General features: G+C 29.5%; 249 protein-coding genes, 7 tRNA genes and 1 pseudogene (1 of these 257 cut by a window edge). 73 read left to right on the top strand and 184 right to left on the bottom strand.

Annotation, left to right across the window (positions count from 1 at the left end; translation table 11 throughout):
* The 7 genes in view from ribB to ACTTAX_RS01255 are tightly spaced (at most 6 nt apart) and all read right to left on the bottom strand, a layout consistent with a single transcriptional unit that may run on beyond the window.
* Positions 1 to 511: the start of a 3,4-dihydroxy-2-butanone-4-phosphate synthase gene (gene ribB / locus ACTTAX_RS01285; protein WP_440692259.1), read on the bottom strand. The gene continues 590 nt to the left of window position 1, outside the view; the window shows 511 of its 1,101 coding nt (coding positions 1-511); it begins with the start codon at positions 509 to 511; its stop codon lies off the left edge, out of view.
* Positions 498 to 1,091 (bottom strand): riboflavin synthase, encoded by a 594-nt coding sequence (locus ACTTAX_RS01280; RefSeq protein WP_440692257.1) that lies wholly within the window; start codon positions 1,089 to 1,091, stop codon positions 498 to 500. Before ACTTAX_RS01280 ends, ribB begins: the two co-directional genes overlap by 14 nt.
* Positions 1,084 to 2,196 (bottom strand): bifunctional diaminohydroxyphosphoribosylaminopyrimidine deaminase/5-amino-6-(5-phosphoribosylamino)uracil reductase RibD, encoded by a 1,113-nt coding sequence (gene ribD / locus ACTTAX_RS01275; protein WP_440692256.1) that lies wholly within the window; start codon positions 2,194 to 2,196, stop codon positions 1,084 to 1,086. Before ribD ends, ACTTAX_RS01280 begins: the two co-directional genes overlap by 8 nt.
* Complete coding sequence (nrdR, locus tag ACTTAX_RS01270) at positions 2,177 to 2,635, bottom strand: transcriptional regulator NrdR (protein ID WP_075506746.1); 459 nt, start codon at positions 2,633 to 2,635, stop codon at positions 2,177 to 2,179. Before nrdR ends, ribD begins: the two co-directional genes overlap by 20 nt.
* A gap of 3 nt (positions 2,636 to 2,638) precedes the next feature.
* The gene (glyA, locus tag ACTTAX_RS01265) at positions 2,639 to 3,946 is read right to left on the bottom strand and encodes a serine hydroxymethyltransferase (RefSeq protein WP_440692254.1); all 1,308 of its coding nucleotides are present in this window, start codon (positions 3,944 to 3,946) and stop codon (positions 2,639 to 2,641) included.
* Between the two features lie 6 nt (positions 3,947 to 3,952).
* Positions 3,953 to 4,378, bottom strand: coding sequence for a ribose 5-phosphate isomerase B (gene rpiB, locus ACTTAX_RS01260; protein WP_075506748.1), 426 nt, complete (start codon positions 4,376 to 4,378; stop codon positions 3,953 to 3,955).
* A gap of 1 nt (position 4,379) precedes the next feature.
* Positions 4,380 to 5,018, bottom strand: a complete 639-nt coding sequence (locus tag ACTTAX_RS01255) for an aspartyl/asparaginyl beta-hydroxylase domain-containing protein (RefSeq protein WP_440692253.1) — start codon at positions 5,016 to 5,018, stop codon at positions 4,380 to 4,382.
* 73 nt (positions 5,019 to 5,091) lie between these two features.
* Here ACTTAX_RS01255 and hemB point away from each other — a divergent pair, with 73 nt between their 5' ends.
* Positions 5,092 to 6,090, top strand: coding sequence for a porphobilinogen synthase (gene hemB / locus ACTTAX_RS01250; protein ID WP_440692251.1), 999 nt, complete (start codon positions 5,092 to 5,094; stop codon positions 6,088 to 6,090).
* Here hemB and recO read toward each other — a convergent pair.
* Genes recO through dapA form a run of 10 tightly spaced genes read right to left on the bottom strand, consistent with a single transcriptional unit; the run spans position 6,082 to position 13,404 of the window.
* Positions 6,082 to 6,762 carry a DNA repair protein RecO gene (gene recO / locus ACTTAX_RS01245; RefSeq protein WP_440692249.1) on the bottom strand — a complete coding sequence of 227 codons (681 nt, stop codon included), beginning with the start codon at positions 6,760 to 6,762 and terminating at the stop codon, positions 6,082 to 6,084. The two genes, hemB and recO, sit on opposite strands and share 9 nt — an antisense overlap.
* 1 nt (position 6,763) lies before the next feature.
* On the bottom strand, positions 6,764 to 7,429 hold the full coding sequence (rnc, locus tag ACTTAX_RS01240; protein WP_440680741.1) for a ribonuclease III: 666 nt from the start codon (positions 7,427 to 7,429) through the stop codon (positions 6,764 to 6,766).
* Entirely contained in the window at positions 7,429 to 8,166 is a 738-nt protein-coding gene (gene lepB, locus ACTTAX_RS01235) for a signal peptidase I (protein ID WP_262589151.1), read from the bottom strand. Before lepB ends, rnc begins: the two co-directional genes overlap by 1 nt.
* The gene (gene acpS / locus ACTTAX_RS01230) at positions 8,166 to 8,549 is read right to left on the bottom strand and encodes a holo-ACP synthase (protein WP_262589150.1); all 384 of its coding nucleotides are present in this window, start codon (positions 8,547 to 8,549) and stop codon (positions 8,166 to 8,168) included. The genes lepB and acpS overlap by 1 nt, the downstream gene beginning before the upstream one ends.
* The gene (locus tag ACTTAX_RS01225) at positions 8,549 to 9,268 is read right to left on the bottom strand and encodes a pyridoxine 5'-phosphate synthase (protein ID WP_440692248.1); all 720 of its coding nucleotides are present in this window, start codon (positions 9,266 to 9,268) and stop codon (positions 8,549 to 8,551) included. Before ACTTAX_RS01225 ends, acpS begins: the two co-directional genes overlap by 1 nt.
* A complete protein-coding gene (pyrE, locus tag ACTTAX_RS01220; protein ID WP_440692246.1) occupies positions 9,265 to 9,852 on the bottom strand; it encodes an orotate phosphoribosyltransferase in 588 nt (195 codons plus the stop codon). Before pyrE ends, ACTTAX_RS01225 begins: the two co-directional genes overlap by 4 nt.
* Complete coding sequence (locus ACTTAX_RS01215; protein WP_440692245.1) at positions 9,809 to 11,554, bottom strand: RelA/SpoT family protein; 1,746 nt, start codon at positions 11,552 to 11,554, stop codon at positions 9,809 to 9,811. Before ACTTAX_RS01215 ends, pyrE begins: the two co-directional genes overlap by 44 nt.
* 20 nt (positions 11,555 to 11,574) lie before the next feature.
* Positions 11,575 to 12,132: a 2-amino-4-hydroxy-6-hydroxymethyldihydropteridine diphosphokinase gene (folK, locus tag ACTTAX_RS01210; RefSeq protein WP_440692244.1), complete on the bottom strand. Its 558-nt coding sequence runs from the start codon at positions 12,130 to 12,132 to the stop codon at positions 11,575 to 11,577.
* Positions 12,059 to 12,529 (bottom strand): SsrA-binding protein SmpB, encoded by a 471-nt coding sequence (gene smpB, locus ACTTAX_RS01205; protein ID WP_440692242.1) that lies wholly within the window; start codon positions 12,527 to 12,529, stop codon positions 12,059 to 12,061. Before smpB ends, folK begins: the two co-directional genes overlap by 74 nt.
* A complete protein-coding gene (gene dapA, locus ACTTAX_RS01200) occupies positions 12,529 to 13,404 on the bottom strand; it encodes a 4-hydroxy-tetrahydrodipicolinate synthase (protein WP_440692240.1) in 876 nt (291 codons plus the stop codon). Before dapA ends, smpB begins: the two co-directional genes overlap by 1 nt.
* Positions 13,405 to 13,447: 43 nt before the next feature.
* On the opposite strand from dapA, the gene ACTTAX_RS01195 reads away from it, so the two are divergent.
* Positions 13,448 to 15,634 (top strand): lytic transglycosylase domain-containing protein, encoded by a 2,187-nt coding sequence (locus ACTTAX_RS01195; RefSeq protein ID WP_440692239.1) that lies wholly within the window; start codon positions 13,448 to 13,450, stop codon positions 15,632 to 15,634.
* Here ACTTAX_RS01195 and ACTTAX_RS01190 read toward each other — a convergent pair.
* Positions 15,635 to 15,726: transfer RNA gene (locus tag ACTTAX_RS01190), tRNA-Ser, on the bottom strand.
* Between the two features lie 67 nt (positions 15,727 to 15,793).
* Here ACTTAX_RS01190 and ACTTAX_RS01185 point away from each other — a divergent pair.
* The 4 genes from ACTTAX_RS01185 to ACTTAX_RS01170 are packed head-to-tail and all read left to right on the top strand — an operon-like array spanning position 15,794 to position 20,889.
* Positions 15,794 to 17,047: a sarcosine oxidase subunit beta family protein gene (locus tag ACTTAX_RS01185; protein ID WP_440692237.1), complete on the top strand. Its 1,254-nt coding sequence runs from the start codon at positions 15,794 to 15,796 to the stop codon at positions 17,045 to 17,047.
* Positions 17,047 to 17,322 carry a sarcosine oxidase subunit delta gene (locus tag ACTTAX_RS01180; protein WP_075506763.1) on the top strand — a complete coding sequence of 92 codons (276 nt, stop codon included), beginning with the start codon at positions 17,047 to 17,049 and terminating at the stop codon, positions 17,320 to 17,322. The genes ACTTAX_RS01185 and ACTTAX_RS01180 overlap by 1 nt, the downstream gene beginning before the upstream one ends.
* A gap of 5 nt (positions 17,323 to 17,327) precedes the next feature.
* The gene (locus tag ACTTAX_RS01175) at positions 17,328 to 20,333 is read left to right on the top strand and encodes a sarcosine oxidase subunit alpha family protein (RefSeq protein ID WP_440692236.1); all 3,006 of its coding nucleotides are present in this window, start codon (positions 17,328 to 17,330) and stop codon (positions 20,331 to 20,333) included.
* Positions 20,326 to 20,889, top strand: coding sequence for a sarcosine oxidase subunit gamma (locus ACTTAX_RS01170; RefSeq protein WP_440692234.1), 564 nt, complete (start codon positions 20,326 to 20,328; stop codon positions 20,887 to 20,889). The genes ACTTAX_RS01175 and ACTTAX_RS01170 overlap by 8 nt, the downstream gene beginning before the upstream one ends.
* Before the next feature lie 3 nt (positions 20,890 to 20,892).
* Here ACTTAX_RS01170 and ACTTAX_RS01165 read toward each other — a convergent pair whose 3' ends face one another.
* From ACTTAX_RS01165 to gatC, 7 genes are read right to left on the bottom strand one after another with little or no spacing between them, the layout of a single operon-like run.
* Positions 20,893 to 21,420 carry a thermonuclease family protein gene (locus ACTTAX_RS01165; RefSeq protein WP_440692232.1) on the bottom strand — a complete coding sequence of 176 codons (528 nt, stop codon included), beginning with the start codon at positions 21,418 to 21,420 and terminating at the stop codon, positions 20,893 to 20,895.
* The gene (locus tag ACTTAX_RS01160) at positions 21,420 to 22,757 is read right to left on the bottom strand and encodes an MATE family efflux transporter (RefSeq protein WP_440692230.1); all 1,338 of its coding nucleotides are present in this window, start codon (positions 22,755 to 22,757) and stop codon (positions 21,420 to 21,422) included. The genes ACTTAX_RS01165 and ACTTAX_RS01160 overlap by 1 nt, the downstream gene beginning before the upstream one ends.
* A 20-nt stretch (positions 22,758 to 22,777) precedes the next feature.
* Positions 22,778 to 23,683: an oxygen-dependent tRNA uridine(34) hydroxylase TrhO gene (gene trhO, locus ACTTAX_RS01155; protein WP_440692228.1), complete on the bottom strand. Its 906-nt coding sequence runs from the start codon at positions 23,681 to 23,683 to the stop codon at positions 22,778 to 22,780.
* Positions 23,683 to 24,333: an O-methyltransferase gene (locus ACTTAX_RS01150; RefSeq protein ID WP_440692227.1), complete on the bottom strand. Its 651-nt coding sequence runs from the start codon at positions 24,331 to 24,333 to the stop codon at positions 23,683 to 23,685. Before ACTTAX_RS01150 ends, trhO begins: the two co-directional genes overlap by 1 nt.
* Positions 24,334 to 24,337: 4 nt before the next feature.
* Positions 24,338 to 25,801, bottom strand: coding sequence for an Asp-tRNA(Asn)/Glu-tRNA(Gln) amidotransferase subunit GatB (gene gatB / locus ACTTAX_RS01145; protein WP_440692225.1), 1,464 nt, complete (start codon positions 25,799 to 25,801; stop codon positions 24,338 to 24,340).
* Entirely contained in the window at positions 25,798 to 27,255 is a 1,458-nt protein-coding gene (gatA, locus tag ACTTAX_RS01140) for an Asp-tRNA(Asn)/Glu-tRNA(Gln) amidotransferase subunit GatA (protein ID WP_440692223.1), read from the bottom strand. The genes gatB and gatA overlap by 4 nt, the downstream gene beginning before the upstream one ends.
* A complete protein-coding gene (gene gatC / locus ACTTAX_RS01135; RefSeq protein ID WP_075506772.1) occupies positions 27,255 to 27,542 on the bottom strand; it encodes an Asp-tRNA(Asn)/Glu-tRNA(Gln) amidotransferase subunit GatC in 288 nt (95 codons plus the stop codon). The genes gatA and gatC overlap by 1 nt, the downstream gene beginning before the upstream one ends.
* Positions 27,543 to 27,592: 50 nt before the next feature.
* Between gatC and ruvX the strand changes: the two genes are divergently transcribed.
* From ruvX to ACTTAX_RS01100, 7 genes are read left to right on the top strand one after another with little or no spacing between them, the layout of a single operon-like run.
* Positions 27,593 to 28,048 carry a Holliday junction resolvase RuvX gene (ruvX, locus tag ACTTAX_RS01130; protein WP_440692222.1) on the top strand — a complete coding sequence of 152 codons (456 nt, stop codon included), beginning with the start codon at positions 27,593 to 27,595 and terminating at the stop codon, positions 28,046 to 28,048.
* 42 nt (positions 28,049 to 28,090) lie between these two features.
* Positions 28,091 to 29,029 carry an aspartate carbamoyltransferase catalytic subunit gene (locus tag ACTTAX_RS01125; protein ID WP_440676366.1) on the top strand — a complete coding sequence of 313 codons (939 nt, stop codon included), beginning with the start codon at positions 28,091 to 28,093 and terminating at the stop codon, positions 29,027 to 29,029.
* Positions 29,030 to 30,316 (top strand): dihydroorotase, encoded by a 1,287-nt coding sequence (gene pyrC / locus ACTTAX_RS01120; RefSeq protein ID WP_440692220.1) that lies wholly within the window; start codon positions 29,030 to 29,032, stop codon positions 30,314 to 30,316.
* A 2-nt stretch (positions 30,317 to 30,318) separates the two neighbouring features.
* Positions 30,319 to 30,897 carry a glycerol-3-phosphate 1-O-acyltransferase PlsY gene (plsY, locus tag ACTTAX_RS01115; RefSeq protein WP_440676959.1) on the top strand — a complete coding sequence of 193 codons (579 nt, stop codon included), beginning with the start codon at positions 30,319 to 30,321 and terminating at the stop codon, positions 30,895 to 30,897.
* A 37-nt stretch (positions 30,898 to 30,934) separates the two neighbouring features.
* Positions 30,935 to 33,514: a type I DNA topoisomerase gene (gene topA, locus ACTTAX_RS01110; RefSeq protein ID WP_440692218.1), complete on the top strand. Its 2,580-nt coding sequence runs from the start codon at positions 30,935 to 30,937 to the stop codon at positions 33,512 to 33,514.
* Positions 33,514 to 33,843 (top strand): hypothetical protein, encoded by a 330-nt coding sequence (locus ACTTAX_RS01105; protein ID WP_440692216.1) that lies wholly within the window; start codon positions 33,514 to 33,516, stop codon positions 33,841 to 33,843. The genes topA and ACTTAX_RS01105 overlap by 1 nt, the downstream gene beginning before the upstream one ends.
* Positions 33,833 to 34,294 (top strand): RidA family protein, encoded by a 462-nt coding sequence (locus tag ACTTAX_RS01100; RefSeq protein ID WP_440692215.1) that lies wholly within the window; start codon positions 33,833 to 33,835, stop codon positions 34,292 to 34,294. The genes ACTTAX_RS01105 and ACTTAX_RS01100 overlap by 11 nt, the downstream gene beginning before the upstream one ends.
* Before the next feature lies 1 nt (position 34,295).
* Here ACTTAX_RS01100 and ACTTAX_RS01095 read toward each other — a convergent pair whose 3' ends face one another.
* Positions 34,296 to 35,594, bottom strand: coding sequence for a UDP-glucose dehydrogenase family protein (locus ACTTAX_RS01095; RefSeq protein WP_440692214.1), 1,299 nt, complete (start codon positions 35,592 to 35,594; stop codon positions 34,296 to 34,298).
* Positions 35,591 to 36,406, bottom strand: a complete 816-nt coding sequence (locus ACTTAX_RS01090; RefSeq protein WP_440692212.1) for a sugar phosphate nucleotidyltransferase — start codon at positions 36,404 to 36,406, stop codon at positions 35,591 to 35,593. Before ACTTAX_RS01090 ends, ACTTAX_RS01095 begins: the two co-directional genes overlap by 4 nt.
* A gap of 4 nt (positions 36,407 to 36,410) precedes the next feature.
* Between ACTTAX_RS01090 and ACTTAX_RS01085 the strand changes: the two genes are divergently transcribed.
* A complete protein-coding gene (locus ACTTAX_RS01085) occupies positions 36,411 to 37,256 on the top strand; it encodes a pantoate--beta-alanine ligase (protein ID WP_440692211.1) in 846 nt (281 codons plus the stop codon).
* Here ACTTAX_RS01085 and mgtE read toward each other — a convergent pair.
* Positions 37,253 to 38,626: a magnesium transporter gene (gene mgtE / locus ACTTAX_RS01080; protein ID WP_440692209.1), complete on the bottom strand. Its 1,374-nt coding sequence runs from the start codon at positions 38,624 to 38,626 to the stop codon at positions 37,253 to 37,255. The two genes, ACTTAX_RS01085 and mgtE, sit on opposite strands and share 4 nt — an antisense overlap.
* A 61-nt stretch (positions 38,627 to 38,687) precedes the next feature.
* On the opposite strand from mgtE, the gene lipB reads away from it, so the two are divergent.
* A complete protein-coding gene (gene lipB / locus ACTTAX_RS01075) occupies positions 38,688 to 39,305 on the top strand; it encodes a lipoyl(octanoyl) transferase LipB (protein ID WP_440692207.1) in 618 nt (205 codons plus the stop codon).
* Here the strand turns inward: lipB and ACTTAX_RS01070 are convergent.
* The 42 genes from ACTTAX_RS01070 to ACTTAX_RS00865 all read right to left on the bottom strand — a co-directional run bounded on the left by ACTTAX_RS01070 (position 39,283) and on the right by ACTTAX_RS00865 (position 68,829).
* A complete protein-coding gene (locus tag ACTTAX_RS01070; RefSeq protein WP_440692205.1) occupies positions 39,283 to 40,200 on the bottom strand; it encodes an RluA family pseudouridine synthase in 918 nt (305 codons plus the stop codon). The genes lipB and ACTTAX_RS01070 overlap by 23 nt on opposite strands.
* Before the next feature lie 10 nt (positions 40,201 to 40,210).
* Entirely contained in the window at positions 40,211 to 40,654 is a 444-nt protein-coding gene (rplQ, locus tag ACTTAX_RS01065; protein WP_440692203.1) for a 50S ribosomal protein L17, read from the bottom strand.
* Positions 40,654 to 41,682, bottom strand: coding sequence for a DNA-directed RNA polymerase subunit alpha (locus ACTTAX_RS01060; protein WP_075506787.1), 1,029 nt, complete (start codon positions 41,680 to 41,682; stop codon positions 40,654 to 40,656). Before ACTTAX_RS01060 ends, rplQ begins: the two co-directional genes overlap by 1 nt.
* Positions 41,682 to 42,131 (bottom strand): 30S ribosomal protein S11, encoded by a 450-nt coding sequence (gene rpsK / locus ACTTAX_RS01055; protein ID WP_440692201.1) that lies wholly within the window; start codon positions 42,129 to 42,131, stop codon positions 41,682 to 41,684. The genes ACTTAX_RS01060 and rpsK overlap by 1 nt, the downstream gene beginning before the upstream one ends.
* Before the next feature lie 2 nt (positions 42,132 to 42,133).
* Positions 42,134 to 42,517 (bottom strand): 30S ribosomal protein S13, encoded by a 384-nt coding sequence (rpsM, locus tag ACTTAX_RS01050; RefSeq protein ID WP_075506789.1) that lies wholly within the window; start codon positions 42,515 to 42,517, stop codon positions 42,134 to 42,136.
* A 55-nt stretch (positions 42,518 to 42,572) separates the two neighbouring features.
* The gene (locus ACTTAX_RS01045) at positions 42,573 to 43,136 is read right to left on the bottom strand and encodes an adenylate kinase (RefSeq protein ID WP_440692200.1); all 564 of its coding nucleotides are present in this window, start codon (positions 43,134 to 43,136) and stop codon (positions 42,573 to 42,575) included.
* Positions 43,137 to 44,417, bottom strand: coding sequence for a preprotein translocase subunit SecY (gene secY, locus ACTTAX_RS01040; protein ID WP_075506791.1), 1,281 nt, complete (start codon positions 44,415 to 44,417; stop codon positions 43,137 to 43,139).
* Between the two features lie 9 nt (positions 44,418 to 44,426).
* Positions 44,427 to 44,879: a 50S ribosomal protein L15 gene (gene rplO, locus ACTTAX_RS01035; protein WP_075506792.1), complete on the bottom strand. Its 453-nt coding sequence runs from the start codon at positions 44,877 to 44,879 to the stop codon at positions 44,427 to 44,429.
* A complete protein-coding gene (rpsE, locus tag ACTTAX_RS01030) occupies positions 44,879 to 45,394 on the bottom strand; it encodes a 30S ribosomal protein S5 (protein ID WP_075506793.1) in 516 nt (171 codons plus the stop codon). The genes rplO and rpsE overlap by 1 nt, the downstream gene beginning before the upstream one ends.
* A 2-nt stretch (positions 45,395 to 45,396) precedes the next feature.
* Positions 45,397 to 45,753, bottom strand: a complete 357-nt coding sequence (gene rplR / locus ACTTAX_RS01025) for a 50S ribosomal protein L18 (protein WP_262589109.1) — start codon at positions 45,751 to 45,753, stop codon at positions 45,397 to 45,399.
* Positions 45,753 to 46,292: a 50S ribosomal protein L6 gene (rplF, locus tag ACTTAX_RS01020; protein ID WP_262589108.1), complete on the bottom strand. Its 540-nt coding sequence runs from the start codon at positions 46,290 to 46,292 to the stop codon at positions 45,753 to 45,755. Before rplF ends, rplR begins: the two co-directional genes overlap by 1 nt.
* Complete coding sequence (gene rpsH / locus ACTTAX_RS01015) at positions 46,292 to 46,687, bottom strand: 30S ribosomal protein S8 (RefSeq protein ID WP_075506796.1); 396 nt, start codon at positions 46,685 to 46,687, stop codon at positions 46,292 to 46,294. The genes rplF and rpsH overlap by 1 nt, the downstream gene beginning before the upstream one ends.
* An 11-nt stretch (positions 46,688 to 46,698) precedes the next feature.
* Complete coding sequence (gene rpsN, locus ACTTAX_RS01010; RefSeq protein ID WP_075506797.1) at positions 46,699 to 47,004, bottom strand: 30S ribosomal protein S14; 306 nt, start codon at positions 47,002 to 47,004, stop codon at positions 46,699 to 46,701.
* A 2-nt stretch (positions 47,005 to 47,006) separates the two neighbouring features.
* Entirely contained in the window at positions 47,007 to 47,561 is a 555-nt protein-coding gene (gene rplE, locus ACTTAX_RS01005; protein WP_440692199.1) for a 50S ribosomal protein L5, read from the bottom strand.
* Positions 47,561 to 47,806 carry a 50S ribosomal protein L24 gene (gene rplX / locus ACTTAX_RS01000; RefSeq protein ID WP_262589105.1) on the bottom strand — a complete coding sequence of 82 codons (246 nt, stop codon included), beginning with the start codon at positions 47,804 to 47,806 and terminating at the stop codon, positions 47,561 to 47,563. Before rplX ends, rplE begins: the two co-directional genes overlap by 1 nt.
* A gap of 1 nt (position 47,807) precedes the next feature.
* A complete protein-coding gene (gene rplN, locus ACTTAX_RS00995; RefSeq protein WP_008544079.1) occupies positions 47,808 to 48,176 on the bottom strand; it encodes a 50S ribosomal protein L14 in 369 nt (122 codons plus the stop codon).
* Positions 48,176 to 48,412, bottom strand: a complete 237-nt coding sequence (gene rpsQ / locus ACTTAX_RS00990; RefSeq protein WP_428080011.1) for a 30S ribosomal protein S17 — start codon at positions 48,410 to 48,412, stop codon at positions 48,176 to 48,178. Before rpsQ ends, rplN begins: the two co-directional genes overlap by 1 nt.
* Positions 48,405 to 48,596, bottom strand: coding sequence for a 50S ribosomal protein L29 (gene rpmC, locus ACTTAX_RS00985; RefSeq protein WP_075506802.1), 192 nt, complete (start codon positions 48,594 to 48,596; stop codon positions 48,405 to 48,407). Before rpmC ends, rpsQ begins: the two co-directional genes overlap by 8 nt.
* Positions 48,597 to 49,007 (bottom strand): 50S ribosomal protein L16, encoded by a 411-nt coding sequence (gene rplP, locus ACTTAX_RS00980; protein ID WP_075506803.1) that lies wholly within the window; start codon positions 49,005 to 49,007, stop codon positions 48,597 to 48,599. It lies immediately after the preceding gene.
* Positions 49,007 to 49,687, bottom strand: coding sequence for a 30S ribosomal protein S3 (gene rpsC, locus ACTTAX_RS00975; RefSeq protein WP_075506804.1), 681 nt, complete (start codon positions 49,685 to 49,687; stop codon positions 49,007 to 49,009). Before rpsC ends, rplP begins: the two co-directional genes overlap by 1 nt.
* A complete protein-coding gene (gene rplV, locus ACTTAX_RS00970; protein WP_075506805.1) occupies positions 49,671 to 50,069 on the bottom strand; it encodes a 50S ribosomal protein L22 in 399 nt (132 codons plus the stop codon). The genes rpsC and rplV overlap by 17 nt, the downstream gene beginning before the upstream one ends.
* 2 nt (positions 50,070 to 50,071) lie before the next feature.
* On the bottom strand, positions 50,072 to 50,362 hold the full coding sequence (gene rpsS / locus ACTTAX_RS00965; RefSeq protein ID WP_440692197.1) for a 30S ribosomal protein S19: 291 nt from the start codon (positions 50,360 to 50,362) through the stop codon (positions 50,072 to 50,074).
* Positions 50,362 to 51,201 (bottom strand): 50S ribosomal protein L2, encoded by an 840-nt coding sequence (gene rplB / locus ACTTAX_RS00960; RefSeq protein WP_440692196.1) that lies wholly within the window; start codon positions 51,199 to 51,201, stop codon positions 50,362 to 50,364. The genes rpsS and rplB overlap by 1 nt, the downstream gene beginning before the upstream one ends.
* 3 nt (positions 51,202 to 51,204) lie before the next feature.
* Positions 51,205 to 51,498, bottom strand: a complete 294-nt coding sequence (gene rplW, locus ACTTAX_RS00955) for a 50S ribosomal protein L23 (protein WP_262589101.1) — start codon at positions 51,496 to 51,498, stop codon at positions 51,205 to 51,207.
* 1 nt (position 51,499) lies between these two features.
* Entirely contained in the window at positions 51,500 to 52,123 is a 624-nt protein-coding gene (rplD, locus tag ACTTAX_RS00950; protein WP_262589100.1) for a 50S ribosomal protein L4, read from the bottom strand.
* Complete coding sequence (gene rplC / locus ACTTAX_RS00945) at positions 52,123 to 52,833, bottom strand: 50S ribosomal protein L3 (protein ID WP_440692195.1); 711 nt, start codon at positions 52,831 to 52,833, stop codon at positions 52,123 to 52,125. Before rplC ends, rplD begins: the two co-directional genes overlap by 1 nt.
* Positions 52,834 to 52,835: 2 nt before the next feature.
* Entirely contained in the window at positions 52,836 to 53,144 is a 309-nt protein-coding gene (gene rpsJ, locus ACTTAX_RS00940; protein ID WP_023853699.1) for a 30S ribosomal protein S10, read from the bottom strand.
* Positions 53,144 to 55,222 (bottom strand): elongation factor G, encoded by a 2,079-nt coding sequence (gene fusA / locus ACTTAX_RS00935; RefSeq protein WP_440693741.1) that lies wholly within the window; start codon positions 55,220 to 55,222, stop codon positions 53,144 to 53,146. The genes rpsJ and fusA overlap by 1 nt, the downstream gene beginning before the upstream one ends.
* 5 nt (positions 55,223 to 55,227) lie before the next feature.
* Positions 55,228 to 55,698, bottom strand: a complete 471-nt coding sequence (rpsG, locus tag ACTTAX_RS00930; RefSeq protein ID WP_075506812.1) for a 30S ribosomal protein S7 — start codon at positions 55,696 to 55,698, stop codon at positions 55,228 to 55,230.
* Positions 55,698 to 56,069, bottom strand: a complete 372-nt coding sequence (gene rpsL, locus ACTTAX_RS00925) for a 30S ribosomal protein S12 (RefSeq protein WP_075506813.1) — start codon at positions 56,067 to 56,069, stop codon at positions 55,698 to 55,700. Before rpsL ends, rpsG begins: the two co-directional genes overlap by 1 nt.
* A gap of 169 nt (positions 56,070 to 56,238) precedes the next feature.
* Entirely contained in the window at positions 56,239 to 60,411 is a 4,173-nt protein-coding gene (gene rpoC / locus ACTTAX_RS00920) for a DNA-directed RNA polymerase subunit beta' (protein WP_440648603.1), read from the bottom strand.
* Positions 60,411 to 64,496, bottom strand: a complete 4,086-nt coding sequence (rpoB, locus tag ACTTAX_RS00915; RefSeq protein WP_440692194.1) for a DNA-directed RNA polymerase subunit beta — start codon at positions 64,494 to 64,496, stop codon at positions 60,411 to 60,413. Before rpoB ends, rpoC begins: the two co-directional genes overlap by 1 nt.
* Before the next feature lie 56 nt (positions 64,497 to 64,552).
* Entirely contained in the window at positions 64,553 to 64,918 is a 366-nt protein-coding gene (rplL, locus tag ACTTAX_RS00910) for a 50S ribosomal protein L7/L12 (RefSeq protein ID WP_262589092.1), read from the bottom strand.
* Between the two features lie 6 nt (positions 64,919 to 64,924).
* Positions 64,925 to 65,443 carry a 50S ribosomal protein L10 gene (rplJ, locus tag ACTTAX_RS00905; RefSeq protein ID WP_428081222.1) on the bottom strand — a complete coding sequence of 173 codons (519 nt, stop codon included), beginning with the start codon at positions 65,441 to 65,443 and terminating at the stop codon, positions 64,925 to 64,927.
* A gap of 5 nt (positions 65,444 to 65,448) precedes the next feature.
* The gene (gene rplA, locus ACTTAX_RS00900) at positions 65,449 to 66,138 is read right to left on the bottom strand and encodes a 50S ribosomal protein L1 (protein WP_440692193.1); all 690 of its coding nucleotides are present in this window, start codon (positions 66,136 to 66,138) and stop codon (positions 65,449 to 65,451) included.
* Positions 66,138 to 66,563: a 50S ribosomal protein L11 gene (gene rplK / locus ACTTAX_RS00895; protein WP_440692191.1), complete on the bottom strand. Its 426-nt coding sequence runs from the start codon at positions 66,561 to 66,563 to the stop codon at positions 66,138 to 66,140. The genes rplA and rplK overlap by 1 nt, the downstream gene beginning before the upstream one ends.
* A complete protein-coding gene (gene nusG / locus ACTTAX_RS00890; protein WP_440680699.1) occupies positions 66,563 to 67,093 on the bottom strand; it encodes a transcription termination/antitermination protein NusG in 531 nt (176 codons plus the stop codon). Before nusG ends, rplK begins: the two co-directional genes overlap by 1 nt.
* A complete protein-coding gene (secE, locus tag ACTTAX_RS00885; RefSeq protein ID WP_262589088.1) occupies positions 67,093 to 67,284 on the bottom strand; it encodes a preprotein translocase subunit SecE in 192 nt (63 codons plus the stop codon). The genes nusG and secE overlap by 1 nt, the downstream gene beginning before the upstream one ends.
* A 17-nt stretch (positions 67,285 to 67,301) precedes the next feature.
* Positions 67,302 to 67,377 (bottom strand) — tRNA-Trp (locus ACTTAX_RS00880).
* 10 nt (positions 67,378 to 67,387) lie between these two features.
* Positions 67,388 to 68,578: an elongation factor Tu gene (tuf, locus tag ACTTAX_RS00875; protein ID WP_440634544.1), complete on the bottom strand. Its 1,191-nt coding sequence runs from the start codon at positions 68,576 to 68,578 to the stop codon at positions 67,388 to 67,390.
* Positions 68,579 to 68,623: 45 nt separating this feature from the next.
* Positions 68,624 to 68,697 (bottom strand) — tRNA-Gly (locus ACTTAX_RS00870).
* Between the two features lie 46 nt (positions 68,698 to 68,743).
* Positions 68,744 to 68,829, bottom strand: a tRNA-Tyr gene (locus ACTTAX_RS00865).
* Positions 68,830 to 68,959: 130 nt separating this feature from the next.
* Here ACTTAX_RS00865 and rlmB point away from each other — a divergent pair.
* Together rlmB and ACTTAX_RS00855 are read left to right on the top strand one after the other, a co-directional pair.
* A complete protein-coding gene (gene rlmB, locus ACTTAX_RS00860) occupies positions 68,960 to 69,703 on the top strand; it encodes a 23S rRNA (guanosine(2251)-2'-O)-methyltransferase RlmB (RefSeq protein WP_440692189.1) in 744 nt (247 codons plus the stop codon).
* A gap of 131 nt (positions 69,704 to 69,834) precedes the next feature.
* Entirely contained in the window at positions 69,835 to 71,658 is a 1,824-nt protein-coding gene (locus ACTTAX_RS00855; protein WP_440692187.1) for a carbamoyltransferase C-terminal domain-containing protein, read from the top strand.
* A 15-nt stretch (positions 71,659 to 71,673) separates the two neighbouring features.
* Here the strand turns inward: ACTTAX_RS00855 and ACTTAX_RS00850 are convergent, their stop codons facing one another.
* Complete coding sequence (locus ACTTAX_RS00850) at positions 71,674 to 72,375, bottom strand: phytanoyl-CoA dioxygenase family protein (RefSeq protein ID WP_440692185.1); 702 nt, start codon at positions 72,373 to 72,375, stop codon at positions 71,674 to 71,676.
* Complete coding sequence (locus ACTTAX_RS00845) at positions 72,365 to 73,582, bottom strand: class I SAM-dependent methyltransferase (protein ID WP_440692183.1); 1,218 nt, start codon at positions 73,580 to 73,582, stop codon at positions 72,365 to 72,367. The genes ACTTAX_RS00850 and ACTTAX_RS00845 overlap by 11 nt, the downstream gene beginning before the upstream one ends.
* 118 nt (positions 73,583 to 73,700) lie before the next feature.
* On the opposite strand from ACTTAX_RS00845, the gene ACTTAX_RS00840 reads away from it, so the two are divergent.
* Positions 73,701 to 73,776 (top strand) — tRNA-Thr (locus ACTTAX_RS00840).
* A 153-nt stretch (positions 73,777 to 73,929) separates the two neighbouring features.
* On the opposite strand, the gene ACTTAX_RS00835 is transcribed toward ACTTAX_RS00840, so the two are convergent.
* From ACTTAX_RS00835 to ACTTAX_RS00815, 5 genes are all read right to left on the bottom strand, one after another.
* The gene (locus ACTTAX_RS00835) at positions 73,930 to 74,700 is read right to left on the bottom strand and encodes an NAD kinase (RefSeq protein WP_440692181.1); all 771 of its coding nucleotides are present in this window, start codon (positions 74,698 to 74,700) and stop codon (positions 73,930 to 73,932) included.
* Between the two features lie 4 nt (positions 74,701 to 74,704).
* Positions 74,705 to 74,790: transfer RNA gene (locus ACTTAX_RS00830), tRNA-Leu, on the bottom strand.
* A gap of 44 nt (positions 74,791 to 74,834) precedes the next feature.
* Positions 74,835 to 76,127, bottom strand: coding sequence for an NAD(P)H-dependent oxidoreductase (locus tag ACTTAX_RS00825; RefSeq protein WP_440692179.1), 1,293 nt, complete (start codon positions 76,125 to 76,127; stop codon positions 74,835 to 74,837).
* A 5-nt stretch (positions 76,128 to 76,132) separates the two neighbouring features.
* Positions 76,133 to 76,534 (bottom strand): gamma-glutamylcyclotransferase family protein, encoded by a 402-nt coding sequence (locus tag ACTTAX_RS00820; protein ID WP_440692177.1) that lies wholly within the window; start codon positions 76,532 to 76,534, stop codon positions 76,133 to 76,135.
* Positions 76,534 to 77,283 (bottom strand): competence/damage-inducible protein A, encoded by a 750-nt coding sequence (locus ACTTAX_RS00815; protein WP_440692175.1) that lies wholly within the window; start codon positions 77,281 to 77,283, stop codon positions 76,534 to 76,536. The genes ACTTAX_RS00820 and ACTTAX_RS00815 overlap by 1 nt, the downstream gene beginning before the upstream one ends.
* Before the next feature lie 20 nt (positions 77,284 to 77,303).
* On the opposite strand from ACTTAX_RS00815, the gene sfsA reads away from it, so the two are divergent.
* From sfsA to grxD, 9 genes are read left to right on the top strand one after another with little or no spacing between them, the layout of a single operon-like run.
* Positions 77,304 to 78,002 (top strand): DNA/RNA nuclease SfsA, encoded by a 699-nt coding sequence (gene sfsA / locus ACTTAX_RS00810; RefSeq protein ID WP_440692173.1) that lies wholly within the window; start codon positions 77,304 to 77,306, stop codon positions 78,000 to 78,002.
* Complete coding sequence (map, locus tag ACTTAX_RS00805) at positions 77,995 to 78,765, top strand: type I methionyl aminopeptidase (protein ID WP_440692171.1); 771 nt, start codon at positions 77,995 to 77,997, stop codon at positions 78,763 to 78,765. The genes sfsA and map overlap by 8 nt, the downstream gene beginning before the upstream one ends.
* A gap of 3 nt (positions 78,766 to 78,768) precedes the next feature.
* Positions 78,769 to 80,061 carry an adenylosuccinate lyase gene (purB, locus tag ACTTAX_RS00800; protein WP_440692169.1) on the top strand — a complete coding sequence of 431 codons (1,293 nt, stop codon included), beginning with the start codon at positions 78,769 to 78,771 and terminating at the stop codon, positions 80,059 to 80,061.
* Complete coding sequence (gene purC / locus ACTTAX_RS00795; RefSeq protein WP_440692167.1) at positions 80,061 to 80,846, top strand: phosphoribosylaminoimidazolesuccinocarboxamide synthase; 786 nt, start codon at positions 80,061 to 80,063, stop codon at positions 80,844 to 80,846. Before purB ends, purC begins: the two co-directional genes overlap by 1 nt.
* The gene (gene purS, locus ACTTAX_RS00790) at positions 80,843 to 81,085 is read left to right on the top strand and encodes a phosphoribosylformylglycinamidine synthase subunit PurS (RefSeq protein ID WP_440692165.1); all 243 of its coding nucleotides are present in this window, start codon (positions 80,843 to 80,845) and stop codon (positions 81,083 to 81,085) included. Before purC ends, purS begins: the two co-directional genes overlap by 4 nt.
* 3 nt (positions 81,086 to 81,088) lie before the next feature.
* Positions 81,089 to 81,772 carry a phosphoribosylformylglycinamidine synthase I gene (purQ, locus tag ACTTAX_RS00785; protein ID WP_440692163.1) on the top strand — a complete coding sequence of 228 codons (684 nt, stop codon included), beginning with the start codon at positions 81,089 to 81,091 and terminating at the stop codon, positions 81,770 to 81,772.
* Positions 81,769 to 83,961 carry a phosphoribosylformylglycinamidine synthase subunit PurL gene (gene purL, locus ACTTAX_RS00780; protein WP_440692161.1) on the top strand — a complete coding sequence of 731 codons (2,193 nt, stop codon included), beginning with the start codon at positions 81,769 to 81,771 and terminating at the stop codon, positions 83,959 to 83,961. Before purQ ends, purL begins: the two co-directional genes overlap by 4 nt.
* Positions 83,961 to 84,191 carry a BolA/IbaG family iron-sulfur metabolism protein gene (locus ACTTAX_RS00775; protein ID WP_262589071.1) on the top strand — a complete coding sequence of 77 codons (231 nt, stop codon included), beginning with the start codon at positions 83,961 to 83,963 and terminating at the stop codon, positions 84,189 to 84,191. Before purL ends, ACTTAX_RS00775 begins: the two co-directional genes overlap by 1 nt.
* Positions 84,191 to 84,523 (top strand): Grx4 family monothiol glutaredoxin, encoded by a 333-nt coding sequence (gene grxD, locus ACTTAX_RS00770; RefSeq protein ID WP_440692160.1) that lies wholly within the window; start codon positions 84,191 to 84,193, stop codon positions 84,521 to 84,523. The genes ACTTAX_RS00775 and grxD overlap by 1 nt, the downstream gene beginning before the upstream one ends.
* Before the next feature lie 9 nt (positions 84,524 to 84,532).
* On the opposite strand, the gene rpsD is transcribed toward grxD, so the two are convergent.
* The 9 genes from rpsD to ACTTAX_RS00725 are packed head-to-tail and all read right to left on the bottom strand — an operon-like array spanning position 84,533 to position 94,408.
* The gene (gene rpsD / locus ACTTAX_RS00765) at positions 84,533 to 85,150 is read right to left on the bottom strand and encodes a 30S ribosomal protein S4 (RefSeq protein WP_440678165.1); all 618 of its coding nucleotides are present in this window, start codon (positions 85,148 to 85,150) and stop codon (positions 84,533 to 84,535) included.
* A 40-nt stretch (positions 85,151 to 85,190) separates the two neighbouring features.
* Positions 85,191 to 85,904 carry an RNA methyltransferase gene (locus tag ACTTAX_RS00760; RefSeq protein ID WP_440692158.1) on the bottom strand — a complete coding sequence of 238 codons (714 nt, stop codon included), beginning with the start codon at positions 85,902 to 85,904 and terminating at the stop codon, positions 85,191 to 85,193.
* Entirely contained in the window at positions 85,904 to 86,767 is an 864-nt protein-coding gene (locus ACTTAX_RS00755) for an urea carboxylase-associated family protein (RefSeq protein WP_440692157.1), read from the bottom strand. The genes ACTTAX_RS00760 and ACTTAX_RS00755 overlap by 1 nt, the downstream gene beginning before the upstream one ends.
* Before the next feature lie 2 nt (positions 86,768 to 86,769).
* Positions 86,770 to 88,371, bottom strand: coding sequence for a citramalate synthase (gene cimA, locus ACTTAX_RS00750; protein ID WP_440692155.1), 1,602 nt, complete (start codon positions 88,369 to 88,371; stop codon positions 86,770 to 86,772).
* Complete coding sequence (cysS, locus tag ACTTAX_RS00745; RefSeq protein WP_440692153.1) at positions 88,368 to 89,723, bottom strand: cysteine--tRNA ligase; 1,356 nt, start codon at positions 89,721 to 89,723, stop codon at positions 88,368 to 88,370. The genes cimA and cysS overlap by 4 nt, the downstream gene beginning before the upstream one ends.
* A gap of 45 nt (positions 89,724 to 89,768) precedes the next feature.
* Complete coding sequence (nadE, locus tag ACTTAX_RS00740; protein ID WP_440692152.1) at positions 89,769 to 90,506, bottom strand: NAD(+) synthase; 738 nt, start codon at positions 90,504 to 90,506, stop codon at positions 89,769 to 89,771.
* A 39-nt stretch (positions 90,507 to 90,545) separates the two neighbouring features.
* Positions 90,546 to 91,925, bottom strand: a complete 1,380-nt coding sequence (locus ACTTAX_RS00735; RefSeq protein WP_440651512.1) for a class II 3-deoxy-7-phosphoheptulonate synthase — start codon at positions 91,923 to 91,925, stop codon at positions 90,546 to 90,548.
* Positions 91,926 to 91,960: 35 nt separating this feature from the next.
* On the bottom strand, positions 91,961 to 93,781 hold the full coding sequence (gene glmS / locus ACTTAX_RS00730) for a glutamine--fructose-6-phosphate transaminase (isomerizing) (protein ID WP_440692151.1): 1,821 nt from the start codon (positions 93,779 to 93,781) through the stop codon (positions 91,961 to 91,963).
* A gap of 3 nt (positions 93,782 to 93,784) precedes the next feature.
* Positions 93,785 to 94,408, bottom strand: a complete 624-nt coding sequence (locus tag ACTTAX_RS00725) for a DapH/DapD/GlmU-related protein (protein ID WP_440692149.1) — start codon at positions 94,406 to 94,408, stop codon at positions 93,785 to 93,787.
* A gap of 69 nt (positions 94,409 to 94,477) precedes the next feature.
* On the opposite strand from ACTTAX_RS00725, the gene ACTTAX_RS00720 reads away from it, so the two are divergent.
* The 4 genes from ACTTAX_RS00720 to ACTTAX_RS00705 are packed head-to-tail and all read left to right on the top strand — an operon-like array spanning position 94,478 to position 98,734.
* Complete coding sequence (locus ACTTAX_RS00720; RefSeq protein ID WP_440692147.1) at positions 94,478 to 95,158, top strand: HAD-IA family hydrolase; 681 nt, start codon at positions 94,478 to 94,480, stop codon at positions 95,156 to 95,158.
* A 53-nt stretch (positions 95,159 to 95,211) separates the two neighbouring features.
* Positions 95,212 to 96,714, top strand: a complete 1,503-nt coding sequence (locus tag ACTTAX_RS00715) for an MmgE/PrpD family protein (protein WP_440692145.1) — start codon at positions 95,212 to 95,214, stop codon at positions 96,712 to 96,714.
* Complete coding sequence (prpB, locus tag ACTTAX_RS00710; protein ID WP_440692143.1) at positions 96,714 to 97,610, top strand: methylisocitrate lyase; 897 nt, start codon at positions 96,714 to 96,716, stop codon at positions 97,608 to 97,610. The genes ACTTAX_RS00715 and prpB overlap by 1 nt, the downstream gene beginning before the upstream one ends.
* On the top strand, positions 97,610 to 98,734 hold the full coding sequence (locus ACTTAX_RS00705; protein ID WP_262589057.1) for a bifunctional 2-methylcitrate synthase/citrate synthase: 1,125 nt from the start codon (positions 97,610 to 97,612) through the stop codon (positions 98,732 to 98,734). Before prpB ends, ACTTAX_RS00705 begins: the two co-directional genes overlap by 1 nt.
* A gap of 14 nt (positions 98,735 to 98,748) precedes the next feature.
* Here the strand turns inward: ACTTAX_RS00705 and ACTTAX_RS00700 are convergent, their stop codons facing one another.
* Together ACTTAX_RS00700 and ACTTAX_RS00695 are read right to left on the bottom strand one after the other, a co-directional pair.
* On the bottom strand, positions 98,749 to 99,762 hold the full coding sequence (locus ACTTAX_RS00700; protein WP_440692142.1) for a ribonucleotide-diphosphate reductase subunit beta: 1,014 nt from the start codon (positions 99,760 to 99,762) through the stop codon (positions 98,749 to 98,751).
* A complete protein-coding gene (locus ACTTAX_RS00695; protein ID WP_440692140.1) occupies positions 99,753 to 101,690 on the bottom strand; it encodes a ribonucleoside-diphosphate reductase subunit alpha in 1,938 nt (645 codons plus the stop codon). The genes ACTTAX_RS00700 and ACTTAX_RS00695 overlap by 10 nt, the downstream gene beginning before the upstream one ends.
* 179 nt (positions 101,691 to 101,869) lie before the next feature.
* On the opposite strand from ACTTAX_RS00695, the gene ACTTAX_RS00690 reads away from it, so the two are divergent.
* Complete coding sequence (locus ACTTAX_RS00690) at positions 101,870 to 103,324, top strand: phosphomannomutase/phosphoglucomutase (protein ID WP_440692138.1); 1,455 nt, start codon at positions 101,870 to 101,872, stop codon at positions 103,322 to 103,324.
* 92 nt (positions 103,325 to 103,416) lie between these two features.
* On the opposite strand, the gene ACTTAX_RS00685 is transcribed toward ACTTAX_RS00690, so the two are convergent.
* The 5 genes and pseudogenes from ACTTAX_RS00685 to ACTTAX_RS00665 form a co-directional block, all read right to left on the bottom strand.
* A complete protein-coding gene (locus ACTTAX_RS00685) occupies positions 103,417 to 103,827 on the bottom strand; it encodes an HIT domain-containing protein (protein ID WP_440692137.1) in 411 nt (136 codons plus the stop codon).
* Between the two features lies 1 nt (position 103,828).
* Positions 103,829 to 104,614 carry a sulfite exporter TauE/SafE family protein gene (locus ACTTAX_RS00680; RefSeq protein ID WP_440692135.1) on the bottom strand — a complete coding sequence of 262 codons (786 nt, stop codon included), beginning with the start codon at positions 104,612 to 104,614 and terminating at the stop codon, positions 103,829 to 103,831.
* Between the two features lie 40 nt (positions 104,615 to 104,654).
* Positions 104,655 to 105,647: a tRNA dihydrouridine(20/20a) synthase DusA gene (gene dusA / locus ACTTAX_RS00675; RefSeq protein WP_440692133.1), complete on the bottom strand. Its 993-nt coding sequence runs from the start codon at positions 105,645 to 105,647 to the stop codon at positions 104,655 to 104,657.
* A 180-nt stretch (positions 105,648 to 105,827) separates the two neighbouring features.
* A pseudogene (gene rpoZ / locus ACTTAX_RS00670) lies at positions 105,828 to 106,208 on the bottom strand (DNA-directed RNA polymerase subunit omega); the annotation flags it as partial.
* A 43-nt stretch (positions 106,209 to 106,251) separates the two neighbouring features.
* Entirely contained in the window at positions 106,252 to 107,460 is a 1,209-nt protein-coding gene (locus ACTTAX_RS00665; protein ID WP_440692131.1) for an MFS transporter, read from the bottom strand.
* Positions 107,461 to 107,471: 11 nt separating this feature from the next.
* On the opposite strand from ACTTAX_RS00665, the gene ACTTAX_RS00660 reads away from it, so the two are divergent.
* Positions 107,472 to 108,347, top strand: coding sequence for an NAD(P)-dependent oxidoreductase (locus ACTTAX_RS00660; protein WP_440692129.1), 876 nt, complete (start codon positions 107,472 to 107,474; stop codon positions 108,345 to 108,347).
* A gap of 3 nt (positions 108,348 to 108,350) precedes the next feature.
* Positions 108,351 to 108,956, top strand: a complete 606-nt coding sequence (locus ACTTAX_RS00655; protein WP_440692127.1) for a flavin-binding protein — start codon at positions 108,351 to 108,353, stop codon at positions 108,954 to 108,956.
* Here ACTTAX_RS00655 and ACTTAX_RS00650 read toward each other — a convergent pair.
* From ACTTAX_RS00650 to ACTTAX_RS00640, 3 genes are read right to left on the bottom strand one after another with little or no spacing between them, the layout of a single operon-like run.
* A complete protein-coding gene (locus ACTTAX_RS00650; RefSeq protein WP_262589034.1) occupies positions 108,953 to 109,243 on the bottom strand; it encodes a DUF1330 domain-containing protein in 291 nt (96 codons plus the stop codon). The genes ACTTAX_RS00655 and ACTTAX_RS00650 overlap by 4 nt on opposite strands.
* 24 nt (positions 109,244 to 109,267) lie before the next feature.
* Positions 109,268 to 110,188: an ROK family protein gene (locus ACTTAX_RS00645; RefSeq protein WP_440692126.1), complete on the bottom strand. Its 921-nt coding sequence runs from the start codon at positions 110,186 to 110,188 to the stop codon at positions 109,268 to 109,270.
* Positions 110,189 to 110,199: 11 nt separating this feature from the next.
* Positions 110,200 to 110,712 (bottom strand): gamma carbonic anhydrase family protein, encoded by a 513-nt coding sequence (locus tag ACTTAX_RS00640; RefSeq protein ID WP_440692124.1) that lies wholly within the window; start codon positions 110,710 to 110,712, stop codon positions 110,200 to 110,202.
* Positions 110,713 to 110,732: 20 nt separating this feature from the next.
* On the opposite strand from ACTTAX_RS00640, the gene ACTTAX_RS00635 reads away from it, so the two are divergent.
* The 3 genes from ACTTAX_RS00635 to ACTTAX_RS00625 are packed head-to-tail and all read left to right on the top strand — an operon-like array spanning position 110,733 to position 113,256.
* Positions 110,733 to 111,287 carry a thioredoxin family protein gene (locus ACTTAX_RS00635; RefSeq protein ID WP_440672158.1) on the top strand — a complete coding sequence of 185 codons (555 nt, stop codon included), beginning with the start codon at positions 110,733 to 110,735 and terminating at the stop codon, positions 111,285 to 111,287.
* Positions 111,287 to 112,369, top strand: coding sequence for a glycosyltransferase family 4 protein (locus tag ACTTAX_RS00630; RefSeq protein ID WP_440692122.1), 1,083 nt, complete (start codon positions 111,287 to 111,289; stop codon positions 112,367 to 112,369). Before ACTTAX_RS00635 ends, ACTTAX_RS00630 begins: the two co-directional genes overlap by 1 nt.
* Entirely contained in the window at positions 112,366 to 113,256 is an 891-nt protein-coding gene (locus tag ACTTAX_RS00625) for a DMT family transporter (RefSeq protein WP_440692120.1), read from the top strand. Before ACTTAX_RS00630 ends, ACTTAX_RS00625 begins: the two co-directional genes overlap by 4 nt.
* On the opposite strand, the gene ACTTAX_RS00620 is transcribed toward ACTTAX_RS00625, so the two are convergent.
* Genes ACTTAX_RS00620 through ACTTAX_RS00610 form a run of 3 tightly spaced genes read right to left on the bottom strand, consistent with a single transcriptional unit; the run spans position 113,257 to position 116,241 of the window.
* Entirely contained in the window at positions 113,257 to 114,753 is a 1,497-nt protein-coding gene (locus tag ACTTAX_RS00620) for a tripartite tricarboxylate transporter permease (RefSeq protein WP_440692118.1), read from the bottom strand.
* Complete coding sequence (locus tag ACTTAX_RS00615) at positions 114,750 to 115,220, bottom strand: tripartite tricarboxylate transporter TctB family protein (RefSeq protein ID WP_440692116.1); 471 nt, start codon at positions 115,218 to 115,220, stop codon at positions 114,750 to 114,752. The genes ACTTAX_RS00620 and ACTTAX_RS00615 overlap by 4 nt, the downstream gene beginning before the upstream one ends.
* A gap of 34 nt (positions 115,221 to 115,254) precedes the next feature.
* Positions 115,255 to 116,241, bottom strand: a complete 987-nt coding sequence (locus ACTTAX_RS00610; RefSeq protein ID WP_440692114.1) for a tripartite tricarboxylate transporter substrate binding protein — start codon at positions 116,239 to 116,241, stop codon at positions 115,255 to 115,257.
* Positions 116,242 to 116,357: 116 nt separating this feature from the next.
* Here ACTTAX_RS00610 and ACTTAX_RS00605 point away from each other — a divergent pair, with 116 nt between their 5' ends.
* The gene (locus ACTTAX_RS00605; protein ID WP_440692112.1) at positions 116,358 to 117,056 is read left to right on the top strand and encodes an IclR family transcriptional regulator; all 699 of its coding nucleotides are present in this window, start codon (positions 116,358 to 116,360) and stop codon (positions 117,054 to 117,056) included.
* Entirely contained in the window at positions 117,056 to 118,108 is a 1,053-nt protein-coding gene (locus tag ACTTAX_RS00600; RefSeq protein ID WP_440692110.1) for an AbrB family transcriptional regulator, read from the top strand. Before ACTTAX_RS00605 ends, ACTTAX_RS00600 begins: the two co-directional genes overlap by 1 nt.
* Here ACTTAX_RS00600 and ACTTAX_RS00595 read toward each other — a convergent pair.
* On the bottom strand, positions 118,098 to 119,039 hold the full coding sequence (locus ACTTAX_RS00595; RefSeq protein ID WP_440692108.1) for a glycosyltransferase family 9 protein: 942 nt from the start codon (positions 119,037 to 119,039) through the stop codon (positions 118,098 to 118,100). The genes ACTTAX_RS00600 and ACTTAX_RS00595 overlap by 11 nt on opposite strands.
* A 32-nt stretch (positions 119,040 to 119,071) precedes the next feature.
* On the opposite strand from ACTTAX_RS00595, the gene ACTTAX_RS00590 reads away from it, so the two are divergent.
* Entirely contained in the window at positions 119,072 to 119,461 is a 390-nt protein-coding gene (locus tag ACTTAX_RS00590; protein ID WP_440692106.1) for a DUF6165 family protein, read from the top strand.
* On the opposite strand, the gene ACTTAX_RS00585 is transcribed toward ACTTAX_RS00590, so the two are convergent.
* Genes ACTTAX_RS00585 through ACTTAX_RS00550 form a run of 8 tightly spaced genes read right to left on the bottom strand, consistent with a single transcriptional unit; the run spans position 119,451 to position 126,175 of the window.
* Entirely contained in the window at positions 119,451 to 120,239 is a 789-nt protein-coding gene (locus ACTTAX_RS00585; protein ID WP_440692104.1) for a phytanoyl-CoA dioxygenase family protein, read from the bottom strand. The genes ACTTAX_RS00590 and ACTTAX_RS00585 overlap by 11 nt on opposite strands.
* Before the next feature lies 1 nt (position 120,240).
* Complete coding sequence (locus ACTTAX_RS00580) at positions 120,241 to 120,918, bottom strand: ABC transporter permease (RefSeq protein WP_440633503.1); 678 nt, start codon at positions 120,916 to 120,918, stop codon at positions 120,241 to 120,243.
* Positions 120,918 to 121,610, bottom strand: coding sequence for an ABC transporter permease (locus tag ACTTAX_RS00575; RefSeq protein WP_440692102.1), 693 nt, complete (start codon positions 121,608 to 121,610; stop codon positions 120,918 to 120,920). Before ACTTAX_RS00575 ends, ACTTAX_RS00580 begins: the two co-directional genes overlap by 1 nt.
* A gap of 44 nt (positions 121,611 to 121,654) precedes the next feature.
* A complete protein-coding gene (locus tag ACTTAX_RS00570) occupies positions 121,655 to 122,506 on the bottom strand; it encodes a transporter substrate-binding domain-containing protein (protein ID WP_440692100.1) in 852 nt (283 codons plus the stop codon).
* Between the two features lie 57 nt (positions 122,507 to 122,563).
* Positions 122,564 to 123,604, bottom strand: coding sequence for an adenosylmethionine decarboxylase (speD, locus tag ACTTAX_RS00565; RefSeq protein WP_440692098.1), 1,041 nt, complete (start codon positions 123,602 to 123,604; stop codon positions 122,564 to 122,566).
* Positions 123,604 to 124,239: a class II aldolase/adducin family protein gene (locus tag ACTTAX_RS00560; protein WP_440692096.1), complete on the bottom strand. Its 636-nt coding sequence runs from the start codon at positions 124,237 to 124,239 to the stop codon at positions 123,604 to 123,606. The genes speD and ACTTAX_RS00560 overlap by 1 nt, the downstream gene beginning before the upstream one ends.
* On the bottom strand, positions 124,236 to 125,306 hold the full coding sequence (gene mtnA, locus ACTTAX_RS00555; protein WP_440692094.1) for an S-methyl-5-thioribose-1-phosphate isomerase: 1,071 nt from the start codon (positions 125,304 to 125,306) through the stop codon (positions 124,236 to 124,238). Before mtnA ends, ACTTAX_RS00560 begins: the two co-directional genes overlap by 4 nt.
* Positions 125,303 to 126,175, bottom strand: coding sequence for an S-methyl-5'-thioadenosine phosphorylase (locus tag ACTTAX_RS00550; protein WP_440692092.1), 873 nt, complete (start codon positions 126,173 to 126,175; stop codon positions 125,303 to 125,305). The genes mtnA and ACTTAX_RS00550 overlap by 4 nt, the downstream gene beginning before the upstream one ends.
* A gap of 33 nt (positions 126,176 to 126,208) precedes the next feature.
* Between ACTTAX_RS00550 and ACTTAX_RS00545 the strand changes: the two genes are divergently transcribed.
* Complete coding sequence (locus ACTTAX_RS00545) at positions 126,209 to 126,736, top strand: adenine phosphoribosyltransferase (protein ID WP_440692090.1); 528 nt, start codon at positions 126,209 to 126,211, stop codon at positions 126,734 to 126,736.
* A 1-nt stretch (position 126,737) separates the two neighbouring features.
* Here ACTTAX_RS00545 and ACTTAX_RS00540 read toward each other — a convergent pair.
* Positions 126,738 to 126,814, bottom strand: a tRNA-Met gene (locus ACTTAX_RS00540).
* Between the two features lie 51 nt (positions 126,815 to 126,865).
* On the opposite strand from ACTTAX_RS00540, the gene ACTTAX_RS00535 reads away from it, so the two are divergent.
* Entirely contained in the window at positions 126,866 to 127,345 is a 480-nt protein-coding gene (locus ACTTAX_RS00535; RefSeq protein WP_440693739.1) for a DM13 domain-containing protein, read from the top strand.
* A gap of 8 nt (positions 127,346 to 127,353) precedes the next feature.
* Here the strand turns inward: ACTTAX_RS00535 and ACTTAX_RS00530 are convergent, their stop codons facing one another.
* From ACTTAX_RS00530 to ACTTAX_RS00515, 4 genes are all read right to left on the bottom strand, one after another.
* Complete coding sequence (locus tag ACTTAX_RS00530; RefSeq protein WP_440692088.1) at positions 127,354 to 129,798, bottom strand: GcvT family protein; 2,445 nt, start codon at positions 129,796 to 129,798, stop codon at positions 127,354 to 127,356.
* The gene (locus ACTTAX_RS00525) at positions 129,791 to 130,525 is read right to left on the bottom strand and encodes a WecB/TagA/CpsF family glycosyltransferase (RefSeq protein WP_440692086.1); all 735 of its coding nucleotides are present in this window, start codon (positions 130,523 to 130,525) and stop codon (positions 129,791 to 129,793) included. Before ACTTAX_RS00525 ends, ACTTAX_RS00530 begins: the two co-directional genes overlap by 8 nt.
* A 150-nt stretch (positions 130,526 to 130,675) precedes the next feature.
* Complete coding sequence (locus tag ACTTAX_RS00520) at positions 130,676 to 131,419, bottom strand: hypothetical protein (RefSeq protein WP_440692084.1); 744 nt, start codon at positions 131,417 to 131,419, stop codon at positions 130,676 to 130,678.
* 102 nt (positions 131,420 to 131,521) lie between these two features.
* Positions 131,522 to 133,663, bottom strand: a complete 2,142-nt coding sequence (locus ACTTAX_RS00515) for a GumC family protein (RefSeq protein ID WP_440692082.1) — start codon at positions 133,661 to 133,663, stop codon at positions 131,522 to 131,524.
* A 127-nt stretch (positions 133,664 to 133,790) separates the two neighbouring features.
* Between ACTTAX_RS00515 and ACTTAX_RS00510 the strand changes: the two genes are divergently transcribed.
* Positions 133,791 to 134,915, top strand: coding sequence for a polysaccharide biosynthesis/export family protein (locus ACTTAX_RS00510; protein WP_440692080.1), 1,125 nt, complete (start codon positions 133,791 to 133,793; stop codon positions 134,913 to 134,915).
* On the opposite strand, the gene ACTTAX_RS00505 is transcribed toward ACTTAX_RS00510, so the two are convergent.
* Together ACTTAX_RS00505 and ACTTAX_RS00500 are read right to left on the bottom strand one after the other, a co-directional pair.
* Positions 134,895 to 135,815 carry an O-antigen ligase family protein gene (locus ACTTAX_RS00505; RefSeq protein ID WP_440692079.1) on the bottom strand — a complete coding sequence of 307 codons (921 nt, stop codon included), beginning with the start codon at positions 135,813 to 135,815 and terminating at the stop codon, positions 134,895 to 134,897. The two genes, ACTTAX_RS00510 and ACTTAX_RS00505, sit on opposite strands and share 21 nt — an antisense overlap.
* A 413-nt stretch (positions 135,816 to 136,228) precedes the next feature.
* The gene (locus tag ACTTAX_RS00500; protein WP_440692078.1) at positions 136,229 to 138,286 is read right to left on the bottom strand and encodes a hypothetical protein; all 2,058 of its coding nucleotides are present in this window, start codon (positions 138,284 to 138,286) and stop codon (positions 136,229 to 136,231) included.
* 153 nt (positions 138,287 to 138,439) lie between these two features.
* On the opposite strand from ACTTAX_RS00500, the gene ACTTAX_RS00495 reads away from it, so the two are divergent.
* On the top strand, positions 138,440 to 138,727 hold the full coding sequence (locus ACTTAX_RS00495; RefSeq protein ID WP_440692076.1) for a hypothetical protein: 288 nt from the start codon (positions 138,440 to 138,442) through the stop codon (positions 138,725 to 138,727).
* On the opposite strand, the gene ald is transcribed toward ACTTAX_RS00495, so the two are convergent.
* Both ald and ACTTAX_RS00485 read right to left on the bottom strand, forming a co-directional pair.
* A complete protein-coding gene (gene ald / locus ACTTAX_RS00490; protein WP_440692075.1) occupies positions 138,724 to 139,842 on the bottom strand; it encodes an alanine dehydrogenase in 1,119 nt (372 codons plus the stop codon). The two genes, ACTTAX_RS00495 and ald, sit on opposite strands and share 4 nt — an antisense overlap.
* Positions 139,843 to 139,872: 30 nt before the next feature.
* Complete coding sequence (locus tag ACTTAX_RS00485) at positions 139,873 to 141,219, bottom strand: aspartate aminotransferase family protein (protein ID WP_440692073.1); 1,347 nt, start codon at positions 141,217 to 141,219, stop codon at positions 139,873 to 139,875.
* A 203-nt stretch (positions 141,220 to 141,422) separates the two neighbouring features.
* Here ACTTAX_RS00485 and ACTTAX_RS00480 point away from each other — a divergent pair, with 203 nt between their 5' ends.
* The 3 genes from ACTTAX_RS00480 (at position 141,423) to ACTTAX_RS00470 (ending at position 145,173) form a co-directional block, all read left to right on the top strand.
* Entirely contained in the window at positions 141,423 to 142,364 is a 942-nt protein-coding gene (locus ACTTAX_RS00480; RefSeq protein WP_440692071.1) for an ABC transporter substrate-binding protein, read from the top strand.
* Positions 142,365 to 142,450: 86 nt separating this feature from the next.
* Complete coding sequence (locus ACTTAX_RS00475) at positions 142,451 to 143,248, top strand: ATP-binding cassette domain-containing protein (protein WP_440633515.1); 798 nt, start codon at positions 142,451 to 142,453, stop codon at positions 143,246 to 143,248.
* Entirely contained in the window at positions 143,248 to 145,173 is a 1,926-nt protein-coding gene (locus ACTTAX_RS00470) for an ABC transporter permease subunit (RefSeq protein WP_440692069.1), read from the top strand. The genes ACTTAX_RS00475 and ACTTAX_RS00470 overlap by 1 nt, the downstream gene beginning before the upstream one ends.
* 17 nt (positions 145,174 to 145,190) lie before the next feature.
* On the opposite strand, the gene ACTTAX_RS00465 is transcribed toward ACTTAX_RS00470, so the two are convergent.
* The 3 genes from ACTTAX_RS00465 to ACTTAX_RS00455 all read right to left on the bottom strand — a co-directional run bounded on the left by ACTTAX_RS00465 (position 145,191) and on the right by ACTTAX_RS00455 (position 148,114).
* A complete protein-coding gene (locus ACTTAX_RS00465; RefSeq protein WP_440633517.1) occupies positions 145,191 to 145,700 on the bottom strand; it encodes a TRAP transporter small permease in 510 nt (169 codons plus the stop codon).
* Positions 145,700 to 146,983: a TRAP transporter large permease gene (locus ACTTAX_RS00460; protein ID WP_428079874.1), complete on the bottom strand. Its 1,284-nt coding sequence runs from the start codon at positions 146,981 to 146,983 to the stop codon at positions 145,700 to 145,702. Before ACTTAX_RS00460 ends, ACTTAX_RS00465 begins: the two co-directional genes overlap by 1 nt.
* Positions 146,984 to 147,073: 90 nt before the next feature.
* A complete protein-coding gene (locus ACTTAX_RS00455; RefSeq protein ID WP_440692067.1) occupies positions 147,074 to 148,114 on the bottom strand; it encodes a TRAP transporter substrate-binding protein in 1,041 nt (346 codons plus the stop codon).
* A gap of 197 nt (positions 148,115 to 148,311) precedes the next feature.
* Here ACTTAX_RS00455 and ACTTAX_RS00450 point away from each other — a divergent pair, with 197 nt between their 5' ends.
* Genes ACTTAX_RS00450 through ACTTAX_RS00440 form a run of 3 tightly spaced genes read left to right on the top strand, consistent with a single transcriptional unit; the run spans position 148,312 to position 151,962 of the window.
* Positions 148,312 to 149,799 (top strand): aldehyde dehydrogenase, encoded by a 1,488-nt coding sequence (locus tag ACTTAX_RS00450; RefSeq protein ID WP_440692065.1) that lies wholly within the window; start codon positions 148,312 to 148,314, stop codon positions 149,797 to 149,799.
* A gap of 3 nt (positions 149,800 to 149,802) precedes the next feature.
* A complete protein-coding gene (locus ACTTAX_RS00445) occupies positions 149,803 to 150,957 on the top strand; it encodes an epoxide hydrolase family protein (protein ID WP_440692063.1) in 1,155 nt (384 codons plus the stop codon).
* Complete coding sequence (locus ACTTAX_RS00440; protein WP_440692061.1) at positions 150,958 to 151,962, top strand: Ldh family oxidoreductase; 1,005 nt, start codon at positions 150,958 to 150,960, stop codon at positions 151,960 to 151,962.
* Here the strand turns inward: ACTTAX_RS00440 and ACTTAX_RS00435 are convergent.
* Entirely contained in the window at positions 151,951 to 152,148 is a 198-nt protein-coding gene (locus ACTTAX_RS00435) for a hypothetical protein (RefSeq protein ID WP_440692060.1), read from the bottom strand. The two genes, ACTTAX_RS00440 and ACTTAX_RS00435, sit on opposite strands and share 12 nt — an antisense overlap.
* Before the next feature lie 114 nt (positions 152,149 to 152,262).
* Here ACTTAX_RS00435 and ACTTAX_RS00430 point away from each other — a divergent pair, with 114 nt between their 5' ends.
* Positions 152,263 to 153,219 carry a MarR family transcriptional regulator gene (locus ACTTAX_RS00430; protein WP_440692059.1) on the top strand — a complete coding sequence of 319 codons (957 nt, stop codon included), beginning with the start codon at positions 152,263 to 152,265 and terminating at the stop codon, positions 153,217 to 153,219.
* On the opposite strand, the gene ACTTAX_RS00425 is transcribed toward ACTTAX_RS00430, so the two are convergent.
* Entirely contained in the window at positions 153,212 to 154,060 is an 849-nt protein-coding gene (locus ACTTAX_RS00425) for a bile acid:sodium symporter family protein (protein ID WP_440692058.1), read from the bottom strand. The genes ACTTAX_RS00430 and ACTTAX_RS00425 overlap by 8 nt on opposite strands.
* 80 nt (positions 154,061 to 154,140) lie before the next feature.
* Here ACTTAX_RS00425 and ACTTAX_RS00420 point away from each other — a divergent pair, with 80 nt between their 5' ends.
* From ACTTAX_RS00420 to ACTTAX_RS00410, 3 genes are all read left to right on the top strand, one after another.
* A complete protein-coding gene (locus ACTTAX_RS00420; RefSeq protein WP_440692057.1) occupies positions 154,141 to 155,052 on the top strand; it encodes a bifunctional enoyl-CoA hydratase/phosphate acetyltransferase in 912 nt (303 codons plus the stop codon).
* Between the two features lie 75 nt (positions 155,053 to 155,127).
* Complete coding sequence (gene hisD / locus ACTTAX_RS00415; protein WP_440692055.1) at positions 155,128 to 156,408, top strand: histidinol dehydrogenase; 1,281 nt, start codon at positions 155,128 to 155,130, stop codon at positions 156,406 to 156,408.
* Between the two features lie 21 nt (positions 156,409 to 156,429).
* Complete coding sequence (locus ACTTAX_RS00410) at positions 156,430 to 156,795, top strand: rhodanese-like domain-containing protein (protein ID WP_440692053.1); 366 nt, start codon at positions 156,430 to 156,432, stop codon at positions 156,793 to 156,795.
* 55 nt (positions 156,796 to 156,850) lie between these two features.
* On the opposite strand, the gene ACTTAX_RS00405 is transcribed toward ACTTAX_RS00410, so the two are convergent.
* The 6 genes from ACTTAX_RS00405 to ACTTAX_RS00380 form a co-directional block, all read right to left on the bottom strand.
* On the bottom strand, positions 156,851 to 157,606 hold the full coding sequence (locus ACTTAX_RS00405) for an alpha/beta fold hydrolase (protein ID WP_440692052.1): 756 nt from the start codon (positions 157,604 to 157,606) through the stop codon (positions 156,851 to 156,853).
* Positions 157,603 to 158,220, bottom strand: coding sequence for a LysE/ArgO family amino acid transporter (locus ACTTAX_RS00400; RefSeq protein WP_440692051.1), 618 nt, complete (start codon positions 158,218 to 158,220; stop codon positions 157,603 to 157,605). The genes ACTTAX_RS00405 and ACTTAX_RS00400 overlap by 4 nt, the downstream gene beginning before the upstream one ends.
* A 9-nt stretch (positions 158,221 to 158,229) precedes the next feature.
* Positions 158,230 to 159,735: an ABC transporter permease gene (locus tag ACTTAX_RS00395; RefSeq protein WP_440692050.1), complete on the bottom strand. Its 1,506-nt coding sequence runs from the start codon at positions 159,733 to 159,735 to the stop codon at positions 158,230 to 158,232.
* Positions 159,725 to 160,786 carry a quaternary amine ABC transporter ATP-binding protein gene (locus ACTTAX_RS00390; protein ID WP_440692048.1) on the bottom strand — a complete coding sequence of 354 codons (1,062 nt, stop codon included), beginning with the start codon at positions 160,784 to 160,786 and terminating at the stop codon, positions 159,725 to 159,727. Before ACTTAX_RS00390 ends, ACTTAX_RS00395 begins: the two co-directional genes overlap by 11 nt.
* Before the next feature lie 68 nt (positions 160,787 to 160,854).
* Positions 160,855 to 161,817, bottom strand: coding sequence for an ABC transporter substrate-binding protein (locus ACTTAX_RS00385; RefSeq protein ID WP_075505881.1), 963 nt, complete (start codon positions 161,815 to 161,817; stop codon positions 160,855 to 160,857).
* Positions 161,818 to 161,909: 92 nt separating this feature from the next.
* Positions 161,910 to 162,320 (bottom strand): VOC family protein, encoded by a 411-nt coding sequence (locus tag ACTTAX_RS00380; protein WP_145595791.1) that lies wholly within the window; start codon positions 162,318 to 162,320, stop codon positions 161,910 to 161,912.
* Positions 162,321 to 162,393: 73 nt separating this feature from the next.
* On the opposite strand from ACTTAX_RS00380, the gene epsC reads away from it, so the two are divergent.
* A complete protein-coding gene (gene epsC, locus ACTTAX_RS00375; protein ID WP_262590495.1) occupies positions 162,394 to 162,978 on the top strand; it encodes a serine O-acetyltransferase EpsC in 585 nt (194 codons plus the stop codon).
* On the top strand, positions 162,971 to 163,972 hold the full coding sequence (locus ACTTAX_RS00370; RefSeq protein ID WP_440692047.1) for a cysteine synthase A: 1,002 nt from the start codon (positions 162,971 to 162,973) through the stop codon (positions 163,970 to 163,972). Before epsC ends, ACTTAX_RS00370 begins: the two co-directional genes overlap by 8 nt.
* Here ACTTAX_RS00370 and ACTTAX_RS00365 read toward each other — a convergent pair.
* Positions 163,969 to 164,385 carry a hypothetical protein gene (locus ACTTAX_RS00365; protein ID WP_440651570.1) on the bottom strand — a complete coding sequence of 139 codons (417 nt, stop codon included), beginning with the start codon at positions 164,383 to 164,385 and terminating at the stop codon, positions 163,969 to 163,971. The genes ACTTAX_RS00370 and ACTTAX_RS00365 overlap by 4 nt on opposite strands.
* Before the next feature lie 163 nt (positions 164,386 to 164,548).
* Between ACTTAX_RS00365 and ACTTAX_RS00360 the strand changes: the two genes are divergently transcribed.
* From ACTTAX_RS00360 to ACTTAX_RS00325, 8 genes are read left to right on the top strand one after another with little or no spacing between them, the layout of a single operon-like run.
* On the top strand, positions 164,549 to 164,977 hold the full coding sequence (locus ACTTAX_RS00360; RefSeq protein ID WP_440692045.1) for a hypothetical protein: 429 nt from the start codon (positions 164,549 to 164,551) through the stop codon (positions 164,975 to 164,977).
* Between the two features lie 12 nt (positions 164,978 to 164,989).
* On the top strand, positions 164,990 to 165,472 hold the full coding sequence (locus ACTTAX_RS00355) for a hypothetical protein (protein WP_440692044.1): 483 nt from the start codon (positions 164,990 to 164,992) through the stop codon (positions 165,470 to 165,472).
* A 19-nt stretch (positions 165,473 to 165,491) separates the two neighbouring features.
* Positions 165,492 to 165,866, top strand: coding sequence for a hypothetical protein (locus ACTTAX_RS00350; RefSeq protein WP_440692042.1), 375 nt, complete (start codon positions 165,492 to 165,494; stop codon positions 165,864 to 165,866).
* 14 nt (positions 165,867 to 165,880) lie between these two features.
* Positions 165,881 to 166,171, top strand: coding sequence for a hypothetical protein (locus tag ACTTAX_RS00345; protein WP_262590490.1), 291 nt, complete (start codon positions 165,881 to 165,883; stop codon positions 166,169 to 166,171).
* A 26-nt stretch (positions 166,172 to 166,197) separates the two neighbouring features.
* Complete coding sequence (locus ACTTAX_RS00340) at positions 166,198 to 166,521, top strand: hypothetical protein (protein ID WP_440692040.1); 324 nt, start codon at positions 166,198 to 166,200, stop codon at positions 166,519 to 166,521.
* Positions 166,522 to 166,534: 13 nt separating this feature from the next.
* Positions 166,535 to 166,855, top strand: coding sequence for a nuclear transport factor 2 family protein (locus ACTTAX_RS00335; protein WP_023854077.1), 321 nt, complete (start codon positions 166,535 to 166,537; stop codon positions 166,853 to 166,855).
* 38 nt (positions 166,856 to 166,893) lie between these two features.
* On the top strand, positions 166,894 to 167,226 hold the full coding sequence (locus tag ACTTAX_RS00330; RefSeq protein WP_262590487.1) for a DMT family transporter: 333 nt from the start codon (positions 166,894 to 166,896) through the stop codon (positions 167,224 to 167,226).
* A gap of 1 nt (position 167,227) precedes the next feature.
* Complete coding sequence (locus ACTTAX_RS00325; protein ID WP_440692038.1) at positions 167,228 to 167,563, top strand: DMT family transporter; 336 nt, start codon at positions 167,228 to 167,230, stop codon at positions 167,561 to 167,563.
* Between the two features lie 6 nt (positions 167,564 to 167,569).
* On the opposite strand, the gene ACTTAX_RS00320 is transcribed toward ACTTAX_RS00325, so the two are convergent.
* From ACTTAX_RS00320 to ACTTAX_RS00305, 4 genes are read right to left on the bottom strand one after another with little or no spacing between them, the layout of a single operon-like run.
* Entirely contained in the window at positions 167,570 to 169,513 is a 1,944-nt protein-coding gene (locus ACTTAX_RS00320) for a hypothetical protein (RefSeq protein ID WP_440692036.1), read from the bottom strand.
* A 60-nt stretch (positions 169,514 to 169,573) separates the two neighbouring features.
* The gene (locus tag ACTTAX_RS00315; protein WP_440692035.1) at positions 169,574 to 169,915 is read right to left on the bottom strand and encodes a DUF952 domain-containing protein; all 342 of its coding nucleotides are present in this window, start codon (positions 169,913 to 169,915) and stop codon (positions 169,574 to 169,576) included.
* Between the two features lies 1 nt (position 169,916).
* A complete protein-coding gene (locus ACTTAX_RS00310; protein ID WP_440692033.1) occupies positions 169,917 to 170,480 on the bottom strand; it encodes a DUF924 family protein in 564 nt (187 codons plus the stop codon).
* Positions 170,480 to 171,283, bottom strand: coding sequence for an inositol monophosphatase family protein (locus ACTTAX_RS00305; protein WP_440656872.1), 804 nt, complete (start codon positions 171,281 to 171,283; stop codon positions 170,480 to 170,482). The genes ACTTAX_RS00310 and ACTTAX_RS00305 overlap by 1 nt, the downstream gene beginning before the upstream one ends.
* A gap of 67 nt (positions 171,284 to 171,350) precedes the next feature.
* Here ACTTAX_RS00305 and ACTTAX_RS00300 point away from each other — a divergent pair, with 67 nt between their 5' ends.
* Positions 171,351 to 172,454: a TauD/TfdA family dioxygenase gene (locus tag ACTTAX_RS00300; protein ID WP_440692032.1), complete on the top strand. Its 1,104-nt coding sequence runs from the start codon at positions 171,351 to 171,353 to the stop codon at positions 172,452 to 172,454.
* Here the strand turns inward: ACTTAX_RS00300 and ACTTAX_RS00295 are convergent.
* The 13 genes from ACTTAX_RS00295 to ACTTAX_RS00235 form a co-directional block, all read right to left on the bottom strand.
* Complete coding sequence (locus ACTTAX_RS00295; protein WP_075505866.1) at positions 172,444 to 173,031, bottom strand: FMN-dependent NADH-azoreductase; 588 nt, start codon at positions 173,029 to 173,031, stop codon at positions 172,444 to 172,446. The two genes, ACTTAX_RS00300 and ACTTAX_RS00295, sit on opposite strands and share 11 nt — an antisense overlap.
* Positions 173,032 to 173,039: 8 nt before the next feature.
* Positions 173,040 to 173,747: a cytochrome c biogenesis CcdA family protein gene (locus tag ACTTAX_RS00290; RefSeq protein WP_440692031.1), complete on the bottom strand. Its 708-nt coding sequence runs from the start codon at positions 173,745 to 173,747 to the stop codon at positions 173,040 to 173,042.
* A complete protein-coding gene (gene ppc, locus ACTTAX_RS00285; RefSeq protein WP_440692029.1) occupies positions 173,748 to 176,438 on the bottom strand; it encodes a phosphoenolpyruvate carboxylase in 2,691 nt (896 codons plus the stop codon). It abuts the gene before it with no gap.
* On the bottom strand, positions 176,413 to 177,324 hold the full coding sequence (locus tag ACTTAX_RS00280) for an SMP-30/gluconolactonase/LRE family protein (RefSeq protein WP_440692027.1): 912 nt from the start codon (positions 177,322 to 177,324) through the stop codon (positions 176,413 to 176,415). Before ACTTAX_RS00280 ends, ppc begins: the two co-directional genes overlap by 26 nt.
* Entirely contained in the window at positions 177,317 to 178,489 is a 1,173-nt protein-coding gene (locus tag ACTTAX_RS00275) for a mandelate racemase/muconate lactonizing enzyme family protein (RefSeq protein ID WP_440692025.1), read from the bottom strand. The genes ACTTAX_RS00280 and ACTTAX_RS00275 overlap by 8 nt, the downstream gene beginning before the upstream one ends.
* Before the next feature lie 6 nt (positions 178,490 to 178,495).
* Positions 178,496 to 179,338 carry a fumarylacetoacetate hydrolase family protein gene (locus ACTTAX_RS00270; RefSeq protein WP_440692023.1) on the bottom strand — a complete coding sequence of 281 codons (843 nt, stop codon included), beginning with the start codon at positions 179,336 to 179,338 and terminating at the stop codon, positions 178,496 to 178,498.
* A 21-nt stretch (positions 179,339 to 179,359) separates the two neighbouring features.
* Positions 179,360 to 180,103 carry an SDR family oxidoreductase gene (locus ACTTAX_RS00265; protein ID WP_440692021.1) on the bottom strand — a complete coding sequence of 248 codons (744 nt, stop codon included), beginning with the start codon at positions 180,101 to 180,103 and terminating at the stop codon, positions 179,360 to 179,362.
* Positions 180,100 to 180,969, bottom strand: coding sequence for an NAD(P)-dependent oxidoreductase (locus ACTTAX_RS00260; protein ID WP_440692020.1), 870 nt, complete (start codon positions 180,967 to 180,969; stop codon positions 180,100 to 180,102). The genes ACTTAX_RS00265 and ACTTAX_RS00260 overlap by 4 nt, the downstream gene beginning before the upstream one ends.
* Positions 180,966 to 182,288, bottom strand: coding sequence for a TRAP transporter large permease (locus ACTTAX_RS00255; RefSeq protein ID WP_075506115.1), 1,323 nt, complete (start codon positions 182,286 to 182,288; stop codon positions 180,966 to 180,968). The genes ACTTAX_RS00260 and ACTTAX_RS00255 overlap by 4 nt, the downstream gene beginning before the upstream one ends.
* A 1-nt stretch (position 182,289) precedes the next feature.
* Positions 182,290 to 182,859 (bottom strand): TRAP transporter small permease subunit, encoded by a 570-nt coding sequence (locus ACTTAX_RS00250; RefSeq protein ID WP_262590473.1) that lies wholly within the window; start codon positions 182,857 to 182,859, stop codon positions 182,290 to 182,292.
* A 59-nt stretch (positions 182,860 to 182,918) separates the two neighbouring features.
* A complete protein-coding gene (gene dctP, locus ACTTAX_RS00245) occupies positions 182,919 to 183,935 on the bottom strand; it encodes a TRAP transporter substrate-binding protein DctP (RefSeq protein ID WP_440634424.1) in 1,017 nt (338 codons plus the stop codon).
* Between the two features lie 124 nt (positions 183,936 to 184,059).
* Positions 184,060 to 185,028, bottom strand: a complete 969-nt coding sequence (locus ACTTAX_RS00240; protein ID WP_440692018.1) for a 2-hydroxyacid dehydrogenase — start codon at positions 185,026 to 185,028, stop codon at positions 184,060 to 184,062.
* Positions 185,029 to 186,813, bottom strand: a complete 1,785-nt coding sequence (locus ACTTAX_RS00235) for an IlvD/Edd family dehydratase (protein WP_440692016.1) — start codon at positions 186,811 to 186,813, stop codon at positions 185,029 to 185,031.
* Positions 186,814 to 186,860: 47 nt separating this feature from the next.
* Between ACTTAX_RS00235 and ACTTAX_RS00230 the strand changes: the two genes are divergently transcribed.
* From ACTTAX_RS00230 to ACTTAX_RS00220, 3 genes are read left to right on the top strand one after another with little or no spacing between them, the layout of a single operon-like run.
* On the top strand, positions 186,861 to 188,366 hold the full coding sequence (locus ACTTAX_RS00230) for a UxaA family hydrolase (protein WP_440692015.1): 1,506 nt from the start codon (positions 186,861 to 186,863) through the stop codon (positions 188,364 to 188,366).
* Positions 188,342 to 189,244, top strand: coding sequence for a DMT family transporter (locus tag ACTTAX_RS00225; RefSeq protein WP_440692013.1), 903 nt, complete (start codon positions 188,342 to 188,344; stop codon positions 189,242 to 189,244). The genes ACTTAX_RS00230 and ACTTAX_RS00225 overlap by 25 nt, the downstream gene beginning before the upstream one ends.
* 13 nt (positions 189,245 to 189,257) lie before the next feature.
* A complete protein-coding gene (locus tag ACTTAX_RS00220) occupies positions 189,258 to 190,115 on the top strand; it encodes an NAD(P)-dependent oxidoreductase (RefSeq protein ID WP_440692011.1) in 858 nt (285 codons plus the stop codon).
* 283 nt (positions 190,116 to 190,398) lie between these two features.
* Here the strand turns inward: ACTTAX_RS00220 and ACTTAX_RS00215 are convergent, their stop codons facing one another.
* From ACTTAX_RS00215 to ACTTAX_RS00205, 3 genes are all read right to left on the bottom strand, one after another.
* A complete protein-coding gene (locus ACTTAX_RS00215) occupies positions 190,399 to 190,920 on the bottom strand; it encodes a hypothetical protein (RefSeq protein WP_440692010.1) in 522 nt (173 codons plus the stop codon).
* 8 nt (positions 190,921 to 190,928) lie between these two features.
* Entirely contained in the window at positions 190,929 to 193,358 is a 2,430-nt protein-coding gene (locus tag ACTTAX_RS00210; RefSeq protein WP_440692009.1) for an FAD-dependent oxidoreductase, read from the bottom strand.
* A gap of 77 nt (positions 193,359 to 193,435) precedes the next feature.
* Positions 193,436 to 193,903 carry a c-type cytochrome gene (locus tag ACTTAX_RS00205; protein WP_440692008.1) on the bottom strand — a complete coding sequence of 156 codons (468 nt, stop codon included), beginning with the start codon at positions 193,901 to 193,903 and terminating at the stop codon, positions 193,436 to 193,438.
* Between ACTTAX_RS00205 and ACTTAX_RS00200 the strand changes: the two genes are divergently transcribed.
* Complete coding sequence (locus ACTTAX_RS00200) at positions 193,898 to 194,425, top strand: cytochrome b (protein ID WP_440692006.1); 528 nt, start codon at positions 193,898 to 193,900, stop codon at positions 194,423 to 194,425. The genes ACTTAX_RS00205 and ACTTAX_RS00200 overlap by 6 nt on opposite strands.
* 16 nt (positions 194,426 to 194,441) lie before the next feature.
* Positions 194,442 to 195,758: an MATE family efflux transporter gene (locus ACTTAX_RS00195; RefSeq protein ID WP_440692005.1), complete on the top strand. Its 1,317-nt coding sequence runs from the start codon at positions 194,442 to 194,444 to the stop codon at positions 195,756 to 195,758.
* On the opposite strand, the gene ACTTAX_RS00190 is transcribed toward ACTTAX_RS00195, so the two are convergent.
* The 11 genes from ACTTAX_RS00190 to folE all read right to left on the bottom strand — a co-directional run bounded on the left by ACTTAX_RS00190 (position 195,745) and on the right by folE (position 205,057).
* A complete protein-coding gene (locus ACTTAX_RS00190) occupies positions 195,745 to 196,185 on the bottom strand; it encodes a DUF4396 domain-containing protein (protein WP_440692004.1) in 441 nt (146 codons plus the stop codon). The genes ACTTAX_RS00195 and ACTTAX_RS00190 overlap by 14 nt on opposite strands.
* A complete protein-coding gene (locus ACTTAX_RS00185; RefSeq protein WP_440692003.1) occupies positions 196,185 to 196,628 on the bottom strand; it encodes a c-type cytochrome in 444 nt (147 codons plus the stop codon). The genes ACTTAX_RS00190 and ACTTAX_RS00185 overlap by 1 nt, the downstream gene beginning before the upstream one ends.
* 1 nt (position 196,629) lies before the next feature.
* Positions 196,630 to 197,646: an MBL fold metallo-hydrolase gene (locus tag ACTTAX_RS00180; RefSeq protein WP_440692002.1), complete on the bottom strand. Its 1,017-nt coding sequence runs from the start codon at positions 197,644 to 197,646 to the stop codon at positions 196,630 to 196,632.
* Position 197,647: 1 nt separating this feature from the next.
* Entirely contained in the window at positions 197,648 to 197,956 is a 309-nt protein-coding gene (locus ACTTAX_RS00175; RefSeq protein ID WP_440671990.1) for an AzlD domain-containing protein, read from the bottom strand.
* Between the two features lies 1 nt (position 197,957).
* Positions 197,958 to 198,644 (bottom strand): AzlC family ABC transporter permease, encoded by a 687-nt coding sequence (locus ACTTAX_RS00170; RefSeq protein ID WP_440647618.1) that lies wholly within the window; start codon positions 198,642 to 198,644, stop codon positions 197,958 to 197,960.
* Between the two features lie 14 nt (positions 198,645 to 198,658).
* A complete protein-coding gene (locus ACTTAX_RS00165) occupies positions 198,659 to 199,717 on the bottom strand; it encodes an ABC transporter ATP-binding protein (protein WP_440692000.1) in 1,059 nt (352 codons plus the stop codon).
* Position 199,718: 1 nt separating this feature from the next.
* Positions 199,719 to 201,329: an ABC transporter permease gene (locus tag ACTTAX_RS00160; RefSeq protein ID WP_440691998.1), complete on the bottom strand. Its 1,611-nt coding sequence runs from the start codon at positions 201,327 to 201,329 to the stop codon at positions 199,719 to 199,721.
* A gap of 71 nt (positions 201,330 to 201,400) precedes the next feature.
* A complete protein-coding gene (locus ACTTAX_RS00155) occupies positions 201,401 to 202,420 on the bottom strand; it encodes an extracellular solute-binding protein (RefSeq protein WP_440691996.1) in 1,020 nt (339 codons plus the stop codon).
* Between the two features lie 126 nt (positions 202,421 to 202,546).
* Positions 202,547 to 203,434 (bottom strand): LysR family transcriptional regulator, encoded by an 888-nt coding sequence (locus tag ACTTAX_RS00150; protein ID WP_075506134.1) that lies wholly within the window; start codon positions 203,432 to 203,434, stop codon positions 202,547 to 202,549.
* Positions 203,434 to 204,435: an MDR family oxidoreductase gene (locus ACTTAX_RS00145; RefSeq protein WP_440691994.1), complete on the bottom strand. Its 1,002-nt coding sequence runs from the start codon at positions 204,433 to 204,435 to the stop codon at positions 203,434 to 203,436. Before ACTTAX_RS00145 ends, ACTTAX_RS00150 begins: the two co-directional genes overlap by 1 nt.
* A 1-nt stretch (position 204,436) precedes the next feature.
* Positions 204,437 to 205,057 carry a GTP cyclohydrolase I FolE gene (gene folE, locus ACTTAX_RS00140; RefSeq protein ID WP_075506136.1) on the bottom strand — a complete coding sequence of 207 codons (621 nt, stop codon included), beginning with the start codon at positions 205,055 to 205,057 and terminating at the stop codon, positions 204,437 to 204,439.
* Positions 205,058 to 205,133: 76 nt separating this feature from the next.
* On the opposite strand from folE, the gene hisI reads away from it, so the two are divergent.
* Positions 205,134 to 205,601 (top strand): phosphoribosyl-AMP cyclohydrolase, encoded by a 468-nt coding sequence (gene hisI / locus ACTTAX_RS00135; protein ID WP_075506137.1) that lies wholly within the window; start codon positions 205,134 to 205,136, stop codon positions 205,599 to 205,601.
* Complete coding sequence (locus tag ACTTAX_RS00130) at positions 205,601 to 205,975, top strand: DUF2237 family protein (RefSeq protein ID WP_072090395.1); 375 nt, start codon at positions 205,601 to 205,603, stop codon at positions 205,973 to 205,975. The genes hisI and ACTTAX_RS00130 overlap by 1 nt, the downstream gene beginning before the upstream one ends.
* Before the next feature lies 1 nt (position 205,976).
* On the opposite strand, the gene ACTTAX_RS00125 is transcribed toward ACTTAX_RS00130, so the two are convergent.
* Genes ACTTAX_RS00125 through ACTTAX_RS00050 form a run of 16 tightly spaced genes read right to left on the bottom strand, consistent with a single transcriptional unit; the run spans position 205,977 to position 219,714 of the window.
* Complete coding sequence (locus ACTTAX_RS00125; protein ID WP_440691992.1) at positions 205,977 to 207,596, bottom strand: electron transfer flavoprotein-ubiquinone oxidoreductase; 1,620 nt, start codon at positions 207,594 to 207,596, stop codon at positions 205,977 to 205,979.
* A gap of 23 nt (positions 207,597 to 207,619) precedes the next feature.
* Positions 207,620 to 208,573, bottom strand: coding sequence for an electron transfer flavoprotein subunit alpha/FixB family protein (locus ACTTAX_RS00120; RefSeq protein WP_440691990.1), 954 nt, complete (start codon positions 208,571 to 208,573; stop codon positions 207,620 to 207,622).
* Positions 208,573 to 209,322 carry an electron transfer flavoprotein subunit beta/FixA family protein gene (locus tag ACTTAX_RS00115; protein ID WP_428079801.1) on the bottom strand — a complete coding sequence of 250 codons (750 nt, stop codon included), beginning with the start codon at positions 209,320 to 209,322 and terminating at the stop codon, positions 208,573 to 208,575. Before ACTTAX_RS00115 ends, ACTTAX_RS00120 begins: the two co-directional genes overlap by 1 nt.
* Positions 209,322 to 211,754, bottom strand: a complete 2,433-nt coding sequence (locus ACTTAX_RS00110; protein ID WP_440691989.1) for a GcvT family protein — start codon at positions 211,752 to 211,754, stop codon at positions 209,322 to 209,324. The genes ACTTAX_RS00115 and ACTTAX_RS00110 overlap by 1 nt, the downstream gene beginning before the upstream one ends.
* A gap of 57 nt (positions 211,755 to 211,811) precedes the next feature.
* A complete protein-coding gene (locus ACTTAX_RS00105; RefSeq protein ID WP_440691987.1) occupies positions 211,812 to 212,285 on the bottom strand; it encodes a hypothetical protein in 474 nt (157 codons plus the stop codon).
* Positions 212,257 to 212,826: an NAD(P)H-dependent oxidoreductase gene (locus tag ACTTAX_RS00100; RefSeq protein ID WP_440691985.1), complete on the bottom strand. Its 570-nt coding sequence runs from the start codon at positions 212,824 to 212,826 to the stop codon at positions 212,257 to 212,259. The genes ACTTAX_RS00105 and ACTTAX_RS00100 overlap by 29 nt, the downstream gene beginning before the upstream one ends.
* 46 nt (positions 212,827 to 212,872) lie before the next feature.
* Entirely contained in the window at positions 212,873 to 214,483 is a 1,611-nt protein-coding gene (locus ACTTAX_RS00095; protein ID WP_440691984.1) for a hypothetical protein, read from the bottom strand.
* Between the two features lie 46 nt (positions 214,484 to 214,529).
* Positions 214,530 to 214,949, bottom strand: a complete 420-nt coding sequence (locus ACTTAX_RS00090; protein ID WP_440691983.1) for a DUF6691 family protein — start codon at positions 214,947 to 214,949, stop codon at positions 214,530 to 214,532.
* A complete protein-coding gene (locus tag ACTTAX_RS00085; RefSeq protein WP_440691981.1) occupies positions 214,946 to 215,365 on the bottom strand; it encodes a YeeE/YedE family protein in 420 nt (139 codons plus the stop codon). Before ACTTAX_RS00085 ends, ACTTAX_RS00090 begins: the two co-directional genes overlap by 4 nt.
* A gap of 4 nt (positions 215,366 to 215,369) precedes the next feature.
* The gene (locus tag ACTTAX_RS00080) at positions 215,370 to 215,804 is read right to left on the bottom strand and encodes a CoA-binding protein (protein WP_440691979.1); all 435 of its coding nucleotides are present in this window, start codon (positions 215,802 to 215,804) and stop codon (positions 215,370 to 215,372) included.
* 4 nt (positions 215,805 to 215,808) lie between these two features.
* A complete protein-coding gene (locus ACTTAX_RS00075) occupies positions 215,809 to 216,009 on the bottom strand; it encodes a hypothetical protein (RefSeq protein ID WP_440691977.1) in 201 nt (66 codons plus the stop codon).
* A gap of 2 nt (positions 216,010 to 216,011) precedes the next feature.
* Complete coding sequence (locus ACTTAX_RS00070) at positions 216,012 to 216,791, bottom strand: enoyl-CoA hydratase (RefSeq protein ID WP_440691975.1); 780 nt, start codon at positions 216,789 to 216,791, stop codon at positions 216,012 to 216,014.
* Positions 216,792 to 217,643 carry a HalD/BesD family halogenase gene (locus ACTTAX_RS00065; protein ID WP_440691974.1) on the bottom strand — a complete coding sequence of 284 codons (852 nt, stop codon included), beginning with the start codon at positions 217,641 to 217,643 and terminating at the stop codon, positions 216,792 to 216,794. It abuts the gene before it with no gap.
* A 6-nt stretch (positions 217,644 to 217,649) separates the two neighbouring features.
* Positions 217,650 to 218,024, bottom strand: coding sequence for a cytidyltransferase (locus ACTTAX_RS00060; RefSeq protein WP_075506148.1), 375 nt, complete (start codon positions 218,022 to 218,024; stop codon positions 217,650 to 217,652).
* Entirely contained in the window at positions 218,021 to 218,431 is a 411-nt protein-coding gene (locus ACTTAX_RS00055) for an adenylyl-sulfate kinase (RefSeq protein WP_440691972.1), read from the bottom strand. Before ACTTAX_RS00055 ends, ACTTAX_RS00060 begins: the two co-directional genes overlap by 4 nt.
* 38 nt (positions 218,432 to 218,469) lie before the next feature.
* Positions 218,470 to 219,714 carry an O-antigen ligase family protein gene (locus tag ACTTAX_RS00050; RefSeq protein WP_440691970.1) on the bottom strand — a complete coding sequence of 415 codons (1,245 nt, stop codon included), beginning with the start codon at positions 219,712 to 219,714 and terminating at the stop codon, positions 218,470 to 218,472.
* A gap of 130 nt (positions 219,715 to 219,844) precedes the next feature.
* Between ACTTAX_RS00050 and ACTTAX_RS00045 the strand changes: the two genes are divergently transcribed.
* Complete coding sequence (locus tag ACTTAX_RS00045; RefSeq protein ID WP_440691968.1) at positions 219,845 to 221,011, top strand: Wzz/FepE/Etk N-terminal domain-containing protein; 1,167 nt, start codon at positions 219,845 to 219,847, stop codon at positions 221,009 to 221,011.
* A gap of 4 nt (positions 221,012 to 221,015) precedes the next feature.
* On the opposite strand, the gene ACTTAX_RS00040 is transcribed toward ACTTAX_RS00045, so the two are convergent.
* From ACTTAX_RS00040 to ACTTAX_RS00005, 8 genes are all read right to left on the bottom strand, one after another.
* Positions 221,016 to 222,977 (bottom strand): polysaccharide biosynthesis protein, encoded by a 1,962-nt coding sequence (locus ACTTAX_RS00040; protein WP_440691966.1) that lies wholly within the window; start codon positions 222,975 to 222,977, stop codon positions 221,016 to 221,018.
* A 504-nt stretch (positions 222,978 to 223,481) separates the two neighbouring features.
* Positions 223,482 to 224,015, bottom strand: a complete 534-nt coding sequence (locus ACTTAX_RS00035) for a sugar transferase (RefSeq protein ID WP_440691964.1) — start codon at positions 224,013 to 224,015, stop codon at positions 223,482 to 223,484.
* Between the two features lie 39 nt (positions 224,016 to 224,054).
* Positions 224,055 to 225,026, bottom strand: coding sequence for an NAD-dependent epimerase/dehydratase family protein (locus ACTTAX_RS00030; RefSeq protein WP_440691962.1), 972 nt, complete (start codon positions 225,024 to 225,026; stop codon positions 224,055 to 224,057).
* Positions 225,027 to 225,033: 7 nt separating this feature from the next.
* Entirely contained in the window at positions 225,034 to 225,945 is a 912-nt protein-coding gene (locus ACTTAX_RS00025) for a hypothetical protein (RefSeq protein ID WP_440691960.1), read from the bottom strand.
* Complete coding sequence (locus ACTTAX_RS00020; protein WP_440691958.1) at positions 225,923 to 226,633, bottom strand: hypothetical protein; 711 nt, start codon at positions 226,631 to 226,633, stop codon at positions 225,923 to 225,925. Before ACTTAX_RS00020 ends, ACTTAX_RS00025 begins: the two co-directional genes overlap by 23 nt.
* A gap of 235 nt (positions 226,634 to 226,868) precedes the next feature.
* Positions 226,869 to 228,176 carry a DUF4910 domain-containing protein gene (locus ACTTAX_RS00015; RefSeq protein WP_440691956.1) on the bottom strand — a complete coding sequence of 436 codons (1,308 nt, stop codon included), beginning with the start codon at positions 228,174 to 228,176 and terminating at the stop codon, positions 226,869 to 226,871.
* Between the two features lies 1 nt (position 228,177).
* Positions 228,178 to 229,608 carry a hypothetical protein gene (locus tag ACTTAX_RS00010; RefSeq protein ID WP_440691954.1) on the bottom strand — a complete coding sequence of 477 codons (1,431 nt, stop codon included), beginning with the start codon at positions 229,606 to 229,608 and terminating at the stop codon, positions 228,178 to 228,180.
* On the bottom strand, positions 229,589 to 230,686 hold a 1,098-nt coding region (locus ACTTAX_RS00005; protein ID WP_440691953.1), incomplete at its 5' end, for a hypothetical protein. The genes ACTTAX_RS00010 and ACTTAX_RS00005, both read right to left, overlap by 20 nt.

Here is a 230,686-nt window from a genome sequence, read left to right as displayed (position 1 = left end):
CGTTCATAATTTCACAAATAACAGCTGAATTATTTTTTTTTGCTAATTTTGAGATATCAACTGAAGCTTCTGTATGCCCAGCTCTAACAAGTACACCTCCATCTTTTGCTATTATTGGAAAAACATGACCTGGAGATACAATTTCATTTTTGTTAGCATTTTTCTTTGAAGCAACTTTAATTGTTTTGGCTCTATCCTTCGCTGAAATTCCAGTTGTAATTCCCTTTCTAGCTTCGATAGAAATGGTAAATGCAGTTTTATTTCTTGATTGATTAATTGGTGACATTAATGAAAGGTTTAATTTTTTTGCCTGAACACTATCTAGAGCTAAACAAATTAAACCTCTGCCATACTTGGCCATAAAATTTATATTTTTTGAATTAGTATCTGATGTGGATATTACTAAATCACCTTCATTTTCTCTTTTTTCATCATCAACTAAAATGAACATTCCACCTTTTCTAGCAATACTAATAATAGTTTCTATTGATGCAAAATTATTTTTTGTCATTAAAATAATTTCTTACATATTTAGACAAGATATCAATCTCAATATTTACCAAACTAGATTTTTTTAAAGTAGATAAATTGGTCTCTTTATAAGTATGGGGAATAATCCAAATTTGAAAACCTTTTTTTGTAATTTTTGAAATTGTAAGAGAGATGCCATTTACACATATTGACGCCTTCTCTATTAAATGTTTTCTTTCTTTTTTTGGAATCTCAAAATCAAAAAGATAAGATTTATCTATTTTTTTAATAAAATTAATTATTCCAACCGTATCAACATGACCTTGGCAGATATGACCAGAAATTTTAGTTCCATATTTCAAAGGTAACTCTAAGTTCAAAACATCATTTGTTTTGAGAAATTTAAATTTGGACCTAATTAAAGTTTCATTTGATAAATAAAATTCCATTATTTTTGACTTATAGGAAATTAGTGTGAGACATACCCCATCACATGCAACTGACAATCCCATATCTTTTGATGAAACTTTTAAGTTACTTTTAACAAATATATTGATGCCTTTTGGTCTTTTGGCAATTCTTTTGACAATACCTTGGTTATATATAATTCCGTTAAACATAGTTTTTATAAAATTCTATTTTATCCTTTTTTAATTTAAGGTTTAGTTTTGACTTATATCTATATTTTGATTTTAAAGTATTTAAACTGTTAAATTCAACAAATTCAGAATTTTTAGACAAATTTTTGGAACTTTTAAACAAATAAAATTTATTAAAAATTTTATCATTTATGAATGATTTTGTAAGTTTATCTCCACCTTCAACCAATAAATTTCTACTTCCTAAAGAATAAATTTTTTTTAATATTTCTTTTAAATTGAATTCTTTATTTTTATTAATTTTAGATTTTATTAATAAGACTTTTTTAGATTTAAATAATGAGATTTTTGATTTTGTTGCTTCATTATAAAAAATAATTGTTTTTATTTTAGTTGCAGATTTTATTAAGTAAGAGTTTGGATTAGAATTTAGCTTATTATCTAAAATAACTCTTATAGGTGAAAAATTATTTTTGTTTTTAAGTCTACAATTGAGTTTTGGATTATCCTTATTTAAGGTTTTGTGTGAAATTAATATCGTATCATTTTTATATCTTAAAAAATGTGAAAACTTATCAGAATAAATATTAGTAATTTTTTGCTTTTCTTTACTATAAATTAAATTGTTCTTTGAAACTGCAATTTTACCTGTAACAAAAGGTATTTTATTTTTTCTGTTAAAAAAATAAGGATAGTAAAACCGACTGATTTCTTTTTTTAAAAGATTTTTTCTAACTTTTATTTTACTTGATTTTAAAACTTTAAAAGATTTTCCACTAACACGTTCGTCAATATCAGAATTTGAGTAAATAACTTCTGATATTTTTGATTTAATTATTAAATTTGTACAAGGTGGTGTTTTTCCTTTATGACAACACGGTTCTAAAGTGACATACATCTTTGAACCAGCAACATTTTCAATAGAGTCTTTAATTGCATTTCGTTCAGCATGAGGCCTTCCATCATGTGAAGTCTGTCCTATAGATATAATTTTATTATTTTTAACAATTACACATCCAACAGATGGGTTTGTGCCGGTTAAACCTTCGCGAGCAATTGCCAAATTAAGGGCAATTTGCATGAATTGTTTATCTTTACTGGTAAATTTATCTTTTTTTGTAGACATCTAATCTGTCCACGAATTGCACAAAGTCTTTTTCTTCTCTAAAATTTCTATAAACGGAAGCAAAACGCACGTATGCTACAGGATCAAGCTCTTTTAATCCTTCCATAACCATTGTTCCAATTGTACTAGTTGATATTTCTGTTTGTCCAAGTTCTTCTAATGATCTTGAGATTTTACTTATAAATTTCTCAGCAGTTTCCGTATCAATTGGTCTCTTTTTTAATGCTATATAGATTGATTTAGATAATTTATCTCTGTCAAAAGAAGATTTTCTTCCATTTTTTTTAACAACCATTAATTCTCTAAATTGAATTCTTTCAAAGGTAGTAAATCTTTCGCCACATATACATAATCGTCTTCTTCTTATTGCAGTTCCATCTTCAGTTGGTCTAGAATCTACAACTGACGTATCACCTTTTTTTTCGCAAGGACAAATCATTATTTATAAATTTTTATATATTGGAAATGACGAAGTTAGATTAATAACTTCATTTCTTACTTCGTTTTCAACTTTACTGTTATCATCAGGATTTTCAGATAAACCTTTAATAGTTTTTGTTATCAATTCACCTACAGTTTTAAATTCATTTAATCCAAATCCACGTGTAGTAGCAGCTTGAGTACCCAATCTAATTCCCGATGTAATCATTGGTTTCTCTGTATCAAAAGGTATTCCATTTTTATTACATGTTATGTTAGCTCTTGATAGACTTTCCGCAGCAAGATTTCCCTTAACCTTAAAAGGTCTTAAATCAACAAGCATTAAATGAGTATCAGTTCCATCTGAATAAATTTTAAATCCATTGTTTTTTAAAGTTTCGGCTAAGATTTTTGCATTAGCTAAAACAGATTTTATATAATCTTGAAAATCTGGTTGAAGAGCTTCTAGAAAACCAGCAGCTTTAGCAGCAATAATATGCATCAAAGGTCCACCTTGATAACCAGGGAAAACAGCTGTGTTAAACTTTTTACCAAGCTCCTCGTCATTAGACAAAATTATTCCACCTCTTGCACTTCTAAAAACTTTATGTGTAGTTGAGGTTACAACATGAGCGTAATCACATGGATTTGGATAACCTTTACCAGCCACAAGTCCTGAGAAATGTGCCATATCAACCATTAAATAGGCTCCTACTTTATCAGCTATTTCTCTAAATCTTTTAAAATCTATTACTCGAGAATAAGCGCTGCCGCCTGCTATTATTAATTTAGGCTTGTGTTCTAAAGCAAGTTTTTCAACATTATCATAATCAATAAGTTCAGACACTTTATCAACGTCATAACCTATAGCGTTAAACCATTTACCTGACATAGATATTTTCAATCCGTGTGTTATGTGTCCACCTGAATTTAAACTCATTCCCATAAATGTATCTCCAGGATTTAATAAAGCTAAAAATACAGCTCCATTTGCTTGGGCTCCAGAGTGAGGTTGTGCATTTGCATATTTACAATTAAATAATTTTTTTAATCTCTCAATTGCAAGACTTTCTGCAACATCGACATGTTCGCAACCATTATAGTATCTTTTTCCAGGATATCCTTCGGCATACTTATTAGTTAAAACTGATCCTTGAGCTTCAAGAACTGCTTGAGAAACTATATTTTCTGATGCAATTAATTCTATATGTTGTTGTTGTCTTAAGAGTTCGTCTTTTATAGCTTTATATAATTGAGGGTCCTTGCTAGACAAACCATCTTCAAAGAAACTCTTATAACTATCGTTTAAATAACTTTTTTCACTAGACATAATTAATTATATTTTTTTTACTCTTTTTAAGTGTCTCCCACCTTCGAACTTTGTATTTAAAAAAATGCTAATAAATTTTAATGCATTTTTTTTAGTTAGTAATCTAGATCCTAATGTAATGATATTTGCATCATTATGCAATCTAGATAATTTAGTAGATTTTTCATTAAAGCATTGAGCGGCTCTAACATTTTTATGTTTATTTGCTGCAATATTCATTCCAGTTCCTGATCCACATACCAAAATACCAATATTTTTTTTAGATGAATTTACTTTTCTTGCAACTTTATGTGCATAATCTGGGTAATCAACGCTATTCTCATTTGAAGGACCAAAATCTTGGAAATTAATTTTTTTCTTTTCTAAATAAATTTTAATTGCTTCTTTAAGTTTAAAACCAGCGTGATCTGAAGAGATAAATATCTTTTTCAAATTAATTGAATTTATAATCTAGCACACAAGCAACAAGGTGGACTCTATTTTCTTCACCACCATTAAATGCATTATGATATTTTGTGTTATTAGTCACCCACACAGAACCATCTGCAGGCATATGTTTTGCAACATTATCTATAACCATTAAGCATCCAGGATTAGTTACAATTGGAATATGCAATCTTGGTTCTGGATCTCTATGCCAACTTAAAGTTGATCTTGGTTCTTTGAGCAAAATTCTTACTCTACCCAATTTATATTTACTTGATAAAACATCATAAACTTCTTTAAAATAAGTGTTCTCATAATCTTTTATAAATTCAGAATAAGCCGACTCATCAATTTCTACATCTCTAGAAACCTCTTTTCCAGTTTTATCAGGTTTAGTCCAGTAAACACCTCGAGCTTTATTGCCTTTGATTGAATCGGGATCACCAGGAATTTGAGTTAATGAAATAGCTCCAAAGTGTGTTATCCCAGCATCTTCGAATTTTTTTGTCTTAATAATTTGGTTATAAGCCTCTTGAAGTTTATTTATATCAAATTTCAAGTTTTGTTTTTGAAAATCACTAAAATCTAAAATTCTTTCTTCTTTTTTTAGGTTTAGGTTTACAACTTTTGTGTTATCTATGCTCATAAAAATGGTTTTGTACTTAATTTAAGAGATATTTGTATAATACATTTGTCGCATTAATAAAGTAAATTTAAACATGATAGTAGGAAAATATCCAAGCCTAAGATTAAGAAGAAACAGAAAATCTTCCTGGACTAGAAAACTAATACAGGAAAATACCCTAAGTCCTAATGATTTTATTCTTCCAATTTTTCTTATTGATGGAGTAAATAAAAAACAACATATAAAATCGATGCCTGGCGTCTACAGGTATTCAGTAGATAGAATCAGTCAAATTATCGACAAAGCGATAAGCAAAGGAATTCCAATGGTTGCTCTTTTCCCAAATACAAAAAAATCATTGAAAAATGAACTTGGATCAGAAGCACTCAATGAAAATAATCTTGTTTGTAGAACATCAAGAATGATTAAAAAAAAATACAAAAATCAAATTGGAATTATGTGTGATGTTGCATTGGACCCTTATACCTCTCATGGACATGACGGATTAATCAAATCTGATAAAATTTTAAATGATGAAACAATTCAAGTTTTAATAAACCAATCTTTACTTCAAGCTGAAATGGGTTGCGATGTCTTAGCTCCATCAGATATGATGGATGGAAGGATTGGTAAAATTAGAAAAGCAATAGATCAAAACAATTTCCAAGACGTTCAGATTTTATCTTATGCAGCAAAATATGCATCCAGCTTTTATGGTCCCTTTAGAGATGCTGTGGGATCAAAAAGTTCATTAAAAGGAGATAAAAAAACATATCAAATGGATTTTAAAAATTCTGATGAAGCATTAAGAGAAGTTGCTTTAGATATAAAAGAAGGAGCCGATATGGTTATGGTTAAACCAGGAATGCCATATTTAGATATAATTAAATCAATTAAAGAAAAATTCAAAATCCCAGTTTTTGCGTATCAAGTATCTGGAGAATATAGTCTTATAGAAAATGCAATTAATAAAAACCTTGTAAACAAAGATGCAGTGTATGAAAGTTTAGTGGCTTTCAAAAGAGCTGGTGCAAATGCCATTGTAAGTTATTACGCCGATCGAATTGACAAAATAATAAAGCAATCAACTTAAAGTATTAAGAAACAACAATCTATTATTTGGAAAATTAATATTGTTTGGTTTTAAAATTGTTTTATCAAGATAATCATTAACTAATTTCAAACCTTTTAACAAAATTTTAACATCTTCAACTTCTTTATCTTTTTCAATAAGAAAGTTTGGAACATATTTTTTTTCATTTGAAGATGAAACAAAGTAAACAGTTTCATTATTTTCGGTATCTTTCTCCACTAAATTTTCTAATTCTAAATCATAACCTAATATTTTGAGTAATTCCAATTCCCAAAAAATATATTTTTTTAACCAATTTTTATCTTGTAAAATTAAAAAGAAATTATGAATTATGAAAAAAACTTTTTCATTTGATTGTGCGTCTGCTGTTAAAATTTTAATCAAACTCATTGCAGAGGTTAAGCATGATAATTTTTGCCTATCATCAAAATACAAAGGACTGTAAGCATTTAAAATTTCAACTTTAAAATAGCCAATCCTATTTTCATTTTTTGAGCTATAATTAACATGCAATTTATTTCCTATTTGTAGATAATTTTTAATTTTTTTTGATGTTCCGCCAAATATAATGCCTGATACTTTGCCTTTTTCTTTGGTGAAAATTTCTACAATCAAAGAGTTTTCGTTATATCTATTTTTACTTAACAAAAAACCTTCATCAGACCAATTCATATTATTTATTGAAACTATTTAAACACTCTGTGGCAGCACTTTGTTCGGCATTTTTTTTGGAATTGCCAATGCCAATAAAGTATTTTGTATTAGGTAATTTTACTCCTACTTTAAATACAGGTTTGTGTCTTGGTCCAGTGTTTGAGATTAATTTGTATTTAGGAAGACTTTTAAATTTTTTTAATGTTTGTTCTTGTAACTTCGTTTTGGCGTCAATTTCGGTAACAACGCTATCACTAATTTTTGCTTCCCACTGCTTTAAAATAAATTTTTCAACAATATTAAAACCTTTATCGAGATAAATTGCTCCTATTAAAGCTTCACAACTATCTGCAATAATTTTATCTTCAATTTTTATTTTTTTATTTCTTGGATTAAAAGTTTTTATATATTTTTCTAAATTAATTGATTTTGCAATTTCAAGACAAGATTTTTTATTAACAAGTGAAGCAAATTTCTTATCAAGTATTCCCTCTTTTTCGTTAGGATAAATTTCTAATAATTTTTTAGCCATGACCAGTCCTAGTACACGATCACCTAAAAATTCAATTTTCTCATTATTTTTAGAGGAATTAAAACTTTTATGAGTAAGAGATTGGTCTAATAAATTTTTGTTTTTAAAAACTATATTTATTTTTTTTTCTAGTTCTTGATACTTTATTTTCATTAATTAATAACATTAAAGGTTCTTTTAAATCTTATAGATTTATGCCATTTCCAAAATTCAATAAAACTTCCTATTTTTTTATCAGATGAGAAAAAAATAAATTGAGCCTTACCAACCAAGTTATCTTTATGAACATAACCAACACTTGAAAGAAATCTGCTATCTTTAGAACAATCTCTATTATCACCTAAAAAGAAATAATGATCTTCTGGAACTGTAAAAATATCTGAATTTTGATAGGTGTAATTTTTTAAATAAACTGTATGAAATTTTTTACCATTAGGTAATTTTTCCTCAAACTTTAAAACGTCTATTGTTGTGTCACCACAATAAATTTTAGTTTTAAGTGGAATTTTAGATTTAAGTATTTCGCTACTATTTAAATATAGATTGGCATCAATAAACTGGATTTTATCTCCTGGCAGCCCAATTAAACGTTTTATATAATCTGTTCTATTATCAGCTGGTGTTTTAAATACAATTACATCGCCTCTTTCAGGACTTTTAAACATTATTCTTTTACTAAGTATTGGCGGACTAAAAGGGAAAGAATGTTTACTATACCCATATGAATATTTCGTAACAAATAATCTGTCACCCACAAGTAATGTGGGTTCCATCGAAGAAGAAGGTATATAAAAAGGTTGCACTAAAAGTGATCTAATTATTACTGCAATTATCAAAGCATAAAATAAAGTTTTTATATTTTCTGAAAAAAAGTTTTTATCTAGTTTCATTATGATTGAATAATAGCAAATGCTGTTGAATATTTTTTTTCATCTGAAATGGATAGAAAACAATTATATTTTTTAATTTTAAATTTATTTTGGATTATTTTGGTGATTTTTTTGTTAGTAACATAATTTGGTTTACCCATTTTATCGTTAACTACTTCTATATCCTTAAAGTTCAATTTCATTCTAAATCCGGTACCCAAAGCTTTTGCAAATGCTTCTTTTGCTGCAAATCTTTTTGAAAAAAAGGATACTTTATTCTTTATTAAGTTTGATTGTCTTTGTTCTCTCACACTATAAACTCGATTAATAAAAGATTTACTTTTTATAGCTTCTTTAATTCTTTTATTTTCAATTACATCAACTCCAATACCTAAAATTTTCATTAATTTTTAATAATTTTTTTAAAATCTTTAATTACTTTGGGTAGACCATAAAATATCGACTCTCCAATAATAAAATGTCCTATGTTAAATTCCTCTATTTCTTTAATTTTTGTTAAAATTTTAGTCGTTTTGTAATCTAAACCATGACCTGCATGTACTTCTAAGTCTAGCTTAGATGCAAGTTTTGAGCTTTTTTTAATTCTATTTAATTCACTTGAAAAATTTTTATACGATTTAACATAATTAGATAGTTTTCCTGTGTGAATTTCAACACAATCCACATTTAATTTTTTTGAAAGTTTAATATCATTTAAATTGGGGTTGATAAATAAACTAGTTCTAATATTTGACTTTTTAAATTTAAAAATTATTTCTTTCAATTTTTTATAATTATCTTTTAAATTTAAACCACCTTCTGTAGTTATTTCTTTTCTGTTTTCTGGAACAATACAAATGTAATTTGGTTTATATCTTAAAGCTTTTTTAATTATTTCACTATTCATTGAGACTTCAAGATTCACCAACACTTTATTCAAAGCACAAATCTCTTTAGTATCTAAATCATTTATGTGCCTTCTATCTTCTCTCAAATGAATAGTTACGGAGTCTGCACCCAAGTTTATAACTTTTTTTGCTGCAAATACTGGATTGGGATGTTTTTCACCACGTGCATTACGCAGTGTTGCAATATGATCTATATTTACACCTAGTCTTTTCACTTAATAAATCTACTTCCTGGAGTGGTAATTGGAATTGATTTTAGAGATTTAGGTATATTTTTAAGGTTATAACTAGGTACATCTATTTTTAAATGAGAAACAATTTTATTTTTTATTTTCAAAGATTTTTTTGTTGATCTATCAATTATAGAGGCAAATCCAACAAGTTTTGCGTTTGATTTTTTTATAAGTTTCACACATTCCAAACTGGATTTACCAGTCGTAATCACATCTTCTATAATTAAAACCCTTGCTCCCTTTTTTATACTAAAACCTCTTCTGAGGGTAAATTTTCCATTCACTCTTTCACAAAAAATTGTTTCTTTTTTTAAAATTTTACCAATTTCATAACCTACGATCACACCACCCATTGCAGGAGCAAGTATTAAATCTATTTTTTTAAAATTTTTTTTAATTTTATTTGCTAATGATTTGCAAATTTTGTCAGCTAAATTAGGAAAACTTAAAAGTTTAGCACATTGAATATACTTTGGAGAGTGTAGTCCTGAGGATAAAACAAAATGTCCTTCTAATAACGCATCAGTCTTTTTTAAAATATTTAAGGATTTTTTGAGTGAAAGCATTTCTTTTTTCTTCGTGTCTAATTATCTTAAATTTTATACCTTTTTGCTTTAGCTCTGCAATAAAATTTGTAAAATTCTTAAGATTTCTAATTATTAATCTAAATTTAAAATTAATATAGTTTGGGTTTTTACCTGCCATCTCTAAATTAGAAATGTTAAGTTTATGACTTCCAATTAAAGAACTTATATCACCAAGTTGACCAGGTTTATCTGGTAGTGAAATCCATAGTGTAGTGTTATATTTTTTTGTTTTTTCCTCTTTTTGCTCACCTTTATCATGCCAATATCTTCTAATAGCAGCTCTTGCTTTACCTGTTTTAGTAGTGGGTATCCAATGTAATGATGGTGAGCTATTTTTAGATGTAAGAATATTAACCCTATCACCATTTCTTAATATTGATTGTAATTCACTGTTATTTCCATTTACTTCACATCCAATTGCGGAATTACCAATTTTAGTGTGAACAGCATAAGCAAAATCAATTGCTGTTGCATCTTTTGGTAATTTAATTACAGATCCTTTTGGTGTGAAGCAAAAAACATTTTCCTGAAACATTTGAAGTTTTGTGTACTCATACGAGTCCTCAGGATTTTCATTTTTTTCAATAATCTCTACCAAATCTTTTAACCAATCATACTCTTTCCAACTTAATGAATTAAATTTTTCAGAAGATTTATATTGCCAATGCGATGCAACACCTCTTTGTGCAAAGTCATGCATTTCTTTTGTTCTAATTTGAATCTCTATAGGCTTTTTATTTGAACCAATAACTGAGGTGTGAATTGACTTATATCCATTTATTTTAGGAGAAGAGATATAGTCTTTAAATTTGCCAGGAATACAGTTCCACTTCTTATGAAATATACCAAGAGTTTTATAACAATCATCAATAGTGTCTAATATAATTCTAAAGCCAATGATGTCGGTTATCTGTTCTAAAGAAACTCTTTTTTTTTGAACTTTTCTCCATATTGAGAATGGAGTTTTTTCTCTTCCATATATTTCAGCATTAATTTCGTGATCATTCAATATTTCGCTAAGTTCATATGATTGTTCTTCAAAAATATCTTTTTTATCTAATTTTATTTCATCAAGTCTTTTTTTTATTAATATTCTTGCATCGAAATTTAAAATTTCAAATGACAAATCTTCAAGTTCATCACGTATTCTGTGCATACCCATTCTGTCTGCCAATGGCGCATAAATTTCCATCGTTTCTTGAGCAATCCTTTGTCTTTTTTCCTCTTTCGTAATTGCTTTAATTGTTCTCATATTATGTAATCTGTCTGCAATTTTTACTAACAAAACTCTAATATCTTTTGATGTTGCTAAAATTAATTTTCTAAAGTTTTCTACTTTGGAATTTGATCCAGCTGTATTTTCAAAAACAGATATTTTTGTAACACCATCTACTAGATCGGCAACCTCATCACCAAATTCAGCTTTTATTGTTTCATAAGTGGCAAAGGTATCTTCAATAGTGTCATGCAACAAACCCGTAGTGATTGTAGCACTATCTAATTTTAACTCTGTCAAAATATTTGCAACCTCAATTGGATGTACAGAATAAGGATCACCAGAGGCTCTCTTTTGACTTTTGTGAGCGTTTACAGCAAAATTATAAGCTTTATCTAATTTTTCAGGATTTAAAAATTTATTATAATTTTTAACTTTATTAATTAGTTCATTAGAATTCAGCATAACTTTATTATAACATTAATTTAAATTTGTTTAATAGACCTAATGTCCGCTTGAGAGAGCGAAGAAATCAAGCTTTTAAGATCTTTTTTAATAATTGGATGATGCCATTTTTTTTGAATTTCAAAAAAAGGGATAAGTACAAAATTTCTTTTATGCATAAGTTTATGTGGCAAAGTTAATTTGTTTTTTACCTTTAAAACCTTTTTATTAAAGTCAACTATATCAATATCGCAAACACGTGGATCATTTTTTTTACCTTTTTTTCTTCCTAACAAAATTTCAATTTTTTTACATATTTCAAGGAGACTTTCTGGATCATGATAAATTTTTGCCTTAATAACTATATTTAAAAATTTAGGTTTTTTAGAGTCAGGCCAAGAAGGTGTTTCATAAAAACTTGAAATAGATAAAAAATCCAGTTTCTTTTCGCTTAAGTGGGATTTTGCAATTTCTATATTTTTTTTTCTATCACCTAAATTAGATCCAATACCTAAATAAACAATTTTAGCTTGATTTTCTAATATATCTCGCCTTTTCACGATTCCAGTCTCTACTTTTTTTTGTTTCTCTTTTATCATATTGCTTCTTTCCTTTAGCAACTGCTAATTCAATTTTAGCCTTCCCTTTTTTAAAATACATTTTTGTTGGAACAATAGTAAATCCATCTCTTTGCATTTTTCCAATTAATTTATTTATTTCTCTTTTATTTAGCAGTAACTTTCTTTCATCGGTTGGGTTATGATTGGAATAACTTGCTTGTTTGTACGGTGAAATGTGAGAATTAATTAAAATTATTTCTCCTTTTTTTTCAACTGCATAAGAGTCTGCTATATTAACCTTTCCATCTCTTACTGATTTAATTTCAGAACCTTTAAGGACAATTCCTGCTTCTAAAATATCCTCAAAAAAATAATTAAAACTAGCTTTCCTATTTAAACAAATTATTTTTAAACCAGAATTGGTTTTTTTGTTCATTAAATCAATTTTGCTGTCTGAAGGGACTTTTTAACAATTTCCTTAGTTTGTTCAGTAACTTTTACCAGAGGTAATCTAACATCATCTTCGCACAGATTTAATAATTTAGCAGCATATTTTACTGGACTAGGATTACTTTCAACAAACATTGAGTGATGAATTGGCTGTAAAATTTTATCTAATTTTTCAGCTTCACTAATATCATTTTCAGATTTAGAAAATTTTTGAAAATCTGAACAAAGTTTTGGGGCTATGTTTGCTGTTACACTTATTGCACCTACTCCACCTCTTTTGTTAAATTCTAGCGCATTGTCATCATTACCAGTCAATTGAATAAATTCTTTACCCATTTTTGATAACTGTTGATCAACCCTGTCCAAATCTCCAGTGGCATCTTTTACACCAACTATATTTTTTAACTCGAACAGTCTTGCCATTGTATCAACATTCATATCAATAACTGATCTACCTGGAATATTATAAATTATTATTGGTATCCCACATTTGTCATTTATAGCTTTATAATGCTGGTACAAACCTTCTTGAGTAGGTTTATTATAATAAGGTGTTACGATTAGAGCACCATTTGCACCTGCCTTTTCAGCGTGTGAAGTTAACGAAATAGCTTCTTCAGTAGAATTTGAACCTGTTCCAGCTATAACTGGAATTTTTCCATTACTTTCTTTTATACAGAGATCAATTACTTTTTGATGCTCATCGTGACTTAATGTTGGAGATTCTCCTGTCGTACCAGCAGGTACAAGCCCACTAGTTCCATTTTCAATATGAAAATGTATTAATTTAATATACGCCTCCTCATCTAAGAGATTGTTTTTAAACGGCGTAATTAAAGCAACATTTGATCCTTTAAACATAAATACTTATAACATAGTTTAAAGATTCATATACCAAAAGATTATGATTAAAAAATTATTATTTTTAATAATAACTTCCTTGATTAGCTTTAATTTCAGTTGGTCACAGATTGTACCTTTAAAAAAACCATCGCTATCCTCTGAGGAATTAAACAAAAATATAATATTGAATACAATCAAACCTCTAAAAAAACCGTCAAAAGTTAAAGTTGAGAAAAAGGTAACTAAAAAAGAAACTAAACTTAGTTTTCTTTTACCTAAAAAAAAGCCAGTTATAAGTGGGTTAGTCAATTCAGGAACAGTAAAAATTTCTAAATTTTATAATAAAAAAGATTATGGGATTGCAAAAAAAGCTATTGGGGAAATGCAAAAGGGTCAGTGGAAATCTGCAATTAAAATCTCAAAAAAAGCTAAAGATAGATCTATATATAATTTTATTAAGTGGAGACATTTATTAACAACAGGTAATCAAGAGTCATTTTTTGATTACCAAGTCTTTATCGAGGAAAATTCAGATTATCCAAGAATAGATAGATTGAAATATTTGGCTGAACATAAACTTTCGACGGAAAAAGTTTCTCCAAGAAAAATAATTAATTGGTTTTCAAAAAATGAACCTTTAAGTGGATATGGTAAGATGATTTTAGGTGAAAGTCATATTTTATCAGGAAATAAAACAAAAGGTGTTGCTCTAATTAAAAATGGATGGATTTCCGCAGATTTATCAAAAAGTGAGTTAAGGTTTTTCAGAAAAAAATACAAAAAATATCTTGATGCAAATGACTATATTAAAAGAGCTGATCATCTAGCATGGAATAGTAATCATTGGGATTTAAAAAGATTAATCAGATATTTACCTAAAGACTATGAATTGCTCTATACTGCAAGACATATTTTGATGACCAAGGGATACGGTGTAGATCAAGCAATCAAAAATGTTCCAAATAAATTTAAAAACGATGCTGGATTAAACTATGATCGTTTAAAGTGGAGAAGAAAAAAAGGACGATTGGAGTCTTCTACTGAAATTTTGCTCAAGATAAGAAATGATAAAGATTATTTAGTTAGACCTGATAAATGGTGGAAAGAAAGAGAAATTATATCTCGAAAGTTAATTTATAAAAAACAATATGAACTAGCTTATAAAATTAGTAGCAATCACGGAATGTCTGAAGGATCTGAATATGCTGAAGCAGAATGGATGAGTGGTTGGATAGCACTAAGTTTTTTAAATGATCCACTTCTTGCTAAAGATCATTTTAAAAACTTTTTTGACAATGTTAATTATCCAATAAGTGTTTCTAGGGGCGCATACTGGTTAGGTAGATCGTATGAAAAACTAAAAAATAAAGATCAATCGGAAAAATGGTATAAAGAGGCTACAAAATATTTAACTACATATTACGGACAACTAGCATTTTTAAAAATTAATCCTAATGGAAAATTTGAACTTGATAAAACAATGTTGGTTGAAGATGAATATAGAAAAGCTTTTTTTAATAAAGAATTAGTAAAAATCACACATCTTTTACATGAGTTAAAGAAAGACAAGTATACAAAATTTATCTTAAGACATCTGGCTAATGATAACGTTTCTAAAGGCAGTGAACTTTTAGCTGCTGAACTTGCTACAAATATCAGTAGATATGATTTTGCAATACAAGTATCAAAAATTGCCTCTTATCAAAAAAGATTTCATAACAAATACAATTATCCATTAATAAGCACACCTAAATACATTAATGGAAGAAAGATTCCTGAAAGTGCATTAATTTTATCAATTATAAGACAAGAGAGTGAATTTGATTTAAAAGCAAATAGTCATGCGGGTGCAAAAGGTTTAATGCAATTAATGCCTTACACAGCAAAATTGGTTGCTAAACAAGCAAAGCTTCCTTACGCAAAATCTCGATTAACAACCGATCCAGAGTACAATATAAATTTAGGGTCTCATTATATTGCTGGTTTAATTCAGCAATATGATGGTGCTTATCCATTTGCAATAGCTGCGTACAATGCTGGTCCAAATAGAGTTAAATATTGGAAAAAATTAAATAAGGATCCACAAAAAAAACAAATAAATTATGTTGATTGGGTTGAGCTGATTAAATTTAGAGAAACTAGAAACTATGTTCAGCGTGTATTGGAAAATTATAATGTGTACAGATATGTGCTGGAACAAAATCCAATAGTAATGAAAGATTTTTTTAAAGATCAGCCTTTATATTAGTGGCGGAGAGAGAGGGATTCGAACCCTCGGTACAAGTTTCCTCGCACGGTCATTTAGCAAACGACTGGTTTCAGCCTCTCACCCATCTCTCCGTATGACATTGTGTAATAAGTGATTTTATTGAAAATTCAATATTTATAAAGTAATTATTCAATAATTATGGGAAATAAATACTCAGTATTTTCATTAATCAAAAACGCTCTTTCATATCATGAGAATTGGCAAAGAGCATGGAAAGACCCAACTCCAAAAAAAGAGTATGATGCTGTCATAGTCGGTGGAGGTGGTCATGGTTTAGCGACAGCATACTATTTAGCAAAAAAACACAATATGAAAAATATTGCCGTTGTTGAAAAAGGATGGATTGGTGGAGGAAACACTGGTCGTAACACTACAATTATCAGATCGAATTATTTATGGGACGCTAGTGCTGGACTTTATGATCACGCGCTAAAAATTTGGGAAGGATTATCTCAAGAGTTAAACTACAATGTAATGTTTAGTCAAAGAGGTGTAATGAATCTTGCTCACAATTTGCAAGATGTAAGAGATTTAAAAAGAAGAACACACGCAAATAGACTAAATGGCATTGATGCAGTTTATTTGAGTACAGAAGAAGTTAAAAAGTTTTGTCCAATTATAAATACATCTCAAGATATAAGATATCCTGTACTTGGTGGTACATTACAAAGACGAGCTGGCACAGCAAGACATGATGCTGTTGCCTGGGGTTATGCTAGAGGTGCTGATGAAATGGGTGTTGATATAATTCAAAATTGTGAAGTAAAAGGTATAAAAAGAAATGGTGATAGTGTTGAAGGTATAGAAACAACAAAAGGATTTATTAAAACAAAAAAAATTGGAGTTGTGGCAGCTGGACACTCAAGTGTGGTCGCTAATATGGCTGGAATAAGACTTCCTCTAGAAAGCAAACCTCTTCAAGCACTAGTGTCAGAACCTGTGAAACCAATTATTGATACAGTTGTTATGTCAAACGCTGTACACGCTTATGTAAGTCAATCTGATAAAGGTGAATTAGTTATTGGCGCTGGAACAGATGATTATGTTTCATATACTCAAAAAGGCAGTCATCAAATAGTTGAAGGTACTTTAAATGCTATTTTAGAATTGTATCCAATTTTTAGTCGTATGAGAATGTTAAGACAATGGGGAGGAATTGTGGATATATGTCCTGATGCAAGTCCAATATTAAGTAAAACTTCTATCAAGGGACTTTACTTTAATTGTGGTTGGGGCACAGGAGGCTTTAAAGCTACACCTGGATCAGGAGATTTGTTTGCACACACAATTGCTAATGATGAACCACATAAACTTAATGCAGCATTCAATTTAAATAGATTTGTAAGTGGAGACCTTGTTGATGAACATGGTGCTGCAGCAGTTGCTCACTAATGTTTGTTATTAATTGTCCATATTGTGGTGAGAGAGATCAGCAAGAATTTAAAGCTGGTGGTGAAGCCCATATAGAAAGACCAAAACAACCAACAGAACTTAGTGATGATGAATGGGCAGAATATTTATTTATGAGAAAAAATATTAAAGGTGTTCAATATGAAAGATGGAACCACGCTCATGGTTGTCGTAAATGGTTTAATATGATTAGAGACACTTCGAATGATGAGATTAAAGCAATCTATAAAATGGGAGAAAAACCCCCTTCGATATAAAACAAATGTCAGAAAATTTAAGAGTTAAATCTAGTCAATATATTGATGAAACAACAAGAGTTTCGTTTAAATTTAATGGTACAACTTATTATGGATTTAAAGGAGACACACTTGCTTCTGCTTTATTGGCAAATAATGTTCATTTAGTAGGTAGGAGTTTTAAATACCATAGACCAAGAGGTATAATGACATCAGGTTCTGAGGAACCCAATGCAATTGTTCAAATTAATCCCAATACTAATAGAACTGAACCAAATGTTAGGGCAACTGAAGTTGAAATATATGAAGGAATGGAGGCATCAAGTCAAAATTGCTGGCCAAGTGTAAACTTTGATATTGGTGGAATAAATAATTTTTTATCACCCCTACTTCCTGCAGGATTTTATTACAAAACATTTATGTGGCCAGCAAGCTTCTGGGAAAAATATGAATACTTTATAAGACACTCAGCAGGACTGGGGAAATCACCAACATCAAACGATCCTGATATTTACGATCACAGAAACATTCATTGCGATGTTCTCGTAGTTGGAGCAGGTATATCAGGAATTCTAGCAGCTAAAAATGCTGCAAAGAATAACTACAAAACTTTACTTTTAGATGAAAAAAATGAATTGGGAGGATCAACTATTTATGAAAACAATGAAAGTAATAAAATTGATAATAAAATTTCATCTGAATGGTTAAAAAAAGAAATTGAAGAACTTAAAAATATTAAAAATTTAGAAATAAAAACTAGGACAAGTGTTGCTGCGTACCATCAATATAATTATTTGCTAGCAAGAGAGAACTTAACAGATCATTTAGAAAAAAAAGACAAGACAAATAAAATTAGACAAAGATTACTCAAAATAAGAGCAAAGAAGGTAATTTTGGCAACAGGTGCTTTGGAAAGACCGATGGTATTTAATAATAATGACAGACCTGGAATAATGCTTTCTTCTGCAATTAAAAAATATAGTGATTTTTATGGTGTAGCCTGTGGTAGGAAGATTATATTTTTTACAAACAATGACAGTGCATATGAAAGTGCACTTTCATTAAACGATAAAGGTATCAAAGTTGAAGCAATAGTTGATATTAGAAAGCAATCCGAAACAAATTTAGAAAAAAAAGTTATTGATGCAGGTGTAAAAATATACTGGGAACATACAGTTGTTGATACCTCTGGTTATAAAAGATTAAACAATGTCTCAATAATGAAACTATCAAATGATGGAACTTCAGTAACCGGAAATAAAATTTCTATTTCATGTGATTGCTTGGGAGTTGCTGGTGGATGGACTCCAGCTGTTCACCTATATACTCAGTCAGGTAACAAACTTACTTTTGATGAGGATAAAAAAATATTTATTCCAAATAAAAATAATTCAGATCAAATGAGTGTTGGATCTTGTTGTGGTGATTTTAAGCTTGATGAAATATTTAAAAACTTAAATGAAAAACTAAAAGATTTTTTAGATATAAATAAAACAGATTTTGAAAATATTACTGTTAATAACGACCATGAGATTTCAAAAAGAAACATATGGTTATTACCGTCTGATAAAGTTTTAGGCAAAACTAAGCCTTTTGTTGATTATCAAAATGATGCAACTGCAAAAGATATAAAATTAGCACTAAGAGAGGGTTTCAGATCTATCGAACATGTCAAAAGATATACAACAACTGGGATGGGAACTGATCAAGGAAAATTAGGAAATATGCATGCTTTGGGAATAATAGCAGATACAGCAGGTGTTAAGATGGGAGAACTTGGAACGACTACTTTTAGACCTCCTTATACCCCATTAACATTTGGAACAATTGTAGGACGTAATGTTGGTAAGTTTTTTGATATTTTTAGAAGAACACCTATGAATGATTGGCATGTTGAACAAAAAGCAGAATTTGAAAATGTTGGTCAATGGAAAAGAGCTTGGTACTACCCTATCAATGACGAAACTATGCACCAGGCAGTTCAAAGAGAAAGCAAAGCTGCAAGAGAAAGTTCAGGAATATTGGATGCCTCCACACTTGGTAAGATTGACATACAAGGAAGTGATGCCTCAGAGTTTTTAAATAGAGTTTATACAAATGCATGGTCAAAACTTGGCATTGGCAAATGTAGATATGGTTTAATGTTAAATGAAGATGGTATGGTATATGACGATGGTGTTACTACAAGATTAGGTGAAAATCATTATCTAATGACAACAACAACTGGTGGTGCAGCAAATGTTCTTGGAAAATTAGAGGATTACCTTCAAACTGAATGGCCAGAATTAGATGTATATTTAACTTCAGTTACAGATCAATTTGCTACAGCAAGTTTGTGTGGCCCTAATAGCAAAAAAATTCTTAAAAAAATTATTCCTGATTTAGATTTGTCTGATGAAAATTTTCCACACATGTCTTTTAAAGAAGCAAAAATCGGAAGTATTGTTTGCAGAATTATGAGAATAAGTTTCACAGGTGAGCAAAGTTTTGAAATTAATGTGCAAGCAAGTTATGGAAAAGATCTATGGGAGAAATGTATAGAGGCTGGTAAAGAATTTAATATTACTCCTTATGGTACAGAAACGATGCACTTATTAAGAGCTGAAAAAGGTTTTATTATTGTTGGCCAAGATACAGACGGAACAATGACACCAATAGATTTACAGATGGATTGGATTGTTAGTAAAAAGAAATATGATTTTATTGGCAAAAGATCTCTTTACAGATCAGATACTATGAGAGAAGACAGAAAACAATTGGTGGGATTATTAACAGATGACCCTAAAGTTGTATTAGAGGAAGGAGCACAAATTGTTTCTGAACTAAATAAAAGTCCTGTTGAAATGCTTGGTCATGTTACATCAAGTTACTTTAGCCCTAATTTAAATAAATCTATAGCCCTAGCAGTTGTAAGAGGTGGGAAAGATATGATGGGTAAAAAACTATTTATCCCTATGGAAGATAAAACAATTAATGTAACTGTTTCAAATCCAGTATTTTTTGATCAAACTAATGAAAGATTAAATGCTTAGTTATAATCAAGTAACAAATAGTGAAATTAATAACAACGGTGTTTCTGTAAAAGAAATTGCACCAATAATGAAATTAAATTTAAGAGGTAAAACAAGAGAATTTTTTACAAATGTAGGAAAAAGTTTAAATATGATTTTGCCAACAGAAGCAAATACATCCTCATCTAGTGATAAACTTACTGCCATATGGTTAAGTCCAGATGAATGGATGATTGTATCAAATGAGACTACTAGCAAAGAAACCAATACATACCAATTAAATGATGTATTATTTAACAATATTTCAAAAACATCATTAGGAGCAGTAACTGATGTTACTGACCAATTTGTTCAATTAGAGATAAAAGGTGAAAAAATATATGAACTTTTTTCCTCAGGATGTCCTTTTAATTTTAACTTATTTCGTGAAAAAAAAGGGTCAACAACTCAAACTTTGCTAAATCATATAGATGTTATTATTCACAATAAGGACGAAAATATTGTTAATTTATTTGTTAGAAGATCATTTGCTAAACACCTTTGGGAATGGATGGAAGATAGCTCTTCAAGATTATAAAGATTAATTTTTACGCCTATAATCCCACGGCATTTCAAATTTACCTTGCCAAATACCTAATTTGTTATTTTTGGCATTAATTTCATCAGAAACATATTTTTTAGAATACTTTCTATATGCTACTGCATAACCATTTGAAACCATCCAAGAATTTAAATTTATATTTCTTTTAAAACACTCGCCAATTAACCTTTTATACCTATCAACGTCTATAATATTACAATTCAATTTTTGTTTATTAATCTTTTTAATTAACTTTTGAGTAGATACTTCTCCACACATATAATCTTTAGTAAAAGACATAAAAGATATTGTTAAATAAGTTTTTTTACATTTTTGTTTTTTTTCAGGTGCATCAATACCGTATAATCGAATTTTTTTTGAATTAATCTTGATTGTATCTCCATCAACAATTTTAGCAAAACCTGAGATTTTATTTATATTTTCAGATCTTACATCGTTATATGTAAGTATAAAAAATATAGATGAAATAATTATCAAAATTATTAATTTCTTTTTTGTATAAAACATTAACCGGTAGTTAATTTATTGTTAATATAATATTTAACATAAAAGAATAGTAAGATTGATATTAACCATTGCAATATTGCCCAGATATAAAAGAAAGTTTTAAAGTCTGCATCAATAGAACGTGCTATATAATAAGATAAAAATGGAACCAAAACGTTCCTTAATATATTGTTAATCATTGCTTTCTCAGATTTTTTTAAAGCCATAAAGAAACCATTTGATAGAAAAAAAATTGGGTATGCTGGTAAGATAAATGCAGAAATTTTTAAATACATTGACCCATATTCAATAACTTCCGTGTTAGATGAGAAAAATTTTGGCATTAAATCTGCAGTTACAAAGACCAATACTCCAGACGCTAACATTATAATCAAGCCGTATTTTACTGATGTAAAATAAGATTGCTTTACTCTATCATAATATTTGGCACCTATATTCTGTGCAATAATTGATATTATTGCTGTATTTATCCCTAATACAGGCAGTAAGACAACCTGCTCTATCCTTGTTGCTGCTCCATAACCAGCAACGGCATATTCTCCTGTAAATGCAACATAAGTAAATACAATCGTTGCAGCAATTGAGTACCCAAGAATAGCTATTGTGATTGGCATTGATTGGAAGAAAATGTTTTTAATGTAGAAAAATTTAATCTTAAAATTTTGAATAGTGATCTCTTTAATACGTTTATTTTTTAACAATTTAATTAAAACGATTATTAGAGAAAGAAATTGGGCAATCAAAGTTGCATAACCTATACCCGCAACACCAAAAGCTGGGATAAATAAAAATCCAAATATAAATATTGGATTTAATAAAATGTTTAAAAAAAAAGATAATATAAGAGCATTTCTATATGTAACTGTATCTCCCTCAGCATGAAGAAATGAATTTAAAGCAACAACCAGAATAAAGAGAATAGTTCCATAAAATATTACATTAGTATACTCAAGGCCAAGAGTAATTACCTCTCTGGATGAATTCATTGTTAAAAATAATTTTTCAGAAAAACTAAATCCAATTATCGATACAATTATTGAAATTATTACTGAATAAAGAATGATATTTGTAAAATAACCTAAAACATTTTTTTCATTTTTTTCCCCAATACTACTACCAATTAATGAAGTTCCTGCAACAGTGACACCAATAGATGTGGCGATAATTAAAAAGTAGATTGGAAAGGATTTACTTAATGCAGATAAAGCTTCAGGTGAAATTTTCCCAGCATAAAAAGTATCAACTAAAGTGTATAATGTTTGAAATAGTGTCCCAACACTTGCTGGTATTGCAAGTTTTTTTATAAGTTGAGAGACGTCCTCTTTTAATAAATTCATTTCTTTAAACTAAAAATATTTTAATATTCTTTTTGAAAGATATGACTTTTTCCAGTTTTTTTGGCAAGGTTAATTTGTTTTTGTCTCATTCTAAATCTTGATTTTTGATCATTTGTTAAATTATCGTGACAATTTGGACAAGAAACACCTTCTTCATATTTTTTAGATTTTTTATCTTTTAAAGAAATAGGTTTTCTACAACCGCTACACATTGAGTAAGAACCTATTTTCAAACCATGCTTTAAACTAATTCTGTTGTCAAAGACGAAGCACTCACCTTTCCATAAACTTTTTTTTGGGTCTGTTTTTTTTAAATAATTTAAAATACCACCCTTTAATTGGTAGACATTATTGTAGCCTTTGTTTTCCAAAAAGACTGACGCTTTTTCACACCTAATGCCTCCAGTACAAAACATAGCAATAGGTTGATTTTTTTTTAATTTTTTAAGATATTTTGGAAAATCTCGAAAATTATCCACATCTGGATTAATTGAACCTTTAAAAGTTCCAACTTTATACTCAAAAGGTTTTCTAGCATCAATTAAGACTGTTTTTTTGTCTTTAATCAATGAGTTCCATTTTTGAGGGTTAACATGACTATCTTTTTTTTTAATTCTCTTTTTCAAACTTAAGTTCATTGGAACCACTTCTTTTTTAATTTTTACTTTTGGTTTGTGAAACGGCTGAAAAGAGCTTTTCGAATTATTAGTACTGTCAAATTTTTCAAATTTAAATAATTTGTGTAAATAATCTTTAATCAATTTAATATCTTTATTTTTTCCAGAAATAGTTCCATTTAACCCTTCATTTGAAATAATAATTGTTCCACGTATGTTTTTATTTAATAATTTATTGTGAAGTTTTTTCTGATTTTTCTTTAAATAAGAAATTTTAATAAACTTATAAAATCCAAATACTTCAAACATTATAATTTTCTACAAACTGTCATACCATCACCTAATGGGACTATAATTTTTTCAACCCTTTTATCTTTAGAAATAAAATTATTAAAATCTTTAATAGTTAAAGTGATTTTATCATCGCTATTTTCATCAACAACTTGACCGTACCACAGAACATTATCAATTATTATTAAGCCATGTTTCTTTAATAATATTAAAGATTTTTCATAATATTCTTTATAATTTTTTTTATCAGCATCGATAAAAATTAAATCAAAATCATTTTCTTTTATTTCGTTCAAACTTTCTAAAGCAGGTTTAATTATTGTTTGAATTTTATGATTTTGTTTTGCTTTCTCAAAAAATTTTATTGCAATTTCGTTAGTTTCTTGATTTTTATCTAACGCAATAATTCTACCATCTTCTGGTAATGCAAGAGACATTGATAAAGCACTTAAACCAGTAAAAGTACCAATCTCTAGTATTTTTTTAACATTAGATGTTTTTACTATTAAGTGTAAAAATTGAGATTGCGAGATAGATATTTGCATCCTTTTAATATCTCCCATAGACTCATTATAAGAAATGATTTCTTTTTGAACTGAATGAAGATCTAGTCCATTATTTAAAATGTACTCTTGAATTTTTGTGCTAATTTTTAGGTCTGAGCCCATGAACCTAAAGTTTTTTCTTTAAAATCTCATTTACTAACTGAGGGTTAGCTTTTCCACCTGAAACTTTCATCACTTGTCCAACAAAGAAGCCAAATAATTTAACTTTACCAGATTTATATTCAGTTGCTTTATCTCTATTGCTATCAATTACTTTATCAATTAAAGCTTCTAAAGCTTTTGGATCACTTTCTTGTTTTAATCCTTTTTCTTCAACAATTTTTTTAGGATCCTTGTCCCCTTCCATCATTTGTTCAAAAACAGTTTTTGCAATTTTTCCAGAAATTGTTCCATCCTTAATTAAATTTATTAATTTTGATAAATTACCAGCACTAATTGGACTATCAGTTATTTCTAAATTTTTTTCATTAAGTGCAGCAAATAATTCACCTATAATCCAGTTTGTTGCTAATTTAACGTCAGATTTTTTAACAACATCTTCAAAATAGTTTGAGGTTTCAATGTCTGAAACCATGATATTTGCTTCATATGGAGTTAATTTAAATTGATCTATAAATCTTTTTTTCTTTTCATCAGGTAACTCTGGTATTTCCAATTGTAATTGATCGATAAATTCATCAGAAACTTCTAATGGTAATAAATCAGGATCTGGAAAATATCTATAATCATGAGCATCTTCTTTTGATCTCATAGATCTTGTTTCGTTTTTTTTAGTATCAAAAAGTCTTGTTTCTTGATCTACAGTTTGTCCATCTTCAATTAAATCAACTTGTCTATTTGCTTCATATTCAATTGCCATTTGCATAAATTTAATAGAATTGACATTTTTAATCTCACATCTAGTACCAAAATCTTTTGATCCTTTTTTTCTTACAGAAACATTAACGTCTGCTCTTAAAGATCCTTCCTGCATGTTACCATCACAAGTTCCTAAATATCTCATTATTGATCTTAATTTCTTAATATAGGCATTAACTTCCTCTGGTGATCTTAAATCTGGTTTGCTAACAATTTCCATTAAAGCTACTCCAGACCTATTCAAATCAACAAAGGTGTTTTTTGGATCTAAATCATGAATACTTTTACCTGCATCTTGTTCTAAATGTAATCTTTCTATACCAACCTCTTTTTGACCATCTGGCATATCTAAAATAACTTTACCCTCTCCAACTATTGGGTCCTTAAATTGAGAGATTTGATATCCTTGTGGTAAATCGGCATAAAAATAATTTTTTCTATCGAATACAGATCTTTTGTTAATTTTAGCTTTTAATCCTATTCCAGTTTTAATTGCTTGCTTAACACAAAATTCATTAATCACTGGAAGCATTCCAGGAAATGCAGCGTCTACTAAACTTACCTGCGTGTTAGGCTCAGCACCAAATTTAGTAGCCGATGTAGAAAATAACTTTGATTGAGAAAGTACTTGAGCGTGAACTTCTAAACCAATGACAACTTCATATTGATTGTCATTTCTATTAATTAAATATTCTAACTTTTCTTTACTCACTTAATCCACCAATCAGTAATTTTATTTTTAAAATTAATTTTTTCTTCCATTGCAAAAGCAATGTTTAAGATATTTTGTTCATCAAATGCTTTTCCAATAATTTGTAAACCTAAAGGGTAACCTTTGCTGTCATGACCAGCTGGAATAGAAATTCCTGGTAAACCTGCTAAATTTACAGGAACAGTAAAAATATCGTTTAAGTACATTGAAACTGGATCATTTGTTTTTTCACCAATTTTAAAAGCAGAACTTGGCGTTGATGGGGTTAATATTGCATCTACTTTTTTGTACGCTTCATCAAAATCATTTTTAATTAGTTTTCTAACTTTTTGAGCTTTCAAATAATATGCATCGTAATAACCTGAAGATAAAACGTATGTCCCTATCATTATTCTTCTTTGAACTTCAGCTCCGAATCCTTCTGATCTAGTTTTTTCATACATATCAATAAGATTTTCTCCATCAGCTCTGAAGCCATATTTAACACCATCATATCTTGCAAGATTAGAAGATGCTTCAGCTGGTGCCACTATATAGTAAGTTGGTAAAGCGTAATTTGTGTGTGGAAGAGAAATATCAATTATTTCTGCACCACAATCTTTAGCGTATTCAATACCTTTCTGCCAAAGATCATCAATTTCTTTTGGCATTCCATCAACTCTATATTCTTTTGGTATACCTATTTTTTTTCCTTTAATATCTTTTGTTAATTCTTTGCTGTACAGGTTTCTTTTAAAATCAATAGAAGTTGAGTCTTTTTGATCGTATGAGCTAATTACCTCTTGCAACAAAGCACAATCTTGAACATTTTGAGCCATTGGACCAGCTTGATCAAGAGAAGATGCAAAAGCAACTATTCCGTATCTTGAACAACTACCATAAGTTGGTTTTAAACCCACTGTACCAGTAAATGACGCCGGTTGTCTAATAGATCCACCTGTATCAGTTCCAATTGTAATTGGAGTTAATTGTGCTGCTACAGCAGAAGATGAACCACCAGATGAACCACCTGGAACTAAATTTTTATCAATCGGATTTTGAACATTTCCAAAAAAACTTGTTTCATTTGATGATCCCATTGCAAATTCATCACAATTTAATTTACCAATAAGAATTGCTCCTTCGTTCCAAATATTCTGAGTAACAGTAGACTCATAAGTAGGTACAAAATTGTTTAATATTTTGCTACCAGCTGTTGTTCTTACATTAGCTGTACAAAATAAATCTTTTACAGCCATTGGTATTCCTGGTAATTTTAAATCCAATTTTGGGTTGTCATCAAATTTTTTAGCTTTATCTAAAGCATTACTAAAATCTTCAGTAATATAAGTGTTTAATTCTTTTGATTTTTCTGATCTATCAACAAAAGCTTGTGTAATTTCTGAAGAAGAAAGTTTTTTTTCTTTAATATTATTAACTAATTCAGAAAGCGTTTGCTTGGTTATATCAGACATTATTCTATAACTTTTGGTACAACAAAATAATCTTCATTATCTTTTGGAGAATTTTTTATTATTTGTTCCCTTAAATTTTTACTTTTAACTTCATCAGGTCTTAATTTTAAAGTCGTTTCAGCCACTGATGTAAGTGGTTCAACATTTTCAGTTTTAAGTTCATTGAGTTTTTCAATGAAATCAAAAATTGAATTCAAATCACTAGCAAGTTTTTCAGCTTTTTTCTCATCTACTGAAATTCTTGATAATTTAGATATATGCTTTATGGTTTTAAGATCGATGCTCATATGATATTTAAATATGACGCAAACTATCACTATAGTTTAAAATATACAACATGATCACAATAGAAGAATTTAAAAAAAAACAGTCAGAAAAATGTCGTTTGATAGGTTTAGATTTGGGCTCAAAAAGAATTGGTGTATCAATTTGTGACGAAAAGCAATTAATTGCTACCCCTTACAAAACTATACTTAAATCAAAAAATAATGAATTAATTGAAGAGTTGAAAAACATTATTCAAGAGAATGACATCAAGGCAATTATCATTGGTTATCCTTTAAATATGGATGGATCTTCAGGCTCTTCAGCACAGTCAGTCAATGATGTATCTAAAAATATAGATAAAGAGATAGATGTTGATGTGTGTCTCTGGGATGAAAGGCTATCAACTGTTGGGGCTTTTAATTTATCAAGCCAATTAGATGTTAATGTATCTAAAAGAGAAAAGAATATAGATCAGAACGCAGCAGCTTTTATTCTTCAGGGAGCCATAGACTATCTAAATAATTAATCCTTGCCATTCAATGGCTTTATAGTTATAAAGTTAATTTTAATGGCAAAAAACATCAAAGCTATTAAAATTTCTCAAAAACATTTGTTAGGTATCCAAGATCTATCAGTTAGTGATATTAACTACATTTTAGATGAATCTGAAACTTTCATTAAATTAAATCAGAGTAAGAACAAAAAAATTGATGTTCTTAGAGGCAAAACTCAAATTAATCTATTTTTTGAACCATCAACAAGAACACAAAGTTCATTTGAGTTAGCTGGAAAAAGACTTGGTGCAGATGTGATGTCAATGAATATGAATAATTCAGCAATTAAAAAAGGTGAAACTTTAATTGATACAGCAATGACTCTAAATGCGATGCATCCTGACATTATTGTAATAAGACATCAAGATTCTGGAGCATGCAATTTATTATCTCAGAAAGTAAATTGTGTAGTATTAAATGCAGGTGATGGAAGGCGTGAGCACCCTACTCAAGCATTACTGGACGCTTTAACAATAAGAAATAGAAAGAAAAAAATTGAAGGATTAAAAATTGCTATATGTGGAGATATACTTCACTCCAGAGTCGCAAGATCAAATATTTATTTACTAACAATGCTTGGTGCTGAAGTAAATATTGTTGCTCCCACAAATTTGATGCCAAAAGAAATTGAAAGGTTTGGTGTCAATACTTTTACCGATATGAAAAAAGGACTGAAAGATTGTGACATTGTAATGATGCTAAGATTACAAAATGAGAGAATGACAAGTTCTTATTTATCATCAAATAGAGAGTATTATGAATATTACGGTTTAACACCTGATAAATTAGATCATGCTAAACCTGATGCGCTAATAATGCATCCTGGCCCGATGAATAGAGGCATTGAAATAGATACCAGATTGGCAGACGATATAAATAAAAGTGTAATCAAAGAACAAGTTGAACTTGGAGTTGCTGTAAGGATGGCCTGTTTAAAAATATTTTGTGAATAAATGAAAAAAAAATACTTTATTAACGCAAATATAATTGATCCACAAAATTCAATTAATGAAAATGGAGGACTAATTGTTAGTGAAGAAGGTAAAATTGAAGCAGTAGGAAAAAAAGTAAATACAAATAATTTACCATCTAGAGAAAAACCAATTGATTTAAAAGGAAAACATATATTCCCTGGTTTAGTCGATATGAGAGTTTTTGTTGGAGAACCTGGGTATGAGTATAAGGAAAATTTTAGAACTTTAAGTAATGCAGCTCTATCTGGAGGAGTAACATCTGTAGTAACAATGCCTAATACAGATCCTGTAATTGATAATGTTTCAATAGTAGATTTTTTAAAACGAAGAGGACGAGATAAATCTAAGATTAATATATTTCCATGCGCATCTCTTACGCAAAATGTAGAGGGAACTAATATGACAGAGTTTGGATTGTTAGCTAGTAAAGGGATTGTAGCTTTTACAGATGGTGTAAAGACAATTCAAAATACTAGATTAATGTCAAGAATAATGAATTCAGCAAAGGATTTAGGATGCCTAATAATGCAACATGCTGAGGATTATGAGTTAGCAAAAAACGGTATGATTAATTCGGGCATAATCGCCACAAAACTTGGATTATCAAGTATACCAGATGTGGCTGAGAGAATAATTATTGAGAGAGATTTAACATTATTAGAAAAAATAAAGTGTCGATATCATATATCTCAACTATCATCAGGTAAATCAGTAGAAATCATCAAAGAAAGGAAAAATGATATTAAATTTTCTTGTGGAGTTTCAATAAATAACCTGTCCTTAAATGAAAATGATATTGGAGATTTTAAAACATTTTTAAAATTATCTCCACCATTGAGAAAAGAAGAAGATAGATTGGCTTTAGTCCAAGGATTAAAAGATAAAACAATTGATGTCATTGTTTCAGATCATAAACCTGAAGATGAAGAATCAAAAAGATTGACATTTTCGCAAGCAGCAACAGGTGCGTCTGGTATTGAAACTTTATTGTCTTTAAGTTTGGAACTATTTCATAATGGATCTGTAAAACTTGAAACAATAATCCAAGCACTAACATCTAATCCAGCTAAAATTTTAAATATCAATAAAGGAAATCTTTCAATTGGTAATGATGCTGACTTTTGTATTGTTGATATAAATAAACCTTGGATTGTAAAAAAAGAAAATTTAATTTCTAAATCCAAAAATACGTCTATTGAAGACAAAAAACTTCAAGGAAAAGTAACCAATACATTTGTAAAAGGTAAAGAATTATTTAAGATATAAAAATGGAATTATTAACAATAGGTATTATCTCATACCTAATGGGTTCTATCCCTTTTGGTTTAATATTAACTAAAATTTTTTTAAAAAAAGATATCCGAGATATTGGATCAGGTAACATTGGTGCAACAAATGCTCTAAGAACAGGAAATAAATTTATTGGTTATTCAACTTTAATACTTGATATAGTTAAAGCAGTTATTCCAGTTTTATATGTAAAGGTAAATTTTCCTGATCTGATTTATGTATCAGCTTTATGTGCTTTTCTGGGTCATGTTTTTCCAGTTTGGTTAAAGTTTAAAGGTGGTAAGGGAGTAGCAACTTATGTTGGTATATTATGCAGTATGAATATAATGTTTGGAATTGTTTTTGGTATTTGTTGGCTTGTAACTTTTTTTATTTCTAAATTTTCATCATTAGCATCATTAATTGGATCCTTTTCAGTTCCTGTTTATTTATTTCTGTTTGAATCAACAGAAAATGAATTATTTTTTGGAATAATGTTTATTTTAATATTTTATACTCATAGAGAAAATATTAAACGACTGATAAATAAAGAAGAAAACAAGACTAAAATTTATTAATTTGACTATCAAACACTTTTAAGTAGTTTGTTAAATTATGAATCTAGTCATAGTTGAAAGTCCTGCAAAAGCTAAAACTATCAACAAGTACCTTGGTGATAATTATACTGTTTTAGCTAGTTATGGTCATATAAGAGATCTACCATCGAAAAATGGATCAGTTGATCCTGATCATAATTTTAAAATGGAATGGGAAGTTGATAGTTTTTCAAAAAAATATTTAAAAGAAATAACTGATGTTGCAAAAGAATCCTCTAAAATAATACTTGCGACTGACCCTGACCGTGAAGGTGAAGCTATAGCATGGCATGTTAAAGAATATCTTGATGAAAAAAAACTTTTAAAAGATAAAGAAATTGAAAGAGTTGTTTTTAATGAGATAACAAAAAAAGCTGTAATTCATGGCATTGAAAATCCACGACAAATCGAACCTTTGTTAGTGGATGCCTACATGGCAAGAAGAGCTCTTGATTACTTAGTTGGTTTTAATATTTCTCCAATACTTTGGACTAAACTACCTGGGTCAAAATCAGCTGGAAGAGTTCAATCTGTAGCTTTAAAATTAATCACTGAAAGAGAACATGAAATAGAATTATTTAATCCAGAAGAATTTTGGACACTTACTCTTAAATTTGGAGATGATAATAAAAACACTATTACTGCAAGCATCTCTCAATTGAATGGTGATAAAATAGAAAAATTTACTTTTAGAGACAAGAATAGCATTGAAAAAGCAATCAAAGAAATAAAAGATAAAAAATTTCAAATAACAGATATTTCATCAAAGGTTATAAAAAGAAACCCCTCTGGTCCATTTACAACCTCAACATTACAACAAGTTGCATCTAGTAGATTAGGTTTTGGAGCTTCAAGAACAATGCAAATTGCACAAAAATTATATCAAGGTGTTGAGATTGATGGAGATACTGTTGGATTGATTACTTATATGAGAACTGATGGAACTAATTTATCAGCTGATGCAATAAATGATTTTAGAAATTTTATTAAAAGTGAGTATGGTAATGAATATTTGCCTGCATCTGCAAATAATTATTCTGGTAAAAAAGCTAAGAATGCACAAGAAGCTCATGAGGCTATTAGACCAACTGATATAAATAGAGCACCCGATACTTTAAAAAAATATTTAAGCAGTGATCAACAAAAACTATACAATTTAATTTGGTCCAGAGCTTTATCCTCACAAATGGAAGTTGCCCAATTTGATAGAAATACCATAACAATAGAGTCAGAAGATAATCAGACAATATGTAAGGCAAGTGGCTCTGTACTTAAATTTGATGGTTTTTTAAAAGTATACTCAAATACAAGTAAAGATGATGATGAAGAAATTTTACCAGAAATGTCTAAAGGACCAATTAATATTGAAGCATTAATAGATGAACAGCATTTTACACAACCACCTCCAAGATATTCTGAAGCAAGTTTAGTGAAAAAATTAGAAGAACTAGGAATTGGTAGACCTTCTACTTATGCAAGTATAATTTCAACTATAGCTAATCGAGGTTATGCAGAAATAGTAAATAAAAGGTTTTTTCCAACGGATCGTGGAAAACTTATCTCTGCCTTTTTAGAAAAGTTGTTTTCTAAATATGTAGATTATAACTTTACTGCAGGTTTGGAAGATCAATTAGATGAAATTACAACTGGTAAAGAAAGCTGGATAAAAGTTTTAGAGATGTTTTGGAAAGATTTTAATAATAATGTTTCTGAGGTTAAGGAGAAGAGAACAAGAGAAGTGTTAGATCTTTTAAATGAGAGTTTAGGTGCTTTAATTTTTGATACTGATAAAGATGGAAATATTGTTCGAAAGTGTCAGCTATGTGAAACAGGTTCACTAAGTCTTAAAAATAGTTTTAGAGGTGGAGCTTTTATAGGATGTTCAAATTATCCAGAGTGTAAATTCACTAGACCCTTGTCTAAGGCAAAAGCAGCGGCTCAATCACAGTTAGCAGAACCTAAATTTTTAGGAAAACATGAAAATGGTAATGATATATATCTGAAAAATGGAAGATTTGGTCCCTATCTTCAATATGAAAAACTTGAGGAAGAAAAATTAGAGGGAACAAAAACTAAAAAAAAGAAAAAAACCAAAAAATCTAAACCGGATGTTAATGAATTAATTAAAAATGTTTCTATACCAAAAGGTTTAGAGTTAGAAAGTATAGATTTAGAAAAAGCTCAGTTTTTATGTTCTCTTCCAAAATCAATTGGTGTTAACCCTGATAATCAAAAAGAAATAATTTTAAATACTGGAAGATTTGGGCCTTATCTTAAGTGTGAAAGCAAATCTGCTAGAATAGAGAATATTGATGAAATTTTCTCTATAGGATTAAATCGAGCAATTACTCTTATTGCTGAAGCAAAACCAGGAAGAATGTCTTCTTCGATTATTAAGGATTTAGGAGAACACCCAGAAGATAAAAAACCAGTTAGAGTTATGAAGGGACAATATGGTCCTTACATTAAATATAAATCTTTAAATGCAACAATTCCTGAAGAAAAAGATCCAACAGAGCTTACAATGGAAGAGGCTTTAATACTCATTGAGAAAAGGAAAGAATACGATAAAACAAAAAAAAAGAAAAAATCCAAATAATGAATTATAGACTGTTCGTATATTTAATAATTTTAACAATTGCTAATGTTAACTTCTCTCTAGCGGATGAATGCATTAAATTTGAAAAATTAAGTAAAGAATATGCAAAATGTAAAGCAGAATTAATAAAAGAAAAAACTACCGAAAAAGCAGAATTAATAAAAAAAAAAACTGCTGAAAAAGCTGAATTAATAAAAGCAAAAACTTCAGAAAAATATAACGATGGAAAAAAAAAATTTAATAAATTAAACTTAAAAGATAAACTTATTAAATTTAAAAACAGTAAATCCCATAAAGAATTTATGGAGAAATTGAAAAATGAAAATTGAAGATAAACTAAATGAACTTAAAATAATTTTACCAGAAGCAAAAGCTCCAGTTGGATCTTATGTGGCAACAAAAATATCTGGAAACTTGCTTTTTATTTCTGGTCAAATATCCATGAATGAAAATGGCGACTTAATTAAAGGAAAAGTTGGAAAAGATTTAAATACAGAACAGGGCTACGACGCTGCAAAAAGATGTGGGTTAAGCTTAGTGGCTCAAGCTAAAGAAGCATGTGGAGGAGATTTGTCTAAAATTAAATCATGTGTAAAATTAACTGGTTTTGTAAATTCAACTGAAGATTTCATTGAACAACCAAAAGTAATTAATGGTGCGTCAGATATAATATCATTAATATTTGGAGATGCTGGCATGCATACAAGGGCTGCAGTAAGTACTAATAGCTTACCACTCGGTGTTTCTGTGGAAGTTGATGCTATATTTGAGTTAAACTAAACTATCTTCCAATTCCAAAGTAATTGATATTTAATTTTTTCATTTTTGAAGGAGAATACATATTTCTCATATCATAAATCTTAAAATTTCTTTTTTTTACTAATTTTTTAAAATTTAATAATTTAAAATCATTCCATTCAGTATGTAAAATTATTAAATCACTATTTAAGCATGCAGTATTTATATTATTAAAATGCTTAACATTTTTTAAATTTTTAAATTCCTCCTTTTCACCAGTCGGATCAAAATATCTTACTTTGCAATTTTTTTTATTAAAATATTTAATCATAGGTATGCTAGAGGCTTCTCTCATATCATCTGTATTTGGTTTAAATGTTACTCCAAGAAATGTGATTGTTTTATTTGAAAATTTATTATTTAAAATTTTCTCAACTCTTTTTATTGATAAAAATCTACGTTTATCATTTGATGTAACAACAGTTTTAACTATAGATAAATCTGTATCAAATTTTTTTCCTGTATCGATTAAAGCTCTAGTATCTTTTGGAAAACAAGATCCTCCATAAGCTGGTCCTGCTCTCAAAAACCTATCACCAATGCGCTCATCAGATCCCATACCAAAAGAAATATCCTTTACATCTATACCCGCTTTTTCACAGAGATTTGCAATCTCATTAATAAATGAAATTTTTGTAGCTAAAAAAGCATTTGAAGCATATTTTATTAACTCGGCACCTCTACGTGTAGTATTAAAATACCTGCTATTTTTTTTTATAATAGGCATGTAAAGTGACTTCATAATCTTATTAGCTTTCTTACTTTCAGTTCCAATCACTACTCTATCTGGATAGATAAAATCTCTTATGGCCTCACCTTCTCTTAAAAACTCAGGATTAGAAACGATATCGACTAATTTTCTTTTTTTTAAATTTTTTAAAATATTTTCAATTTTATCACCAGTAGTCACTGGGACTGTAGATTTAGTTATTATTATTTTGTAACTTTTAATTATCTTTTTTAATTCTTTTGCAACACCAAAAACATATTTTAAATCAGCTGAATTGCTATTTTTTTTAGTTGGAGTTCCAACACATATAAAAATTATGTCAGAACTTGAAACTGCTTTTTGTAAATCTGTAGTAAATTTCAAACGATTTTGTTTATAATTTTTTTTTAATAGCTCTTCTAAACCAGGCTCATAAATAGGAACATTGCCTTTATTCAATTCTTCTATTTTTTTTTTATCTTTATCTACACAGTAAACAATATTACCAACATCAGAAAAACAGACACCACTAACCAAACCAACATAACCTGTACCTATCATGCAAAGTTTCATATTTTTCCTATTTCTTTATTTGAATTAATAAATCCTTGCATCGTCCCACAATCTAAATATTTACCTGAAAAATTATGGGCAATAAATTTTTCACCTTCTTTAATTAAAGTCTGAATAGCATCTGTTATGTGTATTTCCCCACCATTACCAGGTTTTTGCTTGGATAGTTTATTAAATATTGTTTTAGGAAGAATGTATCGTCCAATTACTGCTTTATTAGAGGGAGCATTTTTAATTGAAGGTTTTTCAACTACTCCATCAATAAAATAATCATTTTTTGAAATTTTTTTATTTAAATTATAGATACCCCACCTTGAAACTGTTTTAGAATTAACCATCATACTAGCCATTACTGAGGATTTATGTTTGTGATGGACTTTAATCATATCTTTGGAACAATTTTTTTTTATTATCAAATCATCTGGCAGCAACATTAAAAAATATTTATCTTTTATATATTTTCTCGTTTTAAATACAGCGTCACCTGTTCCTTTTGGTATATTTTGATAAACAAATTTTATTAGTTTTTTATATTTTAATATTTTTTTATATTCAGTAATTATTCTGGGATCTTTTTTCTTTTTAATAATTTTTTTGTAAAAAGCGTCACTATAAAAATAATTTTTAATCATTTTTTTTTTATTTGATATAATGAAAATGACTTCTTTTATACCAGCTTCAATGCATTCATCTAAAATATATTCAATTCCTGGCTTTCCATTTATTGGGAGTAGTTCTTTTGCAAAAACACTTGTTAAAGGCAATAGTCTAGTTCCTTGACCTGCTAGGGGAATAATTGCTTGTTTAATCATATAAATGTTTTACTTATCTATATTTCTAATACAAATGAAAATTATATTAAATAATAATTCATTATATAAAGCTTTAAGGCCATTTAATGATGTTGGATTTGTTCCCACAATGGGGAGCATACATGAGGGTCATTTATCACTTATAGAAAAATCAAATAGAACTTGCAAAACAACAATAGTAAGTATTTTCGTTAACCCCAAACAATTTAACAATAAAAAAGATTTCAAGAACTATCCCACCAATATTAAAAAGGATATTAAAATTTTAAAAAAAACTAAAAAAGTAGATTTCTTATACATCCCAAAATTTAAAGACATTTATAATAATAGTAAAAAATCAAACATAAAAATCGCAAATAAAGAAAAAATTTTATGTGCTAAATATAGAAAAGGCCATTTTGAAGGTGTTCTAGATGTAATGGAAAGATTAGCTAATTTAGTAAACCCAAAAAAAATATTTATGGGTAAAAAAGATTATCAACAATATTTCTTAATAAAAAATTATCTAAAAAATAAATGTAAAGCCTCTATTATTTCATGCAAAACAATCAGAAATAAAAGCAAAATAGCTTTGTCTTCAAGAAATAATCATTTAGACATAAATGGAATTAAAAAAGCAAGTTTTTTGAGCAAAAATTTAATTAAATTAAAAAGAAATTTAGCAAATAGTAAAACAATAAAACAAAATTTAAAAATTCAAATGAAATATTTTGAGAATTTTTTAAAAATTAAAATTGAATACTTGGAATTAAGATCAATTAAAAATCTTAAAATATCTAATACTGTTAAAGGCTCACGTTTATTTGTTGCTTACTATATTGATAACATAAGATTAATTGATAACTTTTAAAGAAAGTAAGCTCCAACACCTAAAAATGACACAAAACCTATTACATCAGTAATGGTCGTAACAAAAACACTAGATGCAATTGCGGGATCAATATTCATTTTTTTTAATGTAAAAGGAACAAGTATACCAAACAGTCCAGCTATAATCATCGTTAGTACCATTGATATTGAAATAATTATTGAAAGAATACTATCTTGAAACCAAATTTGAACAATTAAAGCACTTATAGCGGCAAATATAATTCCATTTAATATACCAATTGAAAATTCTTTAAAAACATTAGATGAAAAATTATTTTGGGTTAAGTCATTTGTTGCAATTGTTCTGACTGTAACAGCTAATGTTTGCATTCCTGCATTACCGCCCATTGAAGCAACAATTGGCATTAGGAAAGCAAGAACAACCATTTGCTCAATAGTTGCTCCAAACAGACTAATACACCAAGTAGCTAAAAAAGCGGTAAATAAATTCAGTAAAAGCCAGTTAAATCTTCTTTTAGTTTTTGTAACAACACCATCTGTAATTTCCTCATCACCTACACCTGCAAGTCTTAATGCATCTTCCTCAGCCTCTTCTTTTAAAACTGTAAGAACATCATCGTTCATTATCATTCCTACCAATTTATTATTTTTATCAACTACAGCTGCTGAGTTAAGATTATAATTTTCAAAAAGGTTCGCCACCTCTTCTTTATCCATATCTACAGGCACTAATAGTTGAGATTCAGACATAATGCTTGCCATCTTTGTGTCTCTCGGTGAAGTAAGCACTCTTGATGATGGAACTGTTCCAATAGGTTTAAATTCTTCATTAACAATAAAAATTTCCAAAAATTCCTCAGGCAGATCTTTATTTTCTCTTAGGTAGTCAATTGTTTGACCTACAGACCAGTTGCTTGGTATAGCTGTAAACTCACGCTGCATAAGTCTAGCAGCAGTATCTTCTGGATAGCTTAAGCTTTCTAAAAGAGCAAATCTGTCTTTAGGTGGTAATGAGCTTAATATAGTGTTCTTGTATTCTTCGGGTACATTTTCTAATATCGAAATAGCATCATCTGACTCAAGGTTAGTAAGAATAGTTACAATTGAATCTGAAGATAAATATTTAATTATTTCAATTTGTATAGACTCATTTAATTCTACAAAAACCTCTGCATCAATATTAAAATTATTTAATTTAATTAAACTTTCTCTATCACTAACGCTTAAGTGTTCAATTATGTCTGCTGCATCAGCAGGGTGCATTTCATTGAATGAGTCATTAATAAATTTTGCATCATTGTTAGCTATTTTAGAGGTAACAACTCTCAAATATTCTTTATTGAATTCAAAATTTACTTTTTTATCTTTAGTTTTTTTAATTAAAGACATAAATGTACCTATAATTTAGTTGTGCACTATTAATACATAATTAAAATATTACAAATTTTAAATGGATATAGAGATCAAAAAGTCAATAAAACCGGTAAATTATTTTGAGGCAATTGATCTATTAGAGTCTAGATTAAAAAATATTACAGCTAATAAAGAAAAAGAATTAATTTGGATTTTAGAGCATCCTGAAATTTTTACTGCAGGTACATCCTATAAAGAAAATGAAATAATTGATAAATCAATTGATCTATTAAAAACAAACAGAGGTGGAAAAATTACGTATCATGGTCCGGGTCAATTAATTTGTTATTTTGTAATTGATCTAAGAGAAAAAAAAGACATTAGAAAATTTATTTCAACTATTGAAAATACAATTATTCAAAGTTTAAAAAAATATAATATTGAAACATTTCCTGATAAAGAAAATATTGGAATATGGTATAAAGATAAAAATGAAATTCAAAAAATTGCTGCCATAGGCATTAGGGTAAGAAAATGGATTGCATATCATGGATTTGCAATAAATGTAGATAACAACTTAGATAATTATAAAAAAATATTACCTTGTGGAATTTCTGATAAAGGTGTGACAAATTTAAAAAAAATTTCAAATCAAGATTATTCTAAGTTGAATAATGAAATTATTGAAAATTTTATTTCAAATTTGAAAAACTAAGTCTTTTTGATTTTAACAACTTTTTAAAATATTCTGGTAATAAGGCTGAATAAGTATGCTTCATATCATTTATTTTAAATTTAATTTTATACGAGTGCAGCATAAGATTTTTATTTATACCTTTATCAGACTTAGATAGTTTATATTTGGTATCACCAAATATAGGATTCCCAATTGCAAAAAGTTGTTTACGTAATTGATGTTTTCTTCCAGTTATTGGTTTTAACTCTAATAAGGATGCTTCAGAATTTTTATCTATTACCTTGAATATAGTTTTTGCTTTTTCTACTAACTTTTTATCTCCATCATATCTTATTAGGTCATCATCCCAAACGCCTCTGTTTTTATTTATTTCTCCTTGGCATATAGCAAGATAAGTTTTATGTACTTTTCTTAATCTAAATAATGATGTTAGTAACTGAGCGCTCTCTCTATTTTTCGCCATTATAAATACACCAGATGTATCTTTGTCTAATCTATGAACAGAATAAGGTTTTGTTCCTTTAAAAATTTCACTCTTTGCAAAAATATCAACTAAGTTTTTTTTAGATTTTGTACCACCTTGTACTGATATTCCTGATGCTTTATTTAATACAACAAAATTATCATTATCATCAATTATTTGATCTTCGTTTGATTTTATTATTTCTTTAGTTGGTAAAAATTTTATTTTTTTTTGTTCTACTCTTTCTTTGAATTCAATATTAAATATATTTATCTGATCTCCTTTTTTTATTTTGTGAGAACTTTTAATTTTTTTTTTGTTAATTTTAATTTTTCCTGTCCTAAGATATTTTTCAATTAAACCTTGAGGTATTTTTCCAATATTTAATCTCATCCATCTATCAACACGCATATCATTACACGTTGAATCAACGATGTATGATTTGTTCATGACTTAGGATTTAAGCTGTAGCTTGTTTATTTTCTTCTGTTTTGGAAGTTTCTTTTGACGTATCTTTTTTCTTCTTATCTACTCTTTTGGCTTCGACATCTCTATCAACAAATTCTATAATTGCCATTGGAGCATTATCCCCATATCTAAAACCTGCTTTAATAATTCTAGTGTAGCCACCTTTTCTATTTGAATATCTCTTAGAAAGAGTTTTTTTTACTTTATTAGCTGATTTAATATCTTGAAGTTGAGATACAAGCATCTTAGTTGTTTGCAATGTATCTTTTTTACCTAAAGTAATAATTTTGTCAGCTTGAGGTCTTAAAAATTTTGCTTTGGGTAATGTAGTTTTGATCTGTTCATATTTTATCAAAGAATTTAACATATTCTTTAATAGAGCTTTTCTATGCTCAGAAGTTCTATTTAATTTTTTATTGGCAAAGCCGTGTCTCATTAAATTGCTTCCTCTAATTTTTTAGACATTTCTGCAATATTATCTGGTGGCCAGTTAGGTATTTCCATGCCTAAATACAGAGACATTCCAGTTAGAACTTCTTTAATCTCATTTAAAGATTTTCTGCCAAAATTTGGTGTTCTTAACATTTCACCCTCAGATTTTTGAACTAAATCACCAATATAAATTATGTTGTCATTTTTTAAGCAATTCATTGATCTAACAGATAGCTCTAGTTCATCAACTTTTCTTAATAAATTCTTATTAAATTCAGGCTCAGATGAAACTTCTTTTACTGGAGCTTCGACAGGTTCATCAAAATTAACAAACATTTTTAACTGGTCTTGAAAAATTCTTGCAGAATACGCAACAGCATCTTCAGCTGAAATTGAACCATTAGTTTCTACTTCCATTGTTAATTTGTCATAATCAAGAGCTTTTCCTTCTCTTGCTGTGCTAACAGAATAAGAAACTTTTTTTACAGGACTATACAAAGAGTCAATTGCAATTAAACCTAATGGTGGCTCCTCTGGTTTATTTAGCTCAGCTGGAACATAACCTTTTCCAGTGTTTACATTCATTTCCATGTGAAAAGTAGTATTTTCATCTAAGTTACAGATTACTAACTCAGGATTTAATATTTCCACATCAGTCACAGGAGCAATGTCTGAAGCTTTTATTTCACCCGGACCTTTTGCGTCTAAAACTAATTTTTTTGTACCTTCAGAGTTACATTTTAATGCTAGAGATTTAACATTTAACACTATGTCTGTTACATCTTCTCTTACACCTTTAATTGATGTAAATTCATGCAGAACACCATCTATTTGTATCGAAGTAACCGCAGCTCCTCTGATTGAAGAAAGCAAAATTCTTCTTAAAGAGTTTCCTAAAGTTAATCCATAGCCCTTTTCTAAAGGCTCAGCTATAATCTTAGCATGTGTTAAGTCATCACTTATTTGAACATCTAATTTAGATGGTTTAATCAAAGATTTCCAATTTTTAACATTAACGTTTTCTACTTCCATTAAACTCTCCTTTTTTTTGGTGGTCTAGTTCCATTATGAGGCATTGGTGTTGTGTCTTTAATTGACAAAATTTTAAAACCTCTGGCTTGTAAAGCTCTTAGCGCTGTTTCTCTTCCTGAACCAGGCCCTTTTACCTCAACAGATAAAGTTTTCATTCCATACTCTAATGCTTTTGATGCTGCGGAGTCCGCTGCTATTTGAGCTGCATAAGGTGTAGATTTTCTTGATCCTTTAAATCCTTTCTGTCCAGCAGATGCCCAGGATATTACATTTCCATTTGTATCAGCAATTGAAATTATAGTGTTGTTAAATGTCGACTGCACGTAAGCAATTCCATTTAAAATATTCTTTTTTATCTTTTTCTTTTTTGAATAGGAGCTCTTTGCACTTTTTTTAGAAGATTTTTCTATCTTCTGATCTTTATTGTCAGTTTTTTCTGTTTTTGCCATTATTATTTTTTAGTTGGTGTTAATTTCTTCCCTGCAATAGCGATTGCTTTTCCTTTTCTTGTTCTTGCGTTACATCTTGTTCTTTGACCTCTTACAGGTAATTTTTTTCTATGTCTTGTTCCTCTATAACATGCAAGATCTATTAATCTTTTAATACTTAAAGAATAATCTCTTCTAAGATCTCCTTCCACTTTAAAATTTTGATCAATGTATTCTCTTATTTTTAAAATTTCATCATCAGTTAACTCATTCACTCTTTTAGCTCTTGGAATTTCTAGAGAAGAACAAATTTGTTGTGAGAATTTATCTCCAATTCCGTAAATATATGTTAGTCCAATGTGGACAAGTTTATTTTGTGGAATGTTTATACCTGCGATACGAGCCATAATTTTTGTGATAAATTGTGCCTTTTATATAAGAAGATTAATCAAAGTCAACGTCTTAAACATTTATAAAAGTGTCTATTTTCCTTGTTATTTCGTCTATTTCTAAGCTGCCATCAATTTCCTTAAATTTAGGATTCTCTGAGTAGTAATTAAGTACTGGCTCTGTTGTGTTCATGTATGTGTCAAAACGTTTTAGAATAGTATTTGTTTCATCGTCTGATCTATTTTCAATAATTTTTCTTTTTTCTAGTCTTTTTACCACTGTATCTTTATCAACTTTAAGATACAAAATTAAATCTATCTTTTGATTTGATGCCTCGAGTAAGATATTTAAATTTTTTGCTTGGCTCAAAGATCTAGGGTATCCATCAAATATTAATCTATTTTTTTTTTGAGGGTCAGAAATTAAATTTTCAATAAGCTTATTTACAATTTCATCACTTACAAATTTACCATTTTTCATGTCATTGGTAATCATCTTACCAATATCTGAATTTTTATAAATTTCTTCTCTTAAAAGTTCGCCAGTTGAGATCTGAAATGAATTTAGTTTCTTTACTAAATATTTAGCTTGAGTACCTTTACCAGCACCAGGCGGTCCAAACAAAACTATATTCACTTACTTTCCAAATTTAGTTTTTTTAATTAATTGTTCGTATTGAGAGCTCATTAATCTTGTTTGAATTTGAGTTACAGTATCAATGGCAACAACAACAACAATTAAAATAGATGCACCACCTAAATAAAAAGGAATTGGGTAATTAGCTATTAAAAATTCTGGCATTAAACATACAAGTGTCAAATATAAAGCACCTATTGTAGTAAGTTTAGTTAAAATATTTTCAATATATAATGCTGTACTTTCACCAGGTCTAATTCCTGGAACAAAGCCACCATATTTTCTTAAGTTTTCTGCTGTTTCAGTTGGATTAAATGTAATTGAAGTATAGAAAAATGTAAAAAATATTATACCAGATGCATATAGCAACATGTACAAAGGTTGACCTTGAGTAAAATAAGAACTTAAGTTTAAAAAAGTTTCATTATTTGAAAAAGAAAAATTAGAAAAAGTAACAGGTAACAATAATAAAGCAGATGCAAAAATTGCTGGTATTACTCCTGCTTGATTAATTTTTAATGGCAAATGAGAAGACTCTCCACCATACATTTTGTTTCCCATTTGTCTTTTAGGATAATTGATAAGAATTTTTCTTAACGCTCTCTCCATAAAAACAACAAATAAAATAGTTAATATTAATAGAACAAAAATTGCTAGAATCATGAATGTTGACACAGCACCTGTTCTACCTAATTCAAAAGTTGTAACTAAAGCTCTAGGTATTTCGGCAACAATACCAGCAAAAATAATTAGAGAAATCCCATTTCCAATTCCTCTTTGAGTGATTTGTTCACCTAGCCACATAAGAAAAATTGTACCAGCAACAATAGTTGTAACTGTTGTAATTTTAAAAAAAGCTCCTGGATTAATTACCAAATCTGCAGAAGATTCTAAACCTACTGATAAACCATAACCTTGAACTGTAGCAAGTAAAACTGTTCCATATCTTGTTATTTGAGTAATCTTTGCTCTACCTGTTTCTCCCTGTGCTTTTAAATTCTTAAAATAATCTGAAACCCCTGTTAACAACTGAACTATAATAGCAGATGATATGTATGGCATTATACCAAGAGCGAAAATTGCCATTCTACTAACTGCTCCTCCAGCAAAAACATTAAACATACCAAGTAACCCTTTTTGATTACCATCCATCATGATTTTTAATTGTTCTGGGTCAATTCCTGGTAAAGGAACAAACGTACCAAATCTATATACTGCAAGGATTGCTATGGTAAAAATTATTCTATTTCTTAGATCATTTGTTGAAGATGATGCGCTCATTTAAACAAATTATTTTTTTAATTGAATAGATCCACCAATTTTTTCTAGTTTTTCTATTGCTGATTTTGATGCCAAGTCAGCCTCAATATTAATTTTATCTTTTAACTCTCCAGTACCTAATATTTTTAATTTTGTAGAGTTTTTGTTTATTAATTTTAATTTTTTTAGAGATGAAGAATTAAGCACTTCATTTGGATTAATATTTTTTTTATCAATATAAGACTGAATTTTTTCCAAGTTTAAAATTGCAATGTTTTCTCTTGAAATTGGATTAAAACCTCTTTTAGGTAATCTTCTGTATAAAGGCATTTGACCACCTTCAAAACTTTTTATTGCTACACCAGATCTAGATTTTTGACCTTTAACGCCTCTTCCCGATGTCTTACCTTTTCCTGATCCAATACCTCTTCCTACTCTAATTTTAGGTTTGTTAATTTTCTGTCTCGTATTTAATGTAATCATTATCCTCTTTTTTCAATAATTTCTGATATTTTTTTATTTCTTATTGCTGAAATTTGTTTTGGTGAATTTTGTTTCATTAAAGCTTTCATGGTTGCTCTAATCACATTGTGTGCATTTGATGTGCCCATTGATTTAGCAACAATATCTTTTACACCTAATACCTCGCATACTGCTCTAACTGGACCACCTGCAATAATACCTGTACCTTTTGATGCTGCTCTTAAAACTATTCTACCAGAGCCATCTTTAGCTTTTACATCATGATGAATTGTTCTTCCTTCTCTCAAAGGTATATGTGTTAATTTTCTTCTCGCCATTTCATTAGCTTTTTTAATTGCATCTGGAACTTGTTTTGCTTTAGCGTGTGCTATTCCAATTTTTCCAGCTTGATTACCTACCACTACAAGAGCTGAAAAACCAAATCTTCTTCCACCTTTAACAACCTTTGTAATTCTGTTGATATGAACTAACTTTTCTAAAATGTCGTCTGTTTTTTTGTCTTTGTTATTTTCCATAATTAAAATTCCATTCCATTTTCTCTTAATGTGTCTGCAAAAGCTTTGATTCTACCATGATATTTATAAGATCCTCTATCAAAATAAATTTTTGTAATATTTTTTTCCTGAGCTTTTTTTGCAAGCTTTTGAGCAACTAATTTTGACAACTCTGTTTTGTTAATTTTATCAGATGATTTTAAATCTTTCTCAATGGATGAAGCTGATAACAAAGTTACTTTTTTTGTATCATCGATGATTTGAGCTGAAATATTTTTGGCAGATCTAGAAATGCTTAATCTAAATCTATCTTTTGGAGCAACTTTTTTTACTTTATTGCTAACTCTAAATCTTTTTCTAATACTTGTGTTTAGTTTCATTATTTTTTCTTACCTTCTTTTTTAAGTACATATTGGCCTTTTTCTCTAACACCTTTACCCTTATATGGCTCAATTTTTCTAAATGTTTTAATTTTTGATGCAACTTCACCAACTAATTGTTTGTCAGATCCAGTGATCTTAAGTGTAGTTTGTTTTTCTACAGCAATTTTAATTCCTTCTGGAATATCAAAATCAATATCGTGACTGTAGCCTAATTGTAAATTTAGCTGATTTCCTTTTAATGCTGCTCTATATCCAACACCTACAAGTTCTAACACTTTTTCGTAGCCAGTGCTTGAGCCAATTACAGCATTATTAATTAAACTTCTGTTCATACCCCAAAGTCGTTTAGAATTTTGGTCAATTTTTTTTGGCTTTATTGAAATCTCTTTTCCTTCTTTGATATCCAAATTAAACATATCCAAATCAATATTTATTGATTTCTTTCCTAATGGCCCTTCTATATTTATAATATTGCCAGCTAAAGCTACTTTAACTTTTTCAGGGATTGATATATTTATTTTTCCAATTTTAGACATTAAAATACCTTACAAATAATTTCACCACCAACACGTTGTTTTCTGGCGTCAATATCAGTCATTACACCTTTTGGTGTAGAAACTATTGCTATACCAAGACCGTTATTAATTTTAGGTAAACCTTCGGCACTTGAAAAAATTCTTCTTCCTGGTTTAGAAACTCTTTCAAATGCACTGATAACTGGGTTACCAGAGTGATATTTAAGCTCTAAAGACAATGTTGGTTTTTTATCTTCTGAACTAATTTTAAAATCTTTTATAAAACCTTCATTTTTAAGTATATCTGCAATTTTTGATTTAAAGTTTGATGATGGCAAATCTACTTTTTTATGATTTCTCGCTTGAGCATTCTTAACTCTAGCTATCATATCTCCTATTGGGTCACTTAAACTCATAATTTTCCTTCCTACCAGCTCGACTTAACTAAGCCAGGTATTTTTCCTTGTAATCCTAATTGTCTAAGAGCAATTCTTGATATTTTTAATTTTCTATAAACACCATGTGGTCTACCCGTTATTTCACATCTGTTCATCACTCTTGTTTTAGCTGAATTTCTTGGCAATTTTGATAATTTCTGCTGTGCCTTAAATCTTTCCTCTAATGGAAGTTTTTTATCCATTATTATTTTTTTCAAATTTTGTCTTTTCTTGAACATTTTGTCTGAAAGTTTAATTCTTTTTTTGTTTTTATTTACAGCACTAAGTTTAGCCATTTTTAATTGTCTCCTTTTTTAATAAATGGAAAATTCATTTTTTCTAATAATGCAAAGCTGTGCTCTTTGCTAATTGCTTTTATAACAATAACGATATCTAAACCTCTAACTTTATCAGCTCTATCAAAACTAACTTCAGGAAATATGATATGTTCCTTTATGCCAAAAGTATAATTTCCGAATTTATCAAAACCTTTTGGCGACAATCCTCTGAAATCTTTAATTCTAGGAAGAGCAATATTTACTAATCTATCTAAAAATTCGTACATTTTATTTTTTCTTAAAGTTACTTTTAAGCCTGCATTAGATCCTTTTCTTGTCTTAAAATTAGCTACAGATTTTTTGAATTTTGTAGTTACAGGTTTTTGGCCTGTTATCTTAGCCATATCCTCTTCACATGATTTAAGTATTTTAGAGTCTGAACCATCTAAACCAAGACCCATATTTAAAATAATTTTTTCAATTCTTGGCGCCATGTAAATATTTTTAAAGCCAAATTGGTCTTTTAAAGCTGGTTGTATTTCTTTATTAAAAATTTCTTTTAATCTTGGAGTCATTATTTCTTAGCCTCTTTTTTCTTTTCTGCTTTTTCATCTATTAATTTTAAATTTGATAAATGAATAAAACCTTCTTTTGAAAAAATACCACCTTTTTTCTCTTTTGTTGTTTTAACGTGTTTTTTAACCATATTAATTTCTTTTACTTTGGCTCTGTTATTCGCTCTGTCTATTTCGATAACTTCGCCTTCTTTTTTTTTGTCTTTTCCTGTTAGCACTCTTACTTTTAGACCTTTTTTAATCATCTTATAAAACCTCCGGCGCTAGTGAAATTATTTTCATTTGCCCTCTACTTCTTAATTCTCTAGTAACTGGGCCAAATATTCTAGTACCAACTGGTTCACCCTTATCGTCAACTAATACTGCTGCATTATTATCAAATTTTACTTTTGATCCATCGTTTCTATGAATTCCTTTTTTAACTCGAACTACTACAGCTTTATGAACGGTTCCTTTCTTTACTTTGCCCTTAGGGATAGCCTCTTTCACAGCAATTACAATTGTATCTCCAATGCTGGCATATCTTCTCTTAGATCCACCCAATACTTTGATGCACTCTATTCTTTTTGCACCAGTGTTATCAGCAACCTGTAATTCTGTCTGAACACCAATCATTATTTATTATTCTCCATAACTTGAAATTTTTTATTTTTTGAAAATGGTTTGCTTTCAATAATTGAAACTTTATCACCTGTTTTAAATGTATTATTTTCATCATGAGCGTTGTAATTTTTTCTAACTCTTATGACTTTTTTTAATACAGGGTGTGAATATTTTCTCTCTACCATAACTGTAATTGTTTTATTAGGTTTGTCGCTTATCACCACTCCTGTTAATATTTTTTTAGGCATTTGATTTTCCTTTTAAAATTGTTTTCAATCTTGCAATTGTTTTTCTTGTTTCTCCAATTTTTGCAGGATTAGTTATTTGAGAATTCATTTTTTGAAATCGAAAATTAAATAAGTCTTTTTTAAGCTTATCAATATTTTTGATAACTTCATCTTTACTTAATTTTTTAATTTCTTGTTTTTTCATTTATGCAAATCTCTTTATTGTTTTTGTTTTTATTGGTAACTTTGCTGAAGCTTTATAAAGTGCCTCTTTAGCAATTTGTTCAGACACACCATCAACTTCAAATAAAATTCTCCCAGGTTTTACTCTACAGGCAAAATATTCTGGTGATCCTTTTCCTTTACCCATTCTAACTTCTATAGGTTTTTTAGAAACTGGAATATTTGGAAAAACTCTTGTCCATACTCTTCCTTGTCTTTTCATGTGTCTAGTTAAAGCAACCCTAGCAGCCTCAATTTGTTTTCCAGTAACTCTTTCAGGCTGTAATGCCTTCAAAGCATATGCGCCGTAATTAATAGTGCTTGCTCTAGTAGCGTTACCATGAATTCTGCCTTTATGAGCTTTTCTCCATTTAGTTCTTACTGGCTGAAGCATTATTGTTTACCTTCCTTTGGAGTTACTTTGTTTGTTTCCTGGCTAAACTCTCTTGCAAAAACTTCTCCCTTATAGATCCAAACCTTAATTCCAATAATTCCATATGTTGTAAGAGCTTCCGCTTCTGCATAATCTATATCTGCTCTTAAAGTGTGTGATGGTATACTACCATCTCTTAACCATTCAGTTCTAGCGATCTCATTACCACCTAATCTTCCACTTACTGAAACTTTAATCCCTTTTGCACCTAGTCTGATACATGATTGCATGGCTCTTTTCATGGCTCTTCTGTATGAAATTCTTTTTACTAACTGTTGTGCAATGTTTTCAGCAACTAAATATGCATTTGTTTCAGGTTTTTTAACCTCTTTGATATTTAAGTTTACCTCATTTGTCGTAAATTTTGATAAGTTGTTTTTAATTTTATCAATATCACTACCTTTTTTACCAATTACAAATCCAGGTCTAGATGTGTAAATTGTAACGTAACATTTGTTTGATGTTCTCTCTATCATCACTTTAGATACACCTGAATTAATTACATTTTTTTTGATGTATTCTCTTATTTTAAAATCTTCAATTAGATAGTTGCCAAAATCTTTTTTCTTAGCATACCAAACAGAGTCCCAACCTCTGTTTACACCTAATCTAAAACCTACAGGATTAACCTTTTGTCCCATGTTTCTCCATTTGTTTTGCCTCTGATAAAATTATAGTTACTGTTGACCAAGGTTTTAAAATTGGTGCCGCTCTACCTTTTGCTCTTGGTCTAAATCTTTTCATAACAATTTTTTTTCCACAATACGCTTCTTTGACAATTAAATTGTCAATATCATATTGAAAGTTATTTTCGGCGTTTGCAACAGCTGAGCTAATTGTTTTTCTAATATCTCTGGTAACTCTTTTTTCAGAAAACTGTAGATCTCTAATAGCTACATCAACCTTTTTACCAACAATACTTTTTAGAATTGGATTAATCTTTCTTACGCTAGATCTAATTCCATTGTTTATAGACTTTACAGTCTTATCGTTGTTTTTATCAATTTTCTTTTTCTTACCCATAATTATTTTTTCTCTGCTGGTTTAGCTTTCTTATCAGCTGGTGTGTGTCCAAAAAAAGTTCTTGTTGGAGCAAACTCTCCTAATTTATGACCCACCATATCCTCTGAAACTGTTATTGGTATAAATTTCTTACCGTTATATATTTGAAAAGCTACCCCTACAAAATCTGGAAGAATAGTAGATTTTCTAGACCATGTTTTAATTGGAATTTTCTTCGGATCATCTTTGTACTTGTCTACTTTTTTCATCAAGCTATCTTCAACAAATGGTCCTTTCCATACAGCTCTAGCCATTACTTAGTATCCTTCCTTTTATTTCTTCTCTTCACTATAAATTTATCTGTTCTCTTATTATCTCTAGTTTTTAAACCTTTTGCTGATTGTCCTGTTGGAGACACCGGATGTCTTCCTCCAGCTGACTTACCTTCACCACCTCCATGTGGGTGATCTACTGGGTTTTTAACAACACCTCTAGTATGAGGTCTTCTTCCCAACCATCTTGATCTACCAGCTTTACCAATTTTAATATTTTTTTGATCAGGATTACTTAATATTCCAATAGTAGCCAAAGCCCTTGAGTCTATTTTACGTACTTCCCCTGATGCTAATTTAATTAAACTATAATTTCCATCTAATCCACTAATCGTTACTGAAGAACCAGCAGCTCTAGCTATTTTACCACCGCCACCTGGTTGAATTTCAACGTTATGAATATTGATACCAACTGGTATATCTTGTAGTGGCATACAATTTCCAATTTTAATTTCTTTTTTTGATCCACTCTCAATTTTATCTCCAACTTTAATATTTTGAGGAGCTAAAAAATACGAATGTGTTCCATCTTCAAATTTAACCAACATTATGTAGCAAGATCTATTCGGATCGTATTCTATTCTTTCAACAGTAGCCTCCATGTCAAATTTTTTTCTATAAAAGTCAACATGTCTATACATTTTCTTATGACCGCCTGCTCTGTTAATTGAAGTGATGTGTCCATTATTATTTCTACCCTTCATAGCATTTTTTGGGGAAACAAGAGTTTTAAAAGGTTTACCTTTCCATAGACCTGTTCTATCTACTAAAATAGTACCTCTGGTAGATTTTGTGTATGGTTTAAAAGTTTTTAGTGCCATTTCTTAAATTCCTGTTGTTAGATCAATACTTTGACCTTTTTTTAGAGTTATAATTGCTTTTTTGTATCCCGAAACTTTCACTTTTTTACCTCTAGTGAGTTTAGTTCTATTTTGTTTATTGATGATGTTAATTTTAGTGACATTAACTTTAAAAATTTTTTCAATATTTTTTTTTAGGTTTTTTTTATTTGCACCATCAGGAACCTTAAAAGTAATTTTATTCAATTCTGATAGGTTTGTTGATTTCTCAGTAACAACTGGAAAAAGAATTTTGTCGTATAAATGAATTTTATCCATATTAAGAATACCTTTTCTCCAATTCTTTTACTGAACTTTCAGTAAAAACTACTTTCTTAAATTTTATAATATCGTAAGCGCTAAAATGATTTACGTCAGTAACTTTTACGTTTGGAATATTTCTTACAGATTTTTCTATCTTATCTTTAGAATTTTTATCAAGTATAATTAATGAATTAGAAATCTCTAGTTTATTAATTATTGAATTCATTTCTTTTGTTTTTTTAATTTCAGAATTAAAATCATTTAAAATTAATAAATTCTTATTATTATTTTTTTCAGTAATTAAAGAAGCAACACTTTGTTTCTTTTCATTTTTATTTAACTTTCTTTTTTTGTAAGCTAATTCACCTTTTGGACCGTGAGCTATACCACCACCAACAAAAATAGGAGCTTTTCTACTAGCGTGTCGTGCTCCACCAGTTCCTTTTTGTGCATAAATTTTTGATGTTGGACCTTTTACTTCATTTTGTTGTTTAGTTTTAGCGTGTCTACCTTTGTAGTTGGCATTTGTTTTATATAAAACACTAGCAACTAACTTTTGATTAATTTTTGCAGAAAATATTTTATCTAACACTTCAATAGTATCTTTTTTTCCGTCTATGCTAATTTTATCTAATTTCATTATTTTTTCTTCTTATCTGGTTTTTTTTTTGCTTCCTCGGCAGCAGCTAATTTTTCACTGATTGTCATTTTATTTATATTTTTGACAGATCTTTTAACCATCACTTCAGCATTTTTTGATCCTGGAATGGATCCCTTTAAATAAAGTAACTCATTTTCTAAATCTGTTTTTATTATTTCGATATTTTGCATGGTTCTTAACTTATCACCCATATGACCAGCCATTTTTTTTCCTTTAAAAACTTTACCTGGATCTTGACTATGTCCTGTTGAACCATGAGCTCTATGAGAAATAGAAACACCATGACTGGCTCTTAAGCCTCCAAAATTATGTCTCTTCATTGCACCAGCAAAACCTTTACCAATCGTTTTTGATCTTGTGTCTACAAATTTTATATCTTTGAAAATTTCTAAACCAAATTCATTTCCTTCTTTGTAAGCAGAAGTATCGTTTACTCTAAATTCTTTTAATTTTTTCTTAGCTTCAGTGTTTTTCTTTGCAAAAACACCTTTCATTGCTTTTGTTAATTTTGAATTTTTAATTTTTCCATATCCAAGTTGAACAGCTTTGTAACCTCTTTTTTCTTCTTCAATTACTTGAATAACTCTAGCTTTTTCAACTTTAAGAACTGTAACAGGCACCAACTGACCAGATTTATAAAATTCTCTAGTCATGCCAATTTTCTTACCTAATAAAGCTATCTCGCTCATAATTAAATTTTTATCTCCACATCTACACCTGAAGCTAGGTCTAATTTCATTAAAGCTTCTACTGTTTGTGGTGTTGGTTCTATAATATCTATTAATCTTTTGTGAGTTCTAGACTCAAATTGCTCTCTACTTTTTTTATCAATGTGTGGAGATCTTAAAACTGTATATCTTTCAATTCTAGTAGGAAGTGGTATTGGACCTTTTATAGTAGCTCCAGTTCGTTTAACTGTATTAACTATTTCTTCGGTAGAAGCATCCAAAACTTTATTATCGTATGCTCTTAGTTTAATTCTAATATTTTGTTTTTCCATTAACCTGCTACCTTTTTAGTTACTTCATCTTGAACGTTTTGTGGAACTTTAGAATAATGATCAAAGAACATTGAATATTGCGCTCTTCCTTGAGACATTGATCTTAGATTGTTTATGTAGCCAAACATATTTGCTAAAGGAACCATTGCCGTGATTACAGTTGCATTACCTCTTTGCTCTTGAGTGCTAATTTGGCCTCTTCTACTGTTTAGATCACCAATTACATCACCCATATAATCTTCTGGAGTAACAACTTCCACTCTCATAATGGGCTCTAAAAGCTTTAATCCACCTTGAGTGCAAGCTTCTTTAAAACATGCTCTGCTGGCAAGTTCAAATGCTAGAACACTTGAGTCTACATCATGATGCAAACCATCAACAATCGTTACTTTGTAATCAATCATAGGAAAACCTGCTAATATTCCACTATCAGATACTGTCTCAATACCTTTTTCAACACCTGGGATAAATTCTTTTGGAATAGCTCCACCTTTAATGGCACTTTCAACCTCTCTACCCTTACCTGGTTCTTGAGGTTCAACAAATAATTTTACTTTAGCGAATTGACCAGCGCCACCACTTTGTTTTTTATGTATATATTCAAATTCAGCTGATTTTTCTATTGTCTCCCTGTAAGCAACTTGTGGAGCTCCAACATTTGCTTCAACTTTAAATTCTCTTTTCATACGATCAACAATAATATCTAAGTGTAACTCACCCATACCTTTGATGATTGTTTGACCAGATTCCTCGTCAGATGATACTCTAAATGATGGATCTTCTTTAGCTAATCTTGCTAAAGCTTCACCCATTTTTTCTTGGTCACCTTTTGTTTTAGGCTCAACAGCAATTTCAATTACTGGTTCAGGGAATTCCATTGGCTCTAATAAAACAGGACTTTCTTTGTCACACAAAGTATGACCTGTCATAGTATTTTTTAAACCTGCCAAAGAAACAATATCACCTGCATTTGCTTCTTTAATATCTTCTCTAGAGTTTGCATGCATTAAAAGCATACGACCAACTCTTTCTTCTTTATCCGATGAAGAATTGTACACAGCTGTACCAGATTTAATTGTACCAGAATAAATTCTAACAAATGTTAATGAACCAACAAAAGGATCATTTGCAACTTTAAATGCTAAACCTGAAAAAGATGATCCATCCTCAAACTTCATTTCAATTTCATCATCTGAACCAACTTTAGTTCCCTTAATAGACCCAATATCTACTGGACTTGGAAGGTAATTAATAACAGCATCTAATAAAGGTTGAACACCTTTATTTTTAAAAGCTGAACCAGTTAAAACAGGAACAAAGCTAAAATTTAAAGTTCCTTTTCTGATACATTTAACTAAATCTTCCTCTTTAATTTCATCGCCGTTTAAATACGCTTCCATTAACTTTTCGTCTTGCTCAACTGCAGACTCAATTAGTTCGGTTCTGTATTTTTCTGAAATTTCTTTTAAATCATCAGGTATATCTTTATATTCCCACTCTGCGCCTAGTGCTTCATTTTTCCATACTTGGGCTTTCATTTTAACTAGATCAACAACACCAGTTAATGAAGCTTCAATTCCAATAGGTACTTGTAAAACTAATGGTTTAGCACCCAATCTATCTCTGATCATATCAACACATCTAAAGAAATCAGCACCAGTTCTATCGAGTTTATTTACAAAACAAATTCTCGGAACTTTGTATTTGTCTGCCTGTCTCCATACTGTCTCAGATTGAGGCTCTACACCAGCAACTCCATCAAATACAGCCACAGCACCATCTAGTACTTTTAAAGATCTTTCTACTTCAATTGTAAAATCGACGTGGCCTGGAGTATCAATTATATTAACTCTGTGGTCATTCCAGAAACAAGTTGTTGCTGCAGAAGTAATTGTGATACCTCTCTCTTGTTCTTGCTCCATCCAATCCATTGTTGCAGCACCATCATGTACTTCACCAATTTTATGACTTTTTCCTGTATAATATAAAATTCTTTCTGTAGTAGTTGTTTTACCAGCGTCTATGTGGGCCATGATCCCAATGTTTCTATATTTATCTAATGTATGAGTTCTAGCCATAATTTTTACCATCTAAAATGAGCAAATGCCTTATTAGACTCTGCCATTTTATGAACATCCTCTCGTTTTTTCACTGCAGCACCTTTTTTTTCATAAGCATCGTACAGTTCGTTAAAAATTTTATCTGCCATGTGTTTGTCTTTTCTTTTTCTAGCTGAATCAACTAACCATCTTATTGCAAGCGCTTGGGCTCTTTTACTTTTTACCTCAACAGGCACTTGGTAAGTTGCACCACCTACTCTTCGTGATCTAACTTCTACTGTTGGTTTGATATTGTTAATCGCTTCATTGAAAATATTTATAGGCTCGTCTTTAGTTTTTGTTTTAATTTTCTCTATTGCTTCATAAACTATTTTTGCAGCAATTCCTCTTTTACCATCATACATGATGTTATTTATTAATTTTGGAATTATAGTTGAATTAAATTTTGGATCAGGAACTACATTTTTTTTGGGTTGAGTTTTTTTTCTAGACATTATTTACCTTTTTTTGTTCCGTATAAAGATCTTCTCTGTTTTCTATTTGCAACACCTTGTGTATCTAAATTTCCTCTTAAGATATGATATCTAACACCAGGTAAATCTTTAACCCTTCCACCTCTAATTAGTACTACTGAGTGTTCTTGTAAGTTATGACCTTCGCCTGGAATATAAGCAGTTACTTCAAAACCGTTTGACAATCTAACTCTAGCAACTTTTCTTAATGCAGAGTTTGGTTTTTTTGGAGTGGTTGTATAAACTTTAACACAAACACCTCTTTTCAAAGGTTGCTTCTGTAAAGCAGGAACTTTGTTCCTAGAAACTTGTTTAACTCTTTTTTTTCTTAACAACTGATTAATAGTTGGCATAATTTTTTTTTAAAATTAATTAATTTATTTTTGAGATGAAAATAACTGACAGGTTATTTTGTGGCAGCGTTTAGTACCTCAAGAGCACTACATTCCAACCAAAAACATCGCCAAAATACTTATTAATCAGCTATTGTCAAACTAAAACTGCAATTTTTAGGTGATTTTTTTATTGATTTACTTGTGTTTCTTCAGGCTCAGAAGCTTCAAGTTTATCTTGTTCTGCTAAGAAGCTATTATCATCTTCTAAGGCCTTGTTGTTCCATCTGTTCTTGATATTGCCCGTTCCAGCAGGAACTAATCTTCCAACTATTACGTTCTCTTTTAAACCGTTTAATGGATCAACTTTCCCTTTAATTGCAGCATCTGTTAATACTCTTGTTGTCTCTTGGAATGATGCAGCAGAAATGAATGATTCTGTTTGAAGTGAAGCTTTAGTAATACCCATTAAAACTCTTTCTCCAACTGCAGGAGTTTTACCTTCAGCAACTAATTTTTCATTAGTATTATCAAACTTGATTCTATCAACCACTTCACCCGGTAAATAACTTGAATCTCCAGATACCTTAACTTCAACTTTCTTAAGCATTTGTCTTAAAATTGTTTCAATATGTTTATCGTTAATAATTACACCTTGTAATCGATATACTTCTTGAACTTGATTAACAAAATATTCTGTTAATTCTTTAATGCCTAAAATTCTTAAAATATCATGCGGTAATGGCTGTCCATCTAAAAGATATTCACCTTTTTGAATTTTTTCACCGGGATTAAAGTTAATGTGTTTTCCTTTTGGAATTAAATAATTTGATGGTTCTGATCCGTCTTCAGGAACGATCGAAATTCTTTGCTTACCTCTTACTTCTTTTCCAAAAACAACGCTTCCATCATTTTCAGCAATAATAGCACTGTCCTTAGCTTTTCTAGCTTCGAAAAGTTCAGCTACTCTTGGAAGACCTCCGGTAATATCTTTAGTTTTTGTTGTTTCTTTAGGCAATCTTGCAATAACATCACCAGCATAAACTTTTTGACCATCCTTAATTGATAAAATTGAATCTGGAACTAAGTAATATCTAGCTTCATTGTCATCAGCTTTTTTAATTACATTTCCTTTTTCATCTCTTAAAGTAATCCTTGGTTTTAAATCTGTACTCTTAGATTGACCTCTCCAATCAATCACAGATTTTGATGAAATACCAGTTGCATCATCAGTAGTTTCTTGAATTGAAACACCATCTATCAAATCAACATAACTTGCAATACCACTCTTTTCAGCAATAACTGGAGTTGTATATGGATCCCACTCACAAATTTTTGTATTTGCTTTAACTTTATCTCCATTATTAAAAAATAATCTTGATCCATAAGCAACTTTATATACTGCTATTTGAACTCCTTTATCATCCTCAATAGAAAGTTGAGTATTTCTTCCCATAACAATTAAATTCTTTTTAGAATCTTCTAGAATATTTGAGTTAATAATTTTTAATGTTCCATCGCTTTTGCTGATAATTTGGTTATCTTGTTTAACAGAAGCTGTTCCCCCAACGTGGAATGTTCTCATCGTTAACTGCGTACCTGGTTCTCCAATTGATTGAGCTGAAATCATACCAATTGCTTCACCCACATGCACCATTTTACCTCTAGATAAATCTCTTCCGTAACAAGTAGCACAAACACCCTCTTTAGAACTACAAGTCATTACTGAATAAACTTTTATAGATTTAACACCTGCTGCATCAATTTTATCACAGCCTGCCTCGTCAATCATTTCAGACTTTTTGATTATTACCTCACCACTTAGAGGATTTTTCACTTCAGCAGCTGTAACTCTACCTAGTGCTCTTTCAGCCAAACTAACAACTACATTACCACCCTCTAAGATCTCTGATAGTTCAATAAAACCTGGTTCTTCACATTTAATTTTTGTTACTGTTAAATCTTGAGCAACATCACACAATCTTCTTGTTAAATAACCAGAGCTTGCTGTTTTAAGCGCGGTATCTGCTAATCCTTTTCTTGCTCCGTGTGTAGAATTAAAATACTCTAAAGCTGTTAAACCTTCTTTAAAGTTAGAGATAATTGGACTTTCAATAATTTCACCTGAAGGCTTTGCAATTAATCCTCTCATACCAGCTAATTGTTTCATTTGCGCTGCTGAACCTCTAGCACCGCTATCAGCCATCATAAATACTGAATTTATTTTTAAACCCTCTTCAGTTTTTTCAGTTGCAGAAATTCTTTTCATCATTTCACCCGCAACTTTATCAGTACATTTGGACCATGCGTCGACAACCTTGTTGTACTTCTCGCCTCTTGTAATCAAACCTTCGGCATATTGAGTTTCATAATCTGCAATTAATTTTTTAGTATCATCAATTAATTGAGTTTTATTTTCAGGAATAATTAAATCATCTTTTCCAAACGAAATTCCTGCTTTAAATGCATGTTTAAATCCTAAATCTTTAAGTTTATCACAGAAAATAACTGTAGTTTTCTGACCACAGAATCTAAAAACAACATCAATTATTTCGGAAACAACTTTTTTTGGTAGCAATCTATCAACTAATGAAAATTTAATATTGCTATTTTTTGGTAATAGGTTGGCTAATAAAAATCTTCCTGCAGTTGATGTGTATTTTTCAATCTTCTTATTTCCTTGTTCATCAACAGTTTCATATCTTGAAATAATAGTGCTATGAACGTTAATTTCACCTGAAGATAATGCAAACTCTATTTGATCAGAATTAGTAAAGTATCCAGATGGTTTATCCGATACTGGTTCCTGAGAAAGATAATATATTCCTAAAATCATATCCTGACTTGGAACGATTATTGGTTTACCATTTGAAGGAGATAAAATGTTGTTTGTTGATAGCATTAATATTCTTGCTTCCAACTGAGCTTCCAAACTTAAAGGTACATGAACAGCCATTTGGTCACCATCAAAATCAGCATTAAAAGCTGCACAAGTCAAAGGGTGTAGCTCAATTGCATCACCTTCAATTAATTTTGGTTCAAAAGCTTGAACACCAAGTCTATGAAGTGTTGGTGCTCTATTTAATAAAACAGGGTGCTCTCTTACGATTAACTCTAGTGCATCCCATACAGCATTAGTTTCTTTCTCTACTAATTTTTTAGCTTGTTTAATTGTAGATGCTAAACCTAATTTGTTTAATCTTGCGTATAAAAATGGTTTAAATAACTCCAAAGCCATTTTTTTTGGTAATCCACACTCATGTAATTTTAAATCTGGACCGACAACAATTACTGATCTTCCTGAGTAATCTACCCTTTTCCCTAATAAGTTTTGTCTAAATCTACCCTGCTTACCTTTAAGCATTTCTGCAAGAGATTTAAGTGGTCTTTTACCTGTTCCAGTAATAACACGACCTCTTCTTCCATTATCGAAAAGAGCATCAACAGATTCTTGAAGCATTCTTTTTTCATTTCTAACAATGATGTCTGGAGCTTTAAGATCCATTAGTCTTTTTAATCTATTATTTCTGTTAATAACTCTTCTATATAAATCGTTAAGATCTGAAGTAGCAAATCTACCACCATCTAGCGGAACCAATGGTCTTAATTCTGGTGGAATAACAGGAACCACAGTCATAATCATCCATTCTGGTTTTTGACCAGTTTCGATAAATGACTCTATTAATTTTAATCTCTTAATTGCTCTTTCTTCATTAACTTTAGATTTAGTCTCTTTAATAAAGCTAACAAGATTTTTTCTCTCTAATTCTAAGTCAAGATTTTTTAACATCTCAAGAACAGCTTCTGCTCCAATACCTGCAGTAAAACTTTCTTCTCCAAATTCATCTTGATATTTTGCTAATTCTTCTTCATTTAAAAGTTGGTTTTTTTGCAAACCAGTTAATCCCGGTTCGATTACTATAAAGTTTTCAAAATAAAGAACTCTCTCGATTTCTTTCAACTTCATATCTACTGCAAGTGCAATTCTACTTGGTAATGATTTCAAAAACCAAATATGTGCCACAGGAGTTGCGAGATTAATGTGGCCCATTCTCTCTCTTCTTACATTAGATTTTGTTACCTCAACGCCACATTTTTCACAAATAATACCTCTAAATTTCATTCGTTTATACTTTCCGCACAAACATTCATAATCTTTGATTGGTCCAAAAATTCTTGCGCAGAATAGACCATCTTTCTCTGGTCTAAATGTTCTATAATTTATAGTTTCTGGTTTTTTAATTTCACCAAATGTCCAAGATTTAATTTTCTCAGGACTAGCTAAAGAAATTTTAATACTATTGAAATTTTGCGCTTCTGAAATTTCGCTTCCTTTAAATAAATCAGTTAATTCTTTTTTCATTAATTAAGCTCCACATTTAATGCTAATGATTTAATTTCTTTAACTAAGACGTTAAATGACTCTGGAATACCAGACTCGAAATTCTCTTCACCTTTAACTATAGTTTCGTAAACTTTAACTCTTCCTGCAACATCATCAGATTTTACAGTCAAAATTTCTTGCAAAGTATAAGAAGCTCCGTAAGCTTCAAGAGCCCATACTTCCATTTCTCCAAATCTTTGACCACCTAATTGTGCTTTACCACCAAGAGGTTGTTGTGTAACCAAACTGTAAGGACCTGTAGATCTTGCATGAATTTTATCTTCAACTAAATGATGAAGTTTCAGCATATAAATTATTCCAACTGTAACTGGTCTGTCAAATTTTTCTCCAGTTCTTCCATCCCATAAATAAGTTTGTCCAGATCCTGGTAAGTTCGCTAACTCTAACATGTCAGTTACATTTTTCTCTTTAGCGCCATCAAAAACAGGAGTGGATATTGCAATCCCATTTTGTAAATTTTCACACAGGTCTTTAAATTCGTTCTTACTTAATTTGTCTACTTTTTCATTGAAAGTATCTTCTCCATAAACAGATTTTAAAAATTTTTCTATTTTTTCAGTTCTTTCAATCTTTTTATTATTTTCGTTAACTAAATTTTTAATCTGTTCACCAAATTCTTTACAAGCCCAACCAAGGTGAGTTTCTAAAATTTGACCTACATTCATCCTACTTGGAACACCTAGAGGGTTTAAAACAATATCAACTGGTCTACCATCTTCTCTGTATGGCATATCTTCAACTGGTACTATTTTACTAACGACGCCCTTATTACCATGTCGTCCTGACATTTTATCACCTGGTCTTAATCTTCTCTTAATGGCTACAAAAACTTTTACCATTTTCATAACACTTGGTAATAAATCATCACCACTTCTAATTTTTAAAACTTTATCTTCAAATCTTTCTGTAATGTCTTGTTTTGCTTTGTTGTATTGATCTTTAAGTTGTGCCAAAGTCGCTTCATCATTTACATTTCCAACTGTTATTTTAAATACATCATTTATAGATAGATTATTAATTGCATCAAAATCAAGTTTTGTTCCTTCAGATAAATCTTTTACTTTTTTAGTTAATGATGATCCTGATAAGATTTGTGAAGCTCTTTGTTTAATGCTTCTCTCTAAAATTTCTTCCTCTACTAATTTATCTTGCTGAACTTGTTCAATTTCAGCTCTTTCAATAGTTATTGATCTTTCGTCTTTTTCAATACCATGTCTGTTAAATACTCTTACATCGACAACTGTACCACTAGCACCTCGTGACATTCTCAAAGATGTATCAGTAACATCAATAGCTTTTTCTCCAAAAATTGATCTTAATAGTTTTTCTTCTGGTCCTGATGCTGAATCACCTTTTGGTGTAACTTTTCCAACTAAAATATCGCCAGCGTTTACTTCAGCTCCAATGTAAACTATTCCTGATTCATCAAGATTTTTTAAAGCTTCTTCGTTAACATTAGGAATATCTCTGGTAATTTCTTCTTCTCCAAGTTTTGTGTCTCTTGCCATTATTTCATATTCTTCAATATGTACTGAAGTAAATACATCGTCAGTTACACATCTTTCTGAAATCAAAATTGAGTCTTCAAAGTTGTAACCTTGCCATGGCATAAATGCTACTGTTACATTTTTTCCAAGTGCTAATTCACCTAATTTTGTTGAAGGACCATCTGCAATAATATCACCAGATTTAACTTTATCACCAACTCTAACTAGTGGTCTTTGGTTAATACACGTATTTTGGTTTGATCTTTTAAATTTTTGTAAATTATAAATATCTACACCTGATTCACTAAAATCAGTTTCTTCTGTTACTTTAATAACAATTCTCTTACCGTCAATTTTATCAACAACTCCATCTCTCTTAGCAACAATAGTTACACCAGAGTCTAAAGCCACATCACTTTCAATTCCAGTACCAACCAATGGAGATTCTGGTTTTAAAAGAGGAACTGCTTGTCTCATCATGTTTGAACCCATTAGAGCTCTGTTAGCATCATCATTTTCCAAGAAAGGTATTAAAGATGCTGCAACAGAAACAAGTTGTTTTGGTGAAACGTCGATATAATCAATTGCATCTGGTTTTGATAAGAGGAAGTTTAAATTTTGTCTGCAAGAAACAAGTTCCTCAACTATCTTTCCATTTTTATCTAACTTTGTATTTGCTTGAGCAATTGTAAATTTGGTTTCTTCCATTGCAGATAAATACTCAACTTTATCTTGCACAACCCCATCTTTTACTTTTTTATATGGGCTTTCAATAAAGCCATATTTATTTATTTTTGCATAAGTTGATAAACTATTTATCAAACCGATGTTTGGTCCCTCTGGAGTCTCAATTGGACAAATTCTTCCATAATGGGTTGGGTGAACGTCTCGAACTTCAAATCCTGCTCTTTCTCTAGTTAGTCCACCTGGTCCAAGAGCAGAAACTCTTCTTTTATGTGTAATTTCAGATAATGGGTTCGTTTGATCCATAAACTGTGAAAGTTGAGAGCTAGCAAAAAAATCTTTCAATGAAACAGTTAGTGGTTTTGCGTTAATTAAATCTTGTGGCATCGCAGACTCAACATCTAGAGTAGTCATTTTTTCTTTAATAGCCCTTTCCATTCTGTAAACACCAATTCTCGCTTGGTTTTCAACTAACTCACCTACAGAACGTACTCTTCTATTTCCTAAATGATCAATGTCATCAACATCATCCTTACCATCACGCAAATCTAACATTTTGTGAATAATTGCAATGATGTCATCATTTCTTAAGATCGTAATTTTATCAGAACACTCTTGGTTTAGTCTTGAATTCATTTTCACTCTACCAACATCAGATAGATCGTATCTGTCTGAGCTAAAGAAAAGATTGTTAAATATTTGATTGGCTATCTCTATTGTAGGTGGCTCTCCGGGTCTTAGCATTTTATATATTTCAGTTATAGCTTCATCTTTAGAGTTATTTTTGTCAGCTAAAACTGTTGTTAATAAATATGGTCCTTTATTTATGGAATTTGTTACGGATATTTGTAAAGAGTGAACATTTGCATCCAGTATTTGTTGAATAATTGTATCATTAAGTTCGGTACCAATTTTAAAAGTACCTTCTTCTTCATCACTTAATTTAATATCTCTATGTAAGAATTTTCCAAAAAGAGATTCTCTTGAAACTAAAATGTCTTTAAGTCCGTCATTAGCTAATTTTTTAGCATTTAAAAAATTAATTTTATCACCTAATTTGATTACTACTTCACCAGTTTTTGCATCAATTACTTCTTCAGAAAAATTTTTAGCCTTGTAATTCTCAGGGTTAAATTTAGTTTTCCATTTTTCTGTCTTAGGATCAAAAGTATATTGCTCACTATCATAAAACTCATCAACAATTTCTGATTTAGAAAAACCTAAAGCTAAAAGTAACGTTGAAGCAAATATTTTTTTCTTTCTATCAATTTTAAAATATAAAAAATCTTTAACATCATATTCAAAATCTAACCATGATCCCCTGTTAGGTATTACTCTACAATTAAATAATAATTTTCCACTTGCATGAGTTTTTCCTTTATCATGGTCAAAGAAAACTCCTGGACTTCTATGCATTTGGTTTACAACAACACGTTGAACACCATTGGTAATAAACGTTCCACTATTAGTCATCATAGGTACTTCACCCATGTAAACTTCTTGTTCTTTTGCTGATAAAATATCTTTAGTATTGTTTTCTTGATCTATTTCGTAAACAACTAATCTTAAAGTACATTTAAGAGCTGAAGAATAAGTTAGACCTCTTGTTATACATTCTTCAACATCAAATTTAGGTTTTTCTAACCTGTATGAAACATATTCAAGAGTTGCTTTGTCATTTAAATCTTCAATTGGAAAAATACTTTTAAAAACTCTATCAAAACCTTTTGTTAATTCGGTTTCAGCATAGAATTCGGTTAATTCTTTGTAAGAATTTTTTTGAACTTCAATAAGATTTGGAATTGATAAGCTTTCTTTTAGTTTACCAAAACTTTTTCTAATGTTTTTCTTTTCAGTAAAAGATAATTGCATCTATATTTATTAATACTGATTAAAAATAATCAGTATTTGAATTCTTTCTAATTAATTTATTTAAGTTCTACTTTTGCGCCAGCAGCTTCTAACTTAGCTTTGATCTCTTCGGCATCTTTTTTGTTAACACCAGATTTAACTTCTTTTGGTGCTCCCTCTACAAGATCTTTTGCTTCTTTTAAACCTAATGAAGTAGCTGCTCTTACTTCTTTGATAACATTAATTTTTTTATCACCTGCAGAAACTAACATGATAGTGAAATCATCTTTTTCTTCTGCTGGAGCTGCACCACCTGCTGCTGCTGGAGCTGCTGCTGCCATTGGAGTTACACCCCATTTTTCTTCTAACTGTTTTGAAAGTTCGGCTGCTTCAGCGACAGTCAAACTTGATAAGTCTTCAATAATTTTATTTAGGTCAGGCATATTTTTCTACTCTTTGGGTTGTGTTTCAGAATTTTCTGCGGACAAACTACTCATTTTTTCCGAATGTGCAAGCAAAATACTAATTAATTTTGAGGCTGGAGCGTTTAAAATTCCTACAATATTAGCTCTTGCTTCATCAAGTGTAGGTAAACTAGCAACATTTTGGACACCGGCCTGATCCAGGACCTCATCATCCATTATTCCGCCAATTAATTTGAGATTTTCATTATCTTTAGCAAATTTGGATAAGATCCTTGCAGACATTATAGCATCTTCACCAAATGCAACCGCTGTTGGACCTGTGAAAAGATTGGATAAATCTTTACACTTAGTTTTTTCTAATGCTAATTTTGTGATTCTGTTTTTAGTGATCTTAAAGACGATACCATGCTCTCTCATTTTTGCTCTTAAATCATCTAATTGAGTCATTGTTAAGCCTTGATAGTGTGTAACCATCACAGCTTTACTACTCTCAAATTTAGAAGTCATTTCTTCAATATAATTTTTCTTTTGTTCTTTATTCATCATAACTATATCGATTTCCCTAATTTAACTTTATAAGACACACCCATTGTAGATGTTGCAAATACACCTCTTATTAAATCACCCTTTAAAGTGTTGTTTGTTTTTTCTTTTTCAAGCGCATCTATAATTGCATTATAGTTTTTTATTAATTGATCATCAGAAAAAGATTTTTTTCCAATGCTTACACCAATATTTCCATCTTTATCATTTCTTATTTCAACTTGACCTGATTTAGCATTAGTTACTGCTTCTTTAATATTTTCTGATACAGAACCTAGTTTAGGATTTGGCATTAAACCTTTAGGTCCTAAAACTTTTCCTAATTTAGAAAGTTTAATCATCATTCCTGGTGTACAAATCAATTTTTCAAAGTCTAATTCACCAGCTTTAATTTTATCCACAAATTCATCTCCACCAACAATATCTGCTCCAGCATCTTTGGCCTCTTGTGCTTTATTATCTTCACAAACTACTGCAACCTTAACTGTTTTACCTGTTCCTCCTGGTAAATTAACTACTGTTCTAATATTTACTTCACTCTTTTTTTGTTTGTTATTTATTTGGAAACTCAAGTCTAAAGACTCATCAAACTTAGTAGTACAATTTTTTTTTAACTCAGATAACAAATTCTCAATAGTATCTGAGTTTAAGTCTTTAGTATTTTCAGGTAATTTTTTATATCTTTTTGATGCCATTATTCTTTTACCTCAATTCCCATTGATCTTGCAGATCCTGCTATAATTTTAATTGCCTCTTCAATGTCATGTGCATTTAAATCGTTCATTTTTTCTTTTGCAATATTTGCTAATTGTTGTTTTGAAATTGATGCAACTATATTTCTACCTGGCTCTTTTGAACCACCTTTTAGTTTAACTGCTTCTTTAATATAGAAAGACGCTGGGGGAGATTTAATTTTAAAATCAAATTTTTTATCTTTATAAACCGTTATCTCAACAGGTACAGGTTTGCCCGCCATTGATTTCGTTTTATCATTAAAGGCTTTACAGAATTCCATGATGTTTACACCACGTTGACCTAATGCAGGTCCAACAGGTGGAGCTGGGTTTGCTTGTCCACCTTTAATTTGTAATTTTATAAATCCACTAATCTCTTTTGCCATTAACTTACCTTTTCAACTTGATTATATTCTAAATCTACAGGTGTTGGACGACCAAATATAGAAACTGACACCTTAAGTCTAGCTTTTTCTTCATCAATTTCCTCAATCATACCTGTAAATGAAGCAAATGGACCATCAACAACCTGAATTTTTTCTCCAACACTATACTCAATACCAGATTTTGGCTGAGCAACACCGTCTTTAATTTGACCTAAAATTTTCTCTACTTCCTTGTCAGATACTGGCACAGGAATACCTTTGCTTCCTAAAAATCCACTAACTCTCTTTATATTTTTAATCATATGGTAAATATTGTTATCCATTTCACTTTTAATTAAAACATATCCAGGGAAGTACTTTTTTTTTCTTTGAATTCTTTTACCTCTTTTAACCTCAGTAACATCATGAGTGGGTACAATTATTTCCTCAAATTTTTCACTTATTTTAGCCTTATCCGCCTCTTCTTTTATTAGTGAAGCAACTTTATTCTCAAAACTGGAGTGTGATTGAACAATGTACCAATTTTTCATTAAATACTTACCTTAAGTAATAATTCTAGGAAAAATTTTAAAACCTGATCTAATAAAAGAAAAAATAAAGACATTACAACCGCCATAACGAATACCATTAAAGCACCTTGCAATGTTTCTTTCCAAGTAGGCCAAGTAACTTTAAAAGCCTCTTGTTTTACTTCTTGTATAAATTTAATCGGGTTCTTCATAATTCTTAAGCTCAAATTGGCAGGAGCGGAGGGACTCGAACCCTCAGCCTCCGGTTTTGGAGACCGGCGCTCTACCAATTGAGCTACACTCCTATTTATAGAGTTACTCTATAATTTTAGTTACTACTCCTGCTCCAACAGTTCTACCACCTTCTCTAATAGCAAAATTTAACTTTTCTGCCATTGCAATAGGTGTAATCAGTTTAACAGTAAATTTAGCATCATCACCAGGCATGACCATTTCTGTACCTGCTGGTAATTCTACTTCTCCTGTTACGTCTGTTGTTCTAAAATAAAACTGCGGTCTATATTTTGTAAAGAAAGGAGTGTGTCTTCCACCCTCATCCTTTTTAAGAATATAGGCTTGAGCTTCAAATTTAGTATGAGGAGTTATTGATCCAGGCTTACAAAGAACTTGACCTCTTTCAATGTCAGTTCTCTCAATACCTCTCAATAAAATTCCTACGTTATCACCAGCTTCACCTGAGTCTAAAAGTTTTCTAAACATTTCTACTCCAGTACAAACTGATTTTTTTGTTTCTTTAATTCCAACGATTTCAACTTCCTCACCAGTTTTAATTACACCAGATTCTACTCTTCCAGTTGCAACTGTTCCTCTTCCTGAAATTGAAAATACGTCCTCAACTGGCATCAAGAATGGTTTGTCAACTTCTCTAGCTGGTTGCGGGATATGTTCGTCAACAGCTTTCATTAATTCTAAAATTGAATTTTTTCCAATTTCATCATCTCTTTTCTCAACTGCTGCTAAAGCTGAACCTTTAACGATTGGAGTTGTTTCTCCAGGATATTTATAAGAAGTTAAAAGTTCTCTAATTTCTTCTTCTACAAGTTCAATCATATCTTTATCATCAACTTGGTCTACTTTATTTAAGTAAACAACAATTGCTGGAATACCAACTTGTCTTCCTAAAAGAATATGTTCTCTTGTTTGTGGCATTGGTCCATCTGCAGCATTAACAACTAATATTGCTCCATCCATTTGTGCAGCACCAGTAATCATATTTTTTACATAGTCAGCGTGACCAGGGCAGTCTACGTGAGCATAGTGTCTTTTCTCAGTTTCATATTCAACGTGTGCTGTTGAAATTGTAATTCCTCTTTCTTTTTCCTCTGGAGCTTTATCGATTTGATCGTATGCTACAGCTGTTCCACCACCAGCTTCAGCTAATACATTTGTTATAGCTGCAGTAAGAGTTGTTTTACCATGGTCGACATGACCAATAGTCCCAATGTTACAGTGGGGTTTACTTCGTACGAATTTTTCTTTTGACATTTCTTTTTAACCTCAGTTTTTTTTTTGTTTCTTACTTTAATTTCTTGGAGCGGGTAAAGGGAATCGAACCCTTACATCCAGCTTGGAAGGCTAGCGTTCTACCATTGAACTACACCCGCACAACCCCAAGAGTAACACTCCATTGTTAATCAAAAATTCATTGAATGGTGGAGGGGGAAAGATTCGAACTTTCGAAGACCGAAGTCAACGGGTTTACAGCCCGCCCCATTTGACCGCTCTGGAACCCCTCCTTTGGGGAAGTGTCCCCTTGTTCAATAAAACTTCAAATAACAGGCGTTTTATATATTTTATTTATCCAAATGCAACACGTGATTTATTAAGAAAATCTCCTTAAAAACGTGTAAAATACTTGATAATTTTATGAATAAATCATCTTTTTTTATAGTGGGCCAACATGCGGTAATTGAAGCTTTAAGGAATCCAAATAGGAAGGTTTTAAGAGTATTTTTGACAGAGGACGCTAAAAAAAATATTCATAAAAAAAACCCAAATAAAAATCTTCTACAAGACCTAAAAGTTTATTTTAAATCAAAAAAAGAATTGGATAAATATTCATCAAAAGATCAATTAATGCATAATGGTTATGTTGCAGAAATTGAACATCTTGATTCACTAGATTTAAAAGAATTTATTAAAGAAAAAAAAAATTTAACATTTGTTTGTTTAGATGAGGTTACTGATCCAAGAAATATAGGCTCTTTGATTAGAAGTGCAGCTTCTTTTAATATTGATGGTTTGATAATTAAAGAACGACATTTTCCTAGAGATAGTAAATTAATGTATAAATCAGCAAGTGGATGTATGGAGCATGTTAATATATTTCAGGTATCCAATATTAATTCAACATTGAAAAATCTTAGAGAAAAAAACTTTTGGGTTTATGGTTTTGATTCAAAAGGTCAAAAAGATTTTACGGATGTTAAATGGGAAGGAAATAATATTTTGCTCTTTGGTTCAGAGGGATTTGGAATGAGGCACCAGACTGGAAAATATGTAGATTTTTTTGTCAAAATTGACATCAATAAAGAAATAGAAAGTTTGAACATATCAAATAGTGCTGCTATTGTATTTCATCATTTACACTTTCAAACAAAATTAAAATGAAAGTTTTCTATACTAATATTTTTTAGATATTAGTTAAAAATTATTAATTGCTTATAAGTCTTAATTACAAATATAATATATTTTATAATGATATATACTAAATTTTTAATAAAATTATAAAACTTTATCAAATGAAAGAAATTTATATTGGAATAAATTGGGAACAAAATTCTACAGCCGCTTTAATGGTGGATGGAAAAATTTTAGGATGTATTAGTGAAGAAAGATTTACCAGAATTAAAAATGATGAAAGATATCCCTACAACGCAATAAACTGGCTTTTAAAAAACTTTCGAATTTCTAAAAAAGATATTACAGCTATTTGCTTTATATCAGAGGCATGGACACCAGCATATATTCTCACAAGACACTACACAAAAATGAATGTGGATGATTATATATATGAACAAAAAAAAATATGGTACCCAAGACTATATAAAAATAAAAAAATCTCACAATTAAAAGTTTTTAAAGATAGAATTGATACTAATCAATATCCTGGTAAAAAATATTGGGAAAAAAATATTCAAATTTTAAACAAAAAAACAGATCACTCATCAAATAAAGAATTAATAGAAATTGGAAAAAAAATTCGCAAAGAAGTTGTTGGTATTCATCTTGGAATTAGTGAGAATAAAGTAAAATTCATTGACCATTCAACAGGACATGTGTTTTATAGTTTTTTTGCATTGGGTAGAATTAGAAAAACTATTAGTATAAGTCTGGACGCATTTGGAGATTTTATCAATTATAAAGTTGTAAAATTTTATTTAAAGAATAAACAAATACAAACTAAAGAAATAGTAAAAGGTGGTAATTTTATAATAGCAAGGCTTTACAGATATATAACTTTGATATTAGGATTAAAACCTAATGAGCACGAATATAAAGTAATGGGATTAGCCCCTTATGCAAAAAAACAATATTTTGAAGAAACAACAAAATTATTTTTTTCTCTACAAGATGTTAAGGGGTTAAAATTCCATAATAAAAAAAAAATTCCTGATCTTTATTTTTATATAAAAGAATTACTAGATGGTAAAAGATTTGATGCTATTTCAGGTGCGCTTCAAGATTATACAGAAAAATTAATAAATAAATGGATTAAGAATATTTTAAAAAAATATAAATTTGAAAATATTAACTTAGCTGGTGGTGTTGCTATGAATGTAAAAAATAATCTTACAATTTCAGAGCAAAAAAAAATAAAAAATGTTTACATACCTCCTTCACCTGACGACTCCTCTCAAGCTATGGGTGCATGCTATGTTTATTATTTTAAAAAATTTAACAAACAACCTAAACCATTAAAAAATGCTTATTTGGGTTATCAAATTAATAATGAGCTTGTTAGAAATATTATTAAAAAAATTGATAAAAAAAAATATCAGATAGTTACAAAGAATATAAATGAAAAAGCAGCACTAATGCTTGCGGACAATAAAGTTTTAGCTAGATGTGCTGGTAGATCTGAATTCGGTGCAAGAGCTTTGGGAAATAGATCCATTATCGCAAATCCATCCAATGTAAACATAAAAAAAATAATAAATGAAAAAATAAAGAATAGAGATTTCTGGATGCCTTTCGCAGCATCTGTTCTGGATAAATATTCTAAAAAATATTTTAAATTAAATGGACATATTGAGAATTATAAATATATGACCTCTTGTGTAAAAACAAAATCAAATTTTGTAGAAAAATTAAAAGCCGGAATTCATCCATACGATAATACATGTAGACCACAAATTGTAACTAAAAAAGATAATTTAGAATATTACAACCTTATAAAAAAATTTGGAGAAAATACGAGCATATACGCTTTACTTAACACTTCTTTTAATTTGCATGGCTATCCTTTAGTAAATAATGAAAAGGATGCGGTCAAAGTTTTTGAAATGACAGATTTAGATGGTTTAATTTTAGAAAATTATCTAATTATAAAAAAATTTAATTAATTATATAAATTTGATTTATATAGCCTGTTGTCTATTAATACCTGCAAATCTTACTTTATTGGTTTTATTAATGTTTGATCTATGAATTAAATTTTCGTGAAAAATACAAACATCGCCTATATTCATATTTAAAAATTTTTCTTTAAAGTACTTTTGCATTAACTTAATATCTTTCGGTATATAACTATAGACACCTTTTTTAAATTTTCTATTGTAAGTATAATTAGAAATTTCACCTAGCGTATGACTACCTTCAAGAACACTCATAGTTCCATTCAATTTTATACATTTTTCAAAAAAGGGAAATTGATAGTGAAAAGTTTTTTTTCTAATTTTAGAATAATATGTTTTCTCTTGATGCCAATCATAACTAGTTCTTTTTGAATTTTTAATCCCAATTGCATATGCGCAAGTTAATGTTTTAGTTTTTACGTTAAAAAAATTTTTTGTTAAATTCTCTAATTTTTTTGACATTCTTAAAAAAGGCTTTGATTGGCAAGCATCTTTAAATGCTATGTATAGTTTATCCCACTCTTTATTTTTTTCATATTTTGTAAGCAATTCATGAATATTATTGTAATTTATATTTTCTCTTAATATTTTTTTATAGCTTAAAATTAATTGGTCCTTACATTTATCAAGATCTTTTTTATTAAGCACATTTCTAATAATCACATAACCTTTTGAATAGTAATCATATTTTAACCTAAGTATCATATTTTTGTACCTTCATTCCAACAAAGTAATTCATTCCTTTACCACAATGTCCTTTAAATAATCTACTGTTTTTTTTAATTGTTTTTTTTAATAATTTAATTTTAGTTTTTTTATCTTTTAAATTTAAAATTTTAAAAATATTTTTTAACTCTAGAATAAATTGAAAAATATTTTTTTTATTAATTACATCAATCTTTTCTAATTTATTTATTTTTTCTTCATAAATTTCAATATTTTTATTCAATTTTATTTTTTTAAAACCTTTGACTGATTGATTGTTTATTTTTTTTGATATATTATCTTGTATTTTTAAAATTTGGTTTAAAAGATCAATATTTTTATTTAATATTTTGTCACTATTTCCTTTATATGAAAAATTTACTAATGAATTAAATAGAAAACTTTTATTTTCTAATTTTGAACCTGTCTTTAATCTAAAATAAAATTTGTTAAAACCATAGATCTTTTTTAAATCAAAGGTATCCTCATCTGAACTATATAAATATAAATCATTTTTTTTAAAAAGGGATTCTACTTCTTTAAAGGATAAGGTTTCAATCTTGGGATTAATGTAAGTATCAAATATAATTTCTTTTATTGATCTTCCTCCAAATTTTTTAGCTCTATTTAAATTTTCATTAAATAGTAATTTAGATAGTTTAATTAATTCATTGGTATCTGATGTTAAACTATATAATATGTATCTTTGTAAATTTCTTTGAAAAAAACCATTCGATTCACCAAGTCCTAGTATAAACAAACCATCATTTTTAAGATATTTGATTGCTAAATTAATATTTTTAACAACATCAGAGGTGTGATGTGCAACTCCATTAGAAACAACAAAATCAAACTTTTTGCTTGTTTTAAACTTAAACAAGTCTTTGTTAATTACTTTAAATCTATTTTTTGAATATTTTTTAAATAAATTTCTCGCTTGAATTGATGAACTTTTATCATATTCAACAAGTGTACATTTTGCACCATTCCAATCATAACTAATTGTATTTTGCCCTGTTCCGCAACCTAAATCTAAAAGCTCGCTATTTTTAAAAAGTCTTGTAGGTAATTTTAATTTTTCAATTAAAAAATTTTTTCTATTTCTAAAAAGGATATTTAAATTTTTTTTACTTGTATTGTTAAAATACTTAGAAGGATTTTGTTCGCTATAAACCTTATTTACTTTAAGCAGAATATTATCTTTCATAAATTATTTATACTTAAAATTCAAAATATATATAGATATATTTTAATGATCAAAACGTCGAGGATAACATTTTATTTTTATTGCAAATTATCGCTTTTGATTTATAAATATTTTTATCGCCCTTGTAGCTCAGTTGGTAGAGCAATTGATTTGTAATCAATAGGTCCGCGGTTCGAATCCGTGCGGGGGCACCATAATTTTATCTACCAAGCTGTTAATTTCCAACACTCACCAACACTCTCAATACGAACATAGCAACCAAAAAAAGACATTATCTTAAATGCAAAAAAATCCTGTAATTAAAATTAGTACAACTAAGATAATTGGATTAATTTTATTCATTCAATCTAACTTGTTTCTTTTCTTATTTGTTCAATTTTAATTTTTTTTTGCAAACTTCTGCTTTTGTCATAAAGTAAATTAAACTTAATTTTGTTATTAGTTTTTACAGTAATTGATTTAGCATTTCTTACTTCTAAATTATCTGCTACAGCACTTATTGGTCTTTTTGAAGGATTAAGATTTGTAATAATGATTTTTGTTTTATCATTTACAATTTTACCTTTCCATCTTCTTGGTCTAAATGCACTTATTGGAGATATAGATAATTTTTTTGAATGAAGACTTAAAATAGGTCCATGTACAGATAAATTATAAGCAGTGCTTCCAGCAGGTGTGGACACCAAAACTCCATCAGAAACTAATTTTTTTATAATTTGCCTAGAACCTTGTTTAATTGATAACGAAGCTGCTTGTCTGCTCTGTCTTAATACAGAAACTTCATTAATAGCTATAGATTTTTTGATTTGATTATTTTTATTTTTTACAATCATTTCTAAGGGAGAAATTGAAACCATATTTGCTTTAGAAAGGTTTTTTATAATATCTTTTGAGGAAAATTTATTCATTAGAAAACCGTAGTTTCCAGAGTTAATCCCATAGAAAAATTTATTAGAATTTTTGTTTCTTTTAAGAGTTTGGAGCATAAAACCATCACCTCCAATAACAATAGTTAAATTTTTGTTTTGAAAATTATTAGAACTAATTTTTTTTAATAAAATATTTTTTATATTTAAGGATTTCTTATTTTTATCAGAAATAATTTGTAGTTTGTTCATTTAATGGTGCCCTCGGCCAGACTCGAACTGGCACTCCGCAAGCGGCAAGGATTTTAAGTCCTTTGTGTCTACCAATTTCACCACGAGGGCATTAATCAATTTCACTGTTATATCCACAATTATTTATAACTCAACTATATTAAATTGTATTGGTAATCTCTAGCTTCTATTACCTCTTTTGGTAAATTAAGCTCAACATCACTAATTTTTATTATTTCATCTTTACTGATATTTTTTTTCAATATTGCATTATCGGTTAAACCAAGAGGTAGTACCTTTTCATTTTTCGAAATTTCAGATGTAATTAATTTACCTCTTGCACAAAACCCTCCTTCTCCGTCAAGCTTTTCTCCAACTTTTAAGTCTTTTTTTGCAACACTTGCAACATCTGCATTATATTTCTTCGTATAACCTGTTGCCCTGTTATCAAGTGATATAGAATATATAGACTGAGCAAGTTCTAAACCAATATAATGATAAGGTCTCCATATTGCTGAATAGTTTCCAGAAGAGTCTGTAACCATACCATAATCTTTAAAACAATTTTTTACATATTCATTTTGAGCTTTAATGACAATGTATACTCCCCACCTCAAGTCATTAGGAATATCTTTTTTATTTAAATCAATACTTGAAATAACTTCAACTTGACCTTCAAAATCAATTAATCCACCATCTTTTTTTGGTATTAATTTTTTTGCAATATCATAAACCCCAACTGGAGGAAAAGTTAATCCGTTAGAAGGACATTTAAGATTTGCAGCATTGCTTACTGCACACATTTCAATTGCAGATTTATCGCCGCATAAAAAACTATTAAACATTTTAGGATTCATTCCTGACTCATTCTCTGCCCTCTGTTTAGTTAAACCATAGTGACCCCAAACTGTATCGGGTGTGGAATATTCAAAACTTGGATGGTATTTTGTTCCTTTTCCAGCACAAATAACTTCAAAACCATTAAGTCTAGCCCATTCAATTTGTTCTATAATTAACGAAGGTTGGTCACCATAAGCCATCGAACAAATAACTCCATTTTCTTTAGCTAAATCTGATAAATATTTTCCACATGTGATATCTGCCTCTACATTAACTAAAATCAAATGTTTCTTTTCTTTTAAAATCCTTATTGCATGGACAGTACCCACAACAGGGTTTCCTGTTGCTTCAATAAAGATTTCAATATTTCTATCAATAATTTGATCAAGAGAAGTTGAAAAATTAATTTTAGATACCTCTTCTTTACTTACTCCACTTTTTAAACAATTTTTTTTTGCTTGATCAATATTCAGATCAACTATGCTATCAATTTTAATTTTATTTAAGTTAGAATATTGAGATAGAAACATACTTACAAATTTTCCACATCCAACAAAAGCTACTCTTATTGGATTTTTTTGATCCTTTAATTTTGTGTGTAAAAACATTTCAATTAAAATTGTAAAGCTTTTGTGAGAAATTTTTTATCTAACTTGCAATCTTTATATCCTCTTTTAACTATGTTTAGATATCTTTCTGTAGGAAACTTAAAAGAAGATTTCTTAACCATTGTATAAGTCATGACTTTTTTTCCATAATAATAGAAATAGTATTTTTTATATAAAATTGGAAAATCCTCATAAACATCCAACTTTTTTTCATCACTTTTTGAAATTTCAAATAATCCACCTGGTACGATGGAATTTTTTTTTGGCTCAATGTCTGCTGCTCTATATTTGCTTCTAAATGTTAATTTAAAATCTTTTAAGTTTATTTTTTTTAAAAAAATACTGTCTTTACATCTTCGTTTCATTTGAAAATGATGAAGATTGCTACCGTAAGCAAAATACAACATTAGCGCTCAACTACCTCAATTTTTTTTTCATTTACAAATTTTAAAATCTGCGAATTACAATCATCAATTTTATTTTGATCTTCTGATCTAATAACTATAGATACACCAAGTTTACCAGCATGAAAAAATGGATAACTGCCAATCTCTACATCTAAATTATTATTTTGTACTTTTGTTAATGAACTTGCTATTTCACTTTCAACCGTTCTTAAACTTATAGTTAAGCTTTTGATTGGTTCACCACCAACTATATTATTTGTTAATCCACCTAACATAGATTTTAATATAGAAGGAACTCCTGGTAACGAATATACATTTTCAACATTAAATCCTGGAGCGCCGCTTGTTGGATTTAAAATTAGATTTGCATTTTGAGGCATCCAAGCCATTTTCTGTCTTCCCTCATTAAATTCTCCTGGTTGATAATATTCTTCTAGAATTTTGAAAGCTTCTTTGTGAACTTCATATTTTACTCCAAATGCTTTTGAAACAGATTGAGCTGTTATATCATCGTGAGTGGGTCCAATACCACCAGTTGTAAAAACATAATCATATTTTGATCTAAGTAAATTTAGTGTTTCAACTATAATATTTTCTACATCGGGAATTACTCTAACCTCCTCAACCTTTACCCCTATAGAATTTAACCAAGTTGCTAATGTTGAGGTATTAGTGTCTTGTGTTCTTCCAGATAAAATTTCATTACCAATAATTAAAATTGAAGCTTTAAATTTTGCTTTTTTATCCATATGAAATATATAATTTACTAATGGAATTTACCAAGTCTTTAGTAAAAGGCAAACTAATCAAACGTTACAAAAGGTTTTTTACCGACATAAAACTTGGTAAAGAAATTGTCACAGCTCATTGTCCTAACACGGGTTCTATGAAAGGTTTATTAGATGAAGGTAATAAAGTTTATTTACTACCAAATAATGACCCTAAGAGAAAACTAAAGTTTGGACTTGAAATAATTAAATCAAGAAAAAATTTAGTAGGTGTCAATACTCATATGGCTAACAAGATAGTAAATCATGCAATCGAAAATAATTTGATCAAAGAATTAAAAAATAACGATAAAATAAAACCAGAGGTATTCTTTAATAAGGAAACTAGATTTGATTTTTTACTAGAAAAAAAAAATAAAAAAAGCTTTGTAGAAGTCAAGAACGTTACCTTATTTAGAGATAAAGAAACTGCTGAGTTTCCAGATGCCATTACTTCAAGAGGATCTAAGCATTTATTAACTCTTATTGATGCCATAAATAAAGGTTATAGTGGTTATCTGATATTTTTAGTTCAAATTCAAAATATGAAATATTTTAAAATAGCTAAAGATATCGATGAAGAATATTATGAAAATTATAAAAAAGCTAAAAAAGCTGGGGTAAATTTTCTTGCTTATAGATGTGATATAAGTTCAAAAAAAATTATTATAGATAAAAAACTTAAAATTTTAGATGAGTGATTATAAAGAAAAATTTGAAAAAATGAGAGTTGCTGGTGATTTAGCAGCAAGGACACTTGATATGTTAACTGAAAACATTAAAGAAGGTGTCTCAACAGATTATATAGATAAATTGGGGTATGAATTTATAAGAGATAACGGAGGACATTCTGCTCCACTTTACTATAGAGGTTTTACGAAATCTTTATGTACTTCATTAAATCATGTTGTATGTCATGGAATTCCTTCAGATAGAGTTTTAAGAGATGGTGATGCGGTAAATGTTGATGTTACTGCAATTGTAGATGAGCATTATGGTGATACCAGTAGAATGTTTTGCATTGGTAAAACACCAATTAAATTAAACAATCTAATAGATGCTACTTACGAGTCCATGATGAGAGCAATTAAAATTTTAAAACCAGGAATTAAATTAGGTGATATTGGTCACGAAATTCAATCATTTGTTGAAGAAAAAGGATACTCTGTTGTTAGAGATTTTTGTGGTCACGGTATAAGTACAACATTTCATGAACCACCAAACATTTTACATTATGGAAGTAAAAACTCAGGACCAGAGTTAAAACCTGGAATGACTTTTACAATAGAGCCTATGATAAATTCAGGTAAATATGATGTTAAAATGTTAAATGATGGTTGGACTGCTGTTACAAAAGATAAATCTTTATCAGCTCAATTTGAACATACGTTAGGAATTACTGAAAATGGTTATGAAATCTTTACAGAATCTGCTAAAGGTTATTTAAAGCCTCCATACTTATAATTAATGATTAAAAGATACTCTCGAAAAGAATTAACTGATATTTGGTCAGAGGAAAATAAATATAAAATTTGGCTAGATGTAGAAGTTGCGGCTGCTGAGGCTATGGAAAAACTTGGTCAAATACCAAGAGGAGTAGCTTCAATTGTTAGAAAAAAAGCAGTTATCAATGTAAATAGAATACATAAAATTGAATCTGAAGTTAAACATGATGTTATAGCTTTTCTATCCTCTGTTACAGAAAAAGCAGGAATTAAAGCAAGATATTTACATCAAGGTATGACTTCATCAGATGTCCTTGATACCAGTTTTAATATTCAATTAGTTCAATCTGGAAAAATAATTCTTAAAGATATCGATCAAATTTTAAAAGTACTTAAGAAGCAGGCAAAAAAATATAAAATGACTCCATGTATGGGCAGAAGTCATGGAATTCATGCTGAACCAGTTACTTTTGGATTAAAATTAGCTTCTTTTTATGAGGAATTTAAGAGAAACAGAAAAAGACTTAAAGATGCAATAGATGAGGTATCAACCTGTGCAATATCAGGAGCAGTTGGAACTTTTGCAAATATAAGTCCAAATGTAGAAAAGCATGTTGCTAAAAAACTAGGTTTAAAAGTTGAGCCAATTTCAACCCAAGTTATTCCAAGAGATCGACATGCATTTTATTTTACAGTTTTAGGTATTATCGCAGGTTCAATTGAGAGAGTTGCAATTGAGATAAGACATTTGCAAAGAACAGAGGTTTATGAATTACAAGAGTACTTTTCAAAAAAACAAAAAGGATCGTCTGCGATGCCTCATAAGAAAAATCCAATTTTAAGTGAAAACTTAACTGGTTTAGCTAGAATGGTTAGAAGTGCTGTGATACCAGCTCTAGAAAATATAGCGCTATGGCATGAAAGAGACATTTCACACTCAAGTGTTGAAAGAAACATTGGTCCTGATGCAAATATTACAACAGACTTTGCATTGGTTAGATTAACAAATATTTTAGACAATATGATTGTTTATCCTAAAAAAATGTTAGAAAACTTGAATATAACAAAAGGGCTAATTTTCTCTCAAGAAGTTATGCTAGAATTAACTAAATCTGGTTTAAGTAGAGAAAAATCTTACAGGATTGTTCAATCGTATGCAAAAAAATGCTTTGCTGAAAACCTAAACTTATTTGATGTGATATCTAATGATAAGTTTATTATGACCAAAATTACAACGAAAAAGCTTAAATCAATATTTAGTTACGCAAAACACTTTAAAAATGTGAATTTGATCTTTAGAAGAGTTTTTAAATAATGAAAAAAGGAAAAAAACTATACGAAGGTAAAGCAAAAATCATTTATGCAACAAATGATAAAAATTTAGTTATTCAATATTTTAAGGACGATGCAACAGCATTCAATAATCAAAAGAAAACTACGATTGAAGGAAAAGGTGTTTTAAATAATAGAATATCTGAACATATTCTTTCAAATTTATCTCAAATAGGAATTAAAAATCATTTAGTAAAAAGATTAAATATGCGTGAACAAATAATAAAACTAGTTGAGATAATTCCGATTGAATTTATTGTTAGAAATGTTGCAACAGGATCTATAACTAAAAGATTAGGTATTGAGGATGGGACTGTTTTAAAAGAACCATTAATTGAATACTGCTTAAAAGATGACAAATTAGGTGACCCTCTAATTGCAGAAGAGCACATAATAGCTTTCGATTGGGCTAGCAAAAACGAAATTGATAAAGTCAAAAAAATGATACTAAGAATTAATGACTTTATGATTGGAATGTTTAGAGGAGTTGGAATTAAATTGATTGATTTCAAACTAGAATTTGGAAGGTTAAAATCTAATGGAAAGCAAGAAATAATACTAGCAGATGAAATTAGCCCAGATACATGCAGACTTTGGGACAGTATTACTGATAAAAAACTTGATAAAGACAGATTTAGAAAAGATTTAGGTGATTTAATACCAGCTTACACAGAAGTTGCTAAAAGATTGGGTATTTTACATGAACAATCCAATGTGAGTGCCGTGAATGTAACAAAATTATCATCTGTTAAGAGAAAGAAAAAATGAAAATCTCAGTAGTAATCACTTTAAAAAAAGATGTGCTTGATCCACAAGGTAAAGTTATTCATCAAACTTTAGATGGCATGGGCTTTGATGGTGTGAATGAAGTTAGACAAGGTAAATATTTTGAAATTGATACAAAAGAAAATGATCCAAAAAAAGCTAAAGATAAAGTTGAAGAAATGTGTAAAAAACTTTTAGCCAATCTTGTAATTGAAAACTATAAAATTATTGATCTAAAGTAATTAATGAAATCATCTGTCATTACTTTTCCAGGATCCAATTGCGATAGAGATATGGATGTCGCTCTAAAAAAATTTGGATTTAAGAATAAAATGGTTTGGCATGATGATGCTGAGCTTCCAAAAAGTGATTTAATTGTATTACCAGGGGGATTTTCATATGGTGACTATTTAAGATGTGGGAGTATGGCATCTAAATCAAAAATCATGAAGTCAGTCATTAATTTTGCTAATTCTGGTGGTATGGTAATGGGAATTTGTAATGGATTTCAAATATTAGTTGAAACTGGACTAGTTCCCGGTGTGTTATTGAGAAATAAATATCTAGAATTTATTTGCAAAAATGTATTCGTAAAAGTTAATAACAAAAAAAATAATTATTTTAATAATATCAATAATGATGTTTTAGAATTTCATATTGCTCACAATGAAGGAAATTATTTTTGTACAAAAGATCAATTAAAAGAAATTGAAGATAATGAACAAGTTGCAATAAATTATTGTGATGAAAATGGAAAAATAGAAGAGCAATTCAATCCAAATGGTTCAATTAAAAATATTGCTGGAATATTTAATAAAGAAAAAAATGTTTTAGGTATGATGCCTCATCCTGAAAGAATGATTGATAATTGTTTATCGGGAGAAGATGGATCAATTTTTTTTAATAATTTAATTAATAATTTAAAATGATAGTAAACGAACAAGTGGCTATTGATCATGGCTTGAAGAAAGATGAATATGCTAAAATTTGTGAATTATTAAAAAGAACACCAAATATTACTGAACTTGGTATTTTTTCTGCAATGTGGAATGAGCATTGCTCTTATAAATCATCCAGACTTCATTTGAAAAAACTTCCAACAAAAGGAAGAAAAGTTATTCAAGGTCCTGGAGAAAACGCTGGTGTTATTGATATTGAAGATAATGATGCCATTGTTTTTAAAATTGAAAGCCATAACCACCCATCTTTTATTGAGCCCTATCAAGGAGCAGCAACAGGTGTTGGTGGGATTATGAGAGATGTATTTACAATGGGCGCTAGACCTATTGCAAACTTAAACTCTATTCATTTTGGCTCGCCTCAAAACAAAAAGACAAAAAATCTTTTAAGAGGTGTGGTTCATGGAATTGGAGGATATGGAAATTGCATGGGTGTTCCAACAGTTGCAGGACAAACTAGTTTTGATAGTTCATATAATGGAAATATCTTGGTTAATGCAATGACACTTGGGTTGGTTAAAAAAGATAAGATTTTTTACTCAAAAGCAGCTGGTTTAAATAAGCCTGTTATTTATGTTGGTTCAAAAACAGGTAGAGATGGGATCCATGGAGCAAGTATGGCTTCAGCAAGTTTTGATGACAAAATAGAAGAAAAGAAACCCACTGTTCAAGTTGGAGATCCATTTACTGAAAAACTTCTACTTGAAGCTTGTTTGGAATTAATGGCTGGAGACTCAATTATAGCTATACAAGATATGGGGGCTGCTGGATTAACCTCGTCAAGTATTGAAATGGCCTCAAAAGGAAATCTTGGAATTGAAATAAATCTTAACAAAGTTCCTTGTAGAGAAGCTAAGATGACACCCTACGAAATTATGCTCTCAGAAAGCCAAGAAAGAATGTTGATTGTTCTAGAAAATGGCAAAGAAAAACAAGCAAAAAAAATATTTGATAAATGGAATTTAGATTTTGCAGTTATTGGCAAAACTACTAATTCAAAAAAAATACAACTTTACTTTGATAATGAAAAGGTAGCAGACATCCCTGTAAATACATTAGTCGAAAATTCACCGATGTATGACCGTAAATGGAAAAAAGCAAAGCTACCTAAAAAGAATAAAATTAAAAAAGAAGATTTAAAAAATTTCAAAATTGTAGATGTTCTAAAAAAAATTTTAGCAAATCCAAATATATGTAGCAAAGAATGGATTTGGCAACAGTATGATCATACAGTTATGGGGGATACTATTCAAAAACCAGGTGGAGATGCTGGAGTTGTGAGAGTGCATGGAACAAATAAAGCTATAGCTGCATCAGTAGACAGTTCTGCTGTTTATTGTTGGGCCCACCCTCTTACCGGTGGTAAACAAGTTGTTTGTGAGAGTTTTAGAAATTTAATTGCTGTTGGAGCAAAACCTATTGCTATTACTAATTGCTTAAATTTTGGAAGCCCTGAAAATGAGGAGAATATGGGTGAGTTTGTTGAATGTGTTCAAGGAATTGGTGAAGCAAGTGAATATTTAAAATTCCCAGTAGTTTCAGGAAATGTTTCTTTTTACAATCAAACTAAAGATGAAGGTATAAAGCCAACTCCTGCTATTGGAGGTGTAGGTTTGATAAAGGATTATAATAAAATGATCACTATGGATTTTAAAGAGATTGATAATGTGGTTTTAGTTATTGGAAAAACAGAGGGACATTTAGATCAAACTTTATTTGCAAGAAATATATTAGATGAAAAAAATGGTCCTCCTCCTGAAATAAATTTATTTAATGAGAAAAATAATGGAGAAACTTTGTTGAAACTTATCGAAAGTAATCTAATCAAAAGTGCTCATGATGTTTCTTTAGGTGGAATTATTACAGCGGTAGCTAAAATGTGCATCAAAGGTAAAAAAGGAATAAACTTAAATAAACCAAAATATTTAATCAATGAATTAGAATATTTCTTTGGTGAAGATCAAGGGCGTTACATTATTGAGGTTAGTAAAAAAGATTTAAAAAAAGTCACAGATATATTGAATAAAAATGCTGTTCATTTTGACGAACTTGGTACAATCAGTGAAAATGAACTATATTTTGATGATAAGACAAAAGTTACAATTGACGAATTAACAAGTTCAAATACAAAGTGGCTTACAGATTATATGAGTAACTAATGGCAATGGATTTAAAAGAAATTGAAAGTTTAATTAAAGAAGCAATGCCTGATGCTGTCGTAGAAATTCAAGATTTAGCAGGTGATGGAAATCATTATTCAGCGACTGTGACTTCTTCTCAGTTTTCAGGAAAAAGTAAAATTGAACAACATAAAATGGTATATAATTCTCTAAAAGGACGTATGGGAAATGAATTACATGCCCTAGCAATTAAAACAAAGGAGCAATAATGGACGATAATACAAAAAATATAATTCAAAATCATATAGACAACAATGATGTTTGTTTGTTTATGAAAGGAACTCCAGATGCTCCACAGTGTGGTTTTTCAATGGCTGTTTCAAACATTTTAAAAATTCTTGAAGTAAATTTTAAAGGAGTAAATGTTTTAGAAGATCAAAACATCAGAGAAGGTATTAAAATTTACAGTGATTGGCCAACAATTCCTCAATTGTATATTAAAAAAGAATTTGTTGGTGGATGTGATATCGTAAAAGAAATGTACGAAAATGGAGAACTTAAAAAAGTTCTTGAGGATAAAGGTATTAATTTTAAAAATTAAATCTAGAAGTTATCTAGAGTAATATTCAATTACAAGATTGGGTTCCATTATTACAGGATAAGGAACTTCTTCAAATTTAGGAATTCTTACAAATTTTAATTTTTTATTTTTCTCATCCATTTGGATATATTCTGGTGTTTCTCTTTCTTTATTTGCTAGAGCGATATCAATGATTGCTAATTGTTTAGATTTATCTCTAATTTCAATTGTATCCTCTTCTTTTACTAAATAGCTTCCAATATTAACTTTCTTGCCATTTACTCTTACATGACCGTGGTTAATTAATTGTCTAGCTGAGAAAATAGTAGTTGCAAATTTTGCTCTATAGATAACCGCATCCAATCTTCTCTCTAAAAGACCAATTAAATTTTCTCCAGTGTCTCCTTTGAGCATAACAGCTTTTTTGTAAATATTTCTGAACTGTTTTTCATTAATATTTCCATAGTAAGCTTTTAATTTTTGTTTAGCTTGTAACTGAATTCCATAATCTGATGGCTTAGATGTTTTTGTTTGACCATGCTGACCAGGTCCATAAGCTCTAGTATTAAAAGGACTTTTTGGTCTACCCCATAGGTTAACCTTTAATCTTCTGTCTACTTTATGTTTAGAGTTTAATCTTTTTGTCATTTAATAGTGGGCTTTATAAACTTACTCTTACTTTTGTCAATCAACGTTTTTTGCCTAAACTTGCAAATACACCAGATAAAATACGCGTTTCTTTAGTTGATAATTCCATTCGGTAAAAGATATTTCTTAAGTTTTCAAGCATTATTGGCTTCTTCTCTTTTGATTTGAAGAAATTAATCTCTTCTAGATTCTGGATACATAAGTTAGCCATAGCAACAATCTCTTTTTTAGAGGCAGATTTTACTTTATTTGACTTATTAAAAGAGGACACTTTTGAATTAAGAATACTTGATACATATTGAGCAATAATTATGAGACTATGAGAAAGGTTTAATGACTTAAAATCAGGATTTGTTGGAATTTGGAGGGTATAATTGGCATAACTAACCTCATTATTAGATAAACCTGATGCTTCTGATCCAAATAGGAAAGCTATCTTTTTTTTATAATTAATTTTTTTTAAATCTTCTAATTGAATGTGTTTTATATTTTTGTTTCTAAATCTCGCTGATGTTGCAATAACAATATCAATATTCTTTAAAGACCTTTCTAAATTTTCATAACTCTTTGCTTTATTAATAATATTCTTAGCACCAACAGAAGTTGCTAAAATTTTATCATTAGGAAATATTGGTTTAGGATCAACAACAACTAATTTCTGAAAATTGAAATTTTTCATTCCTCTTGCACAAGCACCAATGTTTTCTGAAAGCTGAGGCTTATGTAAAATGAAAGAAATATTATTAACTGACATTAATCAATGCCATGATTTCTGTTATAACTAGAGACAACAGATGGTTTGATGTCTGTTAAATACTTGGGATCTACAGACCAAATAGAAACTTTTAATGGATAACATTTTGCAACATCAGAAGAGTGTTCAGATCCACAATCTCCTCCAGGACAAGCTGAAAGAGCGCCCAACAAATCTGTTTCAGCAAAAAACTCTAAATAATCCCCTGGTCTAACTGGACTAGCTTTCATGAAGTATTGTTTGGTATCATTAGTAAAACCAGTTAGCATAAATACATTTAAAACATCATGAACTATTTTTTCTGCATAATCCAACTCAACATTTTTGTCTTTAACTAATGCTCTAGTTAAATTTGAATGGCAACAATAATGGTAATCATTGTCACTCAAAAGCTTTGAGGTATAAGGGTCACATCTGGTTCCAATTACATCATGAACAGAACCACCGTCTTTATCATAATCATACCAATCCAAAGTATCCCAAGTTATTGTAGCCAAAGACCTTAGATATGGAAAACTACTAAACATTTTGTCTCCAATAGAAAGATGCGTTCCATATAAAGCTCTTGTTTTTCCTGAATAAAATTTTTCCTCTAGATTATTTAAATTAAATAAATTTAGATCTCCAACTTGTGGGCCATCTACACTTTCAATTCTGAAAAACTCCCCAAATTTAACCTCAAATGTTTTTGCGTCTCTTGGAGGTATGATTACTTCATCTTTTTTAACCAAATGCTCTCTTGCAGAATGTAAAATACTTAAATTTTTATCTTCAATAGTGGTATTTGGATAACAAACGATAGGCTTTGCCCCTATTCTACTATCGATATCTGTTGGTTTTTCTGAAAATTTTTTAATTTTCATTTTTATAAACTTCCAGGCGCTTTATCCTTAAATAATTTATAATCTAAACTATCCACTAAAGCCTTAAATGAAGCATCAATTATGTTAGGTGATACTCCAATTGTGAACCAGTTCACTCCTTTTGCATCTGTGCTTTCAATACTAACTCTTGTAACTGCTTCTGTACCTGTATTTAAAATTCTAACTTTATAATCGACAAGTCTTAAGTCTTTCAGATATTCAGAATATTTGGCAAGCTTATTTACATTCTTTCTAATTGCATTATCTAAAGCATTAACAGGTCCATTTCCTTGCCCTTCACATAAAATTTTGTCTCCGTCCACTTCTAATTGAGCTTTAGCATATGATATAATCTCTCCAGTTTTATCTTTCTTTACAGAAACATCGTATTCATTGATTGAAATATATCTTGGTATTTCACCCATTAGTCTTCTAGCTAATAATTCAAAAGACGCGTCAGCACCATCGTAACTATAACCAATGAACTCTCTATCTTTTACTTCATCTAAAAGTTTTTTTATTTTTGGATCACTTTTCTGAACATTAATCCCAATTGAATTTAATCTGGACATTATATTTGATTGTCCTGATTGATCTGAAACTACGATATTTCTAGAATTTCCAACCTCTTCAGGATTAATGTGCTCATAAGTTTTTGGATCTTTTTGAACTGCAGATACATGCATACCACCTTTATGTGAAAAAGCTGAGGCACCAACATAAGGCAAATGTTTATTAGGTTTTCTATTTAATATTTCATCTAGCAATCTTGAGCATTGAGTTAAATTTTTCAAATTTTCTCTTTTAATACTAAGTTCAAATTTGTCTGAAAAATCTTTCTTCAAAAAAAATGAAGGTATTAAAGACATTAAATTTGCATTACCACATCTTTCTCCTAATCCATTTATAGTTCCTTGAACTTGTCTTGCTCCTGCTTGAACTGCAGCAAGACTATTTGCTACTGCATTTTCAGTATCATTATGAGCGTGTATTCCTAAGTTATTTCCAGGAATATGTTTGCTTACTTCAGTTACAATTTTAGAAATTTCATGTGGAAGTGTTCCGCCGTTAGTATCACACAATACAATCCATCTAGCTCCATTATCATAAGCTGCTTTCAAACATGACAATGCATACTCTGGATTAGATTTATAACCATCAAAGAAATGCTCTGCATCAAACATAAATTCTTTACCTGATTTAACAATATGCTTGGTACTTTCACTTATGTTGGTTAAATTTTGTTCATTAGTAATTCCTAAGGCAACTTTAACTTGGAAATCCCATGATTTTCCAAATAAACAAACTGCTGAGCTTTTTGAATTAATTAATGATGATAACATTGGATCATTTTCAGCACTATGTTCTGATTTTTTTGTCATGCCAAATGCTGTTAATTTAGCTGATTTAAAATTATGATCTTTATTAAAAAATTCTGTATCTGTTGGATTAGCGCCTGGCCAACCTCCTTCTACATAATCAACTCCCAACATATCTAATGCTGATGAAATTTTCTTCTTATCATCAATGGAAAAATCAACACCTTGCGTCTGTGCACCATCACGTAATGTTGTATCAAAAATATAAAGTTGTTCTTTACTCATTTAAATTTCCAAGTCGTTTTACCATCTTTATCTTCTATTAAAACACCTTTGTCTAAAAGCTCATTTCTAATTTTGTCAGCTTCCTCATAATTTTTGTTCTCTCTAGCTTTGTTTCTTTCTTCAATTTTCTGTAAAATTTCTTTTTCTGAAATAGAAGCTTTGCTCATTTTGAAGCTTAACCACTCATCTTTATTTTGGTTTAAAAGTCCTACGAACTGACAAGCAGAAACAAATACAGCTTTATCATTGTCATTACCTTTTAGTGCTTTTTCATATAATTTGTGTAAATTTGCTATGTAACCTGGTGTGTTTAAATCATCATACAGAGGTTGAAGAATTTCATCCGAGATATCTGCATTATTTTTACTATCTACATAAACATTGTACCATTTGTTAATAGTATTTTGACAATCTTCTAAAAGTTTATCATTCCAATCTAATGGTTGTTTATAATGCGCACTCATTAAAGCTAATCTTAAAACCTGGCCACTTATCTTATTTCTAAAATCTTTTATTTTTAAAATGTTACCTTGAGATTTTGCCATCTTTTCATTAGACATAGTAATAAATGCATTGTGCAACCAAAAATTTGCAAATACCTTTGTATCATTAGCACATCTTGATTGCGCTATCTCATTTTCATGATGAGGGAATATTAAATCAATACCACCTCCATGAACATCAAACTCATCTCCTAAAAATTTTTTTGACATTGCTGAACATTCTAAATGCCATCCAGGTCTTCCTTTTCCCCATGGAGAATCCCAAGAAGGTTCATCACTTGCTGATGGCTTCCATAAAACAAAATCTTCTGAATTTTTTTTATTTTCACTTATTTCAATCCTTGATCCTGCAATTAAGTCTTCTAGTTTTTTGTTTGATAGCTGACCATAATCATTAAACTTTTTAACCTCAAAATAAACATGGTTGTTATTTTCATAAGCAAAACCTTTTTTTATTAATTCAGAAACCATTTCAATCATCAAATCAATATTTTCAGTTGCTTTAGGTTGATGAGTTGGTGTTTCACAATTTAAATAATTACAATCTTCACCAAAACTTTCAGTTACTTTATTTGTTAGCTCTGAAATTGAAATATTATTTTCTTTTGAAGATTTAATAATTTTATCATCTACATCTGTAATATTTCTAACATAAGTAACTTTTAAATATTTTTTTTTAAAAATTTTATAAAGCATATCAAAAACAACTATTGGTCTAGCATTGCCAATATGAGGATCATCATAAACTGTTGGTCCACAAACATACATTCTTATATTTTGTTCATCTATTGGAACAAATTTTTCTTTTTTGTTTGTAAGATTGTTTGTTAAAAAAATATCGTTACTCATAATTTTAGAAATATACTTAAATTATAGATTTGTGAATCTATTTGATTAATTTGGAATTTTGCATACTGGAATAGGCTCCATTTTATGCAAATTTTGTTTTCTAATGGTTTCGTATTTTGCTCTATTAGAAGATTTAGGATTATCCATAGCTTCCTCAAGTTCTTCATATTTTAACCCAAGCTGACCTTCATCAGTTCTACCATCATCCCACAATCCATCTGTAGGTGCTGCTTCAATAATTTCTTTTAAAATACCAAGTTCTTTGCCTAGCTCCCAAACCTGAGTTTTATTACAATCTGCTATAGGGGAAATATCTACTCCTCCATCTCCATATTTTGTATAAAATCCAACTCCAAAGTCTTCTACCTTGTTTCCAGTTCCAACTACTATTCCTTTGTTAGCTGCAGCAACTTGGTAAAGAGTAGTCATTCTTAATCTTGCTCTAGAATTTGCCATTCCATGCACATTGTCAAATTTAGATAAACTTGAACTAAATGCCAAAAATAACTCATCTAAATTAATTGTATGTGCTTCAACATTTTTAAAATTTTTTACTAACCATTCTTGATGTTTTAAACTTAAATCATGTTGATGTGATTTTTGTTTAATTGGCATCGACAAAACTATTGTTTTCAAACCAGTCATTGCGCTTAAAGTGCTAGAAACAGATGAATCAATACCTCCAGATATTCCTATAACAAGAGACTGAGCCTTTGAAGGCATATTATCTACATAATTTTTAATCCAATCAGATATAAACTTTGTTTTTTCTGTAACATTCATTGCTAATAAAATATTTTTTTATTATGATTTTACAATGTCTTAAGATGCCGCTCTATCTGCATTTTTAGAATATGAGCTATTCTTTTTAATCTCATCTGAAATCATAAATGCTAATTCTAAAGCTTGATTAGCATTCAACCTAGGATCACAATGAGTATGGTATCTTGAAGAAAGATCTTCTTCAGAAATTTTTTGTGCTCCACCAATACATTCGGTTACATCTTGACCAGTTAACTCAATATGAAGACCTCCTGCATAACTTCCTTCACTTTGGTGACATGCAAAAACATTTTTAACTTCATTTAGTACACTGTTGAATGGTCTAGTTTTAAAACCTGTCGCAGCTTTAATTGTGTTCCCATGGCATGGGTCACAAGACCAAATCACATTCAATCCTTCTTTTTTAATTGCTCTAATTAACTTTGGTAAAAATTTTGAAACATTATCTGCTCCAAATCTTGAAATTAAAGTTATTTTACCTTTTTCATTTTTTGGATTAATTCGGTTACATAAATTAATTAAATCATCAGGTTTTAGTGTTGGTCCACATTTTATACCTATAGGATTTTCAATCCCTCTACAAAATTCTACATGTCCTCCATCAAGCTGTCTTGTTCTGTCTCCTATCCAAACGAAATGAGCTGAGGTATCATGGTTCTCACCTGTAGTAGAATCTGTTCTGGTCATTGCCTCTTCAAAGGGTAACAATAACGCTTCGTGTGATGTCCAAAAATTTACTGTGTATAATCTATTATTGAAATCTGATGTAATTCCACAAGCTCGCATAAATGCTATCGCATCTGCAATTTTATCTTCCAGATCTTTAAATTTTTTGGCTTCTGGACTTTTTTTAATATAGCCTAAATTCCATAAATGAACTTTGTTCAAGTCTGCAAAACCTCCTTTTGAAAATGCTCTTATAAGATTTAAAGTTGATGCAGATTGAGAATAAGCTTTAAATAATCTTTTTGGGTCAGGAATTCTTGCTTTTTCGGTAAATTCCATTCCGTTTATGTTATCACCTAAATAACTAGGAAGCTCAACACCATCTTTATTTTCAACTGGAGAACTTCTTGGTTTTGAAAATTGACCAGCAATTCTTCCAACTTTCACAACTGGTAAAGAAGCTGAATAAGTTAAAACTAAAGACATTTGCAAAATTAATTTAAATGTATCTCTTAAATTATCGGGATTAAATTCAGCAAAACTCTCTGCACAATCTCCCCCTTGAAGCAAAAATGCTTTTCCATCTACAACATCAGCTAATTGATCTTTTAGGTGTCTAGTCTCTCCAGCAAATACCAAAGGTGGAAAAGTTCCAATTTTATCTAAAACTTTATTTAGTTCTTTTTTATCTGGATACTCCGGTATGTGTTTAACCGGATATTTTCTCCAACTATTTTTTTTCCAATTTTTCATATTCAACCAGGGGGTGTTTTAGCAGAGTTTAAACTTTATTCAACTGTGACTGATTTAGCTAAGTTTCTAGGCTTATCTATATCATAACCCATTTTCAAAGCCGAATAATATGCAAGCTTTTGAAGTGGAATTGTTAGAAGAAATGGTAATAAATCGTCGTTTGTATTTTCTACTTCAATAGTTTCCCAAATATTTTCTGAATAAATCTCGTCTTTACTTTTGTTTGTAATTAAAAGAACTTTAGCACCTCTTGCTATAACTTCCTGCATATTTGAAATTGTTTTTTTATAGTAACTGTCTCGTGGAGCTAGAACAACAACTGGCATTCCCTTTTCTATTAAAGCAAGTGGTCCATGTTTCATTTCACCAGCTGGATAACCCTCCGCATGAACATAAGATAATTCTTTTAATTTCAAAGCACCTTCCAAGGCTATCGGGAAAGAGAAACCTCTTCCAAGGAACATAGATCCTTTAGCTTCATTGAATGTTGAAGAAATAGCTTGAATATCATTATCTATTAATAAAGTTTTTTCTATTAAGCTTGGTAGGTTTTTAAGATCTTTAATTTTTTCTTGATAATTTTTTTTGTCAATTTGACCAGACAAAGATCCAATTTTTAAAGCTAAAATATATAAAACAAGTATTTGACCTAAGAAAGCTTTTGTTGATGCAACCCCAATTTCAGGTCCGCAGTGAATTGGCAACACAAAATTTGAGTCCCTTGCTATAGAACTTTCAATTACATTGACTACAGCACATGTTTTCATATTATTTTTATTACAAAGATCTAATGCTGCATAAGTATCTGCAGTTTCACCCGATTGAGAAACAAAAATATATAAACTATCCTTTTTAAATCTATTTTTTCTGTATCTAAACTCAGAGGCTATATCGATATTAACATCTAAAGACGTTAATTCTTCAAACCAATATTTTGCCATTAAGCATGAATGATAAGCAGTACCACAACCAATGAAAGTAACTGATTTAATTTCATTGATTTTCCAAGGAAAATTGAAAATATTTATCTCATTATTTACGCTATCTAAATACTCTTTGATTCCGGTTTTAATTGTTACAGGCTGCTCTTCTATTTCTTTGGCCATAAAGTGTTTAAAGTCACCTTTATCATAACTTGACTCATTAGATGATAATTCTAAGATTTTTTTGTTAATTTTCTTGCCCTCTTCATTATAAAAATGAATTTGATCTTTTTTAACAATACAGAACTCTCCATCATCAAGATAAGTAATTTTGTTTGTCATGGATTTTAAAGCATAAGAATCTGACCCTAAGTAATTTTCATTAGGACCATATCCTACTGCCAATGGTGAACCTCTTCTCGCTCCTACAATTAAATCTGGAATATCTTTAAAAATTATACCTAATGCAAAACTTCCATGAAGCTGTTTTAAGGTTTTGGTAATTGCCTCTTCTAGTTCCATAGTTTTTAAATTTTCTGTAATTAAATGGACTATTACCTCAGTATCGGTCTGAGATTTAAAAGTATGACCTTTGTTAATTAAATGTTTTTTAAGAATTGTTGAATTCTCTATAATTCCATTATGGACAACAGATACGTTATCTGATGAATGTGGGTGGGCATTAATACTATTAGGAACTCCATGAGTAGCCCATCTCACATGTCCTATTCCTATATTGCCTTTTAAAGATTTTAAATCAAAGTTTTGCTCTAAATTATCAACTCGTCCTTCAGATTTTACCTCATTAATTTCACCATCAAATAAAGTTGCAATACCAGCGGAGTCGTAACCTCTATATTCAAGTTTTTTTAAAGAATTTATGATATTTGCAGAAACAGATTTGTTGCTAGATATTCCTATAATTCCACACATAATTTATTTTGACTTTCTCTTATAATTTTTAATTTCCACTTGTACAGATCTAGTTAGTGCTAGGGATTTTTTTTTAACATTTTTTGTTATTACAGATCCTGCACCAACAATACTTTCTTTATCAATTTTTACAGGTGCTACTAGAGATGAATTTGATCCTATAAATACTTTATCTTTAATTACTGTCTTACTTTTTTTTACACCATCATAATTACAAGTAATTGTTCCAGCACCAACATTTACCATCTTACCAATGTCGCTATCTCCTACATAAGATAAATGATTAATTTTTGATTTTTTTCCAACAGTTGATTTTTTAATCTCTACAAAATTACCTACTCTTGAACCTTCTTTAAGAGTTGTATCAGGTCTAATTCTTGCATAAGGACCTATCTCAACTTTATTTTCTACCTTACAAGACTCTAAATATGAAAAAGATTTAATGACTACATTATTTCCTATTTTAACTTTAGAACCAATTACCACATATGGTTCGATTGTAACTCCTTTTCCAATTTTGGTATCACCTGAAAAAAAAATAGTTTCAGGACCTGTCATTTTAACACCAGCTTTTAAAAACTTATTTCGAAGTTTGTTTTGATTATTTTGCTGCTTTGTAGGTTTCATCTAGATTTTCTTTACATTAAGTATATATGTTAATTAATTCACAAATTATTTCTTTAAAATACTTTTGATATGAAACAAAAATTTACAATATTATTTGATTTAGACGGAACATTGGTCGATACAGCACCAGATTTAATGCTTGCGCATAATCATGTAATGAAAAAATTTGGATACCCTACGAAATCACTAAATGATTTAAAAAGTTCAGTTGGAAAAGGTGCTGGTGCTATGATTGGCAGGTCAATATGGAGTCAAGCAAAAAAGGAACTGACTAGTATCAATGAAAAAGTTAAAAGTGATATGACTGATGAGTTCATATCTTATTATGGTAAAAATATTCTTAAAGAAAGTGTTTTAATTAATGGCACAAAAGATTTTTTAAATTGGTGTAAAAATAAAAATATCTCTATGGCTGTATGTACTAATAAAACAGAACATCTAGCTGTTGATCTTTTAAAAAAAATTGGAATTTATGATTATTTTGAATATATAGCGGGATATAACACATTTGATTATTGTAAGCCTGATCCAAGACATTTGACTACAGTTATAGAAATTTTAGGTGGTGATTTAAAAAAATCTATTATGATTGGAGATAGTGAAACAGATGCTAATTCTGCAAAAGCTGCAGAGATACCAATGATATTGCTTGAGGATGGATACACTGAAAAAAAAACTTATGAAATATACCATAATCACCTAATAAAAGATTTTGTTGGTATCGAAAAAATCATATCTGAATATCTTTAATATTGATTAATTTATTTTAGCTATTAAAACAAAATTACTTATAAGGAGTTATTTTGTTACTACATACAGTTAAAGTTTTTCCGTCTAAAATTCATTTACCTAAGAAAAAACAACTTGCCTGGAAAATTGCAGAAATTGCAAGTGATAATGCCAAATTGAATAAAGAAGCAGTTGAAATGGTGATCAATAGAATAATTGATAATGCTTCAGTTGCTATTGCTTCTTTAAACAGGAGATCAGTAGTTTCATCTAGAGAAATGGCTTTAAAGCATTCTAGGAAAAATGGAGCAACTCTTTTTGGTGTTAATTCAAAATTAAAATTTGATTGCGAATGGGCAGCTTGGTCAAATGGAACTGCTGTAAGAGAACTTGATTTTCATGATACTTTTTTAGCTGCAGATTACAGTCATCCAGGTGATAACATTCCACCACTTTTAAGCGTAGCTCAACAAAATAAAAAAAGTGGTTTAGATCTGTTAAGAGGAATTATTACTGCTTATGAAGTTCAGGTGAATTTAGTTAAAGGTATTTGTTTACATAAACATAAAGTAGATCACATTGCTCACTTAGGTCCAAGTGTAGCTGCAGGATTAGGATCCATGTTAAAATTAAATACTGAAACAATCTATCAAGCAGTTCAGCAAGCACTACACACAACTATTTCTACAAGACAATCAAGAAAAGGAGAAATTTCTAGCTGGAAAGCATATGCACCTGCACATGCGGGTAAACTTGCAATAGAGGCTGTTGATAGAGTTATGAGGGGTGAAGGTGCTCCAAGTCCAATTTATGAAGGTGAAGATAGTGTAATTGCAAGAATACTTGATGGAAAAAAAGCAAAATATAAAGTTCCATTACCAAAAAAAGGAGAAAGTAAAAAAGCTATATTAGAAACTTATACAAAAGAATATTCTGCAGAGTATCAATCTCAGGCTTTAATAGATCTTGCAAAGAAATTAAAAACTAAAATACCAAATTTAAATCAAATCAAAAAAATAGATATTCATACTAGTCATCATACACATTATGTAATTGGAACAGGTGCAAATGATCCGCAAAAAATGGATCCAAATGCAAGTAGAGAAACATTGGATCATTCTATAATGTATATTTTTGCAGTCGCTCTAGAAGATGGTGATTGGCATCATGTAAAATCTTATACAAAATCAAGAGCTAATAGAAAAAGTACTATTAAGATATGGAATTCAATAACAACCTATGAAGATAAAAAATGGACAAAAAAATATCATGATCCAGATCCAAAAAAGAAATCATTTGGAGCAAAAGTTGTTGTTACATTGAACAGTGGGAAAAAAGTAACTGAAGAACTTGATCGAGCTGATGCTCATCCATATGGAGCAAGACCATTTAAAAGAGAGAATTATATAAATAAATTTTTAACTCTAACAGATGGCATTTTAGATAAAAAAGAGAGTGATCGTTTTTTAAGAAATGTTCAAAATCTAAAAAACTTAAAAGCTGGTCAATTAGACAAACTAAATATTGAGATTAAAAAAAGTAAGTTAAAAAGAAATTTGAAAAAAGGAATTTTTTAATGCACTTTGTTGAAAAAGAACCAAGCCAAAAAAGAATAGATTTTGACCAAAAACTTAAATCTAATAAAGTTCTGAGAGTTCCTGGAGCTTACAATCCTCTAACAGCTAAATTGATTGAGGAAATTGGTTATGATGCAGTTTACGTATCAGGAGGTGTTATGGCTAATGATCTTGGTTTTCCAGATATTGGTTTAACAACTCTTCAAGATGTAAGTACCAGATCATATTTAATATCCAGAGTTACAAATCTTCCAACAATTGTTGATATAGATACAGGATTTAAATCTTGTAAAGAAACTATAGAAACTTTTGAGGAGTTTGGATTAACTGGTGTTCATTTGGAAGATCAAATTGAAAGAAAAAGATGCGGGCATCTAGATAATAAAGAACTTGTTTCAACAGAGGCTATGGTTTCAAAAATAAAAGAATGTGTAGCTGCAAAAAAAGATCAAAATTTTAAAATTATAGCACGATCAGATGCAAAAAGTGTTGAGGGAATTGATAAAATGATTGATAGATGTAAAGCTTATATTGATGCTGGAGCAGAAATTATATTTCCTGAAGCCCTACATGATGAAAAAGATTTTGAAAAAGTAAGAAAAGAACTTTCATGTTATTTGTTAGCTAATATGACAGAATTTGGTAAATCCAAGTTATTTAATTATAAGGAGTTAGAAAACCTTGGTTACAATATTGTTATATATCCAGTAACTACACAAAGATTAGCTATGAAAAATGTTGAAGATGGATTAAGAGACATTTATGCAAATGGACATCAAAATAATATAATAGATAAGATGCAAACAAGAAAAAGATTGTATGAATTAGTGGAATACGAAAAATACAATTCTTTAGATGAAAAAATTTATAATTTTAGTACAGAAGGACATGAATAATGAGTGATGATATAAAAAAAGGTTTACTTGGAATTGTTGTAGATGAAACTGAAGTTTCAAAAGTTATGCCAGAGATTAACTCTCTAACATATAGAGGTTATGCTGCTCAAGATTTGTGTGAATACTGCAGATTTGAAGAAGTTGCCTATTTAATTTTAAACAAAGATTTACCTAATACTATCCAATTAAGACAGTTTGAAAAAGAAGAAAGAAACAATAGAGAACTTACAAAAAATTTGTATGAAATTATAAAACACATGCCAAAAAAATCGCATCCGATGGATGTTGCAAGAACAGCTGTTAGTGTAATGGGATTAGAAGATAAAGAAACATCCAACTCTACTCCAGAAGCCAATATGCGAAAAGCATTAAGAATTTTTGCAAAAACTCCTACAGCTCTTGCTGCTTTTTACAGAATTAGAAGTGGTAAAAAAATAATTAAACCTAAAAAGAATTTAACTTTTGCAGAAAACTTTTTCTATATGTGCTTTGGAAAAGTGCCTCAAAAAGAAATTGTTAAAGCATTTGATGTTTCTCTAATATTGTACGCTGAACACAGTTTCAATGTTTCAACTTTTACTGCTAGAACAATTACAAGTAGCTTATCTGATATTCATGGAGCAATCACAGGTGCAATTGCTAGTTTAAAAGGTCCATTACATGGTGGTGCAAATGAAGAAGTGATGCACATGATGAACAGAATTAAAAAACCAGAAAATGCATTAAAATGGATTAATAACGCTCTTAAAAATAAAGAGGTAGTTATGGGCTTTGGTCATAGAGTTTATAAATCAGGAGACTCAAGAGTTCCAACTATGAGAAATTATTTTGGTAAAGTTGCTAAACTTAAAAAAGATAAAAAGTTCGAAAAGATCTATGACATTGTTGAAAAAGTAATGATCAAAAAGAAAAATATCCATCCTAATGTGGACTACCCTACTGGTCCAATGTATCATTTAATGGGTTTTGATACTGATTTTTTCACACCTATATTTGTTATTTCAAGAATTACAGGTTGGTCAGCACATATTATGGAGCAACATGCTGCCAATAAACTTATTCGACCACTTGCTAAATATAAAGGTAGCAAGCATCGAAAAGTAATGGAATTAAATTACAGATAAGAAAATTATATTTATTAACTAAATGCTTCTGCCCAAGTTCCTTGAGTTGATGCTTTAGAATATTCTGTAGCTCTTCCTTCAAAGAAGTTCATATGCTCTACAGCATTTAACATTGTATCTAACCAAGTTAATGGGTTTTTATCAATGTCATAGATAGCTTCTAATCCTAATTGATTTAATCTTCTGTTTGCAATAAATCGAATATATTTTTTAATATCATCTGCAGTCAAACCTTCCATTGGACCCATTTGAAAAGCTAAATCGATAAAAGCATCTTCATGCTCAACAATTGTTCTGCATGCTTCATAAATTTCTTTTTTCAATTGAGGTGTCCATGTTTCAGGATTTTCTTTAATGAAATCTTTAAATAATCTGATCATTGAATTGCAATGCAACGTCTCATCTCTTACAGACCAAGTAACAATCTGACCCATTCCTTTCATCTTGTTATGTCTTGGAAAGTTTAACAAAATTGCAAAACTTGCAAATAACTGAAGACCTTCTGTGAAAGCACTAAATACAGCAATTGTTTTTGCAATATCATGATTTGACTTAACATCAAAACCTTGCATGTAATCGTATTTATCTTTCATTTCTTTATACTTCATGAATGCTGAATACTCAGACTCTGGCATACCAATTGTGTCTAACAAATGTGAATAAGCAGCAATGTGAACAGTTTCCATTGAAGCAAAAGAAGACATCATCATTAATACCTCAGTTGGTTTAAATACATTCATGTAATGTCTTATGTAACAGTTGCTAACTTCAACATCTGCTTGTGTAAAAAATCTAAAAATTTGTGTTAATAGATTTTTTTCTGAAGCTGAAAGATTTTTTTGCCAATCTCTCACATCATCTCCAAGTGGAACTTCTTCTGGTAACCAGTGAATTCTTTGTTGAGTTAACCATGCATCATAGCACCAAGGATATCTAAAAGGTTTATAAACTGGATTTGCAACAAGCAATCCATTATTGTTTTTTTGTGGTTGAATAATTTCTGACTTAACTTTTTCTGCTACTGACATGATAAACACTCCTCGTACTCTGGTTCACTATTTTCGGTTGATTTATTTTTATATATATTAGCCATGATGTCTGTTGACTTAGAGTCGTTAACATTCTCAGCTCTTTGAATTGATTTTGATCTGCAATAGTAAAGGCTCTTTAAACCTTTCTTCCACGCATCAAAATGAATTTTATGTAATTCTTTTTTATGAACATCTGCAGGTAAAAATAAGTTAACTGATTGAGCTTGTGAAATAAAGGGAGTTCTGTCCCCGCTCAATTCAATTATCCAACTTTGATTAAGTTCAAATGCAGTTTTAAATACATCTTTTTCTAAATCAGTTAAAAAATCTAAATGGTTAACTGAGCCTTGGTTTGTAGTAATACTAGACCAAGTTTCCTCATCATTTTTACCGTGACTTTCAAGAATTTCTTCAAGATATCTGTTTCTCACGTTAAACGAACCAGATAAAGTTTTATGAGTATAGCTGTTTGCTGCAATAGGCTCTACTCCTGGAGAAGCTCCTCCACAAATGATAGAAATTGATGCTGTTGGTGCAATAGCAGTTTTATTAGAAAATCTTTCTTGATAACCATACTCTGCAGCATCAGGACACGCTCCTCTTTCTTCAGCTAAGTCTTTAGAAGCTTGATTAACTTTTTCGTGAATATTTTTAAATATTTTTTTATTCCATGATTTTGCCATTACAGACTCAAGTGGGATTCGATTTTTCTGTAAAAAAGAATGGAAGCCCATTACGCCTAAACCAACACTTCTCTCTCTTTCAGCAGAGTATTTAGCATCTTTAAATTGTTCAGGAGCTTTGTTAATGAAATCAGATAACACATTATCCAAAAATCTCATTACATCACTAATCATATCTGGATCATCTTTCCATTCTTCATATTTTTCTAAATTTAATGATGATAAACAGCATACTGCTGTTCTATCTCTTCCGTCTTTATCAATTCCTGTAGGAAGAGTTATTTCACTACATAAGTTAGAAGTTTTAACAGTAAGATTTGCTAACTTATGATGTTGAGGAATTTGTCGGTTAACTGTATCTATATAAATTATATAAGGCTCACCAGTTTCAATTCTAGCAGTTAATAATCTTATCCATAAATTTCTTGCAGAAATAGTTTGTTGCACAGTTCCATCTGCTGGACTTTTTAATGCCCACTGTTCATCTGTTTCAACTGCTCTCATGAAAGCATCTGAAACTAAAACACCATGATGTAAATTTAATGCTTTTCTATTTGGATCTCCACCAGTTGGTCTTCTCATTTCAATAAACTCTTCTATTTCAGGATGATCGATAGGAAGATAACAAGCTGCAGAGCCTCTTCTTAATGAACCTTGACTAATTGCCATTGTTAAAGAGTCCATCACTTTAATAAAAGGAATTATTCCTGAAGTTTTTCCAACTCTACCAATTTTTTCTCCAATAGATCTTAAGTTACCCCAGTAGCTTCCAATTCCTCCACCCTTTGCAGCAAGCCAAACATTCTCACTCCAAAGATCTAAAATTCCACCTAAGCTATCAGATGCTTCATTTAAAAAACATGAAATAGGTAAACCTCTTTTAGTTCCACCGTTTGATAAAACTGGTGTTGCTGGCATAAACCAAAGATTGCTTATGTAATTATAAATTCTTTGTGCATGTAAATTGTCATCAGCATAAGTGCTTGCTACTCTTGCAAATAAATCTTGATAAGATTCGTTTAAACCAAGATATCTATCTTTTAAAGTTGCTTTACCAAAATCTGTAAGTTTCGAATCTTTAGAACGATCAATTTTAATTATTATACCTTTATCATTTTGAAATAATTCTGTTTCATTATTTAAAGAGAATAAATCTGGCTTATTCGCTTTTGAAACTTCTTTAACTTCTGGGCTATATTCAGAGACAGCTTTCTTGAGGGCTTGAGATAGAATCTTGTTCATATTTGTTATTATATTATTTTAGTTTTGCGAAAACAACTATATGTTGTAGGCGCTTTGATTAAGTATACTAAATAAACGTTTAATCAATGGAACATTTATAGAACGCGACAATATGATTATCAATAAAAAAATAAAATTTTTTTAAAGAAATTAACATAAAAAGAGTAAGTAGTGGATAAATGAGAAAAAATTTAAAAATAGATCCTTATGGTTTTAGAGAATATGACGCCCGTTGGTTGTATGAAAAAGACATAAACTCAGCAGGAATAGAGAATCTCGGCAAAGGGCTTGGGACACAAATAAAAAATCACACCAAAAAAGATCATCCAAGAATTATTGTTGGGCATGATTACCGATCTTACAGTGAGGAAATAAAAACTTCACTTAAAAAAGGATTAAAGTCAACAGGATGTCATATAGAAGATATTGGTTTGTCATTATCTCCAATGGTTTATTTTGCACAATTTAATTTAGATGCAGATGCAGTTGCTATGGTTACAGCCAGTCATAATGAAAATGGTTGGACTGGTGTAAAAATGGGCATCCAAAAAGGCTTAACTCATGCACCTGAAGAAATGAAAGAATTAAAAGAAATAACATTAAATGAAAAGTTTTCAAAAGGTGAAGGAAGTGAAAAAGAAATAAAAGATTTTGATAAGATTTATATAAATGACCTAATTAATAAAAACAAAATAAATAAAAAAATTAAAGCTGTAGTTGCTTGTGGTAATGGAACTGCAGGTGTTTTTGCACCAGATATATTAAGAGGCATTGGGTGTGAGGTGATAGAGTTAGATTGTAACCTAGATTGGAATTTTCCAAAATATAATCCTAATCCAGAAGATTTAGAAATGCTTCATGAAATTGCTAAAGTAGTTAAAGAAAATAATGCTGATATAGGTTTTGGCTTTGATGGTGATGGAGATCGAGTTGGTGTTATTGATAATGAAGGTAACGAAATATTCTCTGATAAAATTGGTTTACTAATTGCAAGAAACTTATCCACTAAACATAAAAATTCTAAATTTGTTGTTGATGTAAAATCAACAGGTTTGTACTCAAAAGACAAAATTTTATTAGAAAACAATTGTGAAACAATTTATTGGAAAACAGGTCATTCCCATATTAAACGTAAAGTTAACACTGAAAAGGCATTAGCAGGCTTTGAAAAAAGTGGTCATTTCTTTTTTAATCAGCCTTTAGGATATGGTTACGATGATGGAATAAATTCAGCCATTCATGTCTGTCATTTATTAGATAATGAAAATAAAAAAATGAGTGAAATAATTAATGAATTACCAAATACTTTTCAAACACCAACGATGGCGCCATTCTGTAAAGATGAAGAAAAATATCAAGTAGTTGAAGAATTAGTTAAAAAAGTAGAACAATTAAAAAATAATAAAACTAAAATTGATGATCAAGTAATAACTGAAGTTCTTACAGTTAATGGTGTAAGATTTTCTTTTGAAGATGGATCGTGGGGACTGATAAGAGCATCATCGAATAAACCTTCATTGGTAATTGTAACTGAAAGCCCAACATCAGATAACAGAAAGAAGAAAATCTTTGATTTTATTGACGATTTACTTCAAAAAACTGGGAAAATTGGCGAATACGATCAAAAAATTTAGCGCTTAATAAAGTTAATTTTCAACTAATAAGTGTTCATAAAACTGTAAAGAATCATTTAAAAACTAATTGAGGTGACGGAGGGAGACTGAAGTCACCTCTTTTTTTTTATACTGTTTCTAATTTTCTCAATCAATTCTACTGCAGATCGCTTACTATAAGATTTCTCTTTAGTTACCCATACAGATAAAGGCCAAGTTTCATCTTTTTTTGATCTTGAAATAATATGAATGTGCAATTGAGATACAATATTTCCAATTTTTTCAACATTTAATTTTGAGGTTTTAAATAATTTTTTCATGCAATTACTTACAAAAACAATTTCTTTAATCAATAACAATTGGTCTTTAGAATTTAATTCACTTATGTCATTTTTATTTTTTCTTTTTGGAATAAGAATTAACCAAGGAAATTTAGAATTATCATGAAGTCTAATTGTACATAGTGATAATTCAGTAATGAAATATGATGATTTTAAAAATTTACTATTAATTTTAAAAGTCATTTTATAATTTTAAATATTCATAAAAGAATTTTGAAGCAACAATAAGCAGAAATATTCCAAATAATTTACTAATTTTGTTTTTATCAATCTTATGAACTGTCTTAGCTCCAATCCTTGCCATAAATGTTGTTATTGGAATAAAAATTAAAAAGGCAGGTATATTAATAAATCCAATACTTAAAGGGAGATCAGTATCTAGATAGCTTCCAGAAATTAAAAAACTTAAAAAACCAAAAAGAGCTATAAAGAAACCTATAGCTGCAGAACTTCCAATTGCTTTTTTTATTGGATATCCACAAAATTTAAGCATGGGAACATTCATTACTGCACCTGCAATTCCCATAAGTGCCGAAATTAACCCGACTATTAATCCTAATAAAATTTTTATATATAATTTAATTTCTAAAAGTATTTTTTTTTCATTATTTTTTGAAAAAAGTAAGTAGATTGATAGAAACAAAACAACTATTGTAAAAAACAAAACTAAAGACTTTGTTTTAAGTGTAGCTGCAAAGATTGCACCTAAAATAACACCAAAAATATTAAAAAAACCAAAGCTTTTTACTATATTAAAATCAACTGCTTGAAATTTATGGTGAGTTAAAACTGAAGCTGTTGAGGTTGGTATTATTATTGCAAATGAAGTTCCTATTGCTAAGTGCATAATGTAGGCTTGATCAATTTCAAGTTCACCAAATATATAATAAAGAAACGGGACAGTTATTAAACCACCACCGATACCAAAAAGACCAGCTACAAATCCAACTGGAATTGCAGTCAAAGCCATTAATAAAACTATATAAATATACTCATTTGCTAAGATTGAACTAAGCAGATTGACCTTCTCTCATATCAACATTGTTGTATTTAATCTTATCCATTATGTGATCAATTTTTTTTACATCAGCATCTCTCACACACATATTTTCACTTAAATATCTTTTCCAGTGACTAGCTCCAGATTGACCATGAAATAAACCTAATGTGTGTCTCATGATTTGATTTAATCTAGTTCCTTTTTTCAGTTCATCTTTTACGTAAGGAATCAACTGTTCAATAACGTCTTGCCTACTAGGAATATCATCATTATTAAAAATTTCTCTCTCAATATCTGCTAAAAAATAAGGTGTATGATAAACAGCTCTTCCAATCATAACTCCATCTGTTTTTTCTAAATGTGGTTTAATTTGATCAACAGAAGTTATTCCCCCATTTATTATTATTTCTTCATTTGGAAAATCTTCTTTTAATTTATAAACAAACTCATATTTTAAAGGCGGAATATTTAGATTTTGTTTAGGCGTAAACTTACCAAGCATAGCCTTTCTTGCATGAATAATAAAAGTTTTAATACCTGTAGATTTTAGAGTAGATATGAAATTATATAAGTTTTCATAATCTTCGACATTGTCATATCCAATTCTAGTTTTTATGGTTACGGGTAATTTAGTTTTTGACTGCATTTCAGTTAGACAATCTGCAACTAAGTTTGGCTCTTTCATTAAACAAGCACCAAATCTATTTTTCTCTACTTTTCTACTTGGACAGCCTAAATTTAAATTAATTTCGTCGTAGCCAAAGTCTTCTCCAACTTTTGTTGCTTCCGCAAGTAATTTAGGTGAAGATCCACCTAATTGAAGTGCAACTGGCTTTTCATTGATATTGAATTCTAGTAATTTTTTTTTATCACCTCTATTGATTGCTTCATCGACAACCATTTCAGTATAAAGAAGTATATTTTTGGATATTAGTCTTAAAAAATATCGCTCATGACGATCTGTACAGTCCATCATAGGAGCAACTGATACTAACCTATTCATAAACTAAGACTTTATATTATTTTTTTATGAGTTTGAAGCTTCTGGATCTTCAGAAGCAACATCTGCCTCTTGATTTTCTGATTCTGAAACTTCATCTAATGAAACTTCACCTTGTTCATTCATAGTTTCTTGGCCAACTGAAGTGTCAACTTCAGGTGTTGCTGTTTCAGACAATTCAGCTAAATCTTCCTTTGATACTTGAATTTTTTCTGGAGTTTTTCTTGCTCTTTTAGATGGTAAAATTGGAGTTCCGCTTTTTGAAATCTCTCCTTTGTAAAGATTTTCAAAATCATCACCTATATCTTCATCATCTTCTACACCGTCATCAACTTGTTCAACGTGTTTTCTAAGTTTATAAACAGCACTTTCAGTTAAATCTGATACTTTGATTTTCTCTTCAGCAATTTCTCTTAAAGATATCACTGTATTTTTGTCATTATCTCTATCTATTGTTGGTTCTAAACCTGCATTAAGTTGAGTAGCTCTCTCTTTAGCTACTAAAACTAATTCATAAGGACTTTCTACTTTATCTATACAGTCTTCAACGGTAACTCTAGCCATGGCCGGTTGTTTATACCTGGGGCTCAAAAAAATCAAGCGTTTTCTAAATATAAATAGGATTTAGCTTCTTTCTTGTTAAAAATAATAGGGCTAAAGACGAGAATATATAAATCGCAGAAACAATAGCAATTTTTTCAATTGAAAAACCAATGTCAATTAAAACACCAAATAAAGCCGTTCCAAATGCTGTAGAAAATACCATTAAAGCAGTAGTTAAAGCTTTAATTGATCCAATATGTTTCACTCCATAAATTTCAGCCCAAGTAGCTGAACCTAATACATTGGCAAATCCGTTGGAAATACCAATCAATCCAAGAAACACAAATGCTGTGAAAGATGAATCAAATAAAATAATTACAAAAGTAGAGATCAATAATGGAATATTCATATAAATTAATAGTTTTCTACTACTAAATTTATCTATTAATGGACCTGCTAATAATAATGTTGAAACAGTGAATATAGAATAAGACATAAATGATTGTGCAATAGTAAATTCACCCCAACCTTTAGAGCTTGTTACAAAAGATTGGTAAACAAAAACTCCTGTTGCAATCCATGGCATAGCAAGCATGTTTGAACTAATTATATAAAACCTATAATCTTTTAATACTTCAAGTCTTGTCCATTGCTTAATACTTTTATCTTCATGCTTTTGGTTATTGTCAACTTCTCTTGAGTCTAAACTTAATTTTTTAATTAATAAATAAGAAGCTAATGGTAAAAATAAAATTACAATAATTGAAATTGTTAACCAAATATTTTGCCAAGTATATAAAGTTAACAAATAAACAATTAAAACAGGTAAAATAAATTCACCACAAGATAATCCAAACCATCCTGCGCTAAGAGCTTTACCTCTTGATTTAGTAAAGTATCTTGAAATTGTTGTGCTTGCTGTATGAGACATCATTCCTTGACCTGAAAATCTCATTAAAAATATTGCAGCAAATAAAAATGGTATTGAATATATTTTAGAAAAGAAAAAACACGAAAAGGCTAAAAGCGGAATTACAAATAAAGAAAATTTAAATACATTTACATCATCAATTTTTTTTCCTAACCATATAAAAAGTATACTACTAAATAATGTTGCTGAGGCATAAATTGAGCCAAATTGTCCATGGGTAATCGATAAAGTGTCTCTTATGCTTGAATTAAATAATCCAAGAAAAAAACTCTGTCCAAAACTAGAAAAAAATGTAAAAATGAAACCAAATACAATTACTTTTAAACTTAAACTTTTAAACATAGAAAAAAATTATGACTTGTAATGTTGCTTTCATAGGTCTTGGGGTAATGGGCTACCCAATGGCTGGTTATATATCAAAAGCCGGACACAATGTAACTGTTTTTAATAGAACAAAATCAAAAGCTGAAAAATGGATTGGTGAATACAAAGGTAAAATGGCTGATACTCCAGCGCAAGCAGTAGAAGGTGCGGATTTTATATTTACATGTGTAGGTAATGATGATGATTTAAGAGAAGTATCATTAGGCGAGAATGGATTATTTAAATCAGCAAAAGAAGGTTCTGTTTATATAGATAACTCAACTGTCTCTGCAGAAATTTCTAGAGAACTGTATGCTGCTGCTAAAGAAAAAGGATTTGGATTTTTAGATGCTCCTATATCTGGAGGACAATCTGGAGCAGAAGGAGGAATTTTAACTGTTATGGTTGGTGGAGATGAAGATGTTTTTTCAAAAGCAGAACCAGTTATTGATTGCTATAGCAGAAAAGTAAAATTAATTGGTCCATCTGGAAGTGGGCAACTAACAAAAATGATGAACCAAATGTGTATTGCTGGAGCAGTACAAGGTTTATCAGAAGCAATTAATTTTGGAATAAATGCTGGTCTTGATATGGATATTGTAATGGAAACAATTTCAAAAGGTGCAGCTCAATCTTGGCAAATGGAAAATAGATACAGAACTATGACAGATGATAAATTTGATTATGGGTTTGCTATTGATTGGATGAGAAAAGATTTAAAAATTGCAATTGAAGAAGCAAAAAGGAATGGTTCGCCTGTGCCAATTACAGAAATCATAGATGGTTACTATGCTGAAGTACAAGAAATGGGTGGTAACCGTTGGGATAGCTCTGCATTAATTGCTCGATTAAAAAAGAAAAAATAATTTGTGACTGATACTGTTCCTTATTATGAGGACTTTGTAGAGATCAAAAAGAAAATTTGGTCTATGTTAGATAATGCTGTCAAAGACAGAAGTTCATCTTTTAGAATACCTGTATTTATTTGTGGTAGCCAATCTGATTTAGATGGTAGAATTGTAGTTCTTAGAAAATCAGATCATACTAACAACTTAGTTCAGTATCATAGCGATATTCGCTCAGATAAAATTGAAAAATTAAAATCAAACAAAAATGCAGCGATGTTATTTTATGATAAAGATGAAAAAATTCAGGTTAGACTGAAAGTAGAGTGTACTATCAATCATAATAACGAAGTAACTAAAGAGTCTTGGTCAAAAACCCAGCACATATCTAGAAAATGTTATTTAGTTGATAATGGACCAGGAACTGAGTCTGATACTCCTACATCTGGACTGAAACCTGAACTTGATAATTTTGATTACACTAAAGAACAAAGTGAAGAAGGTTACAAAAACTTTACGGTTATTCAGTGCAAAATAAAATCAATAGAATGGTTATATTTAGCTGCTAAAGGTCATCGAAGAGCAAAATTTGATTTAGAAAATAATAAAGATACCTGGCTAGTACCTTAAATTCCTTTCACAATTATATTGCTTCCTTCAGAGTTTTGAAGACGTATATCTTTAACTGGCTTATATTCATCAGAGTGATACCATTCTAAAGCTTTTTCATATGATGGAAATTTAATGATTACTAATCTTGGAAAATTGTCCTCACCCTCTACTACTTGGTATTCACCATTTCTAACTAGATATTCTCCGCCAAATTTTTTTACAACTTCCGTAACTTTAGCTACATATTCTTTATAGTTTTCTGGATTTGTTACTTTTAGTTGAGCTATCACGTAACCTGCTGACATAATTACCTCTCCTTTTTAGTTATATTAGTCATTATTCCAAAGCCAAGCTGCCCCTCTCACTCCACTTGAGTCCCCGTGTAAATTTTTTAACACTTTAGTCTCTACTTTATTTGAAAAAGTATACTTAGGTATCAAAGACGGAATGTTTTTATAAAATCTATCAATATTTGACATTCCTCCACCAAGAATTATGGCATCAGGATCGAAAATTCCTATCATTACAGCCATTAATCTTGCCATTCTATCTTCATACAAACACAACTCTAAATTTGCTCTTGGATCTTTTTCTAAATCAAGTTTAACGATTTCTTCTGAACTAAAATTAGTGTCATATTTTTGATTAAACCTGTCTTTAAAACCAATGCCAGACATAAATTGTTCTGCGCATAAAGGTCTGCCGCAGTTATTTGAAGGACAACTTATTTTTATTTCTTGTTCATCTTTGGTTGGATAAGGCAATGGTTGATGTCCCCAATCCCCTGCAATTTGATTTGATCCCTCAATAATTGATTTATTATAAGATAATCCACCTCCAAAACCTGTGCCAATAATTATACCAAAGATAGATTTATAATCTTTTCCAGCTCCATCTACAGCTTCAGACAATGTAAAACAATTTGCATCATTCATTAATCTTACTTCTCTATTTAAAGCTAATTCTAAATCTTTTTTAAAAGGTTTGTCATTTAACCAAAGAGAATTAGCGTTAGTAATTATTCCAGTTTGTCTTGAGGAAAATCCAGGGATACCAATACCAACTGAACATGCTTCTTTGCTAATTTTATCAAATTCATCTACCAATTTTTTTACAGTTTCAATTCCTGATAAATAATTCCTTTCGTATGAGTACCTTTTTCTTTCTAGCTGTTTTCCATTCTGATCTAAAAGAATACCTTCAATTTTAGTACCTCCGTAATCAATTCCTATTTTAAATTTATTCTTCATAAATTTAACTTTTAAAAAATAGATTTAGAATATTTCTTCCAGTTATCTTGATAATGTTTGGTATTTTCTTCTACCGCTTTTTTTTCTTCCTCTGTCACCTCTCTTACAATTTTTCCAGGTGAGCCCACTACTAAAGAATTATCCGGTATAACTTTGTTTTCAGTAATTAGTGCTTTTGCTCCAATGATACAATTTTTTCCGATATTTGCTTTATTCAAAATTACTGCACCAATTCCAATTAAACTATTATCTCCAATGGTACATCCATGAAGCATCACTAAATGACCTACAGTAACATTTTTTCCTACTTTTAATGGGCAGCCAGGATCTGTGTGTAAAACACTACCATCCTGAATATTAGATCCCTCACCTATATGAATATTTTCTATATCGCCTCTTAAAACAGCATTAAACCAAATGCTTGTATTTTTCTCTAATGTAACATCTCCAATAATAGTTGCATTAGAAGCTACCCAATTTTCGCCAGAGTTTTTTGGTTTTTTATCTTTTAAATCATAAAACATAATTTATATATTCTTACAGTATGCCAATACAAACTCCAATATGTGATTTTGGTCAAAAAGCTATTCCATTTGAATTAAAATCAACAGATAATAAAATTCTTTCATTAGAAGATATCAAAGGAGAAAATGGAACTTTGATAATGTTTATTTGCAATCATTGCCCTTATGTAAAAGCAGTCACAAAAGAAATAGTTGAAGATTGTAATGAATTAAAAAAAATTGGAATAAATTCTGTAGCAATCTGTGCAAATGATGCTGAGAATTATCCTGAAGACTCTTTTGAAAATATGATTAAATTTTCTAAAGATAATAATTTTAATTTTCCTTACTTAAACGACGAAACACAAAATATCGCAAAAGCATATGATGCTGTCTGTACACCAGATTTTTTTGGATATAACAAAAATTTAGAACTTCAATATCGTGGAAGATTGAGAGAGTTGAGAAATCTTATACCTGTTAAAGAAGGTGAAAGTGATTTGTTAAAAGCTATGAAGCAAATTGCTGAAACAGGTGAAGGTCCTAAAGACCAAATTCCTAGTGCTGGCTGTAGCATAAAGTGGAAAACTAATTAATGTATTTAATTGTTACTAGATCTTTTCCCCCTGAACTTGGTGGAATGCAAAGCTTGATGTGGGGTTTATCAAGAGAATTATCTAAAAACTTTATGATAAAAGTATTTGCAGATTATATTGATAATTATAAAGATTTTGATGAACAAGCTTCGTTTTCAATTGAAAGAGTTGGTGGAATAAAACTTCTGAGAAAATACAGAAAAGCTCAATTAATTAATGAATTTATCAAAAAGAATAAAGTTGAAGGAATAATTGGAGATCATTGGAAAAGTTTAGAATTAATTAAAACTTCAAAAAAAAAATATTGTCTTATTCATAGCAAAGAGATCAATCATTCTAAAGGATCAAGTCAAAATAAAAGGGTTTTGAATGTTCTTAACAATGTAGAAAAAGTTATTGCTAACTCACAATATACTAAACATCTTGCTATTGAATGTGGGGTTAATGAAAATAAAATTATTGTAATTAATCCTGGTGTTGATCAAGCAAAAGAATTAAACAAAAAATCATTAGAAAAAGTTGAAAGCTTACTAAAAGTTAAAACTCCAAAATTAATAACAGTATCAAGATTTGATAAAAGAAAAAATCACGAAAAAGTAATTATGGCTCTTAGAAATTTAAAACAAATTTATCCAGATATTGTTTACATTTGTATTGGATACGGTGACGAAGAAGGAAATATTAAAAAATTAGTAAAAGAATTGAATTTAGAGGAACAAGTAATGTTTTTTAAAGACATAAGTGATGATTTAAAAAATGCTCTTGTTGCTAAATCAAATTTATTTGTAATGCCTTCTATAATTCATAAAAAATCTGTTGAAGGATTTGGAATTGCTTATGTTGAAGCTGCACAATACGGTATTCCATCTATAGGCGGTAAAGATGGTGGTGCAGCAGATGCAATTGATCATGAAAAAACTGGCTTAATATGTGATGGAAATAGTCTTGATGACATTTATTCTTCAATTAATTCAATGTTAGAAAATAAAAAGTATTTAGAGCTTGGGAAAAATGCAAAAGAATTTGTGAATAAATTTCTATGGTCAAAAATAATTGAGGAATACAAAAAGATACTAAATTGATTTCAAATAATAAATTAGCAATTTTTTTAATTATAATCTCAGTTTTTTGTGGAACATTAATGTTAACCTTTTTAAAATTAGCTCAAGAAGAAGTTAATGTTTATGTGGCGGGTTTCTTCAGATTTTTATTTGGTTTCCTTATTATTTTTCCTTATATGTTGAAAACTAAATTAGATGTTTTTAAATCAAATCATCATAAAAAACATTTTCTTAGAGCTATTTTAAACCTACCTTCAATGCTTTTATATTTCTCAGCTTTAACAATGATGTCAATTGAAAAAGCTACAGCAATATCTTTTGTTGTTCCTTTCATAGTAACTATTTTAGCTGTTTTATTTCTTGGAGAAAAAATTTATATCTACAGAAGTTTTGCACTAGTTTTAGGATTTATTGGTATGTTGGTAATTTTAAGACCAGGTATAATTGACATCTCTATTGGAGTGTATATGGCACTGGCATCATCTTTTATGTGGTCAATAGTGATTATAATTACAAAAACTATAACAAAAGATGATAGTTCGATTACAATTTTATCATATGGATACTGTTATATGACTATTTTTAGTTTCCTTATTGCATTGTTTTATTGGCAAACACCTAGTTTACAAACTTTGATTTATTTATTTTTTGCAGGCTTTTCTGGTACATTGTTACACCTTTGTATTAATCATGCTTATAAATTAGTTGATGTAAGTATGACACAGCCATATTCTTTTCTAAGTTTAGTATTTGCATCTCTAATTGGTTACTTTGTATTTAGCGAAACACCTGATTTGTTCACTTGGATTGGTGCGAGTATTATATTTTTAGGAGTTTTCATTATGTCATATCGTGAAATGAAGCTTGATAAAGAAATTATTAGAAAACGAATAGATATTAAATCTTAATTATTTTTTAACAAAAGCTCTGTATATTTGCCAGCCTACAATTGAAATAGTTGTTAATAAAATAATTAAAGTTAATGGTCTATCCCATAAGAAACTAAAAGAACCATCACTAATTAATAACGATCTTCTTAAATTTTCTTCCATTAGTTTTCCTAGTACAAAAGCAAGGATTAATGGTGGCATTGGAAAATCATATAAGCGCATAAAAAGAGCTATAACAGAAATACCAATCATTAAATAAATATCAAAATTATTAAATGACATTAAATAAATTCCTGTAATAGAAAAAAATAAAATTAAAGGAATTAAAAAATTTCTTGGAACAGCAAGTATTCGAGCAATGTAAGGAATTAATGGTAAATTTAAGATAAGTAATACCACCATTCCAATATACATAGACATAATAACTGACCAAAAAATTTCAGGATTAGTTTGATATAATCTTGGACCCGGTTGAATTCCAAAGCCTAGTAGTGCACCTAACATTACTGCCGTTGTTCCACTTCCAGGAATACCTAAAGTTAATAATGGAACAAATGATCCAGAGCATGCTGCATTGTTTGCTGTTTCTGGAGCTGATAAACCATGAACACTACCTTTTCCAAATTTTTCTTTCTCTTCATCATTTACATAATTTCTTTCCATTCCATATGCTAAGAAAGATGCAATCGTTGCACCTGCTCCAGGTAAAACTCCAATTAAAAATCCCAAGACAGAAGAACGAGGAATGGTTTTTGCCATTTTAATCGTTTCTTCTTTATTAACTTTAATGGATCCTAATTCTGTTAATGAAATTTGTTTTGCTGCCCTATTTGGATCTTTTCCTCTGAATATGATTGTTAATGCTTCACTCATTGCAAATGTTGCCATAACAATTAATACAAAGCTTATTCCATCTGATAAATTCATATTACCAAAAGTAAATCTTGAAATATCAGACAAAGAATCTTGACCTATTGAAGATAACATTAATCCTAAAACTACCATCATCATTGCTTTTAAAAATTGTCCTTTTGAAGAAAATGCTGAAACAGCAGTTAATCCCAATACCATCAGTGCAAAATAATCTGGAGATCTAAATGATAAACTTATTTTAGATAAACTAGGAGCTGCTATTAATAAAAATATTGCAGAAATTGTTCCACCAGCAAATGAACTATAAGCAGCAATCGCTAAAGCTTTCCCAGCTTTTCCTTGTTGTGCCATTGGATAACCATCAAATGCTGTAGCAACAGTACCAGGCACACCTGGCGCATTTAATAATATTGAAGAGGTAGATCCTCCAAAAACTGCTCCATAATATACACCAGCCATTAAAATTAATCCTGAAGCTGGATCAAAACCATAAGTAATTGGTATCATTAATGCAATTGCAGTCATTGGACCCAATCCTGGAAGCATTCCAATTATGGTACCTGCAAAACATCCAATCATAACAATTATGATGTTTTGAAAAGATAAAGCAGTGTTTAAACCAATTAAAATTCCATCAATCATCCAATAATTCCTAAATATTTTAATAATGGATCTCTTAGATAAATATTAAGCAATCCATGAAGTAAAAACATAAATACTGCTACAAATGGAAACGAAAGCATAAACATCCATAACCATCTTCTTTCACCTAAGAAATAGTAAGAAGCAATTAAAAATAACGAAGTAGATAAAAAGTAGCCAATTTTTAAAATTACTGCTCCATAAATTAATGAAATTAAAACTAGATAAATTATACTTTTATAATCAAGGTGTTTATGGTTTACCTCTATCTTAGTTTTTTCGGGTAATATTATTATCAAACTTGAGATTAAAATTCCTGCCCAACCTAAATAAATTGGAAAAGTTCTTGCATTAAACGGGGCATTCTCATCAAAAGTAAAAACCACTATTTGATGTGCTGTATATAAATAAAAAGCTGAAAAAATAAAAAAGAGCAGTGAGATAAATTTAGTTGGACTAATTCTCACTGCTCTTCCTATATATTACTTAATCCAAACTGGATTAAATAACTCCTAGTTTTTTCATTAGGTCTGTCATTTCGCCAGTTTGTTTTTCTAAAAACTTAACGAAATCATCACCTGGGTTATAAATATTTACCCAAGCGTTTCTTGCTCTTACAGCTTCCCACTCTGGAGTTTTTTGTACATCGCCAAGCTTTTTAGCAAGAGCTGATCTTTCAGAATCACTCATGCCTGGAGGACCAAAGAAACCTCTCCAATTAACAAACTGTACATCATAACCTTGTTCTTTTAGCGTTGGTACGTCTGGTGCATCAGAAACTCTTTCAGGTGCAGTGATACCAATAATTCTTACTTGGTCTCTTGCTCCCATAAGTTCACCTAAACCTGTAGAAATCATTTGAGTTTCTCCAGATAAAAGTCCAGCTAATGCTTTTCCACCTGCATCGTAAGGAACATAAACTACATCATTTGGATTAGCTCCAGCAGTTTGGAATGCTAAAGCACCAATTAAATGGTCCATGCTTCCTCTTACAGATCCACCAGCCATTTTTACAGACTTAGGATCTTTTTTGTATGCATCAACAACGTCTTTAAAGTTATTGTATGGTGAGTCTTTTGCAACTGCAATAGCACCATAGTCACCAATTACACCAGCAATCGGCACAACATCTTTATAAGATAGTACTCCGCTTCCACCACCAGTCACATAACCTTCGTGTCTAGTAATTGATCTTAATACTAAAGGTGTTGATTGAACTAAAATAGTGTCAGCAGGCTTATTGTTAATCATATAAGCAAGTGCTTTACCACCACCACCACCTGACATATTTTCAAATGATGCACTTTTTAACAAACCAGCTTTTGTTAAAGCCTCTCCAGTACCTCTAGCAGTGCCATCCCAACCACCACCAGCACCACCACCAATTACAAAGTGCAATTTTTCATGCGCTACTGAACTAGTAGTTGTTGCTGAGAATAATAGGATTGCTGAGAACAATACTGAAAATAGTTTTTTTATGTTTTTCATTATTTCCCTCTCTATTTGATTTAATTGGATTTAATTTATTATGATTATCATTGTCCAAATAAATAAATACTATTGTTCTATTCAATAGAACAACATATTCTATTCAATAGAATTTTATGAAAATACAAAAAAAAAATATTGGTGTAGATGCAGTAAATAAAGCTTTAGAAATCCTAAATTGTTTTACCGAAAAAAATGAGGCTTTAACGATAACAAAAATAGCTAATATTACAGGAGATCATAAAAGTAGAATTTCAAGAATATCTAAATCACTTGAGAATTTTGGATACATTAGAAAAATAAAAAGTGGTGAATTTAAAATTGGTCATACTATCCCAAGATTATTTGAAATTTATGAGAGTAGTTTTAATTTAAAAGATTCTATTAAAGCTGAATTAGATTTCATATCAACCAAAACAAAAGAGACAGCGAGTTTTTTTGTTAGACAAAATGATGTAAGAGTGTGTATTCAATCAAGTTCTCCTAATAAATCAATAACACACCGAGAGGTTATAGGAGGTAAAAAACCTATTAACAAAGGTTCAAGTGGTCATGTTTTGTCTGCTTATAATAATTTAGAAATTAAAGATAAAGATGAAGTGTTAAAAAATGGATATGCTATGACTTTTGGAGAAAGAGATTCGGAAATGGCTTCTATATCTGTTCCAATATTGAGAAAAAAAAACCAAATTCTTGGTGCATTAACTGTTGCTGGTCATATTTCTAATTTTAATAAAAAAAACTGTATTAGCTTTCTAAATGTTCTTAGATCTTCTAGAGTTAAAATTGAAAAGAATTTAATTCAAGTCAAATAATGCTAAAGCAGATTAACCAAATTTTTACAATTAAATTTATTTCTGTTTTAATAATTTCTTTTCCTAGTGCTATTATTGCAGAATATTTAAATATTCCTCTAGCTTGGTTTTTGGGACCAATGATTGTCACATCAATTGCTGCATTATCAGGACTAAAAATCATTATGCCTAAAATTGTATTAAGCTTTATTTTAATTATTTTAGGTTTGCATATTGGAAATTACATAGATCAAAATCTATTTAACCAAATGATTAATTGGATTTGGACTTCTCTGATTATGTTAATTTATATAGTAATATGTATTCTAGTTATTTCTAAGTATCTTCAAAAATTTGCAAATTACGGGGATAAAGCCTCTATATTTTCTGCTGCTCCTGGTGCTTTAGGTCCATTAATGATTTTAGCAGAAAATGAAAAAACTGATTTATCTCAAGTTGCAACTTCTCATTTAATTAGATTGATCATTATTATAACTGTAATTCCACTTATTATTGTAAACAATACTGACAATAGTGTTTTATTAAATGATGACTTTAATTATTTAGCTCAAAATCATTTAAATTTAATTTTACTTATTATTGCATCTTTATTTTTTATTTTTGTTTTTGATAAAATTAGAATTCCTGCTGCTTTACTATCTGGAACATTATTTGCGAGTGGTTTATTACAAATTACAGATATAGCCTCATATAAATTGCCGGATGAAACGGTAAATTTTTGTTTGTTGATTCTTGGTTCTTCTGTTGGATGTAGATTTGCTGAAAAAACTATAAAGGAAATAGCAAACAATTCACTCCATAGCATTGTAGCTACAGTAATATTGGTGTTATTAGGCTTACTTGCTGCATACGTTGCAACATTCTTTGTAGATACAAATATTTTAACTTTAATATTATCTTTCAGTCCAGGCGGAATTTATGAGGTGGCAGTTATAGCAATTGCTTTTGATCTCGACCCAGATTTTGTTGCTTTCCATCATATTATCAGGTTACTTTTCATTCTTTTTACAGTTCCAGTATTTTTAAGATTGTTAGATAGATTTAAGAAATAATTTCAGAAACTCTTTCAAAAACTTTTTCTGCTGAGAGTTTTGATAATTCAGGGGCTTGTATTGCTTTAAAGTTTTCTCTTTCAATACTTACTTTAAATGGAGTGGTATGAGAACCGAATAAAGCAATTCCTTTTGATCCCAAGTGCGCCGTTATATGAGCGGGTCCGGTATCATTAGCTACAACAAATGAACTTTCTTTAATTAATCCAGATAATTGAGAAATATTTAAAGCTTTACCGTTATCTAAAACACATAAAGCATTTATATTTTTTGCTTCTTCAATTTCATTTGGTCCGGGTGCAGTAACCACTTTAAATTTATTTTCGAATTTTTCATTAATCAAAATGATTAGATCGTTGTAATAAGGCCATTTTTTTGAAGTCAAATGAGGTGAACAAAAAGGAAAAAGTATTATGTATTTATCTAGTTCGTAATTTTTTTTTATTTCTGAAATATCAGCTGCACTCCATGAAAAATCTGGTTTCATTGTGTGATTGGTATTTATGCCTGAGGATTTTAACTGATGATCAAATCTTGAAAGAACAGAATCTTTATCAAAATCTTTTTTAGTTATTCCTTCTGGAAGAGTTGTTTCTGTAGAGCACCAGATTGTTTTATCAGCCTTTGGAAAAAGAATTCTTTTATAAAAAGATGTTCTGCTTGAGTTTTGAAGATCATAAACTTTTGAAAATTTATATTTCTTTATTGAATTCATTAAAGAATATAAATAAATCAAATTTAGTTTTGATAATCTTTTATCTAAAATAACATCAGTAATATAAGGATTATTTTGAAATAAATTAAAATAAGGTTTTGTAGTCATTACATAAATTTGATCCTCCTTGTGATTTTCAGAGATATCTTGAACTGCACCCGAAACCTGAACCACATCACCTAAAGAGCCATGTTTTATAACTAAAATATTTGCCATGATTTTTACAACCTATCATAGTATAATTTTTTATGAATAAAATTCTTGTTGAAGTATCTGTTGGAGAATTGCTTGATAAAATTTCTATTTTAGAAATTAAAAAAGAAAAAATTAAAGATCCAGAGAAACTAAAGTTTATAATTGATGAACATCAAATTTTACAAGAACAATATAAAGCAAATGTTAAGAATGATATTGAAATAAATAAACTATATGAATCATTGAAAATAATTAATAGCAGACTTTGGACGATTGAAGATGATAAGAGAAGATGTGAAAAAGAAAAAGATTTTACAGAAAACTTTATTAAACTTTCGAGAGATGTTCATTTATTAAATGACGAAAGAGCTAAAATAAAATTAGAAATAAATAATCATACTGGTTCTAAAATAAAAGAAATTAAAGAATACTTCAGCTACTAAATACTTTAGGAAACCAATCTTCACGCATTAAATCATCTGTTTTAAGATTAATTCCATCAAATGGAGGTGAAGTTTGGCCTTTTCTCTGAACAAATCTTACATCATCACCAATAAATCTCATTGAAAATGCTCTTCTTGATAAAGATGAATTGTTTCCTGTTGATCCGTGCACGGTTTTAAAATTAAATAAAACTGCATCACCCAATTTTAAATCGGGTATTAATATATCTTTTTCAAATTCTTCTATTTTTGGAAGACTCATAAACGAACTATCATCCTTATACCATGGTTGGTCATTGGACCATTTGGTAGGTCTTAAAAGTTTTTGCCATTTATGAGATCCTAAAATTAATTTAATATTATTTTCTTTATTTACCACATCTAAAGGTATCCAAAAACTTCCTGTATCATTTCCATTAACACAGTAATAAGGCATATCTTGATGCCAAGGTGTTTCTTTGTTTGTACCTGGATCTTTTATAAAAAGATGATCATGAAAAATTTGTATAGATTTTGAATTAGTGACTTCAGCAACTATCTTGGCTGCTGGAGAATTGAACATACAATCTTTAAATTCTTTAATTCTTTCCCAATTACAATAGTCTTCAAAAAACCTTCCATCATTTTCACTCACATTTTCTCTTCCATGTTGGCTTGGATTTTCTAAAACTTTTTGAAAACCATTTCTTAGTGGTTCGATCCAATCTCTAAATACATCTTGAATAATTATTACACCATCATTTTGATAATCATCAATCTGTTTTTGAGAAAGATACATTTTATTGTTGGAAACTATATTTTTTTTCTAAATACTTAATCACATTATGAATAACGAAAGTCATAAACAAATATATTCCTCCAGCCACAATAAATACTTCAATAGGCTTAAATGTTGTTGATATAATGTATTTTGCAACTCCAGTTAAGTCCATTAGTGTTACGGTGCTTGCTAATGAAGTACCTTTCATCATTAAAATTATTTCATTTCCATATGCAGGAAGTGATTGTCTAATCGCAATAGGTATTTGAATTTTATAAAATATAATTTTATTTGAAATGCCTAGACTTTTTCCAGCTTCAATAATCCCAGGTTTTATAGTTTGAAATGCAGATCTTAATATCTCGGAGGTATAAGCGCCTGTATTTAATGTAAAAGCAATTATTGCACACCAATAAGGTTCTTTTAAGACAACCCATAAAACTGTTGATCTTAAATATTCTATTTGTCCTAAACCAAAATAAATAATAAAAATTTGAACTAATAAAGGAGTACCTCTGAAAACATAAGAGTATCCATAAGCGAATTTATTAATAAATATATTTTTATTTAATCTTAAAATTGCAAAAAATAATCCAAGAAATAATCCAAAAAATAAAGAGGCTGATAAAAGTTTTAAAGTAATTACAGTTGCTCCTAAAAGTTTTGGAAAACTAGTAATCATTAAATCAAAATCCATTAATAACCCCTGCTATATTTGACTTCTAATTTATTAATTAACTTCATGCTTATGTAAGTGAGCAATAAATATAAAACTGCTGCAAAAGAGTAAAAAAATAATGGATCTCTTGTAGATCCAGCAGCAATATAAGATTGTCTCATAATTTCGACCAAACCAGTTACTGATATTAAGGAAGTGTCCTTTAAAGTAATTTGCCAAACATTACTTAAATTAGGAATAGCCAGTCTTAACATTTGAGGAAGAATTATTTTATAGAATTGACCAAACTTGCTTATTCCTAAAACTTTAGCAGCCTCGAACTGACCTTTGTCAATCGATTGAATAGCTCCTCTAAAAACTTCTGTTGAATAGGCACCTGAAATTATCCCTATAGCAACAGCACCAGTAATAAATGCATTGATTTCTATATATTCATAATAACCAAATATTGACGCGACATACATAATTGCACCACTCCCACCAAAAAATAATAAATATATCACTAATAGTTCAGGGACACCTCTAATTACTGTGGTGTAGAAATTTCCAACAAAGTTTAGTGTTTTATATTTTGAAAGTTTAAGAGGAGTAAAAATTAAAGCGAAAAGGAAACCAACTAGCATTGCTGTAACAGATACAGCAATTGTCATTAAGGTTGCATAAAATAACTCGTCACCCCAACCTGTTTTTCCAAATGCAAGAAGTTCCATATAGACTGGCGACTATATATTATAGTCGCCAAATCCAAAATTAATTACATAGAAGCGTCGAAACCAAAATGTTTAATTGCAAGTTTGCTAATTATTCCTTGTTTTCTAGCTTTGTTAATTGCTTTGTTGAAATCTTTTAGGATTTTTGCATCTCTTTTACCAATTGCGTCATCCCCTGCTTGTCTGATTCCAACACCAACTCCATTTCCAAATGCACCACCTGAAAAAGTTGGTCCAACTAAAACAACTGGCTTACCAGATTTATCAGCATAGTCTGTAAATGCTACAGCTGCAGCAAGTGCAACATCACATCTTCCAGAAGTTAAATCTAAATTAACCTCATCTTGAGTTTTGTAAGTTCTAACATTTACACTTCCAACGTCACCGGACTCTAAAAAGTTTTGGTGAATTGTTCCAGTTTGCGTACATACAGTTTTTCCAGCAAGAGCATCGGTTAGAGTTTTAAGTGCTTTTTTAACACCAGAACCACCTAAAGATAAATTGATACCTTCTGGTGTATCCATACCTTCTAGACTGGAACCTTTCATTACTGCAAGAGATGCAACTTCATCAGCATAACCTTGTGAGAAAGTAATTGTTTTCTTTCTTTCATCAGTGATTGACATACCGGCCATGATTGCATCAAATTTTCTCATTACTAATGCAGGTATCATTCCATCCCAATCTTGCTCAACGATTGTACACTCATACTTCATAATTTTACAAAGCTCTTGAGCCAGCTCAACCTCAAATCCAATTAAATTACCAGAAGCATCTTTTGAATTCCATGGAGGATAAGCACCTTCAGTTCCAATTTTAATTTTCTCAGCAGAAACATTTCCGATGATCAAAAAAGAAGCTAGAACTGTTAAAATAGTTTTTTTGAATATATTCATATTTTCTCCTTTAATTAAAATAATTATTTCACAATTTTTAGAAAGAAAAAAGAAAAATTAATGATTTATTGATGATGAAAAGTTCCAAGCACAATCAAAACTTGGTATGTAAACTCTAGATAATTTAGCATTACCAAAATTTTGATTGAAGACATTTAACCAACTGTCAACTTGTTTAGGTTTTTTATCCTGACTTCCAACTTGTGCTGTAATCACACCTTTTGGTTTCAAAATTCTCACCAAAGAATCCATATTTTTGGCTGCTAGATCAATACAAAACTGATCATCATTAAGATCAACAAAAATATGATCGTAAGTATCATCAGCTACTGATTTAATACTTTCAAATGCATCTCCCCAGACACATTTAACTGAATTTTTTTCTGTAGCTTTTTTACCAATATCACCAAGATGTTTATTACAAACATCTACAACTTCTGGATCTAACTCATACCAATCAATAAAATTAAAATTTTTAGAAATACATTCTCTTGCAACTCCCCCATCTCCACCTCCGATGATAGCTGCTCTTTCGTTATCTTTGTTTAAATTTAAACCTGAACCAACAAATGTAGAGCTGTATAAATGTTCATCTGTTGCAGCAACTTGAATTTCACCATCTATAAATAATGATTTTCCAAACTGCTCAAGATCTAAAATTTCAATATGTTGGCCAACTTTAGATTTAAAATCTTCTAAAACATCATTTACGACATAAGATTTTTGTAAACCTGGAGAACTATATATGTCATGATAAAGTGATTTTGTGTCTCTATTAAATTCTTTTTTAACAATTCTTGTATGTTCAAATTCTTTTTTAATTATATCAATTGCAACTGAAGGACTTACTTTCCCACAAGTAAAAAAATCAAAACTAATAATTCCTTTTTCAGGAAATGTATGAAAACTAATATGGCTTTCTGCTAACAGAGCCAATATTGTGAAACCTTGAGGTTCAAATTTATATTTAGAAATATTTAGTATTGTTACTTTTGCAGCTTTTGCAATTTCACGAATTACTTTTTCATAAACAGAAGGATCGTACTCTTTTGTAGTTCCAATGATATCAAGAGTTATATGCTCTCCAACTTTGGTCATTAGCTATCCTTTTTATAGTTTTTAGCCTTGGATAAAACTTTATTCATTTCTGCGATAGAAAGAATTTTAGGCTTACCCAATTTAAGGCTCGTTATATACTGAAGCGATATATTTTCAACCTCTTCAGCTAACTCAAAAGCTTTAGGCAAATTATCTTCAAATGCAATCTGACCGTGATTTGCAATTAAGCAAGCTTTTCTACCTTTTAAAGCTCTTAAAATATTTTTAGATAATTCTCTTGTTCCAAAGGTTGCATATTTTGCACATTTAATGTCATGGCCACCAGCCATTGCAACCATGTAATGAAAAGGCGGTATTCCTTTATTATGAGTAGATACAGCAGTTGCATTTGTTGAATGAGCATGAACAATTGCTTTAGCTTCTTTTTTATTTTTGTAAATATCTTGATGAAATTTCCATTCTGAAGAGGGAATGCCTTTTTTCTTGTCAAACTTACCGTCCAACGCAACAAAAACTATATCTTTATTTTTTAAAGTTGAGTATTTTTTTCCAGACGGTGTAATTAAAAAACCATTTTTATACCTTGTTGATATATTTCCAGATCTTAAAGCTGATAATTTTTTTGTATTCAACATCTTTGAATATCGAATAATTTCAGAACTTAAACTTTTCATTTAAATAAATTTTTTAATCCATTGGTGGAAGCGTCGCACACTCCTCTCTCGGTAATTAATCCACTTACATATTTAGCTGGAGTTACATCAAAAGCTAAATTCATTGCTTTACTTTTTTTTGGATATATCAAAACTTTCTTTACTTGATTGTTTTCATCAATACCTTCAACATGAGATAATTCCTCGGAGTTTCTCTCTTCAATTGGAATATCTTTCGCATCATTAATATTCCAGTCAATTGTTGAACTTGGAAGTGCGACATAAAAAGGAACTTTATTATCATTTGCAGCTAAAGCTTTTAAATAAGTACCAATTTTATTACATACATCTCCATTGGATAAAGTTCTATCTGTTCCAACAATACACATATCAACTTCACCTCTTTGCATTAAAATCCCTCCAGTATTATCAGCAATAATTGTATTTGGAATTTCTTCTTCGTTTAGCTCATATGAAGTTAAATTTGCACCTTGATTTCTTGGTCTTGTTTCATCTACCCAGACATGAATTGGAATTCCTTTTTTATGAGCATGATAAATCGGTGAGGTTGCTGTACCCCAATTAATTGTTGCTAACCAACCCGCATTACAATGAGTTAAAATATTTACTGTATTTTTTTTCTTATTGTATATTTCTTCAATTATTTTTAATCCATTAATACCTATATTCTCACAAAACTTTTCATCCTCATCACAAATTTCTTTAGCTTCTTTTAAAGCTATATTTAAAATTTGATCGCTATTGATCCCTGATAATTTTTTTATCATACGATCAACTGCCCATTTCAAATTTATCGCAGTAGGTCTTGATTTAATTAACTCTTCTGAACATTTATTTATAAATTCTTTAGAGTTGTTCTCATGAATAGCCAAAACTATTCCGTAAGCAGCTGTCGCTCCAATTAAAGGTGCACCTCTAACTTCCATAACTTTGATTGCATTGATTGCATCTTTAACTGATTTAAGACTTTTTATTATAAATTGATGTGGAAGCTTTGTTTGATCAATTATTTTTACTATCTTATCTTCGTACCATATTGTTCGATATTCTTTTCCTTGAATTCTCATTTAATCAAAACTCTACCTGCAACCGTTTTTAACTTATCTATTGTTTTTCGGGTTCGCTTTTCCGGAGCAGTAATGATAGCAACATCAAGGCAATTATTAGTGGGATCATTTGGATCTACATGGCTTTCAAAATTATCAATTAAATTTTTAATCATAACTTTTGCCTTTTCAGCATTTCCTAGTAAAACTTTTATTACTTGTTGAACATCGACGTTTTCATGATCTGGGTGCCAACAATCAAAATCTGTTACCATTGAAACTGATGCATACCTAATTTCAGCTTCTCTTGCGAGTTTTGCTTCAGGCATATTGGTCATACCAATTACATCTGCTTTCCAAGATCTATATAAATTAGATTCTGCTAATGTTGAAAATTGAGGACCCTCCATAACAACATAGGTTCCATTTCTTTGATATTCTATATTGGATTTTTTTATTGCATCTTCACAAGCATTCATTAGTCCATTAGATGTAGGATGTGCCATCGATACATGGGCAACAATTTCATCATCAAAAAAAGTTTTTACTCGTGCAAAAGTTCTATCAATAAATTGATCAACAATAACAAATTTACCAGGTGGCAACTCTTCTTTCAAAGATCCTACGGCTGATACTGAAACAATATCAGTGACACCTAATTGTTTTAGTGCATCAATGTTTGCTCTAAAATTTATATTTGAAGGAGAAACAAAATGCCCTCTCCCATGTCTTGGCAAAAAATAAACTTCTTTATTATTATAATTAGTTTTTAATATTTGATCTGATGGTTTGCCCCAAGGTGTATTTATTTCTAATAATTCTCTGTTAGTAAATTCTTCAACATCATAGAGACCACTTCCACCAATTATTGCTAATTTATTTGTTGTCATAATTTAAAATATATTTATTTATAATTGAGTATTATGAATTTAAAAGATCATATTAGATCAATTCCTGATTATCCTAAAAAAGGTATTCTATTTAGGGATATAACTACTCTAATTAAAAACGAGGAAGCTTTTGCTGAAACAATTAATCAAATTATTGAAAGATCTAAAAAATACAAAATTGATAAAATTGCTGCAATAGAATCAAGAGGATTCGTGTTTGCCTCTGCCGTTTCTTATATACTTAAAAAACCTTTTATTATGTTGAGAAAAAAAAATAAATTACCAGCTGAAGTACATTCTGTAGATTTTCAATTAGAATATGGTACTGCAACTATTGAGGTTCACAAAGACTCTATTTTAAAAGATGAGTCTGTTTTAATAATTGATGACTTAATTGCAACAGGTGGTACAGCAGAAGCTGCTGCTAAATTGGTTGAAATGTGTGATGCAAAAGTAGCTGCATTTGTTTTTGTTATTAATTTATTTGATTTAGGTGGATCAGATAATTTGGTAAATAAAAATTATAAAGTTGAAAATTTAATAGAATTTCCAGGACATTAAATGGTAGCGGGAAGTGGGATCGAACCACTGACCTCGGGCTTATGAGTCCCGCGCTCTAACCAACTGAGCTACCCCGCCATAAAGTGGAAGATTTATACTACATTTATTAACTCTTTCAACTATAAGTAAATTTCCTATGAAAAAAAAATTACCTTTCTATTTATTAGCCACTTTTTCTTTTTAATAATCGGCTTTAGCTTAGGTGTATATTTTCTACCAATTTTAGCCGCACCAGAGTCAGTCGAAATAAGTAAAATTAATGAGTATGAAAATAAATCTAAATATCAAACTGAGTTTTTAAGAGATTTAAAAGGGAGTGATCCATTTCACTGGGGAGAGGCAAAAGTTACAATTTCAAATACAAAAATTACAGTTAATGGTGCAATTGCACCTGGGCCAGATTATAAACTTTATCTAACAAATGAATTTACACAACACGAGGATGAATTTTTATCAATTAAAGATGAAGCTAAATATGTTGCAGAAGTTAAAAGTTTTGAAAACTTTGTTATTGATATTCCTTCAAATATAGATGTAAATAAATTCAATACTGTAGTTATTTGGTGTGAAAGTTTTAGTGAATTTATAACTGCAGCTAAATACCAATAATTTTTTAATTAACTATTTTTAAAATTAGTTTGCTTTAATGGTTTAAAGATAATTTCTGCTGGATATTTAACTTTTTCAATTTCTATTGAAATATTTCCATTTATAAGTTCGTCATCTGAGTAGTCATTATTTATATAACCAAATGCAAGATTTTTTTTAAAGTTAAAAGAATAATTGCCTGATGTAGTTCTTCCAATGATTTTATCGTCTTTATAAATTGGCTCATCGTGAAGCAAAAGAGGTTTTCCAGGTTCATTATTTTTAAGAACAAACATAGCAAATTTCCTATCAATTTTTTTGTCTTTTATTTTTTCCAAAGCTTCTCTACCAATAAAATTAAAGTCTTTCTTGTAGTTAATTGTAAAGTTAAGACCTGCCTGGTATTGGTTTTCTTCAGGTGAAATATCGTGACCCCAATGTAAAAAACCACTTTCCATTCTCATTGTGTCTAATGCATGCATTCCGCAATTAGATAAATTATATTTTTTACCTTTTTCTATTAATTTCTCATATATATTTTTAGACTCAGAATTTTTAACATAAAGCTCATAACCTAACTCCCCAACGTAAGATAATCTTTGTGTCCATATTTTAGTTCCATCAATTTCTATATATTTTGAATTTGCAAACTTAAAATTTTCATTGCTAAAATCATCTGAACTTAAATCTTGCATTAACAGTCTACTCTTTGGCCCAAATATTCCAAACACACAATAATCATCAGTAATGTCAGTTAACTCAACAGCATCAGACAAATGCTTTTTAATATGAAATTTATCTCTTTCTCTTGTTGCCGCAGAACTAATTATTCTAAAATGATTTTGATCAATACAAACTACTGTAAGATCTGTTTCAATTCCTCCATCATTATTAAGCATATGAGTATAAGTACATTTTCCAGGTTCCAGCTTTATATTTGATGTACAAATTCTCTGAAGATCTTCATAAGCTTGCTCAGATTTAATTTCAAATTTAGAGAAAGGAGATAAGTCATATAGTCCAACATTTGTTAGGGTGTTATTGGTTTCGTATTCTACTGATGGATACCAGTTTTGGTAATTATAACTGTATTCATACTCAGCTTTTTCTCCATCTAAAGCAAACCACATTGGTCTTTCATATCCAGCTGAAACTCCAAAGCATGCACCAAAACTTTTTAATTCATCATGATATGGTAATTTTTTTACATTTCTTGATGTTTTGTGTTGTTTGTATGGCCAATGCATTCCATACAAATCACCAAGAGACTCTGTAATACGATCTTTAATAAAACCCAAATCTGAATGGAACTTTTGAAATCTTTTTATATCATAATTGAAAATATCTTCATTGATATGACCAGTCATTAACCATTCTGCAGTTACTTTTCCAACACCACCCCCACTTCCAATGCCAATGCTATTCAAACCACAGCTAACAAATAAATTTTTAACCTCAGGAACTTCACCTAATAAAGAATTAGTATCAGGTGTAAAAGACTCTGGTCCTGAAAAAAACTTTCTTATTCCAGCTTGCTCTAAAACTGGAAATCGTTTCATAGATTTTTCTAAATAAGGTTCAAAATGATCAAAATTTTCTGGAAATTCACCAAATGAAAAATCTTCAGGAACTTTATTATTATTATTAAATGCTGGAATTGATTTACCTTCAAATATTCCAATTAATAGTTTTCCAGCATCTTCTTTAATGTACGTGCTGCTGTCAAAATCTCTTATCACAGGTAATTTGGGTGAAAGATCTTCAATTGGTTCTGTAATTACATAAAAATGTTCTGCAGGATATAAAGGAACACTTACTCCTATTTTTTCTCCAATTTGTCTTGACCACATACCTGTTGCAAGAACCACATACTCACACTCAATATCTTGCCCATTAGCTCTAACACCATTTACTCTGCCATTTTTAGTTAATATTGTTTCAACAGGTGATTGCTCAAATATTTTTGCACCACCTAATCTTGCCCCTTTTGCTAACATGTGAGTAACACCACTTGGATCAGCTGCACCATCACCAGGCATTAACACTCCGCCTTTTAAATCCTCTGTGTACATTATTGGATAATTTTTCTTTATTTGATCTTTATCTAAAATCTTAATATCTACATCATACAATTGAGCAGTAGTTGCTTGTCTTTTAAGTTCTTGCCATCTAGCGTCTGTTTGAGCAATAGATAAAGCTCCATTAATTCTTAGACCTGCTGAGTGATCAACTTCTTTTTCTAATTTTTTATAAAGGTCTAAAGTATATTTTCTTATTTTTGTAACTGAAGCTGTCGGTCCTAATTGACTGACTAATCCTGCAGCATGCCAAGTTGTACCTGAAGTTAATTGATCTCTTTCTAAAAGAACAATATCTTTCCAACCAAATTTAGTTAAGTGATAAGCAACAGAGCAACCAATCACTCCACCACCAATTACAACTACTTTTGCACTCTGTGGAATATTTTTACTCATTTATAGTTTTAACTGAATTAAACAAAACCATTGGTATTAATCTTAATGCTAACATATATCTTTTAAAAAAAATAGAAGGGCTATAAATTAGTCTTATAAGCCAACCAAGATAAAATTTATCAATTGTATTATTAATTGGAGCTTGATCGCCTGTATAAAAAGAAATTGCTGCTCCGGTGCATAAAATAATTGTTTTTCTTTTTAATTTTTTATTTAATTCAAAGGCCAAAACTTCTTGAATGCCACCTCCAATATTATTCAAAACAAAATTAGGTTTTATTTTATTTATTTGTTTTATTAATTTTCGATCTGATAAATTTTTGGGATTATATTTTGGTGCAACATAACTATATATTTTTTTTAAACCAATTTTTTTTAGAAATTTTTTATTTGATTTTGAATAATTACTATTTGGATCAATACAAAAAACTGATTTGTTTTTATTTAATTTTAAAAACTTAAATAAAAGGAATAAAAATTTATATCCTGAAAATCTTGATACTTTAACATTTTTGAAAATTCTTAATAGTAAAACGAAAAATCCACTGTCAAAAAACACATAATTTGCTTTTCTTAATGAATTATAATACTCCTCACTAAAATCAATCGATGCAATTCCTGGGGCACTTGGAAAAGTATAATAGCCTTTTTTTTTTATAATTTTGTTAAATTCTATTTTATCAAAATTATTAAAACCAATATTTTTAAACTTTATTTTTTTAATCATTTTTTATTAATTGATATAATACTACATCTTTCTATAAAAAAACTTTAGTACCTATTGGATAATTTAATTTTATAATGGTACTCTATTAATTATTTTATTAATTAGAATAGTTTTTTTTCAAATAATAAATAAGAAAAATTAGAAACTAAACTATATTTTTTTTGAAAATATAGCTTTTACTTGCTCGTTTAAATCATTAACTTCTTTTTTTTGAATTTTATTGTTATCTGTAATCTGTACTTCTGGCTGAACATTATTTTCAAAAACATTGGTTAAGATATTGGAGTTATTTATCTCATCATTGATTGAATTAATTTTTGAGATTAATTTACTTCTTTGGTCTTCATACTTATCTAATTCACTTTTTAAAATTTCAAACTTCTTTTTTGTTTCAACTAATTCACTTCCAAGTCTTAAGTTTTCCTCTTGATAAAAGTCAACTCTATTACTAGAATTATGTCCAATAACATCAGGTATGTTATCAGAAATTTCTTCACTCTGATTTTGTATTTCTACATCAATTTTATTATTAAGTTTATCGAAATCATTTTGGAGTTTTGAACTAAGTTCAAAGTTTTTTTCTAAAAATTTTTGTTGATCTTCTAGTATTTTCTCAAGATTTTCAAATTTATTTAAAAGTTTATTTGTTTGTTTAGATTTTTTAACAAGCAATCTATAAAACTTTATTATAAAATTCTTTTTGATATTTTTTAAAATATTTTTAAAAAGCATAATTATTGTATTAAAATATTTTTCAATTTTTATACCAACTATATCTTGTTCACATATAAAATAACTTTGTTTATTATCTAGTTTTGATCTCAACAAGTTTATTTTTCTTTCTAAATCCTGAGATTCAATGCTGTGATTTTTATTAAGATAATCAATTTTCATAATACAACTAGCAGTTTAATAAACAGAAAAGTTTTTGTCTATGTTAAATAATGTTTAAATAGAATCGTTTTTTGAGACTATAAAAAATTAAATTTTAATTTTTTAAGTTTTTTGCAAATCACTTGCTTCTCTACCATAATAGCTTTGATAATAATTGTAATAACCATATCCCCTACCAGAAATATCTATATCATTTAGAACAATACCATCAATTTTTGCACCAACACTTTTTATTTTTTTTATTGAGGACATCAAAGAACCAGTTTTAGTTTCTTCAGCTCTAATTATAAAAAAATTATGATCTACAGCTTGTGCTAAAATTAAAGTATCAGATACTGGTTGTATTGGAGGTGAGTCTATAATTATATAATTATAATTAATTTTTAATGTATCAAAAAATTTCTTTAGTTGATCTTTACTTACTATATCAGACATATCTATTTTAATTTGTCCTGCAGTGATAACACCAAGTTTTGTACCTGGAATTTTATTGATGGCTTCTTTTAAATCACATTGTCCTGAAATAATTTCACCTAATCCTTTTGATTTATTATCAAAACCTATATATCTACTTAACACTGTAGGCCTCCTTAAGTCTCCTTCAATAAAAAGAACTGTATTAGATTTTTCTAAAGATAACGAAAGATTAAAAGCGAAAGTAGTTTTGCCTTCTGATGGGTTTGATGATGTTATTAAAAAACTCTTATTTTTATAAAATTTTGACTCAACTACTGCACGACACGACCTTATAGACTCTGAAAAAATTGACTCATTATCAGAACTAAATTTTTGCAAAATATCAATGTCATTTTTATCCTTTTCAACATGTGGGAGAGTTCCTAATTGTAATATATTTAATGAATTAATAGCTTCAGTATTTTTTAAAGCATCTGCATTTATTTCTCTTAAAAAAAATAAAGCATAAATAGATATAAATGAAATTATAAAAGCTATTAATGAATTTCTAACTGGATTTGGATAAAAATGTGATCCTGGTAAATTCGGACTTTCAAGAATTTTTAGTTTTGAAACTTGGAGATTTTGAGCTTCATTTGTTTCTTTAATTCTTTGTAAAAAAGACTCATATAGTTTTTTGCTACTTTCTAACTCTCTAGTATACTTAAGCATACCAGACTCTTTTTCCTCAATTTCTCTTAGTTCATCAGTAAGTTTTTCCATTTCTTTTTCTGAAAGTTTGATAAAGCTATCCAAATTACTGAGTTCAAATGCTTTTTGTTCAATGTTTTCATTTAAAATTTTATTTAATTGTTTTTTTAAACTTTGATTTTGATTTTTTGCTTGAATAATTTTTGGATGTTTTTCTGTATAGATTAATGACAAAGACTCTAGATTGCTTTCATTTGAATTTAGAAGATCTTTTATGTCGGAAATTTCTTTTCTATTTTTTAAATCTTGAATTGCAAGTAGTGCATCCATGTCTCCTTCTGCAACTTTAATTGACAACAAGTCATTTTGTTGATTTTGATAATTTTGTTTAGCGTCTATTATTCTTTTGGAAATTGATTGAATTTCGTTAATTTTTAATTGTTTTACATTCCCTGTATCAACTAAGTCATTTTCTTGTTTATACTGAGATAATTTTTTTTGAGCTAAATCCATTTGCTCAACTAAGATATTTAATCGATCAGATATTTTTTCATTTGCATAATTGGTAATTTCAATTTTACTATCTATCTCATATCTTTGATAAGAGCTTATAACTTGTTCTAAAGCAAGTTTAGCAACTCTTGGATTTGTTGAAATAAAAGACAGTATTAAAATATCACTATTTTTAACATTAGAGATTCCTAGACTTGAGGAAAGCATTCCTTTCAAGGAATTGATATTAAAATTTTTCTTTTTATTAAAAATTTTTTGAATAAAATTTTGATTATTTTCTAAAAAAAAATTTTGAAATTTTTTTGAGTTTTCTTTATCTTGAATAATATATTCAAGCACTTGATCACTTTTAAAAATAGCGATCTGGTTATTAATTCTGTTTCTATTGTCACTCATAACAGTTGAGTATTCTTGAATATTTACGATATTATTATCTGGTTCGATTACTATTTTTGCATTGCTTTTGTACTTTTTGTCTTGATTAAGAGTAAAAAGCAAAACTAACAATGTGATAATACTTACAAAAGCTATTATATGAATAATGTATTTTTTTAAAATTGAGATTAAAAATTTAGGATCAAGATCTATATAATCTAAAGTTTTTTCAAATTTATCATTGATCATTTACTGTAGTTTTTATTTGTTTTGTGAAAAATTTCAATAAATTCAAAATGAAACGTTTTTTTTAAGGTATTTTATGGCTTTTAAATTTGATAATAAATATTTAGTAACATTGTATTAAAATAATTTAATGAAATTTTTTAAAAAAAATTATATTCAACTTTTCATAATTTTGTTTTTAAGCGGATGTGCGACTCTTCCTGGAATTAATGAGGATATCGAAGAAAAACTTCCAAATGAAAATTTAGCAAATGGTGAATACTCAATTAATGATGTTAAAATTAATATTTTAAAAATTAATACTCTATCTCAAAATAAATTAAATGATTACAGCAAAGATAAATTCAATGATTTAGAAAATAATATTAAAAATTATGCTGAAGTATATGATTATAAATATGAATATATCTTGGGACCATCAGATGTAATTAATATTAACTTAACTGAGACAGATGATCTAGATGGAGTTTATGAGCTTAATGAAATAGGTATGATTGATCTCCCTTTCGTTGGCAAAGTGCAGTTAGACGGTTTAACAAAAGATGATGCTCATAACTTGCTTACTGAAATTATTAAAAACTTTTATATAAATCCTGATCTTCAAATAAATATTGAAGAATATAATAGTAGCAAAGCATATATAGTTGGCGCTGTTAGAAATCAAATTACTATCTCGCTTGATCAAGAGCCCATAACTTTGATAGAGGCTGCTATTCAAGCAAATTTTAATCCAACTGCTGAAGATAAAATTTTTGGAACAAGTGGACTTTTAAGAAGGGATGGAGAGGTTTATAAAATTAACTTAAATAATGCTTTTAAAAATAAGGACACAAAAGAAAATTTCAGTCTTAAGAAGGATGATGTAGTATTTATTGATCAAAATGCAAATTCTATTCATGTCTTTGGAGAAGTAACTGAACCAGGGACATATTTTCCTGACATGAATTATTCTCTAACAGAACTATTATCATCAGTTGGGATAAATCAATTAACTGCTAATGCTGAAAAAGTTTATGTAATAAGAGAAAAATACGACTCATTTTTAGAAATTGATGTATTTCAGCTGGATATTAAAAATCCAATAAATTTAGTAGCAGGTAAAAAATTTAAAATTAAAAAGGGAGATATAGTATTTATTCCACCAACAGAAATTGTTAAATGGAATAGAACAATTAGCTTGTTGCTTCCACAAACCAACTTATTTAATTCTTATAATCCTATAGTTAGAAACAACTTAAAACCCGCTTTTAGATAATTTTATAAATTTTTGGTTTAGAACAAAAAAACAAACAAACAAAAACTGAATAAAAGGGACATGTAAAGAAAAATCAAACAATAAAATAATTAACATACAAAAAATTAGTATTAAATTTTTAAAATTATAATTAAGAGATTTTTTCAAAAAAATGAAAATTGACATAAAAAATAATACAAAACCTATTAAACCAAACTCACCAATAAACTCAGTTAGATCAGAATGGGCATGATTAGCAAAAGATGTTGATAAGTTTGGAAAACTTAATTTAAACATGGTCTCAAAACCCCCTGCACCGTACCCAAATATTAGATAATTATATATTTGACTAATAGAAAATTTTATTATTTGAAATCTCATTAAATTAACATCAGGATTAGCTATTTCTGAAAATTCATTTTTTAAAAAAAGAAATCTCTCAACCATCCTAAATGAACCAAAATATAGTCCCAATACAACAATATCTACAAATACTATTATTAAAATTACATTTCTAAATAAATTAGTATTTTGTTTTTTTAAAAAAAATTCATTAAGCAAATAAAATAAGACAACATTTAAAAGTAAAAAATTTCCAATTCTAGAAAATGACGTAATAATACCTATGGCTATAAATATAATAAACAATCTTACATAAACTCTGGAAAAAAAATTCCTTTCACTAATTTGTGAACGTTTAAGATACTCAAGACTTGCAATAAAACAAAATAGTAAAAATATAGAAAAAACAGTTCTGCTAACAAAAAAACCAGTGGATACCCCACTATTAAAACTTTTAAAACTCAGCAAATCTGTGCTACCTGATAAATACAGCAAAGTTCCAAAAGAAGCAGATAAAAATCCAATTATAGATAAAAACAAATAAAATCTTTGCTTGTGTCTTTCTCTATAAAAAATCATTTTTAAAATAAAAACAACTATCAATAGGGAGCAGAAATTTAAAAATTGAAAAAAAGTATTACTTGGTGCAAGGCTTATAGATGTAAATCTTGTTTCAATATCCAATAAATTTAAAAAATAAAATTTTTCAGGTGAAAAAAATTTCAAAAAATTTATTGGCAATGGTAAAATTTGAAATAATAAATAAACTAAAAATAATAAATAGAGATATATAGAAAATTTGTTTTGATTAAAAAAATACCTAAAATGTAAATTGTAATTTTTATCTTTTAAACAAAAGATAAAAAATAAACTGATTAATAAAAAATTAATTTGGATTAATATATTGGAATTTCCACCATTAAAAATTGAATAAAAAGTAATTATTAAAAAAAAGAAATACTGATATTTTTTATTTTTTGAGATGGCGGCCATTAATTAGGAGATACATTTGTGTCAAAAACATCATTAATTTCATCAATTGATTTAGGCTTTTCAGTTACAGTTATTGTCTCAATAATTTCTTTTTCTTTATTATTTTCAACTATCTCAATACTCTTTGTAGGGTCTTCTTCGATAATTTCTTCTATTATATCTTGAATTTTATTTAAATTTTTATCTCCGCTTTTGTTTGCTACTTCTACTATTTTCTCAGACATAAATTCATTTTCTTTTAAAAGATTTTTTACAATTTCAGTTTCATTGCTATTTGATATAGCTACTATTGCGTCTTCTACCATAGTATCAACTATATCTTCTGCAATTACTGAATTTTCTGAAATAGCCTCAAGCTTTTCCTCAAAGTTTTCATTTTTAGTTAAATTAATAAAAATTGATTTAGTTAAATCTGAAGATTGCTCTTCATTAGAATCGTTTAAATTTTGTAAAACTGAAATTGCAATATCACCATCAGCCTCAACTATAATTTCAGCTACAATAGCAGAAAGGTTTTCAACTGGATTAGATTGATTTACCTGATTTTTAGCAGCTTCAATAGTTTGAGAAATCATTATTTGCTTATTTTCTTCACTTATTGAATCCATTTTATTTGGGTTTATTTCAATAACTGATTTCATTACTCTAGCGGACAAAGCTTGGTCTACATCAGAGGATTTTTTTGTTACTTCATCTATAACTTTATTAGTTAATTCCTCGGGAGCAGCAGCAACAACTTTAGCAATTAAATTTGCATCATTAGCATTTGATTTAGCAACGCTTATAGCAGATACGGTTAATTTTTGAATTTCATCTGAATTATTTTCTGAAAGATTTTCTAATTTAAGTGGATTTTTTTCAGCAAAATCTGCCATTACTTTCAAAGATAAACTTGAATTAGTGTTTTCATTTTTTTCAGTAATATTATTGATAACTGAAGATAATGTTGCTGTATCAGCCTTAGCCATAACTTTACTTAAGATTGCTGCAGAATTGTTTGTTTCTTTAGAAACAATTGTTTCAAATACTTTTTCTTTTATTGCATTGTTGTTTTCTGAAGATTGTGTGGTCAAAAAATTATTATTTTTATCAACTAAATCTTCAACAATATTTTCAACTAAGGCATCATTTTTATCAATAATTTTCTCTAAAACACCTCCTGTAGTTTTTTCATCAGATTGATCAATTACGTTTGATAAAAATTCAGTGTTATCTTCTTTAGAGTTATCAATTATAAATTCTATCTTTGCTTGTTTTTGATTTAAAATTTGTTGTTTAAGTTCATCAACATCACTTGTATTAATTATCCCATCATTATTAATATCTTGAATCTTTCCGCTTGCTAGTTTTGCAACCAATTGTACTTCTAATTCTTCTTCATTTACTGAAGAATTTTTTACAAAAACCTCATTTGCAGATTTTTCTTCATTGATCTCTTCATCTGTTTTTTCCCTTGCGCTAACACCTTCTTCAGTGACTTGTAGAACTTGATCCGTAGAAAAAATACTTTGTTTTTGTCCATCTGAGGTCATTTCAATTAAACCTGTATTTCCAAAATTATCTTCACCTAGAGATACATCTAATTGACCTGTTTCATTTAAACTAGCATTCAATCTTGTACCTTTAAGAACTAAGCTTGATTTTTTAATTTGTAACTCCATTTTTCCACTTTGATTTTTTGCAATAGATCCCGTTTCAACAACTACTTTCCCAGAAGAAACCTCAGAATAAAAAGTTGGGCTGGATTTTGCATTTATATAATCTGTTACTTTATATGATGTAAATTCTTTGAGGATTACTGAAGTTCCATCATCGAATTCTAAAGTAATTGAGGAATTACCTTTAACAATTATTTCATCATTTAAATAAATGGGATCAAATAAACTTGTTTCTCTTTCCTCAGAAGCTTTATTTTTAATTATCGCACTTCCGTTTATTTCAGAAATTGCACCAATTTGATTTTCTTCAGCAAAAACAATTGTTCCAAAAAATAAGGAAAATATAACTTTGATTAAAATTATAAAATAAATTAAAAAATTAGTATTTTGATTTTGCATTTTAAAAATTTATTTAAATACTCATTTATAATATTAATATTTTATAATTTAATTTCATTATTTATCTTATTTGCCCCATTTAAATCACTAAAATATAACTTTTGGAAACTTACTCCATATGATTATACCTTTGTATTGGAATTTCCTAATTTTATGAAAGATTTGTCTCTATTAAGTGAATATAATAGAGATGAGGTAAATTCTTATCTTAAAAAAAACAACAATAGAAATATTCTAAATGTAAATTATTGGAACAAAAGATTTTTTATTGATGATTATTCAAAAGAGAAAAAAAATGATTTTGAAAGATCGTTTACTAATACTTTTTTGCTCACAAAAAATAATAAAGGAAAAAATTTTGAATTAAAAAAATATTTTATATTTAATTACAATTCATTTAGTGAAAAAAATAAAAAATTGATTATTGAAAATTACAATTAATTTTTAATTGCCTCTTCTGGTGTAACAAAATTATGACCAAAAACATCTGCAACTGCTTTATATGTAACCATACCTTTGTGTACGTTTAAACCAGCTAAAAAGTTTTTGTCTTCACTTAATGCTTTTTGATAACCTTTATTTGCAAGATTAACTAAAAAAGGTAAGGTTGCATTATTTAAAGCTAAAGTTGATGTTCTTGGAACTCCGCCTGGCATGTTTGCTACACAATAATGAACAACATCATCTACAATATAAGTAGGATCTCCATGGGTAGTTGGTTTACTTGTTTCAACACATCCTCCTTGGTCGATTGCAACATCAACTATTACGGAACCTCTCTTCATAGATTTAATCATTTCTTTAGTAACTAATTTTGGAGCTTCAGCACCTGGAATTAACACTCCGCCAATTAATAAGTCTGCTTCAGAAACTAATTTTGGTAGATCAATTTTGTCACTTTGCTCTGGAATAATTTTGTCACCAAACATCTCCACTAATTGTTTTAATCTAGCTTCTGATTTATCAACGATATGAACTTTAGCTTGCATGCCTGTTGCAATCACTGCTGCGTTTTCACCTACTACTCCTCCACCTAAAATTACAACTGTTCCTCCGGTAACACCTGGGGCACCTCCAAGTAAAAGCCCTCTTCCATTTTGGTTTTTCTCTAAACAGTGAGCACCAGCTTGAACAGACATTCTTCCAGCAACTGCACTCATTGGAGCTAATAATGGTAATCTTCCATTATCATCTGTCACAGTTTCGTAAGCTATATTAACACTCTTTGATTTAATTAAGCCTTCAGTTAATTCTTTCGCTGCTGCTAAATGAAGATATGTGTAAACAATTTGATTTTCTCTAATCATATCAACCTCAACTTTTTGAGGTTCTTTAACTTTAACTATTATGTCTGCATCATTAAAAATATCAGCTGCAGTGCTAGCTATTTTTGCACCTGCATTTGTATATTGATCATTTTCAAAACCAGCTTCAAACCCTCCATTGTTTTCAATAATAACTTCATGACCTTCAGATACTAAAGTTTTAACACTATCTGGTGTTAAACCTATTCTGTTTTCTTGAGGTTTGATCTCTTTAGGTACGCCTATCTTCATAAGCACTCTCCATGTCTTTTAATTTGCTTACTAGTTCTTTTGGTTTTTTTGATAGTTTGTAATACCTGTTCTAAGTTTATCAATAATCTCATCTATATGTTTTTCTTCACATATAAATTGAGGGGCGATAATTAGACAGTCACCAGTTGCTTTAAAGTTTACACCTGCTTCATAACAAGCTTTAAAACATTCATAACCTGCTTTACCTGGTTTGGTATTCATTTTCATATCAATACCACCCATCATTCCATAACCTCTTATGTTCTCAACAGACTCCAAGTCCTGAAGAGAAAATAATCCTTTTTGGAAATAAGGTGCTAAATTTTTTGCTCTATTAAAAATATCTTCTTTTTCAAAAATATCTTGAACAGCTAAACCTGCTGCTACTGCAACTGGAATACCTGAATAAGTATAACCATGAAATAATTCAACAGACCCCATTGGAGAAGCATCCATTACTGCATCATAAATTTCATCTTTACATGCAACCACACCCATTGGAACAACACCGTTAGTTGTTGCTTTAGCCATAGTCATTAGATCAGGAGTAACACCAAATTCATGACTTGCAAAAGAAGAACCCGTTCTTCCCCAACCTGTGATTACTTCATCAAAAATTAAGAGAATTCCATGCTTGTCACAAATTTCTCTTAATCTTTGTAAATATCCTTTAGGTGGTACCAAAGTTCCAGTAGATCCAGCAATTGGTTCTACGATACAAGCTGCAATATTTTCTGGTCCAAAGTTACTTGCAATTCTCTCTAGATCATCTGCAAGATCTCCTCCTGTTTCAGGTTGACCGCTAACAAATTTATGTTCTGGTAAATGAGTATGTCTCATATGTTGAACGCCTGGCATCAAGATACTTGCAAATGTTTTAACATTATTGATCATTCCACCAACTGAAACACATCCAATATTCATTCCGTGATAACCTCTTTCACGTCCTACAAATCTAAATCTATGAGCGTTTCCTTTCGCTCTGTGATAAGCAACAGCAATCTTAATTGCAGTCTCAACAGCAGTTGAACCACAAATAGTAAAAAACATTTTATTTAAATCACCTGGAGTGTGTTTTGAAATTTTTGTAGCTAATTCAAATGAGCCACCAAAACCTTGTTGGAAAGGCTGCGCGTAATCTAAAGTCTCCAATTGTTTAGTTACAGCTTCTGTAATTTCTCTTCTTCCATGTCCTAATGGATTGCAAAATAATCCTGAGCTCGCATCAATTTGTGTTTTTCCATGGTGAGTTTTTAAATAAACACCTTTTGCTTCAGTAATTAATCTTGGGTTTGCTTTAAAATCTTTATTCGATGTAAACGGCATCCAATGTTCATTTAATGAATTTGGAACTGAAGTTCTTGTTTCTGAGCTCATAAATTTTTTTTCTCTCTTTATTAACTGTTATAAATATTTCCAACTATTAGACTAAATCAATTAGTTTGCTAGAAAAATTTTGACCACCCAAAATGATGCGTCATAAGTATACAACTTTTAATTGAATTTATCTTTTTGTTTTACAACCGCTCAAAATTGAATTTAAATAAAGATAATTTAATTAAATTAACATAGGGGAATAAATGAAAAAAATACTAAGTTTTATTCTAGGATCTATTTTTGCTCTTAACCTTTCAATTTCAGTTGCAAACTCTGCAGCTAATGAAGTTAGAGTTGCATACTTTCTAGAATGGCCAAGTCCAAATTTAGAGGACATGCAGAAGAAAAATTTTGCAAAAGCTCTTGGTGTACCAGTTAAGTGGACAAACTTCACTAACGGTGGAGCTATGACTGATGCAATGTTAGCAGGAGATATTGATATTTCTTACTCACAAGGTTTAGTACCTTTCATCAACGCTGTAAAATCTAATGCGCCAATCAAATTAGTTGATATCGCAATGGAATATGGAATGGGTGGAACTACTTGTGTAACTTCAAATGCATCTGGAATCACAAAAGCTAACGCTACTGAATTAGAAGGTAAAAAAGTTGCTGTTCCACTTGGAACAATGGCTGAATACGTTTTTGATGAAAGTATGAAAGTTGTTGGTGCTGACAGAAGTAAAATGGATATCATTCAAATGGACCCAGAAGAAGGTGCTGCTGCGTTAGTAAGTGGTGATGTTGTAATGGCATGTTTATTTGGTGGTAACTCTATTAAAGCAGCAACTGCAGTTGGTTCAAGATTATTAACTGTAGATGAAGCAAGAGCTGCTGGTATCTTGGGTATAGATATTACATCTGTTACAGACAAATTCATGAAAGAAAATCCAGGAATGCTAAGAACTTTCATCGAAGTAACTCACGAAGCAAACGACAGATACAGATCAGGTAAATCTGATATGAATTCTATGGCAAAAGCTTCTGAAATGAAAGTTGCTGACATGAAAGAAACTTTAAGTGGATTTAAATTCTTAACTCCAGAAGAAACTAAAGCTTCTATGGAGAGCGGAAACTTAGATGGTTTCTTAAAAGGAATGGGAACTCCATCTGGTAACGTAGACACAAGTTTCTTACCTTTATAATTTTAAAGGTTTAAAACTTTTTAAATAGGCACTGATTTAAAAATTAGTGCCTATTTTTTTTAAAAAATTTCTAATATAAGGGCGCTATGAGTGATCTTGTTTCTCAAAATCTAAATATGATTTTTAAAACTCCAAAAGGAGAAACAGTTCATGCATTAAAAGATGTTAGTTTTACTCTAAAAAAAGGTGAGTTACTTACTGTTCTTGGCCCATCCGGTTGTGGAAAAACAACTTTATTAAATATTACCGCAGGATTTTTAAGACCTACTTCAGGAAAAATTACTTTAAATAATAATGAAATAGATGGACCTGGTGTTGAACGAGGAATGGTGTTTCAACAAGGTGCTTTATTTGAATGGTTAACAGTTGCTGAAAACGTAAACTTTGGTCTTCGTATGAAAAGTGAAGATCCAGAAGTAACCGCAAAAAAAGTTGAAGAATGGTTAGATATAGTTGGGTTAAAAGGATTTGGTAACACTCCTACTTATCAATTATCAGGTGGTATGCAGCAAAGAGTTGCGCTTGCAAGATGTTTGATCAATGATCCTGATTTAATTTTAATGGATGAACCATTAGGTGCTTTAGATGCATTAACAAGAGAAAAGATGCAGTCTTTAGTTTTAAAAATTTGGAAAGAAACTGGAAAAACAATTATTTTAATTACTCACTCTGTTGAAGAAGCTCTTTTACTTGGTGAAAGATTATATGTAATGGCTCCAAGACCTGGGAGAATACATAAAGAATATAATCTTCCATTTGCAGAAATGGGCCTTACTCAAGATTTAAGAGAAATTAAAAAAAACAAAGAATTTTCATCTACCAGAGAAGAAATTTTATCCATGATCTGGAATATGGAAGAAGAAATAATGGGGAAAGATAGTTAATGTTAACCCAATTTGTAACAATACTAATTATCGTTTCAGTTATTGGATGTATTCTTTATGGAAGAAGATTAATCAGAACTGAAAAAGTAGATGCTGTTTTTGGTAATCCAGAAAGAGCTAAAGGTGGAACGCACTGGGTAATTGTTGGTAGTAGTGCAATTCTAATGCTCTGGCTTTATTATTCATGGGATATTGCAAAAGGTTTTTATCCAAAATCAGCAAATGAATTATGTCAGGTTGCTAAAATTAATGAGTCCTTATTAGGTTTAAAATATCAATTCCCTATTGAAGAAAGAGAATTCAAAAGTACATCCATTATTAAAATTGAAAATAAAAATCTTACAAAAATTGCAAATGAAATAAATGGATCTCCAGATCTAAATGATCAACAAAAAACAATTCTTGTAAGCTACATTGATAGAACTTCTAAATTAATTCCACTTTTAACAAATGAAGAATTAATGGAAATGGATACCAAAATTAAACTTCAAGAAATAACGGAAGAAATAAAACTTCTAAGTTCAAATTTCCAAAAGAAAGATTATCCTTTTGAGACAGATGCTCAAAAAACTGAAAGACAAAAACTTATTGATGAACAAGGTGGTTGGGGAATTACCACAATAGACTCCGGAAGTGGTTCTATTGAAAATACAATTGAAATACCAACTGCACCTCAAACGAATAAAGGTTTAAAATTTCACGCAGCTGCAGCAGAATTAAAAAAAATTGACGACAAGTTTTTTAAATTAAAAAATCATAATCCACCTTTCAAAAGCTCAATTAAACAACTTAAAGATGACATTAAAGCTTACAGAAAAGGTTTGGATGACAATGAAGAGTTAGCATCTGACTATGCAAAAAATATAGTTAAAATTGCAAGAAGAATAGAGTTTGCAAGTATCTACCCTCCTAATGCATTAAATGAAATGCAAGCAGCAATTATTGAGTTTGATGAATTACAAAATAAAGAACAAGCTGGATTAAGATTAATCGATATACTTTTATTTCCTGCTGGAACAATTGTAGCAAGTGGACCTACTTGTTCAGAGCAAGGTTCTGGTAGATGGTTACCGAAACCATCTGATACATTTAATAAGTTTGTATTGATGTCTAAACCAAGTGTTGGATACAAAAATGTCCCTCTTTTATGGATTGAAATGGTTGATGTTAGTAAAATGATTGGCTTCGTTTTACCAGATTGGATAGCTGATATCTTACCTGGTGAGTATCCGGTTCATACAAAAGACGGGATAGTTAAAGAGAACTTTAAAAGCAATGTTTTAAAAGTTGTTACTGGTGACTTTAAATTATTCAAAGTTCCTGTTCCATACGGACATATCTGGGACTCTTTTATGAGGGTATTTTTAGGATTAGTGTTTGGAATTATTATCGGCGTTCCGTTAGGATTATTTATGGGTCTTAATAGATTTGCAAAAGGTTTCTTTGATCCATTAATTGAACTTTATAGACCGGTTCCCCCACTTGCTTGGGCCCCGTTAATTATTTCTGTACTTGGAATTGATAACTCTGGAAAAATATTTTTATTATTTATGGTCTCTTTATCTATTATGATTATTTCAGCAAGAGCTGGGGCATCAGGAACTCAATTATCAAAAATTCATGCTGCTCACTCATTAGGAGCTACAAAAAAACAAATATTAAGATACGTAATTTTCCCAAATTCTCTTCCAGAAATTTTAACTGGAATAAGGGTTGCAGTTGGTATGTGTTGGGGAACACTAGTTGCAGCAGAATTTTTAGCTGGAACAACTGGTATTGGTTTTGTTGAAAACGTTGCCAAAAAATACTTCCAATACGAAGTTATTTGGATAACGATATTTATTATGGGTCTTCTTGGTTTATTGTTCGACGTAACTTTAAGAAAAATAATCGATAAAACTATACCTTGGAGAGGTAAAGGTTAATAAGCTTTTATTAAAAGTTAGACTTTTTTAATAAAACTTATTGCAGCACCAACGGTAGTTAAAAATCCAGCTAATGGTAGGATCGCTACTGCATATTTTTTAGGCATATAATTTGGTTTGAACTCAATACCCTGCATACTAATTTCAAAATACCACATTTCCCAATACTTCCCTCTCATACCCTCTACAAGTTCAATCCCATAAATAATTAAGACGATACCAATTATCATAATCATAACTTTCCAGAACTGACGAATGTATAGAGAAACTCTCTCAGGCAATTTTTCATATATTAAATTTAAAGCTACATGTTCATTATCTCTAGCTGTCAAAGAGAGTGCTATAAACATCAACCAAATATTACTTAATACTGTAAGTAGATCTCCCCAAACAGGAGGGTTGTTAAAAACATATCTCATCGTAACATTATAAAGAGTGAAACCAACCATTGCTGCCAAAAATATTGAGCACATAGCTTCGAGTATTCTATGAACAAAACGATCAATACTATTCAAAAATTTCATCATTAATTACTCAATAGATTAGGAAGAAACATTGTTAATTCTGGAACAACTAAGATAAAAAATAAAAGTAAAAATAGTCCAACCAGGTAAGGAATTAAAGCAACAGCTACTTTTTCTAAACGCACTTGTGCTATTGTTGCAGATGTAAAGTACGCAACACCAACTGGTGGTGTCACTGATCCAATTAAAAACCCTACTATTACAACGATTGCTGCTTGTACTTCAGGAAAACCTGCTTGAGACATAACATTCACAAGTACTGGACCAACAATGATAATGTTTACTGCTGAGTCCATTACAGTTCCAAGAAGAAAAATAAATAATATTAACGCTAAAATAAATAGTATTGGAGAATCCGCTAAACCTAAAAGCCAAGCTTCAAGATCACCAATTGCGCCAAGAGAAGTAAGCAACCAACTGAAAGGCCCTGAAGCAGCTATAATAATAAAAACCATTGCTGAATTACGGAACGCTCTACGAAAAGCACCTGTGCAATCTTTCCATTTAATAGTTCGGTAAACAAATACACCAGTAAACAAAGCAACTAAAGCAGTGATAGCACCTGCCTCAACAACCGAAGCGACACCTCCCATTACCGAACCTACTAATACCAAAGGTATTAAAAGAGCAAATGAAGAACGATACAATTCTTTACCAGCTCGACGAACTGAGAACGGCTGATCACTACGCTCGAAATTGTATTTAACTGCAAAATAATGATTGATTACCATTATAACAACACCGATCAAAATACCTGGAACAATCCCAGCTGCAAATAAAGATGCAATTGAGATTTCAGTTGCGTTAGCGAGAACAATCATCATGATACTAGGTGGAATAATTCCTCCTATTGTGGAACTTACACCTGTAACCGCAGCTGAAAATGCTGCAGGATAACCAGCTTTCTTCATAGCTGGTAAAACTAACGCTCCAACGGTTGCTGTATCTGCTACAACAGAACCATTCATGCCTGCAAAAAACATACTCACTAGAACATTAACTTGAGCCAACCCTCCTCTTATACGACCAATTAATGCTCTACTTAAAGCAACTAAACGGTCAGTAATTGTTGCGCTTGTCATCAGCTCACCTGTTAACATAAAGAATGCAATGGCAGTCAATGGAACCGAGTCTATAGCGGTAAACATTTGACTAGGAATTAAAACAAGAGGAACGGCATCTGTTAATAGAATATAAACAAATGGTATCAGTATTAATATAAAGCCGATTGGAGCTCCTAATAAAATTAGCAAAAGGAGTACGACAAGTAAAATAATACTTTCCATAGATATTTATAATTTATGATTATTTTTAGGTAAAGACCATCTAATTCTAAAATAGAACTAAATGGTCTTCACAAAGTTTTAATTAATGAATTATAGAGCTCCAGCTGCTTCTAACTGAGCTACAAATCCATCCATACCTTGTTCTAGAAGTACTCTTTTAGCTACTTCTGGTTCAAAAGTACCCTTAGCATCTAACCAAGCACCGATTGCACCAGCTCTCCACTTAGTCATTTCTGCTTCTGTTGGAACATACCACTCTTTAGCAGATGCTTTAATTGCATCTTCACCATTTTTAATCCAAGCGTTATCCAACTCGTTTACTTTTTCTCCATAAGCATCAGCTGCTTCGTGTAACCATTTTCTTTGTTGGTCAGACAATGCATTGTACTGTTTAGCATCCATCGCTAAAATATTTCCAGACCACATTCCTCCGATCTCAGTGAAATATTTTGCAACTTCATGAAGTTTTGCTACATGCTGCCATGGACTAGCAACATATTGACCTTCAACTACACCTGATTGAAGACCTTGATATAATTGACTCCAGTCATAAGGTGTTGGTGTTGCACCCCAATTTTTAACTAGCATGAACTCAACAGGACTTTTAGTAGTTCTCCATTTAAGTCCTTTCATATCATCTGGTTCGTGAACAGGTTTAGTTGCATTTCCAAGCTGTCTAAATCCTCCACTTGAATATACAGAAAGACAAATATGACCAGCATTCTCAAGAGCTAGTTTACACTGTCTTTCGGCTAACCACTCATCCGATATTCTTTTAGCATCCTCTAATGATTTAAAAATAAATGGTAAATCAAAAATTGCTAATTCAGGCCCAAAGTTACCATAGTTTGCAGTAGAACTAGTCCATAGAGCTATAAGACCTTGGTTGGCTTGTTCACCGCATTTTTGTTCTGCACATAAGCTTCTTTGGTAGTGAGGTTCAATTTTCATTTTACCCCCAGATGCTTTCTCCATAGCTGGTATTAAAGCCTGATCAATTGCGTCACCAATTGGCATACCCAATCTACCAGTAGTTCCAAGCTTTAGAGTCATCTCTGCATAAGCAGCTTGAGCTAAGAAAATAATCGCAACCACTTTAATAAGTGTCTTGCTAATTGTTTTAATAAACATTTTGTTATCTCCCTTAAGTTAATTAAATAATCAATTTAAATTATTTAAACCCTATTTAAATTTAACAACGAAGTATACAAAAAACTAATTCAATTAAGAGTTGAATATATATTGTTATAGTTAATCTATTTATTTTGTTCCTAAGGTGGCTTAGGATTAAATTTAAAATAAAAAATTAAATTTATAGGAAATAATTTATGAGCTCAGGTAACAAATATAAAGTAATAGCCAATAAAATTAAATTTGAAGGAAGAGCCTTTATTAATGGTAAATATGTAAATGCTATTGATGGACAAAAATTTGAAACAATCAATCCTGCAACTGGGAAAAAACTTTGTGCTGTTGCAAAATGTAATCATAAGGATGTTGACTTAGCAGTTAAAGTTTCAAGGAAAGCTTTTAATAGTGGAGTGTGGTCTAAAAGTTCACCCGAGCATAGGAAAGAAGTTTTATTAAAATTTGCTGAATTGCTTAGAAAACATGGTGATGAAAATTCAGTTTTAGAATGTATAGACACAGGTAAACTTATTTCTGATTGTATTAATGAAGTTGCGAATGATGCTCCAATGCATTTTCAGTGGTATGGGGAATTAATTGATAAAGTTTTTGGAAAAGTTGGACCAACAGAACCATCTATTACTAGTTTAATCGTCAAAGAACCAATTGGTGTTGTTGCTGGAATTGTTCCTTGGAACTTTCCTTTAATGATGGCGGTATGGAAAATGGCCCCAGCACTTGCAGCTGGTTGTTCAGTGATAATTAAACCTGCAGAGGATACACCACTTACAGCAATTAGAGTTGCACAAATTGCAAAAGAAGCTGGCGTACCAGATGGTGTTTTAAATGTGCTTCCAGGTTATGGTGATGTTGGTGAAGCTTTAGGTCGACACAAAGATGTTGATGCCGTTTCTTTTACAGGTTCAACTGAGGTTGGAGGATATTTTTTAAAATATGCAAGTGAAAGTAATTTAAAACCTGTTGCATTAGAGATGGGAGGAAAAAGTCCATTTATAGTATTAGAAGATGCTAAAATTACTGATGACTTAATAGATAATGCTATGAATTCTGCATTTTGGAATGGTGGACAAAACTGTTCTGCAAATATGAGACAGATAGTTCATAAAAAAGTTAAAGATGAATTTTTACATAAAATTATCAAAAAGGTTAAAAAGTTAAAAGTTGGAGATCCATTAGATCTTAAATCAAATATGGGTTCAATGATTTCAAAAGGTCATTTACAAACTGTTGATGGATATATTCAAACAGGTATTGATGAAGGTGCAAAACTTTTATCTGGTGGTGTTTCCAGTAAGAAACAAAGGGGTTTTTATGCAAAACCAACTTTATTTGATGGGTTAAAGGAAAATATGACTATCGCTCAAGAGGAAATTTTTGGACCAGTGCTTGGTGTTTTAACTGTCAAAAACGATGAGGAGGCATTGAAAATTGCAAGTAATTCTAAATACGGGTTGCATGCAAGTGTGTTTACTCAAGACATAAACAGAGCATTTCATTTAGCTAAGAGCTTGCCTTGTGGAACTGTGTCAGTGAATACTTTTTCTGAAGGAGATATTAAAACTCCTTTTGGAGGATATAAGCAATCAGGCTCTCTAAGTAGAGATCAAGGTACTGAAGCTTTGAATTCATTTCTTCAAACAAAAACTATTTGGATAAGTCACAATTAATTGATGATCAGACCATACAAAATAAGTGTGCCTAAAAGCACACTTAATAATATTTACAAAAAAGTAAGAGCCTATCCATGGAACATGATGCAAAATGTAAATGGATGGGAGTATGGAACTAATTATAATTATTTAAAAAAAATCTCTCAATATTGGGTTTCAAAATATAATTGGAAGAAATTTGAAAACAAAATTAATTCTTTTAAAAACTACAAAACTAATGTGGATGGTATAAATCTGCATTTTATTGTTGAAAAAAGTAAAAACCCTAAGTCAAGACCATTATTACTTTTGCACGGATGGCCTGGCAGTGTAATTGAGTTTTTTGACATCATTCCAAAGCTTGCTCATCCTGAAAAATTTGGTGGAAAAATTGAAGATGGTTTTGATGTCATTGTGCCCTCTTTACCAGGATTTGGTTTTTCAACTCCGATTAAAAAAGCTTTAGGTCCAAGGAGGATTGGAAAAATTTTAAATAAATTTATGGTCAAAAATTTAGGTCATAAAAATTATATTGTACAAGGTGGGGATTGGGGAGCGACTATTGCTGCATGGATTGGTCTTGATAGTGCAAAAAATTGTAAGGGAATTCATATTAATTGTTTACCAATCAGACATCCAAAAGGACCAAGAAATAATAAAGAAAAAAAATGGGAGAAAAAATTTAACTTTGATCAAATAATGCAGGAAGGCTACAGAACCCAACAAGCAACCAAACCACAAAGTTTATCTTATGCAATGATAGATAGTCCAGTTGGAACAGCAGCATGGATTTTAGAAAAGTTTCATGGTTGGTCCCACCTAAATAAAGGCAAGATAGAAAAAACATTTTCAAATGATGAATTAATATCAAACATAATGATCTATATAATTACAAATAGTTTTAATACTGCTGCTTGGATTTATTTTGGAAGAAGAAAAGAAGGTGGAAGATCTTTTCCAAAAGATTTTAAAAAAATAAAAGTTCCAACTGCAATTGCTGAGTTTCCTAAAGAAATGCTTGAATGGCCTCCAAAATCTTATGTGAATAGAATTTTTAATATTAAAAGATGGAAAAAATTTCCTAAAGGTGGTCATTTTCCTGCTTTAGAGGTTCCAAATTTATTAATTAATGATATTAAAAATTTTTTTAACGAAGATTTAAAAATATTCAAATAAGTGAAAACACCATTATTAAAAAAACAAATAATTAAGATTTTTCAAAAGTTTGGTTTAAGCAAAGATCATGCTTTAATCACAGCTAATGCATTAATCAATGCAGAGCTAGTTGGTGCTTATGGTCATGGTTTATCAAGACTAAAAATGTACTGTGACCGAATTTCCAAAAAAGTAATTAATCCAAAACCAAAAATAAAAATTAAAAGAATTTCATCTTCTATTTCACATATTGATGCTAACAATAGCATTGGATTTGTTGCTGCTGATCTTGGAATAAGAACAGCAATTAAACATGCTCAAAAAACTGGAATAGGAATGGTTGCGGTAAAAAATAGTGGTCACTATGGTTTATCAGGTTATTACGCAGAACAAGCAGTTAAGAAAAATTTAATAGCAATGATTTACACAAATGCTCCTCCAGCAATTGCTCCTCATGGTGCATTAAAAACTTTATTTGGAACTAACCCAATTTGTTTTGGTACCCCAACTGGTTCTAAAATTCCTTTTATTTTAGATACGTCAATCTCAATGATTAACAGAGGTAAAATTAGAGTTGCTGCAAGAAACAATCAAAAAATTCCAGCTGGAGTAGCATTAGATAAATTTGGAAAACCAACTAATGATGCAAAAAAAGCATTAGCGGGAGTTCAATTACCTATTGCTGGTTTTAGAGGTTCAGGACTTGCTTGGATGGTTGATATTTTAAGTGGAGTGTTAACGGGAGGAAATCATGCAGGTAGAGTTAAAGATCCTTTCGATGATTTTTCAGGACCGCAAAATATTGGACATTTGTTTATAACCTTTAAGGCAAACTTATTTCAAAAAAATTATAATCAAAGAATTAAAGACAACATTAAAACAATTAAAAAACTTCCTAAAATCAAAGGTATTAAAGAAATAATGTATCCAGGACAAAACAAATTTAATCGTTACAAGCAAAATCTTAAAAAAGAAATCAATATTCCAGATATTATTAAAAAAGATTTAGAAACTTTAATAAGTTAAAAAAGTTAAAACTCCTAAAGAAGCTACAACAGAAGATAAGACAATTGTTCTTTTTACCTTTTCTTTCTTTTTTTTATTAATAAGTCTTTGCTTTAGAACATTCACATCCACTGACTTAGCAGTTCCAGATAAAACTGAGGGGTTATCGATTTTAGCAAATGTTCTATTTAAGCTTTCTGAACTCATAATTTTTAATATAATATTATTTAATCATTAGTAGTTACATTGTTACATATTAGGAATGTCCAAAATGGGTTGACACTTGTTTGTGCATTGTCCATATTGGGTTTTTTTTAAATTATGAGCATACTACCAAGCATATCTGACGCACTTGATGAAAAAAAGGTAACTTCAGTAATTAATAAAAAATTTAATAATTTCGTTCCAGTTTTTTATAAATTTGTATCTGAATGGATAATCAATGCCTATTCAAATTTCAAAGACATAGAAATGTACATGGTCTTAATCTATTTGTTAAATAACGATTTTAAATTCTATAAAAAAAATGGAATTCAGGTCGATTACAACACCTTTTATAAAGATAAAACTTTAGAAATTGAAGAAATTAAAATTATTGAAATTTCTAGAGATCTTCAAATCCCTAAAGAAAGTGTAAGAAGAAAGATTATTTATCTAGAAAAAATTGGCGTAATTAAAAGAACAAAAAAAAAAATTTTTATTGATAGATCTGCTTATGAAACAGTGCAGCCAATATCTGCATTAAAAAATATATCGTATTTAATATCTATTTCTTCAAAAATTTTGAAACAAGAAAATGAAATTCCAAACTACTTTTCATCAACTGAAATATCAGATGGTATTAAGAAACATTTTTCTTTTTGTTGGTACGAATTTTATAAATTTATTTTTTCTTACTATTTCCGATGGAGGAAGGAATTAGGTGATTTAGAAACATTATGTATAGCCTTACTTTTAATATCTAATGCATCATCAAATAAAGATTTAGTTTTACACGATATAGATATTGAAAAGTGGAGAAAGAGAATATCTTATGCAGACAAAGTTGGATTAAATTCTATGTCTATATCAGACATAACAGGTATTCCGAGACCAACAGTTGTTCGAAAAGTAAATTTTTTAATTAAAAAAGGTTATGCTAAAATAGATCAAAAAAAATTAATTTCAGTTAGTATTGAAAAAAAAGTTTTTTCAAATACTCAGAAAATGCAAGAGCAAACAATAAAAGAGATTTCAGAACTGATTTATAAAATTTTAAACAAAACTACCATTAACTAGATTTTCTTAAAATATATATAAAAATAAATCCTGTAATATACATGACTAAAGCGTAAGCAGCTGTTGGTATCATGTAAGCAACATCATTAAAAATTTGAGTTGCAACAAATACTGCTAAAGTTCCATTTTGAAGGCCACACTCTAAAGAAATACATTTTCTCTGAGCAACTCCAGTTGCAAAAGCTTTAGCTATATAAAATGCTAAGACCATCATCACTATATTTAAAACTAAAACTGCTATTCCAGCTTGAGCTAAATAATTAAAAATATTTTCTCTTTCTTCAATCCATATTGCTGCAAATACAATTACAAACAATAAACTAGTGGTTCTATTGACGATGTTAATATTTGAAGAGATAAAATTTTCTGCAAATCCTCTTATAACCATTCCTATAATCACTGGAACAGTTACAACTAAAGACATTTTAAGTGCAATCCCAGTCATAGTAATATCTGTGGACATTTCAGTAACCCCTAGCATTTCAGCTGAGGTAAAAACTATAAATGGAACTGAAATAATACTAATTAAACTTCCAACAGCTGTTAAAGAAATTGATAAAGCTACATCTCCATCTGCAAACTTAGTAAGAACATTTGATGTAACACCTCCTGGTGCTGCAGCTATAATCATTAAACCTAAAGCTATTTCGATTGGTAATCTTAAAATTAAAACCAATATATATGCAACAATTGGTAAAAGAATTAATTGGCAAGTTATTCCAATTAAAAAATCTTTTGGATTTCTAATTACTCTAGTAAAATCTTTTACAGATAAACCAAGTCCTAGGCCAAGCATTATCAATGCTAAAGCTATTGGTGCTATTTTAGTAACTATTTCCATGTTTTAAATCTCAGATAAACTATAACTTTTTCGTATATTATTTCTATATACATATTTTAATAATACTATATTTGTAAAAAATGCTCTCAAACAAAGAAATTATCTGTCCAAATAAACTATTAGATATAGCTCATAGTAAAAAAGGAATAAGAGTTGCAGTTGTAAATGCTGGTAAACCCCTGCCCATGTTATCTGTCCAAGATGCTGTAAATGAAAATCTAATTGAACCAGTTTTTATTGGTCATGATGTTGAAATACAAAAATGTGCTGAGGATCTTGGTTGGGATATATCAAAATACGAACTTATTCATGAGCCAGTTGAAAATAATACAGCAAAAATTGCAGCTAAACTTGCAAGTGAAGGTAAAGTTAAAATAATTGTTAAAGGACATATTCATACTGACGTTCTAATGAAAGAAGTTTTAAAGAGAGAGTACAACTTACTGGGTAAAACTAGATTAAGTCATATCTGGCATATGACTATTGGAAAAGATGATAAGCCATTAATAATAACAGATGGTGCTTTAAATGTTTTACCTAATGTTAAAACTAAAATGCATATTTTGAAAAATGTAATAAATTTTTCAAATCGTATTGGAATTGAAAGACCAAAAGTTTCCGTATTGTCTGCAACAGAAGAAGTTTTAGAAAGTGTACCAAGTTCTATTGAAGCAGCTGAAATAACAAAACTTGCTAAAGAAGAAAATTTAAGCGCAGATGTATTTGGACCATTAGCTTTTGACAATAGTATTTCTAAAAAATCTGCTGGTATCAAAGGTATTAAAAATTTAGTTGCAGGAGAAGCAGATGTATTATTAGTTCCAAGTGTTGAAACTGGAAATGCACTAGTTAAAATGATGATTTATTTTATGGGTGCATGTGCTGCAGGAGTTGTGGTAGGAGGAAAAGTCCCAGTTGTAATAACTAGTAGATCAGATGAAGCACAGGCAAGATTAGCATCAATAGCTGCGGCAGTAGTAGCTTTAGACTAATTTAAAATTATTAATCAATTGAATTAATATCTTTTATACTTTAAATAAATATTCTCAAAAAAAAGGAAACATTCAATGACTATACAATATCTAAAAAAATCACCAAAAACATCTTCGACAGATGATACTAAAACAACTGGAATTGTTCAGGATCTATTAAATGATTTAGAAAAAACAAAAGAACAAGGATGCATTGATTTAACAAAAAAATTTGACAAATACGATGGTGAAATAATTGTTTCCAAGGAGAGAATTGAAGAGATTAAGAAAACTCTAGATCAAAAAACAAAAGACGATATTCAATTTTCTTATGATAGAGTTAGAAAATTTGCTGAAGCTCAGCTTAAAAACTATGGTCAAGATTTTGAGGTAGAATTATCTGATGGTTTGTTTGCCGGTCAAAAGTTAATTCCTGTTAACACTGCTGGTTGCTATATACCAGGAGGAAGATATGCTCACATTGCATCTGCTGTAATGAGTGTAACTACCGCTAAAGTTGCTGGTGTTAAAAATATTATTGCATGTAGCCCGCCAAAAGAAGGTGTTGGAGCTCATCCAACGATTGTTTATACGGCTGATTTATGTGGAGCAGATGTAATTTTAAATTTAGGTGGAGTTCCAGCTATTGCTGCAATGACAAATGGATTATTTAATAATCCTCCAGCAGATATAATTGTAGGACCCGGTAACCAATTTGTAGCTGAAGCAAAAAGAATATTATTTGGAAAAGTGGGGATTGATTTATTTGCAGGCCCTACTGAAATTGGAATTATTGCTGATGCTAAGGCAGATCCTGAAATAGTTGCAGTTGACTTAGTTGGTCAAGCAGAACATGGGTATAACTCACCATGTTGGTTATACACAACAAGCAAAGACCTTGCAGAAAAAGTAATGAAAAGAGTCCCTGAATTAATTGCAGAACTACCAGAGGTTCCAAGGCAAAATGCTGATGCAGCATGGAGAGATTATGGAGAAGTAATTCTTTGTGACACTGATGAGGAGATGGTTAAAATTAGTGATGAATATGCTCCTGAGCATTTAGAAGTACAAACTGAAAATCTAGAATGGTTTCATAAAAGACTTACAAATTATGGTTCTCTATTTGTTGGAGAAGAAACAACAGTTGCTTATGGAGATAAATGTTCTGGAACAAATCATATTTTGCCAACTAAAGGTGCTGGCAGATACACTGGAGGTCTTTTTGTTGGTAAATTCATTAAAACTTTAAGTTTTCAAAGAATGACAAAAGAATCTACAGAACTAGTTGGTGCAGCAGCTGCCAGAATATCTAGATATGAAGGTATGGAAGCTCATGCAAGAACTGGTGACGTTAGGCTTAAAAAATACGGTTATTAAAAATACTTAATAGGAGTTAAAATGAAAAAATTTGAAGAAGTAATGAGTGTCAGCAATGAAATAGAAAACATAACTGCTGAAGAAGCAAAAAAAAAATTAAACGATCCTAACGTTCAATTTATTGATGTTAGAGACAAAGAAAGTTTTTCTAATGGGACTATTGGAAATGCAATGCATTTAGATAGAGGTTTGCTAGAATTTTATTTAGCAGAAGGAAGTCCTATCGAAAACGATACTTTTAAAAAAAATCCTGACAAAGAATATGTTGTATTTTGTGGTTTAGGTGGACAAGGAACTCTTGCTACAAAAACAATGAAAGAAATGGGAATTAAGAATGTTAAAAATATTACTGGCGGTATGTCAGAGTGGGATAAATTAAAAGATTAGTAGTCAGACAAATCTCAAAACTAAAGTATTAAAATTAAGTAAGCTTAAAAAAATATTATTCTGAGATAAAATTATTTACAAGATTATTGAATCCATCTGTTTCTTCTAAGTGAACATTATGACTACAATTTTTAAATATTTCTAAACGGCTATTTTTAATATTTTTATTTAACGTATCAACTTGATCAAAGTTGTATGAGACATCTTTGTCACCCCAAATAATTAGAGTATCGTTTTTAATATTTTTTAAATTTTCTATACCTATCCAATTTTTCATAGCTAGTAGTGCATTATCGGCCGTTTCTAATGAAACATTTTTTACAGCATTTGCACATAAATAATAGTTTTTGTCCTTATTGCCTTTTATAAACCATTTAGGTGGAACTCTTGAAAATGAAGCCTCAGCACCTTCTTTCTTGAGTTTTTCTCTTGTTTCATCCATAGTTTCAAATCTACCTGGTATATCTCCTATAGATCCTGTTGCAAAACAGATTAATTTATTAACTCTATCACCAATTAATTTTGTTATTTCTTGAACAATCATTCCACCCATTGAATGTCCAATTAAATTAAATTTTTCTATTTTTTTATCATCTAAAATTTCAATTATTTTTAGAGCCATCGCATTAATAGAATTTAATGATTGTGCATTATGACTTTCACCAAAACCAGGTAGAGCTGGAGCTATAACTCTAAAATTTTTTGAAAAGTAATCTTTTTGAAAGCACCACATCTCTGAGGAACCTAAATATCCATGCACTAAAACAAATGGAAAACCTTCACCTCTATCATCTACAAAAATATCACTCATAAAAACTTAATTATCATTTCCTTTAAAATAAACAAAACTAAAAAACTCATAAAAGCTATGATGAATATATTTATTACCTGCCATATTTTTTTGTCATTGGCATACTTAGAAAGATAATTTGATAAATATCCCAAAGTAAAGAAAAACAAAAATGAAGCAAATGACGCTCCTATCCCAAAAGCCAATTTTTGGTTTAACAAGTAATTCTTAGAGAAATTTCCAAGAATAAAAACTGTATCAGAGTAAACATGTGGATTTAAATATGTGAATCCTAAAGTTTTTAAGAAAATATTTAACTTTGATATTGCGCTAACATTACTTTGAAAAGTAACTTCTTTATAATGAGCTTTTATTTTTGAATATATAAAATGAATTAAAAAAACCACTAAAAGAAAATTAAAAACAAATTCTACTGTTGGGTTAAAAAATTGGTTAAAAAAATGAAATAAAAAAATTCCAACAAAAATTAATATCAAATCTGAAACAGAGCAAACTAAACAAACTAAAAATACATGCTGTTTTTTTAAACCTTGTTCAATTACAAAAATGTTTTGAGCACCAATTGCTAAAATTAAACTTAAGCTGGTTAAAAAACCTAATAATACATATTCCATGAATTTTAATTAAACTCTTTTTCTACCCTGAACAACTCTATCAAGAATAAGAGCTACAAATAATATTGCTACACCTGCTAAAATACCTTGTCCCACATTAGCGTATTGAAGCGCTTCTAATACATCTTGACCTAAACCTTTGGCTCCAATTAATGATGCTACAACTACCATTGCCAAACTTAACATTACTGTTTGATTAACACCCGCCAATATAGACGGAGTTGCTAATGGTAAATCTACTTTTCTAAGTAAGTACCATTTGGATGCACCGTAAGCAATCGCAGCCTCTCTAATTGTTTCAGGTACTCCTCTTAAACCAAGCACAGTTAATCTAACTACAGGTGTTCCACCAAATATCATTGTAATTATAACTGCTGCAACTTTTCCAGTTCCAAAAAATGCTATTACAGGAATCATGAATACGAAAGCAGGCATAGTTTGCATGAAATCCATAATCGGTCTGATCATTGAATAAAATCTTTGTCTCCTTGCACAAAAAATTCCAAGAGGAATACCAATTAAAATACTTAACACTGCTGCTGTTCCTAAAAGAGCTAATGTTGTCATAGCTTTAACCCAAAAACCTAAAAATCCCATGTAACACAAAAATCCTGCTGAATATATTGCAGCTCTAGGGCCTGCCGTTAATCCAGTTAAGGTTACAATGGTTGTAATAATTACTATCCAAGGAGTTTTTACAAATAGTAACTCTAAGAAATCTAGTACTGATCTAATACCTATGGTAATTGCTGTAAATAACGCATCTCCTTTCAATACTGCATAATCAAAGATTGTTTCTACCCATTTTATTGATGTTAACCTGATATCTGGATGAGTTGGGAAGTCATCCATTAATGTAATGACACCAGGAAAGCTATAATGCACTACAGAAAAAAACATAATAACTACAGCAAACATTGCACTCGAGACGAAATTCTTAACTTGCATTCCAGGTCTTAGAGTTTTGTCTGATAACCATTCTGAATATCTTTTTTCTAATATCGAGTTGGCTAGTATTCCTTGAACAACTTTAACAGCAATTAACAATCCAATACCAAAAATTGTAATCCAAATAGCAGACGCCTCAATCCTTGCTACTTCATCTACGTAGCCTTGCATTGCATCTTCTAGTGATTTGATGTTTCTTTTATAAACCTCAACTTTGTCTGGATTATTTGTTATAGCTGCTTCTAACTGTTTGTTTCTAAAAGCTATTGTTGATTCAACTTGTTTGATTTTTTCTACAGCTTCTTTAGTAATATTACCAAACAAACCTCTGATAATTTGAACAACAGAAAAAGTTTCAATAATTAGAAAAGCTAAAGCCCAATTCCAAATATTTCTCATTCCAAACCAAATAGGTCCTAGAATTCCAGCATACAAATTAAATGAAAATGAAAAAGAAGGCTTACTTCCAATTTTTTGAAATTCTTTAATATAATATTCAGGATTAGATTTTACAAAATCTGTGATTAATTCTGATCTGGTTGGATTATGTATTTGTTTATTCTCCATCTCCACCCTCTATAACCGCTTTTAAAAGATCTGATTGTGTTAACACACCAACATTATTTTTATTATTATCTTTAACTACCAATGGTCCTTCGCTAGATTTTGATAACTCTATTAGCTTGCTTAATAATTCATTTTCTCCAACACTGTTACTGCTTTCATTTAATTTTCCATTAGCACTCTCGTAACTCTCAATGGATTGCATAATTGTTTTTGCTTGAACAACTTTTAGTCTTGAAATTCCTTTTACAAAGTCAGCAACATATTCATCTGCAGGACTTACAACTATTTCTTCGGGTGTACCTATTTGGATTACTTTTCCATCTCTCATAATTGCAATTCTGTGTCCTACTCTTACTGCTTCATCTAAATCATGAGTAATAAATACTGTGGTTTTTTTCATTTGTTTTGAGAGTTTGATGAACTCAGCTTGAAGCTGTCTTCTTATCAGTGGATCTAATGCGCTAAAAGGCTCGTCCATTAATAGAAACTCTGGATCAGCTGCTAGTGCTCTTGCAAGACCTACCCTTTGTTGCATTCCTCCAGATAGTTCATGAGCAAACTTATTACCCCAACCTTGTAATTCTACAATTTCTAAAATTTTATTAGCAGCATCTAATCTATCATTTTTACTCACACCTCTTATTTCAAGTGGCATTGCAATGTTATCAACAACAGATCTATGAGGCATAAGTGCAAAGTTTTGAAAAACCATACCTATTTTTTTATTTCTTAATTCTTGAAGGTTTTCTCTATCTAAGGCCATTACATCCTGACCATTAATTAAAATTTTGCCTGATGTTGGTTCTAAAAGTCTATTAATATGCCTTACTAATGTAGACTTTCCACTTCCAGAAAGCCCCATAACACAAAATATTTCACCTTGTTTAACATCAAAAGAAACATCTGAAACTCCAATAACTGAGTTGTAATTTTCTAAAGCTTCTGTTTTTGAAATTTTTTTATTTTGGATTGCATCTAATGCTTCTTTAGAAGTATTACCAAATACTTTCCAAACATTTTGAATTTGTATTGCTGAACTCGATGAATCCATTTTTGTCTTTTAATTTAGGAAAATATACTCGGCAATCATAAATTGCCGAGTATAGATTTTGATTTAGATTATAGTCCTAACCAACCGTCTACAGTTGATTTATTTGCTTCCATCCAAGCTCTTGCAACATCAGCTGGATCTTTTTTCTCAACTGAAACTGCATAAGCCATTGCAGAAACATCATCAGCTGTTAATTGAAAATTCTTAAAGAATTCTACAATTGCTGGTGACTGACTCTCTAAAGAAGTAGCCCAACCGATTTGGATTTGCTTAAGAGCATCTTTTGATGCAACATAAGATTTCTTATACCAGTCAGCATCTGCTTTAGGTTGAATCATTTTGTATTTTGCAGGATCATATTTTGGTTCTGTTAACATTACTACGTCAGCCATTCCCCAAATTGCATGAGGTTTGTAACAATAGAATGCATAACCTTCACCTTTTTTGATTGAGTCTAGTACTCTTGCATTTTTAACTGCTTCAGCAGCTCTAACTGCTTCGATACCAGCATCATATAAACCATAGTCTCTTAATTTAACTTGGTTTACATTTGCAGAAGCCCAACCATCAGCACCAATCCAAAATTCACCTTTACCATTTCCATCGCTGTCCATTGCTTTAACAACTTCTGGTCTAGCTAAATCTTCAATTGCTGTAATATTCATTTTTTTTGCAAACTGTTGAGAAACACAGTAACCTTGGTTTCCTTCATATGGTTTGCTACTTAATTTTAAAGTTCCTTTTGGAACTAAATCATTAGTGTAAGCTTCTTGGTTTGGTAACCAAATATCCGGGTGAACATCGATTTCACCTTTTCCTCTGTCAATCGCTGCATAAATTGCAGTATTGTTTCCAGGAACTAGTTCTGCTTCACCACCCATTTTGTCTATAACTACTGCAGCAAGTAAATTTGCAATTGCAGTTGCACCTGTCCAACCTGGATCTCCAATTTTAACTTTTTCTGCGTTTGCAGAGAAAATTGATAAAACTGAAATTAATCCAGCTACAAGTGTAGATTTGATTATTTTCATTATCTCTCCTTAATTATTTATAAATAAAGTCTAACGCGGATTGAGAGAAGGTGTCAAAGAAAATAAATATCTAAAAATTAGATGTATTTTTACTATTCTGGGTTAGATGTAAGAGTTTTAATCTCCAGTATATTTTCGTTAGGGTCTTTTACAAAGAATGTTTCTTGTTCATACTTAGTGCCTTTAAATCTTAAGTATGGTTCGTCATAATATTTTGTACCACTATCTTTTAATCTTTGTTTAAGTGCATCAAAATCTTTTCTCGATAAATGAACACCAAAATGGGGTACAGATACATTCCCCATGTCCACATCATGTCTTTCATTATCTAATTTATGATCACTTTTATGAAGTGTTAATTCATTACCCCAAAAGTCAACATCGGCCCACTCTTGCGCGGAATTATCTAATCTGCATCCTAAAGTTTCGCTATAAAATTTTTTTGCTACCTCTAGATCACCACAAGGTATGGCTAAATGAAAACAATTAGTGTTTTTATACATAATTAATCTTTAATAACAGAATATAATGACTATATAAGCCACTTATTGAAATTTCAAGTGAACATAAAATACAATGAATGATTATTTACAATCGATAATTGATAGAGATCCTGCAGCAAAATCAAAGCTTAGTTTGATTTTAACCTATCCAGGTGTCAAAGCAGTATTCTTTCATAGAATAGCAAACTTTTTTAGTACTGCTAAATTTTATCTTGTTGCAAGAATCATTTCTCAATTTTCAAGATTCTTAACTGGAATTGAAATACATCCTAATGCAAAAATTGGAAAAAATTTATTTATAGATCATGGTATGGGAGTTGTAATTGGTGAGACTTCAGATATTGGTGATAATGTTACTATCTACCATATGGTTACATTGGGTGGAATTGCACCAAGTATAAATTCAAACGATCAAAGAAACATGAAGAGACATCCAACAATTAAAGATGAAGTAGTTATTGGATCAGGAGCACAGGTGTTAGGTCCAGTAACTGTTGGACGATGTGCAAAAATTGGAGCAAACGCTGTAATTACAAAAGATGTTCCTGAAAATGCAGTGATGGTTGGAATTCCTGCTAAGAATGTTGGAATAGCTGATAGTGAATTTAAACCTTACGGAATTACCCCTGATAGTGATAAAAAATCAGAAAATGAATAATACGCAAAACGATTTTATTTCTGGAATTGGAAATACTCCTCTTATAAAACTTAGAGCTGCATCAGAGATTACTGGTTGTAATATTTATGGTAAGGCAGAATTTTTAAATCCAGGCGGATCTGTAAAAGATAGAGCTGCACTTGCATTAATAAAAGACGCACAAGAAAAAAAATTAATCTCTAAAGGAGGAACTGTTGTTGAAGGTACAGCTGGTAACACTGGAATTGGTTTGGGTCTTTTAGGAAATTCTTTAGGTTATAAAACTATTATTGTAATGAATGACAATCAAACTCAAGAGAAAAAAGATTTACTAAGAAACCTTGGCGCTGAGTTAAGATTAGTTGAACCGAAGCCCTATAAAGATGACAATAACTTTGTAAAAGTTGCTGCAAGGCTTGCAGATGAATTAAGACCCTCAAATAACAATGGAGTTATTTGGGCTAACCAATTTGATAATACTGCAAATGCAAAAGGTCATTATGAGGGAACAGGTCAAGAGATCTGGGAACAGACAGATGGTAAAGTAGATGGTTTTGTGTGTTCATCTGGAACTGGGGGCACCATTTCGGGTGTAAGTAATGCATTAAAAGAAAAGAATAAAGATATCAAAGTTTACCTTTCAGATCCCAAAGGTTCTGCTCTTTATAATTATATTAAGAATGGAGAATTAAAATCAGAAGGAGGATCTATAACAGAAGGAATTGGTTCAAGTAGAGTCACAGCGAACTTTGGTGAGGCCAAAATTGATGACGCCTACTCAATTGATGACCATGAAGCTCTACCTATTCTTTATGATTTAATTCAAAATGAGGGTCTAAGTTTAGGAACTAGTTGTGGAATAAATATTGCTGGCGCTATTAGAATGGGAAAAGAATTGGGACCTGGTAAAACTATTGTTACAATCCTTTGTGACAGAAGCGATAAATATGCAACTAAAATGTTTAATAAAAAATTCTTAGAAGAAAAAGGTCTACCAATACCTAATTGGTTTTAGATATAAATCTTATCTGCTAATCCGTAACAAAGTATTGCACTTAACAAAGTCAGGATACCAGGTGCAATAATTCCTTCATTAGATGTTTGTGGAGTGTGACCCAACTTATTAATTTTAATATTATAAATACCAACAATAAAAGCTGAAAGGTTTTGTAAAAATACTAAATTAAAAAATGCCCACGTACCTTGAAGACCATCAGGTCTTATAAATCCAACCCATATTGCCATTGCAACAGCACCTATAAACAAAGAACCAAAAAATCTGGTCATTCCAGCACCAGTATCATCAATACCGAACTTATCTAAAAATTTCTTTGTAGCGAAAACGGTTTGATATGCATAAACAGCAAAAACAATAAAATGTACCAAAAATATAATTAAATAAAAAATTCCATTAAATTTTTCAATCATGTCAAAACCCTATCAAATTTTATCATCAGATAAAACAACATAATCAGCAATTTTTGTGCTCCTTAAATGCATAACTAACGCGCGTTATAAACACGAGAGACTTTGTCATGAATATGTAACAGTCTTCGATTACTTATAATTAATAATTAAAAAGAAAGATAAAATGAAAAAAATAATAATAGTTTTGGTGCTTAGTTTATTTACTACAATTGCTAACGCTGACGGCCATGCAAAAGCAAATGCGTTTGCTATTACTTTAAAAGTTCCAGCAAGTGATGTTGCTAAAGTAGAAGAAATGTTGAAAACACACCACAAATGGATGAAAGAAACTCATCCAATGACAGGTGAGAAAAAATTAAATTCATATTCAATTCTCAAAGGACCTGAATGGAATAATCCTGCAGATCCTTCACAAGGTATGACTGGAAATATGTATTTTATTTTAACTGAGTATTATGAAAATCCTGCTGGTTTTCAAAATCACCAAGAACTTGGAAGTAAATGGCCAATGATACAAGAATTTCAACAAATGCTATTCACTTACGTTGTTGGATATACTTTTCCTGGAACAACTGTTGCTACGATAGAATAAAAGGACAAAATTATGAGAAAAATATTAATCACTTTAATTATAAGTTTATTTTCAACTGCTTCTTTAGCCGACAATCATAGTGGAAAAATAGATCTTAAAGGATTTTTTGTTGGTGACGCTAAAGCAATTTTTGACGAAAAAGGTAATCCAATGACTTTTGTTTATGATGGTTTGGTTGGAATGATGGCGTTTGGTGGAACATCATTTGGAGATAACTCATCTCATTATTGCGTAGGTGCAGGAACAATTCCAGGAAAAGGAGTGGAAATGGGTCATTGTATAATTAAATTTATTAATGGCGATACTGCAATTACTTATTATGAAATTAAGTTGGGTTACTCTATGGAAGGAACATTCAAATGTATCAGCGGCACTGGAAGATATGAAGGTATAGAGTGCAGTGGAACAACAGGATATACACAGATGAAAACTGCCCAAGAAGGTAAGGTTCATTCGACAAATTTTTTAAAAGGGACTTATACTTTAAAAAAATAAAACAATGAAGGGATAAAAAATGAAAAAAATAATTTTATTAATTAGTGTTTTATTTCTATCTACCTCAGTTTATGCGGATATGTCTGATAGTGACAAGAGTAAAGCTTGGGAATGTAGTGGTATTTATATGGCTAACTATTTCTTGCCAATTGGTGAAACGTTTGAATATAGTATGAAAGAAAAATCTATGGCATCAGTTAAAGTTTTAAAAGCTTATGCTTTAGAAGTCGGAATCCCTGAAAAGCAATGGGATGAAGGAGTAAACAAAGCTGTTGATAAGTTTTATGGATCTAAATTTGACGAGGCTAAAACTAATGCCTGTCATGACTTTGTAAACTCAACGGTGCCTAATGGAGAAGATAGAGTTAAGAAAGTAGTTCAAACTTTATATTAGAAAGGAATAAAAATATGATAGTAAAAATAGAAGGACCAATAGAAACTTTTGCTAAATGGAAAGCAATGGTTCACAATAATTCAGAGAAGGTAAAAAAATATGGAATGACCTTTTTATATGCTGGAACTGAAAAGAGTGATGATACTAAATTCATAACTATTGTAAAATTTGACACGATGGAAGGTATGCAAGGTTTCAAAAATGATGAGGAATTGCATAAAGAAAGAGCAGCAGCTGGTGTTGATTTAGAAAAAAATGTAACAACTCCAATGAGTGATGACTTTCTAGAACAGTATAAAGGATAAATTAAACTATTAGGAAAGGAGAAAATATGTCTAAATTTTATATTATTGGAAAGATCAGTCGTGATCTTGCTTTAAGAATGCAGAGCGATCCAAATGCAGATAGAGGAGCAGCAATCAAAACTATTTGTGATACTGTTGGAGTAAAGTTTCATAGTTATGAGTGGGTTCGAGGAAGATTTGATGTAATCAATGTTATTGAAGGAGATTACGAAAGTGTTCTTGGAATGAAAGTTGCAATTATGAATGCAGGTTTAATGGAAGATATTATGATTCATGAGGTATTTGATTATAATAAAACTTTCAACAAAGCTGCAGATGCTGGAAAAAACTTTAAAAAACCAGGTGAATAAAAGAAAGGAATAAATGTCTATCTTAGAAAAATATAGTGCTGCATTAAAAAATAAAGACGAAGCAGCTATGAATGAGCTTTTGCATGATGATTTTAAATTTACGATGCATAAATCAGGAAATGTTTTAACAAAAAGTGATGTTATCAAATGGGCAATGAGTGGTGACATCAATCAAGATAAAGTTAGAATTGTTTACGAGAATGATGAAGTTGGAATTCATCATGCTTTTGTTACATTTAACGATGGAAATGTTGAGGCTGTAATGGCGGTTTATAAATATGACAATGGAAAAATTGTTAGTTTAGAAACTGGTGCTACTCCAATGCCTAAATAATTATATATATTTAGCGGGATTTCATTTAATATTATTAAATGAGTCTCGCTACTTCATACTTATTCCTAGGTATTGCTGTATTCTTAGGAGTTACCTCAAATAGTTTTGCTAAAAGTGCTGAAGGTTTTACTCTTCTCTTTCCAAGTATAATCACCGCAATTACAATTGTTCTGTGCATGTATGCACTTTCGTTGGTGATGAAGAATATACCAATGGGTATAACTTACGCTTCGTTTGCGGGATTAACAATCATTGCAACGGTTATAGTAGGTGTAATTAAATATAATCAAGTTCCAAATCTTTACTCCATGATCGGACTAGCATTTATAATTATTGGAGTTTTAATGGTTAACTTGTTAGGTAGTAAATAATATGAAGCCTCTAATAGGATATTTATTTTTAGCTAATGGTATAATTTTTGGAATAGCTTCAAACAGTTTTGCTAAAATCTCTGAAGGTTTTACAAAGCTAACTCCCTCTGTTTTATGTATTTTATTTATGTGTATTACAATGTTTTCAATTGCAAAAGCTATGCATGCAATACCTGTTGGGTTTGCTTATTCGATTTATAGTGGTTTGACAGTAACAGGAGTTGTTCTTTTTGCTGTATTAAAATTTAATCAAGTGCCTAATGTTTATGGAGCTATAGGAATTATTCTAATTATTATTGGTGTAATAATGGTTAATTCTCTTGGAAAGTTAAATTAAAATTACCTAATATTTTTTTACGTTTGTTTTTAAATAACTCAATATTGAATTACTTCCACTTAGCATAGCCTCAAAGAATTCAAAAGACTCAACATCATCAATTTCTAAAAAATAATCATGAATACACTGTTGGTTACTTGCAAATTTTTCATTATCAGTTTCACTTATAAAACTCATCCAGCCCGATTGATTTAATAGTCTTGTGCCACATTTACTTTGAATATTTTCACGATGTCGAAATAAAGGCATAATGGCATCTTGTCCTGGTTCCTCTCCAATATAAACCACAAGCATTTGATCATCTGTATTTAACTTTCTTTTATAAACTAATGCCTCATTCAATATAATTTTCTTATTTTCTGTGTTTGTCAAATTTCCTTTGATAATTGATTTATATAATTGATCCTCTTTTTGTCTCTTTGGCTTTATAGGATTTGTATTTGATACGAAATTTACATTATTTGATTTAAGCTTAAATGTTCCATTTTCAAAATTGAAGATTGAAAAGTTTTCTTCCTTGGTCTCTGAAACTGTTTCATCCACTTCTAATTTAGCTAATTGCTGTTCATAATCATTAGGTTTTTCTGATAATTTTTTTGTCCAAAGGTTCTCTCCTTCTGACATTATATTTGCATTAAATATTTCAAAAGCTTGAATATGATAGTATTGGCTTAACCAGGGGTATACTTTAATTTCAAGTGGTGTAAATTTTCCATTTAACCACTCTGGATGTTTTTCTGAAACAAATCTTATAGACCAGTTTATATAATCATCTTTATTTCTTATCCAATTTTCTTTTATGGCTTCTTCGTATCCCTTTTTACCACCATGTTCCCAAATAATATGCTCTTTATGAGTCTTGAATGGTTTTCTTCCGCAACTTGCTGCACCTATCCCTTTTTTGGCAATATGTTTAACTAAAGTAATATCTTCGTATATCTTAAAAAGCTGCTCGTAAGCTTCTGCTATGGTTTTTCCATGTCTTGTTTTGTAATCAAGTAAATTAAAATTTGCTAAGTTTAGCAACTCTACATTAGTCGATATTAATTTACTTGTATCATATGAATAACCAAGGGCCATACACCCTTTGCCAACATGGCTAACATAATACCCTTCTTTACTAATCATGCTAAGATTATAATCTAAATCCCACAAACCTTTTGCCCAAAGTTCTTTGTCTTGCATTAAAATTGCTAAGGCAAGTTCTGCAGAAGCAAATCTAAATCTAACACTTCCACAATTACCAACTTTATGTCTTTTCCCACTCAATTTCATTGGATTGTAAATTGGACAAAGTTTTGTTCTGCTTCGATTGTCGTCTCTAACAAAACGTTCAACCATTGCTTTCTCTTTAAAATAATTTTGTACGGTTTTATGCTGATCTTCTGTGTAATTAAACTGATCATAATTAACTGCATAAAATGTTATAATTGGAGAGAGAACACCCCATAAATTATAATCTCTAGGATTAAAATTATCTTTGCCTGATTTTTTATAAACCCATTTATCTTTGTCTGCAGTTGCTATATTAAAAATTATTTTCTCATATAACTTTATTCCACCTTCAAAATCTATAAGTGCATAATCCATTAAAGCACTTAAACATCTTTTAAATACCTCTTCTTTAATTGTGGGAGTGGTTGGTACTTTGAATTCAATAATGACGCTTGTGCAAAGGTCCTTGGTTAATATTTTTCCATCTAATTCTTCTTTCCAAACATAAGAAGTGTAATGCCAGTTATTAGCCATTACATTTGTTCGATAATCTTTGTATCTTTGATAATCTTTTATAATTCTATTTATTTTAGGTAGTGGAACCTTGAGGAGCTCACTAGATTTTACATGATCATCCATCATCTCTTTTGCTTCATCTGCATAAATTACTTCAGATGCAATTGAATTTGTGAAATTAAATAAAAATAAAAAAAAGATGATTAAAAATTTAAACACTTTTGGATTATAGACATATTCTCCAAATATGTAATGTTATTATGTTAAATTTTTGTTAATTTAAAATTTTGGAATTTTATGATGACCTTTTTCATCCAAAGTTAATTCAAACTCATCTACAACAGTATTTGTATCTAATGGAGAATATAAATGTGGATACATATCACCATTTGAAGCTTGTTCCCAAAGTAAGTGTTCAAGTTTAAAAGCATTTACTTTTAATAAAACTAGGTTTTCTTTATTTGGGAAATGTTTTTTTAAGGTTTCCTCGACCTGATCTTCCTCTGAGAAATGAATATAGCCATCTTTTATATCTTTTTCAGATCCACCATAAGTTCCAGATTGCTTAGCTTTTTGCCATTCTTCTTTATCTATTACTTTAAAAATAAATTCTAAATTCATTTTACCAGGAAGAGTTCGGTCCTTTTAAAAATTCCAGTTCTTCTTCAGTAGACTCTCTTCCTAAAATTTCATTTCTATGTGGATATCTATGAAACTGTCTAATTGCTTTGGTGTGGTCTTGCCAAAATTTTTTAATCTTATTGTATCCTTCATGTTCTCTTAAATATTTATTTAATAAGTAATAAGCCATTTCATGATCACTAATTTCTTCACTATGAATTAAAGGTAAAAGCATAAAAAATCTTTGATCAACATTCATAGCTTCTAAATATCCAGAATACACTGCATCATTTACTATTAATCTAGTTTTTTGATCTTGAGCAAATGCTTTTTTATCATCTCTAAACATATTTCTTGAAAATTGATCAAACAGAATTATCAAAGCTAAACAGCTCATAGGATTATCCTGCCAATCATCATATTCATTTTGACAAGCAAGTTCATAATCTTTTAAAAAATTATCTTTTATCTTTTGATCAAATTTATCGTCCTTCTTAAATCTCATTTCAAAAGGAGTTTCTTTAAACCAAAAATCTAGGATTACTTGAGCTCTTTCTGGTATCATTAAATAGCTGGCTTTAACAATTTTAAAACTTTTTGATGGTTTATTTTATTGTTGGAAACAATAATATTTCCTCCTATTACAGGATTTTTATTTTCCCAAGTTGTAACAATTGCACCTGCTGCTCTCATAATTGGAATTAAGGGATGAATATCCCAAATTTTATTTGCACATTGAAAAACTATTTCGATCCTACCTTCTGCTAACTGACAATATGTAAGTGCATCAAAGCAAGGAAATTGCATACGGTCTATAAATTTTTTTATTTTCATCTGTTTTTTTAAAGGCAATTGATTATGGAAAGCTGCAGCTAATTTCGAATTTGCAAAATTTAATTTAGAATTAACTTTTAGTTTTCTTTTTTTATTATTTTCAAAAACGTATGCGGTGTTTTTATTTACATTTAAGTAATATTTTTTCATTTTAGGGAAATTTGCTAATCCTAAAATTGGCTCTCCATTATAATTTAATGAAATCAAATTACTCCAACTAGGATTACCAACAACATACGATCTAGTTCCATCAATTGGGTCTATTACCCATGAAAATTCACTTTTAGTATTTTTGTGACCGTACTCCTCACCTATAATTTGATGATCTGGAAATCTTTTAGAAATTTTAGACCTTATAAACTTTTCAAAAGCTTTGTCGGATGTAGTTACTGGATCGTAACCTTTACCTTTCATCTTATTGGTTATCTTGAATGGCTTATCCAACTTAGCATAATAAAATTTTGTTAGATCTTTTGCTAACTGGTTTAAAAATCTTGAAAATACTGGATATTTTTTTGTATCAAAATTATTCACAAAGAACTCATACTATTTAATTTATATTGATTAAAGTTAAATTTTAAATAATGCTCAAGTATTATTTATGAAAATTGAGCTTCACGAAAATAAAGTTTACTTCAATAATGGTACTGAAAAAAAAGAAATACATCCTTTTTGGTTAAGAGAAAGAGTGGATGGTGAAGAATTTGTTGATAAAGGAACTCAACAAAGACTTTTTGACCCAACTAGTTTAAGTAATGATATAATCATTAATAAAGCCTCAATTCATGAGGAATTTTTAGAAGTTAACTTTAATGATGGAATTAGTTCTAAGCTTAATCTCAATAAAATTGCTTTAGAATTTTCAAAAGAAGATACAGTTATAAAATCTATAAAAAAAACTAAATGGGACTCTAGTTTAAGTAATATCAAAAATTTTGAATACGAAGATAATTTTTATGAAAGTAAAGAAATGCATGACTTGCTCGTTTCTTTCTATAAGTTTGGATTTGTTATAATTAAAAATATACCAACAACTAAAAATTATATCGTTGAATTTGCAAACTCAATTGGCAGTGTAAGAAGAACTAACTTTGGAGAATATTTTGATGTTAAATCAAAACCTGATCCTAATGATCTTGCATATACTTCTTTAGCTCTTGCACCACACACAGATAATCCATATCGAAACCCTGTTCCATGTATCCAACTTTTACATTGTATCGAGAGTAAAGTTTCAGGAGGATATTCTACATTGGTTGATGGATATACTGTTACTGAAGATTTAAAGAAAACTTATCCTGATTATTATAAAATCTTAACAGAAGTAAAAGTAAGATTTAAATTTATTGATAAAGAAGTAATTTTAGAATCTTTATGTCCTTTAATTGAACTAGATGAGTATAAAAATTTTAAACAAGTAAGATTTAGTCCAAGATTAGATTTTGTTCCAATCTTAGATAAAGAAGAATTAGATTTATACTATCAAGCAAGAAAAAAACTGTCTGAAATGTACAATTCAGATAAATATAGAATAGAATTTAAACTTGCTACAAAAGATTTAATGATGATGGATAATCATAGGTTACTTCATGGACGAACAGTTTATGATGCTAATGAAGGAGAAAGATTTTTACAAGGTTGCTATATAGATTACGATAGTACCGAAGGAAAATTAAGACACTTAAAAAGAAAGTTTAATCTATAGAAATATTTTCTATTTGAGCTTCAGCATCTCTAATAGATTTTTCATAATCTAAAGCCATTTGATCAGCGCTTATAACTTCAACTTTTTCAATTCCAAAAAAGTTTAAAATAAATTTTAACCAAGGCGTTAAAAAATCTTCTGAACTATTAAGCTTTGTTCCACCAGAAGTAATTACAAGATATGCTTTTTTGTTTTTTAATAACCCTTCTCTTCTACCATTAGGTTTAAATTTAAAGGTTTCTCCTATTCTTGCAGCTAAATCTGACCAAGCTTTAAGAGTTGCGGGTGGTCCGTAATTATATATTGGAGCTGAAATTATAATAATATCACTCTCTTTTAATTCTTTTACTAGCTTGTCAGAAAGTTCAAACATTTTCTTATGTTCTTCAGTTTGATCCTTCTCATCAATTTTCATTCCAGATTCTGTTAAACCACTTACAAAAAGCATTTCATCATCTAAATCTCTATAAATTACTTCATCCTCTGGTTTTTTGATTTTTTCCAAAAGTTTTTTTGCTAACGCTCTCGATGTTGAGCCTTTTTTTCTAGCACTTGAATCTATTTGATAAATTTTCATAAAACACACTAACCAAAATTTTGCATAAAAGGAAAGATTTTAATTATATAAAAACCAACTGCTTGCAATTGATTAGTTAAAATCAAAATTCCAGTTATTAATAAAGTTATTCCACCTATTTTTGATATTAAATTAATATTCCTCTTAAAGTTTTTAGAAAATAATAAAAATCTTTGAATTAAATATCCTGATAAAACAAATGGTATAGCCAAACCTAAAGAATAAAAAATTAACATTATAACTGCTTTTGATAATGTTTCTTCGATAGATGCTAAAGCTAAAATTGATCCTAAAATTGGACCAATACATGGTGTCCAACCGAAACCAAAAGCAACACCAATTACATATGGAAAAAGAATATTTCTTGATTCTTTTGCATCAAATCTTTTTTCAAAGTTTAAATACGAAATATTGATAATTCCAATTAATTGAAGAGAAAAAATTACAATTATAATTCCAGCTAAAATTCTTAATATTTCTGAATTTTGTAAGAGTGTTCGTCCTAAAAAAGATGCAGATGCTCCTAAGATAACAAATACAGTTGAAAACCCTAGACAAAATAAAATCAATGGGAAAATATTTGTTTGTTTTTTATTTAAAATTTCTTGTAGTGACTGACCTGAGATATAAGAAATGTATCCAGGGATCAAAGGTAAAACACATGGAGATAAAAAACTTATTAACCCTGCCCCAAAAGCAATTAAATATTCAATCATCTATCCAGTATTTTTCATTGCCGCAGAAATTCCTGCGATAGATGTCATTAAAGCATCGTCTAAATATTTCTTATCTAAATTTTTATATTTTTTGTTTGTTAATTTATTCATTATATTTGCCTGAAGAATGTTTAGCATCTCAGTGTAGTTATTTCTGATAAATAAAGCTTTTCTAAACTCTTTTCTTTCTTTTATAACTTCTTTTGGAGTAATTTTATTGTGCAATTTGACCAATGCATCAAATTGAAACCTCAATCTTTTTCCAATTCTTATCAAAGATTCATCAGCTAAATTATTTTCATAAATCACTGATATTTCAGGATCAACCTTTGAAATCACCATATCTAAAATATCCATTGTTGATACGAAATAAGGCCAGTTCTTTTCCATGTCTGTCATAGTTTTTTTATACTTTTTAATTGATCCATATCTCAAAGCCTCAGTTGTACCAAGCCATGCGGGAAGCATTAATCTAATTTGCGTCCAAGCAAATACCCAAGGAATAGCTCTTAAACTTTTTATATTATCAACATTTTTTCTCTTAGTAGGTCTTGAACCAATTGCGAGTTTTCCAAGAGATTTATGCGGAGTAACAGTTTTAAAATATCTAATAAAATCTTCGCTTTGATTTAAATACTTTCGGTAAGCAGATGTAGAAATCTCAGACATTTTTTGAATAAGCTCTCGCCAATTTGGTTTAGATCTAGGAGGTGGATTTAAAGTAGCCTCCATCACTGCACCGATATAACTACATAGGTTGTATTCAGCTAAAGGTTTATATCCATATTTTTGTTGTATCACCTCTCCTTGATCAGTAATTCTAATTTTACCATTTACTGTTCCAGATGGTTGAGATTTAAGAGTTGCCTGAATTGGCCCTCCTCCTCTTCCTGGAGATCCTCCTCTTCCATGGAAAAATACAAGATCTATTTTATATTTTTTAGCTAAATTTCTTAGCTCCTCTTGAAGCTTATATTGGTGCCAACTTGCAGATAGTTTTCCTGCATCTTTACTAGAGTCTGAATATCCAATCATTACTTCTTGTTTTGAATTAATCATTTTTCTGTACCAAGGAAGTTTAAATAAATTTTCCATAACACCTTTTGCATTCTTTAAATCATCTAAAGTTTCAAATAGTGGTACTACTCTTAACAAATTCTTTGTTTCAGCTTGCAATTGCAATAAATAAACAGATAAAATATCAGATGCTTTTGAAGTCATTGAAATTACATAAGCACCCATACATTGCTCTGGCTCTTTAGATATTTGTTTAAATGTTTTCCAAACTTCTAAATTCTCTTTGTCTCTTAAATTAATTTTATTAACAAAAGATTTTTTTTGTTTTATTGATTTATTAAGTAATTTAATTTTCTTTTCTTCAGGTAATTGTGAATAATTTATTTTATTTTTCTTTTTAAATATTTCATTTAAAAGTTTTTCATGTCTATCTGACTCTTGTCTAATATCTAATCTTGCTAAATTTATTCCAAAACATCTAACTCTTCTAATCAAATCCAACAAATCCGCATTTGCTATATGTTGACCTTTGTATATGTTTAAGGAAGCTCTAACTTCTCTTAATGGATTTATAATTTCATACTTATCTTTTAGTAATTTATTTTCATCTAATGGTTTATTATAATTTATATGTGCTTCAATTAACTGATGTGTTCTTCTTACTTTGTCTCTTAAAGGTCTTAAATAAACTCTATAAGGTTCAAAACTATTTCCAGAAACTTTTTTAATTTTATTAGAACATTCTTCCATTGATAAATCTTGAATTAATTTTGTAAGTTCTCTTTCGTATAACTTTGCAGCTTGCCATCTTGAAAATAAAATCACTTTTTTTGTTACTTCAGATGTAACATTTGGATTTCCATCTCTATCACCACCCATCCAGGAACCAAATTGAATAGGATTAAAATTTCTAGGAAGATCTTTATTTAAATTTTTCCTAAAAATATCATTCAACCTTTTATAAACTCTTGGAATTGTGTCCCATAAACTATCCTCTATTACAGCCAAACCCCATCTAGCTTCATCAAGTGGTGATGGTTTGGTTCTTTTTAATTCATCAGTTTTCCAAATAATGGCTATCTCCGAATATAATTTTCGATCTATTTCAATAATCTTTGCGGGGTATTTTTTATAAAGATGACGTTGTTCCATCAAGGTAGTTAAATTTGCGTATTTTTGAATTAGTGTTCTTCTCTTAACTTCTGTTGGATGTGCGGTGAGAACTATTCCAATATCAAGTTTTGTTGCCTGATCATAAATTTTTTTGTCAGAGATTTTTCTATTTTTAAATAGATTGTTGATTATATCCTCAATAAATAGATTTTGTTTTTTGTTCTTAAAATATGGATTATCGTATTCATTAAGTTTTCTAGAAGCATCTAACGATTCAGCTAAATTCATTAAATTTAGAATATGTGAAAAAGCTCTTGTGACCTTAAAAGTTATTTCAGGTGAAAGCTTTCTTATGTCTTTTGAAATTTTAGAAAATACTTTACTTTTATTTTTATCTAATAAGGTGTTTTTAGATAATAATCTTAATCGCTCAACAATATTGAAAAATTTTGTGCCTTCTTGATCTTTGATTACTCTTCCAAGAAAAGTTCCTAATAACCTTATATCTTCTCTTAAAAGCTTAGTAGGTATTCGTTCATAGTAAAGATCTCTCTGCTTCATTACTTAAAATAAATTTTTTTTGTAAAACTCCTTTTGTGTTTGTTTTTACACCAAAAAAGAATCCTGAATATCTAAATTTTCGCAAATCAGCCTTGTCCATTCCTTTTGTAGCTGTTGAAACGTACAGTTCTTGATTATTCTTACCACCAAACGCACAATTAGTAATATTTTTGGCTGGAAACTTAATTCTGTGAATTAATTTTGCTCTACTATTAAATACTGAGACACATGCCCCACGAAAATGGGCAACCCATAAATTTTTATTTTTATCTACAGTCATTCCATCTGGAACTCCTTCTTCAGAAGTTAACTTTTTAAATATTTTTTTACTAATTATTTTATTATTTTTATTTATCTTAATTTTATAGATAGTTTTTTTAGGACTATCAGTGTGGTAAAAATTATATTGATCAATAAATGCTGGGCCATTTGTAATTCTATAATTTTTATCAACTCTAGTTAATTTAAGATTTTTATCTAATTTATACAAAGATCCTTTTTCAATTTTTCTCTCTAAATTATCCATAGTTCCAAACCAAAGATTTCCAGCAGGATCTGTTTTACCATCGTTTATTCTATTCAATTTTAATTTAGGTTCTATAGGTATCGATTTTAAAACTTTTTTTGATTTTAAATTTTGAATTCTTATTTCACCCTGCAATCCTAAAATAAATATATGATCTCTTACATGAGCAATGAAACCTACTTCTTTATTTACTTTAAATATTTTCTTTTTTTTATTTTTAATATTTAAAGAACAAATTTTCTTTTTCTTTATATCAACAAAATAAATTGAGTTGTGTTCTTTAACCCAAAGTGTTCCCTCACCTAAAGTACATCTTATTTTCCAAATAGGTTTTGGCTCTGTAGTTTTAATTTTATTCATTTACTTCAAACTCCTTAATAAAGTCCTCATTAGGATTTATACCAATACCTACATTGTCTGTGACTGATGCAAATCCATTATTGTTTTTAACTTGATCTAAAATTGAAAAATTTTCTTTTGGTAGATCTGTAATAAAGATATTTTTCTCTGTTGTATCAAATTCGAGCATAGATTTTGTTGGGAATAGTCCCCCTGGCATATCTGGTTGCGCAGTCAATAAATGAAGATTTACAGCTATACTTACAGCAGATCCCCAAACATGATTAATTACAGGAACAAAGTTAGCCTGCGCCAAGGCTGCAACTTTCAAATATTCTGTAATACCTCCTAATCCACATACTTCTGGTTGAGCTATATCAATACAATTATTGGTAATTAATTTATTCCATCCATACTTTGTAAATTCTGCTTCACCTCCAGCAACACTGGTTGATATATTTTTTTTTAATTCTCGGTAACCGTTGTAATCTTCAGGAGCAACAGGTTCTTCAAACCAATAAACATCTATTTCATCAAGTCCTTTTCCAACATAAAGAGCATCTTTCAGATTATAAGCATGGTTAGCATCCACCATTAATTTAAAATCTTTACCTATAGAATTCCTAACTGCTTGAACTAACTTTAAATCCTCTTTTGGACCTAATCCAACCTTCATTTTCATAGCTTTAAAGTTTTTTGATTTAATCTGTTTAGCTTCTTCTTCAAACAATGGAATTAGTTCATCAACTGATTTTTTTTGTAACATCATTCCATATCCATACACAGGAACTTCACTATTACATTTTCCACCAACAAGTTGATAAAGAGGAGAGTTTGTTTTTTTTCCTAAGATATCCCATAGAGCTATGTCTACTCCTGACAAAGCTTGTATTGGCATTCCTTTTTGACCACTATCTCTTAAAAGATTGTAAACTTTTTGCCAAATATGTTCTTTATTCAAAGGGTTTTCACCTATTATTAAAGGCTGAATTACCTTTTCAACAATGAACTTGTTAGCTAAAGCAATATTACCTGGACCAAAACATTCGCCCCATCCGGTAATACCTTCGTCAGTTTGTACTTCGACCAAATGAGCTGTTCTGTGTTTATAATATTGTTGTGAATAACCTAGTTCTTTCTCTAACTCATATTTAAGTACATGACTTTTAATAGAAGTTATTTTCACAAAAAATTATAAAGCAACTACTTTAGAGTTTTGCTCTCCTAAATTTTCAATTGATAACCTCATTGTATCACCAGCTTTTAAGAATTGTTGTGGTTTCATTCCCATACCAACTCCTGGAGGTGTACCAGTTGTAATTATATCTCCTGGCTGTAATGACATGAATTTACTTAAGTAAGATACAATAACGTTAACATTAAAGATCATAGTATTAGTGTTTCCAGTTTGCATTCTTTGACCATTAACATCTAAACTCATTTTTAAATTATTAATGTCAGCAATTTCATCTTTAGTTACTAAATAAGGTCCGATTGGTCCATACGTGTCATGAGATTTTCCTTTAACCCATTGACCCATTTTTTCTATTTGCCATTCTCTTTCACTAATATCGTTTACTAAACAATATCCTAAGATGTGATCTTGTGACTGAGCTTCTGAAATATGTTTTGTATGTTTTCCAATTACAATTCCTAATTCTACTTCCCAGTCTAATTTTTTTGAACCAGACACAATTTCGATATCATCGTTAGGACCATTGATACAACTTGTTGCTTTCATAAAAGTAATTGGCTCAGATGGAACTTCTGCTCCTGTTTCAGCAGCGTGATCTGAAAAGTTTAAACCAATTGCAATAAATTTTCCTGGTTTTGTAATACATGAACCAATTCTTTCACTTGAAGATACCTCTGGAAGACTTGCTAAATCAGCACTTTGTAATTTTGAGATAGTTTCAAAATTTAAATGATCAGGATTTAAGTCTGAAATGTGTGAACTTATATCTCTAATTTTACCATCTTTGTCTAAAGCTGCTGGTTTTTCTTGTCCTTTTTGACCTATTCTTAATAATTTCATATTTATCCTTTTGTTATCTAATTATATTGAAATTCCACCATCAACATGAATTGTACTTCCTGTTGTAAATGTTGAATCATCGCTAGCTAAATAAACAGCTACAGCTGCTATTTCTTCTGCTGTACCTAATCTTCCCATAGGTTGTCTTGCTATAAAATCTTTTTTTGCTTGAACAGGATCTGGACTTTGATTTACCCTATCTTGCCAAGAAGGTGAATAAACTGTGCCTGGCGCAATTGAATTACATCTAATATTTTGTTTAACGAAATCTGCTGCAATCGCCTTTGTTAAACCAATCACCGCACCCTTTGTTGTTCCATAAACAAATCTATTTGGAAAACCTTTAAAACTAGATGCACATGAAGATATATTAATAATACTTCCACCATTTTGTTTGACCATCAAAGGTAAAATAGCTTTACACATAAAATACATTGATTTCACATTTACATTTGATGAGAAATCCCAATCTTTTTCATCACATTCAAGAATTGATCCATGGTGAACAAATCCAACTGCATTAAATAACACATCTACTTTATCAAGTGTTTTAGTAAATTCTAAGATAGCGTTGTTATCAGTTGAGTCTAATTTGGTAACTTTAATATCTGGATATTCTTTATTTAATTCTGCTAAAGTTTTATCGTTTAAATCTGTAGCCGTTACATGAGCTCCTTCTTTATGAAATGCAATTGCTGTTGCTTTTCCAATTCCTTGTCCTGCTGCTGTTACAACAATTTGTTTGCCTTTAAGTCTTCCGCTCATTTTTTATTTATCCTTTCAATCTCGTTATAAAGTGAACTGTGATCAGTGTTGCCATGACCATTATCAACTAAAGTCTTATACATTTCTTTAACTAAATTTGAAATAGGTAAATGAGTATTATAAGAATTTGCGCATTCCAAAATATTATTCATATCTTTTAAATGAGTTGAAGTTTTGCCTTTTGGACTGAAATCTTTATCTATCATTCTTTTTCCGTGTGTTTGAAGTATTTTACTATCTGCCCATCCACCAGAAAGAGCTTTGATTAATTTATTTGGATCTGCTCCAGCCTTTTCACACAACGTTATGGCTTCTGCAACAGCTCCTATTGTAACTCCAACAACAATTTGATTTGCTAGTTTTGATACCTGTCCACTTCCAATAGGTCCAACTAATGTTGGGTTTCCCATTGCTTTTAAAATTTTTTCAGATTTATCAAAAATACTTTGTTCACCGCCAACCATGATAGCTAGTGAAGCTTCTTCTGCTCCGATTGTTCCTCCTGAAACTGGTGCATCTAAATAATTTACATTTTTTGATTTTAAATTAATTCCATGTTTTGCTGCTGTCGTGGGTTTTACTGAGCTCATATCTATAACTGTTGATCCTGATTTTAAGTTGTCTAAAAAATCTGAACTAGAAGTTATTGCATCTACAGCACTATCATCAGTTAACATGGTAATGACAAAATCACTATCCTTAACTACATCGCTTATTGTTTTTGAAATTTCTGCACCAAACTCTTTTAGTGGTTCTGCTTTTTCTATTGATCTATTAAAGGCTTTTAATTTAAATCCAGATTTTAATATATTTTTAGCCATTGGAAGGCCCATTAGGCCTGTTCCAATAAATCCAATTGTTATCATGGTTTTGGTTTAAACTCGTGGAAATTTTGTGTCATTGCTTCAGGGAAGAACATAACACATGCTAATACAATTAACTGAATTACTATAAATGGAGCAAAACCTCTAAAGATATCTGTTAAAGATATGTGTGGAGGAGCAACCGATTTTAAATAGAAAGCGGCGGGCCCAAATGGTGGACTTAAAAATGAAACCTGCATATTTACACAGAATAATATTCCAAACCAAATAGGATCAAAACCAAGTGCAATTACAATTGGTAAAAATACTGGCATTGCTAATAATACAATTCCAACCCAGTCCATAAATGCTCCCATGATTAAGAACATAATCTGCATCATGAAAATTAAATACATTGGTTTCAAATCATACGCTAAAATTGTTTCTGCAACATATTTCGGTCCACCAGCAAGAGAATAAGCTCCTGCTAAAACTGTTGCACCAAAAGTAATTGTCAAAATTGTTCCAGATGCTTTGAAAGTTCTTGTTAATGCATCCTTAAATAAAAACCATGTAAGCTCTTTTCTTGCAAAAATAATTATTAAAGTAGCAACAACACCCATTCCTGCAGCTTCAGTGATACCAGTCATTCCAGAATAAATTGAACCTAATACAATAATTACAATTCCAATTGGAGGAAGTAGACCTGGTAGGTAAGACATTTTTTCTTTTAAAGTTAAAGCCGGCTCATCACTTAATGGAGCTAAATGAGGCTGTAATCTTGTTCTAATAAGAATGTATGTAATAATTAAACCTGAGATCATTAAACCCGGAACAATTGCTTCTTGGAATAACATCGTAATAGAAGTCTCTGTTGTTAATCCATAAATAATTAAAACAATTGATGGAGGTATCATTGTTCCTAAAGATCCAGATGCACAAATAATACCAATAGACATGTCTTGATCATATTTAAGTCTTAACATTTGTGGTAATGCAATTAATCCTAATAAAACTATTTCTCCTCCAATAATTCCACTCATTGCAGCCATGATGGTTGCCATGATTGCAGTAACTACACCTACTCCACCTCTAGTTTTTCTTAACCACGCGTTTAAAGCATCATAAAGATCTCGTGCAATATTCGAGCGTTCGAGCAAGGAGGCCATAAAGATAAATAAAGGCACTGACAAAAATGAATAAGTAACAACCAGTGAATAATACCTTGAAAGCAATATTCCTAATGCATGCTCACCTATGTATAAAAATACTAGTACTGCACCCATGAAACCTGATGCAAATCCCATCGGAACACCAATAGATATCAGTGCTAATAATCCAACTATTAATATTATCGAGAGTGTTCCTATTTCAAATTCCATCTTACTTTAATTCTTTAGAAGGGTCGTATTGTTTCTCTTTTGGATTTCTCCAATCAATGATTAGGTTATTTACAGATTGAACTGCTATAAGAAATACACATAAAAGTGTAAGTGGTTTCATTGTAGCTGGAATTGGAGGATCCCAATAAGTTGCAAATCTCTCCCAAGTAGTAAAAGATCTGTGTGCATCTTCCCATCCACCATAAATTACTGCTGTAGCAAAAAGAACAATAATTATAGTACTAATTAAGTCAAAAATTCTTTGAGTTGGTCGTCCAACCCAGTCGTAAAGTAAAACTATTCTAATATGGCTTCTTAATCTTGTTGCATATATTCCACCAACTAAATAGCAAACACCTGCAAGCCACAAACATAACTCATTAGCCCATAAAGTTGGCTTAAATAAAACATATCGCATAAAAATTTCATACATCATCACAATTACAATTACAGGGATAAGATATTTTATTGTGTGACTTAAAAATAAGGAAACTCTATCAATCCAATTAATTGGAAAATCATCTTTACTCGCTACTTTTTCGTTTTGTTCTTGTAACTCTTTATCTATCATTGAGTAAAAATTTTAGATTTTATTTGAAGGGCCTTTTCAGGCCCTTCAAAAATTATTTATTACATAATACCATTAGCTTTCATGTAAGCTTTGTGTATTTCGATTAAAGCCGCAGCTTCTGGAGATTTAGTCTTCCATTCTTCCCAAGCAGCAAGTGCAGCTGTTCTGAATTTAAGTCTATCTTCTCTAGACCAGTCATGAAGAGTAACGCCCATTTCATTTAAAGCTTTTACAGCTTCAGCGTTTTTTCTCTCAACTAAGCTAGTAATAGTTCTTCCAGCGATTTCTATTCCTGCTTTCATAGCTCCTTGCTCATGAGGCTTTAACTTGTTCCATACTTTTGTGTTACAAGCTAAGTGGTCAGCTGGCATAGAGTGGAAACCTGGATATGTAGCATATTTGTTTTGCTCATAGTGTCCACCAGCATAGTTAGTTGCTAAAGATGAATAGTCAGCACCATCGATTAGACCAGTTTGTAAAGCTGTAGGTACTTCACCAAAGTCCATAACGATTGGTTTCGCACCTAAAGTTGTAAAGATCATACTTTCCATTCCTGGAGGTGATCTAAATTTAAAGTCTTTCAATGAAGCAACATCTGGAATTGGTCTGCTAGATATTAAAGACTCATGTCCTGGAATCCACCAACCAATTAAAGTCATTCCATATTTGTTGTATAATGCATCAACAGCTTCTTGAGCACCTGGGTAGTTCAAGAATTCATATTGTTGGTATGGGTTATCGTATCCACCCATTACATCACCTGCGAATTGGAACGCTGCATTTTTACCAGTTTGGTAACCAGCACCAGTCATATCACAATCGATAATTCCAGTTTGTGCAGAGTTAAATACCTCAGCAGATTTACCTGTTACTGAAGATGAGTAGAACATTTCAATTTTCAAGCTTCCACCAGAAAACTTTTCTACATTTTTTGCGAACTGAGCCGCAACTTCACCATTTGGTGAGCTAGCAGTAAAGTGAGTTTCAATCTTTAAAGTCTTTGCATTTGCAGAGCCAAATAAAGCAACTGAAACCATAGCCACCGCTGCTAAAGTTTTAGATATTAATTTAAACATTATCTTCCTCTCGTTTATGTTTTTTGAAAGTTAATCATAAATGATTTTCTATTTCAATTAAATCAGTTTAGTTATTATATATAGAAATTATATATATTTTATAAACACAGAGAATAGAATTGTTCTAAACTACTTCTGAAATCAAGGGTTTTTTATTGAAAAAACAGTAAATATTATCAACTGCCATCATACTCATTGCAAGACGTGTTTCATGTGTCGCACTACCTACATGAGGAAGAACAAAACAGTTATCTAATTTTAAATATCTATTATCTAAATTTGGTTCATTGTTAAAAACATCTAAGCCAGCTGCATAAATTTTTTTATTTTCTAATGCATCAATCAATGCATCGTCATCAATTGTTGATCCTCTTGATGTGTTTATTACAACTGCATGTTTTGGTAATAAGCTTATTGTATCTTTATTAAGAATGTATTTTGTTTCTGCGGTAGCTGGTGTGTGTATGCTTACAAAATCACAATTTGGTAACATCAAATTTAAATCTGAATAATATTTTGCACCATCTTCTAAATCTGCAGACAACTTATTTCTATTATAATAAATTATTTTCATTCCAAATGCTTTTGCACTTTTAGCGGCCATTCTTCCTATTCGTCCCATACCAATAATACCTAAAGTTTTGCCAGTAACTGAGTTACCAATCATAAATTTAGTTAAGTCAGGTTTTTGATTTTTCCAATTATCAGTTCTAACTAAATTATAAGCTTCACCAATTCTTCTTGAGGCAGCTAATATTAAAAGAATAGTTAACTCTGCAACAGCTTCGTTTAACACGTTAGGTGTATTGGTAACTTTTATTTTTTTTTCTAAAGCAGAGTTAACAGAAATATTATCGTATCCTACTCCTACCTGAGCAATGATTTTTAATTTACCATTCAAATTATTAAAAAAATTTTCTCCAATTTTATCAAATCCCGTAGAAATCATCCCATCATAGTCATTTATTATCTTAATTAATTCACTTTCTGGAATTGGCTCGTCTTTTGGATTTAATGTTACATCAAATTCTTTACTTAATTTTTCTTCTGCTAAATCTGAGATTTTTCTAGAAACTAATATCTTTGGTTTCATTTAATGAGAGTCTCTAGGTAAACCTTTTGTATGAGATACATCTAAATATTTTCCTCTAGAATTAATACAAGCACCATCATCTAATTGACCTACTGTATTTCTGAATATTTCTTGCCAAGGTGTTTGATTATTTGCTTTAAATTTCTTTTTATTTTTTCTTCGCTTCTTAAACTCAGCCTGAGAAATTAGTAAATCAACTCTTCTTTTATTTAGATCAATTTTAATTTTATCACCTGTTTTGACTATTCCTAAATCTCCTCCAACTGCAGACTCTGGAGATACATGAAGTATAGAAGGACTTTCAGATGTTCCACTTTGTCTTCCATCTCCTAAAGTAGGTAGATGTCTAATACCTTTTTTTAACAACCTGTCAGGTGGTTGCATGTTCACAACTTCTGCAGAACCAGGGTAACCTACTGGACCACATCCTCTAACAATTAATATTGAGTTCTCATCAATTTTTAATTTCTTATCATTAAGTCTTTTATGGTAATCTTCAGGACCTTCAAAAACAATTGCCTTACACTCAAAAGCATTCGGATGTTTAGGGTTTGATAGATATTGATCTCTAAATTCTTTACTAATTACTGATGTTTTCATTATTGCAGATGAGAAGAAATTACTTCTCATAACTAAGAAACCAGCTTTTTCTGTTAGAGCATTTTTAAATGTTTTGATTACTTTGCTATCTACATCAATTTTCTTTTTCAAATTTTCACCAACTGTTTTTCCAGTTACAGTCTTAATATTAGTGTGAATTTTTTTATTCTTAATTAATTCTTTCATAACCGCTGGTATTGCACCTGCTCTGTGAAAGCTTTCCATTAAATATTCACCAGCTGGCTGGCAGTTCACTAGCAAAGGAATATCGTGTCCTAATTTTTGCCAATCAGATAAATCAAACTTAATTCCCATGTGTTTAGCTATTGCACTTAAATGTGTGGTGCAGTTACTTGATCCACCTATTGCACTGGCAACGACTACTGCGTTTTCAAATGCTTTACGTGTCATGATTTTCGATGGCGTTAAATCTTCATGAACCATTCCAACAATTCTTTTTCCTGTTTCATATGAAATCTGTTCTCTTTCTCTGTAAGGAGCAGGAATTACAGCTCCTCCAGGTAAAGACATGCCTAAAGCTTCTGCAACTGAATTCATTGAAGATGCTGTTCCCATAGTATTGCAATGACCAGCACTTGGTGCAGAAGATGCAACCATATCCATAAATTCTTCGTATTTAATTTCTCCTTTAGCTAACATCTTTCTAGCTTCCCAAACTACTAAACCAGATCCGGCAAGTTTTCCTTTGTAAACTCCATCCAACATTGGACCACCTGAAAGAACTATTGCAGGAATATTAACTGTGGCTGCTGCCATTAAGGCTGCAGGAGTAGTTTTATCACACCCTGTAGTTAAAATTACTCCATCGATTGGATAGCCATACAAAACTTCCACTAAAGATAAATAAGATAAATTTCTATCCAACATTGCTGTTGGTCTTTTTCCAGTTTCTTGAATAGGATGAGTTGGAAATTCCATTGGAATTCCTCCAGCTCTTCTGATTCCATCTTTAATTCTTTTAGTTAAAGACATAAAATGTCTGTTACATGGAGAAAGATCACTACCTGATTGAGCAATACCTATAATTGGATTTCCTGATTGTAATTCTTTTCTCGTAAGACCATAGTTTAAATATCTTTCCAAATATAAAGCCGTCATATCTGGATTTTTTGGGTTGTTGAACCACTGCTGACTTCTAAAGGCTTTTTTTCTTTTTTTAGGCATAAATTTTATTAATGGTTTGCAAGAAATAATAGTTATATAATATTTTAATGAATAATCTAATAGTTTTAAATGGCAATGACAATGTTGGCGTAAGTCAATTTATCATACCAGAAAAAACTAAAATTGAAGGTCATGATATAAGCACGTTGGATCCAATCCCTTTTGGTCACAAAGTATGTTTAAAAGAGATTAAAAAAGGTGATCCTATTATTAAATATGATCAAATTATTGGATTTGCGTTAAACGATATTAAACCTGGAGAGCATGTTCACTCTCATAATTTAGAATTTAGAGAATTTAAAAGAGATTTTAAAGTAACTGATAAATCAAATAATATTGAAGAAAAAGCAGATACTTTTTTCAATGGAATATTAAGAGATAACGGCCAAGTAGCTACAAGAAATTATATTGGAATAGTTAGTACCGTTAATTGCTCTGCAACAGTTACAAAAATGATTGTTGAAAAAATAAAATATTCAGAAATTTTAAAAGATTATCCAAATATAGATGGAATTGTGCCTATTACTCACTCAACAGGATGTGGAATGAATACTGAAAGTGAAGGAATGCAAATTTTTCAAAGAACCATTGATGGTTTTAAAAATCATCCAAATTTTTCTCATGTTTTTGTTATTGGTTTAGGTTGTGAGTGTGCGCAAGTAAGTTTATTTGATGAGTCTATTAAAAAACACAATAGAATTCACTTCTTAACTATCCAAGATGAAGGTGGAACGAAAAAAATTGTCGATAAAGTTTTATCTCAAATTAAAAATCTTTTATCTGAAGCGAATAATGTTCAAAGAACATCTCAGCCTGTTAGTCATTTAACTTTAGCTTTACAATGTGGAGGATCTGATGGTTACTCGGGAATTACAGCTAATCCTGCATTGGGAGTTGCTGCGGATCTTTTAGTTAAAAAAGGTGGGAGTTCAATTCTATCTGAAACACCAGAAATTTATGGAGCGGAACATTTGTTAATTAATAGAGCTAATTCACAACAAACTGCAGATAAATTAATAAAGAGAATTGAATGGTGGAGACATTACACATCAATAAATAATAGTTCTATGGACAATAACCCGGCACCAGGAAATAAAAAAGGTGGACTTACAACTATTTTAGAAAAATCTTTAGGAGCAGTTGCTAAAGGTGGAAACTCAATTTTACAAGATGTATTGAATTATGCTGAACCTCTTAAAAATAAAGGTTTCAATTTTATGGACTCACCTGGATACGATCCAGTTTCTGTTACAGGGCAAGTTGCATCAGGTGCAAATGTAATTTGTTTTACAACTGGAAGAGGATCTTGCTTTGGATGTAAACCAGTTCCAAGTTTAAAACTCTCAACTAATTCAGCAATGTTTGAGAGAATGTCAGAAGATATGGATATTAACTGTGGAACAATTGCTGAAGGAAAAGAAAAAGTTGAAGAAGTTGGTCAAAAAATATTTGAATTAGTAGTAAATACTGCATCAGGAAATAAATCAAAAAGTGAAATCAATGGCTACGGTGACGAGGAGTTCAATCCTTGGCAAGTAGGCGTTGTAATGTAAAAAATTTTCCTAAAGTGCAAAATCAAACATCTTTATTAAACGTCATTTTATTGGCTGCAGGTGGTTTCTTTATGTTTGTTTGTATGGACTCTACAGCTAAGTATCTTGGAACAGTAATGCCAGTTACTCAAGCAATATGGGGAAGATTTTTTTTTCACTTGGTATCTTTAATTATATTTTTTTTAATTTTTAAGCCAAAAGTAAATTTAAAAAAAAATTTTAAAGTCCAAATAATTAGATCAATATTAATGGTCACAGCTACCTCATTTATGTTTTATTCTTTACAGAAATTTGACTTGGTAGATATTTATGTTGTTTTCTTCACTGCTCCTTTGATAGTCTCATTGCTTTCAGCATACTTTCTAAAAGACGTCTTAAGCACAAAGGGTATTTTGCTGATGCTTCTAAGTTTTGGTTCAATTGTTTATTCATTAGGTCCAAGTATGAGAATATTTAGTTTAGATTTAATATTCCCAATTGTTCCTCCAATTTGCTGGGCTCTTTATCAATTTTTTACAAAAGTTGTATCAGGTGACAATGATCCATTTGCTGCTATTTTTTATACTTCGATTTTAGGTGCAATAATATTTAGTATTTTTATATTTTTTAATTGGGTGCCATTAGAAAAAAATATTTTTTGGGCTTATTTAATAATTCTTGGTGTAGCTGGTTTTGTAAGTCATTCCTTAATTATATATGCTATACAACTTTCTAATTTATCATTTGTAACTAATTTTCAATATTCTCAATTAGTTTGGTCTACAATTTTTAATTTTTTCATTTTTGGTGTACCTTTTGATGTAAATAAAATTGTGGGTGTTGTAGGAGTAATAATATTTGGTTTATTATTTATAAGAATTGAAGGTAAAAAAACTTAAAATTGGAGATATAATGAAAAATATTGGATTTATCGGTGTTGGCTACATGGGTTATGGAATAGCCAAAAATATTTTAAAGCATAAAAATAATCTTTTTGTAATTGCTAACAAAAATCGTAAACCTATTGAAAAGATAGTAAGTGAGGGAGCTGAAGAAGTAAAATCTCTTGAGGATTTTGCATCTAAAAATTTAGATGCTTTATTTATGTGTGTAACAAATACACCTATTGCAAAATCTATTTCAGAAAAATTATCAAATATCTTAAATGATAAAACAATTGTAATTGATATTACTACTCACAATAAAACTGGCTCTGTTGAAACTGAGGCAATTTTTAAATCAAATAATATCAATTACGTTGAATGCCCAGTAATGGGAGGACCTGTTCAAGCAGAAGAAGGTGTTTTAGGTGGTATTGTTGGAGCATCAGATGAGAATTTCAAAATAGCAGAGCCTTACTTTAATATATTTTGTAAGAATTATTTTCATTTTGGTCCAGTAGGTATGGGTGCAAAATCAAAACTTTTAAATAATTTTTTAACTCTTGGAAATGCTGCTTTGATTAATCATATGGCTAAAAGCGCTAAAGAGTTAGGTTTAGATTTAGAAAAATTATATGATGTTGCAAAACTTGGTTCAGGAAATTCTGCAGCATTAATTAGGATTTTTGATAATTTACTTAAAGGTGATTACACAGGATTTAAATTTACCGCAAGTAACTCTGTTAAAGATTTAACTTACATTCAGGATCTTTTAAAAGATTTTCCTGAAGCTGAAAAAGTTGCTGAACTAAATAAAAATTATTTTCAAAAAGCTGTTGATGATGGTTATGGAGAAAATTTTATTAGTGAATTAATTAATAAAAAATAATTGAAGAAAGTTAAATAAGATATCGGGAATCTACTAAAGCAGTAGGTTGTATTCAAGTTATATATTTGCATTAAATGCAAATAAATTTATTGAAAATAATTTTGATATAATTACCTTTTTAAATGAAGGAGGTTTATGTTAAAATTGCTACCACCTGATACTTAGCTGAAGATCTTTAGATATAAAAAAACTTAAAATAATAAAATCCGTTTGGATTTAATGCCAAAGAGGCGATAAAAAGGGAGCTCTTTAGGTATCAACTAAAGAGCGAACCCTTTAAAAATTAATTTTTAGACTTTAGTATTTCTAGCGGAAGTGGTGCCTCTGGATATTTTTTTTCACACAACTTTTCATAAATTTCACAAAAGTTAAAAATTGTTTTTACAACTTCGTTTTCATCTTTTGAGTTTAATTTTGTAATTAATTTATCTCTATCTTTTTCTAACTCTTTAATTTGTTCACCTGAAAAAAATTCTCCGGTTTCTATTTCCCAGTAAGTATCCTCTAATTCAACTTCACTTAATTCATTTAATTTTTTTTGTAACATTATAATTGTTTCATCATCTGTTTCTGTGTTTCTCATAGGAGAATTTTTTAATTTCCCTAAACATTTGTCTCTTAAACCATCAATAAAATGATCATAAGGTTTTCCTAAACTTAATTCTTTAAAATGATTACTAATAAAATATTTTTTTATTGCTAAATCTGTAGAAATTTTTTCTTTACCTTTAATTATTGCAACTTGAACATATATCTCTTGAGAAACGTATTCCTCTATATGATCTGTTACTGATACTGGAAGCATTGTTTATTTTAAGACTTTGGCCTATCATTATTTAAATCAAAAGCAGGTTCGTCAATAACTTTTGATTTAACATCTTTTCCTTGGATTTTAATCAAAAACTCATTTCCAACTTTTGCAAATTTAGTTTCAACATATCCAAAAGCTAAACTTTTGTTTACTCTATACCCATAAGCACCTGATGTTGTAAGACCAACTATATTACCATTAGAGTAAATTGGTTCATTTCCATGAGCATCCGCATCTACAGCATCAACTTCCATATAAACTAATTTAATTTTTGGGCTATTTTTTATTAAATTCGATACAATTTTGGACCCTTTAAATTCAGATTTTTTTTCAATATTAAAGAATCTTTCCAAGCCTGCTTCAACTACGCTAATTTCTGGAGTTAATTCTGACCCCCAACCTCTGTATCCCTTCTCAATCCTCATAGAATTCATTGCATGAGCTCCAAAATCTGTAATATCAAATTCCTTACCAGCTTCACTTAATAACTCATATAGTTTTTCCATGTATTTAAAGTCATGATGCAGTTCCCAACCTAGTTCGCCCATATAGTTTACTCTTAAAGCTTCTACAGTAATGTTACCTAAACTTATTTTCTTACTTTTTAACCAAGGGAAATTTTCATTTCCTAAATCTGTATCTGTTAATTTTTTCAAAACCATTCTTGATTTTGGTCCTATGATACCAATTACACCTTTGTCTAAAGTTATATTTTTAATTTCAACTTTTTCGTTTTCTTTTTTATTCTGATTTAGCCAATCCAAATCTCTAATTTCTGATACTGCACCAGATAATGCGTAATAATGGTTATCTTTTAATTTAGTTAAAGTTAGTTCAGTTTGAATTCTTCCAATATCATTTAAAAGATGAGTTAAAACAATACTTCCATCTTTTTTTGGAACTCTATTAACACAAAGTCTTTCTAAAAAATTATAACTATCTTCTCCAGTAATTTCATATTTTGAAAAAGTTGATAAATCTATCAAGCCTACATTGTTGTGAACATGTAGACATTCTTTTTGAATTATAGGAAATAAATTATTTCTTTTATAACTTAATTCTTCTTTAATATTATCTTTATTAAACCAAGCTGGTTTTTCCCATCCATATAAATCAAAATATTCAGCACCTTTTTCTTTCAACTTTTGGTAAATTGGTGTTGTTTTCATTGGTCTTCCAACCTCTACAAAATCATTAGGCATTGGAGTTACATACATTCTTCGATATTGCTCTTTTGATTTTTCAACTGAATAATTTTTATCAACCCAACTCATGTATCTTCTTGGTTCGAATTCCATCATATTTATTTCTGAGTCACCATGTACAATCCACTGAGCCATATATTTCCCAGCTCCCCCTCCATGAGCAATTCCAATACTTGCTGCACAAAACATCCAAAAGTTTTTTAGTCCAGGTGCAGGACCAGCTAAAAAATTATCATCAGGCGTATGTGTAATAGGACCACATATAATCCTTTTAATACCTACTTCTTTAAACTGTGGAATACGATCCATTCCTTTTTCTAAGTGTTCTGCAATTCTATCAAGATCTGGATCTAACAACTCCATATCAAATTTCCAATCCATTCCATCTAAAGCCCAAGCTGCTACATCTTTTTCATAAGGGCCAATTAAAAGTCCTTTACCCTCTTGTCTTAGATAAGAAGAAGAGTCTGGATCTCTTACAACTGGTAATTCTTTACTTAATTTTTCTATTTCAGGATGTGCTTCTGTAACTAAGTATTGATGGATCATATTTATACTTGGAACATTTTTTAAACCAACCATCTGTGCTACTTCTGGACAAAAACTTCCTGCAGCATTAACAACATGCTCACAAACAATATCACCCTTTTCAGTAATTACTTTCCACTCTCCGGAAGGCAATTGTTCAATATCAGTTACTCTATTTTTTCTATAAATTTTGGCTCCACCATTTCTTGCTCCTTTAGCCATTGCATTTGTTGTGCTAGTTGGATCTGTATAGCCGTCTTCTGGAGTTAAAAAAGCACCTTTAATTCCATCTAACTTTATAAAGGGATGATATTGATGAATTTCCTCTGTTGATATAATTGAGCATGGAGAACCAGCTATATCTAAAATTCCTTTAGTATAATCAAACCACTCAAGATCCTCTTTGGTATAAGCTAACCTTAAACTTCCTGTTTCATGAAATCCTGTTGGTTGCTCAGTTTCTTTTTCTAGTGACTTATAAAGGTTAGTTGAATGAAGATGAATTTTTGCAAGATTTAAACTCGTTAACATATGAGGACATTGACCTGCAGCATGCCAAGTTGATCCAGAAGTAAGTTCACTTTTTTCAATTAATACGACATCACTCCATCCTTCTTTTGTAAGATGATAGAGTAAACTAACTCCCATTATACCACCGCCAACAATTACAAGCTTTGCATGAGATTGAATTTTATCCATAAAAAAAGAAACTACTTAAATTTTAAATTAATTAAACAAAATTAATTTTAATTAACCAAAATGGGTATGTGAATTTATTAATGCGGTTTTCTATATTTGGAATGACAGGCCTTACAATTCGCCCACATTAATTTTCCTAGAGTTCCTCTAATATCATCTGCATCTTCTATAATAGAAGTGAGTTTAATCATATCATCAGCAGATTTTTGCATTAATGCGTTGAAAGCATCTTTTTCTTCCCAGATTATAGGCAGTGCCTCTGTTTTAAATCCTTCTTTAGAATTTTCTGGAAATAGATCTAACAAAATAATGTAATTTTCATTCATTTCTTTCATTAGTTCTATCGCTTCATCAAAATCCCCATTTGAAGAAAAAGATTGTACCCTTTTAGCAGTACTATAATTCTTGCTAAATAGTGCTTTTCTACTTTTAATAATATCTTCTACTGACAACTCTGCATTAGCTAAAGAGCCAGAAAACATCATTATAAAAGACAATATTGTTGTACCAAAGATCTTCTTTGTATGTTTTAATATGATATGCATGTTAAGAACACCTTAACAGAATATGGAATAATATCAAAGTTATTGCACTGGCTAAGCGCAATTTTACTTTTAATTCAAATTCCTCTTGGATTTTATTTAGTTGATTTAGATTTTGGGGAAGAAAGAATAACTATTGAAAATATTCATGTGTTGGTTGGGCTTGGAATATTTTATGTTGTAATTTTTAGATTACTAAATAATTTAATTAATCCTATACCAAAGTTAGGTCCTGCCACTTTTTTAGGACAAAGATTTATTGCTAAACTAAATCATTTGTTTTTATACATAGCTATCTTATCAATAACTATATCTGGAATATTAAAAAAACTATTTAATGGTGAGTCCTTAGTGATTTTTTTTAAAAAAATAAAAATAAAAGATAATTTTGAACTTGCTGACCAATTTTATAATATTCATATCTTATCAAACTATGCTCTGATCGGTCTAGTTGCTCTACATATAAGTGCCGTTATAATTCACAAATTATTCTTTAAAGAAAATTTATTAAAGAAAATATTGTAAATAATTCCTGATACATATGGAAAAATCTTCTATTGGATATATTTTAAAATTATCTATTCCAATTTTTTTTGCTAATTTAGCTATTCCACTAGTAGCTATAATTGATACTTTTTTAATGGGTAATTTGGGAAATGTTTCCTATTTATCCGCAACTTCTGTTGCAGCAAATTTATTTTCAATGATTTTTTGGAGCTTTGGATTTTTAAGAATGGGAACAGTCGGTATGGTTTCTCAAGCAAATGGAGCCGAAAACTACAAAGAAATAATTAATATTATTTTAAGAAATTTGTTATTTGTAATTATCCTTTCTATTGTCTTATTTTTTGCTCAGAATTTAATTCTTAAGATAAGTCTACAAATATTTGATCTAAATTCACAAACTGCTATTTTTTATGAGGAATATTTTAAAATTAGAATTTATTCAGCTCCAGGTGAACTTACTCTTTATATTATAACAGGTCTTTTTGTTGGATTACAAAAAACTAAAATTTCAAGTATTGCTGTAGGATTTTTCTCAATATTAAATATTATATTGAGCATAATTCTCGTAACTCAATACAATTTAAATATTAAAGGTGTTGCATATGGAACTCTTTTTTCTGGAATAATTACCTCTACTGTTTTTTTAATTTATACTTTTTTTTATTTAAACAAGCTTACAAAGATTAATTTTATAATAAGGGAAATTGTTGAACTAAATAAATTAAAAAATATTTTTAATATTAATTTTAATATTTTTATTCGAACTATATTGCTTACTTTTTCTTTTTTGTGGTTCACGTACCTTGGATCAAAAATTGGAGAAGAGTATATAGCTGCTAACGCAATATTAATTAATCTCGTCTTTCTATCAGCATTCATTTTAGACGCTTACGCATTTTCAACTGAAGGAATTATTGGTTATTCATTGGGTAAAAAAGATAAAAATTTATTCAGCTCAATTGTTAAAAATTCTTTTATTTTAAGTTCAGTTACAGGCTTAGGTATTTCTGTTGTTTATTATTTTACTCATAAGAATGTGATTTATATGATGTCTGATATTGATCTAATAAGATCTTTAAGTTTAGATTATTCAATTTGGATGATTATCTTGCCTTTTTTTGCATCTTTTTGTTATCAATTTGATGGTATTTTTATTGGAGCCTCTCAAACAAAAGAAATTAGAAATGCTATGTTTTTTTCTGTTTCTTTATATTTATTAATTTCTTTAGTTCTAACAAATTACATTTCAAATGACGGGGTATGGATATCGTTAACGATATTTATGATCTTGAGAGCTTTGTCTTTATATTTTTATTTAAACAGGATTTATTTAAGATTTAATGGCAACTAATACCAAATTTCTTTAATCTCCAATAATTATAAGGCCATGGAGTTAAAAAACCAACAATAAGCATTATTGGCACCACCCACCATGTTAACATGGCTCCGCCAGTTAGAAGATAATCTGTTAAATTCATTGCAACTTCCATGCTTACCATAGAAATAAAACTCATTCCAAAGGCGGTTTTTAATGCATCTTTAAAAGTAAAGTTCTGTTTAAGTAAAATAATTGTCTCTAAAATTATACTTGTAATTAGTCCATTTATAATTGCTAAAGTCATTATTGCAAAAACAGGCAACGGAATTCCAGTCAATTGAAAATACAAAATTGTACCAAAGTCACCAATGGCACATCCTAATAAACACCATGCAGTATTTTTTGCACTTCTTCTCCAAGTGTGCTTACATGACCAATTCAATGTTGCAACTGCGCTCATTACTTATTCATATTAATTTGAAATTCATACAGATCAAGTGGCCAGTAAGATTTAATATAAGCTAAGACGCTATCTATATCTTTATCTGACAATTTATCTCCAAAACCCATCATTTTTCCCTCATAATTTTTAACCAATTTAGCTAACCCATACTTTATTATAGCATGCAACGTTTTATCGTCATGATGCCAGGTGTGACCAGTACCATTTAATGGGGGTGCTTTTCTATGTCCATCATCATCTAAATCTTTCCAATTTTTTGCTCCTGATAAATCAATCATATGACATGAAACACAGTTTTGATTATATACTAGTTCACCTCTTTTAATCATCAATGAAGAGTCTGTTGTAATTGGAAAATGATTATGAGCAAGTGAAACGTTATTAAAAAACAATAATAGGAAAATTATTTTTATAAAATTTACAATATTTGTTTTTGTCATATTAATTAATTTTTAATCCTTTTTTTTTCCATTTTTCTAAACCGCCAATTAAGTGAAAACAATTACCAAAATTATATGACTTAGAAATCTGAACTGCTAGAGTAGATCTGTGTCCATGAGCACAGTAAAAAAGAATTTTTTTATTTTTTAAGCTATCTTTATTTTTCTCAATATAATCATGCATGGAAGGAAATGGGACTATATTACTGTTATCTAGTTTACCTTCTTTATCTATTTCATTTTGCTCTCTTAAATCTATCAAAACTGTATTTTCCTCTTTTTTAATCTTGTTAAACTCCTCTGGCTCAATTCCATTGTTTACTTTTTGACGGTTTAAATCAATGCCTAACTTAAGATTACTAGGAACTGCAACATCCATCATTTTGGGATCTGGTAAATTTAAATTATTCATAATATCTACATACTCTTCTACTGATTTTACCTGTAATCTTGGATTAAATTTCCTCTCTTCTAAAATGGTACTTACCATTTCTCCTTTATAATCGTGTGCTGGATAAACTAGAGTTTGATCAGGTAGTTTTAATAATTTGTTAAATATTGAATTATAAGAGTCTTTAGGATCACCGTTTTGAAAATCTGTTCTACCAGTACCTCTAATTAATAATGTGTCTCCTGTAAAAACTCTATCGCCCATCAAAAAACTAAAGCTCTCAGAAGTATGACCAGGAGTGTATAAAGCTTGTAAATCAATTCCATCTATTTTGATTATCTCTTCATCTGATACTCTCATAGCAACTACATCTGCAGGAGTTTTATTACCCATAACAGTTACACAATTAGTTTTATCTCTTAGTTCAGCAATTCCAGAGATATGATCTGCGTGAATATGTGTATCTATCACCTTTACTAATTTTAAATCTAATTGATTTAACAAATTAATATACTGATCAACTTTTTCTAAGACTGGGTCTATTATTAAAGCTTCACGTCCCCTTCCAGATGCAATTAAATAAGTATAAGTGCTAGAAACGCTATCGAATATTTGTCTAAATATCATTTTAGATAAATATCAAAAACCAATAGGAAATTAAACCAGACAAAATAGTTGCGATTATATTTCTTGAAAAATAACCAACAATTACAGCAACAATTGCAGCAAATATTTTAGGGTCATCCATTTCAATAAATTCACCATAATCATTAATAAAAATTCCTGGAAATATTATTGCAGGAAACACTGCCGATGGAACATAAGCCAATACAGCTTTTATTTTATCTCCCAACATGTCTCTACTCACTAGGGCTACCATCGTCATTCTAGTGAAGTAAGTTAATATTCCTGCAACAATAATTGATAACCAAGTCATTTTATTTTTTTAACCTCAATATTAAAGCCGCAACAAACAAAGCAAGTATAGGTGAAATAATTATATAAGATCTAAATGGAGCATCATAAAATAATAATGAACTCAACCCACACACAATCATTACAATTAGGTGATCAATTTTTTTTAAATCTTGTATTACGATAGCTATAAACGTAAGTGGGATTGCAAATTTTAATCCAAGTTCCTCTGGTACAAATGAACCTAAAATGATTCCTGACAATGTAGCAATTTGCCAACAAACCCACATTGTACAGCCTGTACCAATCAAATGATAATGTAAGTACTGCTCTGATTTATTTTTTTTAAAAAATTTATTAGACTCGGCAAATCCTTGATCCACAATAATATAAGAGATTAATAATTTTTTAATTAATGACAGTTTTTCTAGGTACTCTGATAAGACCGCACCATATAAAAGATGTCTTGAATTAATAACACCAACTGATGTTGCTGCTACCAATCCAGATGCACCACCTGATAATAATTGCAAAAAAACAATTTGTGATGCACCCCCAAAAATAATAATGGACATTGCATAAACTAATAGAGGATCAAATCCTAATTCAACACCAATAGCTCCACAAATTATTCCAAATGGAATTACAGACAACATGTGTGGAGAAATATCCAACATGCCTCTGGTAAATAATTGTTTTTTGGTAAGCATTTATTTGGGTTCTATTAAAAACAAACTATGTGATCAATATTTATTGGACGTTTAATCCCAAATTTTTCTTCAATTTCATGTTGATGAACGTGGTGAGAATGAACAAAAACAGGAATTAACAAATCACTACTAGTTTTTAGAGTATATATAAAATTTGTTCCTCTAAACTTTCTATCTACCACTTCCAATTTTAAATTGCTTTTATCATCATGTTCTAGATCTTCTGGCTGTAACAACAACTGTACTTTAGATCCTTTTGGATAATGTTTTGTAAAATTTCCTTTGATTGTACCTAAATCATCATTTTCTAAAGTATTTTCATCAGTAACTTTTGCTGGAATTAATATACCTCTGTTTAAAAAATTAACTACATCAACAGAATTTGGGAAGTGATAAACATTATAGGGATCATCAAATTGTTTGAGTTCTCCGTCTAAAATGATTCCGCATTTGTTACCTAAATAGAATGCTTCGTATGAGTCGTGAGTAACAATTATTGTTGTAATTTTTAATTCTTTTAAAATTTGCTTTAACTTTACTTGTATTTCCTCTTTGAAACTTTGATCTATATTTGACAGCGGTTCATCTAAAAGTAACAAATCAGGATTTGATAACAAAGATCTAGCTAAAGAGGCTCTTTGTGCTTCTCCAGAACTAATTTCATGAGGATATTTTTCTAAGATTTTTTCTAAATGTAGAAATTTCACTATTTCTTTAAAGTTTAGACCTTTCTTCTTTTTTTTATTTCTCTCAGCACCAAAATTAATATTTTCCAAAACATTGTAATGAGGAAATAGAGAGTTGTCTTGAAAAGCCAAAGATATATTTCTATCCTCGGGTTCAACATGGCTTTCTTTAGATGAAATAATTTTATTTTTTAAAATAATTTTACCAGACTGAATTTGTTCAAGGCCTGCTATTGTTCTTAATATTGTAGTTTTTCCAATTCCAGATGGACCTAGCAAACAAACTATGTCTCCTTCATTTTCAATATTAAATGAAACATTGGTTACTTTATTTTTAGAGCTTGCAGCAAAAGTAACATTCTCAATTTCTAAAAAGTTATTTCTCATTTTATTTATCTTTAAACATATACTTAGATGTAATTAAAATAAAAATACTTGCAATCATAATTAGTAATAATGAAGGTGCGGCGGCAGCTTCTAGTAAATCTTGTGAAGCAAATATATAGGCCTGAGTGGCAAATGTTTCAAAATTAAAAGGACGCATAATTAATGTAATTGGTAATTCTTTGATTATTTCGATTGATAGCAATATAGCAATTAATAAGACTGAGTTTTTAAGATAAGGGATATGAATATTTAAAAAAGTTTTTAATTTTGAATAACCTAATAGATATGCACTTTCATCAATTGAATAATTAATTTTTAAATATCCAGATTTAATACCATTGTTAGCTAAAGAATAAAATCTTACAAAATAAACAATTACTAAACCAAGTATAGATCCAATAAAAATTTGTTTTATATTAAAAAAATAAAATATATTTTCATCAAACCAAGAAATAAAAGTTATGAAAGCTACAGCTAATATTATTCCTGGTACTGCATAACCAGTAATTGAAAAAGTTGTTAAAATATTTAAAAACTTATTTTTACTAATTCTATTTCCATAATTTGATATGAAAGATAAAAATATTAAAACAAAACTTGATAAGAAAACTAAAATCAACGTGTTTGATAATAATTCAATAATATTTAGATCTATAAAATGTTTTGGAAATTTAATTGTCCAGTAAAGCATTTGCAAAACTGGAAATATAAAGCTTGCAAGAAATACAAATGAACAAAATATTATTGCCATTAAAGATTTATAACCAGTTAATCGCTTCAAAGTTTTAGTCTTAAAATTTCCTTTAGCAGGTGAATGGTACTGTGCTTTTTTTCTGGATAAGTTTTCTAAAAAAAATAATCCAAATATGAAAATTAAAAGAAAAAAAGATATTCTATTCGCTAAAGCCAAATCATCAAAAGATATCCATGCATCATAAATTCCAGTGGTTAAAGTCGATATTCCAAAAAAAGATACTGCACCAAAATCTGATAAAGTCTCCATAGCAACTAAAGATAATCCAGCAATAATTGCTGGTCTTGCTGATGGTAAAATAATATTAAAAAATGTTTTTTTTGTTGAAAAACCCAGGTTTTTACCAAGTTCTAGCAAATTTTGAGATTGATAATGAAATGAGGTTCTTGTTAACACATAAACATAACCAAATAGTGAAAATGAAATTGAAATTATAGCTCCTAGCATTCCATCAAATTTAGGTAAAACAGTATTGTAATTTCCATCACCAAATAAGCTTTTCATAATTGAAAAAGCTGTTCCATAGTTTTCAAAAAAAGCAGTTAGTGAATATGCATAGATATAGGCTGGAACTGCAAAAGATAAAATTAAAACCCATTTAAAAAAATTAACTCCAGGAAATTTATAAAATGAAACTAAATAAGCAGATCCTACACCAATTACAAAAGTTGTAATTAAAACTCCAATTACAAGAATTATTGAATTTGAAATATACTCATACAAAAATGTATTTTTTACAATTGATAAATACTCACCTGTTGGTTCAAAAAAACTACTAAATACAGTTACAATTGGTATTGCAACTATAATAGAAATGAGCAAAGAGCTCAAAAACCAAATATTAATTTTATTACCCATTTTAACGAAGTACTAATGGTTTAAAGTAGGGTAATAAACTTTATACCAAAAGTACTTAGTGTTAACCTCTTTTATTTCCAACCAGACATCAACATTACCTCTAACGCATCAGCCTGATTTTTTTTATAGTCTCCAACTTTTGTTTTTAAATCCTGTTTAAAATTTTCACCCATTTTTTTTATAAGAGGGTGTGGTTCAACACCTTCTATCATTGGGTATTCAAATGTATTGTTTACTATATGTTGTTGTGCTTCTTTTGTTAAAAAAAACTCTAGTAATTTTTTTGCATTTTCAGGATTAGGAGAATTTTTTAAAATACCTCCACCACTTATATTCATATGTGTCCCTCTATCATTTTGATTTGGGAAATAAGGTAAGACTTTCTGAGCAGCTTCTTTTTGATCTTCTCCTTTTTGACCAGATAACATCAAAGCATAGTAGTAAGTGTTGGCTATAGCTAAATCAGCTTCACCAGCAGCAACAGCTAAAATTTGAGCTCTATCATTTCCTTTAGGATTTCTTGCAAAATTTGAAACTAGTTTTTTTGCCCATTCTAAAGTTTGTTCTTTACCATTATTTTTAATTAATGATGCAACAAGAGATTGATTGTAAATATTATTAGATTTTCTAATTACAATTTTCCCTTTCCATTTTGAATCTGACAAACTTTCATAAGTTATCCCTTTTAAATCTTCTGAACTTACTCTTTCTGGTGAATAATAAATAATTCTTGCTCTTTTAGCGATACCTGTCCAATTATCAGATCTAAAGTTTGATGGTACTGAAGCTTCTATAAGCGTCGTCATAGAGTTCTGAAACATACCTTTTGCATCAAATGAACCTAATCTTCCAGCATCTGCTGTGATATATAAATCAGCTTTGGAGTCTTTTCCTTCTTCAGTAATTCTTTTTTGCAAAGCTTTGTCTTTACCAGAAACTAAGTTAACTTTTATACCTGTTTTGTTAGTAAACTTTTCATACAGCTGAATGTCAGAGTCGTAATGTCTTGCACTAAAAACATTTACTTCACCTGCCATACTCGTTTTGGTAAAGAAAAATAAAATTAATGCTAATAATGTTATATTTTTCATTCGTATCTTTTTCTTTACCCTAGTTTATTTGCGAATGAGAATTATTCTCAATGCGAATGATTATCAATCGCATATATTGACGCATATATCAATACTTTATTTAAAATTGCTAAATATAGAGAATTTTTATTTCCAGTCGCCGATTTTGCTAAACAAGAAATTTCTAAACGCTTGAACTCTAGCTGTATTCTTTAAAGATTGAGGATAAACAAAATGTGCCTCAGTTATTGGACCTTCGACTTTTGGAAGTACTTTAATTACATTGTTTGAATTTGTAACTAAATATTCAGGAAGTGCAGCCAATCCTACCCCAGACTCTACTGCTAACAATAATCCCATTACACTATTTACCTTCATGATTGATTTTCTTTTTTTACCATCATGCATTCCAATTTTTAATGCCCAATCTGGATTATAAACTGGAGAAGGTGCTCCTTTTCCAAACGAAATAAATTTATGTTTATTTAGATCATTTATTGTTTTTGGCATTCCATTTTTTTCTAAGTACTTATTTGATCCATATATATAATATTTAATATCAACTAGCTTTTTTTGAATATAATTAAGCTGTTTTGGCCTTCTCATGAAAATTCCAATATCAGCCTGTCTTGTACTTAAATCTAATTCTTTATCATCAAAGACTAATTCAATCTCAATCTCTGGATTAAGTCTCATAAATTCTTGAATTCTAGGCGTTAACCAGTGAGTACCAAAACTTCTTACTGTTGTTATAGTTAATTTTCCTGTTGGTTTATTTTTTTGATCACCTAGAGATGTTTCGACTTCTTTTAACTTACTTATTACTTCATGTGCAGTTTTAAAAACATATTCACCGTTTTCTGTAAGTGTTAATCCTCTTGCATGTCTTTCAAATAGTTGTACTTTCAAATCTTGTTCTAGGGACTGTATCTGTCTACTGATTGCAGATTGGCTAAGGTTTAAATTTACAGTAGCATTTGTAAAACTTCCAGCTTCTGCGACTGCATGAAAAATTTTTAATTTATCCCAATCCATTATTTATTAACATCCACTAATACTCTTCCAGAAATTTCACCTTTTAAAATTTTAGGATAAGTTTCAATTAGCTCCTCTAAACCTACTGTTAAAACTGATTTTTCAAGCAATTCAAAATCAATTAATTTTGAAGCTTCACCCCACATAAATTCTCTTCTTTTTATACTGCAATTTGCAGAATCCATTCCCCAAACCTTAATACCTCGTAACATAAAAGGAAGTAAATTGGTGTTAAGCTCATTACTATTTGCATTTCCACATACAGCTATAATTCCATTAGGCTTTGTTTGTGCAATTGCGTTTGCTAAAATTTTTCCTCCAACAGTGTCTACCACTCCGTCCCATAAACCTTTATCTATTGGTCTTGGGTCTTTATCAAATTCAGCTCTATTTATAATGTTTTTTGCTCCTAAAGATTTTAAATAATCTGACTTACTTTCTTTTCCAGATACTGCAGTTACATTGTATCCTAATTTTGTTAAAACCATTATTGCAACACTGCCAACGCCTCCGGTTGCTCCTGTTACCAAAACATCATTTACTTTTTCCCCAAGCAAAATACTTTCTCTTGCTTGAATTGCAAAAGCACTCATTAAAGAAGTTAAGCCTGCTGTCCCTAGAATCATTGCCTGCTTGCTGCTTAAGTTATCAGGTTTTTTTACTAGGAAATCTGCATTGACTTTTGCTATCTGAGAATAACCACCAAAAAATACTTCTCCAACTCTAAAACCAGTTAATATTACTTCGTCACCTGATTTAAATTTTGAATTTTCACTTTCTATTACTTTTCCTGAAAAATCTATTCCTGGTATGTGCGGATACTCTTTTACTAGTCTTCCACCATTCTTTAGAATCATTCCATCTTTAAAATTTAAATCTGAATATTCTACCTGAACAGTTACATCTCCATGTTTTAAAAAACTTCTATCTAAAGATTTTACTTCTTTAGAAAAATTTTCACCTTCTTGATTAAGAACTATTGCTTTGAATTGATCAGACACTTTAATCTTTTAGCGTAGTGCTAATAAATCGTAAATATCTATTTTGAAAACTTAAATCTTCTTTAAATTGACCTAAATAATAATTTGTTACCGTAGTTGCTTGTTCTTTTTTAATTCCTCTCATAGTCATACACTGATGAGTTGAATCTATTGTTACTGCAACACCTTTTGCATCTAATGATTCCATTAAAGTATTTGCAATTTGCATTGTAAGTCTTTCTTGTGTTTGAAGTCTTTTAGAGAATACCTCAACTACTCTTGCAAGTTTACTTAAACCTACAACTCTTTCTTTTGGAATATAAGCAACATGAGCTTTTCCAATAATTGGTGCCATGTGATGTTCACAATGACTTTGAACAGAAATATTTTTTTGGACAACCATGTCATCATATCCCTCTACGTCACCAAAAGTTTTATCCAAAATTTTATCTGGATCTTCTTTGTAACCTTTAAAATATTCTTTAAATGCTTTAACAACTCTTTTTGGAGTTTCTAATAAACCTTCTCTATTTGGGTCTTCTCCCATCCATGTTAAAATTGTCTTAAAAGCTTCTTCAGCATCTTTGTCTGAAACTTGCTTATTTTCATTTAACTTGTTGTCAGTGTCTTTTACTAATTTCATAGCGCCTTTTTATACAGTAATTACCTAATTTTAAAATATTTATTATATCTAGATATGTGCTACATAATCACATTCTATGTTCAAAAAAAGAGAAAATATCTACGATATCGAGGAAGGAAATCTTCTTTCACCAAAATTTGACAATGATGGCTTAATACCTGTCATTACAATGTGTTCAAAAACCAAAGATATTTTAATGCACGGCTATATGAATGTTGAAGCATTAAAAAAAACAATTGAAACCAAAGAAGCTCACTACTTTAGTAGATCTAGAAAAGCAATCTGGCACAAAGGTAAAACAAGTGGCTTTACTCAAAAAGTAACTGAGATCAGAATTGATGACGATCAAGACTCAATTTGGTTAACAGTTGATATAGGAGACGGTGCTAGTTGCCATGTTGGATACAGATCATGCTTTTATAGATCTATTCCTATGGGACCAATTGATAATGGACGTAAAGTAGAAATGGAATTTCTTGAAAAAGAAAAAAAATTTGATCCTGAAGAAGTTTATAAAGGACAACCAAATCCTACTAAAATTTAATGAGTGAAAAACAAAAAAATGTTCTAGGCGAAGATCTAGAAGAATGCTCCAATGATCCATTAACAGGTTGGTTTCGTGATGGTTGTTGTAACACTGACGAGAATGATCATGGACTTCATACAGTTTGTGCTAAAGTTACTACCGAATGCTTAGAGTGGATGAAAGAAGCAGGTAACGATTTAATTACTCCACATCCTGAATTTGGGTTTCCAGGTTTAAAAGATGGAGATGGATGGTGTTTGTGTGCTAGTTGGTATGCAAGAGCAGTTGAAGCTGGTAAAGGATGTCCAATATTTTTGAAAAGAACCCACGAAAACACTCTTAAATATGTGCCTATTGAAACTTTAAAAAAGTTTGCAATAGATTTGTCCTAATTTACATATTTCCATATCTTGGTCCGCCACCACCTTCTGGTGTCACCCAAGTTATGTTTTGTGAAGGTTCTTTAATATCGCAAGTTTTACAGTGAATACAATTTTGCGAATTAATTACAAACTTATTAACATCATTTTCTTTCTGCACTTCGTATACTCCAGCTGGACAATATCTTTGCGCAGGTTCATCAAATTTTTCTAAAGTGTATTTGATAGGTAAATCAGGATCTTTAAGTTGTAAGTGGACAGGTTGATTGTCAGCATGGTTAGTTCCTGTAAGATAAACTGAACTAGTTTTATCAAAAGTTATTACATTATCGTACTTTGGATAATCAATTTTGGGCATTTGACTTGCAGGTTTTAATGTTTCATGATCTGCATGTTTATGTTTAAGAGTGAACGGAAGCTTTCCTCTAAACAAAATTTGATCAATACCTGTAAAGATAATCCCCAAAATTAATCCCCAACTAAAACTAGGTTTTACATTTCGGGCCTCAAATAATTCTTTATATAACCAACTTTTTTTAAATTTATCTTCATAATTAGATAAATCTTTATTTTCTTTTAAGTGTTCTTGAATAGTTTCAGCTGCAATCATTCCACTTTTCATTGCAGTATGAGAGCCTTTGATTTTAGGCATATTTAATGTACCAGCATCACATCCTACTAGTAAGGCACCTGGCATAAACATTTTAGGTAAACTTTGAAATCCTCCCTCGATTAATGCTCTTGCGCCATATGAAATTCTTTTTCCTCCCTCTATTATTTTTTTAATTGCTGGATGAGTTTTAAATCTTTGAAACTCATCATATGGAGATAAATGCGGATTTTTGTAATCTAATCCTATTACATAGCCTAAAAACACTTGTTTATTTTCAGCGTGATACATAAAGCTTCCACCGTAAGTATTGTTATCAAGTGGCCATCCAGCTGTATGCATTACTAGTCCTTCTTCATGATTTTTTTCTTCTATTTCCCAAATTTCCTTAAAACCAATTCCATATTGCTGGGGATCTTTTCCTTTACTCAGTTCAAATTTTTGAATTAATTGTTTTCCTAGATGACCTCTGCAACCTTCAGCAAAAACTGTTACTTTTCCCAAAAGCTCAATGCCTGGTTCAAAACTATCTTTTTTGTTGCCCTCTTTATCTATACCCATATCTTGGGTAGCTACTCCTTTAACAGAGCCGTCATCATTATATAAAATTTCACTTGCTGGAAAACCTGGAAAAATTTCTACACCCAAAGCTTCTGCTTGTTCAGCTAACCATCTACATAAGTTAGCTAAACTAATAATATAATTTTTATGATTTTGCTGAACTGCTGGTAAAAGCCAAGTTGGCCAACTTAAAGATTTTGTTTTTCCTAAAAATAAAAATTTTTCTTTTGTTACTTTTGTTTTAATAGGTGAGTTAAGTTCTCTCCAATTAGGTAATAGCTCATCTAGAGCTCGTGTTTCAAAAACATTCCCGCTCAAAATATGAGCTCCTATTTCTGAAGCTTTTTCAAGCAAACAAACATTCAAATTTGAATCTAATTGTTTTAATTTAATTGCAGTCGCTAATCCTGATGGGCCACCACCAATGATTACAACATCATATTCCATAGATTCTCTAGACATAATCTAGTTTTTAACTGTAAGGATTATTTTTGTATAGTGTTTAATTTGTTCAGCTCTTCCATGAACTGGGGTAAAGCTTCAAAGAGATCTGCTTCAAGTCCGTAATCTGCAACACTGAAAATTGGAGCTTCACCATCTTTATTAATTGCAACAATAACTTTACTTTCTTTCATGCCCGCTAAATGCTGAATTGCTCCTGATATTCCAACAGCTATATATAAATCTGGCACAACAACTTTTCCAGTTTGTCCAACTTGATGATCGTTGCTTATATAACCTGCATCAACTGCAGCTCTTGATGCTCCAATAGCTGCTCCAAGCTTATCTGCAATTTCAGTAATTAATTTAAAGTTATCTCCACTTTGCATTCCTCTTCCGCCTGACACAACAATTCTAGCTGTACCAAGTTCAGGTCTATCAGATTTAATTTCTTCTCTTTTTACAAATTTAGTATTTGAAAATTCTTCACTAGCATCAACTTTCTCAATTGGTGCTGAGCCTCCTGAGCTTTCACAAGGTTCAAATGAAGTTGGTCTAATAGTTACACATTTTTTTGCATCATTACTTTTAACTGTTGCAAAAGCATTTCCAGCATAAATTGGTCTAACAAAAGTATCAGATGATATTACTTTGATAATGTCACTAACTTGTGAAGTATCAAGATGAGCTGCAATCCTTGGCATTAAATTTTTACCAAATGTATTTGCTGAACAAATAATATGAGAATAATTTTCTGCTAGTTTAACCACAACCGGAGCAAAATTTTCTGCAGTGAAATTTTCATAGTGTGGTGCTTCAACACTTAACACTTTTTTAATTACCGAAAGTTCTGATAATTGTTTTGATGCCTCTGCACTATTATTTCCAATTATCACAGCATGAACTTCACTATCAATTTGTGAAGCTGCTGTAGCTGCATTTAATGTAAATGGTCTTAACTCTTTATTATTATGTTCTGCTATAAGTAAAACTGCCATTATATTACCTTTGCCTCATTTTTTAATTTTTGAACCAATTCTGCTACATTAGCTACTTTTATACCCGCTTTTCTTTTTGGTGGCTCTTCTACTTTAATTTGCTCTACCCTTGGAGAAGTATCAACACCTAGATCAGATGCAGAAATTTCTTCAATTGGTTTTTTCTTCGCCTTCATTATGTTTGGGAGAGATGCATATCTAGGTTCATTTAATCTTAAATCGCAAGTTACAATCGCAGGTACATTTATTTCAATTGTTTCAAGTCCCTCATCAATTTCTCTAGTAACTTCTAGTTTATTTTCTTTTACATCAATCTTTGATGCAAAAGTTGCTTGTGGCCAATTTAATAATGCACTCAACATTTGACCTGTTTGATTACAATCATCATCAATTGCTTGTTTTCCCATAAAAACTAAATCTGGTTTTTCTTTTTCAACAACCTTTTGTAAAATTTTTGAAACAGCTAATGGTTCTAGTATTCCATCTGCTTTTACATGAATTCCTCTATCTGCTCCAACTGCTAAAGCTTTTCTAACAGTTTCTTGAGCTTTTTCTTCACCTACAGTTATTGCAACCACTTCCGTTGCCTTTCCTGCTTCTTTAATTTTTACTGCCTCTTCGATTGCATTATCATCTGGTGGATTAGTTGACATTTTTACATTGTCTGTAACTACACCAGTGCCATCCTCTTTAACTCTTATTTGAACGTTGTAATCAATAACTCTTTTTACCGCTACTAAGATTTTCATTAAGCTCTCAACAAATTATTTTCTGAATCGTATGGACTTTCATCTAAAATGGTAGCTTCATACATTTCACCTAATATATCAACTTGTAATTTGTCACCCACATTAGAACAATCAGGCTTTACCATTGCAAGAGCTATTGATTTATCTAATCTAAATCCAAACTCACCGCCTGTTGCTCTTCCAACAACTTTACCGTCTTTAAATATAGGATTATTTCCTAGAACATCTGCATCTTTAGTATTGTGAACTTCTAAAGTTACTAATTTATTGTCAAAACCTTTTTCTCTCCATTTATTAAGTGCTTCTAAACCAATAAAGTTTCCTTTATTTGGATGAATAAATCTGTCTAGTCCAGACTCATAAGGAGAATATTCAATCGATAATTCTGTTCCAACCAACTTGTAAGATTTTTCTACTCTTAAACTATTCATTGCTCTGATACCGAAAGGTTTAATTCCTAAATCTTTACCAGCTTCCATTAATTTATCAAAAATATGATTTTGATACTCTATCGGATGATGAAGTTCCCATCCAAGTTCACCAACAAAATTTACTCTCATGGCATTAACTGGTGCATATCCTACATTCACATTTTTTGCTGTAAGCCATTTAAAGTTTTCATTAGAAAAATCATCTGTCGAAACTTTTTGCATTAGTTGTCTTGCTTTAGGTCCAGCTACTACCAATACACCAGTACTATTTGTTAAATCCTCAAAAATTACAGATCCATCATCTGGCATCCATTTTTGAATCCAATCATGATCTAATCTTAAATTTGCTCCAGCTGATACTAAATAATAGCTATTCTCAGCTTCTTTCATGATTGTAAATTCTGAATGCACACCACCTTTAGTATTTAATGCATGACATAGATTTATTCTTCCTATCTTTTTTGGAAGTTTGTTTGCAACTAAATAGTCTAAAAACTCTTCTGCTTTAGGTCCTCTTATTCTGCATTTTGCAAAAGCAGTCATATCTAAAAGACCAACATTTTCTTTTACGTTTTGACATTCCTTTTTAATTGCATCAAACCATTTTGATCTTCTAAACGACCAATCGTCTTTTTGTTCCATTCCATCTGTTGCAAAAAAATTAGGTCTTTCCCATCCAAATTTTTGTCCAAAAACTGCCCCTAAATTTTTCATTCTTTCGTAACATGGAGCTGTTCTTAAAGGTCTTGCTGCAGGTCTTTCCTCATCTGGATAGTGAACTATAAAAACATGACTATAAGCTTCTTCATTTTTAGCTTTTAAATAAGATTTTGTTGCATAGTTTCCATATCGTCTTGGCTCAACTCCCAACATATCAATTGTTGGTTCACCGTCTACAATCCATTCAGCAAGTTGCCAACCAGCACCACCTGCTGCAGTTATTCCAAAACTATGACCTTCATTAATCCAAAAATTCTTAAGTCCCCAGGCAGGTCCAACAATTGGATTTCCATCAGGTGTATAACAAATTGCTCCATTATAAACTTTCTTAACTCCAACTTCTCCAAAAGCAGGAACTCTGTGTATTGCTCCTTCAATATGTGGAGCTAATCTATCTAGATCTTCTTGAAATAATTCGTATTCAGAATTCTTTGATGGTCCTTCTACATAACATGCTGGTGCACCATCTTCATAAGGTCCTAAAATTAATCCACCCGCTTCTTCTCTCATATACCATCTGCTGTCGCTATCTCTTAAAACACCCATTTCTGGTAAACCATCTTTTTTTCTTTGTTGAATAGCAGGATGTGGTTCGGTTACGATGTATTGATGTTCAACAGGAATAACTGGAATGTCTAATCCAACCATTTCACCAGTTTGTCTTGCAAAATTTCCAGAACAAGAAATTACGTGTTCACACTCTATTGATCCTTTATCTGTTTCAACAATCCATCCATCTTTTGTTTGTCTCATTGATAGAACAGTTGTGTTTCTATAAATCTCTGCGCCCCTATTTCTTGCACCTGTAGCTAAAGCTTGTGTTAAATCTGCTGGTTGGATATATCCATCTTCTGGGTGTTGAATAGCTCCAACTAAATCATCTGTATGACATAAAGGCCAAATTTCTTTTACTTGTTGTGGAGTTAAAAATTTTACATCTACTCCAATCGTTCGAGCGACACCTGCGTACTGATGGTACTCATCCATTCTATCTTTTGTACTTGCCAAACGAATATTTGAAACAACACTAAAGCCAACATTTTTTCCAGTTTCCTCTTCTAAAGTTTTATAAAGATTTACTGCATACTTATGTAACTGTCCTACTGAATAACTCATATTAAACAATGGTAGTAAACCTGCAGCATGCCAAGTTGAACCAGAAGTTAACTCTTTTCTCTCAACAAGGACTACATCAGACCAACCTTTTTTTGCTAAATGATAAAGAGCACTGACACCAACTACTCCACCACCAACTACTACGACTTTAGTTTTTGTTTTCATTTTGTGATTCCTACTAAATTTTTATTAGTAACGAAACAAAAATGTATCTGTGGATAATCAAATTGAGCTACCGAGGGGAATTGGACTTGAGACCATTGTGGTCAACCAGCAATCTTTTAAAACTCCTTCGTCTGTATATTTTTCAACCTGCCAATTGAACTTATGATAAATTTTGTCGTTATCTAAAATGATGACCTCAAATTGGGCCCATTTGTCACTACTGCCAAGCTCTGTGATAGTGTGGCTTAGATGATTAATCATCATTTTATAGGAGGCTCCTTTGATCATTCGCTTAAAATTACCTAGAGGTCCTGTAACTCTTTTATTATTCGGGTGAGCAAAGGTCCAAGTTTGCTCTATCCCTCTATCTTTATATTCTAAATCATTTTGTTTGAGACCATTAAGTTGAATTTCTATAACTTCTTTTGGAGTAATATTTTTGTTTGGATTTACCAGTTCTGAATATGAATAAACGGTAGTTAAAAATAGAATTAATAAAGTACTAAATATTATTCGCAGTTTTTCTAACATCTTCTAAGAACTCTTGTCTTTTTGAGTCGCTTACAAAGGGTACTGCAAAATATCTTCGATAGGTAATGTTATATATGCCACACATATGAAATACCCCTCTTTTAAGTCTTCTAATCGGTAAATTTAAAAAAAATGTAGTGATAGCTAGTCTTGGTGAACCATATGTACAAAAAATTACGGCTTTCTTTTTTCTTAAATTACCAATTGGATAACCATAGTTTCCAACTAGTTGCTTAAATCTAAATGCCCAAGGTGGTGCCAATACTTTATCAATCCATCCTTCAACAATTGCTGGCATTCTAAAATTCCATATTGGTGCAACTAATACAATTGTATCGCACTCTTCTATTCTTTTACGATGATCTAAAACTTCAGTACCTGGTTCTTCTCCAGCAAATACAGGATCAAATTTTTCTTTATATAAATCTACAACGTCTACTTTATTGCCTTTTAATTCTGATTGTTTGATAAATTCATTTTTAATTGCTGCATTGAATGAATTGTCATTATAATGACCGTAAACTAAGAAAATTTTTTTCATGATTTTTAATTAACAAAAAAAATCAAAAAAACTATAAAATTATTCTTTATTCTGAAGTTTTGTACTTACTATTGTTAATTATATAGACAAATAAAATAGGTAAAATTAGTGTTAATAAAGTTACAACAATTAATAATATACCAAGTTCTGAATAATCAGCAGTAGTTTGAATTTCACCTGAAACTTTATCTTTTACTTCTCTAGTAACTGTAAAAATTTGATTTAAATATTTTGTTCCTAAAGCACTTGCTGAAAGAGCTAAATTTGTGAAAGAAGCAAAGACTGCAAAAAAAGTTGCTTTAAGATGTGAAGGAGCATTTTTAGCAATCCAAGCTAATAAAGGAATCATTGATACCTGTCCCAATGGAGACTCTAAAGCAGTATTAAGTATCGCTATAAATTTAGCATCAACTACGCCTCCAGTTAATGAGGCGGTCCAATTATGAAATCCATAATACATTCCTACACTTGGCAAAAATAAAACAGCACCAGCTATACTTAATACGACAATAATTTTTGCAATTGAGTTGTTGGCCATAAATGGTCTTAATAAAACAATTCCAGCCAATGTTAAAATTGATGCTAGTAAGGACAAAATTGAAAAGAACTGCTCATTAAAACCAAGTTCATCAATTTCAAACCACGTAAGACCAGGACCAGGGCCTGGCATTGCTCTAAATATAAATATAATTACTGCAGTACCAACAACTGTTAATCTTAAATTCTCTGGCAACTCTTTGATGAGTTTAAACATCAAAAATAAAATTATGATAACTGAACCAATAAAAACGATCTCTTGTGCAAAGGGAACTTTGAAAGATCCAATAGATAAAGTGAAAATAACAAAAATTAAGCTTCCTCCAAGGATCCACCAATTAATTTTAGTTTTCTCAGATCCTCTTTCCTCTTTAAGTTCAAGTCCTTTAGATTTTAAATTTTGAATTTTTTTATTTCTTAAATATTTTGCTAAAAATACTCCTAAGATTGAAACAACTGGAATAACTAAAGCATATAAATAAATTTTACCGTATAGAGCAATTTTAGCAGTCTGTTCTAAGCTATCTACATCTCTAAATAAAATTACATTTACTAAAGCAACTAAAACAGTGCCTCCAATAATTGCAAAACGACCAAGAGTTTGCATTGTCGTATGCATAATTTTAACTTGATCTTTACTGTAATCATTTCCACTCTCATCAGTTAGTGGCACAGCTTCAACAGTCATAGCATCAGCAACGACATCTTGAATTACATAACCAACAGGAGCTAAAATTACGCTAATTACAAACCATGTCTCAACTGTGAAAATTTCAGACATGTCTTCTGTATGAATTATAAGCCCATACATAATCAATAAACTTAATGCGATTAAAGAAGCGCCAAAGTAAACCATATAATTTTTTCTATCCCATATAAGATCAACTAAATGACCTAGAGGCATTTTTAATGCCCACGGAATACCAACCCAAAAACCAAGCCCCGCTAAAAATGCTGCAGATAAATTTAAATAATCTTTAACAAAAAAAGTTCCAACTATTCCAGTTAATCCAGAAATACCCGCTGCAACATAAACCATTAAAGGGGGTAGATAAGTCCATTTAAATTGTCGGCCTAAATCTAAAAAAGTACTGTCTAAAAATTTTATAACTTTATTCATAAAAACTATTTTTACTTATTATAAACAATTAAGGAAAAATATAAATTTATCTTGGAGAACTTAAATTAAATGATTTAACCAAGTAAAAGCCTATAAACATCGAAACAACAAAAGTTATTGAGTAAATATTTAATAAAGCAACAGAAGTTATAGCTGGACCAGGACATAATCCTCCTAATCCCCAGCCAGCACCAAATAAAGCTGAACCTAATATTAATTGATTATTTATTGTTTTGTTATTTGAATAATTAAATTTCTCTACAAGTAACGGTTTTTCTTTTTTCTTAATTATATGAAACAAGGGAGATGAAACCACTAAAGCGCCCATCATCACAAATGCTAGAGAAGGATCCCAATTACCAAATAAATCTAAAAAACCTAATACTTTTGCTGGATTAACCATCTCAGATATCACTAAACCGATACCAAAAATTATACCTGAAATAAGAGAAGCTAATTTGTTCATATTAAATTTTTGATATACACAGTTAAAATTCCAACAATCATAAAGGTAATTGTCGCTACAATTGATCTTAAAGAAAATCTTCCAATACCACTTATACCGTGACCACTTGTACATCCACCGCTAACACGTGTTCCAATTCCAACTAACAAACCTGCTGCAATCATCAAGACGTAAGAATTAGAAATACTAATATTTACTCCACCTTTAGAAAATATAGAGTAAATAATTGGTGCAATAATTAAGCCCAACAAAAATAATAAATTATCAAATTTATTTTCTTTTTCTGTTAAAGCGTTACTTGCAATCCCACTAATTCCAACTAACCGACCGTTTAGCAAAAAAAATACAGCTACTGCCAATCCAATTATCAATCCACCAGTAAAAGCAGGAATTGGCGTAAAATTTACTATATTCATAAAATTAATTATTTAAGACAGGAAAAGCCTGTCTTATTTTTAAAAAAAATTTTTGATATTCCATTTTGGTACATTTGTTTTCTACATACTCTATATTATTTTTTTCTACAAGAACCTTTGCATTTTCATCTCTTATTCCAAGTTGTAACCATAATACTTTTGCGCCAATTTTTACTGTATCTTCAGCTATACCATATGCTTCTTTTGAGGGTCTAAAAACATCAACAATATCAACAGGATCTTTGATCTCTGTTATCGAAGCATACACTTCTTCACCTAAAATTTTTTTACCTTTAGCTGAGGGGTTAACTGGATAAACTTTATAACCATATTCTTGCATATATTTCATAACAATAGTTGAAGGTTTTTTTAAATCATTACTAACTCCAATCATTGCAATAGATTTAGATTTTTCTAAAATCTTCTTAATATCACCCATTAAATTATTTACTTTCTTTTTTTATTTGATCTTCACAAAATTTTCTTGCTTCATTTAAATCTGTAATTTTAGTTTCAGATAATTTTTGACTGCCAGCAATACAAGCATCTACTGCTCTTTTAAAATTATGATCTTTAAAATTTAATACAAAGTACATTCCAAAAATAACAAACAAAATAATGAGTATATTTTTTTTACTCTTCATTATTATTTATGTTTCCAGTTTGGTTGTCTTTTTTCTAAAAAGGCCGAGATACCTTCTTTGGCATCCATAGCCATCATATTAACAGTCATCATTTTACTTGTATATGCATAAGCTTTTCTTAAAGGCATTTCTAATTGTTTGTAAAAAGCTTGCTTTCCAATTTTGATGGTTAAATTTGATTTAGATGCAATTTTTTTTGCTACTTTTAAAACTTCTTCATTTAGTTTTGATTTAGAAAAATGATCATTTATTAAACCAATTTCTTTTGCAAAATTTGCTTTAATAGGTTCTCCTGTTAAAAGCATTTGCATCATTGGTTTACGGTTAATTTTTCTACTTACAGCAACCATTGGGGTACTACAAAACAATCCAATGTTGACACCTGGTGTTGCGAATAAAGAGTCTTTAGTGCTATATGCAAGATCACAACTTGCAACTAACTGGCATCCTGCTGCAAAAGCAGCTCCATGAACCTTTGCAATAACTGGTTTTTTTCCTTCAACAATTTGAAGCATCACTTTAGAGCATAGATTAAATAACTTTTGATATTTATCTTTTTTTTTAAGACTTCTAACTTCTTTTAGATTGTGACCAGCACTAAATCCTTTTCCAGCACCCTCTATAATTATTACTTTAACCTGTTTATCAGCATCTAATTTTTTTAATGATTTTAATAAATCTGAAAGATTTTTAAATGAAAGAGAATTATATGTTTTTGGTTCATCAATTATAATTGATGAAATTTCAGAATTAATTCTTTTTATTTTAATATTACTAGTCATTTAATCAGTTAATCCGTCGGATCTAGCCTGATTTCTTTCTATATGAATTGGCAAAACTTTACCATAAATTGCTTTTGAGTGTTCTGGGGTATTTACTCTATAAGGATCTAATACATAAGCTGGAATGCACATATATCTAGATTTCTTACCTTCTACTTTTGTTACTCTATGCAAAGTAAATCTGCCTTTGAAAATTTGAAGATCTCCTGGTTCTAATTTAAGCTGTCTAACTCTTAATCTATCTCCATCTAAAACTTTTTTAACTTCATCAAAATTTTCATTTCCTGGTGCTCTTATATTTGGACAATATTCAAATATACCACCTTTTTCAGGTTTCTGAATCATCAAGCTTAAAGTAAATTCACAACTATCAAAATGCCAAGGCAAAATTCCATCAGGTTTCATTACATTGTAAGCATGACAAGCCAATGGGTCTGCCCATCTATAAATAGGAGAAATACCTAAGCAAGCTGATACAAATTTCAAAAGTTCTTCTGTTTCATAAAGATATTTCATTTCTGAATTTTTTGGAAAGCAATCTGAGTTTAAATATCCATTATACCTTTCCATAAAATTTCTCTTTGGATGTTTTTCAGGTAAACTTGGATCATCTTTGGCATAAAGATATGCATTGATGCTTTCTTTAGACATATAAACTTCATCAAGTTGTTTTTCTAATTCTGAATTCATTATCTCTAAAGATTTTGGTAAAATAAAATTTGGAATAGTTGAACAGCTATATTGGTCTAATTCTTCCTTACATTTTTTTACTAAATTTTTAATGATTGGAGAATTTAAATCGTGAATAGGATATTTTTTTAAATCGACAATAGTGTTTAATCTATCATTCATTAAAGGTTATTTTAATTTACCCTCTTCTCTCATTTGAGCTCTAATTTTAGTAGCTGAAATTTTTTGAGTTTCTTCATCCAGAACTATTTCCTCAATTTTATATCCAACACCTCTTCCATAACAAATATTTGTAATATTAGGAACCAACATAATTTTAAATTGACCTTCAAATTCAGGATTTAATCTTTCTTCAATATTTTTTTTTACAGTTTCAAAATCAAAAGGATTATCATCTACACCTTGAACATCTCTTATTTGAATACAAACTTGCCCAGTTTTTTTTATAATTTCTTTAAACAATTTATAATGTCCATCATGGAAGGGTTGCCATCTTCCTAGCATTTGTGCAGTTGGTTTTTTGTTATCCCATTGATATGTCATTTTTTAATCTCCTCAATTATTAACGGTGCCCATTTTTTAGCATCTTGGGTAGTTACATGATAGTCAAATTTTTTTGGATTAACAAACATTTGATTGGTATCCTCAAATCTACCTTTCTTAATGGTATCGACCCAAACTCTAAAATCAGCTGGAAACATACTTCTTGCCTCCGGTGTAGGAGCAACAAAGTCAGCAATTACATAATGACCTTCAGCTTTTAATTTTAGAGCAAATTCAGCCATTCTTTTAGCCTGCCTTACCCTTCCCTCTTCTGAAAAATCCCAGTCATTTGCTGCTTTTCTCACCTCATCGGCATTTAATCTTTTAACCTTTAACAAAGTAGCCATCTCATTTGCTAAAGTTGTTTTGCCAGCTCCCGGTAATCCCATTACTAATATAATTTTCATAAATTAAAATTATCTTTTGAATTAAAAAAAACAATAACTTAATTTTTTTTCTTTGAATAAATTGATTGAAGATAAAAACCAACAGGCAAACTATAGATAATCATTAACCAATTGTTAAAAAAATTACCATTAGGTGCTATCGGCCAAACTGTAATTAAAATTCCAGAAAGTAAGCATGCTTGATAATCAGTTAAATATCTTTTTTGTTTAAATAAAATTGATTTTAATTGCATAAAGCCACAATACAAAACATAACAAAACGCACTAAATAAAAATAAAAAACCAATTAGTCCTGTTTCTGCTAATAATTGAACATAAAAATTATGTGGATGTGTCATACAAGGTTTAACTCCTGTTGCATATTTTTCATTACTACAAATTTTTCTAAACATTTTTGGACCATGTCCAAAGATAGGTTTATCTTTAAACATATTAAATGCTGTTCTAATCAAGCTATCATGGGTAGGGGTAAATATATTTTTGCTTTGAGCCTCTTTAACTAGACCCATCGACTTTGCTGGTCCTTTAATCATTCGATTAGAAAGTGTATCACTACTTAAAGTTAGACCTATAATTAAAACTAAAGCAATTAAAAAAGTAATTAATCTAAATTTTTGGTATTCTTTTATTAAAATAATTATAAAAATAGTTGATAAGTTAAGAAAGAGAAATGAAGCTCTTTCACCTGAAATGTAAATTAAAATATCAACAAGAATAAATAATATTCCAATATAATAAATTTCATATTTAGTTTTTTCTTTTATTAAAAATAAAGCAAATAAAAGAGGAAACAATCTAGATAAATAAGAGCCCATTATCAACTCATCTCCAAATAAAGATGAAATACGTCCTCCTGAAAAAGGGAAACCTAAAATATTTGATCCTGAAAAAAATTGAAAATATCCATCAATCACTAAAGCTGAAAAGCAGATGATTAAGGTATAGTAAAAGTATTTTAAAATATTTTTATCTTGATCAATTAAATACCAAATAAGACAACTAAATAATCCTATTCTAAAATAAAATAATGAGCTCTCAAAACTAAGTAATTTATCTTCAGCTCTTAAAAGAGTTACAAAAATACAATAAAGACAAAAAATAATAAAAATAATAAATGGTTTATTATTTAAATAATAAAAATTTTTATTTTTAATCACGTAAAATAAAAATATTAATGAAGATAAACTTACTATTAAATCAGGAAAAAAAGGTCCCCATATCAAAAAAGGAATTATGGATGCTAATATTAAATAAATAGTTTGATTTTTTTTTAATAAATTCATTTTCTTTATAATGACTATGAAAACTGTAACCAATTAACAAACTAAATATTTTGAATACAAAATAACAACTTGAAATCAATCAAAATATTAGTGAAATTAAGGGTTTTTTAGCTTATAGATTAATCAAATTATGAAAAAAAAAATTGAAAGTGATGAAATAGATTTAATTGAAGTCATTATTAATATCTGGAACAAGAAATTAAAAATTGCTGCAATAACTATTGTTTTTATGGTTCTGTCAGTAGCTCTATACTTTATACTTAAACCTCCATTAAAAGCTAAAACTGAAATCTTACCAATCACTATTTTTGAAGATAATTTATATTCATCATATAACTTATTAATTGAAAAAATTAATGAAAATGAAAATGAAAATGAAAATGATATTTTAAATCTAAATGAAATAAATAGAGAATATCTTTTAAGTTTATTTCAAGAAGAATTACAAACTAAAGAAATTGTAATTGAGGCTATAAAAAAATATCAATTAATTGATCAAAGTAAATTTAATGACGAAGATGAATATTTAGAGGTAGTTGAAAAATATGCTTTAAAACTTAATTTATTAAGACCTATTAATGTTGATGGGAACAAAAGGGGTGGGACTAGATTGAATTGGACAATTGAATTTGAAATTAACGATCAAGAAAAATGGGAAGAGGCATTAAGTTTTATCGAAAATGAAATAAATAAAAATATCCAAAATTATTTATCACTAAATTTTAGTACAACTTTAAATAATTTGAAATTGTTAGACCAGTTTAAACTAGAAGATTTAAACCAAAAAATAGAATTTGCAAAAAATGATTATGGTATTGAAACAAGAAATCGATTAGCTTTTCTTAATGAACAAGCATCTATTGCAAGAGAGTTAAATATCAAAAATAATACCCTTGAGGTAGAAAATTTTAATACATCTTCAGGTGGTGTAATTTCAAATCTTCAAACAGCAAAACCATATTATATGAGAGGCTATTCAATGATTGAAAAAGAAATTGAATTAATTGAAAGTCGTGACAACAAGAACAAGGATGCTTTTACTAAAAATCTGTTAGATTTAGAAAAGCAAAGAAGAGAATTATTAGAAAATAAATCATTAGAGCGTATTGAGCGATTATTTAATTCTAGTCCAATTATAAATGGTAATAATTTTAAAGCTGCAAGTATTATTTATAAAGATACTGAATATGAAGCTTCATTTAGTTTAGTAAAAGCAATTTTAATTTCTGGAATATTTGGAGTTATATTTGGAATGTTTTATGTTCTTGTTTCAAATGCAATACAACAAAGAAAATAAATATTTAATTTAATTTGATTACATTGCTTTTATCATCTTTGTTGGGCAATGTTTCATTTAAATCTTTCTCTTCATTGTAAATATAATCAACTAATTCTGAATTAGAATTATAAAATCTTATAACTCTGTCTAATATTTTCTTAACTTCTTTTGAGTTTTGATTATCTAGTTGAATTGTTAATTCATTTATATTTTTTTCAAATTGATCAAATGACATTGATGGTTCTTGAATTTTTTTAATTTTTGGATGAATTGTTTGTTGAGGATTATCTCCAATTAATAGTTCTTCAAATAATTTTTCACCAGGTCTAAGTCCTGTAACTTTAATTTCAATATCTCCATTTAAATTATTTTCATCCTTAAGTGTTTGCCCTGATAAATTGATCATTTTGATGATCATATCTCTTATTTTTATGCTTTTACCCATATCAAGAACAAATACTTCAGCATTTTTACCTAGTGCACCTGCTTGGATAACTAATTGAGCAGCTTCAGGAACAGTCATGAAATAACGAGTAACATCATTATGAGTTAAAGTTACAGGGCCACCTTCAATAATTTGTTGTTTAAACTTTGGAATAACAGAACCTGATGATGCCAAAACATTTCCAAATCGTACAATTGAAAAATTAGTATATAAATTTTTTTCTTTATAAACTTGTAAACAAAGCTCTGAAAATCTTTTACTAGCTCCCATAATATTAGTAGGTCTTACTGCTTTATCACTTGAAATTAAAACTAGATTTTTAATTTGTTGATTGGTAGCTGCTTTAACAACAGATAAAGTTCCTAAAATATTATTTCGAACTCCTTCACAAATATTAATTTCTACCAAAGGTACGTGTTTATAAGCTGCTGTATGATAAACAGTGTCAACTTTAAAATTTTTAAAAACTTTTTCTAATTTTTTTTGATCTAATATATTGCCAAGTAAAGGAACTATTTCTAAATTTTTATATATGTAACTCAATTCTTCATGAATATTAAATAAAGCAAATTCATTTAATTCGAAAAGGATTAATTTTTTTGGTTTAAGTTTTAATATTTGTCTTGATAATTCTACACCAATAGTACCGCCCGCACCTGTAACTAAAATTGTTTTAGAGGCTATATTTTGAGAAAGTAAATGCTGATTAGCCTCAACAGGCTCTCTTTCTAATAAGTCATCAATTAAATAATCTTTAACATCTGAAAAAGATAATTTATCCTCAATAATATCACTTATATTTGGTAAAGTTTTAATCTCTATTCCTTTATTTGAAATTTTTTGGATAATTTCTTTTTTACTTATTTTATTTAAAGATGGAATTGCAACTAGAATTAGTTTTATTTCTTTGTTTTCTTTTAAGGTATCCAAATTTTTTGAATCATAAATTTTTTTTCCGAGTAAATACTGTCTATGCTTGCTACGATCATCATCTAAAAAACCTTCAACTTTATATTTTGCATTTCCTTCTAATGATAAAAATAGCTGCCGACCTGCCCCACCTGCACCATAAATTAATACATTTATTTTTTCTTTTTCAGATTTATTAAATGAACCTGTTAATAAATATTTTGCGAGAAACCTACTAGCTATTATAAACAAATATAATAGCATTGGCTGAATAACTCCAATTGATCTTGGTACATCTTTAACACCGTACATACTAATAATTGAAAAAAAAATTAATCCATAAATGAAAACTGATAACGATATAGTAGAAAAAATAGACAAGCCTGCATAACGAAATAAAGTTCTATATATTCCTGTTATCCAAAATATTGGTATAGTTAATAAGATAGTTAAAAAAATTGTAGTTAATCCAATATCTTTTAATCTAACCAATTCCTCTAATCTTAAATAAAAAGCTAGCCAAATTGTAAATACACAGAAAAATACGTCAGTTATTATAGCTACACTTTTTTTTGAAAATCTTGATAAAGAGAAAATTTCTTCTGAAAACTTTTTATTATAAAACAACATTATTTTTATTTATTAATAATAATTCTTAATCTTATAGCATTTTTTAAATCAAAATCATTAATCATAAAATCTATAATTATTCTATTTTTAAACATCCAGTTTCGAGAATGAATCAAACTATTTTGAACCAAGGTTTATTTAAACTTATATATATTAAGAAGCTAACCTATCCTAATTTAGATTTTAATATTTTATAAAAACTAGTCCTATTTAATAGATCAAAAAATTGAATTAGTTGATCCTTTAAAATTTTTTTCTAAAACTCCTTAAAACTTTATTATTTATAGTACTCACAATTCTTCCTAAAAATTAATAAAAAGTGCAAGCAAACAACCTTTCATGTTATTAAATGATGATTTTTTGCATACCGAAACAATGTATTTAAATGCAGATGGTTATTACGAGTATATATGAAATTAAAAAAACAATTATCAAAATTAAAAAATTAATTAATAGCAAAATAATTTAAAATTAATTAATGATATAAATAAAATATGGGTTTATTTAGCTAGGGATTTTATAAATTGTTCTAAGGATATAATAAAAATAATTATACAAACTCATGTTCTTGATCATTTTTTGATCTGTTTTAGATAACAATGTTGGAGTTTTCATATCAATGCCTGAAATTTGACCAAGTCCTGTAATACCTGGTCTTACTTTAAATACTCCTCTTTTTTTTCGCTCATAAATTAATTTTCTTTGATTATATAAACAAGGTCTTGGCCCAACTAAGCTCATATCTCCCAAAAATACATTCCACAACTGTGGAATTTCATCAATTTTAGTTCTTCTTAAAAAATATCCAAAAGAACTGAATTTGATATTTTTAATTAAATGGGTTCCAGATGATCTTACATACTTTGGCATAGTTCTAAATTTAATTAATAAAAAGGGTTTAAGATTTTTACCGACTCTTTTTTGTATAAATAAAGGTGAACCATTTTCAAATAAACCATAAAAAAATACAAAGATAAACAAAGGTAATAGAAATATTAAGCCTAATAATGAAAATATAAAATCAAACAGTCGTAGCATTATTAATTTTAGAATAGTATTAAGTGCAAAATTAATTGCTTAAGATTTTTTTTTATCATCACTACTGCCTAATTCATAAAAACTATTATCTAATAATTCTTTATTGTCCCAATTAAAATAATTAACAGTGTCTTTTGAATCTACAATTAAGTTACCGTATAATCTATTATATAGGTTAATTTGATTAAGTAATAAAAAAAATAATTTAAGTAGTCTATGATGTACATTAATAATTTTATTTTTACTTTTTAATCCTTTTGTAATATTATTTATTAAACTTCTAGTACTAATTCCATTTAAATTTGAAACTAAAAAAACTTTATTAATTTTTTCATTACTTAAAATACAAAATTCAATTAATTTAGCTAAAGAATTTATTGACAAATAACTTCTAATGTTTTGAATATTTGGTAAAAAAAAAGGAAAACCTTTTGCTAAATAATTTTTTAATTTTCTTAAATTTCCTGAAGATTTAGGGCCTACAATTAATGGAACTCTTAAAATTATAAGATCTATATTTTTTTTGGAAAATAATGTTTGAAATATCTCCTCTGATTTAAGTTTAGATGCTCCATAATAGTCTCGTGGTTTACATTTAGTATTAAGATTAATGTACGAATTAAAATTATTCGTATCATAGACAGATATCGTGCTAATAAAAATAAATTTTTTTACAGATTTTTTTATAGCAAATTTTGCAATGTTTTCTGCTGCTAAAATGTTTTTTTTAAAAATTAAATTTTTAGATTTTTTACTATTAAAAATGCCTGAATTAGTAACACCTGCGCAATGGATTACAATATCAGTATTATCCAAATAATCATTTGGAAAGTTATTTTTATTTGATAAATCAAATATAAACTGCTTTATTGAATTATCTGGTGAAAACTTTTTTGAATAAGACGAGCACGAAATTTCAAATTTTTTAAAAAAGTAATTTGCTAAAAAACTTCCAACAAACCCAGTTGCTCCAGTGATATGTATTCTAGTCTTATTTGGATAATTTTCCATATGTAATTTATATTTTTCTGATTATCTTATCAAAATACAATTTATTTATTTTTTGTTTTTTCAAAACATTTTTAATATTTGAATTTTTAGGTATTTTTATCCAATTATTATTTAACTTTTCTATATTAAGATTGTATTTATATAAACCAAAAGAAATAAAACTTTTCTTATGCATGTGAATTTCCATGTTGCTCATAATGGCATCTGATAATGTATGTGGAAAACCCTCACCATAACCACATGGCTGAAGAAATATATTTCCGTTTAAAAAAATTTTTTCTTGCTCCAAGTATCCTAATGATTGAATTTTTACTTCATCATTATTAAAAAATTTTTTTTCTGGAAAAATACATCCAACTAAATACAGTTCTTTAACATTATTTTCTTTAATGTATTTTATAATAGATGGGATGACTAAATTTATTTTATTTTTTCTCTGAACAGTAATAACTTTATTACTAATTCCACTTTTCCTTTCAGTGCCACCAGATCCTAATATCCAATGTGCTTCTAAATTGTAAATTTTTTTAACAAAATATCTGTAGTCAGCATAATTTTGGAAAATAAATGATTTATTCTTATTAAAACTTATTAAAAAAACAAGTAAAAGTCTAAAAATTTTCAAATTACGAAATCTTCCTAAACCATTAATTATGACTGTTCCCTTTTTTTTAAAAAAAAAAAGAAAAAAAAGATTTGCTTTTAAGTTAGAAGACACGACGTAATATTGTTCATTAATGAAAAATTTAAAAATCGATAAAGTATTTTTTAATCCAATAGAAAATACAGAAAACCTTTTTTCTTTAAAATATAATATTAAATCTTTTCTATAAAGATTATTTAAATAATGTTTATCATTTAAAAAAATAATATTTTTTGATTTTTTATTGTACTTATTATTTATTTTTTTTTTTTCCATACAAAGAGTTTAATTTCCTTGAATAGTAAAATAAATCTTTATTAATTATATTAAATAACTTGTTATCGATTTTTATATTTTTACTACTTAAAATTTTTTTCATATTCAAAAAAATAGAGTAAGGACAATGCTCTCTTGAAAAAGAAACATTAACCCTTTGTTCATAATTATCATTTTTATTTTTTATTTGATGCGATGACGCATAACCTTTTCTCCTACCCTTTGTAGTAAATAAATCAATACCTTTTAATTCAATTACACTTGGTTTTAATGATTTTACATACATTAAAACAAGAGAGGAAAAATCAAGTGAACCATAAGTCACGCAATTAAAAGATTTAGGCAGCAAAAAACATTTTATTTGTTTGTTTAATAATGAAAAATATTTTTCTAGCAACCTTTTGTCACCTTCAGTTTTTACAAAAAAAATATTTGTTTCTGTAGAAATTTTTCTTGAATTTGTAACAAACCTCTTAACAGCATTACCGTTTAGACATAAAATAAAATTTGAATTTAATAACTTATTTCTAATTTCATTTGAAATTTGGTTAATAAATATAACATAGTCAAAGCTTTTCTTTTTTTGAAATTTAATAATATGGTCCGCGCCACCTATGATTAAAATCTTTTTAGATGATAGATCAATAAAATTATCTTTAGGTAATTTTATAGAAAAAAAATCATCCACTTTTTTATTTAAAATAATAGTTTTAAATTTCTGGATTGCTTTAAGGTAGTAGCCTTTAGATATATCTTTCCTATATTCAAGAATACGTATTTTTTTTTTACTATTAAACTTTAAAAGTTTTTTTTTTTTAAAAATTAAAAAAATTTTAATATTTTTGTAAAAATAATATATCTTAAAAATTAAACTTATTACTTTTTCTATTAACAATTTTTTTCCAAATATTTAAATTCTATCATTAAATCAAACGTAATAATTTATTTTTCCTCAATTTGTCTATTAAATTTATACATTGATTTATTTTTATTGAACACTTCTTAGAAATTTCATTAACATCATTTTTTCCATCACAATAAGAAATAATATCAAGTAGTTTGTCCCATTCCTTTTTCGAGTACTTATTTTTTTTATGTTTTATACTTAAACTAGGATAAAAATTTCTTTTTGAAAGTTGAGGTTCGCACATTACTGTTGATTTAAAGAACTTTTTTCTCTCCAATGAAATTATAATATTTACAAATAAATTATAACTTTTTTTTAAATATTTTTGTCTTATAAAATTCATATTATCTAAAGAAGTATGATACTCTTTATAAGTTCCAAATTTACTCCTGGTAATTGTTACAATAGGTAAGTCAACTCCAGGTGAACAAAATTGTCTCTCATCACTTCCTCTGTCCAACCAACTATATTTTTTATATTTATATTTTTTTCTTTGAAAAACTTCTTTGACAATTTTATCAGATAAAGTGTTTCCGTCTCTAGTTGGTATTAATGAAAAATTTCCTTTATCTCCTAAACAAGTTAAATTAAAGCCAGCTATTATATTTTTTTTCATTTTTATGAAATTTTTACTTATATAAGCAATTGAACCAATGGTTTCAGGTATAAAGATAATTCTATAAGAATATCGTAATTTTTTTTTTTTTAAATATTCAGCTAATTTTATCGCTATGCTAGGGCCACTAATCTCATTGTTAGCCATAGACGGATGGCATATATAAGTTGAGAATAATATTTCTTTATTACTTGATCCTTTTATATAAATTTCACCATATTTTAAAAAACCCTTTTTGAAACTTGAATCAATAAATATTTTGTATTTTTTATCTTTTAATTTAGTTTTCTGTTTATAAGTTAAACAAAAACCCCAATTTTTTTTATAATAACTTGTAACATAAGGAATAGCATTTGGCTGTAGTGGTAAAGAATGCAAATGTTTTTCAAGTTCTCTTAAAGAAATAGTTTTATTCTGTGGAGTTGAGTAGCCTACAAGATGTAAATTATTTTTATTTAAATCTATTAATTTTTTTCCTTTCAAATTTGCTATATATGCTGTTTTTACATGCCATTCCTGAGGAACTTTCCAATCAAAGACTTTTGATCCTGATTTAATATTTTTTATTTTTAATTTTTTATGAATTTTTTTGATATATTTCAATGTTTCAACAACACCTGGTCCAATTAGACATCTGTATATTGGAAATAAATCTTTTGCTATATTTATTAAAGAAGGAGCAGAGTTTAATTTTTTTTGATTTTTCATTCTAATTGTTAATATTAATATACTCCGATAATATTTTATTTATATCCTTAGAATTATAAATCTCATCAAAACTATCTAAATCATTTGGTAAATTATTGCTTATCAAATTTTTTTTTTTTAACTGATCAGTAAGCTTATTGGATTTCCAATCATTTGATTCTTCATAAATATCTATACATTTAGTTCTAATACCAGATAACAAAGATTCAAAAAAACCTGTGGATAAATATCCATAAACAACAGTATTAAACTCAGCAATAAATTCATCATTAATTTTTAAATCTTCAACTATTGTAACTTCATTTTGTCTGAGTACTTCAATGAAATTTTTATCGCCATCAAAATCAAAATAATTATGATGAAGCTTTAAATACATTCTAAATTTACTTTTAGACATAGATATATTGATCAAATTTTTTTTGAATTTTTTATAATTTTCTGGGTTATCTAGTAAGCTATCAAATGGAGGTAATGGCATAACAAATAAAATTTTATTACTTTGTTTGGCTTCTGTGGAAAATAATCTTCCAAAATATCTTCCATTGATATATTCGCCATCATTTGGTTTTTTTTTCCACCATGAATAAAATTTAATTGAATTATTTTTCTCTTCTTTAGTTTTATAGTAATGTTTTAAATTTTTTTTTAATCCATAATCAATTCCATGTTGTCCAACTCTACATTCTAGTTTTTTTGAGACTTGAGAAAATAGAACAACATTAAAAAAATCATTATACAATTGGGAACAAGTATTTATAGATTTAAATTCTAATTTTTTTAACTTCTTCGAAAATCTTAAAGATTGTATTATTGTATTGGGTAAAAACTTAAAATAATATTTTTTTATAAAAGTATTTATTATATTATCATCACAAAATTTAATATTTGATAAATTTGAAAGATTTAATTTATCTATAAATTTGAACTGAAAAGGTATCCATTCAAAACATCTAAATTCAGCGATGTTTTTATCTATTTTGAGAAATTTTTTAAAAAAATTGTCTATATCAGTAAAACTAAATATATTTTTATTTTTATAAATTCCAAACTTAAAAAAAAAAATAAACTTATAATACCTAATTAAATTATTGATCGGGTGTAACTTTTTATTTCTTGTAAAAATTTTATTATTTTTCAGATAATTTGGATTTTGAATTATCGTGTTAAAAAAAAAATCTAAATCACATGAGTTGCTTGGTTTTGAAACAATTTCATCTAATGTGATATCTAATTTATTAAGATCTGAAACTCCATTTATTTCAAATCTTTTAATAAATGAAATAAATTTCATTGTGTAAAATTCAATTACATATTGAACTAAATCTTGTGAAACATTTAATTTTTTACTGATTATTTTTGCAATATTTATATTTGATAATCTAATATTTTTTGAAATAATATTAAATTCTTTTTCATCTATATTTTTGAACATTTTTTATTTTTACATCATTCTCTACTATTATTAACCAATAAAATAATAATCCGACATATAAAGAAGTAATATGAGTAGATGTTTCGAAAATACCGTAAGCTAAAGTCCATACAACACAATAAATAACATAATTATTATATTCCTTAAATTCTGGATTAATTTTTTTTATTTTCTTAAAAAAGGTCTTTGATAAAATTATCACTAAATATAAGTAAAAAATTAGAGCATAAAACCATCCAAATTCTAAAGCTAAAGAGATATAATTATTATGTGGATCTTGTTTAATTGAAAAAATTTCATAAAAATCCGTTGGATAAATTTTTAAATAATCTAATCCTATTTCCCAGAGTTCAAATCTTCCTGATGCACCCCTTTCTATTTTAGAGTCAATACCATAAGCGAATACCTCTGAAAATGAATATAATTTTAAGGTAAGAAAGAAAAAAATAAAAAATAAAATTAGAAATATGCTCAATTGCTTTAAAGATTTCAATGATGAAAATAAAATTGCACAAATTAATGCGAATAAAGGTGATCTAGAATTAGAAATTATTAGAATAAATAATGTAATTGAACTAATTATTATGAAATATTTTTTAAACTTTTTTTTATGAAATATTGCTAAAAAACTTAATCCACAAAAAAAGCCAGCAAAACGTCCTGCTGCATTTGAATTATCAAATATTCCAGAATATCTATAAAAATAAGGAAGTTCTATTGCTAAAGTTGCTATACATATTAAAAAGGAATAAATTATAATTGTATAAAATATATACGTTAAAATTTTAATCTTGTAGGTTGTGTCAAATTGTTTCAACGATAAAGATAGAATTAATAAACTTAAAATATAAAATATTGCAAAAATCACTTCAAAGTTTAATTTATAAGGTAAAATAAATAGGCATATAAAAGGAATAAAAAAAATTAAAAATTTATCTTCGAAATTAAAATAAAGTTTTCTCATATAAAATAAATTAATTAACGAAAAAAAAATCAAAGAAGTGTAAATTATATAAAAAGGACCTCTAATTTTTTCTAGATCAAATATATAGTTTGTTGCTAATTCTAAAGATAAAAT

Origin of the sequence: Candidatus Pelagibacter sp. HIMB1695 (assembly GCF_052047655.1) — a bacterium.
In the GTDB taxonomy this organism is placed as follows: Bacteria; Pseudomonadota; Alphaproteobacteria; order Pelagibacterales; family Pelagibacteraceae; genus Pelagibacter.
The sequence above is the reverse complement of the archived record's forward strand: the minus strand, read 5'-3'. Positions and strand labels throughout refer to the sequence as shown.

Coding starts and splice junctions, on each gene's coding strand:
- rplA (WP_440692193.1), bottom strand. CDS start 66,138: ATGGCATCAAAAAGATATAAAAAATTACCTGAAAATACTAAAGACTTA.
- ACTTAX_RS00460 (WP_428079874.1), bottom strand. CDS start 146,983: ATGGAAAGTATTATTTTACTTGTCGTACTCCTTTTGCTAATTTTATTA.
- ACTTAX_RS01195 (WP_440692239.1), top strand. CDS start 13,448: ATGATTAAAAAATTATTATTTTTAATAATAACTTCCTTGATTAGCTTT.
- ACTTAX_RS01160 (WP_440692230.1), bottom strand. CDS start 22,757: ATGAATTTATTAAAAGAGGACGTCTCTCAACTTATAAAAAAACTTGCA.
- rplE (WP_440692199.1), bottom strand. CDS start 47,561: ATGACTCCAAGATTAAAAGAAATTTTTAATAAAGAAATACAACCAGCT.
- ACTTAX_RS00635 (WP_440672158.1), top strand. CDS start 110,733: ATGCCAATACAAACTCCAATATGTGATTTTGGTCAAAAAGCTATTCCA.
- ACTTAX_RS00855 (WP_440692187.1), top strand. CDS start 69,835: ATGAAAGAAATTTATATTGGAATAAATTGGGAACAAAATTCTACAGCC.
- ACTTAX_RS01170 (WP_440692234.1), top strand. CDS start 20,326: ATGCTTAGTTATAATCAAGTAACAAATAGTGAAATTAATAACAACGGT.
- rpoC (WP_440648603.1), bottom strand. CDS start 60,411: ATGAAAAAAGAATTAACTGATTTATTTAAAGGAAGCGAAATTTCAGAA.
- ACTTAX_RS00215 (WP_440692010.1), bottom strand. CDS start 190,920: ATGCTTCCAGTATCAGTAACAGATCATATAGAGGAATACGTTTCTCAA.
- ACTTAX_RS00685 (WP_440692137.1), bottom strand. CDS start 103,827: ATGACTTTTAAAATTAATAGTAAATTTTTAAAATCATCATATTTCATT.
- pyrE (WP_440692246.1), bottom strand. CDS start 9,852: ATGCTTTCACTCAAAAAATCCTTAAATATTTTAAAAAAGACTGATGCG.
- ACTTAX_RS01060 (WP_075506787.1), bottom strand. CDS start 41,682: ATGGAAGTAGAAAACGTTAATGTTAAAAATTGGAAATCTTTGATTAAA.
- rpmC (WP_075506802.1), bottom strand. CDS start 48,596: ATGAAAAAACAAGAAATTAAAAAATTAAGTAAAGATGAAGTTATCAAA.
- ACTTAX_RS00645 (WP_440692126.1), bottom strand. CDS start 110,188: ATGAAGAATAAATTTAAAATAGGAATTGATTACGGAGGTACTAAAATT.
- dapA (WP_440692240.1), bottom strand. CDS start 13,404: ATGTTTAAAGGATCAAATGTTGCTTTAATTACGCCGTTTAAAAACAAT.
- ACTTAX_RS01125 (WP_440676366.1), top strand. CDS start 28,091: ATGGCAAAAAACATCAAAGCTATTAAAATTTCTCAAAAACATTTGTTA.
- topA (WP_440692218.1), top strand. CDS start 30,935: ATGAATCTAGTCATAGTTGAAAGTCCTGCAAAAGCTAAAACTATCAAC.
- ACTTAX_RS00060 (WP_075506148.1), bottom strand. CDS start 218,024: ATGACATATCAATGGGATAACAAAAAACCAACTGCACAAATGCTAGGA.
- ACTTAX_RS00525 (WP_440692086.1), bottom strand. CDS start 130,525: ATGATTAAAAAAATAAAGTTTAAAAATATTGGTTTTAATAATTTTGAT.
- ACTTAX_RS00820 (WP_440692177.1), bottom strand. CDS start 76,534: ATGTTGTATTTTGCTTACGGTAGCAATCTTCATCATTTTCAAATGAAA.
- ACTTAX_RS01255 (WP_440692253.1), bottom strand. CDS start 5,018: ATGAGCATAGATAACACAAAAGTTGTAAACCTAAACCTAAAAAAAGAA.
- rpsS (WP_440692197.1), bottom strand. CDS start 50,362: ATGGCTAGAGCTGTATGGAAAGGACCATTTGTTGAAGATAGCTTGATG.
- secY (WP_075506791.1), bottom strand. CDS start 44,417: ATGAGCGCATCATCTTCAACAAATGATCTAAGAAATAGAATAATTTTT.
- hemB (WP_440692251.1), top strand. CDS start 5,092: ATGATAGTAGGAAAATATCCAAGCCTAAGATTAAGAAGAAACAGAAAA.
- rlmB (WP_440692189.1), top strand. CDS start 68,960: ATGAATAAATCATCTTTTTTTATAGTGGGCCAACATGCGGTAATTGAA.
- epsC (WP_262590495.1), top strand. CDS start 162,394: ATGAATGATTATTTACAATCGATAATTGATAGAGATCCTGCAGCAAAA.
- hisD (WP_440692055.1), top strand. CDS start 155,128: ATGACTATACAATATCTAAAAAAATCACCAAAAACATCTTCGACAGAT.
- ACTTAX_RS00485 (WP_440692073.1), bottom strand. CDS start 141,219: ATGAGCTCAGAAACAAGAACTTCAGTTCCAAATTCATTAAATGAACAT.
- gatA (WP_440692223.1), bottom strand. CDS start 27,255: ATGTCTGATATAACCAAGCAAACGCTTTCTGAATTAGTTAATAATATT.
- ACTTAX_RS00200 (WP_440692006.1), top strand. CDS start 193,898: ATGCATGTTAAGAACACCTTAACAGAATATGGAATAATATCAAAGTTA.
- ruvX (WP_440692222.1), top strand. CDS start 27,593: ATGATCACAATAGAAGAATTTAAAAAAAAACAGTCAGAAAAATGTCGT.
- ACTTAX_RS00605 (WP_440692112.1), top strand. CDS start 116,358: ATGAAAATACAAAAAAAAAATATTGGTGTAGATGCAGTAAATAAAGCT.
- rplJ (WP_428081222.1), bottom strand. CDS start 65,443: ATGAATAAAGAACAAAAGAAAAATTATATTGAAGAAATGACTTCTAAA.
- ACTTAX_RS00280 (WP_440692027.1), bottom strand. CDS start 177,324: ATGAATAAAATTAAAACTACAGAGCCAAAACCTATTTGGAAAATAAGA.
- ACTTAX_RS00115 (WP_428079801.1), bottom strand. CDS start 209,322: ATGAAAATCTTAGTAGCGGTAAAAAGAGTTATTGATTACAACGTTCAA.
- rplP (WP_075506803.1), bottom strand. CDS start 49,007: ATGCTTCAGCCAGTAAGAACTAAATGGAGAAAAGCTCATAAAGGCAGA.
- ACTTAX_RS01070 (WP_440692205.1), bottom strand. CDS start 40,200: ATGAACAAATCATACATCGTTGATTCAACGTGTAATGATATGCGTGTT.
- rplW (WP_262589101.1), bottom strand. CDS start 51,498: ATGGATAAAATTCATTTATACGACAAAATTCTTTTTCCAGTTGTTACT.
- ACTTAX_RS00530 (WP_440692088.1), bottom strand. CDS start 129,798: ATGAGTAAAAATATTCCACAGAGTGCAAAAGTAGTTGTAATTGGTGGT.
- rplV (WP_075506805.1), bottom strand. CDS start 50,069: ATGGGTAAGAAAAAGAAAATTGATAAAAACAACGATAAGACTGTAAAG.
- ACTTAX_RS00165 (WP_440692000.1), bottom strand. CDS start 199,717: ATGAGAAATAACTTTTTAGAAATTGAGAATGTTACTTTTGCTGCAAGC.
- ACTTAX_RS00210 (WP_440692009.1), bottom strand. CDS start 193,358: ATGGATAAAATTCAATCTCATGCAAAGCTTGTAATTGTTGGCGGTGGT.
- rplO (WP_075506792.1), bottom strand. CDS start 44,879: ATGATTACATTAAATACGAGACAGAAAATTAACAAACCTAAAATTAGA.
- ACTTAX_RS00720 (WP_440692147.1), top strand. CDS start 94,478: ATGAAACAAAAATTTACAATATTATTTGATTTAGACGGAACATTGGTC.
- ACTTAX_RS00665 (WP_440692131.1), bottom strand. CDS start 107,460: ATGTTTAAAAGTTTAAGTTTAAAAGTAATTGTATTTGGTTTCATTTTT.
- ACTTAX_RS00220 (WP_440692011.1), top strand. CDS start 189,258: ATGAAAAATATTGGATTTATCGGTGTTGGCTACATGGGTTATGGAATA.
- purL (WP_440692161.1), top strand. CDS start 81,769: ATGATAGTAAACGAACAAGTGGCTATTGATCATGGCTTGAAGAAAGAT.
- ACTTAX_RS00825 (WP_440692179.1), bottom strand. CDS start 76,127: ATGTTTTTACACACAAAATTAAAGGATCAAAAAAATCCAATAAGAGTA.
- ACTTAX_RS00455 (WP_440692067.1), bottom strand. CDS start 148,114: ATGTTTATTAAAACAATTAGCAAGACACTTATTAAAGTGGTTGCGATT.
- purS (WP_440692165.1), top strand. CDS start 80,843: ATGAAAATCTCAGTAGTAATCACTTTAAAAAAAGATGTGCTTGATCCA.
- ACTTAX_RS00395 (WP_440692050.1), bottom strand. CDS start 159,735: ATGGAGAATAAACAAATACATAATCCAACCAGATCAGAATTAATCACA.
- dctP (WP_440634424.1), bottom strand. CDS start 183,935: ATGTTTAAATTAATATCTAAAACTTTAGCAGCGGTGGCTATGGTTTCA.
- rpsE (WP_075506793.1), bottom strand. CDS start 45,394: ATGGAAAATAACAAAGACAAAAAAACAGACGACATTTTAGAAAAGTTA.
- speD (WP_440692098.1), bottom strand. CDS start 123,604: ATGACCAAAGTTGGAGAGCATATAACTCTTGATATCATTGGAACTACA.
- ACTTAX_RS00045 (WP_440691968.1), top strand. CDS start 219,845: ATGAAAAAAAAAATTGAAAGTGATGAAATAGATTTAATTGAAGTCATT.
- ACTTAX_RS00435 (WP_440692060.1), bottom strand. CDS start 152,148: ATGAGTTCAGAAAGCTTAAATAGAACATTTGCTAAAATCGATAACCCC.
- pyrC (WP_440692220.1), top strand. CDS start 29,030: ATGAAAAAAAAATACTTTATTAACGCAAATATAATTGATCCACAAAAT.
- ald (WP_440692075.1), bottom strand. CDS start 139,842: ATGAAGATAGGCGTACCTAAAGAGATCAAACCTCAAGAAAACAGAATA.
- ACTTAX_RS00835 (WP_440692181.1), bottom strand. CDS start 74,700: ATGAACAAACTACAAATTATTTCTGATAAAAATAAGAAATCCTTAAAT.
- ACTTAX_RS00335 (WP_023854077.1), top strand. CDS start 166,535: ATGTCTATCTTAGAAAAATATAGTGCTGCATTAAAAAATAAAGACGAA.
- ACTTAX_RS00095 (WP_440691984.1), bottom strand. CDS start 214,483: ATGAATAAAGTTATAAAATTTTTAGACAGTACTTTTTTAGATTTAGGC.
- ACTTAX_RS00690 (WP_440692138.1), top strand. CDS start 101,870: ATGAGAAAAAATTTAAAAATAGATCCTTATGGTTTTAGAGAATATGAC.
- dusA (WP_440692133.1), bottom strand. CDS start 105,647: ATGAATAGGTTAGTATCAGTTGCTCCTATGATGGACTGTACAGATCGT.
- ACTTAX_RS00590 (WP_440692106.1), top strand. CDS start 119,072: ATGAATAAAATTCTTGTTGAAGTATCTGTTGGAGAATTGCTTGATAAA.
- ACTTAX_RS00510 (WP_440692080.1), top strand. CDS start 133,791: ATGAAATTTTTTAAAAAAAATTATATTCAACTTTTCATAATTTTGTTT.
- ACTTAX_RS00505 (WP_440692079.1), bottom strand. CDS start 135,815: ATGATTTTTTATAGAGAAAGACACAAGCAAAGATTTTATTTGTTTTTA.
- ACTTAX_RS00125 (WP_440691992.1), bottom strand. CDS start 207,596: ATGTCTAGAGAATCTATGGAATATGATGTTGTAATCATTGGTGGTGGC.
- ACTTAX_RS00065 (WP_440691974.1), bottom strand. CDS start 217,643: ATGAATGATAGATTAAACACTATTGTCGATTTAAAAAAATATCCTATT.
- purC (WP_440692167.1), top strand. CDS start 80,061: ATGAAAAAAGGAAAAAAACTATACGAAGGTAAAGCAAAAATCATTTAT.
- lepB (WP_262589151.1), bottom strand. CDS start 8,166: ATGAAACTAGATAAAAACTTTTTTTCAGAAAATATAAAAACTTTATTT.
- ACTTAX_RS00300 (WP_440692032.1), top strand. CDS start 171,351: ATGAAAATTGAGCTTCACGAAAATAAAGTTTACTTCAATAATGGTACT.
- folE (WP_075506136.1), bottom strand. CDS start 205,057: ATGAAATTAGTAAAAGACACTGACAACAAGTTAAATGAAAATAAGCAA.
- ACTTAX_RS00695 (WP_440692140.1), bottom strand. CDS start 101,690: ATGAACAAGATTCTATCTCAAGCCCTCAAGAAAGCTGTCTCTGAATAT.
- ACTTAX_RS01090 (WP_440692212.1), bottom strand. CDS start 36,406: ATGATTAAACAAGCAATTATTCCCCTAGCAGGTCAAGGAACTAGACTA.
- cimA (WP_440692155.1), bottom strand. CDS start 88,371: ATGAGTAAAGAACAACTTTATATTTTTGATACAACATTACGTGATGGT.
- ACTTAX_RS00545 (WP_440692090.1), top strand. CDS start 126,209: ATGAATTTAAAAGATCATATTAGATCAATTCCTGATTATCCTAAAAAA.
- ACTTAX_RS00240 (WP_440692018.1), bottom strand. CDS start 185,028: ATGAAACCAAAGATATTAGTTTCTAGAAAAATCTCAGATTTAGCAGAA.
- ACTTAX_RS00105 (WP_440691987.1), bottom strand. CDS start 212,285: ATGTTAGAAAAACTGCGAATAATATTTAGTACTTTATTAATTCTATTT.
- rpsM (WP_075506789.1), bottom strand. CDS start 42,517: ATGGCTCGTATCGCAGGTATAAACATTCCACAAAATAAACTTGTCCAC.
- rpsL (WP_075506813.1), bottom strand. CDS start 56,069: ATGCCAACTATTAATCAGTTGTTAAGAAAAAAAAGAGTTAAACAAGTT.
- ACTTAX_RS00410 (WP_440692053.1), top strand. CDS start 156,430: ATGAAAAAATTTGAAGAAGTAATGAGTGTCAGCAATGAAATAGAAAAC.
- ACTTAX_RS00815 (WP_440692175.1), bottom strand. CDS start 77,283: ATGGATAAAAAAGCAAAATTTAAAGCTTCAATTTTAATTATTGGTAAT.
- ACTTAX_RS00150 (WP_075506134.1), bottom strand. CDS start 203,434: ATGGATTGGGATAAATTAAAAATTTTTCATGCAGTCGCAGAAGCTGGA.
- ACTTAX_RS00340 (WP_440692040.1), top strand. CDS start 166,198: ATGTCTAAATTTTATATTATTGGAAAGATCAGTCGTGATCTTGCTTTA.
- ACTTAX_RS00195 (WP_440692005.1), top strand. CDS start 194,442: ATGGAAAAATCTTCTATTGGATATATTTTAAAATTATCTATTCCAATT.
- ACTTAX_RS00500 (WP_440692078.1), bottom strand. CDS start 138,286: ATGCAAAATCAAAATACTAATTTTTTAATTTATTTTATAATTTTAATC.
- ACTTAX_RS00075 (WP_440691977.1), bottom strand. CDS start 216,009: ATGAAGAGTAAAAAAAATATACTCATTATTTTGTTTGTTATTTTTGGA.
- ACTTAX_RS00595 (WP_440692108.1), bottom strand. CDS start 119,039: ATGGCAAATATTTTAGTTATAAAACATGGCTCTTTAGGTGATGTGGTT.
- ACTTAX_RS00560 (WP_440692096.1), bottom strand. CDS start 124,239: ATGAAAAGTTTAAGTTCTGAAATTATTCGATATTCAAAGATGTTGAAT.
- rplX (WP_262589105.1), bottom strand. CDS start 47,806: ATGATTAAAAAAGGTCTAAAAGTAAGAGTGCTAACAGGAAAAGACAAA.
- ACTTAX_RS00420 (WP_440692057.1), top strand. CDS start 154,141: ATGCTCTCAAACAAAGAAATTATCTGTCCAAATAAACTATTAGATATA.
- prpB (WP_440692143.1), top strand. CDS start 96,714: ATGCACTTTGTTGAAAAAGAACCAAGCCAAAAAAGAATAGATTTTGAC.
- ACTTAX_RS00040 (WP_440691966.1), bottom strand. CDS start 222,977: ATGTTGTTTTATAATAAAAAGTTTTCAGAAGAAATTTTCTCTTTATCA.
- mgtE (WP_440692209.1), bottom strand. CDS start 38,626: ATGTCTTTAATTAAAAAAACTAAAGATAAAAAAGTAAATTTTGAATTC.
- purQ (WP_440692163.1), top strand. CDS start 81,089: ATGAAATCATCTGTCATTACTTTTCCAGGATCCAATTGCGATAGAGAT.
- ACTTAX_RS00160 (WP_440691998.1), bottom strand. CDS start 201,329: ATGGGTAATAAAATTAATATTTGGTTTTTGAGCTCTTTGCTCATTTCT.
- rnc (WP_440680741.1), bottom strand. CDS start 7,429: ATGAAAATAAAGTATCAAGAACTAGAAAAAAAAATAAATATAGTTTTT.
- rpoB (WP_440692194.1), bottom strand. CDS start 64,496: ATGCAATTATCTTTTACTGAAAAGAAAAACATTAGAAAAAGTTTTGGT.
- ACTTAX_RS00170 (WP_440647618.1), bottom strand. CDS start 198,644: ATGCTTACCAAAAAACAATTATTTACCAGAGGCATGTTGGATATTTCT.
- ACTTAX_RS00035 (WP_440691964.1), bottom strand. CDS start 224,015: ATGCTACGACTGTTTGATTTTATATTTTCATTATTAGGCTTAATATTT.
- trhO (WP_440692228.1), bottom strand. CDS start 23,683: ATGTTTGAAGTATTTGGATTTTATAAGTTTATTAAAATTTCTTATTTA.
- ACTTAX_RS00520 (WP_440692084.1), bottom strand. CDS start 131,419: ATGAAAATTGATTATCTTAATAAAAATCACAGCATTGAATCTCAGGAT.
- ACTTAX_RS00355 (WP_440692044.1), top strand. CDS start 164,990: ATGAGAAAAATATTAATCACTTTAATTATAAGTTTATTTTCAACTGCT.
- nusG (WP_440680699.1), bottom strand. CDS start 67,093: ATGAAAAATTGGTACATTGTTCAATCACACTCCAGTTTTGAGAATAAA.
- ACTTAX_RS00360 (WP_440692045.1), top strand. CDS start 164,549: ATGAAAAAAATAATAATAGTTTTGGTGCTTAGTTTATTTACTACAATT.
- rplF (WP_262589108.1), bottom strand. CDS start 46,292: ATGTCTAAAATTGGAAAAATAAATATATCAATCCCTGAAAAAGTTAAA.
- ACTTAX_RS00450 (WP_440692065.1), top strand. CDS start 148,312: ATGAGCTCAGGTAACAAATATAAAGTAATAGCCAATAAAATTAAATTT.
- ACTTAX_RS00155 (WP_440691996.1), bottom strand. CDS start 202,420: ATGAAAAATATAACATTATTAGCATTAATTTTATTTTTCTTTACCAAA.
- rpsN (WP_075506797.1), bottom strand. CDS start 47,004: ATGGCTAAACTTAGTGCTGTAAATAAAAACAAAAAAAGAATTAAACTT.
- recO (WP_440692249.1), bottom strand. CDS start 6,762: ATGAATTGGTCTGATGAAGGTTTTTTGTTAAGTAAAAATAGATATAAC.
- fusA (WP_440693741.1), bottom strand. CDS start 55,222: ATGGCTAGAACTCATACATTAGATAAATATAGAAACATTGGGATCATG.
- ACTTAX_RS00330 (WP_262590487.1), top strand. CDS start 166,894: ATGAGTCTCGCTACTTCATACTTATTCCTAGGTATTGCTGTATTCTTA.
- rplB (WP_440692196.1), bottom strand. CDS start 51,201: ATGGCACTAAAAACTTTTAAACCATACACAAAATCTACCAGAGGTACT.
- ACTTAX_RS00345 (WP_262590490.1), top strand. CDS start 165,881: ATGATAGTAAAAATAGAAGGACCAATAGAAACTTTTGCTAAATGGAAA.
- ACTTAX_RS00610 (WP_440692114.1), bottom strand. CDS start 116,241: ATGAAAAACATAAAAAAACTATTTTCAGTATTGTTCTCAGCAATCCTA.
- ACTTAX_RS00325 (WP_440692038.1), top strand. CDS start 167,228: ATGAAGCCTCTAATAGGATATTTATTTTTAGCTAATGGTATAATTTTT.
- ACTTAX_RS00310 (WP_440692033.1), bottom strand. CDS start 170,480: ATGATACCAGAAAGAGCTCAAGTAATCCTAGATTTTTGGTTTAAAGAA.
- ACTTAX_RS00755 (WP_440692157.1), bottom strand. CDS start 86,767: ATGAAAATTAAAAAATTTTCAGAAAAACCAACAGATATCGATAGTAGA.
- ACTTAX_RS01095 (WP_440692214.1), bottom strand. CDS start 35,594: ATGAAACTTTGCATGATAGGTACAGGTTATGTTGGTTTGGTTAGTGGT.
- ACTTAX_RS00365 (WP_440651570.1), bottom strand. CDS start 164,385: ATGATTGAAAAATTTAATGGAATTTTTTATTTAATTATATTTTTGGTA.
- rpsG (WP_075506812.1), bottom strand. CDS start 55,698: ATGTCTAGAAAAAAAACTCAACCCAAAAAAAATGTAGTTCCTGATCCA.
- map (WP_440692171.1), top strand. CDS start 77,995: ATGAGTGATTATAAAGAAAAATTTGAAAAAATGAGAGTTGCTGGTGAT.
- ACTTAX_RS00385 (WP_075505881.1), bottom strand. CDS start 161,817: ATGAAAATAATCAAATCTACACTTGTAGCTGGATTAATTTCAGTTTTA.
- rplC (WP_440692195.1), bottom strand. CDS start 52,833: ATGAGCGAGATAGCTTTATTAGGTAAGAAAATTGGCATGACTAGAGAA.
- ACTTAX_RS00700 (WP_440692142.1), bottom strand. CDS start 99,762: ATGTCAGTAGCAGAAAAAGTTAAGTCAGAAATTATTCAACCACAAAAA.
- folK (WP_440692244.1), bottom strand. CDS start 12,132: ATGATAAAAGAGAAACAAAAAAAAGTAGAGACTGGAATCGTGAAAAGG.
- rplQ (WP_440692203.1), bottom strand. CDS start 40,654: ATGAGACACGGCTTTGCCAATAAAAAATTAAATAGAACTTCTGAGCAT.
- secE (WP_262589088.1), bottom strand. CDS start 67,284: ATGAAGAACCCGATTAAATTTATACAAGAAGTAAAACAAGAGGCTTTT.
- ACTTAX_RS00270 (WP_440692023.1), bottom strand. CDS start 179,338: ATGAAATTATTAAGAATAGGTCAAAAAGGACAAGAAAAACCAGCAGCT.
- lipB (WP_440692207.1), top strand. CDS start 38,688: ATGGATATAGAGATCAAAAAGTCAATAAAACCGGTAAATTATTTTGAG.
- ACTTAX_RS00725 (WP_440692149.1), bottom strand. CDS start 94,408: ATGAAACCTACAAAGCAGCAAAATAATCAAAACAAACTTCGAAATAAG.
- ACTTAX_RS00315 (WP_440692035.1), bottom strand. CDS start 169,915: ATGAATTTAGAATTTATTTTTAAAGTAATAGATAAAGAAGAATGGCAA.
- tuf (WP_440634544.1), bottom strand. CDS start 68,578: ATGTCAAAAGAAAAATTCGTACGAAGTAAACCCCACTGTAACATTGGG.
- ACTTAX_RS00370 (WP_440692047.1), top strand. CDS start 162,971: ATGAATAATACGCAAAACGATTTTATTTCTGGAATTGGAAATACTCCT.
- plsY (WP_440676959.1), top strand. CDS start 30,319: ATGGAATTATTAACAATAGGTATTATCTCATACCTAATGGGTTCTATC.
- rpsK (WP_440692201.1), bottom strand. CDS start 42,131: ATGGCAAAAACAGAAAAAACTGACAATAAAGATCAGAAGATAGAAAAA.
- ACTTAX_RS00600 (WP_440692110.1), top strand. CDS start 117,056: ATGCTAAAGCAGATTAACCAAATTTTTACAATTAAATTTATTTCTGTT.
- ACTTAX_RS01185 (WP_440692237.1), top strand. CDS start 15,794: ATGGGAAATAAATACTCAGTATTTTCATTAATCAAAAACGCTCTTTCA.
- nrdR (WP_075506746.1), bottom strand. CDS start 2,635: ATGATTTGTCCTTGCGAAAAAAAAGGTGATACGTCAGTTGTAGATTCT.
- ACTTAX_RS00265 (WP_440692021.1), bottom strand. CDS start 180,103: ATGAGCGGAAGACTTAAAGGCAAACAAATTGTTGTAACAGCAGCAGGA.
- grxD (WP_440692160.1), top strand. CDS start 84,191: ATGGACGATAATACAAAAAATATAATTCAAAATCATATAGACAACAAT.
- ACTTAX_RS00090 (WP_440691983.1), bottom strand. CDS start 214,949: ATGAACAAATTAGCTTCTCTTATTTCAGGTATAATTTTTGGTATCGGT.
- ACTTAX_RS00620 (WP_440692118.1), bottom strand. CDS start 114,753: ATGATTGATGGAATTTTAATTGGTTTAAACACTGCTTTATCTTTTCAA.
- ACTTAX_RS00445 (WP_440692063.1), top strand. CDS start 149,803: ATGATCAGACCATACAAAATAAGTGTGCCTAAAAGCACACTTAATAAT.
- acpS (WP_262589150.1), bottom strand. CDS start 8,549: ATGAAAATTTTAGGTATTGGAGTTGATGTAATTGAAAATAAAAGAATT.
- mtnA (WP_440692094.1), bottom strand. CDS start 125,306: ATGAGAATTCAAGGAAAAGAATATCGAACAATATGGTACGAAGATAAG.
- rpsC (WP_075506804.1), bottom strand. CDS start 49,687: ATGGGACAAAAGGTTAATCCTGTAGGTTTTAGATTAGGTGTAAACAGA.
- ACTTAX_RS00380 (WP_145595791.1), bottom strand. CDS start 162,320: ATGTATAAAAACACTAATTGTTTTCATTTAGCCATACCTTGTGGTGAT.
- ACTTAX_RS00130 (WP_072090395.1), top strand. CDS start 205,601: ATGAGTGAAAAACAAAAAAATGTTCTAGGCGAAGATCTAGAAGAATGC.
- ACTTAX_RS00190 (WP_440692004.1), bottom strand. CDS start 196,185: ATGAGCGCAGTTGCAACATTGAATTGGTCATGTAAGCACACTTGGAGA.
- ACTTAX_RS00495 (WP_440692076.1), top strand. CDS start 138,440: ATGAAAGATTTGTCTCTATTAAGTGAATATAATAGAGATGAGGTAAAT.
- rplR (WP_262589109.1), bottom strand. CDS start 45,753: ATGAAACTAAACACAAGTATTAGAAAAAGATTTAGAGTTAGCAATAAA.
- ACTTAX_RS00185 (WP_440692003.1), bottom strand. CDS start 196,628: ATGACAAAAACAAATATTGTAAATTTTATAAAAATAATTTTCCTATTA.
- ACTTAX_RS00660 (WP_440692129.1), top strand. CDS start 107,472: ATGACTTGTAATGTTGCTTTCATAGGTCTTGGGGTAATGGGCTACCCA.
- ACTTAX_RS00480 (WP_440692071.1), top strand. CDS start 141,423: ATGAAAAAAATACTAAGTTTTATTCTAGGATCTATTTTTGCTCTTAAC.
- rpsJ (WP_023853699.1), bottom strand. CDS start 53,144: ATGGAAAAACAAAATATTAGAATTAAACTAAGAGCATACGATAATAAA.
- ppc (WP_440692029.1), bottom strand. CDS start 176,438: ATGAAGCAGAGAGATCTTTACTATGAACGAATACCTACTAAGCTTTTA.
- ACTTAX_RS00255 (WP_075506115.1), bottom strand. CDS start 182,288: ATGGAATTTGAAATAGGAACACTCTCGATAATATTAATAGTTGGATTA.
- ACTTAX_RS01085 (WP_440692211.1), top strand. CDS start 36,411: ATGTTTTACTTATCTATATTTCTAATACAAATGAAAATTATATTAAAT.
- ACTTAX_RS01150 (WP_440692227.1), bottom strand. CDS start 24,333: ATGGGCTCAGACCTAAAAATTAGCACAAAAATTCAAGAGTACATTTTA.
- ACTTAX_RS00230 (WP_440692015.1), top strand. CDS start 186,861: ATGAATAATCTAATAGTTTTAAATGGCAATGACAATGTTGGCGTAAGT.
- rpsQ (WP_428080011.1), bottom strand. CDS start 48,412: ATGCCTAAAAAAATATTAACAGGAGTGGTGATAAGCGACAAACCTAAT.
- hisI (WP_075506137.1), top strand. CDS start 205,134: ATGTTCAAAAAAAGAGAAAATATCTACGATATCGAGGAAGGAAATCTT.
- ACTTAX_RS00260 (WP_440692020.1), bottom strand. CDS start 180,969: ATGATAACAATTGGATTTATTGGAACAGGCCTAATGGGCCTTCCAATG.
- ACTTAX_RS00705 (WP_262589057.1), top strand. CDS start 97,610: ATGAGTGATGATATAAAAAAAGGTTTACTTGGAATTGTTGTAGATGAA.
- ACTTAX_RS00735 (WP_440651512.1), bottom strand. CDS start 91,925: ATGAAAAATTGGAAAAAAAATAGTTGGAGAAAATATCCGGTTAAACAC.
- rpsD (WP_440678165.1), bottom strand. CDS start 85,150: ATGACAAAAAGATTAAACTCTAAACATAAAGTAGACAGAAGATTAAAG.
- ACTTAX_RS00470 (WP_440692069.1), top strand. CDS start 143,248: ATGTTAACCCAATTTGTAACAATACTAATTATCGTTTCAGTTATTGGA.
- ACTTAX_RS00085 (WP_440691981.1), bottom strand. CDS start 215,365: ATGAATATAGTAAATTTTACGCCAATTCCTGCTTTTACTGGTGGATTG.
- ACTTAX_RS00290 (WP_440692031.1), bottom strand. CDS start 173,747: ATGATTGAATATTTAATTGCTTTTGGGGCAGGGTTAATAAGTTTTTTA.
- ACTTAX_RS00405 (WP_440692052.1), bottom strand. CDS start 157,606: ATGAGTGATATTTTTGTAGATGATAGAGGTGAAGGTTTTCCATTTGTT.
- ACTTAX_RS00850 (WP_440692185.1), bottom strand. CDS start 72,375: ATGATACTTAGGTTAAAATATGATTACTATTCAAAAGGTTATGTGATT.
- ACTTAX_RS00180 (WP_440692002.1), bottom strand. CDS start 197,646: ATGATATTTAGACAAATATTCGATAGCGTTTCTAGCACTTATACTTAT.
- ribD (WP_440692256.1), bottom strand. CDS start 2,196: ATGTCTACAAAAAAAGATAAATTTACCAGTAAAGATAAACAATTCATG.
- ACTTAX_RS00680 (WP_440692135.1), bottom strand. CDS start 104,614: ATGGCTTTGACTGCAATTCCAGTTGGATTTGTAGCTGGTCTTTTTGGT.
- ACTTAX_RS00015 (WP_440691956.1), bottom strand. CDS start 228,176: ATGAAAAATCAAAAAAAATTAAACTCTGCTCCTTCTTTAATAAATATA.
- rplL (WP_262589092.1), bottom strand. CDS start 64,918: ATGCCTGACCTAAATAAAATTATTGAAGACTTATCAAGTTTGACTGTC.
- ACTTAX_RS00070 (WP_440691975.1), bottom strand. CDS start 216,791: ATGACTAGTAATATTAAAATAAAAAGAATTAATTCTGAAATTTCATCA.
- ACTTAX_RS01215 (WP_440692245.1), bottom strand. CDS start 11,554: ATGCTGAATTCTAATGAACTAATTAATAAAGTTAAAAATTATAATAAA.
- ACTTAX_RS00205 (WP_440692008.1), bottom strand. CDS start 193,903: ATGCATATCATATTAAAACATACAAAGAAGATCTTTGGTACAACAATA.
- ACTTAX_RS00295 (WP_075505866.1), bottom strand. CDS start 173,031: ATGAAAATTTATCAAATAGATTCAAGTGCTAGAAAAAAAGGCTCAACA.
- ACTTAX_RS00055 (WP_440691972.1), bottom strand. CDS start 218,431: ATGAAAATTATATTAGTAATGGGATTACCGGGAGCTGGCAAAACAACT.
- ACTTAX_RS00575 (WP_440692102.1), bottom strand. CDS start 121,610: ATGGAACTTCTTGCATTTGGAAAAACAGGTTGGGGTGACGAGTTATTT.
- ACTTAX_RS00390 (WP_440692048.1), bottom strand. CDS start 160,786: ATGGATTCATCGAGTTCAGCAATACAAATTCAAAATGTTTGGAAAGTA.
- ACTTAX_RS00080 (WP_440691979.1), bottom strand. CDS start 215,804: ATGGGTGATATTAAGAAGATTTTAGAAAAATCTAAATCTATTGCAATG.
- ACTTAX_RS01280 (WP_440692257.1), bottom strand. CDS start 1,091: ATGTTTAACGGAATTATATATAACCAAGGTATTGTCAAAAGAATTGCC.
- ACTTAX_RS00475 (WP_440633515.1), top strand. CDS start 142,451: ATGAGTGATCTTGTTTCTCAAAATCTAAATATGATTTTTAAAACTCCA.
- smpB (WP_440692242.1), bottom strand. CDS start 12,529: ATGAACAAAAAAACCAATTCTGGTTTAAAAATAATTTGTTTAAATAGG.
- ACTTAX_RS00550 (WP_440692092.1), bottom strand. CDS start 126,175: ATGACAACAAATAAATTAGCAATAATTGGTGGAAGTGGTCTCTATGAT.
- rplN (WP_008544079.1), bottom strand. CDS start 48,176: ATGATTGGTGTTCAGACAGAATTACAGGTTGCTGATAACACTGGTGCA.
- ACTTAX_RS00010 (WP_440691954.1), bottom strand. CDS start 229,608: ATGTTCAAAAATATAGATGAAAAAGAATTTAATATTATTTCAAAAAAT.
- ACTTAX_RS00100 (WP_440691985.1), bottom strand. CDS start 212,826: ATGAAAAAAATTTTCTTAGTTTACGGTCATTATAATGACAATTCATTC.
- nadE (WP_440692152.1), bottom strand. CDS start 90,506: ATGAATGTTACAGAAAAAACAAAGTTTATATCTGATTGGATTAAAAAT.
- ACTTAX_RS00025 (WP_440691960.1), bottom strand. CDS start 225,945: ATGGAAAAAAAAAAAATAAATAATAAGTACAATAAAAAATCAAAAAAT.
- ACTTAX_RS00650 (WP_262589034.1), bottom strand. CDS start 109,243: ATGTCAGCAGGTTACGTGATAGCTCAACTAAAAGTAACAAATCCAGAA.
- ACTTAX_RS01175 (WP_440692236.1), top strand. CDS start 17,328: ATGTCAGAAAATTTAAGAGTTAAATCTAGTCAATATATTGATGAAACA.
- ACTTAX_RS01165 (WP_440692232.1), bottom strand. CDS start 21,420: ATGTTTTATACAAAAAAGAAATTAATAATTTTGATAATTATTTCATCT.
- ACTTAX_RS00120 (WP_440691990.1), bottom strand. CDS start 208,573: ATGGCAGTTTTACTTATAGCAGAACATAATAATAAAGAGTTAAGACCA.
- glmS (WP_440692151.1), bottom strand. CDS start 93,781: ATGTGTGGAATTATAGGAATATCTAGCAACAAATCTGTTTCTGCAAAT.
- ACTTAX_RS00775 (WP_262589071.1), top strand. CDS start 83,961: ATGGCAATGGATTTAAAAGAAATTGAAAGTTTAATTAAAGAAGCAATG.
- purB (WP_440692169.1), top strand. CDS start 78,769: ATGATTAAAAGATACTCTCGAAAAGAATTAACTGATATTTGGTCAGAG.
- ACTTAX_RS00400 (WP_440692051.1), bottom strand. CDS start 158,220: ATGGAATATGTATTATTAGGTTTTTTAACCAGCTTAAGTTTAATTTTA.
- ACTTAX_RS00580 (WP_440633503.1), bottom strand. CDS start 120,918: ATGGATTTTGATTTAATGATTACTAGTTTTCCAAAACTTTTAGGAGCA.
- cysS (WP_440692153.1), bottom strand. CDS start 89,723: ATGAGTAACGATATTTTTTTAACAAACAATCTTACAAACAAAAAAGAA.
- ACTTAX_RS00515 (WP_440692082.1), bottom strand. CDS start 133,663: ATGATCAATGATAAATTTGAAAAAACTTTAGATTATATAGATCTTGAT.
- ACTTAX_RS01100 (WP_440692215.1), top strand. CDS start 33,833: ATGAAAATTGAAGATAAACTAAATGAACTTAAAATAATTTTACCAGAA.
- ACTTAX_RS00465 (WP_440633517.1), bottom strand. CDS start 145,700: ATGATGAAATTTTTGAATAGTATTGATCGTTTTGTTCATAGAATACTC.
- ACTTAX_RS00640 (WP_440692124.1), bottom strand. CDS start 110,712: ATGTTTTATGATTTAAAAGATAAAAAACCAAAAAACTCTGGCGAAAAT.
- glyA (WP_440692254.1), bottom strand. CDS start 3,946: ATGTCTAGTGAAAAAAGTTATTTAAACGATAGTTATAAGAGTTTCTTT.
- ACTTAX_RS00630 (WP_440692122.1), top strand. CDS start 111,287: ATGTATTTAATTGTTACTAGATCTTTTCCCCCTGAACTTGGTGGAATG.
- rplK (WP_440692191.1), bottom strand. CDS start 66,563: ATGGCAAAAGAGATTAGTGGATTTATAAAATTACAAATTAAAGGTGGA.
- ACTTAX_RS00110 (WP_440691989.1), bottom strand. CDS start 211,754: ATGAAAACAAAAACTAAAGTCGTAGTAGTTGGTGGTGGAGTAGTTGGT.
- ACTTAX_RS00235 (WP_440692016.1), bottom strand. CDS start 186,813: ATGCCTAAAAAAAGAAAAAAAGCCTTTAGAAGTCAGCAGTGGTTCAAC.
- gatC (WP_075506772.1), bottom strand. CDS start 27,542: ATGAGCATCGATCTTAAAACCATAAAGCATATATCTAAATTATCAAGA.
- ACTTAX_RS00430 (WP_440692059.1), top strand. CDS start 152,263: ATGAGCATACTACCAAGCATATCTGACGCACTTGATGAAAAAAAGGTA.
- ACTTAX_RS00250 (WP_262590473.1), bottom strand. CDS start 182,859: ATGATAGATAAAGAGTTACAAGAACAAAACGAAAAAGTAGCGAGTAAA.
- ACTTAX_RS00845 (WP_440692183.1), bottom strand. CDS start 73,582: ATGAAAGATAATATTCTGCTTAAAGTAAATAAGGTTTATAGCGAACAA.
- rpsH (WP_075506796.1), bottom strand. CDS start 46,687: ATGAGTTTAAGTGACCCAATAGGAGATATGATAGCTAGAGTTAAGAAT.
- ACTTAX_RS00425 (WP_440692058.1), bottom strand. CDS start 154,060: ATGGAAATAGTTACTAAAATAGCACCAATAGCTTTAGCATTGATAATG.
- ACTTAX_RS00760 (WP_440692158.1), bottom strand. CDS start 85,904: ATGTCAGTTAATAATATTTCTTTCATTTTACATAAGCCTCAGCTTTCA.
- ACTTAX_RS00585 (WP_440692104.1), bottom strand. CDS start 120,239: ATGTATCTTTCTCAAAAACAGATTGATGATTATCAAAATGATGGTGTA.
- ACTTAX_RS00570 (WP_440692100.1), bottom strand. CDS start 122,506: ATGAATATATTCAAAAAAACTATTTTAACAGTTCTAGCTTCTTTTTTG.
- ACTTAX_RS00350 (WP_440692042.1), top strand. CDS start 165,492: ATGAAAAAAATAATTTTATTAATTAGTGTTTTATTTCTATCTACCTCA.
- ACTTAX_RS00050 (WP_440691970.1), bottom strand. CDS start 219,714: ATGAATTTATTAAAAAAAAATCAAACTATTTATTTAATATTAGCATCC.
- rplD (WP_262589100.1), bottom strand. CDS start 52,123: ATGAAATTAGATAAAATTAGCATAGACGGAAAAAAAGATACTATTGAA.
- ACTTAX_RS01180 (WP_075506763.1), top strand. CDS start 17,047: ATGTTTGTTATTAATTGTCCATATTGTGGTGAGAGAGATCAGCAAGAA.
- ACTTAX_RS01105 (WP_440692216.1), top strand. CDS start 33,514: ATGAATTATAGACTGTTCGTATATTTAATAATTTTAACAATTGCTAAT.
- ACTTAX_RS00030 (WP_440691962.1), bottom strand. CDS start 225,026: ATGGAAAATTATCCAAATAAGACTAGAATACATATCACTGGAGCAACT.
- sfsA (WP_440692173.1), top strand. CDS start 77,304: ATGGAATTTACCAAGTCTTTAGTAAAAGGCAAACTAATCAAACGTTAC.
- ACTTAX_RS00175 (WP_440671990.1), bottom strand. CDS start 197,956: ATGACTTGGTTATCAATTATTGTTGCAGGAATATTAACTTACTTCACT.